Annotated in this window: 181 protein-coding genes, 9 tRNA genes and 5 pseudogenes (1 of these 195 running past the window's edge); 126 read left to right on the forward strand and 69 right to left on the reverse strand. The window is 43.2% G+C overall.

Going from position 1 to position 230,686, the window contains the following annotated elements; genetic code table 11:
* Positions 1 to 125: 125 nt before the first annotated feature.
* From QUF19_RS23590 to QUF19_RS23605, 4 genes are all read right to left on the reverse strand, one after another.
* Positions 126 to 935 (reverse strand): transporter substrate-binding domain-containing protein, encoded by an 810-nt coding sequence (locus tag QUF19_RS23590; protein WP_286300241.1) that lies wholly within the window; start codon positions 933 to 935, stop codon positions 126 to 128.
* 12 nt (positions 936 to 947) lie between these two features.
* Positions 948 to 1,745 carry an amino acid ABC transporter permease gene (locus QUF19_RS23595; RefSeq protein WP_286300244.1) on the reverse strand — a complete coding sequence of 266 codons (798 nt, stop codon included), beginning with the start codon at positions 1,743 to 1,745 and terminating at the stop codon, positions 948 to 950.
* Complete coding sequence (locus QUF19_RS23600) at positions 1,745 to 2,491, reverse strand: amino acid ABC transporter ATP-binding protein (protein ID WP_286300246.1); 747 nt, start codon at positions 2,489 to 2,491, stop codon at positions 1,745 to 1,747. Before QUF19_RS23600 ends, QUF19_RS23595 begins: the two co-directional genes overlap by 1 nt.
* A gap of 255 nt (positions 2,492 to 2,746) precedes the next feature.
* A complete protein-coding gene (locus QUF19_RS23605; RefSeq protein WP_286300248.1) occupies positions 2,747 to 3,895 on the reverse strand; it encodes an iron-containing alcohol dehydrogenase in 1,149 nt (382 codons plus the stop codon).
* Positions 3,896 to 4,088: 193 nt separating this feature from the next.
* Here QUF19_RS23605 and QUF19_RS23610 point away from each other — a divergent pair, with 193 nt between their 5' ends.
* The 10 genes from QUF19_RS23610 (at position 4,089) to QUF19_RS23655 (ending at position 11,461) form a co-directional block, all read left to right on the forward strand.
* Positions 4,089 to 4,973, forward strand: a complete 885-nt coding sequence (locus QUF19_RS23610; RefSeq protein ID WP_286300250.1) for an AraC family transcriptional regulator — start codon at positions 4,089 to 4,091, stop codon at positions 4,971 to 4,973.
* Between the two features lie 259 nt (positions 4,974 to 5,232).
* Complete coding sequence (locus QUF19_RS23615) at positions 5,233 to 5,583, forward strand: cupin domain-containing protein (RefSeq protein ID WP_102544467.1); 351 nt, start codon at positions 5,233 to 5,235, stop codon at positions 5,581 to 5,583.
* Between the two features lie 30 nt (positions 5,584 to 5,613).
* Positions 5,614 to 5,964 (forward strand): hypothetical protein, encoded by a 351-nt coding sequence (locus tag QUF19_RS23620; protein WP_286300256.1) that lies wholly within the window; start codon positions 5,614 to 5,616, stop codon positions 5,962 to 5,964.
* 638 nt (positions 5,965 to 6,602) lie between these two features.
* Positions 6,603 to 7,850 carry a RidA family protein gene (locus QUF19_RS23625; RefSeq protein WP_286300258.1) on the forward strand — a complete coding sequence of 416 codons (1,248 nt, stop codon included), beginning with the start codon at positions 6,603 to 6,605 and terminating at the stop codon, positions 7,848 to 7,850.
* Positions 7,851 to 8,076: 226 nt separating this feature from the next.
* A complete protein-coding gene (locus QUF19_RS23630; RefSeq protein ID WP_286300259.1) occupies positions 8,077 to 8,433 on the forward strand; it encodes a hypothetical protein in 357 nt (118 codons plus the stop codon).
* Positions 8,434 to 8,463: 30 nt separating this feature from the next.
* Complete coding sequence (locus QUF19_RS23635) at positions 8,464 to 8,979, forward strand: GNAT family N-acetyltransferase (protein ID WP_286300261.1); 516 nt, start codon at positions 8,464 to 8,466, stop codon at positions 8,977 to 8,979.
* A gap of 145 nt (positions 8,980 to 9,124) precedes the next feature.
* Positions 9,125 to 9,274 (forward strand): hypothetical protein, encoded by a 150-nt coding sequence (locus QUF19_RS23640; protein WP_198595857.1) that lies wholly within the window; start codon positions 9,125 to 9,127, stop codon positions 9,272 to 9,274.
* 113 nt (positions 9,275 to 9,387) lie between these two features.
* Positions 9,388 to 9,852: an acyltransferase gene (locus QUF19_RS23645; protein WP_286300265.1), complete on the forward strand. Its 465-nt coding sequence runs from the start codon at positions 9,388 to 9,390 to the stop codon at positions 9,850 to 9,852.
* 70 nt (positions 9,853 to 9,922) lie between these two features.
* Entirely contained in the window at positions 9,923 to 10,441 is a 519-nt protein-coding gene (locus QUF19_RS23650) for a GNAT family N-acetyltransferase (protein ID WP_286300267.1), read from the forward strand.
* A gap of 267 nt (positions 10,442 to 10,708) precedes the next feature.
* Complete coding sequence (locus QUF19_RS23655; protein ID WP_286300268.1) at positions 10,709 to 11,461, forward strand: alpha/beta hydrolase; 753 nt, start codon at positions 10,709 to 10,711, stop codon at positions 11,459 to 11,461.
* Positions 11,462 to 11,629: 168 nt separating this feature from the next.
* Here the strand turns inward: QUF19_RS23655 and QUF19_RS23660 are convergent, their stop codons facing one another.
* On the reverse strand, positions 11,630 to 12,076 hold the full coding sequence (locus QUF19_RS23660; protein ID WP_102361708.1) for a DUF417 family protein: 447 nt from the start codon (positions 12,074 to 12,076) through the stop codon (positions 11,630 to 11,632).
* Between the two features lie 196 nt (positions 12,077 to 12,272).
* Between QUF19_RS23660 and QUF19_RS23665 the strand changes: the two genes are divergently transcribed.
* Both QUF19_RS23665 and QUF19_RS23670 read left to right on the forward strand, forming a co-directional pair.
* On the forward strand, positions 12,273 to 13,037 hold the full coding sequence (locus QUF19_RS23665; RefSeq protein ID WP_353505935.1) for a PhzF family phenazine biosynthesis protein: 765 nt from the start codon (positions 12,273 to 12,275) through the stop codon (positions 13,035 to 13,037).
* Positions 13,038 to 13,149: 112 nt separating this feature from the next.
* Complete coding sequence (locus QUF19_RS23670; RefSeq protein WP_017632780.1) at positions 13,150 to 13,512, forward strand: RidA family protein; 363 nt, start codon at positions 13,150 to 13,152, stop codon at positions 13,510 to 13,512.
* A gap of 152 nt (positions 13,513 to 13,664) precedes the next feature.
* Here QUF19_RS23670 and QUF19_RS23675 read toward each other — a convergent pair whose 3' ends face one another.
* Positions 13,665 to 15,251, reverse strand: coding sequence for a BCCT family transporter (locus QUF19_RS23675; RefSeq protein ID WP_102435685.1), 1,587 nt, complete (start codon positions 15,249 to 15,251; stop codon positions 13,665 to 13,667).
* A 450-nt stretch (positions 15,252 to 15,701) separates the two neighbouring features.
* Here QUF19_RS23675 and QUF19_RS23680 point away from each other — a divergent pair, with 450 nt between their 5' ends.
* Complete coding sequence (locus QUF19_RS23680; protein WP_286300276.1) at positions 15,702 to 18,869, forward strand: chitinase C-terminal domain-containing protein; 3,168 nt, start codon at positions 15,702 to 15,704, stop codon at positions 18,867 to 18,869.
* 274 nt (positions 18,870 to 19,143) lie between these two features.
* Complete coding sequence (locus QUF19_RS23685; RefSeq protein ID WP_286300278.1) at positions 19,144 to 20,607, forward strand: sensor domain-containing diguanylate cyclase; 1,464 nt, start codon at positions 19,144 to 19,146, stop codon at positions 20,605 to 20,607.
* 159 nt (positions 20,608 to 20,766) lie between these two features.
* On the opposite strand, the gene QUF19_RS23690 is transcribed toward QUF19_RS23685, so the two are convergent.
* Complete coding sequence (locus QUF19_RS23690) at positions 20,767 to 21,021, reverse strand: YgjV family protein (RefSeq protein WP_017068159.1); 255 nt, start codon at positions 21,019 to 21,021, stop codon at positions 20,767 to 20,769.
* Positions 21,022 to 21,289: 268 nt separating this feature from the next.
* Between QUF19_RS23690 and QUF19_RS23695 the strand changes: the two genes are divergently transcribed.
* From QUF19_RS23695 to QUF19_RS23705, 3 genes are all read left to right on the forward strand, one after another.
* Complete coding sequence (locus QUF19_RS23695) at positions 21,290 to 21,886, forward strand: DUF4136 domain-containing protein (RefSeq protein WP_286300288.1); 597 nt, start codon at positions 21,290 to 21,292, stop codon at positions 21,884 to 21,886.
* Positions 21,887 to 22,058: 172 nt separating this feature from the next.
* Positions 22,059 to 23,243, forward strand: a complete 1,185-nt coding sequence (locus tag QUF19_RS23700) for a D-alanyl-D-alanine carboxypeptidase family protein (protein WP_017108079.1) — start codon at positions 22,059 to 22,061, stop codon at positions 23,241 to 23,243.
* 167 nt (positions 23,244 to 23,410) lie between these two features.
* Entirely contained in the window at positions 23,411 to 23,704 is a 294-nt protein-coding gene (locus QUF19_RS23705) for a YkgJ family cysteine cluster protein (RefSeq protein WP_017085602.1), read from the forward strand.
* Positions 23,705 to 23,782: 78 nt separating this feature from the next.
* Here QUF19_RS23705 and QUF19_RS23710 read toward each other — a convergent pair whose 3' ends face one another.
* Positions 23,783 to 24,679: a LysR family transcriptional regulator gene (locus QUF19_RS23710; RefSeq protein WP_286300296.1), complete on the reverse strand. Its 897-nt coding sequence runs from the start codon at positions 24,677 to 24,679 to the stop codon at positions 23,783 to 23,785.
* A 102-nt stretch (positions 24,680 to 24,781) separates the two neighbouring features.
* On the opposite strand from QUF19_RS23710, the gene QUF19_RS23715 reads away from it, so the two are divergent.
* Positions 24,782 to 25,159: a DoxX family protein gene (locus tag QUF19_RS23715; protein WP_286300298.1), complete on the forward strand. Its 378-nt coding sequence runs from the start codon at positions 24,782 to 24,784 to the stop codon at positions 25,157 to 25,159.
* 116 nt (positions 25,160 to 25,275) lie between these two features.
* On the opposite strand, the gene QUF19_RS23720 is transcribed toward QUF19_RS23715, so the two are convergent.
* The 6 genes from QUF19_RS23720 to QUF19_RS23745 all read right to left on the reverse strand — a co-directional run bounded on the left by QUF19_RS23720 (position 25,276) and on the right by QUF19_RS23745 (position 30,944).
* Positions 25,276 to 26,958, reverse strand: coding sequence for an RluA family pseudouridine synthase (locus QUF19_RS23720; protein WP_286300301.1), 1,683 nt, complete (start codon positions 26,956 to 26,958; stop codon positions 25,276 to 25,278).
* A gap of 151 nt (positions 26,959 to 27,109) precedes the next feature.
* Positions 27,110 to 27,730 (reverse strand): glutathione S-transferase family protein, encoded by a 621-nt coding sequence (locus QUF19_RS23725; protein ID WP_286300303.1) that lies wholly within the window; start codon positions 27,728 to 27,730, stop codon positions 27,110 to 27,112.
* Between the two features lie 33 nt (positions 27,731 to 27,763).
* Positions 27,764 to 28,795 carry an NADPH-dependent curcumin/dihydrocurcumin reductase gene (gene curA / locus QUF19_RS23730; RefSeq protein WP_286300305.1) on the reverse strand — a complete coding sequence of 344 codons (1,032 nt, stop codon included), beginning with the start codon at positions 28,793 to 28,795 and terminating at the stop codon, positions 27,764 to 27,766.
* Between the two features lie 180 nt (positions 28,796 to 28,975).
* Positions 28,976 to 29,569 carry a TetR/AcrR family transcriptional regulator gene (locus QUF19_RS23735; protein WP_286300307.1) on the reverse strand — a complete coding sequence of 198 codons (594 nt, stop codon included), beginning with the start codon at positions 29,567 to 29,569 and terminating at the stop codon, positions 28,976 to 28,978.
* 232 nt (positions 29,570 to 29,801) lie between these two features.
* Positions 29,802 to 30,275, reverse strand: coding sequence for a BamJ family beta-barrel-assembly machinery protein (gene bamJ, locus QUF19_RS23740; protein ID WP_286300309.1), 474 nt, complete (start codon positions 30,273 to 30,275; stop codon positions 29,802 to 29,804).
* A gap of 42 nt (positions 30,276 to 30,317) precedes the next feature.
* Positions 30,318 to 30,944, reverse strand: coding sequence for a thioredoxin domain-containing protein (locus QUF19_RS23745; protein ID WP_286300311.1), 627 nt, complete (start codon positions 30,942 to 30,944; stop codon positions 30,318 to 30,320).
* Positions 30,945 to 31,213: 269 nt separating this feature from the next.
* Here QUF19_RS23745 and QUF19_RS23750 point away from each other — a divergent pair, with 269 nt between their 5' ends.
* Complete coding sequence (locus QUF19_RS23750; RefSeq protein ID WP_286300313.1) at positions 31,214 to 31,849, forward strand: OmpA family protein; 636 nt, start codon at positions 31,214 to 31,216, stop codon at positions 31,847 to 31,849.
* A gap of 124 nt (positions 31,850 to 31,973) precedes the next feature.
* On the opposite strand, the gene QUF19_RS23755 is transcribed toward QUF19_RS23750, so the two are convergent.
* Positions 31,974 to 32,333 carry a glutaredoxin family protein gene (locus QUF19_RS23755; protein ID WP_029223355.1) on the reverse strand — a complete coding sequence of 120 codons (360 nt, stop codon included), beginning with the start codon at positions 32,331 to 32,333 and terminating at the stop codon, positions 31,974 to 31,976.
* Between the two features lie 89 nt (positions 32,334 to 32,422).
* Positions 32,423 to 34,015: a nitric oxide reductase transcriptional regulator NorR gene (gene norR, locus QUF19_RS23760; protein ID WP_286300314.1), complete on the reverse strand. Its 1,593-nt coding sequence runs from the start codon at positions 34,013 to 34,015 to the stop codon at positions 32,423 to 32,425.
* A gap of 350 nt (positions 34,016 to 34,365) precedes the next feature.
* Here norR and hmpA point away from each other — a divergent pair, with 350 nt between their 5' ends.
* The 7 genes from hmpA to QUF19_RS23795 all read left to right on the forward strand — a co-directional run bounded on the left by hmpA (position 34,366) and on the right by QUF19_RS23795 (position 41,625).
* Positions 34,366 to 35,562, forward strand: coding sequence for an NO-inducible flavohemoprotein (gene hmpA / locus QUF19_RS23765; RefSeq protein WP_286300316.1), 1,197 nt, complete (start codon positions 34,366 to 34,368; stop codon positions 35,560 to 35,562).
* Positions 35,563 to 35,982: 420 nt separating this feature from the next.
* A complete protein-coding gene (locus QUF19_RS23770; RefSeq protein WP_286300318.1) occupies positions 35,983 to 36,996 on the forward strand; it encodes a substrate-binding domain-containing protein in 1,014 nt (337 codons plus the stop codon).
* A gap of 23 nt (positions 36,997 to 37,019) precedes the next feature.
* Complete coding sequence (locus QUF19_RS23775) at positions 37,020 to 38,057, forward strand: ABC transporter substrate-binding protein (protein WP_286300319.1); 1,038 nt, start codon at positions 37,020 to 37,022, stop codon at positions 38,055 to 38,057.
* Positions 38,058 to 38,105: 48 nt separating this feature from the next.
* Positions 38,106 to 38,918: an ABC transporter permease gene (locus QUF19_RS23780; RefSeq protein WP_286300321.1), complete on the forward strand. Its 813-nt coding sequence runs from the start codon at positions 38,106 to 38,108 to the stop codon at positions 38,916 to 38,918.
* 2 nt (positions 38,919 to 38,920) lie between these two features.
* A complete protein-coding gene (locus QUF19_RS23785; protein WP_286300323.1) occupies positions 38,921 to 39,709 on the forward strand; it encodes an ABC transporter permease in 789 nt (262 codons plus the stop codon).
* A gap of 13 nt (positions 39,710 to 39,722) precedes the next feature.
* Positions 39,723 to 40,805 (forward strand): ABC transporter ATP-binding protein, encoded by a 1,083-nt coding sequence (locus QUF19_RS23790; RefSeq protein ID WP_286300325.1) that lies wholly within the window; start codon positions 39,723 to 39,725, stop codon positions 40,803 to 40,805.
* A gap of 4 nt (positions 40,806 to 40,809) precedes the next feature.
* Entirely contained in the window at positions 40,810 to 41,625 is an 816-nt protein-coding gene (locus tag QUF19_RS23795; RefSeq protein WP_286300327.1) for a phosphodiesterase, read from the forward strand.
* Between the two features lie 157 nt (positions 41,626 to 41,782).
* Here QUF19_RS23795 and QUF19_RS23800 read toward each other — a convergent pair whose 3' ends face one another.
* On the reverse strand, positions 41,783 to 42,763 hold the full coding sequence (locus tag QUF19_RS23800; RefSeq protein ID WP_286300329.1) for a TDT family transporter: 981 nt from the start codon (positions 42,761 to 42,763) through the stop codon (positions 41,783 to 41,785).
* A gap of 233 nt (positions 42,764 to 42,996) precedes the next feature.
* Positions 42,997 to 44,403 carry a H(+)/Cl(-) exchange transporter ClcA gene (gene clcA / locus QUF19_RS23805; RefSeq protein WP_286300331.1) on the reverse strand — a complete coding sequence of 469 codons (1,407 nt, stop codon included), beginning with the start codon at positions 44,401 to 44,403 and terminating at the stop codon, positions 42,997 to 42,999.
* A gap of 539 nt (positions 44,404 to 44,942) precedes the next feature.
* On the opposite strand from clcA, the gene QUF19_RS23810 reads away from it, so the two are divergent.
* The 5 genes and pseudogenes from QUF19_RS23810 (at position 44,943) to QUF19_RS23830 (ending at position 49,386) form a co-directional block, all read left to right on the forward strand.
* On the forward strand, positions 44,943 to 45,926 hold the full coding sequence (locus tag QUF19_RS23810) for a CobW family GTP-binding protein (protein WP_286300333.1): 984 nt from the start codon (positions 44,943 to 44,945) through the stop codon (positions 45,924 to 45,926).
* A gap of 512 nt (positions 45,927 to 46,438) precedes the next feature.
* The gene (locus QUF19_RS23815; RefSeq protein WP_286300335.1) at positions 46,439 to 46,774 is read left to right on the forward strand and encodes a hypothetical protein; all 336 of its coding nucleotides are present in this window, start codon (positions 46,439 to 46,441) and stop codon (positions 46,772 to 46,774) included.
* A gap of 122 nt (positions 46,775 to 46,896) precedes the next feature.
* A pseudogene (locus QUF19_RS23820) lies at positions 46,897 to 47,010 on the forward strand (GTP-binding protein); the annotation flags it as partial.
* A gap of 182 nt (positions 47,011 to 47,192) precedes the next feature.
* Positions 47,193 to 48,479, forward strand: coding sequence for a DEAD/DEAH box helicase (locus tag QUF19_RS23825; RefSeq protein WP_017109515.1), 1,287 nt, complete (start codon positions 47,193 to 47,195; stop codon positions 48,477 to 48,479).
* A gap of 286 nt (positions 48,480 to 48,765) precedes the next feature.
* On the forward strand, positions 48,766 to 49,386 hold the full coding sequence (locus QUF19_RS23830) for a LysE family translocator (RefSeq protein WP_286300339.1): 621 nt from the start codon (positions 48,766 to 48,768) through the stop codon (positions 49,384 to 49,386).
* A gap of 228 nt (positions 49,387 to 49,614) precedes the next feature.
* On the opposite strand, the gene QUF19_RS23835 is transcribed toward QUF19_RS23830, so the two are convergent.
* Positions 49,615 to 51,651 (reverse strand): PhoX family protein, encoded by a 2,037-nt coding sequence (locus QUF19_RS23835; protein WP_286300341.1) that lies wholly within the window; start codon positions 51,649 to 51,651, stop codon positions 49,615 to 49,617.
* Positions 51,652 to 51,905: 254 nt separating this feature from the next.
* Between QUF19_RS23835 and QUF19_RS23840 the strand changes: the two genes are divergently transcribed.
* From QUF19_RS23840 to QUF19_RS23860, 5 genes are all read left to right on the forward strand, one after another.
* Positions 51,906 to 52,247 carry a YggL 50S ribosome-binding family protein gene (locus tag QUF19_RS23840; protein WP_048606344.1) on the forward strand — a complete coding sequence of 114 codons (342 nt, stop codon included), beginning with the start codon at positions 51,906 to 51,908 and terminating at the stop codon, positions 52,245 to 52,247.
* A gap of 397 nt (positions 52,248 to 52,644) precedes the next feature.
* Positions 52,645 to 53,328 carry a spondin domain-containing protein gene (locus QUF19_RS23845; protein WP_286300348.1) on the forward strand — a complete coding sequence of 228 codons (684 nt, stop codon included), beginning with the start codon at positions 52,645 to 52,647 and terminating at the stop codon, positions 53,326 to 53,328.
* A 9-nt stretch (positions 53,329 to 53,337) separates the two neighbouring features.
* Positions 53,338 to 54,018 carry a spondin domain-containing protein gene (locus QUF19_RS23850; RefSeq protein WP_286300349.1) on the forward strand — a complete coding sequence of 227 codons (681 nt, stop codon included), beginning with the start codon at positions 53,338 to 53,340 and terminating at the stop codon, positions 54,016 to 54,018.
* 82 nt (positions 54,019 to 54,100) lie between these two features.
* Complete coding sequence (locus tag QUF19_RS23855; RefSeq protein ID WP_286300351.1) at positions 54,101 to 54,832, forward strand: response regulator transcription factor; 732 nt, start codon at positions 54,101 to 54,103, stop codon at positions 54,830 to 54,832.
* A gap of 58 nt (positions 54,833 to 54,890) precedes the next feature.
* Complete coding sequence (locus QUF19_RS23860) at positions 54,891 to 56,264, forward strand: sensor histidine kinase (protein ID WP_286300353.1); 1,374 nt, start codon at positions 54,891 to 54,893, stop codon at positions 56,262 to 56,264.
* 106 nt (positions 56,265 to 56,370) lie between these two features.
* On the opposite strand, the gene QUF19_RS23865 is transcribed toward QUF19_RS23860, so the two are convergent.
* Both QUF19_RS23865 and QUF19_RS23870 read right to left on the reverse strand, forming a co-directional pair.
* Positions 56,371 to 56,850 (reverse strand): exoribonuclease R, encoded by a 480-nt coding sequence (locus QUF19_RS23865; RefSeq protein ID WP_286300355.1) that lies wholly within the window; start codon positions 56,848 to 56,850, stop codon positions 56,371 to 56,373.
* A gap of 185 nt (positions 56,851 to 57,035) precedes the next feature.
* On the reverse strand, positions 57,036 to 57,965 hold the full coding sequence (locus tag QUF19_RS23870; RefSeq protein ID WP_286300357.1) for a DMT family transporter: 930 nt from the start codon (positions 57,963 to 57,965) through the stop codon (positions 57,036 to 57,038).
* 171 nt (positions 57,966 to 58,136) lie between these two features.
* Here QUF19_RS23870 and QUF19_RS23875 point away from each other — a divergent pair, with 171 nt between their 5' ends.
* Positions 58,137 to 58,595, forward strand: a complete 459-nt coding sequence (locus QUF19_RS23875; protein WP_017105870.1) for an Lrp/AsnC family transcriptional regulator — start codon at positions 58,137 to 58,139, stop codon at positions 58,593 to 58,595.
* A gap of 171 nt (positions 58,596 to 58,766) precedes the next feature.
* Here QUF19_RS23875 and QUF19_RS23880 read toward each other — a convergent pair whose 3' ends face one another.
* Together QUF19_RS23880 and QUF19_RS23885 are read right to left on the reverse strand one after the other, a co-directional pair.
* On the reverse strand, positions 58,767 to 59,009 hold the full coding sequence (locus QUF19_RS23880; protein ID WP_102435739.1) for a hypothetical protein: 243 nt from the start codon (positions 59,007 to 59,009) through the stop codon (positions 58,767 to 58,769).
* Between the two features lie 269 nt (positions 59,010 to 59,278).
* Entirely contained in the window at positions 59,279 to 59,854 is a 576-nt protein-coding gene (locus tag QUF19_RS23885) for a hypothetical protein (protein ID WP_286300360.1), read from the reverse strand.
* 96 nt (positions 59,855 to 59,950) lie between these two features.
* Here QUF19_RS23885 and QUF19_RS23890 point away from each other — a divergent pair, with 96 nt between their 5' ends.
* From QUF19_RS23890 to phaC, 5 genes are all read left to right on the forward strand, one after another.
* Complete coding sequence (locus QUF19_RS23890; protein ID WP_286300361.1) at positions 59,951 to 60,628, forward strand: SH3 domain-containing protein; 678 nt, start codon at positions 59,951 to 59,953, stop codon at positions 60,626 to 60,628.
* 584 nt (positions 60,629 to 61,212) lie between these two features.
* Positions 61,213 to 61,953: an SDR family oxidoreductase gene (locus tag QUF19_RS23895; RefSeq protein WP_286300363.1), complete on the forward strand. Its 741-nt coding sequence runs from the start codon at positions 61,213 to 61,215 to the stop codon at positions 61,951 to 61,953.
* A 26-nt stretch (positions 61,954 to 61,979) separates the two neighbouring features.
* Positions 61,980 to 63,191 (forward strand): acetyl-CoA C-acetyltransferase, encoded by a 1,212-nt coding sequence (locus tag QUF19_RS23900; protein WP_286303297.1) that lies wholly within the window; start codon positions 61,980 to 61,982, stop codon positions 63,189 to 63,191.
* Positions 63,192 to 63,302: 111 nt separating this feature from the next.
* Positions 63,303 to 63,650 (forward strand): phasin family protein, encoded by a 348-nt coding sequence (locus QUF19_RS23905; RefSeq protein ID WP_004731353.1) that lies wholly within the window; start codon positions 63,303 to 63,305, stop codon positions 63,648 to 63,650.
* 75 nt (positions 63,651 to 63,725) lie between these two features.
* Positions 63,726 to 65,552: a class I poly(R)-hydroxyalkanoic acid synthase gene (phaC, locus tag QUF19_RS23910; RefSeq protein ID WP_286300366.1), complete on the forward strand. Its 1,827-nt coding sequence runs from the start codon at positions 63,726 to 63,728 to the stop codon at positions 65,550 to 65,552.
* A gap of 144 nt (positions 65,553 to 65,696) precedes the next feature.
* On the opposite strand, the gene QUF19_RS23915 is transcribed toward phaC, so the two are convergent.
* From QUF19_RS23915 to napF, 6 genes are all read right to left on the reverse strand, one after another.
* Positions 65,697 to 65,834 (reverse strand): TIGR02808 family protein, encoded by a 138-nt coding sequence (locus tag QUF19_RS23915; RefSeq protein WP_017097480.1) that lies wholly within the window; start codon positions 65,832 to 65,834, stop codon positions 65,697 to 65,699.
* Positions 65,835 to 65,845: 11 nt separating this feature from the next.
* Complete coding sequence (locus tag QUF19_RS23920) at positions 65,846 to 66,427, reverse strand: NapC/NirT family cytochrome c (protein ID WP_009845456.1); 582 nt, start codon at positions 66,425 to 66,427, stop codon at positions 65,846 to 65,848.
* Positions 66,428 to 66,456: 29 nt separating this feature from the next.
* Positions 66,457 to 66,918 (reverse strand): nitrate reductase cytochrome c-type subunit, encoded by a 462-nt coding sequence (locus QUF19_RS23925; protein ID WP_017088904.1) that lies wholly within the window; start codon positions 66,916 to 66,918, stop codon positions 66,457 to 66,459.
* 139 nt (positions 66,919 to 67,057) lie between these two features.
* Positions 67,058 to 69,547 (reverse strand): periplasmic nitrate reductase subunit alpha, encoded by a 2,490-nt coding sequence (gene napA, locus QUF19_RS23930; protein WP_286300388.1) that lies wholly within the window; start codon positions 69,545 to 69,547, stop codon positions 67,058 to 67,060.
* Entirely contained in the window at positions 69,544 to 69,849 is a 306-nt protein-coding gene (locus QUF19_RS23935) for a chaperone NapD (RefSeq protein ID WP_102433845.1), read from the reverse strand. Before QUF19_RS23935 ends, napA begins: the two co-directional genes overlap by 4 nt.
* 23 nt (positions 69,850 to 69,872) lie before the next feature.
* The gene (gene napF, locus QUF19_RS23940; RefSeq protein WP_286300390.1) at positions 69,873 to 70,352 is read right to left on the reverse strand and encodes a ferredoxin-type protein NapF; all 480 of its coding nucleotides are present in this window, start codon (positions 70,350 to 70,352) and stop codon (positions 69,873 to 69,875) included.
* Between the two features lie 253 nt (positions 70,353 to 70,605).
* Between napF and narQ the strand changes: the two genes are divergently transcribed.
* Positions 70,606 to 72,336, forward strand: coding sequence for a nitrate/nitrite two-component system sensor histidine kinase NarQ (narQ, locus tag QUF19_RS23945; RefSeq protein WP_102433843.1), 1,731 nt, complete (start codon positions 70,606 to 70,608; stop codon positions 72,334 to 72,336).
* Complete coding sequence (locus tag QUF19_RS23950) at positions 72,323 to 72,955, forward strand: response regulator (protein ID WP_102433842.1); 633 nt, start codon at positions 72,323 to 72,325, stop codon at positions 72,953 to 72,955. The genes narQ and QUF19_RS23950 overlap by 14 nt, the downstream gene beginning before the upstream one ends.
* Before the next feature lie 156 nt (positions 72,956 to 73,111).
* Here the strand turns inward: QUF19_RS23950 and dcuC are convergent, their stop codons facing one another.
* From dcuC to QUF19_RS23965, 3 genes are all read right to left on the reverse strand, one after another.
* On the reverse strand, positions 73,112 to 74,479 hold the full coding sequence (gene dcuC / locus QUF19_RS23955) for an anaerobic C4-dicarboxylate transporter DcuC (RefSeq protein ID WP_016785306.1): 1,368 nt from the start codon (positions 74,477 to 74,479) through the stop codon (positions 73,112 to 73,114).
* 482 nt (positions 74,480 to 74,961) lie between these two features.
* Positions 74,962 to 75,468: a hypothetical protein gene (locus tag QUF19_RS23960; RefSeq protein WP_286300402.1), complete on the reverse strand. Its 507-nt coding sequence runs from the start codon at positions 75,466 to 75,468 to the stop codon at positions 74,962 to 74,964.
* Positions 75,461 to 76,165 (reverse strand): winged helix-turn-helix domain-containing protein, encoded by a 705-nt coding sequence (locus QUF19_RS23965; RefSeq protein ID WP_286300405.1) that lies wholly within the window; start codon positions 76,163 to 76,165, stop codon positions 75,461 to 75,463. The genes QUF19_RS23960 and QUF19_RS23965 overlap by 8 nt, the downstream gene beginning before the upstream one ends.
* A gap of 357 nt (positions 76,166 to 76,522) precedes the next feature.
* Between QUF19_RS23965 and QUF19_RS23970 the strand changes: the two genes are divergently transcribed.
* The 4 genes from QUF19_RS23970 (at position 76,523) to QUF19_RS23985 (ending at position 84,470) form a co-directional block, all read left to right on the forward strand.
* Positions 76,523 to 78,742, forward strand: a complete 2,220-nt coding sequence (locus QUF19_RS23970; RefSeq protein WP_286300407.1) for a lipase — start codon at positions 76,523 to 76,525, stop codon at positions 78,740 to 78,742.
* Positions 78,732 to 79,925 (forward strand): outer membrane protein transport protein, encoded by a 1,194-nt coding sequence (locus tag QUF19_RS23975; RefSeq protein WP_286300409.1) that lies wholly within the window; start codon positions 78,732 to 78,734, stop codon positions 79,923 to 79,925. The genes QUF19_RS23970 and QUF19_RS23975 overlap by 11 nt, the downstream gene beginning before the upstream one ends.
* 209 nt (positions 79,926 to 80,134) lie before the next feature.
* Positions 80,135 to 81,406: an efflux RND transporter periplasmic adaptor subunit gene (locus QUF19_RS23980; protein WP_286300411.1), complete on the forward strand. Its 1,272-nt coding sequence runs from the start codon at positions 80,135 to 80,137 to the stop codon at positions 81,404 to 81,406.
* Positions 81,393 to 84,470 carry an efflux RND transporter permease subunit gene (locus QUF19_RS23985; protein ID WP_286300413.1) on the forward strand — a complete coding sequence of 1,026 codons (3,078 nt, stop codon included), beginning with the start codon at positions 81,393 to 81,395 and terminating at the stop codon, positions 84,468 to 84,470. Before QUF19_RS23980 ends, QUF19_RS23985 begins: the two co-directional genes overlap by 14 nt.
* Positions 84,471 to 84,613: 143 nt before the next feature.
* Here the strand turns inward: QUF19_RS23985 and QUF19_RS23990 are convergent, their stop codons facing one another.
* The 5 genes from QUF19_RS23990 to QUF19_RS24010 all read right to left on the reverse strand — a co-directional run bounded on the left by QUF19_RS23990 (position 84,614) and on the right by QUF19_RS24010 (position 89,874).
* Complete coding sequence (locus QUF19_RS23990; protein ID WP_286300415.1) at positions 84,614 to 85,525, reverse strand: 2OG-Fe(II) oxygenase family protein; 912 nt, start codon at positions 85,523 to 85,525, stop codon at positions 84,614 to 84,616.
* A gap of 299 nt (positions 85,526 to 85,824) precedes the next feature.
* The gene (locus QUF19_RS23995; RefSeq protein ID WP_286300417.1) at positions 85,825 to 86,781 is read right to left on the reverse strand and encodes a polysaccharide lyase family 7 protein; all 957 of its coding nucleotides are present in this window, start codon (positions 86,779 to 86,781) and stop codon (positions 85,825 to 85,827) included.
* Positions 86,782 to 87,035: 254 nt separating this feature from the next.
* Positions 87,036 to 87,950 (reverse strand): DUF481 domain-containing protein, encoded by a 915-nt coding sequence (locus QUF19_RS24000; protein WP_434784925.1) that lies wholly within the window; start codon positions 87,948 to 87,950, stop codon positions 87,036 to 87,038.
* An 89-nt stretch (positions 87,951 to 88,039) separates the two neighbouring features.
* A complete protein-coding gene (locus tag QUF19_RS24005) occupies positions 88,040 to 88,936 on the reverse strand; it encodes a hypothetical protein (protein WP_286300419.1) in 897 nt (298 codons plus the stop codon).
* Positions 88,937 to 89,157: 221 nt separating this feature from the next.
* Entirely contained in the window at positions 89,158 to 89,874 is a 717-nt protein-coding gene (locus tag QUF19_RS24010) for a GntR family transcriptional regulator (protein ID WP_286300421.1), read from the reverse strand.
* Positions 89,875 to 90,191: 317 nt separating this feature from the next.
* Here QUF19_RS24010 and mngA point away from each other — a divergent pair, with 317 nt between their 5' ends.
* The 4 genes from mngA to manA all read left to right on the forward strand — a co-directional run bounded on the left by mngA (position 90,192) and on the right by manA (position 97,421).
* Entirely contained in the window at positions 90,192 to 92,126 is a 1,935-nt protein-coding gene (gene mngA / locus QUF19_RS24015) for a PTS 2-O-a-mannosyl-D-glycerate transporter subunit IIABC (RefSeq protein ID WP_286300423.1), read from the forward strand.
* A gap of 238 nt (positions 92,127 to 92,364) precedes the next feature.
* A complete protein-coding gene (gene mngB / locus QUF19_RS24020; RefSeq protein ID WP_286300425.1) occupies positions 92,365 to 95,019 on the forward strand; it encodes a mannosylglycerate hydrolase in 2,655 nt (884 codons plus the stop codon).
* A 45-nt stretch (positions 95,020 to 95,064) separates the two neighbouring features.
* Positions 95,065 to 96,231 (forward strand): glycerate kinase, encoded by a 1,167-nt coding sequence (locus QUF19_RS24025; protein ID WP_286300428.1) that lies wholly within the window; start codon positions 95,065 to 95,067, stop codon positions 96,229 to 96,231.
* A 2-nt stretch (positions 96,232 to 96,233) separates the two neighbouring features.
* Positions 96,234 to 97,421 (forward strand): mannose-6-phosphate isomerase, class I, encoded by a 1,188-nt coding sequence (manA, locus tag QUF19_RS24030; RefSeq protein ID WP_286300429.1) that lies wholly within the window; start codon positions 96,234 to 96,236, stop codon positions 97,419 to 97,421.
* 231 nt (positions 97,422 to 97,652) lie between these two features.
* Here the strand turns inward: manA and QUF19_RS24035 are convergent, their stop codons facing one another.
* The 3 genes from QUF19_RS24035 to QUF19_RS24045 form a co-directional block, all read right to left on the reverse strand.
* Positions 97,653 to 97,943 (reverse strand): putative quinol monooxygenase, encoded by a 291-nt coding sequence (locus tag QUF19_RS24035; RefSeq protein WP_286300430.1) that lies wholly within the window; start codon positions 97,941 to 97,943, stop codon positions 97,653 to 97,655.
* 203 nt (positions 97,944 to 98,146) lie between these two features.
* Positions 98,147 to 99,517: an endonuclease/exonuclease/phosphatase family protein gene (locus QUF19_RS24040; RefSeq protein ID WP_286300433.1), complete on the reverse strand. Its 1,371-nt coding sequence runs from the start codon at positions 99,515 to 99,517 to the stop codon at positions 98,147 to 98,149.
* 279 nt (positions 99,518 to 99,796) lie between these two features.
* A complete protein-coding gene (locus tag QUF19_RS24045) occupies positions 99,797 to 100,939 on the reverse strand; it encodes an acyl-CoA desaturase (RefSeq protein WP_286300436.1) in 1,143 nt (380 codons plus the stop codon).
* A gap of 166 nt (positions 100,940 to 101,105) precedes the next feature.
* On the opposite strand from QUF19_RS24045, the gene QUF19_RS24050 reads away from it, so the two are divergent.
* Entirely contained in the window at positions 101,106 to 101,651 is a 546-nt protein-coding gene (locus QUF19_RS24050) for a GNAT family N-acetyltransferase (RefSeq protein ID WP_286300438.1), read from the forward strand.
* Between the two features lie 161 nt (positions 101,652 to 101,812).
* Here QUF19_RS24050 and QUF19_RS24055 read toward each other — a convergent pair whose 3' ends face one another.
* The 3 genes from QUF19_RS24055 to QUF19_RS24065 all read right to left on the reverse strand — a co-directional run bounded on the left by QUF19_RS24055 (position 101,813) and on the right by QUF19_RS24065 (position 105,292).
* The gene (locus QUF19_RS24055) at positions 101,813 to 102,901 is read right to left on the reverse strand and encodes a GGDEF domain-containing protein (protein WP_286300441.1); all 1,089 of its coding nucleotides are present in this window, start codon (positions 102,899 to 102,901) and stop codon (positions 101,813 to 101,815) included.
* 185 nt (positions 102,902 to 103,086) lie between these two features.
* On the reverse strand, positions 103,087 to 104,022 hold the full coding sequence (gene ylqF / locus QUF19_RS24060) for a ribosome biogenesis GTPase YlqF (RefSeq protein ID WP_029224358.1): 936 nt from the start codon (positions 104,020 to 104,022) through the stop codon (positions 103,087 to 103,089).
* 310 nt (positions 104,023 to 104,332) lie between these two features.
* Positions 104,333 to 105,292: a peptidoglycan DD-metalloendopeptidase family protein gene (locus QUF19_RS24065; RefSeq protein WP_286300446.1), complete on the reverse strand. Its 960-nt coding sequence runs from the start codon at positions 105,290 to 105,292 to the stop codon at positions 104,333 to 104,335.
* Between the two features lie 258 nt (positions 105,293 to 105,550).
* Here QUF19_RS24065 and QUF19_RS24070 point away from each other — a divergent pair, with 258 nt between their 5' ends.
* The 4 genes from QUF19_RS24070 (at position 105,551) to QUF19_RS24085 (ending at position 130,065) form a co-directional block, all read left to right on the forward strand.
* The gene (locus tag QUF19_RS24070) at positions 105,551 to 121,648 is read left to right on the forward strand and encodes a tandem large repeat (RefSeq protein WP_286300448.1); all 16,098 of its coding nucleotides are present in this window, start codon (positions 105,551 to 105,553) and stop codon (positions 121,646 to 121,648) included.
* A gap of 846 nt (positions 121,649 to 122,494) precedes the next feature.
* Positions 122,495 to 124,189 (forward strand): hypothetical protein, encoded by a 1,695-nt coding sequence (locus QUF19_RS24075; protein WP_286300450.1) that lies wholly within the window; start codon positions 122,495 to 122,497, stop codon positions 124,187 to 124,189.
* 3 nt (positions 124,190 to 124,192) lie between these two features.
* On the forward strand, positions 124,193 to 125,293 hold the full coding sequence (locus tag QUF19_RS24080) for a TolB family protein (RefSeq protein ID WP_286300452.1): 1,101 nt from the start codon (positions 124,193 to 124,195) through the stop codon (positions 125,291 to 125,293).
* Positions 125,293 to 130,065 carry an OmpA family protein gene (locus QUF19_RS24085; protein WP_286303299.1) on the forward strand — a complete coding sequence of 1,591 codons (4,773 nt, stop codon included), beginning with the start codon at positions 125,293 to 125,295 and terminating at the stop codon, positions 130,063 to 130,065. The genes QUF19_RS24080 and QUF19_RS24085 overlap by 1 nt, the downstream gene beginning before the upstream one ends.
* Before the next feature lie 76 nt (positions 130,066 to 130,141).
* Here QUF19_RS24085 and QUF19_RS26525 read toward each other — a convergent pair.
* From QUF19_RS26525 to tssH, 3 genes and pseudogenes are all read right to left on the reverse strand, one after another.
* Positions 130,142 to 130,306: pseudogene (locus QUF19_RS26525) on the reverse strand (helix-turn-helix domain-containing protein); the annotation flags it as partial.
* A gap of 83 nt (positions 130,307 to 130,389) precedes the next feature.
* Positions 130,390 to 131,770, reverse strand: a pseudogene (locus tag QUF19_RS24090) (sigma-54-dependent Fis family transcriptional regulator); the annotation flags it as partial.
* Positions 131,757 to 134,450, reverse strand: coding sequence for a type VI secretion system ATPase TssH (tssH, locus tag QUF19_RS24095; RefSeq protein WP_286300456.1), 2,694 nt, complete (start codon positions 134,448 to 134,450; stop codon positions 131,757 to 131,759). The gene tssH and the pseudogene QUF19_RS24090, both read right to left, overlap by 14 nt.
* A gap of 454 nt (positions 134,451 to 134,904) precedes the next feature.
* Between tssH and QUF19_RS24100 the strand changes: the two genes are divergently transcribed.
* From QUF19_RS24100 to tssG, 13 genes are all read left to right on the forward strand, one after another.
* Entirely contained in the window at positions 134,905 to 135,423 is a 519-nt protein-coding gene (locus QUF19_RS24100) for an Hcp family type VI secretion system effector (protein ID WP_012600867.1), read from the forward strand.
* Between the two features lie 74 nt (positions 135,424 to 135,497).
* Positions 135,498 to 137,576, forward strand: a complete 2,079-nt coding sequence (locus tag QUF19_RS24105; protein WP_286300472.1) for a type VI secretion system Vgr family protein — start codon at positions 135,498 to 135,500, stop codon at positions 137,574 to 137,576.
* A complete protein-coding gene (locus QUF19_RS24110) occupies positions 137,576 to 138,061 on the forward strand; it encodes a hypothetical protein (RefSeq protein WP_102296758.1) in 486 nt (161 codons plus the stop codon). Before QUF19_RS24105 ends, QUF19_RS24110 begins: the two co-directional genes overlap by 1 nt.
* Before the next feature lie 25 nt (positions 138,062 to 138,086).
* On the forward strand, positions 138,087 to 139,406 hold the full coding sequence (locus QUF19_RS24115) for a hypothetical protein (RefSeq protein WP_286300476.1): 1,320 nt from the start codon (positions 138,087 to 138,089) through the stop codon (positions 139,404 to 139,406).
* The gene (locus tag QUF19_RS24120) at positions 139,387 to 140,379 is read left to right on the forward strand and encodes a DUF2169 family type VI secretion system accessory protein (protein ID WP_286300478.1); all 993 of its coding nucleotides are present in this window, start codon (positions 139,387 to 139,389) and stop codon (positions 140,377 to 140,379) included. The genes QUF19_RS24115 and QUF19_RS24120 overlap by 20 nt, the downstream gene beginning before the upstream one ends.
* Positions 140,372 to 141,325, forward strand: a complete 954-nt coding sequence (locus QUF19_RS24125; protein WP_286300479.1) for a hypothetical protein — start codon at positions 140,372 to 140,374, stop codon at positions 141,323 to 141,325. The genes QUF19_RS24120 and QUF19_RS24125 overlap by 8 nt, the downstream gene beginning before the upstream one ends.
* A 694-nt stretch (positions 141,326 to 142,019) precedes the next feature.
* A complete protein-coding gene (locus tag QUF19_RS24130; protein WP_286300480.1) occupies positions 142,020 to 144,011 on the forward strand; it encodes a serine/threonine protein kinase in 1,992 nt (663 codons plus the stop codon).
* Position 144,012: 1 nt separating this feature from the next.
* Positions 144,013 to 145,587 (forward strand): type VI secretion system protein TssA, encoded by a 1,575-nt coding sequence (gene tssA / locus QUF19_RS24135; RefSeq protein WP_286300482.1) that lies wholly within the window; start codon positions 144,013 to 144,015, stop codon positions 145,585 to 145,587.
* Positions 145,588 to 145,604: 17 nt separating this feature from the next.
* Entirely contained in the window at positions 145,605 to 146,111 is a 507-nt protein-coding gene (tssB, locus tag QUF19_RS24140) for a type VI secretion system contractile sheath small subunit (RefSeq protein WP_286300484.1), read from the forward strand.
* An 8-nt stretch (positions 146,112 to 146,119) separates the two neighbouring features.
* Complete coding sequence (gene tssC / locus QUF19_RS24145; RefSeq protein WP_017062582.1) at positions 146,120 to 147,595, forward strand: type VI secretion system contractile sheath large subunit; 1,476 nt, start codon at positions 146,120 to 146,122, stop codon at positions 147,593 to 147,595.
* Between the two features lie 59 nt (positions 147,596 to 147,654).
* The gene (tssE, locus tag QUF19_RS24150; protein ID WP_017062581.1) at positions 147,655 to 148,065 is read left to right on the forward strand and encodes a type VI secretion system baseplate subunit TssE; all 411 of its coding nucleotides are present in this window, start codon (positions 147,655 to 147,657) and stop codon (positions 148,063 to 148,065) included.
* A gap of 10 nt (positions 148,066 to 148,075) precedes the next feature.
* Complete coding sequence (gene tssF, locus QUF19_RS24155) at positions 148,076 to 149,824, forward strand: type VI secretion system baseplate subunit TssF (RefSeq protein WP_286300490.1); 1,749 nt, start codon at positions 148,076 to 148,078, stop codon at positions 149,822 to 149,824.
* A complete protein-coding gene (tssG, locus tag QUF19_RS24160) occupies positions 149,821 to 150,819 on the forward strand; it encodes a type VI secretion system baseplate subunit TssG (RefSeq protein ID WP_286300491.1) in 999 nt (332 codons plus the stop codon). The genes tssF and tssG overlap by 4 nt, the downstream gene beginning before the upstream one ends.
* 30 nt (positions 150,820 to 150,849) lie before the next feature.
* Here the strand turns inward: tssG and QUF19_RS24165 are convergent, their stop codons facing one another.
* The 3 genes from QUF19_RS24165 to QUF19_RS24175 form a co-directional block, all read right to left on the reverse strand.
* Positions 150,850 to 151,302: an Lrp/AsnC family transcriptional regulator gene (locus QUF19_RS24165; protein WP_017062578.1), complete on the reverse strand. Its 453-nt coding sequence runs from the start codon at positions 151,300 to 151,302 to the stop codon at positions 150,850 to 150,852.
* Positions 151,303 to 151,386: 84 nt separating this feature from the next.
* On the reverse strand, positions 151,387 to 154,779 hold the full coding sequence (gene tssM, locus QUF19_RS24170) for a type VI secretion system membrane subunit TssM (RefSeq protein ID WP_286300492.1): 3,393 nt from the start codon (positions 154,777 to 154,779) through the stop codon (positions 151,387 to 151,389).
* A 59-nt stretch (positions 154,780 to 154,838) separates the two neighbouring features.
* Positions 154,839 to 156,149: a type VI secretion system ImpA family N-terminal domain-containing protein gene (locus tag QUF19_RS24175; RefSeq protein ID WP_286300493.1), complete on the reverse strand. Its 1,311-nt coding sequence runs from the start codon at positions 156,147 to 156,149 to the stop codon at positions 154,839 to 154,841.
* A 671-nt stretch (positions 156,150 to 156,820) separates the two neighbouring features.
* On the opposite strand from QUF19_RS24175, the gene QUF19_RS24180 reads away from it, so the two are divergent.
* From QUF19_RS24180 to QUF19_RS24215, 8 genes are all read left to right on the forward strand, one after another.
* Positions 156,821 to 157,426: a hypothetical protein gene (locus QUF19_RS24180; RefSeq protein ID WP_192890935.1), complete on the forward strand. Its 606-nt coding sequence runs from the start codon at positions 156,821 to 156,823 to the stop codon at positions 157,424 to 157,426.
* A gap of 9 nt (positions 157,427 to 157,435) precedes the next feature.
* A complete protein-coding gene (tagH, locus tag QUF19_RS24185) occupies positions 157,436 to 158,932 on the forward strand; it encodes a type VI secretion system-associated FHA domain protein TagH (protein ID WP_286300494.1) in 1,497 nt (498 codons plus the stop codon).
* Positions 158,925 to 159,425 (forward strand): type VI secretion system lipoprotein TssJ, encoded by a 501-nt coding sequence (tssJ, locus tag QUF19_RS24190; protein WP_029222546.1) that lies wholly within the window; start codon positions 158,925 to 158,927, stop codon positions 159,423 to 159,425. The genes tagH and tssJ overlap by 8 nt, the downstream gene beginning before the upstream one ends.
* 11 nt (positions 159,426 to 159,436) lie before the next feature.
* Positions 159,437 to 160,762, forward strand: a complete 1,326-nt coding sequence (gene tssK, locus QUF19_RS24195) for a type VI secretion system baseplate subunit TssK (RefSeq protein WP_286300495.1) — start codon at positions 159,437 to 159,439, stop codon at positions 160,760 to 160,762.
* The gene (icmH, locus tag QUF19_RS24200) at positions 160,759 to 161,550 is read left to right on the forward strand and encodes a type IVB secretion system protein IcmH/DotU (protein ID WP_017062571.1); all 792 of its coding nucleotides are present in this window, start codon (positions 160,759 to 160,761) and stop codon (positions 161,548 to 161,550) included. Before tssK ends, icmH begins: the two co-directional genes overlap by 4 nt.
* A 148-nt stretch (positions 161,551 to 161,698) precedes the next feature.
* Positions 161,699 to 164,059: a PAAR-like domain-containing protein gene (locus tag QUF19_RS24205; RefSeq protein WP_286300496.1), complete on the forward strand. Its 2,361-nt coding sequence runs from the start codon at positions 161,699 to 161,701 to the stop codon at positions 164,057 to 164,059.
* Between the two features lie 2 nt (positions 164,060 to 164,061).
* Positions 164,062 to 164,619 (forward strand): imm11 family protein, encoded by a 558-nt coding sequence (locus QUF19_RS24210; RefSeq protein ID WP_286300497.1) that lies wholly within the window; start codon positions 164,062 to 164,064, stop codon positions 164,617 to 164,619.
* A complete protein-coding gene (locus QUF19_RS24215) occupies positions 164,616 to 164,972 on the forward strand; it encodes a hypothetical protein (RefSeq protein ID WP_286300498.1) in 357 nt (118 codons plus the stop codon). Before QUF19_RS24210 ends, QUF19_RS24215 begins: the two co-directional genes overlap by 4 nt.
* Positions 164,973 to 165,431: 459 nt before the next feature.
* On the opposite strand, the gene QUF19_RS24220 is transcribed toward QUF19_RS24215, so the two are convergent.
* The 6 genes and pseudogenes from QUF19_RS24220 to QUF19_RS24245 all read right to left on the reverse strand — a co-directional run.
* Complete coding sequence (locus tag QUF19_RS24220; protein ID WP_286300499.1) at positions 165,432 to 165,926, reverse strand: hypothetical protein; 495 nt, start codon at positions 165,924 to 165,926, stop codon at positions 165,432 to 165,434.
* Positions 165,917 to 166,648, reverse strand: coding sequence for a winged helix-turn-helix domain-containing protein (locus QUF19_RS24225; RefSeq protein ID WP_286300500.1), 732 nt, complete (start codon positions 166,646 to 166,648; stop codon positions 165,917 to 165,919). Before QUF19_RS24225 ends, QUF19_RS24220 begins: the two co-directional genes overlap by 10 nt.
* A 239-nt stretch (positions 166,649 to 166,887) precedes the next feature.
* Positions 166,888 to 167,580 (reverse strand): annotated as a pseudogene (locus QUF19_RS24230) (DUF2860 family protein); the annotation flags it as partial.
* 100 nt (positions 167,581 to 167,680) lie between these two features.
* Positions 167,681 to 168,403: an IS21-like element helper ATPase IstB gene (gene istB / locus QUF19_RS24235; protein ID WP_286291966.1), complete on the reverse strand. Its 723-nt coding sequence runs from the start codon at positions 168,401 to 168,403 to the stop codon at positions 167,681 to 167,683.
* A 10-nt stretch (positions 168,404 to 168,413) separates the two neighbouring features.
* Positions 168,414 to 169,946 (reverse strand): IS21 family transposase, encoded by a 1,533-nt coding sequence (istA, locus tag QUF19_RS24240; RefSeq protein WP_286291968.1) that lies wholly within the window; start codon positions 169,944 to 169,946, stop codon positions 168,414 to 168,416.
* A 208-nt stretch (positions 169,947 to 170,154) separates the two neighbouring features.
* Positions 170,155 to 170,418: pseudogene (locus QUF19_RS24245) on the reverse strand (DUF2860 family protein); the annotation flags it as partial.
* A gap of 1,039 nt (positions 170,419 to 171,457) precedes the next feature.
* Between QUF19_RS24245 and QUF19_RS24250 the strand changes: the two are divergent.
* From QUF19_RS24250 to QUF19_RS24270, 5 genes are all read left to right on the forward strand, one after another.
* Positions 171,458 to 175,099, forward strand: coding sequence for an ATP-binding protein (locus QUF19_RS24250; RefSeq protein WP_286300502.1), 3,642 nt, complete (start codon positions 171,458 to 171,460; stop codon positions 175,097 to 175,099).
* Positions 175,089 to 176,255 carry an EAL domain-containing response regulator gene (locus tag QUF19_RS24255; RefSeq protein ID WP_286300503.1) on the forward strand — a complete coding sequence of 389 codons (1,167 nt, stop codon included), beginning with the start codon at positions 175,089 to 175,091 and terminating at the stop codon, positions 176,253 to 176,255. The genes QUF19_RS24250 and QUF19_RS24255 overlap by 11 nt, the downstream gene beginning before the upstream one ends.
* The gene (locus QUF19_RS24260) at positions 176,252 to 176,839 is read left to right on the forward strand and encodes a response regulator transcription factor (RefSeq protein WP_286300504.1); all 588 of its coding nucleotides are present in this window, start codon (positions 176,252 to 176,254) and stop codon (positions 176,837 to 176,839) included. Before QUF19_RS24255 ends, QUF19_RS24260 begins: the two co-directional genes overlap by 4 nt.
* Entirely contained in the window at positions 176,836 to 178,221 is a 1,386-nt protein-coding gene (locus QUF19_RS24265) for a GGDEF domain-containing protein (protein ID WP_286300505.1), read from the forward strand. Before QUF19_RS24260 ends, QUF19_RS24265 begins: the two co-directional genes overlap by 4 nt.
* Before the next feature lie 189 nt (positions 178,222 to 178,410).
* Complete coding sequence (locus QUF19_RS24270; protein ID WP_286300506.1) at positions 178,411 to 179,304, forward strand: LysR family transcriptional regulator; 894 nt, start codon at positions 178,411 to 178,413, stop codon at positions 179,302 to 179,304.
* Between the two features lie 113 nt (positions 179,305 to 179,417).
* Here the strand turns inward: QUF19_RS24270 and QUF19_RS24275 are convergent, their stop codons facing one another.
* From QUF19_RS24275 to QUF19_RS24295, 5 genes are all read right to left on the reverse strand, one after another.
* The gene (locus QUF19_RS24275; protein ID WP_286300507.1) at positions 179,418 to 180,011 is read right to left on the reverse strand and encodes a response regulator transcription factor; all 594 of its coding nucleotides are present in this window, start codon (positions 180,009 to 180,011) and stop codon (positions 179,418 to 179,420) included.
* Positions 180,012 to 180,183: 172 nt separating this feature from the next.
* Positions 180,184 to 181,806 (reverse strand): response regulator, encoded by a 1,623-nt coding sequence (locus QUF19_RS24280; protein ID WP_286300508.1) that lies wholly within the window; start codon positions 181,804 to 181,806, stop codon positions 180,184 to 180,186.
* 97 nt (positions 181,807 to 181,903) lie between these two features.
* Positions 181,904 to 182,158, reverse strand: coding sequence for an Hpt domain-containing protein (locus QUF19_RS24285; RefSeq protein WP_286300509.1), 255 nt, complete (start codon positions 182,156 to 182,158; stop codon positions 181,904 to 181,906).
* Positions 182,159 to 182,540: 382 nt separating this feature from the next.
* Complete coding sequence (gene ltaE / locus QUF19_RS24290; protein ID WP_286300510.1) at positions 182,541 to 183,545, reverse strand: low-specificity L-threonine aldolase; 1,005 nt, start codon at positions 183,543 to 183,545, stop codon at positions 182,541 to 182,543.
* A gap of 39 nt (positions 183,546 to 183,584) precedes the next feature.
* The gene (locus QUF19_RS24295) at positions 183,585 to 184,100 is read right to left on the reverse strand and encodes an NUDIX hydrolase (protein ID WP_286300511.1); all 516 of its coding nucleotides are present in this window, start codon (positions 184,098 to 184,100) and stop codon (positions 183,585 to 183,587) included.
* 288 nt (positions 184,101 to 184,388) lie between these two features.
* Here QUF19_RS24295 and QUF19_RS24300 point away from each other — a divergent pair, with 288 nt between their 5' ends.
* From QUF19_RS24300 to QUF19_RS24330, 7 genes are all read left to right on the forward strand, one after another.
* The gene (locus QUF19_RS24300; protein ID WP_102433941.1) at positions 184,389 to 186,044 is read left to right on the forward strand and encodes an ATPase RavA domain-containing protein; all 1,656 of its coding nucleotides are present in this window, start codon (positions 184,389 to 184,391) and stop codon (positions 186,042 to 186,044) included.
* A gap of 11 nt (positions 186,045 to 186,055) precedes the next feature.
* The gene (gene viaA, locus QUF19_RS24305; protein ID WP_286300513.1) at positions 186,056 to 187,501 is read left to right on the forward strand and encodes an ATPase RavA stimulator ViaA; all 1,446 of its coding nucleotides are present in this window, start codon (positions 186,056 to 186,058) and stop codon (positions 187,499 to 187,501) included.
* A gap of 197 nt (positions 187,502 to 187,698) precedes the next feature.
* Positions 187,699 to 187,772 (forward strand) — tRNA-Cys (locus QUF19_RS24310).
* Between the two features lie 44 nt (positions 187,773 to 187,816).
* Positions 187,817 to 187,892, forward strand: a tRNA-Gly gene (locus QUF19_RS24315).
* An 80-nt stretch (positions 187,893 to 187,972) separates the two neighbouring features.
* Positions 187,973 to 188,059, forward strand: a tRNA-Leu gene (locus tag QUF19_RS24320).
* A gap of 66 nt (positions 188,060 to 188,125) precedes the next feature.
* Positions 188,126 to 188,199, forward strand: a tRNA-Cys gene (locus QUF19_RS24325).
* Between the two features lie 290 nt (positions 188,200 to 188,489).
* Positions 188,490 to 190,379: a methyl-accepting chemotaxis protein gene (locus QUF19_RS24330; RefSeq protein WP_434784926.1), complete on the forward strand. Its 1,890-nt coding sequence runs from the start codon at positions 188,490 to 188,492 to the stop codon at positions 190,377 to 190,379.
* A gap of 83 nt (positions 190,380 to 190,462) precedes the next feature.
* Here the strand turns inward: QUF19_RS24330 and QUF19_RS24335 are convergent, their stop codons facing one another.
* Positions 190,463 to 191,251 carry a lipase family protein gene (locus QUF19_RS24335; protein WP_286300514.1) on the reverse strand — a complete coding sequence of 263 codons (789 nt, stop codon included), beginning with the start codon at positions 191,249 to 191,251 and terminating at the stop codon, positions 190,463 to 190,465.
* 349 nt (positions 191,252 to 191,600) lie between these two features.
* Between QUF19_RS24335 and QUF19_RS24340 the strand changes: the two genes are divergently transcribed.
* The 9 genes from QUF19_RS24340 (at position 191,601) to cobA (ending at position 197,840) form a co-directional block, all read left to right on the forward strand.
* Positions 191,601 to 191,687, forward strand: a tRNA-Leu gene (locus tag QUF19_RS24340).
* A gap of 83 nt (positions 191,688 to 191,770) precedes the next feature.
* Positions 191,771 to 191,844, forward strand: a tRNA-Cys gene (locus QUF19_RS24345).
* Positions 191,845 to 191,888: 44 nt separating this feature from the next.
* Positions 191,889 to 191,964 (forward strand) — tRNA-Gly (locus tag QUF19_RS24350).
* 80 nt (positions 191,965 to 192,044) lie between these two features.
* Positions 192,045 to 192,131: transfer RNA gene (locus QUF19_RS24355), tRNA-Leu, on the forward strand.
* 66 nt (positions 192,132 to 192,197) lie between these two features.
* Positions 192,198 to 192,271 (forward strand) — tRNA-Cys (locus QUF19_RS24360).
* A gap of 684 nt (positions 192,272 to 192,955) precedes the next feature.
* Entirely contained in the window at positions 192,956 to 195,514 is a 2,559-nt protein-coding gene (nirB, locus tag QUF19_RS24365) for a nitrite reductase large subunit NirB (RefSeq protein WP_286300516.1), read from the forward strand.
* A gap of 15 nt (positions 195,515 to 195,529) precedes the next feature.
* Positions 195,530 to 195,853, forward strand: coding sequence for a nitrite reductase small subunit NirD (gene nirD, locus QUF19_RS24370; RefSeq protein ID WP_004731122.1), 324 nt, complete (start codon positions 195,530 to 195,532; stop codon positions 195,851 to 195,853).
* A 123-nt stretch (positions 195,854 to 195,976) separates the two neighbouring features.
* Positions 195,977 to 196,792: a formate/nitrite transporter family protein gene (locus QUF19_RS24375; protein ID WP_017109568.1), complete on the forward strand. Its 816-nt coding sequence runs from the start codon at positions 195,977 to 195,979 to the stop codon at positions 196,790 to 196,792.
* 277 nt (positions 196,793 to 197,069) lie between these two features.
* Positions 197,070 to 197,840 (forward strand): uroporphyrinogen-III C-methyltransferase, encoded by a 771-nt coding sequence (gene cobA / locus QUF19_RS24380; RefSeq protein ID WP_286300519.1) that lies wholly within the window; start codon positions 197,070 to 197,072, stop codon positions 197,838 to 197,840.
* Positions 197,841 to 197,970: 130 nt separating this feature from the next.
* Here the strand turns inward: cobA and QUF19_RS24385 are convergent, their stop codons facing one another.
* Positions 197,971 to 198,522 (reverse strand): DUF4174 domain-containing protein, encoded by a 552-nt coding sequence (locus tag QUF19_RS24385; protein WP_286300520.1) that lies wholly within the window; start codon positions 198,520 to 198,522, stop codon positions 197,971 to 197,973.
* A 175-nt stretch (positions 198,523 to 198,697) separates the two neighbouring features.
* Between QUF19_RS24385 and QUF19_RS24390 the strand changes: the two genes are divergently transcribed.
* The 3 genes from QUF19_RS24390 (at position 198,698) to QUF19_RS24400 (ending at position 201,299) form a co-directional block, all read left to right on the forward strand.
* Positions 198,698 to 199,171, forward strand: a complete 474-nt coding sequence (locus QUF19_RS24390) for a LabA-like NYN domain-containing protein (RefSeq protein WP_017076007.1) — start codon at positions 198,698 to 198,700, stop codon at positions 199,169 to 199,171.
* An 80-nt stretch (positions 199,172 to 199,251) separates the two neighbouring features.
* The gene (locus tag QUF19_RS24395; protein ID WP_017104767.1) at positions 199,252 to 199,917 is read left to right on the forward strand and encodes a response regulator transcription factor; all 666 of its coding nucleotides are present in this window, start codon (positions 199,252 to 199,254) and stop codon (positions 199,915 to 199,917) included.
* Positions 199,914 to 201,299 (forward strand): sensor histidine kinase, encoded by a 1,386-nt coding sequence (locus tag QUF19_RS24400; RefSeq protein ID WP_286300521.1) that lies wholly within the window; start codon positions 199,914 to 199,916, stop codon positions 201,297 to 201,299. Before QUF19_RS24395 ends, QUF19_RS24400 begins: the two co-directional genes overlap by 4 nt.
* Before the next feature lie 249 nt (positions 201,300 to 201,548).
* Here the strand turns inward: QUF19_RS24400 and QUF19_RS24405 are convergent, their stop codons facing one another.
* A complete protein-coding gene (locus tag QUF19_RS24405) occupies positions 201,549 to 202,853 on the reverse strand; it encodes a dicarboxylate/amino acid:cation symporter (protein WP_192890903.1) in 1,305 nt (434 codons plus the stop codon).
* Between the two features lie 556 nt (positions 202,854 to 203,409).
* Between QUF19_RS24405 and QUF19_RS24410 the strand changes: the two genes are divergently transcribed.
* The 7 genes from QUF19_RS24410 (at position 203,410) to QUF19_RS24440 (ending at position 210,604) form a co-directional block, all read left to right on the forward strand.
* Positions 203,410 to 205,506, forward strand: coding sequence for a TonB-dependent siderophore receptor (locus tag QUF19_RS24410; RefSeq protein WP_286300522.1), 2,097 nt, complete (start codon positions 203,410 to 203,412; stop codon positions 205,504 to 205,506).
* Between the two features lie 178 nt (positions 205,507 to 205,684).
* Positions 205,685 to 206,452 carry a DUF3450 domain-containing protein gene (locus QUF19_RS24415; RefSeq protein ID WP_286300523.1) on the forward strand — a complete coding sequence of 256 codons (768 nt, stop codon included), beginning with the start codon at positions 205,685 to 205,687 and terminating at the stop codon, positions 206,450 to 206,452.
* Complete coding sequence (locus QUF19_RS24420; protein WP_286300524.1) at positions 206,452 to 207,828, forward strand: MotA/TolQ/ExbB proton channel family protein; 1,377 nt, start codon at positions 206,452 to 206,454, stop codon at positions 207,826 to 207,828. The genes QUF19_RS24415 and QUF19_RS24420 overlap by 1 nt, the downstream gene beginning before the upstream one ends.
* Positions 207,828 to 208,388: a MotA/TolQ/ExbB proton channel family protein gene (locus QUF19_RS24425; protein WP_004731144.1), complete on the forward strand. Its 561-nt coding sequence runs from the start codon at positions 207,828 to 207,830 to the stop codon at positions 208,386 to 208,388. Before QUF19_RS24420 ends, QUF19_RS24425 begins: the two co-directional genes overlap by 1 nt.
* Entirely contained in the window at positions 208,385 to 208,789 is a 405-nt protein-coding gene (locus tag QUF19_RS24430) for an ExbD/TolR family protein (protein WP_004731145.1), read from the forward strand. Before QUF19_RS24425 ends, QUF19_RS24430 begins: the two co-directional genes overlap by 4 nt.
* Before the next feature lie 19 nt (positions 208,790 to 208,808).
* Positions 208,809 to 209,429 (forward strand): energy transducer TonB, encoded by a 621-nt coding sequence (locus QUF19_RS24435; RefSeq protein WP_286300560.1) that lies wholly within the window; start codon positions 208,809 to 208,811, stop codon positions 209,427 to 209,429.
* A complete protein-coding gene (locus tag QUF19_RS24440; protein ID WP_286300561.1) occupies positions 209,426 to 210,604 on the forward strand; it encodes a tetratricopeptide repeat protein in 1,179 nt (392 codons plus the stop codon). The genes QUF19_RS24435 and QUF19_RS24440 overlap by 4 nt, the downstream gene beginning before the upstream one ends.
* 162 nt (positions 210,605 to 210,766) lie before the next feature.
* Here the strand turns inward: QUF19_RS24440 and QUF19_RS24445 are convergent, their stop codons facing one another.
* On the reverse strand, positions 210,767 to 211,090 hold the full coding sequence (locus QUF19_RS24445; RefSeq protein WP_286300563.1) for a hypothetical protein: 324 nt from the start codon (positions 211,088 to 211,090) through the stop codon (positions 210,767 to 210,769).
* 377 nt (positions 211,091 to 211,467) lie between these two features.
* Between QUF19_RS24445 and QUF19_RS24450 the strand changes: the two genes are divergently transcribed.
* From QUF19_RS24450 to QUF19_RS24490, 9 genes are all read left to right on the forward strand, one after another.
* On the forward strand, positions 211,468 to 212,097 hold the full coding sequence (locus QUF19_RS24450) for a PepSY-associated TM helix domain-containing protein (protein WP_102548534.1): 630 nt from the start codon (positions 211,468 to 211,470) through the stop codon (positions 212,095 to 212,097).
* 97 nt (positions 212,098 to 212,194) lie between these two features.
* Positions 212,195 to 212,713, forward strand: coding sequence for a DUF2271 domain-containing protein (locus QUF19_RS24455; protein WP_061025159.1), 519 nt, complete (start codon positions 212,195 to 212,197; stop codon positions 212,711 to 212,713).
* Positions 212,714 to 212,813: 100 nt separating this feature from the next.
* Entirely contained in the window at positions 212,814 to 213,650 is an 837-nt protein-coding gene (locus QUF19_RS24460) for a DUF4198 domain-containing protein (protein WP_114635301.1), read from the forward strand.
* A gap of 116 nt (positions 213,651 to 213,766) precedes the next feature.
* Positions 213,767 to 214,102, forward strand: a complete 336-nt coding sequence (locus tag QUF19_RS24465; RefSeq protein WP_017079279.1) for a hypothetical protein — start codon at positions 213,767 to 213,769, stop codon at positions 214,100 to 214,102.
* Complete coding sequence (locus QUF19_RS24470) at positions 214,099 to 214,695, forward strand: DUF6162 family protein (protein WP_286300574.1); 597 nt, start codon at positions 214,099 to 214,101, stop codon at positions 214,693 to 214,695. The genes QUF19_RS24465 and QUF19_RS24470 overlap by 4 nt, the downstream gene beginning before the upstream one ends.
* A 49-nt stretch (positions 214,696 to 214,744) precedes the next feature.
* Entirely contained in the window at positions 214,745 to 215,680 is a 936-nt protein-coding gene (locus QUF19_RS24475) for a metal ABC transporter solute-binding protein, Zn/Mn family (protein ID WP_286300576.1), read from the forward strand.
* A complete protein-coding gene (locus tag QUF19_RS24480; RefSeq protein WP_286300578.1) occupies positions 215,680 to 216,414 on the forward strand; it encodes a metal ABC transporter ATP-binding protein in 735 nt (244 codons plus the stop codon). Before QUF19_RS24475 ends, QUF19_RS24480 begins: the two co-directional genes overlap by 1 nt.
* Entirely contained in the window at positions 216,414 to 217,289 is an 876-nt protein-coding gene (locus QUF19_RS24485) for a metal ABC transporter permease (protein WP_065113037.1), read from the forward strand. Before QUF19_RS24480 ends, QUF19_RS24485 begins: the two co-directional genes overlap by 1 nt.
* 2 nt (positions 217,290 to 217,291) lie before the next feature.
* The gene (locus QUF19_RS24490) at positions 217,292 to 218,215 is read left to right on the forward strand and encodes an ABC transporter substrate-binding protein (protein ID WP_286300582.1); all 924 of its coding nucleotides are present in this window, start codon (positions 217,292 to 217,294) and stop codon (positions 218,213 to 218,215) included.
* Between the two features lie 139 nt (positions 218,216 to 218,354).
* Here the strand turns inward: QUF19_RS24490 and QUF19_RS24495 are convergent, their stop codons facing one another.
* Complete coding sequence (locus tag QUF19_RS24495; protein WP_102435186.1) at positions 218,355 to 218,585, reverse strand: DUF2986 domain-containing protein; 231 nt, start codon at positions 218,583 to 218,585, stop codon at positions 218,355 to 218,357.
* A 97-nt stretch (positions 218,586 to 218,682) separates the two neighbouring features.
* Between QUF19_RS24495 and QUF19_RS24500 the strand changes: the two genes are divergently transcribed.
* Both QUF19_RS24500 and QUF19_RS24505 read left to right on the forward strand, forming a co-directional pair.
* A complete protein-coding gene (locus tag QUF19_RS24500; RefSeq protein WP_286300586.1) occupies positions 218,683 to 219,198 on the forward strand; it encodes a GNAT family N-acetyltransferase in 516 nt (171 codons plus the stop codon).
* A 2-nt stretch (positions 219,199 to 219,200) separates the two neighbouring features.
* A complete protein-coding gene (locus tag QUF19_RS24505) occupies positions 219,201 to 219,596 on the forward strand; it encodes a nitrous oxide-stimulated promoter family protein (RefSeq protein ID WP_017060975.1) in 396 nt (131 codons plus the stop codon).
* A gap of 109 nt (positions 219,597 to 219,705) precedes the next feature.
* Here the strand turns inward: QUF19_RS24505 and QUF19_RS24510 are convergent, their stop codons facing one another.
* Positions 219,706 to 221,103, reverse strand: a complete 1,398-nt coding sequence (locus QUF19_RS24510) for an MATE family efflux transporter (RefSeq protein WP_280589505.1) — start codon at positions 221,101 to 221,103, stop codon at positions 219,706 to 219,708.
* Positions 221,104 to 221,153: 50 nt separating this feature from the next.
* On the opposite strand from QUF19_RS24510, the gene QUF19_RS24515 reads away from it, so the two are divergent.
* From QUF19_RS24515 to QUF19_RS24525, 3 genes are all read left to right on the forward strand, one after another.
* Positions 221,154 to 222,047: a helix-turn-helix domain-containing protein gene (locus tag QUF19_RS24515; RefSeq protein ID WP_286300598.1), complete on the forward strand. Its 894-nt coding sequence runs from the start codon at positions 221,154 to 221,156 to the stop codon at positions 222,045 to 222,047.
* A gap of 188 nt (positions 222,048 to 222,235) precedes the next feature.
* The gene (locus QUF19_RS24520; protein ID WP_286300599.1) at positions 222,236 to 222,580 is read left to right on the forward strand and encodes a winged helix-turn-helix domain-containing protein; all 345 of its coding nucleotides are present in this window, start codon (positions 222,236 to 222,238) and stop codon (positions 222,578 to 222,580) included.
* A gap of 154 nt (positions 222,581 to 222,734) precedes the next feature.
* Complete coding sequence (locus tag QUF19_RS24525; RefSeq protein ID WP_102435180.1) at positions 222,735 to 223,076, forward strand: helix-turn-helix domain-containing protein; 342 nt, start codon at positions 222,735 to 222,737, stop codon at positions 223,074 to 223,076.
* A 246-nt stretch (positions 223,077 to 223,322) separates the two neighbouring features.
* Here QUF19_RS24525 and QUF19_RS24530 read toward each other — a convergent pair whose 3' ends face one another.
* Positions 223,323 to 224,474 carry an MFS transporter gene (locus QUF19_RS24530; RefSeq protein ID WP_286300603.1) on the reverse strand — a complete coding sequence of 384 codons (1,152 nt, stop codon included), beginning with the start codon at positions 224,472 to 224,474 and terminating at the stop codon, positions 223,323 to 223,325.
* Positions 224,475 to 225,009: 535 nt separating this feature from the next.
* Positions 225,010 to 226,035 (reverse strand): AraC family transcriptional regulator, encoded by a 1,026-nt coding sequence (locus QUF19_RS24535; RefSeq protein ID WP_286300604.1) that lies wholly within the window; start codon positions 226,033 to 226,035, stop codon positions 225,010 to 225,012.
* 378 nt (positions 226,036 to 226,413) lie between these two features.
* On the opposite strand from QUF19_RS24535, the gene QUF19_RS24540 reads away from it, so the two are divergent.
* Complete coding sequence (locus QUF19_RS24540) at positions 226,414 to 228,018, forward strand: long-chain-fatty-acid--CoA ligase (RefSeq protein WP_286300605.1); 1,605 nt, start codon at positions 226,414 to 226,416, stop codon at positions 228,016 to 228,018.
* Positions 228,011 to 229,660, forward strand: coding sequence for a GMC family oxidoreductase (locus QUF19_RS24545; protein WP_286300606.1), 1,650 nt, complete (start codon positions 228,011 to 228,013; stop codon positions 229,658 to 229,660). The genes QUF19_RS24540 and QUF19_RS24545 overlap by 8 nt, the downstream gene beginning before the upstream one ends.
* Before the next feature lie 130 nt (positions 229,661 to 229,790).
* Here QUF19_RS24545 and trxC read toward each other — a convergent pair whose 3' ends face one another.
* A complete protein-coding gene (trxC, locus tag QUF19_RS24550; RefSeq protein ID WP_065105793.1) occupies positions 229,791 to 230,225 on the reverse strand; it encodes a thioredoxin TrxC in 435 nt (144 codons plus the stop codon).
* 122 nt (positions 230,226 to 230,347) lie between these two features.
* Between trxC and QUF19_RS24555 the strand changes: the two genes are divergently transcribed.
* A protein-coding gene (locus QUF19_RS24555) for a ketoacyl-ACP synthase III (protein ID WP_016785269.1) crosses the window boundary here: on the forward strand, positions 230,348 to 230,686 show its beginning. Its footprint extends 759 nt past the window's final position; only the first 339 of its 1,098 coding nucleotides appear in the window; the start codon lies at positions 230,348 to 230,350; the stop codon falls past the right edge of the window.

The raw sequence follows: 230,686 nt of genomic DNA on the forward strand, positions 1-230,686 counted from the left end.
CGAATCAAATAAAGCGTCTTAAAAAGGCTACTTAAGTTTTCGATGAGAAGGCAGTGCAAACAGCGCACTGCCTTGATTTAGATTCGACAGATTAGCTCATATTAAAAACTGAGCTCAGCTTCGGATTACTGACCTTGAGCAATCTGATCTTGCCAATCTAGAGTAGAGAACCAGTACTCGTAACGCTCTTTCAACCAACCGTCTTCAGTACGTGCTTTGATCCACGCGTTGAAGAATTCTGTTTTGTCTGTTTCGCCTAGGCGCACAGCGAACGCTTCGTTACCTTTTGACAGACGCTCTTCAAATGGAATGAATAACGTGTCTGCGTTTTTAATCGCTTCGTGTTCTGGTTTCGGGCTAGACGCGATAACCGCGTGTGCATTGCCGTTTAACACTTCTTGGAATGCTTGAGCATCGTCATCGAACTGAAGTACTTTTGCTTTCGGGAAGGTTTCACGAGCCACTTGAACTGTGAATGCGCCGCGACGTGCTGCAATTTTCACGCGACGAGAATCGAAATCAGAGATCTGAGTAAAGCCTTCAGCTAACTCTTTGTTTGCTGCCAATTGAACACCTGAGTGAGAATATGGTTCAGTAAACAATACACTCTTAGAGCGCGCTTCAGTGATAGACAAACCGCCGATGATCGCATCAAACTTGTTCGACAGTAGAGAAGGAATGATGCCGTCCCATGCCGTCGGTACGAACTCAACTTTCCAGCCTGAATCTTCAGCGAGGCGTTTTGCCACATCGATTTCAAAGCCAACAAGGTCGCCTTGTTTGTTACGCATCGCCCAAGGTACAAAAGTCGACATACCAACACGAATAGAGCCGCGTTCGTTGATTTTGTCTAGGTTAGGCGTTTCAGATGCAAGTGCAGGCAAACTTACGGCAAGCGCAAGTAGAGCTGTAATTGCGGTTTTAAATAGCTTCATGCTGATAAATCCTTATTGTGTTCGCCAGTTAGCTCCGAGCTTATGCTCAAGCCAAGCAGCAACGGCAGAAAGTGAAAGTGTAAGTGCAAGATAAATGATCGCCACAGAGAACCAGATCTCAAATGGCATCGCGGTTTCAGAAACAATGTTTCTGGCTTCGGTTGTCAGGTCGAAAATAGCCATGACACTCACAATCGAAGAGTTTTTAATAAGAGAGATAACTTCATTCGTTAGAGGCGGCAACGTGCGTTGAATCACCTGAGGAAGAATCACATCCCAATAAGTATAGGTCTTTGATAAGCCCAAAGATTGAGCTGCTTCAAATTGTCCTTTAGCAATGCCATTTAAACCTGCACGAAATATTTCGGCAGTGTACGCCCCTTGGAAAAGTGCCAAGGCTAAAACAGCGGTGCTAAAGCGGTCTAGCCCCAATACAGGGCCAAAGACAAAATAGAGCAAATAAATTTGTACTAATAACGGCGTGTTACGAATCAACTCGACATAGCTGGTGGCTAGGGTACGACCAACCACAGAATTAGAATTGCGTAACAGGGCTGTGGTTAAACCAATGATTAGTGTAGCGACCAAAGAAATCAGAGAGATATTAATGGTGACTAGCAAACCTTCCATCAATTCTGCAGGCCACCATTCACCGTCTTCATAAAAGGCGATGTAGTCGGGCACTCGCTCCCATTGCCAGCTGTATCCCATGGCTTGAGCACCAGAATCGAGGATCCAGATAACTGCAGCCGCGAGCACAATAATTTGTACCAATGCGGATAGGGCAGGTTTCACTATTTTAAGCAGCATCAGTAAGTCAGAATCTGATTTAGGAACGCTTGAGTACGCTCGTGTTGAGGGTTCTCGAATAAACACAGTGGCGTGTTGGATTCCACGATTTGTCCTTCATCCATAAAAATGACACGGTCGGCAACACGTTTCGCAAAGCCCATTTCATGAGTCACACACACCATGGTAATGCCTTCACTCGCGAGCTCAACCATCACATCAAGTACCTCGTTGATCATTTCCGGATCAAGGGCAGATGTCGGCTCATCAAACAACAGCAGTTCAGGTTTCATACAAAGAGAGCGAGCAATCGCCACACGCTGTTGTTGACCACCAGAAAGCTGAGCTGGGTATTTATTGGCTTGCTCTGCAATGTGTACACATTCGAGATAATGCATCGCTGTTTTCTCTGCTTCTTCTTTGCTTTTCTTGAGCGTACGAATCGGAGACAGAGTCAGGTTTTCAAGCACAGTAAGATGGGGGAATAAATGGAAGTGCTGAAACACCATTCCAACCTGGCCAGGAGTGTTGAACTTACACGGGAGCGCTTGTTCTAGCACGGAAAGCGCGCCACTCTCGAAGGGTTCTAGCTGATTGATACAGCGGATCAAGGTTGATTTACCCGAACCAGACGGTCCGCAAATCACCACTATTTCTCCTTGTTCAATCTTTAAATCGATATCCTTTAGGGCATGAAAATCACCATACCACTTGTTAAGTGACTTAAACTTAACCATTTCCTTGAGATTGTTCAAATCGTTGTTCATACCTAGTAAAGAGACAGGTTTACCTTAACAATATAGAAATATGATTGCACATAAAATTAAGGACTTATGAGAATTTAATAGCATCTTGTAGGGCAAATAAAAAGCAGCGCCCAAAATGAACGCTGCTTTTGATATACGAAAGACCAAAGAATTTGGTTCAGTGTGAGGCCATAAATATTATATAAGGCATTTCACTCGTTCAATTCACCTTTGTATTTTGATCTGTCTTTTGCTTTCTTTAAGTTTTAGCGAATCTTAGTGAATCGCAGACTCTAGAATCTCACGCGTTTTCTCTGGCGTGATTGCTTGGTTCTCACCTAGTTGTAGGTAACCGTGTGATTCAAGTTGAGCAACAACGTTGTCGATTGCTGCCGCTTTAGTTGCTTCGTAGCCGTCGAACATAGTTGCAACGTCTAGGCTGTGGTAGAACGCCTCGATTGCAGTGATTGTACGTTCTGCTAGGTCAGCACCCGCTTCTAGGCCAAATACGTTACGACCCATTTGCTCTAGCTTGCCACGCTTCGCTTCGATTTGGTTACGAAGTAGTGAAGGTTGAACAATCGCAAGTGAGCGTGCGTGGTCTACGTGCCATAGTGCTGTGAACTCGTGGCCAATCATGTGTGTTGCCCAATCTTGAGGAACGCCAGTACCAATCAGGCCGTTTAGCGCTTGGTTTGCTGTCCACATTAGGTTTGCACGCCATGCGTCGTTGTCACGCTCGTCGTATTGCTTACCCAGTACAAGTAGGTTTTTCAGCAGTGTTTCTGCGTAACCGTCTTGAACCATCGCGTCTGTTGGCATTGTGATGTATTGCTCACACACGTGTACCCAAGCATCAACTAAACCGTTGATCAATTGGCGTTCAGGCAGAGACTTCATTACATCTGGGTCCATTACCGCAAACTTAGGCTGTACTGCAGGGTTCATGAATGCCAGTTTCTCTTGAGTCGCTTTACGCGTGATTACTGCACCCATGTTAGATTCAGAACCCGTAGCAGGAAGCGTCAGTACTGCACCGATTGGTGTTGCTTCTGTTACTTGGTGTTTGCCCGCTAGGATGTCCCAACCGTCACCGTCGTATTTAGCCGCTGCAGCCACATACTTAGAACCATCGATTACCGAACCACCGCCAACAGCGATAATGAATTCTACGTTTTCTTCTTTAACAAGAGCGACTGCTTTGTCTAGCGTCTCTTTTGTAGGGTTTGCTTCAACACCCGCGAATTCAATCCAAGCGTGATCTTTAAGAGATGCGACTACCTGGTCGTAAACGCCATTGCTTTTGATTGAACCGCCACCGTAGATGACAAGTACTTTCTTTGATGTATCAACCGCTTGGCTGATAGCGTTGATTTGACCTTGGCCAAAGTGAATCACAGTAGGGTTAACATAAGTAAATTGCATTGTAGGTTCCTTGTGTAAAGCTAGATTTTTTATTCTGATGTGTTGCTCAATTTCTATATTTGCATATTAGTACAGGAAACTAGGGTGGTGAAGACCAGTTTCTCCAAATTAATTGCCTATTTCTACAAAGTTGTTATTCTTTTTGGGCTTTTGTGCAAATACACTCCGCACCTTGAATGGAATATAACCCGTTATGAATACACTCGCTCAGTTAATGCAGTCTTACGTAGAATACAAAGGTTGGAATGATCTCGAAGGGATCAGAGAAACTGAGATCGAGGGCGTCTGGTTTTACCGAAGCAGCGGTGGTAACCAACGCCAACCTTTTACCTATCAGTCTGGCATCATCATGCTTGGGCAGGGCAAAAAGAACATCTATATTGGCGAAAGGCCTGTTACTTACGCTGCGGGTGATTACCTTGTCGTCGGAGTACCAATGCCATTAGAGTGCGAAGCCTTACCTGTTGATGGTGAACCTTTGCTTGGTTTGTCTATCAACATTGATTCTCAGCGTTTACACAGTTTGGTGAAAAAGCTAGAAGACCAAGGTTTTCTCGAAAGCTACTGCAACAAGCATAAGCAGAACTCGAGTGGTTTAGAGTCGACACCCATGGAAGAGCAGATGCTAGACAGCTTTACTCGACTGATCAAAACACTGCATTGCGACATCGAAGCCAACATACTGGGCGATGCGCTCGTCAGTGAAATTGTTTATCGCGCACTAACAGGTTCAGAAGGACGTGTGTTGTTCGATCTTGCCCATCACGACGGCCATTACGCACGTGTTGCCAAAGCACTGTCTAAAGTACATGAAGAGTATGACCAAACCATTACCGTTCAATCGTTGGCCGATGAAGCGAACATGAGTGTGTCTGCTTTCCACAATGCTTTTCGTAATGTCACCTTCGAATCGCCCCTTCAATACTTGAAGAAGGTAAGGCTCAACAAAGCCAAAGAGCTGATTCAGTCAGAAGGCCTGCGAATCAATGACGCTGCACGCCGAGTCGGCTACTCCAGCCCATCCCAATTCAGCCGTGAATTTAAGCGCCACTTCAACACAACCCCAAGAGCAGTGTAGTTCTTCTTTCTAGCGAATCTATGTTCCGAAACGTGCGGTATTTCATGTTATGCAATATCACACGTACCTTTTGGTTGATCGAGAAGCATTTATTTTATAAATGTCTATCATTGAAAACCAAATCAAAAAATTTTAGCCAATTAAAATAAGTAATTAGACGGGAACAGTTTCGTATTGAAGTGCGAAATTTATGCTGTCTTATGGCTTTGATGAGCCGCTTGAGATTTGCCGACGACACTGATGAAAGGACTAACAATAGATGATACGTAATTTTTATACGTGCGATAAAGAAGTCGACCACAACAGTCATGGAGGAGATGGAGAGATTGATATTTATCGAGCCTTTCGCCGGAAGGACTTTGATGGTGCTTGGGATTTTGCTATTCGTGTCGTAATGCCACCTGGTAGTTCAATGGGAGAGCATACTCATGGAGATGATGAAGAAATGTATATCATCTTGAAGGGCGAGGGAACGATGATTATCGAGGGTAAAGAAGAGCACGTTACTTCAGGTGATATGGTAGTCAACAAGCGATTCGGTACACATAGTTTAATTAACACGTCTGCTAATCAAATAGAGTTGCTAATCATTCAAGCTAGTCAAAAATAAGCTTATATAATCAATTTCTTAGGGGGGCTTTTGTTCGATTTATTGAAAAAAGTAGCACTGATTAATTTAACAGCAGCATTGGTTGTTTTAGCGCTATCTCAGTTTATTCCTTTCTTTGCCACGACAAGACTTGTCGACTTTTTGTTCTTTGTGGTCATTGTCATTTGGGTTCTAGCAAAGTTAATGTGGGAAGGTGGCGTTCAGAGTAAGACGACATGCCTTGATGACCCAATTACAGATAAAGTTTACAAAATGGTCGAAGGGCATGACTTTGATAAAGACCAACAAGAACACTACCGAATGAATTACCAAACAGGCTTGGTATTGTTTATCGCTGGTTTACCCGCTTTCGTTGCTTGCTTTGTTCTGCAATTTCTTTGAGTTAGGAGTTCACCAGACACAATGGCGTCTATGACTAGTCTTGACGCCATCTTCATTCCAGAAAGCGCTACTTCCTAGTCTCTAAACCATCTTTATCACCGCAATCAGCCCTGAGCTTCACACTTGTTTAATTACATGAGTAAATGTATCTAATTATGGGTGTTGTCAGCTTATTGGTATTGGATTATCGAATATATTATTAATGTATTTGTACAAAATAGACTCTTCAAAATAATTAGTTAAATAGATTAAGAGTTTATGCAGGATATTTTAGTGGTAGTTCAATGGTTCTGACAATAAGGCTGTTTTCTTGTGAACAACCTATCAAACAACATCTAAATTTCGGGAATTTCTCATCACATTATCTGAGAGAGTATTCATTATTATTGGATATACCCAAAAACAAAGATACTTGAGCTGTTGGGTAGTCCTAATTTCGTTGGATAATTAGTCTATCATTGACTAATTATCCCATAAGCTACTGATTCTTGGTTGGATGATAGTCTGATGGATATCACGTTTACCCTAAAATAATTCACTTAACATGGCGCTACTTTAATCATTCTTTCTAATACGATTGTTAAATTTAAATTTAAATTTAACAATCGTATTCCTATATTATTAAAAGGATAATTCCGATGAGTAGCGATATCATTAAAATTTCAAGAAATACTGAAAACGCACCAATAAATTCTGTATCTACACAAACGGTCGCTTTTTCTCATTATAATAACTTTTCAGCTCAATTACCTGTCGATCCTAAAACAGGTGAAGTTGTGATTGGTGATATTAAAGACCAAGCTGCACAATGCTTAAATAATATTAAGGCTATTGTTGAAAGCATCGACCATGTTATGGATGATGTGGTGAAGATTAATGTTTTCGTTAAGAATATTTCTGATATCGATGCTATTGATGAAGTTTACAAAAGCTTCTTCCAAAACAGCCTCCCTACACGCACAGTCGTGGGCGTAGCTGCGCTACCGAACAGTGACGCTTTAGTTCAAATGGATGCGCTTATTTCAAACGGCGAAGGCACTAAACCACAAGCACCTTGCGCGCTAGTTAAGGTATCAAGAAATACAGATAACGCGCCTCAAAGTGCTGTATCGACCCAGACTGCGGCTTTTTCTCACTACAACAACCTTTCGGCTCAATTGCCTATCGATGTAAATACAGGTGACTTGGTTTCAGGCGGTATCACAGAACAAACGACACAATGTTTAGCAAATATTAAAACGATTCTAGAGAGCATCGGTCATGTTATGAATGATGTGGTTAAAACCACTATTTACCTTAAGAATATTGAAGATGCAGAAAAGGTAAATGAAGTTTGCACTAAGTTCTTCCCAAGTTATGTACCAGCGCGAACGGTTGTTAATGCCGCTGAACTACCAATGGGCGCTTTAATTCAAATCGATACATCCGTTTCACATGGCGACGGTACACCGCCACAACTGCCAGAAGACACTCGTTTACTGGTTATTGAAACCAATAATACTAGTGCTGCACCATTCATGCCTTATTCGCACACCGTTGCTTTCTCTCACTACAATCATATTTCTGGTCAACTACCTGTAGATCCGAAAACCAATGAAGTGGTTGCTGGTGGTATAAAAGAACAAGCTGAACAGTGCCTACAAAATATTAAGGCGATAATCGAAAGTGTTGACCACAGCATGGACGATACGGTGAAAATTAATATTCAGCTTAAAGATGTTTCAGATATTGATGTGGTGAACGAGATTTATACCACATTCTTTAACGCAGATTTACCGGCAAGAACGGTAGTAGGAGTTTCAGAAATTCCTATGAATGCTCTAATACAGATTGATGCCGTTGTTTCTAACTGCGAAGGCACACCTCCACAAGACGTAGTTGCTTAGAACCATTGAACCCCCTTCGATAAAAGCGATTAAATTCAGGCTCTAGTTCCTAACCAGGAACCAGAGCCTATTCTCTGATTCGCGAACTCTACCCCAAGACGTAACCCCCATCATTAAGTCTCGCTATACCACTCACTCTAAACAAGCTTCTGCCCGACATATGGTGTTTACTGATGCGAAGTGTTTTAATATGAAAAACAGACGCTTCACGTAAGAAAACCAATTTATGCAATTTCGAGTTATTTTAATGCTTTGCCTAGCCTTGATGGGTTGTTCATCTAAACCTGAGTTAGGTCCTGACCCAAAATCTATCACTCTTTTTTATGGTGATACGTCGATCTCTTCGGGTGTTTTAGAAGACAAAACATTTAGTTCAGTGCTCGCGGATAGGGTTGAAAGCGTGACTTTTTCAGGGGCAATACGAAAGCAAGATTCTGGCTACTTCGTCGATATACTCGTGATTCGAGAAACGAAAGAGCCGCGTTCAACACGACAACTAAACGCCTCGCTTGTTATGAAGCCGGGAGAGTTAGTGGATGTTGGCGGTGTGAATAACGATGTCTTCAGGGTCATTATCGAATAGCCGTATGAGACCATAGATGAGGGAAAGGTTATGCAGCAGAACATTATCACAGAGCGATTAATCTTAAGGTCGTTTAAGTTGAGTGACAGTCAACGCGTCGCTGAATTAGCGGGTGACAAAGTGTTTGCAGATATGACGGCTAACATCCCTCATCCTTATCAACCAAACATGGCAGTTGAATGGATTAACACGCACGAATTTTTCTTTAATGAAGGAAAGGGTGTGATTTACGCGATAACCCTTAAAGGAAACGACGAGATCATCGGTGCGGTCAGCTTTCCTAGTTTAGTCGGTGGCGTTGGTATTCTTGGTTATTGGCTTGGTGTTCCGTTTTGGGGGCAGGGCATCGCGTATGAAGCATCTTCTGCTCTAGTGGAATACAGCAAAGCTCACTTGGGACTGACAGAACTGGAAGTGATGCACTTGTCTGAAAACAAACGCTCAGAGTCAGTTATCCGAAAGCTCGGTGTCGAGTTCATTGAGAAACAGGTACGTAAAATTCATGGTCGAGAGCGTGAGTTGTGCGTATATCGCTCTTTGCTCTAATCTTCTTGTCTGTCGTTTACATTTCTACACTTACAAACATTAGAAGGTTGAGCGAAATAAAGTGTTCAATTAATTTTAATTTTCACTTTACCTCAACCTAACTTCAAGTCTTAAGCTTCTCTTACTCATTGAAAAGGAGCTTATTATGCAAAACAACTACGTAAAAGAACTTGCCGTCAAAACTTATCAAGAAGACCTTGAGAAAGAGTACGTAAAATCTAAAGCTCGCCCATTTCATGCCCCAAGTTTTATCGGAGGAATACTGTTGTCAGTCGTGCTGGTTGGCTTGTTTTAATTTATGCAGAATTTTTGATCCATTACCAACTCTCAACATCTCTATTTGATGCGTTTTAATGCATACGGCACAATTGCTTATGTTGAATTATGACGCCAATATCGAGAGGAAGTATGGCAAGTCCTAGAGTTTTAAAGGCCCAGATTACTGATATTACCAGTGGTGAGAATGTCACTATCATAGAGCCAAGCAATGTTTATGGTTGTGAGCTTAAAGATGACGTGTTCGTTGGCCCCTTTGTCGAGATTCAAAAGAACTCCGTGATAGGCGAGAGAAGTAAGATCCAGTCTCATACCTTTATTTGCGAGTATGTGACTATCGGAAGTGACTGCTTCGTAGGCCACGGTGTGATGTTCGCAAATGACTTGTTCAAAGAGGGTAAGCCAGATCCAAACCCAGACAATTGGGGACGCACGGTTATAGCAAATAACGTTACCATCGGTTCCAATGCGACAGTATTGTCTGTCAGCATTTGCGAAGGGGCGGTTATTGGTGCAGGTAGTGTTGTAACAAAAGACATCACCGAGAAAGGTATCTATGCAGGTAACCCTGCTAAGAAGTTAAGAGACTTACCTTAGATTCAGAAGACAAGTTGAAATGTATGAATCATAAGGTGCGGCTTTTTAGATAAGCATCAGAGTATTGATTATGGATATATTTTTACACTTACTTCACCCAAGCGATGTCAGTACTTTATTGGAGTTTGAAGTCGAAAATAGAGAGTGGTTTGAGCAATTTGTGCCAGCTAGAGAAGACCGTTTTTATTCAAATGCGGGTGTTGCCGAGCAAGTCACGAGCTTTCTAACTGAGTATGACAATGGCGAGATGATTCCTATGTTGATCAAAGACGCTAATGGCACTATTTGTGGGCGAATCAACGTTCGTGATATCGACCAGAACGCTGAAAGTGGAGAACTAGGTTATCGAGTGGGTCACGCATATGGTTCTAAAGGTATTGCGTCCAACGCGGTGAGGAAGTTACTTATCTACTTGGCTGAGCACTCTTCCCTTAAATACGTTGATGCCTATGCGTTAGTGGGTAATGTTGGCTCAAATAAAATATTATCCAAGGCCGGTTTTGACTTAGTTGAGCGCGTTGAAAGTTACGCCGTGTTCAAAGGGAAGGATCAAGATGCTCATTATTATCGAAAGGCGTTATCTGCTTAAGTGAATGCTATCAATGCCGATTCTATCCTCATATAAGGAATTACTTGGTTTGTCGTTGTGCGTATCTAACTTCTACCTGAGTCTTCTTTTATACTTTTGATACTCAAAGTTTAGTGCTCACTTATCGCTCTAACTTGTTAATTCTACGTGATTTATTCATATCTCTCTTGTTATACGTATCAGTGCGACTAATATTAGCCAGATTCTAACAAGATAGACTCGATCGTTAACCTGTCTATCTTTTTTGTATGTATTACATGGTGTTATATGAAGTATTTAATAGGTGTTTGCTTAGGTGCCTTATCTCTTTCTGCGACAGCGCAGTCCATGGTCATTGTTGATTCGGCAAGAGATCGCTCTATCCCAATAGAAGTTGTTTTGCCGCAGGATTCTGACAGTTGTACAACAACAGAACAGTGTGACGTAGCTTTTATCAGTGCGGGTAATCGAGTTCCATTCACTAAATATAGTTTTGTTGGAGAAATGCTCAACGATAGGGGCTACATGACCGTCTATGTTGATCACGAACTGCCAAGCGATCCTCCTTTATCGAAGACTGGTGACTTGTATAAAACACGAATTGAAAATTGGACGCGAGGGGCAGAGACTCTCAATGCACTTCAACATGAGCTAGCGAGTCGTTTTCCTGCTTATGATTTTGACAAGTTAACCTTAGTTGGACACTCGAACGGTGGCGATATTTCTACATGGTTGAGTAACGAAAATAAAAGCTATGTTTCTCAGTTAATTACGCTCGACCATAAACGAGTCACATTACCTAAAAGTGAAAATATCCGAGTGCTTTCCATTCGAGCAACTGAATACCCTACTAAAGAGGGTGTACTACCGACTGAATCAGAGCAGAAGCAATATGGTAGTTGTGTTGTTGAGATCCCAGACTCTAAACACATGGATTTAAGTGATTATGGCTCTAATCTGGCGAAGCAAAGTACGAATGACATTATTATCGGTTTTTTGGATGGTCTAGCGTGCGAAGAGTTGAGAGTAAAAGTTGAGTAGAAATATTTAATTTATTAGGGCGTGATATCCGTATTTGGAATAGACGACCGACTTAATCGATTATCGACTTATATATTAGAAGCTGGCAGTGTCCTTCTAGCCAGCTTCGAGTCTTTTTATTTCAAGGTTTAAGGTTACTTCTAGTTACGGCCACTTATAGATTTACGGTTACTTCTGAGGTTTGTTTCGTTCGATTACGCTAATCGCGATAGCCAAAAACAGGATATCTTTCACTAGGAAGAAGTTAGTGACTAAGATGCCATCCGATACTTTCCAAGCATTTGGCGTTGTAATCAGGAAGCTGAGTGTCACAACAAAGATAGCCGCTGCTGCAATGCCTGAATAGAATGCGACTGTCGGCTTCTTAAATCCAACGATCAATCCAATCGCGACAATGATCTCCGCGCCACCCACCATGTTAGACACAGCTTGTACTGAGAACAGATTGTAAAGCCAGTTCATGGCAGGATGATTTGCGATTAGCGGTTCAATGAGCATCGCTTCGGTTGGCGTAAACTTATAAATACCAATCCAAGCGAGCACCAATGCTACGCCAACCACTCCAAGGTTATATCCCACATTACTCTGTTTTAAATCATAGGTTTGAACATGCATAAAAGTACTCCATTTAATAAAATCCCTGAATATGACCGCACTAGTGCAAAATTAATTTCGCTGTGAGAGTATTAGTTTATAAAATGAATCATAAACCTTGGCACTTTTGGCATTCCTTATGCTAATGATTTATGTAAAGAAAATGAAACTAGAGCTTTGAATGAGAGCTTTAGATGACAGAATAAGGAGATAGGTTATCAAAGCGTTTATATATGATGTATTTGGTGGGGAGTCAGCGAAAGGTAACCCGTGTGGGGTCGTAGAACTTGGCCAATGGTTAGCCGACTCGGAATTACTAGAAGTAACGCATCAACTGGCATTGCCAATCACTGCTTTCGTCGTGAAATCAGAAAATGATTTCGATATTCGTTGGTTCGCCTTAGATGGTGAGATAAACCTTTGTGGTCATGGTAGTCTGGCTGCAGGCACTAGTTTGATCGAAAAGTATAAGTTCAATGAGGTTACCCTAAATAGTGATTATGGACAGGTCGTGATCTCTAGAAAAGAAGGCTTATCTCAAATAGAACTGCCAAGCTGGAAGGGTAAATCTTACTCGCAGGTAAGAGATGTTCCTATTGATTTAGCGGCTTTGAATCAACCTGTTATCGAAGCTTTTTCTACGAGAGATTTAGTGCTAATTTTGGATTCAGAGGAAGCCGTAAAGAATTTTTCGCCTGACTTTGAATTATATAAAAAAATTAAAGATCTGCATGCAGTGATGGTGACAGCTAAAAGCTCAGATGACAGTTATGTTCTGCGCTATTTTGCGCCGAAAATCGGTATTTCGGAGGATTTAGCGACAGGTTCGGCACAATGTTCACTGGCTCCATATTGGTTTGATAAGTTAGGGAAAGATAAACTTTCGGTTCGTCAGCTTTCAAGCTCTGGCGGTTGTTTTGAAGTTGAGAGAAAGACAGACTCTTCAATTGCGGTGTTGGCACGAGTTGAGCGCCGTCCATAACAGAATGGTGATCTCACTGGAGAGATAGAGCTTTCTAATTTTTGTTTTCAATATTAGGAATTTGGATTAGATTACGCTGACATAAATCCTAATTATAAGAAGAGAATCGCCTGTGAAAATTCATAGAATTAATCCGACCAAGCGTTGGTCTGATGTAACTGTATTTAATGGCATCGCAAGTTTTGTTGAAGTACCAGAGACGGATACATCGGCAGGAATTAAGAGTCAGGTTCAACAAATTTTTGATCAAGCTGAAGAAATGATGAGCTTGGTCGACAGCGATAAATCTCGCGTATTGTCGGTAACTATTTACCTAACAGATTTCGCTAACTTCGATGCACTGAATGAAGTGTGGGACTCGTGGTTCCCTGAAGGTAGCGCACCAAGCCGTGCATGTGTGAAAGCTGAACTGGCCAACCCAGAGCTGTTGGTTGAGATGTCGTTTATGGTTGCTGCGGGTGAAAAGTTTCAATAAGCCGAAATATCGGTAGAAATAAGCATTAGTCGATATAAGCGCTAATCAGTTAATCAATTAGACAGCGAACAGGTAAAACAAAGCCACTCAGGTGAATCACTTGAGTGGCTTTTTCGTTTTTCACGCTACCCGAAACTAAATCGGATTAGGTATTAAGCGATGCCTTGATCTCTTGCCATCTGTTTCGCAATCTTCGGAGCATGCCATAAACACGGCAACAAGATGAACGAGACAGGAACAGCGGTGATCACAATGAACGACTGTAGAGCAGAGATGCCGCCAGAGCCCATTGAGATAAGTGCAATGGCTACCGCACCCATGATGATACCCCAGAAGGTACGTACTGCTGCGTTCGGCTCTGTTGTGCCTGTCATTACTACACTGATTGTGTAGGTCATTGAGTCACCTGTCGTCACGATGAACGTGGTTGTTAGGATAAGGAACAGAATCGCCAGCAGAGTTGGAAACGGCAGTTGCGCTGTAATTGCTAGAAGAACCGCTGGAAGGTTAAAGCCTTCAAACGCACTAGAAATCACGCCTGGGTTCTCTAATTCAAACGCTAAACCACTACCACCAACGATGCTGAACCAGAAACAAGTTACAAGCGGTGCAACGATGCTGATAGAAACGATCATCTGGCGAATGGTACGGCCACGTGAGATACGAGCAATGAAGATTGCCATCATCGGACCATAGCCTAAGAACCAACCCCAGAAGAATACCGTCCAGCCACCTAGCCACGCTGTATCTTGGCGGTAAAGCGCCATAGGGATGAAGTTATCAACCATTTCGCCCATGCCTTGTAGGTAGCCATCAATAATGAAGCTCGTTGGGCCTACTAACAGGATGTAGCCGATTAAGCATACAGACAAGATGATGTTGTAGCGGCTAACTAGCTGGATGCCCTTGTTCACGCCACTTAATGCAGACAGCGTGTACATTGCGATAGCAAATACGATAACAACACTTTGAGTCGCGAAGCTGTCTGAAATACCAAACAGTTCGCTCAGAGCGTAGCTGATTTGTAGTCCAAGGAAACCAATAGGGCCGATAGTACCCGCGGCTACAGCGACGATGCTGCATGCGTCGACTACGTTACCAATCCAGCTATTAATTGCTTTGTCGCCAAGTACTGGGTAAAGCAGAGTACGAGGCTTAAGAGGAAGGCCTTTGTCGTAATGCAGGTGCATTAACACGATAGAAGACAAACCACCTAAGATTGCCCATGCAAGGAAACCCCAGTGCATGAAAGATTGTGATAGGGCGTTGAACGCCATCGCTTGTGGGTCAGCATTGCCATAAAGTGGCGGAGCCGAAACAAAGTGAGCAATAGGTTCTGCCGCTGCCCAGAATACACCACCGCCGGCTAGCAGCGTACATAGGACGATAGACATCCATTTAAAGGTGGTCATTTCAGGGAGGGCAAGCGTTCCTAAACGAACGTGGCCTGTGCGCCCTAGTGCAAGCACTAAGCCGATAATGAAGTTGAGTAGTAGTAGGACTTGCCAGAAAGCACCGAACCACTTAGTTGAGTAACTAAAGCCGATGTTAACAAGTTCGGACAACACGGAGGTGTTGGTGAAAGCGAGGATGACAAAGAGGGTTAAAAAACTGCCACTAAGCCAAAAGACTGGGTTTCCGAGTTCCAGTTTTTCACCCAAAGATTGAGCTTTGTTGAAATCGATAGAAGTAGATTCTGCGTTGATGTTTTCGTTGGCGACTTGCGTCAAGTTGGACATTATTTCTTCGCTATATTTGGCTCTTTCAAGCCTATGTATTTCTCCCACACTTGCATAGAAATGTGAGGTTCGTCAAAAAAGCCGCAGATACTAACACATTTGTTATCAAAAAGTGGGCGAATTCCCAAAAGAAACCCAAATCATCTATAAATCTCTACTTTTTGGTTAGTTTTAATGCGAATTTTTTCTCAACGCTGAGTCACATTTCTGATTTTTGAGACATTATTTTTTAGCTTTCCGAAATAAATTAATATTAGTTGTTGGTGCAAAATAAGTGTCGACTCATTGCATGCTATAAACAAATTAATGCGAGTCATTTTATAAATACTGAATATTTTAGGTGTTTAATTGGCGCTGTTACCTACAGTTGTTTTGCGAAGAGATTTAAGTGGTGAGAAAAGTGCCATTTAAATTAAACATCTTGAAACAACAACTTAAGGGATAGCTAACATGCACCTAAACCAAGGAAGAGTGGCCAAGAAGGTTTTTACACTCAGTACTCTCACCGCGTCATGCTTGATGGCGTTCAACAGTTATGCGGCTGTTGATTGTTCAACGTTGGAAGCGTGGGACTCTGCCACGGTATACACCGGTGGTGATCAGGTTTCACATGACGGCAGCGCGTACTCAGCAAATTACTGGAATCAAAACAACAACCCGAGCCAATTTGAAGGTGACTATGCACAGTGGAAAAAGCTAGATGTGTGTAGCGGCAATGGAGGCGGTGGTACACCAAATGAAGCACCAACGGCTTCGTTAACAGCACCAACGGCGTCAGATGTGATTGTTGAAGGTGACAACGTCGTATTAAGCGCAACAGCACTGGACGCTGATGGAAATGTTGCTTCTGTAGAATTTTTTGTCGATGGTGCTTCGGTCGCGGTGGTGACATCGGCACCATTCGAAGCAGCTTGGTCTGCAACGTCTGGCAACCATCAAGTTTCAGTTGTTGCAACGGACAATGAAGGCGCAGCGAGTGTTGCAAGAGCGGTTTCTGTATCTGTTGATTCAGCACAGCCAGGGAATGAAGCGCCGACAGTTTCAGTCGCCCTTTCAGCGACGTCTGTGGATGTTGGTGGTGTAGTTACCTTTACAGCAATGGCAGCAGACAGCGATGGCACTGTCGATAAGGTTGATTTCTACGTAGCAGGTGCCCTTGTGGGTACAGCAGCGACAAGCCCATACACACTAGACTACACAACGACTCAAGCAGGCTCTTTAGCAGTTTACGCGAAAGCGACCGACAACCAAGGCGCTGCGGCTGATTCAGCACTGGCTTCTTTGACAGTAAATGGCGCAGCGACAGTGAGCACATGTCGTCCTGATGGCTTGTATCAAACTCAAGGTGTCGATGTACCTTACTGTACGATTTACGATGATGAAGGCCGTGAGAAGATGGGCGCGGATCACCCACGTCGTGTGATTGGTTACTTCACAAGCTGGCGTGCAGGGGATGACCCACAAGCCGCTTACTTAGTAAATGATATTCCTTGGGAACAACTTACACACATTAACTACGCTTTCGTGAGCATTGGCTCAGATGGCAAAGTAAATGTGGGTGACGTAAACGATCCAAATAACGCAGCGGTGAGTAAAGAATGGCCGGGCGTGGAAGTTGATCCTGAATTAGGCTTCAAAGGTCACTTTGGTGCGTTAGCGACAGCGAAGAAAAAACATGGCGTTAAAACGTTAATCTCTATTGGTGGTTGGGCTGAAACCGGTGGTCACTTTGCGACTGATGGCAGCCGAGTGGCTGATGGTGGTTTCTATACCATGACAACCAATGCTGACGGCTCTATCAACCATCAAGGTATCGAAACATTCGCGACTTCCGCGGTTGAGATGCTTCGTAAGTACCAATTCGATGGTCTAGATATCGATTACGAATACCCAACCTCAATGGCGGGCGCAGGTAATCCATACGATAAAGACTTTATGGAGCCACGTCGTCAATATCTATGGGCTTCGTACCAAGTGTTGATGAAAGTGTTGCGTGAGAAGCTTGATGCAGCCTCTGCGCAAGATGGCAATCACTACATGTTAACTATCGCGGCGCCTTCTTCTGGTTACCTACTGCGCGGTATGGAAACATTCGATGTCACCAAATACCTCGATTACGTAAACATTATGTCTTATGACCTTCACGGTGCGTGGAACGATCACGTTGGTCATAACGCTGCATTGTTTGATACAGGTAAAGATTCAGAGTTAGCACAGTGGAACGTTTACGGCACTGCGGCTTACGGTGGAATCGGTTATCTGAACACGGATTGGGCTTACCATTACTTCCGTGGTTCTATGCCAGCAGGTCGTATTAACATCGGTGTGCCTTACTACACTCGTGGTTGGCAAGGTGTGACAGGTGGCGAAAATGGTCTTTGGGGCCGAGCTGCACTTCCAAACCAAGCTGAATGTTCAGCTGGGACAGGTGAAGGCGAGAAAAACAATTGTGGTCATGGCGCCATTGGTATCGACAACATGTGGCACGATACCGATCCGAAGGGCAACGAAATGGGCGCTGGCTCTAACCCAATGTGGCACGCTAAGAACCTAGAGAAAGGTATTTGGGGTTCTTACGCTGAGGCTTACAAGCTTGATCCTGTGAACGATCCATCGGATGTTTTAGCTGGTACTTACACGCGTAACTATGACAGCGTGGCGGTTGCTCCTTGGTTGTGGAATGCAGAGAAGGGCGTATTCCTTTCAACGGAAGACAAACAGTCTATTGATGTGAAAGCAGACTACGTTATCGACAAAGAGATCGGCGGCATCATGTTCTGGGAGCTAGCAGGGGATTATAACTGTTATGTACTCGATGCGAATGGCAACCGAACTTCAATCGATACGACCGAACAAGCGTGTAATAGCGGTAACGGTGAGTTCCACATGGGTAACACCATGACGAAAGCTATCTACGATAAGTTTAAGTCTGCGACTCCATATGGAAACAAAGTGGCGACGGGCGCTATCCCGACAGAAGCATTAGATATTACGGTTTCAGTTGGTGGTTTCAAAGTCGGTGACCAAAACTACCCAATCAATCCTAAGATCACGTTTACAAACAACACAGGTCAAGCACTTCCGGGTGGTACCGAGTTCCAGTTTGACATCCCAGTGTCAGCACCTGATAACGCGAAAGATCAATCGGGTGGTGGTTTAACTGTGATTGCTTCGGGTCATACTCGTGCAGATAACATTGGTGGATTAGATGGAACCATGCACCGAGTGGCGTTTACTTTGCCTACATGGGAAGAGCTTCCAGCGGGTGGTGTGTATGAGCTAGATATGGTGTATTACTTGCCAATCTCGGGCCCTGCTAACTATGCAGTGAGCGTGAATGGTGTCGATTATGCCTTTAGCTTTGAGCAACCAGACCTACCTTTAGGTGATATCAGCACTGGTGGCGGTAACCCTGGCGATGGTGGTACAAACCCAGGTACATGTGATACAGCTGGTTTAGCGGTTTACCCAGACTTACCTCAGAAAGATTGGGCAGGTAATCCAAGCCATGCAAACACAGGGGACCAAGTGGTTCACAACGGCAGTATTTACCAAGCAAACTGGTGGACAAGTTCTGAACCAGGTAGTGATGGTAGTTGGACTCAGGTTTGTTCTTAATCTAACGCTAGGTCATGTATTTATAGATAACGAATGCGAATAATTTTAAGTTTATTTATCAGTATCTTAGTTTGATTTAAATGCATAACTGAAGCGTAAAATTAAAACGCCGAACTGAATCCAGTTCGGCGTTTTTGCTATAAGTCACAGATTGCGTATAGAAACCTCTCAGAATATCGACACTCGTTCAGTAAAAAAGATAAGTATGATATAAAACAGTCTGCCTATAACAAAAAAATAGCGTTACCTAAAATTAGAAAGCTATGGGGTAATCTTGAAAGTCAGACGTAAATACATTCTTAGTTTCTCAATTGTGCTGGCCGTAGTTTCTCTGATCCTCTCTGCTGTTCAATTCAACCGAACGAAAGAATCACTATTAGAATCCAACCAATTTTTCTTTCGTACGATTGTGAACGCGAGTTACGACATCGTGGACACCACAGTTAACGAAGCGATCAAAACCTATCTCAAAGGTGTGACTGATACCGTCGCCTCTCACACACTGCGTGTAACTCCAGAACAAGAAGTCGAAGAAGTCATCCGAATTGCCAACGAATTGGTGATTGGAGAGTCTGGTTATGTCTATCTGATGTCACCCCAAGGAATTCATCTGTATCACCCGTTTTTACAAGGGCAAAATCGCGCGCATTTAACCCATATTCAACAACAACTGAGCTTACAGTCTGGAATGACCCAGTACTCGCACGCTAATCCACATGAAGTCGGCAAGCGTGCGAAGGTCGCGTACTCGGTGAGGTTACCGAGTGGTAATACATTGGTGGCGACCACTTATAAAGATGAGCTGATGTATTTGGTTGATCTCGAAGCGCTGAAAGACAAGCTGAGAAAGTACTCGTATGGCGATAGTGGCTATGTGTATATCGTTGATTTACGCGGCGAGTTAGTCCTACAACCCAACTTTGAACATGAGCACTTAAAAGCTTTGATTGATGATTCTTCAGAGTTGCTTATCGATAAAGTCGTCGCTGAGCCCGAAGGCCACTTCAGTTACTCAATCTCTACAGAAGACGGCACGACAAGTAAAAACATCTTCTACAAGTTTTATCCGTATCTGAATTGGGTGATTTCGGCGGGAGTCTTGGAACAAGAGCTCAACAAAAACCACAGTTTGCTGCTTGCAAGCTTGATGACGTTGGTCGTCAGTCTGCTGAGTATCATTGTTGTTCTGGTGCTTTACCTGCGGCATCGTCATTTAAAGATCTTAGATGTGGCAAGCCTTGATTATCTAACAGGGCTTCATAGCCGACGCAGTTTTATTGAACAGATAAAGCTGAGAATATCGGATAACTCACCTTACCCTTTGCAAGGCGTAGGTGTGATTTTGCTGGATATTGATCATTTCAAGTCGGTGAACGACCTACACGGACACGCGCAGGGTGACAGCGTAATTTGTGCCGTCGCAAAAACCTTAAAGCAGTTCACAAATAGTCATCGCTTGATTGCTCGTTATGGCGGAGAAGAGTTTATTCTGGTTACCTTTGATTGTGATGAGCTTCAGTTGTTTGAATTATCAGAAGCGTTGAGACACAGGGTTGAGCAGATAGAAGGTTTGGTATCACCTGTGACGGTGAGTGCGGGTTGTTGCTACGCTCAGGTGTTGTTTCAGATAGAAGGTACAATCGAAAAAGCCGATAAAGCGCTTTACCAAGCTAAAGAGAGTGGTCGCAATAATACTCAGATGTATCGTGAGAATGAATATCGCATTGCGTATACCTGATTCACTTTCAACGGTGTCGCGTTGAAGTAAGTCGGCCACCTTGAAAGCACCTTATAAAACGACAGATAGAAAAAAGCCCAAACTGTGCTTCTGTTCATTATTAGAACGAGAGGAACCGTTTGGGCTTTTTCAGAATTATTTGAAATGCGAATCGCTAATTTATGCTTTCGCTGCTTTCATCGCTTCCGTTTTTTTTTCCTTTTGCATTTTTGCAAGGAAGTAGATGTTTACACAAGCGATAAAGCCGTTGGTGGCTGCAACTGGCCATGCATCAATCATGATGCCGTATGCTGTGAAGAGAGCACAGCCAATAAAGTTAAGGACACGCAGACGAACGATGTCTTTCATTGTTAATGAAATTGCGACCATAATAGACGCAGCGTAACCTAAAATTTCAACCATATTGAATTCCATTGTGTGACCCTCTTAAATTTGCCGATACTTTGTCGGTACCAATTCTTCTCTTCATGAGATGATTGAGGAAGCTCCGTGCCCCGAATGGTCTGGTTTTGTTTAACGGGGTAAACTATACCAACTCTGTTTTTGTGATTAAACCCCCAAAACTGGCAGAAGTGAAGGTTAGCGATTACGCAAACGTTTAATGACCTTTCTATTAACATAATTACTAATTATGTTGGAGGTTGAATTGATAGTTATTCTTATATAGGAAAGGACGCCACGAATGATAAAACGTTCCATTTGTGCAACAAAAAGCATAAAAAAAGCCGCTCTATTGGTGTTAATGGCAGTTGGACTGACTGCTTGTACGACACAAGAACAGCCAACAGTACATGACTATGGTGTGGTGACCAGTGGTGACTTCGAATTCATGAAAAATGGGGTGAAGACATACTCATGGCACCCGCGCTCGGAACAGGTATACCTCTCGCAAAAATACGATGAAACTGTAGTGACCGATATGGTGCGTGACGCGATTGAAGATCAATTGTCTGCGAAAGGATATAGCCTAGAGCAGGGAGGCGGTATTGGCGATGTGGTGGTTGGTTTCGGCTTAGCTGAAGAATCAGAGCTCAATGATAATTCGATTTTTGATGCGGTTCAGCTTTCTACTGGTGTTCCATTCTATGATGGCAAAGGTAAATTGGCCGAAAAAGGTTCACTGTACATTGTGTTCTCGGTGCCGAATTCAGAAGTGATACAGTGGCGGGCACTAGCGCAATCTGGTATTCAACCGAAACTGGGAACAGGTGAAAGCAAACAACGTATTTCGGGCTTTGTTGAGATGCTATTTAGACACATGCCACAACGTTCAAACTAAACGTCAAACATATTCATTGAGTCAATATTACTTGTTTAAAAAATGGACAGATCGCAGATTATACTTTTTTATTTGTAACTAAAGGTACATTTGCGTAAAGCAACGTAAAGTTAGCGCTCCTTTTGCTAGCATTTGTCTATACTGGACAAAACGTTAACTTAGGTTTGATTCAATGAAACTGTTCTCCAAATACTCTCTCCCTCTATTAAGTATATTCATTGTAAGTAACGCAGCGATGGTTAGTAATGCAGCTATCGCGGCACCTTCTATAGTACCAACTCCACCTAGCTTAGGTGCGAAAGGGTATGTGTTAATCGACTTTAATTCTGGTGATGTGCTAGTCGAAAAAAACGCACACACTAAATTAAACCCAGCAAGCTTAACCAAACTGATGACCAGCTATGTAGCCGGACAGGAGATGAAGCGAGGCAACATCTCTGCTGATGATCAAGTAAGAATCAGTGAGAATGCTTGGGCGAAAAAATTCCCAGATTCATCGAAGATGTTCATTGAAGTGAACACCGACGTGGCGATGATGGATCTTTACCGTGGTTTGATCATTCAATCAGGTAACGATGCTAGTGTTGCGATTGCAGAACACGTAGCCGGTTCGCAAGACGCCTTTGTTGATTTGATGAACTCTTGGGCAACGTCTTTAAAACTAGAAAATACCCACTTTGCTAACGCACATGGCCTAGACGCCGAAGACTTATATTCGACCCCTTACGATATCGCATTACTTGGCCGCGCAATTATTCGTGACCTGCCAGATGTATATGGTTTATACAGCGAGCGCTCGTTTAGCTATAACGGCATCACACAGCACAACCGCAATGGCTTGCTACGTGATAGAAGCCTAACCGTTGATGGCATGAAAACCGGTTACACATCTGGCGCAGGCTACAGCTTAGCGAGTTCGGCAACACAGGGTGAAATGAGACTGATCGCAGTGGTTATGGGCGCATCGAGCGTTAAGAGCCGCGAATCAGACAGTAAACAGCTATTAAGTTACGGCTTCCGCTTCTTCGACACACTAAACCCACATCAAGGCGGCGATCAAGTGGCGGAAGAGAAGGTTTGGTTTGGTGAACAAGACACGTTGAAGCTGGGTGTTGCGGAAGATACGTTCATCACTTTGCCTAAGTCAGACAGTAAAAAGCTAACGGCATCGATTGAACTTGATTCTGAGTTAAAGGCGCCGATTGCAGAAGGCCAAACTCTAGGTGTGGTTCACTACACTGTCGATGGTGAAGATGTTCAAACTCAACCATTGATTGCGCTAGAGGCTGTTGAACAAGGTGGTATATTCAAACGTCTGATGGACTACATTAAATTGTTCTTCGCGAGCCTATTCTAAATAGAGTCGTTATTCAGCTAAAACGAGAGAACTTAATAGGCGTTGTGAGCAAATCACAACGCCTATTGTTATTTTTACCCGCCTGAAAACGGTGCCTCTCGCTTTCTTTATTAGCCGTAGCGAGCGGTTTCGATTACTATACGCAAAATTTAGCAGTGTAGTCACTTATGACCATAGAGATAAAGAACGTAACCGAACCCGAAGTAACATGTGCCAATTGTCAGGCATGCTGTTGTCGTTTAGAGGTTATGATCATCACAGATACCGGCGTTCCTGAAGAGCATATTGCGTATGACGAATGGGGCGGCGAGACCATGCTGAGATTAGACGACGGCTGGTGTTCGGCCGTTGATAGAGAAACACTGATGTGTACGATCTACGAAAACCGACCTTGGATCTGTCGTGAGTTCGAAATGGGCTCTTTCGAATGCGTCGAGCAACGTACAGATGTGATGGGTTAAGTACCACCTTAATGTTTGATTGGTCGCTTATAGAGGCTTGATGACTTATTGATTGATCGATTGCTTTCTGGTTGAGCTTTAATTGTTTGTAGAACTTAAACACTCCGCAATAAAATCGATAAATACTCGAATTCTTTGGGGCAAATAATCACTTGCATGGTACACCGCGTACATAGGCAAGTCGTCATTGCTCCAATCTTCTAATAACTGTGTTAATTCTCCAGCCTCTACAAACTCTTTGCCCATCCAATCCGGTAAAGCAACCACACCTAAACCCTGTCTAGCCATCTTAAGTAACATTTCTGGACTGTCTGACGTAAAATTTTGGTTTACTTTCACGCTGGTGCTTTGGCGATCTTTGTCTGTGAAACGCCATTCGTTTGCTGGATTCATCAGAGAATAAGTTAAGCACTTATGTTGGCTAAGATCTTGCGGATGTTTAGGTTTTCCGTGATTTTTTAAGTAATCGAGCGATGCAAAGTACTGAACTTTATTGTTGAAAAGAAAGCGAGCTTTTAACCCTGAATCTTCGAGTTGTGATGCTCGAATGGCGACATCTATATTGTGTTCATTGAGGTTAACAATACGGTCGTCGACACTGAGATTAATGCGGATACCTGGGTGCTGTTCAATGAAAGCTTGAAGCGGCTCACTGAGTAACATCGATGAAAAGGTACTTGGCGCAGATATCTTAAGCTCGCCTTCTACGGATTCTGTCTCACGCTTGAGCCTGCTTTCTATGGCAGACATCTCTTCGAGTAAACGAGAGCAATATTCTAGGTAGTCTTTTCCTACATGAGTGAGCGATATCTTGCGGCTGTTTCGTTGAAACAGAGTCATCCCTAAGTCACTTTCTAACCATGCGATCTTCTTACTAACCGCACCTTGTGTCATGTTTAACTTATTGGCGGTTGCGGTGAAGCTGTTAAGTTGCGCAGTTTCCACAAAGATACGAATACACTCAATCTTATCCATCCTACCCACCTTATGTTTATCTATTCCAGTTTGGAATCTTAGCTATCATTAAACTAGCATTTATCATCTTAATTATGAATGATTAAATAGTCTCATTGACGCATGATTATTAAGAAAGGTGACGAAATGAGTACAGTAATAAGCATATTAATGGTGTTGTTTTTTTTGTTAGCGAGTTCAATTAAGACGCTTGGTTGGCAAAAGAAGGTCTTTGAAATCCAGCTTGGTTTCTTCAAAAGCTATGGCTTGAATCGAATGCTGATGTTTCTGGTTGGGTTAGTCGAGTTTACTGGGGCTGTTCTTTTGATTTTGGCCTTGTGTGGTGTGTCATCAGAACAGACTCAATTGATGGGTGGTGCAATATTGGGTGCGACTTCGATAGGGGCGCTTTATTTCCACTTCCGCTTTGATACTTGGAAAGATGGTATTCCCGCGATGGTCACTTTGTTGTGTTCGAGCCTTTTAGTATTAGATTTTTAGTATTAGATTTCTGGTACTAATGTTTTGGTTTTTCGGACGAAGCTCGAGGGGTGAAAGCTTACTAGCGGGATATTTGAGAAGAGTAGGGCTCGAAAGCCCCACACTAAAGATAGGGATTAAAACTCTGACGGCACTTCAAACTCGATCCACTTGCCTGTGGTCGGGTGAATCAGTTTTAGGTAGCCCGCATGAAGGTGTAGACGTTCACGTTTATAGCCATAAAGGTCATCACCGCGGATTGGGACACCAAGGCCTGACGGGTGAGCACAATGTACGCGTAGTTGATGGGTGCGGCCTGTTTTTGGGTATAAGTGAACCTTGGTTTTGCCATTATTGGTGCTGACCGCTTCCCAATGAGTTTCTGCATTACGTCCATGTTCATGGCAAACTAATTGTCTTGGCCTGTCTGTTATGTCGCCGCGCAAGGGTAAGCTAATATCGCCAGATTTACCGTGGATTTCACCATCAAGCAGAGCGGTGTAACGCTTTTCTACGGTTCTCTCTATGAATTGCTTCTGAATGTGTTTATTGGACTCTGCGGTCAGTGCCAAGATCAACAATCCAGACGTCGACATATCTAACCTATGGATAATCAAAGGGCCTGTTGCATCGGGGTAACGTGCTTTAATACGTGTATAAACCGAGTCTTCGATGAACTTGCCAGGAACCGACAAGAACTCTTCAGGTTTATTCACCACCACGATCTGGTCATCTTCATAAACAATATCAAACGATTTGCCAACCGCAGGGTTCACGATAAGCGGGTTATCTTCTAACTCGATGCCGTTTAGCTGGTGGTCGAGGATCTCGAAGCTTTTGCTTTGGCAAACTGGGTATAAGTTTCCGTGCTGGCGGATGACAGCCGTTGGAGGCAACCCCCACCAAAACTCAGATAAAGCTAATGGCTTAAATCCGTGTTCAAAAGCACAATTAAGGAGCTTAGGCAGACAACAGTCGCCATAGCCTTCAAGTGCGTCTTTGCCATCTAACAATTCAAGCATGCTCTTTGATTCGAGAGCTTGGTTGATAAAGCGATAATGAGACAAACGTTGCGCTTCTAATTCGCCCGAAATCGCTTGGTATTCTTGCTTGCGGCTTTCGAGTTCATTCTCGATGGCATCAACTCGCGACTGGCGTTCTGCGATCTTTTGCTTCCACTCGATACGCAGTGCTTTTAGGTCGCGCTTTTCTTGGCTGCTTTGGTTGCCTAACTGTTTAAGCAGGTCAGCGGCTGAATCAATATTCCCCAACGCTTTCTCTTGATTGGCTTTTTCTCTTAGAACCGTACGTTCTGCCTTGTTGGCCGCCATTGCAAGTTGAAATGTTTCAACTGCTTTGCTCGCATCGTTTTTGAGTTCATTTAGGCTTGATGTTAGTTCATCTAGATTATGAGTTTGTTCGAGGTTCGTAATCTCATCAACCAAAGCAGTTTGCTGGGTTAAGCCTTGCGTGTTTTGGATTTGAAACTGTTGCCCATCAAAAGCAGAAGGCACAAAGTCGATGTCTATTAGCTGAGAGGCTAGTGAAGAATCTAACTGCAAACCAGAAAATGCAGAAAGGTAGCCTAGCTCTTGAGTTGTTGGATTCTGAACAAGAAGTACTGCATAGAGGTTGCCTTGCGAGGTTTCATTCACACCACAGTCAAGCAGTGACTGTTGAAGCTGCTGCATTGCTAACTCATACATTGGGTGCGGAGTATAGTAATACGGAAACGTAAACTGAGTGGGCAGCGATAAGTCTTGGTTCGCTGGTTGGTTTAAAGCGTGCAGTGGTGTGTATTGAGCAAGGTTTGCTGACATGAAGATCAAACTCTATGGCTGTTCAGTTAGAGTTCGGTATTGTTGTCGAAATGAAGACAAATGAGAAGCCAAAGCGAAAGATAAATCGGCTTTGGCTTCATTTAGTTGCTTGTACTTATCCTAAGGACGCACGAGCTTGATTGAAACTCGATCAGTTCGAGTGATCTAGCTCAAGTTGCTCGGCTGTTTGGTAAGCAGGGTGACTCGTTAAAAGATCACCGTATTTAGCAATGTTAGGGTAGAGCGCAGTAGCACCGAAGTTACCTACGATTTCTACGATGAACGACATCATGAAATCAGCACCCGTTAGAGTATCAGCAACAAGGTAAGTTTTACCTTCAAGCGCTTCGTTGACAAAGGTTAGGACCTTTTGGTTTTCATCGTCAGCGTAGCCGCCAAGGAAATTAGTTTCGCAACCGTCTTTCATCACAAAGATTTTAAGCAGCATTGGCAAAATGCCAGAGCTTTCAGCGAAGTGAAGCCACTGTGAATATTCTACATAGTCAGCTGTACCACGCACGGGTGCGAACTTACCTTGACCGTATTTGTCGATTAGGTACTCGGTGATAGCACCAGACTCGCTAATCACAACGCCATCATCTTCAATGACCGGAGATTTACCAAGAGGGTGAACGGACTTCAATTCTGGTGGTGCTAAAAACGTTACACTGTCTCGTTGGTATGGTTTGATTTGGTAATTAACCCCAAGTTCTTCCAGTAGCCAGATGATACGTTTTGAACGCGATTTGTTTAGGTGATGCAAAGTAATCATGATTCTGCCTATTTTATGTTTCAGCTGATTGAGCTATTTTGCTTCGTTAGTTTTGATAACAAGCTTACCGAAGTTTTGACCTTCTAATAGACCCATGAAAGCTTGTGGTGCTTCGTCTAGACCGTCAATCAAGTGCTCACGGTAATGCATCTTGCCTTGAGACAACCATTCTGTCATTTGTACAGCAAACTCGTTGTAACGGTGTGCGTAGTCATCAAAGATAATGAAACCTTGCATCTTAATACGCTTGACCAGAAGAGTGCCCATAAGGCTAGACATACGATCTGGACCTTCAGGAAGTGATGTTGCATTGTACTGAGAGATAAGGCCACACACAGGAATACGAGCACCTGTGTTAAGCAAAGGCATTACTGCGTCGAAGACCTTGCCGCCAACGTTTTCAAAGTAAACGTCGATGCCGTTGTCACACGCTTTAGCCAGCTGTTCTGCGAAATCATCCGCTTTATGGTCGATACATTCATCAAAGCCCAGTACCTCTTTCGCGTACTGACACTTCTCTTGACCGCCTGCAACGCCAATTACGCGACAGCCTTTTAGCTTACCGATTTGACCAACAGTTGCGCCTACTGGGCCCGTTGCTGCTGCTACAACTAACGTGTCGCCTTCTTTCGGTTGACCGATATCCAGCAAGCCCATGTATGCGGTAAAGCCCGGCATACCCATGATGCCAAGTGCGTAAGAAGGATGAGTTGGCTGCTTGCCTAATTTGATAAGGCCTTCGCCGTTAGACACACCAAGATCTTGCCAACCTGTGTAAGCCAGTACCCATTCACCAACTTCAAAATCAGCGTTGTTTGACTCTTCAACCTGACAAACGGTTGCACCTACCATCACTTCATCAATAGCAACTGGATCAGCGTAAGATTTCGCATCGCTCATTCGGCCACGCATGTAAGGGTCAAGAGAGAGATAAACCGAGCGAAGTAGCATCTCGCCATCTTTAATCGTTGGCGCTGTCACGGTTTCTAAGCGGAAGTTATTTTGAGTCGGTGCGCCAACTGGGCGAGAAGCCAATACGATGCGGCGATTGTCTTGTTGAGTCATTGGATGTCCTTAATTTTATATTATGTTTATTTAGAATTAGACCAGTCGTCTAGTCTTGTTGTCTAAAAATCCCGCCGTCATCAAATTGATAAAGGGCGGGTGATTTCTTTTAAGCTAAAGCAAGTTAAAGCAAGTTAAAGCAATTTGAAGCCAGTAAAAGCGAATAAGGCGCAGTGCGCGTTAGTGGCTTTCACCCTTTAAAATTTGTTCGGTAAGAGATAGCGCTGATTCTAAGCTATGTGAACTTTGGCTTAGCTTGCTCAACAAACTCGCGCCCAACCACATTGAATATAGATTCTGAGCGGCTTGTTGGCTGTCTTTAACCTTGATGGAGCCATCTTCAATACCACCAGCAACGCAGTGTTGTATTGTAGAGGTCACTTTTTCAGCCCCTTTAAGTAAGGCTTGGCGCATAGGATCAGAAAGATCAGAGACTTCAGCGCTGAGCTTAACGACTAAGCATTTATGAGCGTTACACGTGCCGTTTTCAATCTGTGACCATCGAGTGAAATAACTGATAATTCTTTGGTAATGGTTGCCCTCACCATGAACTAAAAGGCTTTCAACGCGGTTGATGTAATTCTCAAAATAGTGCTGGATCAGAGCCTCGCCAAATTGCTCTTTCGATTTAAAGTAGTGGTAAAACGACCCTTTTGGAACGTCCGCTTCTTTAAGCAATTGCGATAAGCCAACGCCCGTAAAGCCGGTGTTCACTATTAATTGGTAGCCAACATCTAAAACATGTAGGCGTGTGTCATTCGTTTTTTCGTTCATGGGCAGTACTATAATTTAAATTAGACCAGTCGTCTAGTGATTGGTTTTTGGCTTGTTTGATCTTGGGTTTTGGCTTATTTGATCTTGGTTTGTGAATCATTTAACGACCAGTTGCTTAGAAACATCAAAAATCAAACAACACCAAAACAAACAGTTACGCATAAAAAAGCCCCGACATGGTAAGCATGTCGGGGCTTAAATCAAGGTTCTCGTTTGCTCTATAGCGATGAGATTATTTGATAGAGATTAACTCAACATCAAAAATCAGTGTCGCTGATGGTGGGATAGGGCCTGAACCGCCTTTAGCGTAAGCTAATGTGCTTGGGATAAATAGACGAACTTTTTGACCTTCAACCATGTAAGTTAAACCTTCCTGCCAGCCTTTGATTACTTGCTTAAGAGCAAATGAAATCGGCTCGCCACGTTCAACAGAGCTATCGAATACTGTGCCATCAAGCAGAGTACCGTGGTAGTGAACCGTTACTTTGCTGTTCTTTGTTGGGTGTTCTGTACCAGTACCTTCTTCAAGAACTAGGTATTGAAGACCACTTTCAGTCGTTACAACACCTTCTTTAGTGCCGTTCTCGATAAGGAACTGTTGGCCTTGCTCGAAGTTTTCGTCACCAGATTTATGATTCATCCAAGTACGGTAGATCATGAAACCAGCCAAGATGAAGACAATGACCGGGATGATAAATTTAGACATAGTAAAACCTATTTATTGTTGATTCTTTATAGAGAAAAGCCGTTACGGCTGAGTCAAAAGGTAGTTGATTGTTTTCGCGATACCTTGAACATCTTGGTGGCCTGCAGTTAGGACTTGGTACTTACCATTGATGATAAAAGTCGGTACTGAGTTGATTTGACCTTTCACAGAGATCTCTTCTGCTTTCTTGATAAAGTCAAAAAGCGCCACTTGCTGTTCTTTGTTCAGTTGGTATGGGCTAACCAGACCGCGAGAAGTAAACGCTGTTTCTAAAGCTTGTTGACGTTGCTCAGGTGTCACATCTGCACCCATTTGAACCGCACCGAATAGATCATCCATGAATGCGTGGTCAGGTGTAGCGTCAAGTTGCATTACCGCTGTGTAGTAGATCATCGCGCTGATTTGAGCGCTTTCGTTGAAGGTCACATGAACTTTGCCAATCTTTTGGTCAGTCAGTGATTCAATCTCTGGAATTGCACTTTCCATTTGACGGCAGTGACCACAATTAAGAGAGAAGATTTCAGTGATCGGAGATAAGTTAAATTCAGTCAGAGCCGCTGGAAGTGCTTCATATTGAACACCTTGTTGTGGCTCATCAGTTTCACTACAGCCCGCGATAATAAGCACGGCAGCGATTGCTATAATGAATTTAGTAAATGGTTTAAACATAATGTTTGCTCTAGCGTTGAGAAGTCGTGAGATTCTAACTATTTAGTAAGAATTGGAAAACAATTATAAGGTAAATAAATGCAAACAGTTCGAACTAGCGGGTGATGACAGGCTAGTTGACGGTTAACTGTGATCAAAAGCACTTTTTTTGGATGTGTTTTTTTCGTCTAAAGTTTTTGCCTAAAGTTTTTCTCTTGGTGCCGATATAGACATTAGTGAATGGTTTATCTGCATGAGTGGTTGGTGAAGTAATGAGATATTTAGCAATAATGTTAAGCATAGCTTTGGCTGGGTGTGAAGCCTCGTCACCAACTGATTTACTTGTCGGTGACATGCTAGAGACAGCGCCACAAACCGATTACGATCTTATGCACCCAGAATGGGGCGTGGTTCAGGCGACACATTTAGCAAGTAATCGTGGCTATTCAATGCAGAGCAATACTCGTCAGCAAACAACCATTACTACCAACTACGGTCGTGGCGTCTCAACCAATGATCCGCTAGAAGTTTTCCTCAGACAAAACCGTATCGATTTTGAAGTTCTGCCGGGTAACCATGTGATGGTAAAGCTTGAGCAACATGTGAATTTTAAAACAGGCTCTGCCTTCCCGGAACCGGCTTACAATCAATGGTTAGATACTTTGGGCAGCTATCTTTCTCAGCGCCAAGATATCGATGTTGTGATTGAAGGTCACACTGACAATACAGGTTCTGATCAAATCAATGATCCTCTATCAGAGCAGCGTGCAAAAGAAGTGAAAGCTCGATTAGAGAGTAACTATGTTTCTAGCCGCTCTATTTATACTCGTGGCTTCGGTGAGTATGTTCCTGCGTGCACCAATGCGTCTCTGCAAGGTAAAGCATGTAATCGCCGTGTTGAACTCATGCTGATTGTGGCTAAATAGCATGTGTAACAAGCTATAAAAGCACAAGGCTACTAGCCGACACTGAAGATACAAATAACAGATATAAAAAATCCCTCACATAAGAGGGATTTTTTGTATCTGACTTTCGTTGAGCGTTGTCAGCTTATGCGAATTGCTTTTCTAGGTAAGTGACGATGTCTGAAGACTCGTACATCCATTCAGTTTTGCCGTCTTTTTCAATACGTAGGCAAGGCACTTTCACACGACCGCCGCCAGCTTCAAGCTCTGCACGGTGTTGTTCGTTGTTTTTTGCATCACGAAGTTCAAACTGAACCGATTGACGTTTCATCGCGCGGCGCACTTTTACACAAAATGGGCACGCTTCGAATTGGTATAACGTGTGCGTTTTTGCTTGCTCATTTACTTGGCTTTGTTCTTCTTGAGAACGTTTCACACCACGAGGGCTGAAAACAAAATTCAATAGCAAAATGACGCGACCTAAGAACCAACGGATAAACTTCATAACTCTCTCTACATATTTAAAATTAGCGTTACAATTTGCAGCATTATATACACAAGTTTTGTCAGATGCTCGCAACAAACCGCTAATATCTATTTTGTCCGTTCGATCGTGTGAGACTTAGCCACATTTAACCCTAAACGTTTTGATAGTCGGGTCAGGTTTGCGCGGTCTGTTTTCAGAATTCGCCCAGCTTGTGCCCAGTTAAAATTCGCATCTTCTAATATTTCTGTGATTATCGTACGCTGGAAATCGTCCGTTGCGCCACGTAAACCTGCAGTCAGGTCAATAGTAGGTGTTGATAACGGCGTGGTTTTCACTTGTGTCGTTGCGATAGGCTGATCTTGGTCGAGAGGACCGCAATCTTCCTTAGTAATGGTCACAAGATTTTTGTTGGTGCTACGAGCCAGTGCTTTGAGTGCTGAACGGCTGATTACGTGTTCAAGCTCACGTACGTTACCTGGCCAGCCATAACGGTTCAGGAATACAAGCACATCAGAACGGAACTTAACTTGGTTGATACCAAGCTTACGGCGAGCCTGTTCAAGGAAGAAACCCGCTAGCAAGCTGATGTCGTCACCACGATCTTTAAGCGCAGGTACCGCGATAGGGTAAACACTGAGTCGGTGATACAAGTCGGCTCTGAATCGGCCATCTTCGACTTCTTGTTTTAAGTCTCTGTTGGTTGCAGCCAATACGCGAACATCGATGGTTTGAATGTTGTCTTGACCTACCGGTTGGATTTCGTTGTTTTGCAGTGCACGTAGCAGCTTGCTTTGTGCCGCTAAAGGCAGTTCACCGATTTCATCTAGGAACAGGGTGCCGCCGTCTGCTAAAGCAAATTTACCAAGGCGATTTTTGTCTGCGCCAGTAAATGCACCACGAACGTGACCGAAGAGTTCACTTTCTACTAAGTTTTCAGGAATCGCTGCACAGTTAACATACACAAGCGGGTTACGCTTACGTTGTGATTGATGATGCAGAGTACGAGCCACTAACTCTTTACCTACACCAGTATCACCATGAATCAGGATATTGAATTCTGAAGGCGCGACAATCGCAATGTCATTCTTAAGCGCAACCATGGTATCGCTTTTACCGATCAGTTCGCCGCCATCGCGTTCCCACGCCTCAACGTTTAACTCTTCTAACAGTTGCTTTGATTGTTTTGCTTGATGTTCTAATTGCGAGAACGTCAGTGCCATCTGCATGGTTGAAGCTGCAATGGCTGCCAGTACTTCGAGATTACGGGCAGGGATATTCGCAAAGACATCAGGCTTTAGGCTGTCTAACGTCAGGATCCCGAGTAGCTTCTCACCGAATAACAGTGGAAGGCCCATACAAGCGTGCATTGGTAGATCGCCGTCGTGGTCAATAAGCAAACCATCGAAAGGATCGGGTAGGGAACTGTCTGAATCAAAACGAACAGGAGAACGAGACGCGCAGATCTCTTCAAAGCGAGGGTGCTCTGAAATGATAAAGCGACGACCGAATGTATCTCGACTGAGCCCTTGCATTGCGATGGGTACTAGCGTGTCGCCTTGAAGGCTTAAAAGCGCGACACAATCACACGTGATGGTTTTGCGAATAGCATCGATTAAGCGATTGAAACGATCTTGATCGTTCACACCGCTAGCGAGACCGATGGTCATTTCCATAAGAGTGGATGCTGAGATATCTTGCATAAAGGGCTCATACTGTTTGTATTTTTATACATGGTAGAGTCTTTATGACACAAAAAAAAGGTCTTTTTGACTAAAGTTTGAAGTGAATTTTCGAAAGGATGCCAGACACAGCAAGCTTTCGCATGTTGGCATCGTTTGTGCAATGTGTCCATTACGTGTTGTCTATATGGCTGAATATCTGACCTATTGTTGATTTGAATCAATTAATGCGAATTTATCAGTCCACGTGATTCTCATAACAAAATGTAGCCATAGAGCTCATTGAGAAAGAATTGGTATAAAGTCACCTTTAAATAAAACTAGTCAAATTGACATCAACGGTCAAAAGACTAAGTGTTCGGAGTAAATCAATGCTAAACAATCTACATATCAACATCATCAAATCGACGATTCCTCTTTTAGAAAGCGCAGGCCCTGCTTTAACTCAACACTTCTATCAACGTATGTTTAAACATAACCCTGAGTTGAAAGATATCTTCAATATGACTCACCAAAGAACAGGTCGCCAAGGTGTGGCACTGTTTGAAGCTATCGCGGCTTATGCAAAAAACATCGAAAACTTAGCGGCGCTAACCTCGGCGGTTGAGCGTATCGCACAGAAACACACAAGCTTTAACATTCAGCCAGAGCATTACCAAATTGTTGGTCTTCACCTGATTGAAACGCTACGTGAATTAGCTACCGACGCGTTTACGCCAGAAGTAGAAGAAGCTTGGACAGCGGCTTACTTGTTCTTAGCGCAAGTGTTCATCGACCGTGAAGCAGAGCTTTACCTACAGCGTAAGCAAGCTGTTGGTGGCTGGGAAGCGGCACGTACGTTTGTTATCGCAAACAAGATCGAAGAGTCAGCACTGGTTACTAGCTTCATCCTAGAGCCAAAAGATGGCGGTGAAGTTCTAGATTACACTCCAGGTCAATACATCGGTATTGAAGTGAAGCCTGAAGGCGCGCAGTACAGCGAAATTCGTCAGTATTCACTGTCAGACAAGCCGAACGGAAAATACTACCGTATCTCTGTGAAGCGTGAAGGCCAAGGTCAAGAAACGCAAGGTGTTGTTTCTAACCACATGCACGATACCGTTGCTATCGGCGATGAAGTTAGCCTATACGCACCAGCGGGTGACTTTATGTATCAAGAGCGCAGCAAGCCAGTAACGCTTATCTCTGCGGGTGTTGGTGTAACGCCAATGCAGTCTATGCTTGAGTTCTTGAACAACGAACAGAAAAACGAACCGGTACTTTACCTTCACGCTTGTGAAAACATAGGCCAACACTCTTTCACGACTCGTGTAAAAGACATTGTTGCCGACAAAGGTTGGTCAGCGAAAACGTGGTACATGAACAAAGACGAGTCTGCATGTGAGAACACACATGAAGGTCAAATGGATCTCGCGTCAATCTCAGATACTAACGGCTTTGAAGAGAGCGACTTCTACATCTGTGGCCCTGTTGGCTTTATGAAGAACATCGTAGAGCAGTTAGACGCACTTAAAGTGGATCGCTCACGCGTACATTACGAAGTATTTGGCCCTCACGCTGACTTCTAAGATCTCCCAGCAGGTCTAGTAATACTCGCCTGATCGATTAACAACCTTGCCTATTCAAAGGTCTCACATTGTGAGGCCTTTTTTGTTTTTCATCCCTTCAAATAGTGTTGGTCATGACTATGTGACCTGCGATTTAAATTGGTCGCAGCAATCCCAAATTTTATTTAGTCGAATCGTATTACGCTGATCTCATTGACCTACATCTCTTAAATGACTTTTTTCATTCGAAATAAATCATTAGAAAATCCGTGTTATTGAGTGAAACAAAGTTGTTTCATAAATCAAAGTGACGCCATTTGCTTTGAATGTGCTTTTAACGTTGGTTAAAAGTGTAGATATTGCCTAATTTCATTAATAAAACTGTCACACCTGTCATCTAGTCTTGCGTTCATCAATTAACGGGATGAGTAGGGATAACGAGTGAATATCAAGGATGTGGCAGTTCTCGCGGGAGTTTCCCCTGCGACAGTCTCTCGATTCGTTAACACACCAAAATCTGTGGCTTCTGCTACAGCTCAAAAGATCGAGCGTGTCATCGATACAACCGGTTATCGAATAGACAGGAAGTCGCATGCTCTTGAGTTCAATAAAAACCCAACGATTGGCGTATTGATTCCGAGCTTATTAAATCCTGTATTTTCAGAAGTTGTTGCAGGTATTCAGCAGCGTGCTCGGCATTTTGGCTACTCGACTATAGTGCTGGACACTCAATATGATAGTGAACAAGAACAACAAGCAGCTATCGATCTGATCCGTCAAAGAGTGGAAGGAGTGATCTTAACGATAGCCGACGTGTCTGATAATGCTGCACTCGAATTATTACGCAGTTTTAAGTTTCCTTATTGTTTGCTTCACAACCAATCTGTTGAAAATGAACCCTGTGTCTACGTTGATAACTATCAGGCCGGCAAGGATGTTGCACAGAAAATTCTAGAATATGGCCATACAAAGATAGGAATGATTACAGGGCACTTCGCCTCATCCGACCGTGCAAAAAAACGTTATGAAGGATTCAAACAAGGTCTCTATGAGAAGGGTGCTGAATTAAACCTGCTTCTTGAAGTAGACCAAAACAAACTTGTTCCGTTCACTGACTCTGAGATGAGGTTACTAAGTGGTGAGTGTGGTCCTACGGTTTGGTTTTGCAGCAATGATTTGCTCGCGCTGAAAACAATAAATGCATTGAAGAGTAAAAGTAGACGAATCCCACAAGACGTTTCAGTTGTGGGTTTTGATGGTATGGGGCTTGGGCAGTTGGTTTGCCCTAGCTTGGCGACGGTTGCTGTTCCACATTTCGATATGGGAAAAATGGCTGTCGATATTTTGTTTAATACGAAAGCTGGCTCAATCGCAAAGCGTGAATTTTCGCTGAAATATGAATTACAAATGGAGGGATCGCTTGGTGCGGTTCCGGTTATCACCCAATTTAGTTAACGGACGATTTGTTGGAGAACATAATGACACAACATCATTTACTACAAGCTGGAAAGTTATCAAAAATGAGAAAACTAGCTAGCTTATTCATTGGCTTTGCTGGAGTCGCTTTTCAGGCTCAGGCATCCAATGCTATTTGTTACAACTGTCCACCAGAATGGGCGAACTGGGGTGGGCAACTTCAGTTGATCAATAAAGAGCTAGGAATACGAGTTCCCATGGACAACAAGAACTCAGGCCAGTCCTTATCCCAACTCGTGGCAGAAAAGAATAGCCCAGTTGCTGACGTGGTTTATTACGGTGTTTCTTTCGGTATTAACGCGACAGAGCAAGGTGTTGTAGACGCTTATAAACCAAAGAATTGGGAGCAGATACCTGAAGGCATGAAAGATCCTAATGGGAACTGGTTTGCTATTCACTCAGGTACGATTGGCTTTTTTGTAAACGTAGACGCACTTGATGGTGCTGACGTACCGACAAGTTGGGAAGACCTTTTAAAACCTGAATATCGTGGGATGGTGGGATACTTAGACCCAACGAGTGCCTTTGTTGGCTACGCGAGTGCGGTAGCGGTGAATGAAGCCATGGGAGGGAGTATTGATAATTTTGCCCCAGCAATTGAGTATTTCAAGAAGTTGGCTAATAACCGTCCAATAGTTCCTAGACAAACCTCTTATGCTCGTGTGATTTCTGGAGAGATTCCAATCTTAATCGATTATGACTTCAATGCGTATCGTGCCAAATACAATGACTTTACTAATGCTGCCTTTGTTATTCCTAAGGAAGGCTCAATTGCTGTTCCCTATGTAATGAGTAAAGTTAAGAACTCTCCAAACTCAGAAAATGCCCAGAAGATTTTAGACTTTGTATTGTCAGATAAAGGCCAACAACTGTGGGCTGAAGCATACTTACGCCCGGCTATCGATGGCGTTATGAGTGAAGAGGCACAGAGTAAATTTCTTCCTGCATCAGAATACGAACGAGTTGGGTCTGTCGACTTTGCAAAAATGTCTGAAAACCAGTCTACGTTTGCGGATATGTATATCCGAGAAGTGAATTAATAGCTTATCAAAATGTTGGATGGCGGGGTTAAGCCCGCCAATATCTCTATGAAAAATAATCGTATTTCCTTATTTCTGATTTTGCCAGCCATCATCGTTAGCTGTGCATTTTTTTTATTGCCTGTCGCCCAGCTAGTCAAGGTGTCGTTAGTGGATGGTGGCGCTATAAGTTATTGGCATATTTTAACCAGACCTATTTATTTCAAGAGTCTGGTATCGACGGTTGGACTCTCTGTTCTTGTGACTTTAGTTAGTTTAACGATAGCGACCATCACAGGACTATTTTTAACTCGCTATGAATTTAAAGGTAAACAGCTCTTGGTTGCGATGTTGAGCTTTCCACTGGCCTTCCCGGGCGTTGTTATTGGATTTTTTGTCATCATGCTTGCGGGAAGGCAAGGGCTCTTTGCCCAGTTAGGGCTGATGTTAACGGGTGATCGTTGGATGTTCGCATACACAATGGCAGGGCTATTCTTGGGCTATTTATATTTTTCTATTCCCCGCGTGGTTTTGACTGTAATGGGAACTGCTGAAAAGCTTGATCATAACCTACTTGAAGCCGGTCGTTCATTAGGTGCAAATCGTTGGCAGATCTTTAAGGATGTGACACTTCCAGCTCTAACCCCAGGGTTAATTTCTTCGGGTTCGATATGTTTTGCTACGTCAATGGGCGCATTTGGTACCGCGTTTACGTTGGCAACGAACATCAACGTTCTCCCTATGACGATATATACAGAATTTACGCTCAATGCCAATTTTGCCATGGCAGCGGCGCTGAGCTTAATCCTTGGTTTAGCTACTTGGGTTTGTCTAGCGTTGGCGAAGCGTCATGGTAACGCATCAGTTGCGATGGGGGGCTAATCATGAAGAAAGACAAATACTTCTACATTCAACTTCTATTCACACTGACCGTCTGCGCATTCTTGATTGTGCCCGTATTTATGTCTGTAGTCGCTGGCCTGACAAATAACTATTTTGTCGGTATTAAAAGCGGATTTACGTTTAGGTGGGTTGAACAGGTATGGGCATTGTACTCAGATACTATTTGGCTAACTTTGCAAATAGCTATCGCTACCACGCTAATTAATGTTGTCGTAGGTGTGCCTTGTGCTTACGTACTTGCGAAAAGTAAAAGTAGATGGGCTTCTATTTTTGACGAGCTACTAACACTACCCATTGCAATTCCGGGGATGGCTATTTCGTTAGGTTTAATTCTAGCCTATGGAGGATTCACTGACTTCCGATCAAGCTGGATGTTTATTCTCGTTGGACATGTGATTTTTACACTGCCGTTCATGGTTAAGTCGGTGCTGTCAATTTTGCAGAGTATTAATTTCCGTGTTCTTGAGGAAGGAGCAGCAAGTCTTGGCGCGACTTTTTGGCCGCGATTTTTTGATGTGATAATTCCCAACTGCAAGGCCGGTATTGTCGCAGGTATGTTGATGACTCTCACTTTGTCAATTGGTGAATTTAACCTGACATGGATGCTACACACGCCATTAACTAAGACTTTACCAGTGGGTTTAGCTGACTCATACGCTTCAATGAGGCTTGAAATTAGCTCGGCTTACACACTAATTTTCCTTTGTTTAATTCTCCCTCTATTGGTCTTGGCTCAAGCATTGAACAAGAAACCAGTGACAAATAATTAAGATCAAAATCAATATGTTAGAACAGCAAAATGGCGTAGAAATTTCGCTAAACAATATTACGAAGACATTTCCAGATGGCACACTGGCGCTGAAGCCAACGAGCCTAAAAATCGAGGCGGGCGAAATCTTAGTTTTGCTTGGACCATCAGGATGCGGAAAAACAACCACATTACGTATGATTGCGGGCTTAGAGTTTGCTGATGACAACGGTGGAACCATTGTGTTTGGTGACCACGATGTTACTGGTTTGCCTATCGAGAAGCGTAAAGTGGGGATGGTATTTCAGTCTTATGCGCTATTCCCAAATATGAATGTAAGTGAAAATATCACTTATGGTTTGAAAGTTCGTGGTGTTGGTGAGTCTGAACGAGCAGGAAGACTCAAAGAAATGCTTAAGATGTTCGATTTGGAAAAGTATGCCAGTCGAAACGTACATCAGCTTTCTGGCGGACAGCGTCAACGTGTTGCGTTAGCTAGGGCTATCATTACTGAACCCGATGTCCTTTTACTGGATGAACCGTTATCCGCGTTAGATGCTCTACTGAAGCAAAGGTTGCGCGGCGATATCCGAGACCTTCTAAAAAGGTTGGGAATAACAGCGATTTATGTGACTCATGATCAAGAAGAGGCAATGGCTATGGGCGATAGAATTGCAGTTTTAGACCATGGAGAAATCGCACAAATTGGCTCAGCAAAAGATATCTATTTGAGTCCGGTTAACAATTTTGTTGCCGATTTCATTGGTCAAATGAACCGTCTCGAAGGACAGGTGAGTGAGGGATGCCTGTTGTTGGATACATGTAAGCAGATTATTTTGCCCGATCAGGTTCTCGCACAAGTATCTACTCACAAAGAAATTAGCGTAATGCTAAGGCCTGAAGATATTTTATTAACGGAAGTGACTGATAAAAACAACGGACTAACGGCAACGGTTATTAGTACGGTCTTTCTTGGTGATCGTACACGTGTCACTCTCTCTGGGGTACAGAAAATGAGCACTTTGATGGTTGATTGCTTTGCGCGCGTTGATTACCAAACTGGTCAAGTTGTAGCGGTCTCTTTTGCCCCTGAACGGCTCATCCCTTTGAAGAAGTAATACCATGTTAATTGCACAACTGACAGACTTGCACATCAAGCAGGGTGGCAAGCACGCCTATAAGAAAGTCGATACGTTGACTTGTTTGTATGATGCCGTCAATCATATCAATGCCTTACATCCAAAACCTGATTGTGTTGTGGTGACGGGAGACTTGGGTGATTTCGGAGTGTCTGAAGAGTATCAATTGATCAATAAGGCTCTCGCAGAATTTGAAATGCCATTGTATGTTATTCCTGGGAACCATGATGATAGACACAATCTGCGTCAGGGGTTGTCGAATCTTGTTTCATTTGATCACGATGAATATTGTAATTTTGTCGTAGATATCCATGACGAAGTGCTTATTGGCTTAGACTCTTCGGTCCTTGGTAAACCTTATGGATATTTAGCAGCGGATACTTTGGAATGGCTTAGTTTGGTATTGGAGCAATATCGAGATAGGCCAATAATGTTGTTCATCCATCACCCACCGATGGCCGTAGGTTTAAATCATATGGATGTGCAGAACTTGCAGAATGCTGATGAATTTTACGAAGTAATTAAGCCTTTTAGCAATATCTTGGGTATTTGTGCTGGCCACCTACATCGACCAATTACGGCAGTTTGGAATTCAATTCCAGTTTGGGTGGGGCCTTCTCATAGTCATTCAGTCACATTAGATCTGGATCCAAAGGCAAACTCGTCATTTTCATTAGAACCTAAAGCTATACAGCTTCTGACCATAGCTGAGAATTCTGTGGTTTCTCATATTAGCTACATAGAAGATAGTGATGGTCCCTATCCATTCTTTGACCAATATGGTGCTTTGATCGATTAAACCATTGCGATCGTAAGTTGATTCATTGCGAGCCAATAACGCCATTTGTTACACGTGACAAATGGCGTTATTTTGGGAGCTAAGAGCTAAGAGCTAAGAGCTAAGAGCTAAGTTTTTGTTGGTACAGATAAAACAACTGAGTTTTACCAAGTCAACTCTAAGAACGCTTAACCTTTTTGGACATGTAATCAGAATCAAAAAACTCAGGCCAGTACATTTTCACATAGCCGCCAGCAACCCAAATCACCAAGATAGTCGCGATGGTAAGCTCGAAGAAGCCAAACTTGTGTAGCCAGTACCATTGTGGGTATTCAGCGCCGAAAAAGGTGGTTAAGCGATGCATGGCAATGGCGCTGATCACTGATGGGAAGGTAACCGCAGCAATGGAAGGTTGGAACTTTAAGCGCATCAAGCGGATGTAACACAAGTAAATCAGCAGGGTCATGGTGATGGCGATACCCGCTAAAGCGCCGGTCAGGATCGGGTCTGGGTTATCAAAGTTGACTAAGTAAGCGGCCAAAGATAAGTTGACTGGCGCTGCCATGATTGCCAATGTTGGTCTTGCTCTTCGAGGTAAATTCCCTTCAAAAACCAAGCGGTATAGCACTACGGGTAACATGAAGAAGTAGATACCAATACACGTCGCGGCCAGCGTTTCTGAAAAGACAGTGTGCCCAAACTGTGTACCTGCTAATGAACTGCTTATCAGTCCTACCGGATACAGAAACCAACTTGGAACAATGTTCGACATTTTGAAATTGACGATTTGGAAACCGAAGAACAACACCATCATCGTAAAGTGCAGCAATAACGCGCAGAACCAAATTGGGTAGGCGATTATTGGAGATATCTCAGCGAGATAGTCACACAGAATCAATAACGCCATGCTCATCGGTGCCATTAAGCTTCCGCTTAGTGGATGGCGAATATCATTGATGAAGGTATTAAAGCTGGTGAGATAACGAAGTAAAACGGGCAGTAATAACAGCGCACCGAAAGCAGCAAGGTAAGGGCGAATGATCTCACCAACCCCTGGAAGGTATAATGCCCAAGCTTGTCCTAGTCCAATTACACCAAGTGCTAAAGACGCCTGAGAAGGCGGCACATTTTTTACTTGGGTTAATCTTCTCCAGTTCAACGACTTGCTCCAGCTCAGTTATCTACAGCATGTGGGTGCTTATAGAATATCAGTGAATAATAGAATTTTTGCTCTAGTTAGAGCGTATAGCTGTGCCATCAATAGATGTTGAGGGCGTTCAACTAATTTTGAGTGGATGATACCAAGTTTAACGTTTGCTTTTTTGATTTTGATGCGGAATCGGGACATTAAGCACGTTGAATGTGTGCTTTTGTTTCATGAGTCATTTGTAATTAACGTACTTCCTCTTGCTGAGGGAGGTCTTGTTGTCTTAACTTCTCGTTTTTAAGTGTACGGTTCAATAGTTGGCTGTAAATTGGCTGACCGCCAAGCATTTGCGCAATGATCACTGCGCCCAAGCAAGTAATGATCAATGGCAGGATAAGGTAGTAATTATTGGTCATTTCGATAACCAGTAATATACCCGTAATCGGCGCACGCACGGTTGCAGCGAATAAGGCGCCCATACCTGCAATAGCAAACATACCCGGTTCAATATTCAATTCAGGAAAGAATGCTGCAGCAATAAGCCCAAATGCGTAACCAAAGAGTGTGCCGAGTGCGAGCATTGGTGCAAAGATACCGCCGGGAGCGCCAGAACCAAAACAAAGCAGAGTAGTCAGAACACGTCCTAGGAAGATCAACAACAAGACGTTGGTGCTGTAACTGCCATTGGTGATGTTGGGGATAATACCAATACCACCACCAGTCAATTCGGGAATATAAAGAAGTAACAGGCCAAAGCAGCCACCGAGCAAGGTACCTGTGATTAAGTAGCGTTTACGGTCGTTCTTATGGATCGCCACAAACATGTCTTGGGAGAGTGTAATCAACTTATTGAAAATCACGCCAAACAGGCCAAACAACACACCTAACAATAGGAACAACCAAAGTGCATCCAGTTCAGGTGGCTGGTATTGCGGCATGGTGATAACAGCAGACTGTCCGTTGATCGAACGAAACACAATATTGGCTGATACAGCGGAAATGATGACGGCTTTGATTGAAATGAGTGAGTAGCGAAACTGTGGTCTCATTTCTTCAACGACAAACATGATCCCAGCGAGTGGGGCGTTGAATGCAGCCGCTAAGCCACCTGCAGCACCTGAAGCAAGCAATGAGTGTCGAGTATCATCATCTTTTACTCTGAAGATGTCAGTCACCATACGGCCGATACTGCCACCCATTTGAACAGTTGGCCCTTCACGGCCTAACACCATACCTGAGCCTAACGCACCCATACCGCCAAAGAATTTTACTGGTAATACTCTCCACCAACGAACAGGACGCATGCCATCCATCGCGCCTTCTATTTCAGGAATACCTGATCCTGCAGCCTCTGGAGCAAAGCGATGTACGAGAAAGTAACCGATAAAGGCAAATGCAGCACTGATAAGGAAGGCCGCAAGCCAAAGGGGTAAGTGGCTACCGATTTCATCTTTCAGCCAATCGGTACGAGTTTCTGTGATGAAATGAACCGCGACTTCGAAATAGGTACCAACAACGCCAGCAAGCACACCAACAATGCAAGAAAGAACCAGAACTGAAGCTGGGGTCTTATCTCTTGAGAGAAATTGATTAATAGCATCCCTTGGCATTTTAGCTAATAGGGACTGCTTAATTTTCTCTCTTCTGGTCATTGAGATAAGGCTCCTGAATGGGTTGAGGTGGGACTTCAGTAAATTATACGCTTCCTCTGCATATCCTATAGCAGCAAAGATGCAAAGTTGAATTTCATTTATGGAATATACGTGTTACATAAATGGAATCTATGGGCAATAGTGGAATCACCGTCACAATTTTGATCGATTCTCAGGTGGCACCTTGAATATCCCCAAAAATGAACCATAGTTAAATCGTAAAGCAACATAACAAACCGCAAGGAGACGTGAGGTTTTACACACAATTTGGATGGATTCAGATACAAAGTTTTAGTTTCTCGTTAATTGTTCAGGTCGATATTTAAGGCTTCCTGATTCGCGAACTCACGATTGAGTAACGAGAGTGAGGCGTACTTTAGGTACGCCTTTAGTTCGTCTGGAGCATTCATTTTTTATCGTTATCCCCTTTCTACTGACACTCATACCACTTCTGGCTTAAATCATTCTCCGTATAAACAAGCGATTGGGGTCAATTTCTCCGTGATTGTGTATATACTCCTTAAAAAAGGAGAACTAATATGACCAAAAAAGTTCCTACAAACATAATTACGGGTTTTCTAGGTGTCGGTAAGACGACCGCTATTTTGAACCTTCTAAAAAATAAACCTGAGAATGAAAACTGGGCTGTCCTGGTTAATGAGTTTGGCGAAATCGGCATTGATGGCGCATTAATGACAGACCAAGGTGCTTTGATTAAAGAAGTTCCGGGTGGCTGCATGTGTTGTACTGCAGGTGTTCCTATGTCGGTAGGTATTAATGCCTTGCTGCGTCAAAAACCGGATCGCTTATTGATTGAGCCAACAGGGCTTGGTCATCCAAAGCAGGTTATTGCTACTTTAACTTCAGAGCAATACACACCCTATGTGGACTTAAAAGCGACGTTAGGCTTAGTTGACCCAAGAAATCTGTCGATTGAGAAATACACCTCTAATCAGAATTTTAATGATCAGCTAGACAGTGCTGATGTGATCTTGGGTACCAAAGTAGATTTGGTTCATTCTGAAGATATCGATGCATTCAATGATTGGGTGACCGATCAAACTCCAGCGAAAGTGTTCCATAAGCTGATTCACGATGGTGAAGTGCCATTGGAAGTGTTGGACATTGAAAGGGTATATGGCAGTGCTTCATCTCATCTTGAATCGCACCATCACGATCACGCTGAACAAGAGCCTCAATTCCAACTTCCTCCGGGCGAAGCTTTTATCCGCAAAGAAAATAAAGGACAGGGCTACTTTAGCTGTGGCTGGTTGTTTGGCGCTGAACATAAGTTTGATTTCGATGCGTTGTTCTCAATGTTGTCGGACCTGACGGCTGAGCGTGTAAAAGCAGTGGTAAACACCGATCAAGGTTGCTACGCGTTTAACGTGGCGAATCAAGTGGTGTCAGTGAATGAAATTTCCCTTGATGGTTTTGAATCTCGACTGGAAGTGATCGACTCGCAGTTAATGCCTTGGGGCGATCTCGAGCAGATTCTACTCAAGCTGTGTGGTATCAAATAGCGGTTTAAATAACTCAAGTATCCAAAGTTGTATATGTCGACTTCATAGTTGGCATATATAGCTTCATGTTCATACTCCACTCTGCTTGCTTTCTAAGCACCATTTCGAATCTCATTCCCTCTTTTTACTTTCGAAAAATTATCAAACCTTCTGCTTATCCAGAATAGTCCTAATCAAGAATATTTCCGGCCTCATTGATATTAAAAGAACCTCATTGATGAGGTCGGCCTGTTTTCATTCATATTTTGGGTTGGGATACTGTATCGCGGGTAAGTCATGAGCTTACTTCACCTTATGTAGGTAGTACTTGCCTTATCATCAGATGACTAATGCTCATGCCTAACAAGTACCTAATTACTTGGCGATTTCAATCTGATTTACATTACAAAAATAAGATAATTTTTTAAAAAATAATATGAATGGTCTTGAGATTAAACTGTGTCTTTTATTGTTTATAGGCCTGGTACTAATAATCTATTAAATAGATCTAACTACTCAATAATGGGGAACCTGTGAGCGTAATTTCATTGACGATACTCTTTCTACTTACTGGGCTGATACTAACTAAGTGTTTTGGACGAAGCGTTAAGAAGAAAGCAAAGCATTTTGTCTATTTTGGAGATGGATCTTACTCAGAATATCAAACTAAAAAGTTAGCGATTGCTAAGGTGAAAGAAGTACATGTAGAAGCAAAGAAAACCAAAGCATATTTACGAGCAAAAAATATGCGTAAATCTGAGATAAGGTTTGCTTATCACAATGCTGATTTGATGGAACATACTCATTATTCAAATGAGTCGCCACACAAGGGTGAAATGAATAACTCCAAAAATTTTGACATTAGGTAGATGATTTCGAGGTGCACTAAGCTTATTTGCAGTTCTTAACTAAGCTAAAATCTAGAAGTACAAGGTTGGTAAACGCGTAGTAAATTTTATCGATAATCATTAAAATATCTATTCTTTTGGTATTGAACGAAATTTACCTCGATGGCTTTGAGTCTCGACTGGAAGTGATCGACTCGCAGTTAATGCCTTGGAGCGATCTCGAGCAGATTCTACTCAAGCTGTGTGGCATTAAATAGCCCTGTTTTGGCTGTTTGAAGCGATGATCTTGGTGTTTACCTCGTTGAAGGCGCGGTAAACACCAGATTAAATGAGAAAGTTTGCGTTATATCACGATAAATGTGAGATAAATCACTCTAATTACTTTATAGTGCTCGGCTGAAATAAGAATGTAGGCTGTCTGCTTAAGGAACCCGTAACAATGTCATTTTCCTCTCAAGGTTTTGCTCCTGAATTAGTCAAAGCGTTGACTGAGTGTGGTTATGAGAAACTCACACCAATTCAACAAAAGGCGATTCCAATGGCTCGTAAAGGCCATGATATTTTTGCTACTGCTCAAACCGGTACGGGTAAAACAGCGGCATTTTCATTGCCTGTTATTCAGCACCTTTTGAACAGCGGTAAAAAGGCGTCTAGAGGAACGGCTCGCGGCCTTATTCTTGCTCCAACTCGAGAGCTAGCTGCGCAGATCGCTCAAAACATTAAAGACTACGTTAAATACACTGAACTAAGCGTTTCAGCGGTTTACGGTGGTAACAAGATGTCTTCACAAGTTCGTCAATTAGAACTGGGTGTTGATATTTTGGTTGCAACACCAGGCCGTTTAGAAGAGCACTTAGAAGCGGGTAACGTGTCTATTGCTAACCTAGAATTCCTAGTATTCGATGAAGCTGACCGTATCCTTGATATGGGCTTCATCAATGCCGTTCGTAAAATCATGTTGGATGTGGAAACCTCTCCACAAATCATGATGTTCTCTGCGACGACTTCAACTCAGTTAAACCAACTGTCTGTTGATATTCTGCGTAAACCAAAACGTATCAGTGTTGAGCGCGAAAACTCAACGGCTGCTACGGTAGGCCACGTGGTGTACCCAGTTGATCAAGAGCGTAAAACAGAGCTACTTTCTGAGCTGATCGGTCGTAAAAACTGGCGTCAGGTTCTTGTGTTCGTGAACTACAAAGAAACAGCGAACGATGTAGTTAAAGAGCTTAAGCTTGACGGCATTAAAGCGGTACTTTGTCACGGTGATAAAGCGCAAAGCGCACGTCGTCGTGCATTGGATGACTTCAAAGAAGGCAGAGCTCGTGTAATGGTTGCAACTGACGTTGCGGCTCGTGGTCTTGATATCGAAGATTTACCACACGTAATTAACTACGACATGCCTTTCCTTGCAGAAGATTATGTTCACCGTATTGGCCGTACAGGTCGTGCTGGTAAACAAGGTCACGCGATTTCTTTCGTTAACCGCGAAGAAGAGCTGACAGTTGTTCAAGTTGAAAAATTGATTCAGCAACGCATTCGTCGTGTTGAGCAACCGGGTTACGAGCCGAAGAAACGTGATGCTTACATTGAGAAGCTGAACACTAAATCGGCTTACAAGAACCGTCAGGGTCGTAAGAACAACGCAAACGAAGAAAAACCAGATCAAGCAAGCGCTGAACGTCGTTTAACTATGATGAAGCGAATTCAAAACCGTCGTAAGTAATTACGATTGGTGATCGAAAAGAGCCACTGTTATGTGGCTCTTTTTGGTTGTGCTGTTTGTGTTTAGGATTCAATACTGTTTTGTCTCAACACAAACTCGTGATAATAAGATGAGTCGGTATAAGAATTCGTCACTATAAAGCGTAGTCACTGCATAGCTTGGTTCTTACAAAGCTCAGTTATTAAAAAGCTTAGTTATTACAAAGTTCAGCCACGATACAGCTTCGCTCAATAACCGCTGTAGAAACAACGGTCATCAAATAAAAATAAGTCGATAAGGTAATAATATGGATAGCGCGCTGCTTTGGGCTTTTATTCCAACGTTCTTCTTTGTGTCAATCACGCCCGGTATGTGTATGACCTTGGCTTTGACGTTGGGTATGAGTATTGGCTATAAGCGAACATTATGGATGATGATTGGTGAACTTGCGGGTGTGGCTGTTGTGTCAGTTGCTGCTGTATTGGGCATTGCGTCAATCATGCTTAATTACCCGTGGTTGTTTACTGGGTTTAAATTTATTGGTGCCGGTTACTTGTTCTACTTGGGTGTTCAAATGTGGCGTTCAAGAGGCAAGCTAGCGATCAGTACTGATAACCAAACAACAAAAGTCAGCAACGATTGGGATTTGGTGGTGCAAGGCTTCGTAACGGCAATCGCGAATCCTAAAGGCTGGGCATTTATGATTTCGTTACTGCCCCCATTCATCAATAGCAATGTCGACTTAGCGCCTCAGTTGTTCATTCTTGTGTCTATCATCCTTGTTTCTGAGTTTGTTTGTATGACTCTTTACGCGACAGGCGGTAAGAGCCTTAAGCACATGCTCGGCAAGGCCGACAACGTTAAGTTGATGAACCGTATTGCTGGTACGTTGATGATGGGTGTTGGTGTGTGGTTGTTCGTGAGTTAACTGTGATTAACGGTATTGCGATCAACGATGACGAGAGCTTGGTATGACCAGCTCTTTGGATGATGATAAGTTTTGAAGGCTTGGATTCTTACTCAAACCGAAGAATGAATAGAATATAAAAAGAGCGATAGGGCATTTAGCCTTATCGCTCTTTTTCGTTGTAACGTCCTTAGAGTGAGCCGCTTTTAATCACTATCGATATCAAAGAGACCAGCTTTAAAGCTCTGATTAAACGGCAATCTCACCACCGTCTTCACGACGAATGACAACAGTTGCTGCTCGAGGGCGAACGGACATTCCTGATGGGGTCTCTTTTGCTGCGTTGTCGCTGTATGGCCAATTACCGGGGTGCTGAATGTTGACAAACAGTGACTTGTAATCAGGGCTAATCGTAAAGCCCGTTACCTCACATCCGTTTGGACCAACAAAGAAGCGCTTAAGTTGAGCTTGGTTGCCTTCATCAATCACTGCACTGTTACCATTGTCGTCCGTTAGCTTAGACGGGACGACTGCTAACATTTGGTCGTTGGTGTAACTCGTCACTTCATCTGCTCCGTTATCCGTCTGAATCCACAAAATGCCACGTGCATCGAATGCTAATCCATCTGGGCTTGCGAACTGGTTCATATCAGTAAGGCTAGAACGATTGGTGTCTGCATCACCGTTGGCAGGTGAACCGAATACGAAAATATCCCAAGTGAAGTCAGTTGCGCTTTCACCTTCATCCCAACGGATAACATGGCCAAACTTGTTGTTCAAGCGTGGGTTTGCCGCGTTCGTTTCATCGGTACGCGCAGTGTTATTAGTAAGTGTTAGATATACAGAACCTGTGTATGGATCCACTGAACACCACTCTGGGCGATCCATTGGTGTTGCACCTACAAGATCCGCTGCTCCAGCTGTATTTAAGATGATTTCAGCCAAAGAGTTGAAATTGTCTGCCAGAACACCACCTGATAACGTCACGCTATCTAACGTCAATGGTAGCCACGTGCCAGAGTTGTCTTCATTGAAGCGCGCCACGTAAAGTGTGCCTTCATCCATGTATTTATCGCCTGTTGTTAAGCGGTTTGATGGGGTGGCATCTGCTGGATCCCAACCTGCAGCCGATTCGAATTTGTACAAGTACTCAAAACGAGAGTCGTGACCTGAGTAGAAGACAACCGGTTGACCTGCTTCTAGCTTGCCAAAAGTACAGCCTTCATGACGGAAACGACCAAGCGCAGTGCGCTTTTTCGCTCGAGCATTCTCCGTGTAAGGGTCGATTTCAACAATATAACCATGGCCGTTTGCTTCGTTACGGTAATCATCTATCGAGCTTGCACCTGTAGGCTCTACGTTAAAGCGAGTGAATTCATCTAAGCGTTCTTCTGCATTGCCAGCCAATGTTTCCCACAAGTAGCGTGTGCTGCTATCGTCAATACCAATGCGGTCTTGTTCTTCAGTTCGAACGCCGGCATTAACGAAATAGCCTGGCCAGTTTTCTTCACATGTTAGGTAAGTGCCCCAAGGAGTGAAACCATTACCACAGTTGTTTAATGTACCACGCGCTTGGCTGCCATCAGGGGAGAAGCGAGTCACGGTAAGAGCGGTATGTGCGAGTGGGCCAGACAAGTCCATTACGGTAGCGCCAGTGTAGCGGCGGTTGAGTGGATCGGTATCGACTAATTTCCACATGTTGTCTTCCAGTTGAATTCGGACAACCGACACACCGTGAGCATTAATTTCTTTTCGTACTTCATCAATAACTGTTCGAACACCACCTACTATGGTCTGACCGCTAGGGTGTAGAGCATTCGTATCAATATATTCATGGTTAATACACAATAAACCGTCTACGTTGCTGTCATTTAATGGGAAAAAGTGCATCCCGTCGTGGTGCATCCCCAACGCATTCAACTGTTCTTCGCTTGTGTTACTACCGTCATCCTTCCATGCACTACCCTGTGCATTAAGCGGTGTCCCCCATGGCACCAAAACTTGTGCCATGTAACCTTGTGGAACAGAGACAGCATCGGTTAGTGAGCCCGGAATTGAATCAAAATTTAGTACCGCACTAGAGACACCTGCACCATTACCGACTGTAGTATCTGGACTAGAAGAATTACATCCAGAGAGTCCAAAAGCTCCGAACGCCGTCATTGCACTGATGCCGAGACCACCTTTCAAAACGTTTCTTCTTGATAGGTTAGCGTCGAGTACTTCTTCGAATGGTTTGTTTTTACTCTTATTGAAACGAGTGCTATCAAATGTTTCCTTGCTCATCTGTACTGCTTCCTATTAGTTGTAATTATTATGGGTTAATTATGGCTAGTTCAGTTATTAATCGATTGGTTAATAACTTGGTTCAATGTGTGAGTCATCCTGAAGCAGTTAAGTGACGGATTTTCATAGATTTGATTAAGGTTTTGTTTCTGTAGCACGAATTTTGCGATTAAGCGTGATGAGCAATACAAAACTCTTGGGAAATGAAGAGGAACTGTGTATAAGTGCTTTATTAAACGTAGAGAGAGACAGTTATGAAATTAGATAAAATCGAAAACAAAAATCGCCGCCTTCGTAAGAAATTATACCTAGGTGAATTCGCGATTCTGGGTTTTGAAGTAAGCTGCAAGACATCGATTGCTGATTTTGACCAATACGATGTATTCATTGATGAGTTCATCGACTTCATCGATAGCATCGGTCTGTGCTTTGGTGGCGGTGGCCTTGAGTTGTTTGAAGGTTTCCTATGCTCTATTGAGCGTTACCGTTCAGTAACAGAAGCAGAGCAACTGCAAGTTGCACAATGGCTTGAAGCTCGCGCTGAAGTAAGCAAAGTTGAAGTTAGCGAACTTATTGACGCAAACTACGCATTCTAAATTGATGTTGTGCTGTTAGCTCAACCTAGAGGCCTATTACGGCTTTTCGAATGAGCAACAACATGCCAGAACAAAGGCCGAATCGGTATATCGATTCGGCCTTTTTGCGTTTGTCATATCCCATTTTTCTTCACACTCTGCTCTTTTATAGCTTCATAGGAAGTTAGTGAAACTATGGTTTTCGAATAAATATCAGCGCTTTACTGTTACTTTTCTTGGTTGGAATAAGTTTGGATAAACTTGTGAGACTTTTATGAGAATTCAATGAAGTTGCTGATAGATTTGATCGCCATTCTTAGAGTCAAGAACACCACAGTTCGTTCTGACAAAGGTAACGGTATATCGCTGTTATTCGTTTTGTTGGCAACGATAGGACTCAATAAAGGATGGAATCAAAATGAATAAACGAACTCAAATCAGCTTAGTGGTTAGCTCTGCTATGTTGGCCTTTGGTACCGCTCAGGTTCAAGCTGCACAGCTAGAGGTGACGGTGACGAATGCTACGAAAGGAATCTACTTCACACCGATCTTAGCCGCAGCGCATGACTCTAACTTGTTCATGTTTAGAACCGGTGAAACTGCTTCAGCAGAATTGGAATCGATGGCGGAAGGTGGAGACATCTCTGGCCTGTCGAGTTTAATCGCCAATGCGGGTGGTGTGGTTGTCGAAAACCCAGCTAGCGGAATACTAAATCCTGGAGTGGCGACCACCTTTGATATCGATACTGGTGATTTGGCTTACTTGTCATTAGGCGCGATGTTACTGCCAACCAACGATGGTTTTGTTGGGCTAGATAGTTGGAAGATCCCAACCCAAGCCGGTACCTATAAGGCAAACCTAAACAGCTACGATGCAGGTACGGAACCGAATGATGAGTTAGCTGCTAGCATGCCTAATCCGCCGTTTATAACCTTTGGCGCTGGTGGTACGGGCGTAGAAACCGCGCTTTCAAATACCAAGGTTCATGTTCACCCTGGCAACCTTGGTGACAGTGATCCGGTTGCCGGTACAAGTGACCTCGATAGTAGCAGCCATCGCTGGTTAAACCCTGTTGCAACTATCACCATCGTTGTGAAGTAAGGGGGATGTATGAAAGCTAGAATATTGTTTATCGCGGCTTCTGTCGCCCTGTTGGCTGGTTGTCCGGATGATGACGATGATTATTATCGTTACGATGTCACTGTTACTAACCTAACGCCTAATCAACCTATGTCACCTCTTGCGGTACTTACTCACAATACGAATTTTGACTTGTTTGAAGTTGGTCAGAGTGCCTCTGTGGATCTTGAATACTTAGCAGAAGGCGGAAGCAACTCTCAACTGCTTGCTTTGAGTGATAGCGACGATAATGTTTACCAAGGCATTTCAGGAAATGGGCTGATCTTGTCGGGTGAAAATGACACGCTCTCCATCCGAGTTGATCCTGCTTTAGAGGGGTATCTTTCTGTTGCTTCGATGTTGGTGAATACCAATGATGCGTTTGTGGGTGAATCAGGCTTATCGCTTAAGTCGTTAGCAGTCGGCGATACCTTCACCATGAACATGAATGTGTGGGATTCGGGAACGGAGTTAAATGATGAGCTTGCAGCAACCATTCCGGGCCCTGCAGGCGGTGGTGAGGGCTTTAATAGCGTAAGAAATGACAATGATGTGGTGAGCTTCCACTCTGGCGTCGTCAGTCAAGATGATGGTTTAACAACCTCTGCTCTAAGTGCTAATCATCGCTTCCTTAATCCCGGTGCGAGAATCACCATTACTAGAACTGAATGATTGGGTTAAGCGTGAAATGAAAGAATTCCTGCTCTGTTCCGGTCAATTGAAAGGTGGGTAGACTCCGAATAGAGCAGGGATCATGAATAGTGCTGCGGTAAATTTGATGGCAAACATATTATTGGTTGAAGACGACGATGATTTAGCGGAACTGGTGCAAATGCATCTCAAGTTCCAAGGTCATCATGTCGAAAGAGCCAATACGATTGAAAAAGCGCAGGCTCTATATCTGGATGGTCAGTTTGATTTAGTCGTCCTCGATCGAGGTTTACCTGATGGTGATGGGCTCGACTTTTGTCGGATGATCCGTCAGCAAGAAGATTGGACTCCCGTGTTGATGCTCACAGCAAGAGACGCTGAACTGGATAAAGTCTCGGGTTTAGAAGCCGGTGTCGATGATTACATCACCAAGCCATTCAGTGTGCTCGAGTTTCAAGCTCGTGTCCGTAATGTCTTACGTCGGGTTAATCATACAGAAGCCACAACCAAAGAGGCTCCAACAACGGAATCTGTGATGAGTTTTGGTGGCCTTACCATTCAACCGGAGCGTCATCAGGTTTCTTTAAACAACCAAGATGTCTTGTTGACCGCGACAGAGTTTACTTTACTTCATTTCTTAGCCACCCGTCCGGGTCGAGTGTATAGCAAAGATGAGCTGCTTGATCATGTATGGCACACCAACCATTCAGGCTACCACCACACCGTTTGTAGCACCGTCAATCGCTTGCGAACCAAGCTTGCTATGCCAAATAGCGATGATGACTTCATCAAGACTGTTTGGGGTGTTGGGTATAAGTTTGAATCGAAGGCTTAGGGTTTGATTCTCGCTTTTTAAGTTCATTAATAGAAACAGAATTCATTAGGGAGTAAGTATGAGTTTTAAGTCGCGCTTAGTGTTGTTTACCAGCTTGTGGTTTCTATTGGTGAGTGTGGTCATCGCCTACACCTATCATTGGCAAAAAGAGACTATTGAGCAACGAACAAAACAGAGCTTACACAAAGAGCTCGCGGTTCACATGCGCGATGATAACCCTCTAATGATAGGCACTGACTACAACCCGAAAGCCCTCAAATCTATCTTTCATACCTTAATGTTGATAGGGCCAGATTTTGACATCTACTTTCTCGACAGTCAGGGCAATATCACCACGCACGCTGCGCCTGAAGGAACTAAACTTGCAAGCCAAATTGATTTAGCGCCGATTAAACAGTTTCTAAATGATGAGCCTTATCCTATTTTGGGAGAAGACCCGATCAACCCAGATTCTCGCAAGGTGTTTTCTGTCGCAGCGATCGAAGAGTTAGGATCTACGGTTGGGTATCTTTATGTGCTCATTGGCAGTAATCGACATACTGTGATTGCCAACTCGCAAGTAGACACGCCTTATATCGCACTGGCTGGCCTGATGTTGGTCTCTATTTTGGGTTTTGCCATAGGGGCTTATCTATTGGTTAAACGCAGCTTGTTGAACCCGATAGAAGCTGTAACCGATAAGTTGCAACAGCAAGCCGAACAAGATTTCCGTTTAGAACCTAATTTCACACACCAAGTACCAGAACTGGTGCCAATTGCGCGTTCTTATCAGTTGATGGCAAAACACATTCAACAACAATTCCTGCAACTGGAATACCAGTCATCGCATCGTAGGCAGAGCCTATTGCAGTTAAGTCATGATCTTAAAACACCACTATCGAGTGTGTTGGGTTATCTAGAAACGTGGAAGATTCAAAATCCACAATCGGATCCGTTGATCGATGTGGCCTACCGCAATGGCAATAAGCTATCAGATCAGCTTCATTCGCTGTTAGACAGTGCCAAGCATGATAATCCTGTTCCCACGTATCAATACGCTTCGATCGATTTGAATGCGTTGATGAGTGAGTGTTTGGATACAATACGAAGCAAATATCTTCATAAAAATGTTCAGCTTAACGTCAACATGCCTGATGAAATAAAGGCAGTAGGGGATAGTGATTTACTTGAGCGATTGGTTTTAAACTTGCTAGATAATGCGTTGAGGCACAGCCCTAGTGGGACGACAGTGTCTTTGAGTGTTGGTTTAGAGTCGGATGCAAAACGAGTCAAGGTCGTGATCCATAATGAGATTGAGCAGGAAGCGCCAAACGGGTCATTGGGTATCGGCACCAAAATCGCTCAGTCGATACTAATGCTGCATCACAGTGTGTTAGAGACGACCAAGGCAGAGAACTCATTTCAGCAAAGCTTCTATTTGCCGTCGATATAGCGTTGTTTGCGTTCGATTTAGTTCTACTAGGATTAGCTTAGGGCATAGACGAGTTGTTCACTGAGGCTCGAACAACTCGTTGAGAAGCTATTAAGTTGAAGAGGCTTTAAGCGTCTTCATTTCCTTCTTCGTTGCTTTCTTCGTTGCCTTCATTCACTTTCGCGTAGAAATGAAGAAGCTCTGTCAGCTCTTTTACCCAACCAAATGCTTCTGTCGGTGCTTTTACCAAAATCTTCTCTACCTTCTCACAATGAGTTTCAAGGTCGATGGCTTGCTCAAGGTTGAACGACATCGCATAGAAGTGCCAAAGTAATAGACGTGTCATGCGCTCGATGTTTTGTTTCGAGTTATCTGACTCACTAAATGCTAGGTTCACTTCACTCAGTGCGATTGCAGTCATTCGTAGCATCGCGTCAAACTTCGCTGATTGCATGCGCTCTTCACTGGTGACTTCTTCCTGCTCAAAAGTAAACAACTCCGTCATCGCATCTTCCGGGACAAGACGATGGATCATTCTTAAACTAAATTCTTCTAGTTCTTCACGAGGCATGGTGTTTAAGCAAGTTAAAGTGTAATCGCGTTGCATAGCGTTCTCTTGGATGAGCAAAAAGGTCGGACAGTTTAATGGAGAAGTGAGCTTAGAAAAAGCAGATTCTAGTTAGTGCCGGTTTAGAGGGGCGATTAACTGACGTTTTCAATCAATTGAGCTTTGTTTGCCTGAGTCCTAGCGAAATGAACTCATAAAGGGTTCATTTCGCTAAACTAAGCGTATTAAACCCTTTTGTGAGTCGGCGGTCGATACTGCATAGACTGGTCGTCTTTCATAAAGATGTTGCTCGCTACTAAACTGCCGATACAAATCGAACCAAGTGCAATCCAAGTCACGGTGTCTGGTATTTCGTTAAACAGTGGAATAGCCAACAATGTCGCGATGGCCGGAGTCGCACTGCCGAATGCGGCTGAACGCTCTGCCCCTAGGGTGTTAACCGCATAAAGGTAAGTGAACGCCGCTATTAAACCAGCACCGACGCCTTGTACCGCTGAGTGTATTGATAGCTCCGCTATTGGCCATTGTGCTATTGGCGTGACCATAAGATGGCTAGGCAATGTTCCTGTTAAGATCAAAAATAGCAATAACAGGGTCGACGACAAGGAAATAAACCCTGCACTGATTAGCGCGTTAAGGTTTGCAACACGAGCCGAAATGGTAAAGGTTGCCCACATTAAACTTGCACACAGGAATAGCAGGTGGCCTTTTGTGTATTCAAAGTTGAAATCACTGAGGCTACTCCCTAAGAACAGTAAGATCCCCAATAGGACTAAGCTGAGCCCAGCAATACGGTGTCGACTGAGTGGTTGTTTGAAAAAAAGTACCGCAATACCCGTCACAAAGAGAGGCAACGTGCCCGGTACGAGAGCACTGCCATGCGAAACCGGTACAAAGTGCATCGCGGTACCGGTGACTAATAAATAGGGGAGGCCACTGCCAGCAAACATGCCTGCGAGGTAGCGCTTGGGGACTGAAGAGATAGCATTGCGCGCTTTCCATACTAAAGGAAATAAAACTAAGGCAGGAATGAGAAATCGGGTGAGTGCAATATCTGCGGGTGTCAGAGCTGAGTTTGCGCCTCCTTTTAGGGAGAGAAAAAAGCTTGCCCAGATGAGCAGAGTAATCACGATAGATAAGTAGCCAAGATTCATAGTAAACAAGGAAAATGGATGGTGCTTAATTATGAATTAAGACTTATGCCACAAGTTGGCAAGTTTTGACCTTATTTGAGTTTAGCTTGATGATTTTTGCTAATATTTATTAGAATATTAACTCATTCCACTCAATTTGATTTTCTCACCAACTAAGGTTTCGCGTTTTCTATGGACAGAATTGACAGACATCTACTCGAATTGCTGCAAAAAGACGGCAGATTAACGACCGCTGAATTAGCGGACGAAGTGGGTTTATCACCTTCGCCGTGTGCAAGGCGCATTAAAAGGCTGGAAGAAAAAGGGATCATCGACGGCTATCGCGTCAGTCTATCGCGAGAACAAGTCGGAATCGCAATGAGTGTCTTCGTTGAGGTGAGTCTAAACAACCACCAAGAAGTGTCGATCGATAAATTTGAAGGCGCTATCGTCGAAATGGAAGAAGTGATCAGTTGCCACGTGGTATCTGGCGCTTATGATTATCTGTTAGAAGTGGTCAGCCCAAATCTTATGGCCTATGAGGCGTTTACAAGAAAGCTGCAACGGCTTTCAAACGTAAAGGACATCCATACGCATCTCGCGATTAGACAAGTGAAAGGTAATGCACCACTGCCTGTCTATGTTGATTAAGATGAAAGGGTTGCGATTACACATTGAGGTTGATCAGTGAGCTGAAAAAGCAAAGATCTACTGCTGATAAAAAAGTCACAAATAAAACTAGACTAGGCTCGACGGCTTAAGAGAGTAGACATAAAAAACGGAGCACCTTGTGAAAGGTACTCCGTATGTATAGGTGCAAAATCAGTGATATTTAAAGTTAGAGATTGAACAATCTCCGGTTTTTACATTAATTCTGAATGAAAAAGCATGTGAATGGTAATCCACACCGTCATTCCAAATTGTCTCTCCAAATATCTTACATAGCTCTAGCTCACTTACTGAACCGAACTCTTCCATGTGTTTAGCGACAGATAAAAGTTTACCTCTTATCTCTGCAGTCCCTTCCGTGTTACTCAAGCAGTTGAAAGCCATAGTCTTTTGCATATTACCTAGCCAAAATGTTTCTTGTTATTAAGTTATATGAAGATTCATGATAACAATTTTCTGGCGTTTGTAAATCTATTTTGTGATGAATATCTCACATATTTGCTTGCATTGGTCGGAAAGTAAACTTTATTGTTGATAGTTACCACATTAACTTTACAAGCTATTGATAAAGCTTTGATTAACGATTTTTCTGAATATTTTTACAGGAGAGTAGTCCGTTATGACGAGAAATCCAGTCGATGAGCAGAGAAAGTCGAGTGTGGGTTTCAGTTTGAAGCATCGTTTATTGGTGCTTTTGTATGACGTGCTTCATCTATCATATTGGCTTCCTTACGATACTTTGACGACAGCTGACGGAATTTATCGCTGAGTGTATGGAGATCTTTGGAGAGCGATTGTGAACTTGTCACATGCGATTGTGCGCTTTCAGATTGGCGCGGTAGCTTTGCCTTAGCACAGTGCTGAGCAACGGCTTGCCATGAGCGAGTGAGAGACTGAACTCCTTCTAGTTCACTAGAGACGACGTATGCCTGTTTTAACAAAACTTCAGAGACATCATAAGCAGTATTCATATGACTATTGAGCTGCACATTAAACCTTTCTTCATACTTCGCCCAAAGCTCAATGATCTGTGTTTCGTTGAAGTGTTTAGATAGCAGTGTTTGTGATTCATAGGTTGAGAGAACTTGGTTGAATTCTTTGGTGTATTGGTTGTAGCGGCCTTCAAATACGAGTTGGCGATCCAACAGTGTTTGCCAGTTTTCACGATCGCAATGGCTTGCGACCGCGACATTGGCAATCAAAGGTATACTCATAATGATAACCTTTACCCAAAAACGCATGACTTTCCTCTAGTTACCGTGCTCTCAATAGAGAGTATAGATGAGTGGCAGCATGAGTTGATGTACACTTCATGTATACCTAAAACGGAAGAGCTGGTGGATTTGATGAAAAAAGCGCTGATCGCTTTACTTGTATTGTTAATATTGGGCGGAGGAGGAGCGGCGTACTACTTCTTTGTTATGAAAAAGGCCCCAACACCAGCAGAGAAAACCGAAGAGTCCGTTGAAGAAGTTACTCAGCCTGAAGCTGATTTAAAACCGGTTATGGAGCTTAAACCTGAGCCAGAACAGACAGAGTTCTATGTTTTGGATAGAAAGCTTGAAGTGGTAGAACAGCCGGAAATTGATGGCTTGATAACCGATTACCTCTACAAAGGTGAAAAAGTCGAAGTACTTGAAAAACAAGGTGAGTGGGCTCGTATCTCAGATTACATCGTTCTAAAAGAAGGCGGGCCACAGACAGCCGAATGGGTTTCGATGTCTGGCCTATCTAATGATGAAGTGATTATTTCCGAGAAAGAAAGCATAGAGATATTGGATTCATATCTGGTTAAATCCGACGATCTTAAGATCCATAAAGAGAAGTTCCGCAATACGGTTGCAGAGCTGATCTCTGATGGTGAATGTGACCCAAGTGACTTCGAGGAATTAGGTGGTTGGGTGAAATCGGTGAAGTACAGTGACCGAGATGTCTATTTTATTTATTGCGGCGGACTATCGCTTGAAAATAAAATTTATTTAGATGTAAATACAAATGAAATATTTACTAAGTAGGATCCACTTCGCTATTAATATCAGATATGTTAATAGCGATTAGCCTTTCTATTTATTGATTTATATCGAAAGCCCACTCTCTTGAGAGTGGGCTTTTTTATTGCCTATGCACTTTTACTCATCGAGTCAGAATGTTAGCTAGTGTGACTTTAATATTTAATTATATTGAATTTTATATAGAAATACCTCGATAGATTTATTAATAGGAAATAGCAATCTCTATATTATTCCTACGATCGATTGTTTACTTTTTCAATATTGCATTCTCATTGAAACACGTTAAGTCGTGTCATTTTATTTAAAGTAAACAAAGGCTTATCGGTTTGGTGGTATAATTGAAGTTAAATAAAGCCTATTAATATCAGTCATTTACTGTAGTTTACATAATCGCAACATTTCATGGATTTTGGGAGGTAAGTCAGATTTTTAGCCATAACATGAAAATATTTTTTATTTGTAATAATACTTTTTGATTTTGAGATGTAGGGTTTAATTAAAGCAAAACGTAAAGTTTAATTATCGACTAAGACATTATCTTATTAACATCATTGTTATTTAATTGCTTGTAAGGGATGGAAACATTAATGAAAAAGCTTGCTTTAATTACAGGATCGAAAGGCGGTATCGGCTCAGCAATTTCTTCTAAATTAGTCGCGGATGGCTATCGTGTTATCGCGACCTATTTTACTGGGAATTACCAGTGCGCACTAGATTGGTTTAACGAAAAACAATTTACTGAAGATCAAGTGAGATTGTTTGAATTAGATGTCACCAACACCGCTGAATGTGCACAGAGCTTAAGCAAGTTGTTAGAAGAAGAAGGCACGGTGGATGTTTTGGTTAACAACGCGGGTATTACTCGTGACAGCGTCTTCAAAAAGATGAATGCCGAAGCTTGGAAAGAGGTGATTGAGACTAACCTCAACAGCCTTTTCAATGTGACACAGCCTCTGTTTGCTCCGATGTGTGAAAAGGGCAACTGCCGAGTCATCAACATTTCTTCAGTGAACGGTCTTAAAGGTCAGTTCGGACAGACCAATTATTCCGCAGCAAAGGCAGGAATGATTGGTTTTTCGAAAGCACTGGCTGCTGAAGGTGCGAGAAGTGGTGTGACAGTAAACGTGGTTGCCCCTGGTTATACCGGCACGCCTATGGTTGAGCAAATGAAGCCTGAAGTCCTTGATTCGATTAAAAACCAAATCCCAATGAAACGTTTAGCGACGCCTGTAGAAATTGCAGACGCAGTGGGCTTTTTAGCGAGTGAATCTGGTGCGTACATTACAGGCGAAACACTGTCTGTGAATGGCGGCTTGTACATGCACTAATAAGTGAAACTTAAAGGGATTGAATGATGGAAAAGGTATTTATTGTTGCTGCAAAGCGCACACCTATTGGTGCATTTACAGGGTCGTTAAAAAACATCACTGCCGGTGAACTAGCGGGCGTCGCAATTAAAGGGGCGTTGGAGTCTGCAGATGTTCCATTAAACGTGATTGACGAAGTGATAGTTGGGAACGTGATTTCAGCGGGACAAGGAATGGGCGTTGCTCGTCAAGCTTCTCTTTACGCTGGCCTTGCTGAAGAAGTCCCGGCTTATGGCGTCAACATGATCTGCGGCAGCGGTATGAAATCGGTGATGGACGCGGCGGCTCACATTAAAGCAAAAGACGCTGAAGTCGTTGTTGCAGCGGGTGTTGAGGTGATGTCTCAGATTCCTTTTATTGTGCCACCGAATATTCGCAATGGTCACAAGATGGGTGACATCTCAATGAAAGACTTGCTGGTGGGTGATGGGTTAACAGACGCGTTCAATCATTATCACATGGGGATGACGGCTGAAAACATCGCCAACGCGTTAAATATTTCGCGTCTCGCACAAGATAACTACGCGTTAGAAAGCCAGCAGAAAGCGGTAGCCGCAATCGAAGCGGGTAAATTCAAAGGACAAATAGTCCCTGTAGAAATTAAACAGCGCAAACAAACGCTGACGTTCGATACTGATGAATACCCTAAGTCTGATGCGACGTTTGATGGCTTGCAAAAGCTCCGTCCGGCATTCGACCGAGAAGGAACTGTTACCGCTGGAAATGCGTCAGGCATCAATGATGGCGCAAGTGCCATTATCTTAGCGTCTGAATCTGCGGTCGTGAAATACGGCCTGACACCACTGGTCGAGCTGAGTAGCTACGCGCAATCTGGTTTAGACCCGAAAATTATGGGGTTAGGTCCAGTAGAAGCAGTATCTAAAGTGTTAGACAAAGCGGACTTAACTTTAGAAGAAGTTGAGCTATTTGAGCTAAATGAAGCGTTCGCTGCGCAGGCTTTAGGCGTGATGTACCAGTTGTCTGAACAACATGATCTGCCGCTCGAAGCGTTCAAATCTAAAGTCAATGTCAACGGTGGCGCTATTGCACTTGGTCATCCTTTAGGGGCATCAGGTAACCGAATTATTGTTTCACTCATCCACGAAATGATCGAGCAACATACCAATTATGGTGTTGCTTCGCTTTGTGTGGGCGGGGGAATGGGAACCGCTGTTTTGCTGAAAGGTATCGAGGGTTAGATCCCGAAGTGCCATAGACAAGCCAAATTGGTTTTTAAAGCTATTTTCTTATTTAACTATTTCTTTATTAAGCTATTTCTTCACTAACTATGTATTCACCAGGAGTTACTTATGTACACGGATATTTTCAAAACAATCACAGACCAAACTGAAAAGCAGTTCGAACCGTACTTGAAATTCAATAAGTTGGTTGCAAAGAACGTTCAAACAATGACTGAACTTCAAATGAATGCGTTGCAGACTTATACCGATATGGGTCTTGCACAAATGAAAGCAGTAAGTGAAATCAAAGACGTAAATAGTCTTACAGCTTTTAACGGCCAGCAACTAACGGCACTTACTCAATTGTCTCAACAGATGATGAGTGATAGCTCAAAAATGCAAGCTGCTGCAAAAGAGTTCAAAGAAGATGTTGAAACACTAACAACTGAAAACTTGAAAACAGTTACACCTGCATAAAATTAGTCGCCATCGAGTTGGTACAGGTTGACCTGTGCCGCTTGGTGGCGATTTTCCGATTATTGGAGTCATGTTATGTTTCAACACTTCTTTTCGGACTACCTTGTTAAGCTTCAACAAACGAACCAGCAATGGTGGGAAAATTTTGAACAAAACAAGGAAGCCGCGCAATCTCCCCTAAATAAAGCGATGCAAGAATTGAATTTTGATGATGCATCGAAAATTTTTGAGCAAGCCGCAAACCAACCAGCCGTTCTACTTCAGCTGCAATCCCAATGGTGGGAACAGCAACTGAAAATCTGGCAAAACGCAGCACTGATGGGTAACACCGAGAGCGTTATCGCTGAAGATCGAGGCGACAAGCGTTTTATCGATGATGCATGGAAGAACGACCCTTTCTATAGCTTCATCAAGCAATCTTACTTGCTGTTTAGTAAAAGCTATATCGATACCATCAACTCGATTGAGGGCATTGACGAGAAAACCAAAGAGCGTGTTGCGTTCTTTTCACGTCAGGCAATCAATGCAATGTCCCCAAGCAACTTTATCGCGACCAATCCAGAGCTGATGAAACTGACTCTTGAGAGAAATGGCGAGAACCTTCTTGATGGGTTAGAGCAGTTGCAAGCGGACGTGGAAGCGAGTGCCGACATCCTTAAGATCCGCATGACCAACAATAATGCATTCCGATTGGGTGTGGATGTTGCGAATACAGAAGGTGATGTTGTCTTTCAAAATGATTTGTTTGAATTGATTCAGTATCACCCGAAGACACCACAAGTCAATGCGACACCATTGTTGATCGTTCCGCCGTTTATCAATAAGTACTACATTCTCGACCTTCGTGAAAAGAACTCGATGGTGCGTTGGTTGCTTGAGCAAGGGCATAGCGTATTTATGATGTCTTGGCGCAATCCGGGTGAAGCGCAGAAAGACCAAGAATTCGGTGACTATGTCACGGAAGGGGTTGTTAAGGCGGTTACCGCTATTGAAGACATTACAGGTAAAGAGCAAATCAACGCGGCAGGTTACTGCATTGGTGGTACGGTACTCGCTTCTACGGTGGCTTACTATGCAGCTAAGCGTATGAAGAAGCGCATCAAAACGGCAACCTTCTTTACCTCGTTATTAGATTTCTCTCAGCCGGGTGAGGTTGGGGCGTACATCAATGAGACGATAATCGACGCGATTGAGAAACAGAACGACGCGAAAGGTTACATGGATGGTCGCTCGTTGAGCGTGACGTTCAGTTTGCTTCGAGAGAACAGCTTGTACTGGAACTATTACATTGATAACTACCTCAAAGGCAGCAGCCCGATGGAGTTCGATCTGTTGTACTGGAACAGTGATAGCACTAACGTGGCGGCTAAATGCCATAACTTCTTGCTGCGAGAGCTCTACCTTGAAAACAAACTGGTTCAAGACAAAGGCGTGAAAGTAGGCGGTGTTTGGATTGATTTGAATAAGATCAAAATTCCTAGCTACTTTATCTCGGCCAAAGAAGACCATATTGCTTTGTGGCAAGGGACTTACCGTGGAGCATTGAACACGGGTGGCAACAAAACGTTTGTTCTGGGTGAGTCGGGTCATATCGCAGGTATTGTTAACCATCCAGAGAAAAAGAAATACGGCTACTGGTTGAACGATAACCTAGACGACTCTGCGGATGAATGGCTAAACAACGCAAGCCATAATGAAGGGTCATGGTGGACACACTGGGATCAATGGTTACAAGGCTTTGAAGCTGACGAGAAAATCGAACCTTTCAATCAAGGTTCAGAGCTTCACCCTGTGATTGGTAAGGCACCGGGTAACTATGTAAAACAGGTGCTGCCGATTGTTGATAAGGAAGCTGTCGATAAAGAGAACGTCGATCCAGAAGCTTCAGAAAATCAAGCTTAACGTTTTGCCTCTTACTTAACAGTAGAAACAGCTTAACAGTAGAAATACGAAGCACCAGACAATAAAAAAGCCACTGAATTCAGTGGCTTTTTAGTGTCAACTCATCTCAAAAATAACTGGTATAAGTTGAAGCAATTTCGATTTCTAATCGATTTCTTTGTCTTTACCCATAGATAAAATCCAAAGAGATACGGCTGCAACACCTGCGAAGCCACCAAGAATGATAACTGGCATAGCGCTGTAACCTAGGATATGCCAAATTACGTTCTCTAAAGTACTCATTCAATAGCTCCTTATTGCCAGCCTTCAACACCGTGCATGTCTGGTAGTTTATGTGCGATACCTTTGTGGCAATCTACACACGTTTTTTCGCCAGAAGCCAGTGCTGTCGAGTGCTGTTTAGCACTACGTGGGCTTTGTTCAGAGAAATCCATGTAATCGAACTGGTGACAGTTACGACACTCAAGTGAATCGTTCTTTTTCAATCGAGCCCATTCGCGTTCCGCTAGGTGAGCACGACGTGCTTTGAACTTTTCTTCAGTATTGATGGTTTTCGCAATGAAGTGTGCATACAGCTCTTTCGATGCTTGAACCTTACGAACAATCTTATCTGTCCATTCATGAGGTACGTGACAGTCTGAACAGATAGCACGAACACCAGAGCGGTTAGAGTAGTGGATTGTTTCTTGGATTTCAGCAACGATAGGTGCGTGACAGCCAGAACAGAATTCTTCCGTGTTGGTTGCCTCCATACCCGTGTTGAATGCACCCCAGAACAGAAGACCACCAGAGAATCCCAAAAATAATACAACGCCTACCGCTGCTTTACTTGGGGTCGCTAGTCTTTTCCAAAACGCTTTAAGTAATTTTATCATGTATAGCCTCTCTTACATTCCGGCTACGATTAACGCAGTGAATCTACAGGTTTGAACTCGTTCTCAACCAATGGTTTAGCATTCGCTTGAGGAACGTGACACTGTAGACAGAAGTAACGACGAGGTGAAACGTCTGCTAGTACCGCATCTTCACGGTTCATGTAGTGCGTTACGCTCACTTTAGTTGCACCCATCTCTTTTGCGTTCTTCCAGCTGTGGCAAGAAAGACATTTGTTCGCGTTAAGAGATACTTCATAGCTACGAATTGTATGAGGAACCAGTGGTGGCTGGTATACATAGTCACTCTCGAGTACTTGGTCACGAGGGAACTTTTTAAAGTCATCTGCTGGTCGAGTTGTTTCTAGTTCACTCACACCACGTAGAGACTCTACGCCACCAATGCCGCCTGGGTTATCCAGCTCAGCTTCAGCTTGAACTGCACCAGCTAGCAAAAGACCAGCTGATAGTAGGGCAGTAATCAGTTTTTTCATGTTAATTTCTCCGCCTAAAGGCTAATTCTTTGAGAGGACTACTTTTTTCAAACTTTATAGAAAGCAGTAGCCCAATATTAAATACGTAAGAACTCGGTTCTAAGTTTCTAAAATACTAATGTGTCAGTAATTCAGACGCTTAAGCTACCTTAGTGATCTTAACTGGACACTTTTTGTAGTCCGTCTGTTTAGACAGAGGATCCGTTGCATCCAAGATCAGCTTGTTGATCAGAATTCTTGCATCAAAGAATGGTACGAATACCAAGCCTTGTGGTGGACGGTTACGGCCGCGAGTTTCAACACGAACACGAACTTCACCACGCTTGTTCTCAATAAGAACTTCGTCACCACGGCGAAGGCCGCGAGCTTTAGCATCAGCAGGGTGGATGTAACAAAGTGCATCCGGTACTGCTTTGTAAAGTTCTGGTACACGACGAGTCATAGTACCTGTATGCCAATGCTCAAGAACACGACCAGTACATAGCCACATATCGTATTCATCATTTGGCACTTCTGGTGGCGCTTCGTATGGAGCATTGATGATCAGTGCTTTGCCATCTGGCTTACCGTAGAAGTCCCAGTCAGAACCCTTCTTAGCGTATGGATCAGAACCTTCTTTAAAGCGCCATAGCGTTTCTTTACCGTCAACAACAGGCCAACGTAGGCCGCGTACTTTGTGGTAAGTGTCGTATGGTGCTAAATCGTGACCATGGCCGCGACCAAAGGTTGCGTATTCTTCGAATAGACCTTTTTGTACGTAGAAACCTTGAGCTTGTGCATCGTCGTTAAGCTCTTGAGCTTCAGACAGAGGGAAAGCATCAACATTACCGTTTTTGTAAAGCACGTCGTACATCGTTTTACCGCGGTACTCAGGCGCTTTAGCAAGAAGCTCTTCGCCCCAAACTTCTTCAACAGTGAAGCGTTTAGAGAACTCCATGATTTGCCATAGGTCAGACTTAGCTTCGCCTACAGTTTTAACTTGTTGGTACCATGCTTGTGTACGACGTTCTGCGTTACCGTAAGCACCTTCTTTCTCGATCCACATTGCTGTAGGAAGGATAAGGTCAGCTGCTTGAGCTGTTGCTGTTGGGTATGGGTCTGAACAAACAATGAAGTTGTCTGGGTTACGGTAACCTGGCAGACGTTCCGTGTTGATGTTTGGACCCGCTTGCATGTTGTTGTTACACATTACCCAGTACGCATTGATCTTACCGTCTTTAAGCATACGGTCTTGAACAACGGCGTGAGCACCTGGTTTAGCTGGGATAGTGCCTTCTGGAAGTTTCCAGATCTCTTCTGAAATCTTACGGTGTTTAGGGTTAGCAACAACCATATCCGCTGGAAGACGGTGAGAGAACGTACCTACTTCACGAGCTGTACCACACGCAGATGGTTGGCCAGTTAGTGAGAATGGGCTGTTACCTGGAGTAGAAATCTTACCTGTAAGAAGGTGGATGTTGTACACAAGGCTGTTCATCCAAACGCCACGAGTATGTTGGTTCATACCCATAGTCCAAAGTGACATTACTTTGATGTTTGGATCGGCATATTGCTTAGCAAGTTTGATCAGGTCATCTTGAGAGACACCTGACATTTCAGATGCTTTTTCAACGGTGTATTCAGCAACAGACGCTTTGTACTCTTCGAAAGTGATTGCAGTCATTGCACCTGAGTTAGGGTTTGCTGCGGCTTTCTGTAGAGGATCATCATCACGAAGACCGTAACCGATGTCTGTTGTTGCTTGCTTGAAGTTCGTGTGTTTGTTCACGAAATCCCAGTTAACCGCATCGTTTTGAATGATGTAGTTAGCAATGAAGTTAGCAATCGCTAGATCTGATTGAGGTTCGAAGATGTAACCCGTGTCTGCAAGCTCGAATGAACGGTGGTAGTAAGTAGACAGTACGTTTACTTTAACGTGTGGGTGGCTTAGACGACGGTCGGTAATACGAGTCCATAGTACTGGGTGCATTTCTGCCATGTTTGAACCCCACAGTACAAATGCGTCTGCGTGTTCAAAGTCATCGTAACAACCCATTGGCTCATCGATACCGAAGGTACGCATGAATGCACCTACCGCAGAAGCCATACAGTGACGAGCGTTTGGATCGATGTTGTTTGAACGGAAGCCTGCTTTCATCAGCTTAACGGCTGCGTAGCCTTCCATTACAGTCCACTGGCCTGAACCGAACATACCAACGCCTGTTGGACCGTTCTTCTTCAGAGCTGCTTTCCATTTCTCAGCCATTACGTCGAAAGCTTGGTCCCAAGATACTGGTGTAAAGTCACCATCTTTGTGGAACTCGCCGTCTTTCATACGAAGAAGAGGCTGTTCAAGACGGTCTTTGCCGTACATGATTTTTGAAAGGAAGTAGCCTTTAATACAGTTAAGGCCTTTGTTTACAGGTGCTTCTGGATCGCCTTGAGTTGCGACCACTTTACCATTTTGAGTACCTACTAGTACTGAACAACCCGTACCGCAAAAACGACAAGGCGCTTTATCCCACGTGATTTTTGTTTGATCTGAGCTAGCAATCAGGTTGGTTGCTGTTGCTGGTAGTGTTACGCCGGCAACGGCTGCCGCTGATGCAGCCGCGTTTGCTTTCACAAACGCACGTCTTGTCATTTTCATACTTCACCCTCAAGTTGAGAATTGTTGCTTCCAGTTTCTAAATCCGTTTCGTCGAGCTCAGTCTCGATTTGGTGATAAACCAAAGCTGTCCCTAAAACGTTCTTAATGTTATTTATTGCTTCGATGGTGTCCGTTACAAAACCTTGGTTTTCGGTTTCTAGGACCACGATGATTTTGCCTTCAGGGCTGTCCCCGTAGATCTCTGCATTATCAAACTTTTCGATTTCTGCTTTGATCTCGACCAGATGCTCTGGGCTCACATGCACGACTAAACTTGATATATGCACTTCATTTAGTGCCATAAATTGCTCTCGTTATTTTTGTTTTATGCATTACTCACAAGAATAGCTGAAGTAGGGCAAACTGCTACGCAGGCTCCACAACCGTTACACTCATTTAACTCGATTTTTGGTAGAGCAACACTGCCTGCTCTAAGTTGAAATTGAATGGCCATAGGTTCACACATGTCACCACAGCTTCGGCATTCAACATTTTGTTGCGCTAAACACTTATCAGAAATACGTGCTTTTGCTTGCCAAGGCTCTCCTTGCTTTGGCTTGAAAATAGGTTCAGGACAAACATCTGCACATTGATAGCAGAACGTACATTCATCGATAGAGAAATCGACAGTAGGAAATCCACCATCGCCTACAATGATTATCTTAGTCTCACAACTCTCGATGCATTTACCGCAGCGAGTGCAGTCATCTGCAAAGCTTTCTAGGTTGTTAATCCAAGGCAAACGAATCTGGCTTGAGTCAACTTTTCGTCTTGAAAATAGACGGCGTTTTGATAGATCTACCACTAGATACCTATGGATGTTGCTAAGATGTTGTAATTGTAGGTCATTATTCTATTAATATCTTGTAATTAGTCCTCACAAGTAGTGTAGTTTTAGAAACAATTGTATAAATACCCCCTAAGGGCTAATTAGGGGCATATATTGTCTTAGATCAATAAATTACAAAGCGAGTGATCACATATTGAATGGAGCTATGATTTTTGATGTGTGACAATACGATCTTGCTGGCTACTCACCTCTCACTAGGAAGACTCTTTTGCTTATAAAACCGGTTTCATCTGTCACTAGCACAATAGCAAAATCCTTGCTGTCTATATTGCTGCTGTCGGTTGCTACAACTGGCTTTGCTATCTTTACTTTGGCGTCGAGTTTGAATGATGCAGAAGCAGTAAACGTGGCAGGTTCGATGCGTATGCAGAGCTATCGTTTGGCGCATGATATTCAAATAGAATCAGTTGATTACAATTCGCACATTTATGAATTCGAAAAGTCTCTGTATTCGCCCTCAATGGCTGAACTCGTTAGTTGGGAAGTTCCGACAGACATCACAGAAGATTACTATTTAATTATTGGCCGTTGGCACGAGCTGAAACGTGTTTTGAATAGCGAAGATCGAAAGCACTATTTGGTGTTGGTTGAAAACTTCGTGAACGAGATAGACCACTTTGTTTTCAAGCTTCAAGAGTTTTCAGAATATAAGCTGATTAAATTAGCGTGGGCTGGTGGCGTAGGGCTAGGTGGTATTCTCGTCATATCTCTTTTTGTTGTTCACTTCGTACGTAAACAAGTTGTTAAACCTCTCCATGCGTTAGTTGGAGCAAGTCAGCGAATAAAGAACAGTGATTTCGAGGTTCAGTTGGAAGTCACGAACAGTAATGAACTCGGTATTTTGACCAAAACGTTTAACTCAATGGCCAAAGATTTGGGTGTGCTTTATCGAAACCTCGAAGATGTCGTTGATGCCAAAACGATTGAACTGCAAAACGCTAACCAATCATTACAAGCGCTTTACTATTCTTCTCAAGAACTCACGGTAACGCGGATTGCACCTGAAAACTTTCGGGCTATCTTGCAGCACTTAGTCAGCTTAGAAGGGATTGAGTCATTAAGATTAGAGATAGTTGATAATTCAGGTCGTTCATTGATTATGGATGAGGGCTATGACTCGAACCGTGATTATGAAAAATTCGAGATGAAGCTGGATGATAACGAACTCATTTTGGGTTACTTGTATTGCTCATATCATCATGGACACTCAACCAAGACGTTAATAGAGAGCTTTATTCAACTGTTATCGCGAGCAATCTATTACAATCGCGCGCAAAAGAAAGCTGAACAGCTTATTATTATGGAAGAGCGTGCGACAATTGCCCGTGAGCTGCATGATTCCCTTGCTCAGTCACTTTCGTATCTGAAAATCCAAGTGACCTTATTGAAGCGTGTGATTGGTAAATTACCAGAGCAAAAACATCGCGAACAATCAGAGCAGATTGCTTCAGAGATAGGTAACGGTTTGGCCGATGCTTATACTCAGTTAAGAGAGTTGCTCACTACATTTAGGTTATCCATTAAAGAGGGTAACTTCGGAGATGCTTTGAGCACCATGCTTGAGCAACTCAGTGAAAGAACGGATGCCAAGATTAACTTAACCAATAATCTGTCATCTATTGAGCTTGATGCACACAGCCAAGTTCACTTGCTTCAATTGATTCGTGAAGCAACAATAAACGCAATAAAACACGCCAATGCCGACTTGATAGATGTATGCTGTATCGATGAAGATGGTGAAGTATTAGTCGTGATCAAAGATAATGGAGATGGCTTTGACCCTGGTAGTTCGAGAATGAACCACTACGGGATGAGCATTATGCAGGAGCGTGCGGCAAGACTGAATGGCGACTTAACGATTGAAGCGGCTCAAGGTGAAGGCTGTACAGTCATATTGAAATATAAAAGTTTGAAGGAAGTTAAAGTTGACGATTTGTAAAGTAATGCTGGTTGATGATCATCCATTGATGCGCCGAGGTATAAGCCAATTACTAAGCTTTGAAGATGAATTCGAAGTGATTGCAGAAGCAAGCAATGGCACTGAAGCGGTCGCCCTTGCTCACGAAGAAGAACCTGATTTGATCCTTTTGGATCTTAATATGAAAGGGATGTCTGGATTAGATACCCTAAAAGCACTTCGTACCGACGGTTCAAGCGCTAACATTGTTATTTTAACCGTATCGGATAGCCCTGCAGATATCGAAGCTATCGTAAAAGCGGGCGCTGATGGCTACTTGTTGAAAGACACCGAACCCGATGAACTCATCGAATTGCTTAAGCAAGCACACGGCGGCGATAAAGCCTACAGCAGTGTCGTTTCTCGTTACCTAAACGACGCTGACAGTCGTAATGACATTTTTGACCAACTGACGGAACGTGAAACTCAGATCCTTCAAGAAGTTGCGAAAGGGTACCGTAATAAGCAAATTGCTGATCATCTGTTTATCTCTGAATCGACAGTTAAGGTACATATGAAAAGCTTGCTGAAGAAGCTGCAAGTCCCTTCACGTACAGCAGCAACGGTTCTGTATCTAGAACGCTACGGTGAAATGAAGTAGGGCTTGTTCCTTTGAAATAAAACTATTTCAAGCCGTACTGCTCGTTTCAAATGATATTGAACATGCGACATTAAAAAAGGCGCTGAACTTATTAAGTTCAGCGCCTTTTTGTTAGGGCATTTTATATCTCAATTATCATGTCTGTTTCACTGAGAATTAAGCTGCCATTGGTACTAGAACAAGCGTACCGAAGATAACCGTGATAAGACCACAGATTACCGGTACAGAAGTACGTTTTACGACTTCAAATGGGCTGATTTTACCCATACCAGAAGTCGCTACGATTACACCAGATACTGGTGAAATTGTACGACCTAGGTTCGATGCTTGAAGCATTGGGATGATTAGGAACGCTGGGTTCAAGCCCATTTTCGCTGCCAGTGAAGGAGCAAGTTCTACGAATGCATAGAATGGCGCGTTACCAGAACCTGTCGCGATAGCAGCAGCAACCGTTAGACCTGTCAGGATAAGCATTAACGCGATACCGCCTGCGCCTGCCGATTCAGCAAGACCGATTAGGTTATCAATCGCACCGATAGACATTAGGCCTTGAGCAAATACGCCCGCCGCAACCAACAGCATTACCACGCCTTTGAATGCTTCTGCCATGCCTTGGTAGCAAGAGTCTAGATCTTCTAGCGTCTTTTCGCCGTCGAACTTCTTCACAACGTAATCGATGATAGCGCCCACGAAGATAGAGCCCACTACGATGGTATAGATATCAAGTGAAAGGCCCGGAATTGTACGGCCGTTAAATAGGAATACACCGATGATAGGTAGGAACGGCAGTGCAGCGTAGAAAGCGGGAGCCGTCGTTTCAATGTCAGAAACGTCTACTTTTTCCATTGGTGTGTTTTCTTTCTTATCCAGATACTTGTTCCAGAAGAAAGCGGCTGCAGCCATCACGATGATTGCACAAATAGAAACAGGAAGTACTGTTTGAACGGCAAATACATCAAGAGACATTCCTGATTTTTCAGCTGCAATAACCACATCACCAGATGTTGGTGAAAGAATGATTGCTGCAGGAGATGCACAAACTGCAACTGCTGCTGGGCGAGAAATACCCATTGCCGTCATCATCGGGAATAGGGTCGCCATCAATAGAACTCCAAGGCCTGTTGCAGAACTTACTGCTAGAGACATTAGACACGCTACGATGTAAGCCGCAACAAGAAGTACATAAGGTGACTTGATCGCTGCAAGTGGTTTAGAAAATTGCTTTACTACCACGTTGTTCGCGCCGATGTGAGTCATGTATGAAGCGAAACCACACAGAAGCATGATTTGCATACCTAGGCCGCCCCCGCGGTATTGAAGCATGTACTTAACGAATTCTAGTGAGTCGGTAACCATGTTACCTGTTGAAGCTACCTTAGCTGGTAAAACTGTGTGACCAATAAGGCCAGTAATAAGAAGTAGGGCAAGGCCAGCAGTTAATAATACCCCCGCTGCTTTATAGCCTTTCACAATAAAGTAACCAACAGCGATGGTAATCACTAATCCGATCAAGAGCTCTAACATAGAAATCTCCACAAAGTTTAAAAAATATAAGAAAGTGTTTCAGAATATGACAATGAATGTACAGAAAACTGCACTGTGGCACGAGGCATAGTTGAGGTTGATATGATCTAAGACAAACATTTTTTACGATGTTAATTGTGGTTGTAAATCATGCATAACTACTGTTGTTTAGATGTTAATAAACAAATTATATCGTTCGCTAGAATATAGCTTGGATCACTTTCGTTGTGCGAGGTTGCATATCAAGGGTTTGATTTATAAATTTATGATTTTTCAAGCTTAGTGGAGTAAATCAAAGAGAAAGGGCTGTTTCTTACATTCAAGGAAGGTGCTTTTACCTTAGAGAAGAGTGTTTTTACATCTGAGAGGATTTCTTCCATCGAAGGGACAAGATCTGACGCCTACTTGATGATGAAAAAAGTAAACGTCAGAGGTTAGTAGCACAGTCGTTACTAATATCAGTTTGTTAGTGAACAGTACGATTAGTTGATGTTTAGTTCAGGGTCTGCATTCGAATACGTTGGCAGCTCGCCACATATTACCTTTTTACAAAAATGAATCATGCCACGCTGAGTAACGAGTAAGAGTTCTTCATCATTTAATGGAATATAGGTCATAGCATCCGAAGAGAGCACGGCACCTTCGCTGATCATCACTTTCTCGTAGAACGTAAGTTCTCTATTTGGAATGATCTGCTCGTGTTGAGTCTCATCTAACGAAATATCGTGTTGGGTGACAACGTAAGTACCTGACGATGTAAAGCCAGCTTCTTTGGTCGAAACATATAACAGTTCATAGCTATTATTTTTCTTAAACTCAATATCCACAGAAGCTTGATTGTAAATTATTTTCTCTGGCGGATTGACCACCGATGCTGTGTTGGCTAAATAATGGCCTTTAAGGTGAGTTTGAGGAATAAAGGTTGTGAGCCAGCCGACTAAAACACCCAATAGTACGACGACAACAAATATCTTTTTTTCTTTATTCACAAGTAACTCCTTTAAATTCGCTAGGGAAGCTCAAAGATTTTCCTGAATTATCGATGATGATTTTGCGACCCTTATATTCATAAAGAGTAACGTTGTAGAGCTCTTTAAAAGTGAACTCGTCGGTTGCTATTTTACAAGAGATAAAGTGTTGGCCAGCGAGCTCTTCACCTAAGTTGTTTCTATCTAAATAAGAAAACAGGTAATGGGATAAGCCAGCGGTTACTACAAATAAAGCAATCAGCGCTAATGCTTTGTTTGCCTTCTTTGTTGGGGCTGCTTGTTCTGTCGTTGTGCTGTCTTGTACTGAGGCCTCTGTCGGTTGTTCTACTTCGGGTTTTGGCTGCGCTTGCATCTTGCGTAATGCGCGCTCTTTGTCTTGTGTTACTTGCCCTGCAAATCGGTACCCTTTACCGCGTTCAGTGACAATAATCATCCCACTCTTATCTTCTAACGCTTTTCGGCAGATAGAGATCGTTTGCATTAAGCTGCCATCTTCAACGTAGATACCTTTCGACACCCACACCTGTTCTATCAGAACTTGGCGAGTGATCACTTCGTTAGGCCTAGAGATAAAAAACTTAAGTAGCTCTGATTCATTAGAACCTATTGGGTATGTACGACCTGTCTTAAAGTGGTGGATTTCACTCTCTTCTAAATTGACCTGTATATCATCATTGATAATAAATTCAGCAGACATCTGGGTTCTCATTGTTATAAGCGTTCTAACCTAAATATAACAAATATCACTACAAATATAAACTTACTGATTTCACCGTCTTTGATGTTTAAGTGTCTGACCTAAATGATTTTATTTACCTGATTAGATTTCCTTATAAACCTTTTTTAGGTTGTTTAATGCGGTTTCAGGTGCTTGGTGTTAGTAGCTATTGGATCATTAACTGGTGACGCTGATTTAGTGGGTGTGGGTAAAGTGCTCAAATTTCTTACGTAGTTCTATCAACGTGTCATTCCATCTTTGTGTTGCCTTGCTCTCTGCGAATAAAAGTCGACCTTACTTCCGACTCAACCGGCAACTCAAATAACGATAAAACGCATGACCACACCAGTTAAATGCGAAAGCTACGAAGGAGCTGTTTTGAAAGAATTCAATAAGCCATATTTATGTGGACTAATTACGCTTGCCTTACTCGGCTGTCAGTCTGAAGACTCGACTCAAGATGCCGTTTCCGTTTTGGTTCCTTACAACATTAATGAACTACCAAAACCGAACGATGGCTATGGGTATGACGATGACGGAACCATTACCGGAGTCGGTGAAGACGTCGCAATAATGTCATCGACTAACGATGTCTACTATCAAGATTACAATAATTCATACGCAGCCCTAGACGGCTGGGGACTTTGTGCGGAACCGATTTTAATTCCTCTACAAAGTGTTAATTCAGATAAACGTTATCCACTCAATAACGAAACCTTAGCTGGGCATGTTGTATTAATTGATGAAATAACAGGCGATGAAGTTGATACTCGAATATCGGCCGATGGTTCAAATATCAAAATTCAATGTGAATCAGGGTTGTTTGAAAACAGGGTTTATTCAATTGTTGTTACTGATGGAGTCAAAACTGAATTTGGTGAGCCTTTAAAAGCCGATTCTAGCTTTGAGCAACTATTATATTCGGATACACAATTCGAGAGCGACAAAGAACAAGATCTTCATACACAAGTCATAAGCGCTATAAGCTCATATGAAGACATATATTCTGGAAAAGGTATTCCGGTCTATGCGGCACAGTTTAAGACTCAGAGCGCTTATTCTCAGCTTGATGCGATGAAATACAACCATGAGTCATTTGGGACTTCGTTTACTGGTCAATTAAATCCGATTACAGAAAGAAAGAAGGATTACGACTGGTATACCAAGCAACTTAAAATCCCATCTTATTTACCTTTTACTAAAGCGAGAGAGTCAGAGTGTATTATTGATGAATTTGAGCCGAAGGATAATTGTCCGCCACTTTACGAGTGGATTACAAATACCGATGATAGTTTTCCTACGGAAAGAGATCCAACTCCGAAGGTAACCGAAGAGTTAGATATAACTGCAGATATCTATGTCCCTGATGGCTGGGATAAAAGAAGTCAGCTACCTACAGCAATCTTTATTCACGGTGTGACAGCGGAGCGCGGTACTGCTTCTTTAATGGCTGCGGAATATACAAAAAAAGGGTATGCCGTTGTTGCGATTGACATGCCGTACCACGGAGAGCGAATGCGTTATGACTCAAGCCCGGAACATGTGGAAATCTCCGCTAGAGCAAACAAAGCGTTCTTCATCAATGTAGATTCGCCTTTAGCACTGCGCTCTAACCTTCAACAATCTGTGTCCGATTTTTTAGGCCTTCGTTATGCATTAAGTCAGGAAGCTTGGGTGAAAAAAGATGATATTCACTTAATTGGGCAATCATTGGGCGGCATCATGTCGGTGATGGTCAGTGAATTTAGTCAAGTAAGTTCTGATTTTCATGCAAACTCTGAATTTGAATTTAACACGGTGAACTTTGTTGTTCCGGGACAGGGACTAACGAATTTGGTTTTGTCTTCTCAAACCTTAGGCCCTGAAATGTCTGAAGGTGTTAAGAAGTCTCCAGATGTTCAGAGAGGTATTGCTGAAACTGTCATACCCGATATATGTACAGCAGAAGCGACGAATCAAGAATGTATTGAAGCACTTAGAGAGTTCGTAGCACTTTCAACAGATAATGCGCTGCTTGTGAGTCAGTTAGAGAATGACATTTTTGATTTAGTTGTAACCGATCTTAAACAAGGTGTTCAAGCAACGATTGATAGTGCCGATCCTGCCAGTTTCATATCCCGTCAAGTTAAGGCTGAGCAACGGACTCTTTTGTTAGCTGCCGTTGGAGACTGCGGAGAAACCTGTGATGTAGGTGTTGATTACATTCCAGATAGCGTTATTCCAAACACTGCCCCAGACAATATTCGCACTGGTACCGAGCCACTAATTACTGCTCTTGGTTTAGATCCAATTACAGGCACATCAGAAAATACAAATCAAAAGCGCGGCGCCATAAGGACTACAACTGGGGGGCACGGTACTTACTTGTTCCCGTATGAAGGTCCTGTTGATGAAAACGGATTACCGGGTATGCCGGGAGAACATATGTCTGACGTACGTGAAGCTGTTGACACTCAGCAAGTTGCTGTTGCTTCAATGGTAATGAGTGACGGCTCAGTCGTAGTTATAAACAACGAAGATCATATCGAAACTGAGGTGCCTCAAGATGAAGAATAAACTTTTATTGGGCACTGCAGCTGCTCTGATCCCTTGTTTAACTAATGCAGCTGGTTTTCAACTTAACGCGCAGTCAGCAACAGGTTTAGGTCGTGCATTCGCAGGTGACGCGGTAATGGCAGATAGCGCAGCGGTTGTTGCTAAGAACAGTGCTGCGATGGCTTACATCGAACAACCTATGTTGTCGGTAGGCGCTATCTATATCGATAGTGGGATTGATGTATCGAATATCAGTTACACACCTTTGATAGGTGATACGACATCAATCAGTGACCAAGAACTCAGCGCGGGTACGCTAGTACCGAATATCCACTACGTGCATCCAATTCAAGGTTCCAAATTTACCTTGGGCGCAACCATCCATTCCAATTTCGGTACGGATGTTGAGTTTGATGATTCGTTTGAAGCGGATGAGTTTGGAGGAAAAACAGCGCTCTCAAGTATCAACGTTGGTTTTGCTGTTGCTTATGAGTTGTCTGAAAAAATCAACTTAGGCGCGGGTATTGATGTTATCTACGGTGAAGGTGAAATTCACCGTAAGAATCTACTCGATGTTGATGCCGATGGCTTTGGTTTAGGTGCCAATGTAGGTGCAACGTATCAAGTAAATGAGCGCAATAAATTTGGTATCACTTACCGTTATAGCCCGGATATCGAAGTGGAAGGTGACATAACGAAAGGCGGAGTTGCGGCTGACAAAATGAATGTTCCGTTGCCAGACACATTAGAGTTTTCTGGGTGGCACCAACTCAACGAACAGTGGGCTTTCCACTACAGTCTGCAATGGGTGAATTGGTCTGAATTTGACTCGTTAACGTCTGATTCTTATGACGATTCCATTAAAGATTACCAATGGAAAGACGCGGGACACGTTTCGGTTGGCGGCACTTACACCATGTCAAAAGACATCATTCTGCGAGCGGGCTACATGTATGACATCTCTCCAACCGATGAACTGACGTCTTTATCTATTCCCGATGTCAATCGTCACTGGGTAACCGTGGGTGGTACGTATCACCTGACTCCAGCGAGTTCTGTCTATCTAGGTGTTGGATTCATCATTGGTGAATCGCAACACGTTGATGAGAGCTTAACAACCATTCCGGGAAGCCAATCCAATATATCTGCTGATGTCACCGCCGATGCTTTGCTCGTTGGTGTTCAATATCAGCATCGTTTTTAGCGAGTAGTCATAAACCCTAATTATTCATTTTCGTTCTTGGTTTAGCCAAGTAAAAACATCGTAAGGCTCATTAGCAATATTGAGCCCTATTCCGAACTTATGGCTGTTGTTAGCATTGATATAAATAGCTGGATGCTTATTTAGCTAACAACGGCTGCACAGAAAAACGCTTCAAATCAGATGATTGTGGCGACTTATGGTTATTGAACATGAAATTTAAAAAGCTTAGTAAAACCATTGCTTTGGCTCTATTCGCCTTAAATACAACACCGACGCTAGCACAAGACTCACCATTGGTGCCCGTCACGGTCGAAAAAGCGCATACACAGGCTTTTACCTCATCAATTCGAGAAGTAGGCAAAATTAGGGCGACAGACTCTGCAGCGCTTACTTTCAGTGCTTCCGACAAAATACTTACGATTCATTTCAAAGATGGCGATTCCGTTAAGAAAGGTGAATTGATCGCTCAGCTCGATAACACCAAAGCTAAAGCCGATCTTGATAAAGCAAGAAGCTCACTCGCACTAGCGAAATCGAAGTTGAAACGTGTGCGAGAGTTACTAAAGAAGCAACCTGACTCCATGTCTCAACAAGACGTAGAAGAGCTAAAAGAGCAAGCCAATCTAGCGGCGGCCGATTTCCGTCAGAAAGAAGCACTGATGAACGATTACCTGTTGGTTGCGCCATTTGACGGGCAGCTTACTAATTTCAGCCATTCGGTCGGAAGTAAAATAGACAGTTCGACGGCATTGGTTAGCTTGATCAAGCTTGATCCTGTTGAAGTGCAATATGCGATTGGCCAGTCTGACTTGGGTAATGCAAAGCTCGGTCAGAGTGTCTTGATTCAAGTGGACGCATTCCCCGAGGAGTCGTTCGAAGGTGTGGTTGATTATATCGCGCCGGCCGTTGACGAAAGTTCTGGTCGTGTTGAGGTTCATGCTCATGTCACCAACCCTAAGCATCGTTTAGTTCCGGGTATGTTTGCCAAGTTGAGCCAAATGACCAGCGAAGATTCAATGCAAATGGTTGTGTCTCAAAACTCGGTGCAAGCAAAAGACACTAAGCGCTTTGTATGGGTGGTGAACGGTAACAACATCGAACAACGAATCGTTGAGTTAGGTGTAAATACTAATGATGGTTATGTGGTGGTCGAGAAGGGACTTGAGCTAGGAGAAAGCGTTGTTGCGACAGGACAACAGAATCTCAAAGTTGAATCTCTGGTTAAGGTGATGAATCCAAATGCAGAGGTGAAAACCGTTAAGTCAGTCCAAGAACAGCACCCAATCGAGCCTTCTGTCGATTGGACAAAGCAATCACCAAAAGTGAAAGCTGAACTGCTTGAAGAAGCGAGTACAGAACTCCCAAAAACGAACGGCGTGACGGCAGAACAAGTCGAAATCGAACCATCAAAGGATTCAAAAAATACCGTAAATTCAGGCAAGGAAGCGACGACCGAGGAGAACGTGAATGAAGCTTCCTGAGATTTGTATTAAGCACCCTGTTTTTGCATCCGTCCTGAGTATCGCTATTGTGTTACTTGGTCTGCTGTCATTTCAGAAATTATCGATTCAGTATTTCCCTGATCACAAAACACCTTCTGCAACGGTAACGGCTGCGATTAATGGTGCGAGTGCTGAGTTCATGTCACGTAACGTGGCAGACAAACTGATCACTGCGGCGACTGGTCTTGATAGCGTGAAAACGATGACCACCGACTGTCAGGAAGGAACGTGCAATCTTAAAATCATCTTTGAAGACGACATTGATGAAGTCGAATACACGAGCCTGATGAACAACCTACGCAGCAGTGTCGAAGCGATTGGTGATTTCCCGCCGAGTATGACGGACAAGCCGACGGTCACAGATGACTCTTCTGACACCAGTATGCCGAGTAATATCATTACTTTTGTGAACACTGGCAAGATGTCTAAGCAAGATATGTACGATTACATCAGCCAACAAGTCGTGCCGCAGTTTAAGCATATTCAAGGTGTCGGTGGTATTTGGGGCCCGTACGGCGGCAGTGAAAAGGCGGTGCGTGTTTGGCTACAACCCGATCGCATGATGGCGCTTAACATGAGCGCGTCAGACGTGGTGAACACATTAAGCTCATACAACGCGACGTTTACAGCAGGTACCATCAAAGGTCAGGTACGAGACTTCTCAATTAACCCAGTCAACCAAGTGACCAGCGTCGATGATGTTCGAGACTTGGTGGTTCGTGTCGATAATGGCAAGATCATTCGTATAGGCGATATTGCCGAAGTCAAAATGGGTGAAGAAAGCCTAACACCAAGTATTCTTCGTGTAGACGACAACCTAGCGATGTCGATTCAGGTACTGCCACTGAAAAGTGAAAACCCAGTCACCGTCGCCAATAAAGTGAAGAAGCAAATCGACTTGATTCAACCTCAGTTGCCAGAAGGCATTGAGATGAAGATGGTTTACAACCAAGCAGATTTCATTAAAACCGCGATTGATGAAGGCTTCATGACTTTAGTTGAAGCGATTGTTCTTGTTTCTGCTGTTGTCGTTCTTTTCCTAGGCTCCGTTCGTGTGGCTTCGATTCCGATCATTACCATTCCAGTGTGCGTGATAGGTGTGTTTGCGGTGATGCACTTGCTTGGTTTTAGCATCAACGTACTGACTATTTTGGCGATCATTCTTGCGATTGGTTTGGTAGTCGATGATGCGATTGTTGTGGCTGAAAACTGCTACCGACATATCGAAGAGGGTGAAACTCCGTTTAATGCGGCAATCAAAGGGTGTCGAGAGATCGTATTCCCAGTGATTGCGATGACGCTTACCTTAGCTGTTGTGTATTTGCCAATTGGCCTAATGGCAGGCTTAACCGCCGACCTGTTTAGACAATTTGCTTTCACGCTTGCGGCAGCGGTGATCATCTCTGGTTTTGTGGCGTTAACGCTCTCACCCATGATGAGCGCTTATTTGATGAAGCCTGTTTCAACACCAGCAAAGTGGTACCAAAAGGTCGATGCTAAACTGAATGTCCTTTCTGATGTGTACACCAAAGAGCTAGGCAAATGGTTTGAGCGTAAAGCTCTGATGAGCGGTATCGCTTTGATGCTGATTGCACTGTCTGCTTTGGCTGTTTGGAAGATGCCTCAAGTGCTGCTTCCAACGGAAGATACTGGCTTTGTTGAGGTCACTTCAACGCCTCCTACAGGAGTGGGGCGTCAGTATCATCTCGACAATAATGAACAACTCAACAGCGTGTTCAAAGGTGATGACTCGGTGGAAGCGAACTTGTCTTACATTGAAGGCACTCCGACCAACCACGTTCTATTAAAACCATGGGGAGAGCGCGACCAATCTGCCGATGAGTTGGTGAATGAGTTTATTGCCAAAGCGCAAAGTTCAGTCTCTGCTTATGGTATGTCTTTCAAGGTTCGCTCTGCTGATAACTTGAACATTGCTACTAACATGATCCTTGAGTTAACGACGGTTAACCGTGATACCACCGTATTATCGGAAACGGCGAACGAGGTGGTGGAAGCGCTAGAGAAATACGAAGGCGTGACCAACATTAAAAACTCAATGTTGCGTGACCAATTGCGTTATGACTTGTCGATTGACCGCAATGCGATTGTATTGTCTGGCGTGGATTACAGTAATGTCACCAATGCGCTATCGACTTTCTTAGGTTCAGTGAAAGCGGCCGATTTACAAGCGGATGATGGCTATACATACCCGATCCAAGTTCAAGTAAACCTGAGTGATCTTGGTGATTTCAAGGTGCTTGATAAGCTGTATGTGGATTCACAGTCGGGTCAAAGGCTTCCTTTATCTCAGTTTGTATCGATTAAACAAGTGACATCAGAATCGAACTTCAAGACATTCATGGGTAAAGACAGCGCTGAGATTACCGCAGATTTAATGCCTGGATATACGGCTAGCGATGTGAAAGCTTATATTGATGACACCGTTCCAAGTCTATTGAAACCAGCGCAGAGCTACGAATTCAACGGAATTGTAAAAGATCTCGTTGATTCAACCGCCGGTGCACAGGTGCTGTTTGTATTGGCGTTAATTTTCATCTTCCTGATTTTGGCAGCGCAGTTTGAAAGTTTTGTCGACCCAATGATCATCTTGCTAACGGTTCCGTTGTGTATCGTGGGTGCGATTCTGACGTTATCGATATTTGGACAAAGCCTCAATATCTATTCGAAAATTGGTTTGCTGACTTTGGTTGGCTTAGTGACTAAACACGGTATCTTGCTGGTGGAGTTTGCGAACGAGAAACGTAAGTCTGGTGCTAGTGCTCAGGAAGCGGCGATCAGCAGTGCACGTTCAAGATTACGTCCTATCTTGATGACGTCACTAACGATGATTCTAGGTTCATTGCCGCTAGCGCTGGCTGATGGTCCGGGTTCATTAGGTCGTATTAATATTGGATTAGTACTGGTCGGTGGCTTGTCTGTCGGAACTTTCTTCTCATTGTTCTTAGTGCCAGTCGCGTATGTCGGTATGGCGAACTTAAAGCAAATGGATGTATTGACTCGATTGAGAGCCAAACCAGCCTAATCTATCTAATCGGTTTACAGTTCACGTAATCGAAGAAACGAAAAAGCGCCTACCATTATTCATGGTGGGCGCTTTGTTATTTACTGTATTAGTCGCCTGAACAAGCTAACTGAATCGAACCGATAAAAACGGTGCGAAATTATCTAGAACGGAGCAAAGTTATCTGGCACAACCGTTGGTACCGTCCAACGCTGATGAGCGTCTATCGGTTCCAATGCCGAGTTATGTTGTGGGATCTGTCCACGGTCACCGTACAACCACAACACGAAGTTAGAACGCTCACCACTGGTAATTGGCAATGCCGCGTGTGCTACGTTTCCTCGGTGGATTATTGCCATTCCGGGGGTAAACGTCGCCTCATTCATTTTACCCGTTATAGGGTCATAAAAGTTGAGTGCAGAGCCTGAAAACGCTTCATCGGGTAAATTCAGATTGATATTGAGCGTGACAGACGATGCATCAGTATGAAGGCGCAAAGAGGTGTCTTTGTTCGCTTGATACTGAATTGAGAATCCAAAAGTTTGCGAATCGTAGCCCATGATTTCTGGGAACAACAAACGCGCAATTGGACGCATGTAACTGTCGAGCAGATCACGATAAAACGCTTGGAAACTCGGCGCGGCTAAATAGCCTTCAGAGCGGCTGTCCAGCATCGCACCACCTTGGTTGAGCACTATGCCGTAAGGCGGGCGCAACGGGATTTGAGCCTTAGATACTTCTTCTAAGTAATCGCGCAGTCCGGCCAAACGCTCCGGGTCAAAGAACTGGAATTTAAACACACCAGGTGAGACCTCTTCGAGCAAGTCTTGCACTGCAATTTCTTTCGTTGGATCTTGCCACGCCTCTCTAACGGCTTCACGCAGACGAGCGTCTAATATTGAATCATCGAAATTTAGCTGGCTGCCTTCGGCACTCACTTCCCACTCTTTCCAAGCTTCACTGAACAGGCTTTTATTGTTGTCCCAAAACTGTTGCACAGAAGGAGTTCGTTGAAGCATCGCTTCGCGTGTTGGTAAATCGATGGCGCGTGCACGCTCTAGTTGATTAGATAACATAATGTATTCGCTCCTTTTGTTTGCTTGAGCCCAATCTATTACACCAAGGTTTGTAGATAAACAGGGCGTTACGCAAAACAGAATTAACGTTTTCTATATAATCAGTGTAAAGGATGGGTTACTTTAAGAAGCTGTCAGTCCTTGATTAGACGTGGTCATTTTAACAATGAACGCAAGGTTTGCTTAGCTAGTTGCGATGTCGTGGGTGTATCAGTGATAAAACAGCGTATGGATGAGATACCCACACGCCGTTTTCAAGTATCAGTAGTGATTTTAGACACAACTGATGGGGTGACATTCTATCTATGATCAATATTGATCTTCGAAAAGCTAACCGAGAATACTTGACCAGCAAACTCTCTTGAAGGCTTTATTTGGGCGTAAAGACCGGCTTTAAAGTAGTACTCTTCCTTTAACCATGCTTTTGACAACGTAACCTTGTTACCATCACGATCTTCTGTTTCGATGCCCCAAGGTAAGAAGCGCTCTGATAATTCGTCATTAATGAGTGTTGAAAGGTAAATACCTTGCTCATCGAGGCGAATCGTGTAATCCCAATCCAGGTTTGCAGGTGCGACTCCTAGGTTGACACTGAATGGCTGACAGTCGCTACACATTTTGTTTCCTGGTAGAAATGAATCGTTCAGAACAACACGTACCGGCTTATTTTCACCATCCCACTGCAATTTCACTAGCGCTTGTTTAATGTCTTTACCATGAATTTGGCCGAGAACGACTTTTGGGTCACTGCCTGTCACGTCTTTATTCGGGAACTGATCAACGCTCACTGTCGCTTTAAGTTCATGTGTCCCTGTTACCGCCCAGTTTTGGTCTTTAGTGCTGCATCGATTTTCGGTATTGAACTTATACAATTCACGAAGTTCCGAACGAGCGTATTTTGTGTTTGCTGTAGTTGAAACTTGACCACCAAGATCAACGGTGAATTTTAGACGTTCTTCGCCATTAACAGACTCACGAGAGAACCAAGGAAGATGAGTGTCGTTGGTTAAGTACTCTTTACCATTACATTCTTGGGGAATGAGCTCGGCTGCGCTGCTACGGCCATTGTTGTAGTAATCGTCACCACTGACTGGAAGGGTGATTTTCCATTGCTCGATGTTCCAATTGCAATCTGTGCATGTTTTAAGCTCTGCTTGTTCGCTTTTAGCATTAGCTTCACAGCCTGTGAGTAATAAACCGCTAGAAATAAGTGCAGCAATCTTGAAGTATTTTAAAGTGTGTTGATATTTGAACATAAAAAGTAATTTGTAATACAAAAGGTAGGCGAACTTTAACGATAAATTACGGGGTTTTCATTGGTCCAAGAGCGGTTTTACATATAACTGACAGAGCTCTGAGTTACCGATTCCAAAAACACATCTCAATACAATTTTTCTAAGTAATGGAAGTAGCCGTTGGATCAATGAGGTTATCTTTTACATACGGTCTAGTAATGATTCGCTGAACGAACATGCAAATCCTTTTGCATATTCGATGGGGGAAACTTTTCTTAGAAGTCGTAGTTTAGGTTCATTGAGCTGTAGATTTCGGCGTTGCTTTGGTCTGAAGCGACGGTTGTGTTGTAAATGTATTCGGTATCAAACGTTAGCGCTAAATTGCCCATCAGAATGTTCTTTAGGTAGCCCTTAAGGTTGTAGTTGGTGTTCTCTTCACCGTAAGCCATGTTAGCGGTTGCGCCCATAGAAAACGTTTCTGTGAGCGTTAGCGAGCCATCAACACTAGCATTAACGATCAGTTCATAGTTCTCTTTGTTGGGGAACTCTTCATCGGAGGATTGTCGTTTACTGATTCGATAACCCGGGCCCGCCGATCCTTGAAGCTTAATTCTTTCGGTATCGTAAAAGTGACGACCTAGTCCGGTAGCAGCGATGAACTGCTTACGATAGGTACCAAAGTGGTCGTGTTCAAAACGTGTTGTCGCAACCAAATAGGTGACTTCGTTTAAGTCATAGCTGATGCCATAGTTGGTGGTATAACGATTAGTACCATCTTCATCATTTTCAGCATCGGTATAGTAGGTGTCGAACTGAACTCGCTGTCCCCAGTTTTCTTTCTTGTAGCCAACGGATATTCCAGAGTTGATAGATAACGATGAACTGGTGTTTTGAGAGTAGATAAACCCCAGTTTGGTTAATGTAGTGAAGGGTGACTCGTCTTCTTGTTCCGATTCCGACTTTTCTACCAATATCGCTTCGTCTTGGAAGGCTTGCTCTTCTGTAAGCTCGGGTTGTTCTGTAAGCGTAGGTTCTTCAATTGGAGCGGCTTCTTCCTTCAGTACCGTTTCTTCAGCGAATACCTGCACAGACAGAACCATCGCAATTAGAGGTAACGGGTTGAAATTGCGTTTGTATAGATCTGTGTCTCTTACTTGGTGTGTTGATTCTGAAATAGCGTTTGTCGACATAATGGTTAGGTATATAAAGTGATTTAACACGACCAACCAAGGGTTAGTCGTGATGAGTAGTCAATGATTGAACCGTATGGTCGAGTGAGTTACGACGCGATAGGAAAAGGCGAGAAGATGGTTTTGATCGCAGAAAACCCGTTGCCTCTATGAGGGTTGAAATCTTCGATATGAACAAAGAATTCAAGGATCTCTGAGGGCTTGTCATCTTCAATCAATAAGAATTCCAGTAACCCTTTTTCGATATGACACGAAAGAATGGTTTCATTGGAATGGTCTGCTGAGATTTGTTCAACATTGATCACGACGCTTGTCTCGGGTAAGACATTGAAAGAGTCCTGCGCACATTTAAGAATACAGCTGCACACGTACTCTCGATATAAGGCGTTGCTTTCTGAAAGGGATAAGGTTTCTAACTTTACTTCGCCTTGGCACAGTACCTTTTTCTCTTTAGGAATCACGTTGTGCCTATTAACCTGAATGTTGATTTCTAACAGGTGACCATTCTTGAAGGTATTAAAGTTGTGGTTTATCAGCTTGGTGTCGACCACTGCCGCGTTCATTGGGTTCTGCTGAGCTTCAGAAAGAGCAGACAACTTTGATTCGCTATCGTTATTCAAAACGCCTTTCGACAATTGATTGCCTTTTGCCCAATAGCTGTAGTTCTGAACCCAATGTACAAATTCCGTTTTATATTGTTCGATGTCTTTCTCTGCTGCTTGCTCGACATTGTTTGTGAGGGTGTGAAACTTAGATTTGTTACCCAAAAGTATATCGAGCCAGTATGGCTTGTATTCATCAAGCGCTTTCATGGCTTTGACTTTATGATCGAAGCGAACCGTTGGCATTGCAGGCGCAGGTTCCATGGCAATCGACTCCCAATTTACTTTTGGTGTCGGAATGGTATGGACGGATTGGATTAAGTGCAGGTGCTGGTTGAACAAGGTCACTTCACTTACCGCGTCCTCAAGTTGTTTGGTATTCATCTACATTCCTGTCGACTGTTGTTCTTGTAATTTGGCGTTCATTTTATGGCCAAATGACGCTCGGAATATTTCAATGAATGTGAATGATCTTTCGTGAGGTTGTTTGATATTGGTTTAGGAATATTTGGAGTGGTAGCGCTGAGGTTTATCGTTTAGGGAATGAGGGCTTTCACAGAGGACGGGGGTCCTCTGTGTTAGTTATAGCAATACTTGATTGAGTATTATCTTTGGCGTTTTGCGACCAAAGTGAATCGGTAATCGTTAGATGTGAAGTAGTTTCGGCTGTATTCAAATACCGTGTTATTGGCGAGATAACCACGAGTTCGCTTTTCAATAATCGGTTGAGCAGGGTCGATATCCAACTGTTTAGCCACGTCTTCAGGTGGAAGAATCGGAACCAGTTCTTGCTCACTTCGATCAATCACCATGCCTTTGGTGTTTTCAATAAAGTCGTATTTTGATGTTTGCATCACTTGATAGGTAAGATCCGGGAATAGGGCAACTGGCAACCAAGTCTCTTCAACCGTGATTGGGTTGTTGTCTATGAAACGAACACGCTTTACGTAGAAAACCAATTCGCCTTCTTTGATATCTAGATGTTCAGACATCACCAAAGAGCAGGGTTTCATTTCAAAGGCCAAAACCTCACTGTGCGTGACCACATCCAAATGCGCCCACTTTTCTTGAAAGCTCGACTGTTTGTAGATGTCGTAATTGATCTTGTTCTCTTTCACATAAGTGCCGCTGCCTTGAACACTTTCAAGCTCATCATTTTCGATCAGTAGCTTGAGTGCTTGTCTTACGGTGACACGGCTGACAGAAAAGACTTCACGTAGCTGTGCTTCTGTTGGAAGTGCTTCTCCAACTTTATATTCACCAGAACTGATCTTTTCTCTTATTGCATCGGCGATTTGGCGATACATCGGGAGTCTTGCCATTTTTGCCTCATTTGTGCGCTAGGACAACTAGACTTTGATTAACAACCTGTACCTTAAATACGTAAATTTGCTCTATATAAGCCTTGCTTTAAAGGTTAGTGTGAGCATCGTATCGGTATTTTGTAGTACATATAATACAAATTAAACGATACATAACAAGCTTTCTTAAAGGATTTACCAATACGATTTAAATACAAATTAAATACAAATACGTATTGGTGAGATCGTGATCACGGATTAAATGTCTTGAAGTTGTATTATTCTTCTCGTCGACAGGGACGACTGTCGTACTAATCCGTGACTATGGGACAAAGGTTATGAAACTTACTACTCTAACGAATAAGTCGCTCGTGAATCTGCAAACTACGTTTAGCAGTCGAGAAGAAGCGATTTACGCACTTGCTGACCAACTGGATCAGCAAGGCAAACTGCATAACAAGCAAGAGTATCTTGATGCAGTATTTGCTCGTGAAGAGCAAGGCCCGACAGCGCTTGGTGAAGGCCTAGCTGTACCGCACGGCAAGACTGACGCGGTTAAAGAAGCTGGCTTCGCTGTAGCAACGCTTAAAGAAGACATGAAATGGAAAGGCTTGGATGAAGACGAAGATGTCAATCTTATCTTCCTAATTGCGATTCCAAATGCAGAAGCGGGTTCTACCCACATGCATCTGCTGACTGCACTGACAACTACATTGGTTGACGACGATGTTCGCGAAGCGGTACTAAAAGCGACAACGGCTGAAGAAATCTTTGCGCTTCTTGATGGCGACAATCAACAAGAAGAAAAACGAGACAACTTAGATACAAATGCGCCGACAATTGTATGTGTTACTGCTTGCCCTGCAGGTATTGCTCATACTTATATGGCGGCAGAATACCTAGAAAAAGCCGGCAAGAAGCTTGGCTACAAGGTTCATGTTGAAAAGCAGGGCGCAAACGGTATTGAAGATCGCTTAACTGCGGAACAACTTAACAATGCTGTGGCGTGTGTTTTTGCTGCTGAAGTTGCGATTAAAGAATCTGAGCGCTTTGATGGCATTCCTCGTGTTGAAACCCCAGTTGCAGAACCGATTAAGCACGGTGAACGCATTCTTAATGAAGCGATTGAAGAGTCGAAAAAAGGTAACGGTGCAGAACGTAAAGTGGCTACCGATGACAAACCGAAGAAACTGCCGTTGAAAACTGAGCTTAAACAAGCACTGCTTTCTGGTATTTCTTACGCGGTTCCTCTTATCGTTGCTGGTGGTACTGTTCTTGCGGTTGCTGTTCTTATCGCGCAAATTTTTGACCTGCAAGAGCTCTACGCAACAAAAGATTCTTGGCTATGGATGTATCGCAAACTAGGTGGCGGCCTACTGGGTACATTGATGGTGCCAGTACTGGCGGCTTACACAGCTTACTCATTAGCAGACAAACCCGCACTTGGTCCTGGTTTTGCCGCAGGTATTGCAGCAAACATCATAGGCTCTGGCTTCCTAGGCGGTGTTGTTGGTGGTTTGATTGCTGGTTACGTGATGCGTTGGGTAAAAGAGCATGTTCGCTTAGGCCCTGCGTTTAACGGCTTCCTCACTTTCTACCTTTACCCTGTGATCGGTACTTTGGTGGCAGGTAGCTTGATGCTGTTTGTTATCGGTAAACCTGTAGCGTTCCTAAACCAAGGTCTAACGGACTGGTTGAACGGTATGTCAGGCACCAATGCGCTGTTATTGGGTGCGATTCTTGGTCTGTTTGTATCATTCGACTTAGGTGGTCCGGTAAACAAAGCCGCTTACGCATTCTGTTTAGGTGCAATGGCGAACGGTGTTTATGGCCCTTACGCAATCTTTGGTTCAGTAAAAATGGTATCGGCGTTCACTGTAACGGCTTCAACCATGATCGCTCCACGCCTATTCAAGGACTTTGAGATTGAAACCGGTAAATCGACATGGCTACTTGGCCTTGCGGGTATTACCGAAGGTGCAATCCCAATGGCGATTGAAGATCCAATCCGTGTAATCGGCTCATTCCTACTAGGCTCTGTGGTTACAGGTGCAATGGTTGGTGCGGCAGGTATTGGTCTATCGACACCGGGTGCAGGTATCTTCTCTATCTTCTTGTTACACGATTCAGGTTTAGGCGCATTCTCTGCTGCTGCAATTTGGTTCGGTGCTGCGATTGTCGGCACAGTGATTTCAACTGTTACTCTTCTGATGTGGCGTGGTCACGCTGTAAAAAAGGGTAAGTTTGAAGCAAGTACTGCAACACAGAACTAACTGAATTTTGAGCTCACTTCTAGCTCGTAATTAAAAACACCATATAAAAAATAACGAACAACTTGGCTGTCCTAAATACCTGTGCTCCTAACGGTTTTATTCACACAGATTCTGGGCGTGGTTTTCTGCACCCTAAATTTAGTGGCAGCCAATTTTAACCCCTTGAAAAACTTTAATTTAGTCGTATTTGAGTTCGAATTTTAGATTTACTCGAAGCGACACATTTAGGTAAATGATTATGACTACATCACGCGTACATATTACTCCACACATGCACTGGGATCGTGAATGGTATTTCACAACAGAAGAGTCTCGCATTCTTCTTGTGAACAACATGGAAGAAATCATGAACCGTCTGGAGAGTGATCCAGAATACAAATACTACGTTCTAGATGGTCAAACCGCTGTTCTAGAAGACTACTTTGCGATCAAACCAGAGAACACAGAACGCGTAAAAGCATTGGTTGAAGCGGGCAAGCTTATTATTGGCCCTTGGTATTCTCAAACCGACACAATGCAAGTTTCTGGTGAGTCGATTGTACGTAACATGATGTATGGCATTCGCGACTGCATGAAATTTGGCGATGCAATGAAGATTGGTTACTTACCAGATTCATTCAGCATGAGTTCTCAACTGCCGATGATCTACAACGGCTTTGACATCACGCGTGCAATGTTCTGGCGTGGTTGTTCAGAGCGTCATGGCACCAACAAAACAGAATTCTTATGGCAATCAAACGACGGCAGTGAAGTAACGGCACAAGTGCTTCCACTGGGTTACGCGATTGGTAAATACCTTCCGCAAGATGAAGAAGGCTTGCGTGCTCGTTTAGATAAGTACTTCCCAGTGCTAGAGAAACCATCGGTAACCAAAGACATCCTGCTGCCGAATGGTCACGATCAAATGCCGATTCAAAAAGACATCTTTGAAGTGATGGACAAGCTTCGCGAAATTTACCCAGATCGCGAATTCTCAATGAGTCGCTTTGAAGAAGTGTTCGAGAAAGTAGAAGCAGCACGTGATCAACTCGACACAATCAAAGGCGAATTCAACGACGGTAAATACATGCGTGTTCACCGTACGATCTCTTCGACGCGTATGGACATCAAACTGATCCACGCAGAAATTGAAAATAAGATTGTAAACATCTTAGAGCCTCTAGCATCTATCGCTTGGACATTAGGTTTCGAATACCACCACGGTTTGATTGAGAAAATGTGGAAAGAGAGCATGAAGAACCACGCTCATGACTCGATTGGTTGCTGCTGTTCAGACAAGGTTCACGCTGAAATCCTAAACCGTTACATCCTTGCGGACGATATGGCGACAAACCTGATTCATTTCTACAAGCGTAAGATTGTCGACCACATGCCGGATCGCGAAGGTTGCGACAAATTGGCGATGTTTAACCTTTCTCCGTACGAGCGTGAAGAAGTGGTGAACACAACCATTACTATCCGTGCTCAAGAATTCTCAATCTTTGATGAAAACGAAAACTCAGTTGAGTACTTCATCCAAGACAAGCGCCAAATTGATCCAGGTAAAGTAGACCGTCAAATCGTTCACTACGGTAACTACGACCCGTTCATGGAGTTTGATATTCAAATCAAACGCACTGTGCCAGCGATGGGCTTCACCACGTTACACATTCAAGGTAATGAGAAGGGCGCAGTAAAAGTTGCTGAGCAGAAGGACTACCTATTAGAAAACGAATACTACCGAATCAATGTAAACGACAACGGTACTCTGACTATTTTCGATATAGAGACAGAGCAAGTATTCGACCAAGTACTTCGTTTAGAAGACGGTTCTGATGACGGAGATGAGTACGATTACTCTCCATCTCGTCAAGAATGGTTGCTGTACTCTGATGAATTCCCGGTAGAAACATCGATTGACCACCAAGGCTTCCAATCGGTAGCGAACATCGCTTTCCGAATGAACGTGCCTGCAAACCTTGCAGAGCGTGAAGAACGCACGGGTCAAAATGGTTTTGTTGAAGCGCAATGCCAAGTGGTATTGAAACAAGGCTCTCGCCGCATCGAAGTCCGCATGGAACTAGACAACCAAGCCGACGACCACCGTGTTCGTGTATTAGTACCAACACCATTCGTCTCTGAAACTGTGGTTGCAGATAACCAGTTCGGTTGTATTACTCGACCAACTAACGATCCAGCAATGGCGGTTTGGGAAGAAGAGAAGTGGAAAGAAGCACCAGTTCCTGTGTATCAGTTAATGAACTTTGCAGCGCTAGAAAACGGCAAAGCGGGCATGGCTATTATGTCGAATGGCCTGCGTGAATTCGAGGTGATTGCATCTCAAGGTGACGGAAACAGAGATACCTTCGCACTGACACTATTCCGTGGTATCGGCGTGCTGGGTAAAGAAGAGCTATTGCTTCGTCCGGGTCGTCCATCAGGCATCAAGATCCCAACACCGGATTCACAAGTGCGTGGCAAGTTGGTATGTGAATTCACACTGTGTGGATTCTCTGGTAACCACATTGACGCGAACATCATGGCGCAAGCACGTGACAATGTCACTCAAATCGAATGCTACAACAAGATCCCTTACAACGCGATGAAGCTGAATGTGGGTGAGCAAAACCTACCAATGAGCTTCAGCTTGCTATCGAAGCTACAAGCAGGTGCGGTACTAAGCGTACTGAAAAAAGCTGAAGACGAAGATGCACTGATCATGCGTGTCTACAACCCAGCAGAAACGGGTTCAGTATCGGATTCAATCTCTTTCACTCAAGCGGTTTCAAGCTGGAAAGAGACAAGCATGGACGAGCGCGTTCGTGAAGGTGATGTAGCAATTGAAACCTTTGGTGACTTATCTTTTGGTGAATTAGCATCTTGCCAAGCAAAAACATTCCAAATCAAATTCTAATTTCAATCACCCGCTCACCTTGGTGGGCGGGAATGGTGAACGACAATGAAAATTGTAATTGCCCCCGATTCATTTAAAGAATCACTCGACGCCCATCAAGTTGCGTCTTGTATTGAGCGCGGATTTGCTGATGTTTTCCCTTATGCAGAGTTCGTTAAACTGCCTCTCGCTGATGGTGGTGAAGGTACGGTAGACGTGTTGCTAGAAGCACTCAATGGTAAAAAGCAACAGTTGCAAACGGTGGATCCAATCGGACGTGAATGCACGGCTTACTGGGCATCCTTAGAGCAGGCTGTTGATGGAAAAAAGGTAAAAACTGCCTTGTTAGAATTTGCTCAAGCGTCTGGCTTAGACCGATTAACGGTAGAAGAAAGATCACCTTTAACCGCATCTTCCTTTGGCACCGGGCTATTGATTAAAGATGCGTTAGATCAAGGCGTTGAACAAATCATTATCGGCTTGGGCGGTAGCGCAACCAACGATGCAGGTGCAGGCATTTTACAAGCGTTGGGAGGTAAGTTATTAGACAAGCAAGGCAACGAGTTATCTGGTGGCGGCGCCGAATTAAGTCAGCTAGCAAGCATCGATCTTGATGGGCTGCACGCGAGATGCAAAGAAGTCACGTTCGTGGTCGCTTGCGATGTGAATAATCCATTGTGTGGCGAAAGCGGAGCAAGTGCCGTGTTTGGTCCGCAAAAAGGCGCCTCACAAACTCACGTTCAACAACTTGATGCTGCCATTGGGCACTTTGCCGATATTGCTCAAGCGCACACAGGTGTTAATCATCGCGACAGCGCGGGCTTTGGTGCTGCTGGTGGCACACCTCTAGGGTTAAGCCTGGCATTCAATATCCAAATTAAAGCGGGTATTGAGATGGTACTCGACGCATTAGATGCGGATAAGGTGCTTGAAGGCGCTTCACTGGTCGTGACGGGGGAAGGGCAGATGGACAATCAAACTCTGCAAGGAAAAACACCTTTTGGCATCGCACAGCGAGCTCTTAAGCAGAACATTCCAACCATTGGCATTGCTGGCTCTTTGGGTAAAGACGTTGAAAAGCTTTATGACTCAATGTCTAGCTTATTTGGAACCGTACGTTCACCTCAGTCCTTAGACCAAGTTTTATCAGAAGCGAGCCAAAATCTGACTCGTAGTGCCCGTAATATCGCTGCCACGCTCAAGCTTGGCGGCCAGATTTTTAATGAGAAGTAATTATGTCTCTATTCAAACTCGACAACGTTATCCAAAACTACGCATGGGGCAGTAAAGACTCCATAAACCAATTGTTTGGTATTGTGAACCCAAACCAAGAGCCTCAAGCTGAAATTTGGATGGGTGCTCATCCTAATGGTTGCTCAAAAGTAGGCGACACAGGTGAGCCGCTTTCTCACATGATCGATGAAAATAGAATCGATGTTTTAGGCGGGTACACGGCGGCACGTTTCGGTGAACTACCTTTTTTATTTAAGGTGTTGGCAGCAGAAACACCGTTGTCGATTCAGGTTCACCCAAATAAGCGTAAATCTGAGTTAGGTTTTGAGCGAGAGAATGCACTTGGTATCCCTTTGGATGCGTCTAATCGTAATTACAAAGATCCAAACCACAAGCCTGAACTTGTTTATGCGTTGACGTTCTACAAAGCGATGAATGGCTTTCGTCCTATCGACGATATTATTGCCTTGTTCGAAGAAGTGGATATCCCTTCGTTAGCGATTGAGCTTAATGTACTTAAAGCCAATGCCGACAGTGATTCTCTGAAGTCTTTCTTTAGCGCAATTATGTCGCTTGAGGGTGACCCAAAAGAGTCTGCACTTAACGAGCTTTATGCGGCGCATGCGCGTCCAGCTAAAACGGTGATGGGGCGTGAAGCTCTGCAATACAGCAAAGAGTTCAAACAACATTATCCGGGTGATATTGGTTTGTTTGCACCATTGATGCTTAACACGGTTGAACTGGCACCTGGTGAAGCGATGTTCCTATTCGCAGAGACCCCACACGCTTATGTTCAAGGTACGGGTTTAGAGATCATGGCAAACTCAGACAACGTGTTGCGTGCTGGCCTCACACCAAAGTACATAGATGTTCCTGAGCTTATCGATAACACGATTTTTGAGCCGATTAAGCCAGAAGATATTCGCCTTAAGCCTGTATTGAAAGAGGGCAAGATGAGCTATCCGATTCCAGTGGATGACTTTGGTTTTGATATCTTGTCTGCGACCGATGAAAGTAAGTCACAGTATTTACGTAGCGCGGAGATTTTGTTCTGCGTGGAAGGAGAGGCGAGCGTGACTTCAGAAGGACACACAGTTGCTCTTAAACCCGGAGAATCGGTCTTTGTAAGTAGTAATTCAAGTGTTTACCAATATCAAGGGAATGGCATTTTGGCTCGTGCTTTTAACTAGTGCCCCCGTGCTAGCGATCAGCAAAAGAAATGTCAGAGTGCCACTGTAAAGTGTTACTCAATATTGGATTGATGGTTGTTACCTATCTGTTTTTGACAGCATTAATTATTGACCATACCCGCTACTCTTGCGGGTTTTTTCATAATTAGAATAAGTAGATACAAGCCTTAAGAAAAGACAAACCCTGCGATCAGAGCAGGGTTTTTTATTGAATCAGTACAGAGTGACTGGTTAGGCAATGTGCGTCATTTTTTTAAGCACAAAGGTTTCAATACAGTTTTCAGTCGCAGCTACATACTCTGCAATGTGTTGGCTCGCCAAGTGTTTCTCTAAGTGAGCTTCCGACTCCCAATTCTCATGAAAAACAAAGTGAGCAGGGTTGCTGTTATCTTGGTGTAGATCGTAGTTAATACAGCCGTCTTCAACACGGGTTTTATCGATCAATTTAATCATCTCTGATTTAACAAGCTCAGTTTTGTCTTCTTTAGAGACGATCGTTGCAATAATAGTCAGTTTGCTCATTTTAAATTCCTAAGCTATAAACTCGATAAGTTCCAGTAATATAGTCATATTTTAGATTGAAGAAAGAGCTCTGGAATCCAATAACTATGGTTATCAGCATCCACAATTCGAGTTTGAGAGTATAAAGCCGGTGGCAATCGGTTTCGCTCATTAAAAAAGCCCTCATAGCAATAGGAGGGCTTCTTAGATCTCAGTTGAATGGGTTAGTTACTGAAGTCCGCTTTCACCCAGATCATACGGTGATCTGAAGAGACATCCTTTCCGTTACCATAGTCGCCAATGCGAGTGTCGTTGAACAGCTTGCGCCCTTCTTCATATGAAGCAGCCCAATACACACCAGAATCAACAATGTTCAGCGTTGAAGAAGGCAGAGCGTAATCAACAGCAAGCCCGAATGTAGAAGTAATGCGGTTTGGCTGGGGGTGAGACGATGATTTATCAACGGCATGTTCAGCAGCGCCATAACTAGTAGGGTATAGACTGCCGTTAGTGACTTCTTGGTTAACTAACGAGTCGTTGTGCAAGTTTTGCATTACAGAACTAATACCGTCGCCATCAACCGGATCTAAGTTTTGGTCACCCATCATGACAAAGTGTTTGCCTTGTTCTAAACCGCCAGTTTTTCCAGAATCATCATAGATAAACGATTTGTTTTGGATGTATTGGTGCCAGAAGTCGACTTCTGCAGCATTCTGCTCAATGTTCTTACCCACATCAAAAGCAGGAGGAGTAGGGTGAGACATCAACAAGTGAACCGTTTCTGTTCCATCTTTGGTAGGAATAAGTATTGGAGCATCAACGTGGTTCTTTGACGATAGACGAACTTCTGCCCACTCTTCAGCCGAGTACCATTCATCACCGCAACTCATGCCATCAGGGATCGTGTTTGAACCATCACACACAGTGATCGTTGGAATCGTCGCGCCTTCAAGGTCTTTCCATTTGAACTCTTGGAATGTACGAGTGTTAGCGGTGTCGATTTCGTATTTAGACATTAGAGCGAAGGCGTATTGTCCGTGATAGAAACCGAAGCCCCATGCGTCACCAGGAAGTGTTCCAAAATTACCGTCATTGTCTAAATCAAAACCAAATTCGTTCAATAGACCTGTGTTGGTAGAGTAGCTTTCAAAGTATGGGTATGAGATTGGCTCTAGGTTGGCGTCGCCGCCTGCACCTTCGATACTTTGAGCAACAGAAAGGTAGTTTTTCTGGAAGCCTTCGAGCGCTGATTTGTCGGTGCCAGTACCATCATTGTTAAATTCAGCCATCATAAGCACATCAGGACGATTCTTTTGAATCACGGCTGCTACGTTGCGGATCTGAATAACTTTAGCAGCTGTTTCTTTGTCAGCGGCATCAATCGTATTGTTTAAATAATCGGTGACTAGCGTTGCTTGAACACTTGGCTCAATCTGCATTTCTGTTACAAGGTCTTGGAAGGTGGCGCGATCAAAAGATAAATTATAAGTCGCGATCTTTACTTCTTCAGGTTGAATGTAATCAGTGTCGCTGCTGCAACCAATCAAAAGCGAAGAAGAGATGGCGAAAGCGATAGATGTTTTTAACATTTTCATAAAATGGGTCCGCTGATTGCTGAAAGAATTTTGGGACGCGCATGTTATGAGATGGATATCATTCTGTAAGTGATATTTGTCACAGGAGGAGTTCTGTAGTGACATCTTGTTGCATTGGAAATGTGACATTTGGAACTAGTGTCTGTAATTAGAATAAAGACTTAAAATTCATGAATTTAATTAGAACTGTGAATTAAAAAAGCCCTCATAGCAATATGAGGGCTTTCGCATAAGAAGCAAGCAGCTTTGTTATTTGGGTGTTAAACGTATGGTTTTGCCTTAAGCATATTGTTCCACTGTCATTGCCCAATTTTTCTTCTGTTGTTCGAAGTTCATTTTGATTTGTTGGTAACGAACTTTAAGTACAGAGTGTTCGTATTTTTTCACAACGTTTTCGCGTTTGCTTTCAAGTAGTTGCTTTTTAACTTCGTAATATTCGTTCATATTTGACACGAGTGCATCGAACTCTTGCTGAAGCTTGTCTGCGATTTGTTGCTTGTCGGCGCGGTGCATGATTTTTTGCTGTGTCCGCTTAAGTAGCATGGTCGCTTCTGCTTTTTCAATGCGCGCTTGAGGCGTTTTCTTAAGCTTACTTGCTAGGCCCATCAATGAAGCACTCTTAATCAACCATTTCGTTGGATCGTATTGCCACCAGTAAATGCCATTACGGTAGTCGTTCTCAAAGATGTGGTGGAAGTTATGGTAGCCTTCGCCAAAAGTGAGTACTGCTAACACACCGTTATCACGCGCTGTGTTCTTGTCAGTAAAAGGTTGGCTACCCCAGATATGAGCAAGAGAATTAATAAAGAAGGTTGTGTGGTGGTTAAGTACCAAACGAACCGCACCCACGATTAACAACATACCAATCACATCGCCGTAAATTACGCCTAATGCGATAGGAACACCAATGTTCATGATTAGCGCTAGCAGAACGTAGTGCTTGTGCTGCCACATCACAATCTTGTCTTTCTTCAGGTCGCGACAGTTCTCGTAATCAGTATACATTGCTGTGTTGTAATTACGGATCATCCAACCAATGTGTGAATACCAGAAGCCACGTTTGGCTGAGTATGGGTCTTTGTCGTTGTTGTCGACATGCTTGTGGTGCACACGGTGGTCAGAAGACCAGTGTAGCGCGCTGTTCTGGAGGGCAAATGCACCGCCCAAAGCAAACAGGAATCTTAGGCTTGAATGCGCTTCAAACGCTTTATGAGACCATAAGCGGTGATAGCCTGTCGTAATAGACAGATTACAAAAAGTAAAACAGATCGCTAGCCATATCCAGTGCTCCATACCATAGCCAAAAAAGTAGCCATAAACGGGAGCCGCAACAACAGCAAGCAGCATACTAGAAGAAAAAACAAAAATATTGAGCCAGATTAATGGTGGCTTTTTTGTTGATGGTTTGTCAGCACTATTCATTAGCAAATTTCCATTGGGCTTACATCTGTGCGCTAGAATATCAGCGTACACGTGTAAGTCAATATTGAAAGTGTAAACGTGTATTAGTATGTTTTGCTTAAATATTGTATAAAGGTAGTGTGAAATGTAGTAGCAAGTCATAAATGGAAGTACTAAGGGCTAATAAATGGAAATTAAGGTAGCTGAATATAAAGATTATGAGCGGATTGCCCAATTACACGCGGATAGCTGGAAGCTATATTACCGTGGCATTCTTGCTGATGATTACTTAGAAAATGATGTTTTGGAGGACAGATCTGTTATTTGGCAGACTCGTTTGATTAATCCTCCTTTCAACCAACATGTTTTATTGCTTGAAGAAGGTGGTTTACTGGTTGGTTTCGTCTGTGCGTTCGGGAATCATAACTTTGATCGTGGAACGTTCATTGATGCGTTACATGTCGATAGTAACTATCGTGGCCGAGGTGTAGGTAAGCGCCTATTGTCTGAACTCACTAAATGGTTACAGCAATATTATTCTGATTCGGGGCTCTACCTAGAGGTGATGTCTGAGAACCACCAAGCCATCGCTTTTTATCAGGCGATTGGTGGCAAAGAAGAACTTGAGCAAACCTGGAACGCGCCATGCGGTAGCCAAGTTAAAGAGAAAGTGATTTCTTGGGCTTCTCCACAAGAGCTTGAACAGAAGACTGCAAGTGTTGCGTATTCATAAACGTTCCACTGTCGCGAGTTTCCTTTATAAGAAGATTTTGTATAAACCTTTTTATAAATAAAGATATGAAAGCCCTCAAACTGAGTCAGTTTGAGGGCTTTTTGGTTATGTTGTTTTGATGCTGTTACTTTGAATGCTGTGGCTTTGAAATCCGAATAGGTCTATTCAGACCAAGAGACGCAGTTTCGGCCTTTCTTTTTTGATGAATATAAAGCTTGGTCTGCGTCATTAATGAGCTGTTCAACCGATCCCAATGCTTGTGTGGCGTGTTTGATACCAATTGAAACGGTCACCTCGAATCTTAGCTGAGTCGGGCATGCTAGTAGATCATCTGCGAGCACTCTGATGCCAGCTTCACTTTCGTTCTGAATAATAATCAAAAACTCTTCACCTCCGTATCTAAAGCAGGTGCTGTGTTCTGGCAACGCGTTTTGAATTGCCTCGGCTAATTCCTTGATGACCGCATCACCGGTCTGATGGCCGAAGGTGTCATTGATTGATTTAAAGTGGTCTACATCAATCATGATAGCGGTCATCGATAGCTGGCGATCAATGTTCGGTTCGATAACCTGATGCAGGTATAAGCGGTTGTAACATCCGGTGAGTGCATCTTGATAAGAGAGAGCTTCAAACAGATTAGATTGCTTACGTAGCTGGATGGCTTGTTTACGAAGCTGCTCGGATTGAGTAAAGCGTTTGTGCACTTCGAAATCTCGTCTTAAGCAAGAGGCTGCAATAAGAATGTAAGCTGAAGCGTATACGGAAATCGTTTCTATTTCGTGACTAGGCTCTGCTGCGTAAAGTGATGGTGCCAAGCCAACGATATAGCACAAGAATATAATGGTTAGTGCGCTTAAACTGTATCGAGCGGACATTCTAGAAAATGTCCCCACATAGATCATCACGAGGATGATGCCACCTTGATAATCCAAGTTTCCAAAATCAATGGCGATACGACCAACATAGACGAGAAATAGGGCACTGATGATCAGAAGACAAGCTTCGAGTTGTTGTAAGTGGTTAGGTTTATGTTTAATACAGTAAGCTGCAACGAACATCATGATGACGAAAAGTACCGTTCTCAACACTACCGGGAAAATGCATTGTGCACCGAAATTGATGTAATCGGAGATAATGAAAGTAAAGAAAATGGTGATAGGTACATAGATGAATTTTACGTACGGTAGATAGATTTCATTGTCGAAATAAGTCTTAAATCGTTGGTTTTGAAATCCGGGGTATGAACGCATTGGAGGTAAATCGCTACTGTGTCGCAATAATTTTGTGCAAGTATGTCTACGAGTTTGGTACTTGTAAATGGAAGTTTTTATTTATGTGACAATATGTTAGTTCTAACACCAACTGTAAGGCTTTTTTATGCTCACGCTCTAACTTTTCGTGGCTAGAGCGTGAAAATAACGTACGTTTAAAGACGTTAGCGTTTGTTTTTCAAGTAACGCTTACGACGTTCTTCTTTCTTCTTAATTTGTTGTTCAGCTTTCAGTGCCGCCGCTTCTTCAACTTCGACTAACTCTTTAGTAATCATCTCTGGTAGCTCTAGCGTTACTTTACCTAAAGTACCGTTGCGAAGCTCATGAAGAAGGATTTCAGAACATTTGTGGATGTCTATATGACCGCCTGCACGAAGTGCACCGCGCTTACGACCAATTGCTTCCATCAATTCGATGTCAGACTCTGGCAGCTCTTCAATTTGGTAGCGTTCTTTCAACAGGTGAGGGTACTGCTTAGCTAAGTACTCGACTGTGTAGAATGCCACTTCGTCGTATTCCATTGCCGTATCTTTCACCGCGCCGGTAGCGGCTAGGCGGAAGCCACTGTGTGGGTTTTCTACTTTAGGCCAAAGGATTCCTGGAGTATCTGAAAGGATCACGCCATTTTGAAGGTTGATACGTTGTTGGCGACGAGTTACTGCAGGTTGGTTACCCGTTACCGCAATCGTACGTCCAGCCAAACAGTTGATGATGGTCGATTTACCCACGTTCGGGATGCCCATGATCATTGTACGAATATTCTTACCCATCTGTTCACGGTGCGGTGCTAATTTACGTACTAGCTCCATAACGTGGTTAACTTCTTCTTTAGCGCTGGTGGTAATCGCAATCGCCTTAACGCCTTGCTCTTTCTCGAAGTGCTCAATCCAACGCTCAGTAAGCTCAGGATCCGCAAGGTCGCGCTTGTTCAGTACTTTTACACAAGGCTTATCGCCGCGCAGTGAAGAGATCATTGGGTTTTCACTACTGAACGGGATACGAGCGTCCAGTACTTCGATGATCACATCAACCTGTGGGATAACTTCTTCGATTTCTTTGCGGGCTTTATGCATGTGACCCGGAAACCATTGAATAGACATAGAGATAAACCTTGATAAATATATTTGCTGCACATTGTAAGGGTTCGCTAGGGCGTGTAAAGCGCTATATCGCCTAGAAGAACTACAGAAAAAGACATTTGCGCAAAGATTCTTGGGAGTTCAATTGAAATTGACTATTAAGTTACAATTTAGAACGCGGTACTTATGCGGCTAAGCCTTTGATTCAACTGCTAGCAACTTGAAATGAGTTAGTGAGAGAACGCGTTATTTGAGTCGCCTATTCGGACACAAATAATGCGAGTATTTGCTTGGTTTGCCTCAAAAGTAAATCGAATATTACTAGGGAACTCTATGTTGGAGGTTGGTTTGATTGTACAGATTGAGCTAGGCTTTTTATTAGCTGCTTACGTTCAGCTTGAGCAATGTATATAAATTGGTCGTTGTAGCTTCTTTCGGTGTTGATATATTGTTCGAAATTGACGGGCACTCCTGCAACCGACAACTCCAAATGTAGGTGAGGTCCAGTTGTTCGGCCAGAATTTCCAGTAAGTCCGATTATCTGACCTTTTGTTATGTATTCCCCAGCTAAGACATGCCTTTCTGAAAGGTGAAGGTAGCGTGCGTAGTTTCCATCAGTGTGTTTTATTGTGAGGTAGTTACCTGCAAAACGGTTATATCGAGACTTCAAAACAACGCCGTCGGACAACGAATGAATCTCTGTGCCAATAGGTGTCGCGTAATCCGTTCCAAAATGAGGTGCAATTCGATTCGTTATAGGGTGTTTCCTGTTTAAATCGAATGATGAACTTACTCGATAATGCTGAGAAAGAGGGAATACATAATCATTATTTATTTTATATCCATTTTCGTTATAGATATTATCATCCGCCCCTCTCATAGCAAAAAATTCTATATCACTGCCTAAATAGTAAAAAGCACTGACATATTCTGTGTTTGTACCATCATGTTGGGTTTTTATTGAAAACTTATCACCGTTGTTAACTGATTTAATAATGTCAAAATTATCACCTAATAGACTCAATAGTGATTTTAATTCATTGTTCGTCAAACCAGAGGATAGTATGGAACTGACAAAAGAGTATTTCACAACCCCTGAAACCATTTCAGATGTCGGAGCTGTAGTTGGAATATGAATGCTTTTGGGCTTGGCTATTTTAGGTGCCTGTTTTTTATCAGTATTTGAATGGTTGTAGCTTAGTGATATAGCTGTTGAAACGATCAAAAAAACCATCAAAAGGCCAAAGGAAAGGGTGCGGCGACTTAAATGGCTATTTATTTTCAAATACATAAATTATCAATAAAATTCGGTTAATGGATAAAAATAAGAATTAGATCATAATATTTATTTGTTTTTTTTGCATGTTATTTTAGTTCATTCCTTCTTAATGACTGGCTAAAGGCATAGGGTGTGTTTCTAGAGTGATAAAAAACAAACCTTTCACCTTTTGATTTAGCTAAATTGTACTTTACAAGTAGTTATTATGTCATGTTGAGAAAATTTTAGACGATAATATAATCGCGGCAAAATATACTCTGCCAGAATACTATGTTCACTAAAAATACGCTGAAATCAACATTAGGTCTTATTGTTACGTCGCTTATCTTAAGCGCATGTGGCGGTGGGGAAGGTGGAGGTGATAACACCCCGCCAGCTAGGAATACCGGAAGCATCTCAGGTAACGTTTTTGACGCTCCTGTGAGCGGTGCGAAAATTGAGGTGTTTGAATACAAGGATGGAAGCTTAGGTAGGAAGTTAGCAAGTACGACTTCCGATGCTTTTGGTGACTACAAGGTTGAATTTGAATCTTCGTCGATGCCACTTTTCATCGTAGCTAAAGAAGGCAGTTATACCGATCCCTTAACGAAAAATACAGTGTCTGTCAGTAACGGCAAAACACTGCGTTTAGAAGCCATGCTCAATTACAAAGAAGGGCGTGATCAAAACTTAATGCTGACCCCTTTGACGAACATCGTTTCAGGCTTAACTCAATACAAAGTAGGCAGGGGAGTGTCAGACTCTACTGCTATATCGGAATCACTAAATAGCATTAACGATATGTATGGTTTCGATGTCAATGAAACTACTCCGATAGACATTACTAAAGGTGGTCAAAGTAGTTTTGCTACATCCGGTCACCAATATGGTGCTTTGTTAACCGCTTATTCTTCTTATTCGTACGACCTAATTCAAAAATACGGTGATACTCAGAGTAATATTTACACATCGATGCATTTGGCTGATATCCAATATCGAGATGTCATTGCCGATGGTCTTCTTGATGGGCTGGAAATAAGTACTGTGTCGGGAGGGGTAACCCCTTTGACCTTCGGTCAACAAAAAGTCTCTAGTGATATTTACACTAACGATTTGGCACAGCATGTTCTAATTGTCGTCAATGATCCTAACTTAAATATTTCAGGAACAGACGCAGACGACTATGTTGAGTTTAGCCGTAAGATTAATGACCAAGGCACCAATAGCGGTACTGGCGGTGTGATCCCTCCTCGCGACGAAACCGAAATTGATACCGAAGCGCCTACAGTGTCTAGAACAGACAGTGATGTATTGGCAGGTCTCGATAAGTTGGATATTAAGCTCAATGATGAAATTGGTGTTCAAGGTGTTTCAGCGTACCTTGAATACCAACTGGACGGTGTCTGGTCACTCGAGAGTCAGTGTGACGATGAACAAACTTCGGGTAGTGAGTTTTGTTTCTTGGAATTCGACGGCTTTGAATCTGGTCTTAGAGAAACAAATATTAAAGTAAGTGTAGACACAAAAGCCGTTGACGCGGTAGAAGTTGATTCGGATACGGGACTCTCAAATGTCACTGCTGCACGTTTGGTTTTTTATACGACTGATGTCTTAGGCAACGAATTAGTTCAAGGGCGAGATGCTGGCCACTATATAAACTTTGAATGGGACAACAATGCGCCAGTAATTGACGTAACTTCGGCTAGTTCTATAAACAACAGTGCAAACGAGTATGTGCTCAAAGGTACTGTAAAAGAAGAATCACAAGAAATTGATTCGGTGACTGTTTCATTTAAAGGAGGTTTAGATGACAGTGTTACTTGTTCTGGCACCTACTGTGAATTCAGCAAAAAATATTCAACGAGTGAGTTCGTTTCGATAACGACATTTGAAATTAAAGCCACCGATAGCAACGGGAATATTGGTAAGAAAGTTCACGAAGTCGTTCGTGATGATCAAGCTCCGGCGCAAGTGATTAGCTACCCAGAGAATGCTCCAATGAATTATGTCAATGTTAGTGTTGATGGGGAGCGAGTAACTAAAGAAGATGTTTATACGCAAGATACCTACACATCAGAAACGGTTCAATCCACTCGTGATTATTTGAAGATTGATTACATTTACGCGAGCAAGGGGATTTTGAGCTCAATTCCAGGTGTTGATTTCAGTGACTTTAATGTCAACGACCTCAAAGATAACAAAATACCGTATGTTCGTGTCATAGTATCAGATAGCAATGGAGATACGGGGTTAGGATCTAGTGCCGACAAACTTAAGCTAGTTGTTAAGTATTTAGTAAGCCCAAATAATGATAATAACTATGCGCTTCAGAAGGTAACCGATACCGTAGCGTCTGACGCTAACATACCCCACAAAATTATCTCTGATACTGAAGGGCACGTAAACGAGGTCATCTATTATGTTCCTTTTGTAAAAGAAATACTTGGTGACAACTTCGATTCTACATCCGAGAACAGCAGTCAAAAACTAGTGATTCAAACTATTGACGAATCTGAAAATGAAAGTGCTGAGCAAGAAGTTTATTTTCGTAGTAGTTTCGACTTACCGACAATGACGATCGTTACTCCATTTATCGGGGCTAGTGTGCAATTGGAGGGATTAAACTCGAAGGGAGAGTTTACCTCGCTAGGAAGATGTACCACGATTCAGCACTTAGAAAGTGATGGAACAAATAAAGCACTCGATGTTGCTGGATGCGAAACAACAACCGATGTAGTTAACTACGACTTTATGCGCGTACGCTTAGTTGGAGTTGGTGATAATAATACTCAACCGCATTACTACAAGTGGGAAAATGATCCAGGCGCACGATCAGAACAAGTGAACTTAAATAGCGCGAATATAGGAGCTTACTTTAAACTTGATGGTTCTAAAACTTTTTATATTACTGAGCTAGCAACATACCAAACTGGGCTGTTTGACTCTCAATGGAATCAAGTTGAAGCGGGAAATAAGACTCCTGAGAATGCCGCACTAATTTTAGACGATGTACAATATGCTCTCGCTGGTGGAAGCGATTCATTCTTTGGTTTCGACCCAACGATCGTTTCGTATGCGACGAATGAAATGTTGAAAGGTGCTATTCCGGAAAAACTGCCTAATAATTACATTCATAGGTTTTTAGTAGAAGCGATTTACGACATTACCCAAGTAAACAATATGCTACTAAGTAACTCTGTTGATTTTGCTTCCGCTATTTATGATGACTTGCAGTACGATGGCCAAGCTAACGGTATTGGTAGTGGGGGTAAAAAAATAGTTCTAGATTCATATGAATTTAGCTCAAAGTCTTACCGTAATGACTTAGCGCAATCGTACTATAACATTATGACTGAAAAGTATGGTGTAGCAGCTAACCTAGCTCAGCGATACGCCGACCAGATATCAATGGCGAACCCAAGCCTAGATGGCGAACAGATTATAGACGGTGATCGCGAAAGTATTGATAAATCACCGCCTCAACCTTCGCTAAGTATCGAAAATGGCCGAGAAACATGGGTTGGAAATAAACGTTACGTTGCTGGTGTTTTAGATTCGCGGATTCTTTTGGAAGATCCTTCTGGCATTGTAGTAGAAGAAGGCAGTCAGCCATCATTTGTTACTATGTGGTATGAAAAAACTGAACCGAATACGGGAACCCCAATTGACCTGAATATTCGAGAGTCAGGTGGTGATAGTTATAAAAAAGAGTATTTATTTACCCTTGATACTGAGTCGTCAAATCTCACAGGTATTGACAAGTTTGAGCTTATAACGAGTGCAATGGACGAGCATGGAAATAGCTATGGTTACAATGGATATGATCCCCATATAGAAACCTTATATATCGATAATGATTATCCTTTGGTCACTTACACTCCCCCGATCGGTGGTGACGATAACCCGGTAGAAGAGGGCGTCTACCTGAACACCAATTATAACCAAGAACTCACTTTTACAATTGATGATCCTGTAGGGGATAAGTTGGATAAGCGCGGCCTAACTTTCTATAACGCGGCCACAGGCGAAAGCAATAGTTATGATCCGAACCGTTTTTCAAGTAATGAAGAAAAATATTTTAAGGTGAAACTATGCTCTGGAGACAAATGTAGCGCAGAAGATAATACTCTTAGTCCAGAAGATGGTAATTGGACTGTATATGTGAGTGCTGAAGACAATTTGTCTAATATAGTTAACCGTCAGACGACCAATGCCCCTCAATTTAGTGTATTACTTGATTCAAAAGGCCCGGTAGTAAACGGATCTAAAATTGCCAACCATCTGGGTGGTAACTCAAGTTGGGTTCCTGATATTACTTGGAGTTTAAGCCCGGGAAGCTTGGTTAAAGTCGAAATGAAGGCAGAGTCTGGAAGGCGTTTCACTTTACAACAGTACGAAACCGAACCTGAAGAGAGTACTGAGCCGTATCTCTTTGGTATTCAGCCTAATGTAGAGGTGAGACTAGTTGCCGATGCATTTAAATATAATGAGAAAAACTTTTTCTACGTAACAGCAACAGACAGCTCTTTTCCATTGGGTACACACAGTGGTGAATTTGAATTCTTAGTCGACAATAAGGGGCCAGTAATTGAACTTGCTGACCCGTGGATAATAGATACAAACTCCGGTGAAAGCTATGTTCTTGGCACCAACTTTACGGTGAAGTTTACGTCAGTATCTGACGATTCTGACGTATCTAAAGTTGAACTTTGGCAACAAGATCAAGTGGCTGCAATACGTTCAATTGACCCCAAAGATCCAACGCAGCCTTTTGATTTCGTAATTACAGAAACACAAAGTGACGCTATCGTAATTGGCGAAGACAAAAAGGCGAACCTATATCTTAAAGCTGTAGACGAATATGGATTTGAATCTAAAACAGAAATTAGAACTGTTCTGCTAGATCGCGAAGGGCCATCACTAAAGTTAAATGGGTTTAATCCGGAAAGTTTCTATCTTGGTAATTATGTATTCAACCTTTCTGCTCAAGACTTAAATGACAGGGGAACACCTTCGTCAGAGGGTGTTAACAAAGAAACATTAGAGTATTGGACTTTTAAAGAAAACCCCTCTGATGCAAGCACCTTAGTTGGTGATGAAATGAAGATCCCTTTAGGTGGTGTAAACGATGGCGATAGTGCAATTCGCACAGTCAGATTAGGTGGTTCGGACATTAGAGGAAATACGACAACCGTAGATTATGCGGTTAAAGTTCAGAACTCAATGCCATTTATTCATCCGGTGCTCTTCACATATGAAGATGATGGCACGCCAGTTCCTTCTGTTGGTGGCCAGATACAAATTACTCGTAGTGAACCTGTAATTATCAGTATTGCTGCCGAAGACGAAAGCGGGATCCCGCTAGTTGAAGGTACTTATAAATATGGGGAACAAACCAACAGTATCTCATTTTCTCAGAAAGACGGCTTATGGGAAGCTAGGTTGACAGAGGCCGATCTAACGGAAGACGGAGCCTATCAGCTGGAATTCAAAGTTTATAATAATGTTCGCTATAACTCAGAACAAGAAAGGCCGTCTGCAACAAGGTCAGAAAGTATCAATGTGCAACGTCAAGGCGTAGCTCTGTCAATCGCAAAACCGACTGACTTCCAAAGTCATATATCGGGAAGTACCCTTAATGTTGAATTTGACCCTGTGGATGAGGTAAAAGCGAGAACATTAGAATGTTGGGTAAGAGAAAATTACACATCAGAAGGTGTACCGGAAGATGGTCCAAACTATGCTTATTCAGGTGTTATAACTAATCCTCAAGAGAATTATAAGTGTAGCGTTACAACTGATGTGAATATGTCTGTTTCACCTGTGGTTTTGATAACTAAAACAGTCGGAACGAATGGCACTGAAACTGTTAATAAGTTCAGCTTTAATATGATGGATATCGATGCCCCTACGGTTGAACAAGACACATATCCATTTACTGGCAATGACGTTGGTTTGAATGCCGAAGGTAAGAAAGTTCTGAGCTTAACATTGAGCTTCAAAGACAATCTTTCTGGTGTGGATATTAGTGATGGTAACGAACCGTTATTGGTAAGAAATCAATTAAATGTGTCTTTTGAACCAAAAAGTTGTAGCTCTAAATTGGGTATAACGACATGTACGTATACCGAGTTGTATGCCGATATCCTCTATCCAGGGGCGTTGCAGCATTTATACACGATTAAGAACTTGTCTGATATCGCCGGAAACTTGGGTTCGGATCATGCGTTAGAGTTATTGCTTCCAGCCCAAGGCGATTTAGAAATCGCCATTACGAGCCCTGCTGAAAATACTTTTATTCGAGGTGAGACCCTTGAAATGAAATTCAAGGTGAAGGTTGGAGAAAATTCTGATCTTGAAAATGTCGTCGCAACTATAGATGGTGCGTCATACAATCTAAATGATAACCCAGAGAACTTTAGCCCTTCTTTCATTAAGTGCGAGGATGACTATTCTTGCTCTACGTTTACCGCGCCATTAGGTGACAAACTTGATGGCAAAAAAATTAAGCCGCGAATACAAATTATTGATGTATGGGGTGAATCAAAGAGCGATGAAGTCCTTGTAACGGTCGATAATAGCGTTCCAAATATTGACGATACAGTTACCCTCAATGAATCTCCGGACGATGCTAACTTGGTTAGATTCCAGTTTTCGGTTTGGGATGAAGGGAGTGGAATTGCAAGCGTTAAATACACGTTAAGCAATCCTAAGCATGTCTTCGATAAAGATAACATTCCCGACAATTCGCATCTCTATTTTGATCTTCCGAAAACTGAGTTACAGGGATTGAATTCGATACGAGTCAATGTCGAAGCAACTGACAATGTAGGTTGGACTCAAAACAAAACGATTGATATTGACATTAGGGTACCAACTATTGATTTGGCTTTTGATGGAATAACAAGTTTACAAGGGGATAAGCTTGCTTTTACCAATGAAAGCCAAGCGTTCACCATTACTTCTGATGAGGGAGAGGATGTAAAAGCTGCTTCCTATTCTATAGATTTGGTTCCAGCTTCAGGTAGCACAATTAAGTTTTCTGGAAAAATAGCCTCTTCAACAGCTTCAGATACGATGACATTTGATATCGATGCTCAAGCTGAGTATAGGCAAAAAGTAACCGTAACCGATTCTATCGGGCGAGTCATAACCGACGTTAATGTGCTCAATAAGACTTACGATTCTAAAGGCATTGCGTCCATTGTTGATTACCAAGCTCCGGTCATTTCAAGTATCACCAGTACTCAGGATTCGATGATTCCGGAGGAAGGGCAATATTATTTGGATGTAAGAGCATACGTCTTCGATAAAAATCTAAGCAGTGTTAATTCTACTGCAAACAACGGTACCGATGCCCCGGTAAACCCACAGTTAATTGAAGAACCTATCAAAGACGGTGACCCTTACTTGATACGTTATCTTTTATCTCCTGGCGATTATCTAATAAATGTAACGGCAGACGATTTAGTTGAACACCAGACCGAGAACTCACTAAATGCAAAAGTTGAAGCTGCAAGCATTCCTGAGTTAACAATATCAACGACAGCGTCAATGCCTTTGGCTGGTGGAGTCGAAATTCCTATTTCATTTACCTTTACTGAAGAGGTTAATCAATTTGAATTTTCAGATGTAGATATTCAAGCAAGTGATGGTAATGATATAGGCGAGCTGAAGCAAGCATCATGGATTACAACAGACAACATAACTTGGTCGGTCAATTACATAGCGCCTGAAAAACAAGATAAAAACATAACCATACGGGTCGGTGATAATAGTTACGAAAGCGTAAATACTATCCCCGGAACAGGGGATAGTTTGGTTATGGGGGTCGAAGGTGTACTGCCAACGTTGACCAAAGTGACATTTGATCCTATCCATCAATCTATTGGCAATGTTGTAAATGTAAAGCTTGAGTTTGAAAAAGATATTGCAGAAGGAACAATACTGGCAACCTTAGCTGGTGAGTCTTTGACGCCTTTAACTATGTTAGGTGATGCTAAAACTTGGCAAGGAGCAGTCACACAGTTACCAGACCCGGGATTAAATGAGCAGAAAGCTATATTGATTGTAAGTGGATATACCGATTTAGTAGGAAATGTAGGAAGTCAGGATGAAACTCATTTTCTACCGATAACGCCCGCTATCCAAGTGACTGAACCGGGGGATGTGACGGACAGCAACATCTCTGCGATGAACTTCAGTGGCACGACGAAACGATTTGAAAACAGCGCAGCGTTGACGCTCACCATCACTCCGTTGGGGAGTGACACACCAGTGGCGGGAGTGCCAACGGAAACCGTAACTGTGACCGACGGTCAATGGCAAAGCGGCACGATGGACTTAAGCGGTTTGAGTAACGCTGAATATCGAGTGTTGGTCACGGGTGAGAACACGACGGGTGTTACCGTGAGTGACTCAGAGACCTTTACGCTGACTCAGTCGTTAGCCGAATTAGACGCGGATGCGACCAGTGTCGCGCCGGAAGAAGCCGATGTCGGCGGTGTTGTGACGGTGACCGCCGTGTTTACCAAGGCGGTGTCTAAGCCAACCACGGCGACCTTAGGGTCAAACACCGTTGTATGGACATCCACGGGCGCTGCACTACAGACGTGGGTTGGTAAAGTGGCGGCATTGACGGCGAGTGATACAGAGCAAGTGTTGAGCTTAACCATCAATGGATTCAGTGATGAATTGGGGAACGCGGGTCAAGAGCAAACGAAGGCCGCAGCGGTCAAAGTGACGCCTGTGATCCAAGTGACTGAACCGGGGGATGTGACGGACAGCAACATCTCTGCGATGAACTTCAGTGGTACGACAAAACGATTTGAAAACAGCGCAGCGTTGACGCTCACCATCACTCCGTTGGGGAGTGACACACCGGTGGCGGGAGTGCCAACGGAAACCGTAACTGTGACCGACGGTCAATGGCAAAGCGGCACGATGGACTTAAGCGGTTTGAGTAACGCTGAATATCGAGTGTTGGTCACGGGTGAGAACACGACGGGTGTTACCGTGAGTGACTCAGAGACCTTTACGCTGACTCAGTCGTTAGCCGAATTAGACGCGGATGCGACCAGTGTCGCGCCGGAAGAAGCCGATGTCGGCGGTGTTGTGACGGTGACTGCTGTGTTTACCAAGGCGGTGTCTAAGCCAACCACGGCGACCTTAGGGTCAAACACCGTTGTATGGACATCAACGGGCGCAGCACTTCAGACGTGGGTTGGTAAAGTGGCGGCATTGACGGCGAGTGATACAGAGCAAGTGTTGAGCTTAACCATCAATGGATTCAGTGATGAATTGGGGAACGCGGGTCAAGAGCAAACGAAGGCCGCAGCGGTCAAAGTGACGCCTGTGATCCAAGTGACTGAACCGGGGGATGTGACGGACAGCAACATCTCTGCGATGAACTTCAGTGGTACGACGAAACGATTTGAAAACAGCGCAGCGTTGACGCTCACCATCACTCCGTTGGGGAGTGACACACCGGTGGCGGGAGTGCCAGCGGAAACCGTCACCGTGACCGACGGTCAATGGCAAAGCAGCACGATGGACTTAAGCGGTTTGAGTAACGCTGAGTATCGAGTGTTGGTCACGGGTGAGAACACGACGGGTGTTACCGTGAGTGGCTCAGAGACCTTTGCGCTGACTCAGTCGTTAGCCGAATTAGACGCGGATGCGACCAGTGTCGCGCCGGAAGAAGCCGATGTCGGCGGTGTTGTGACGGTGACTGCTGTGTTTACTAAGGCGGTGTCTAAGCCAACCACGGCGACCTTAGGGTCAAACACCGTTGTATGGACATCAACGGGCGCAGCACTTCAGACGTGGGTTGGTAAAGTGGCGGCATTGACGGCGAGTGATACGGAGCAAGTGTTGAGCTTAACCATCAATGGATTCAGTGATGAATTGGGTAACGCGGGTCAAGAGCAAACGAAGGCCGCGGCGGTCAAAGTGACGCCTGTGATCCAAGTGACTGAACCGGGGGATGTGACGGACAGCAACATCTCTGCGATGAACTTCAGTGGTACGACAAAACGATTTGAAAACAGCGCAGCGTTGACGCTCACCATCACTCCGTTGGGGAGTGACACACCGGTGGCGGGAGTGCCAACGGAAACCGTAACTGTGACCGACGGTCAATGGCAAAGCGGCACGATGGACTTAAGCGGTTTGAGTAACGCTGAATATCGAGTGTTGGTCACGGGTGAGAACACGACGGGTGTTACCGTGAGTGACTCAGAGACCTTTACGCTGACTCAGTCGTTAGCCGAATTAGACGCGGATGCGACCAGTGTCGCGCCGGAAGAAGCCGATGTCGGCGGTGTTGTGACGGTGACTGCTGTGTTTACCAAGGCGGTGTCTAAGCCAACCACGGCGACCTTAGGGTCAAACACCGTTGTATGGACATCAACGGGCGCAGCACTTCAGACGTGGGTTGGTAAAGTGGCGGCATTGACGGCGAGTGATACGGAGCAAGTGTTGAGCTTAACCATCAATGGATTCAGTGATGAATTGGGGAACGCGGGTCAAGAGCAAACGAAGGCCGCAGCGGTCAAAGTGACGCCTGTGATCCAAGTGACTGAACCGGGGGATGTGACGGACAGCAACATCTCTGCGATGAACTTCAGTGGTACGACGAAACGATTTGAAAACAGCGCAGCGTTGACGCTCACCATCACTCCGTTGGGGAGTGACACACCGGTGGCGGGAGTGCCAGCGGAAACCGTCACCGTGACCGACGGTCAATGGCAAAGCGGCACGATGGACTTAAGCGGTTTGAGTAACGCTGAATATCGAGTGTTGGTCACGGGTGAGAACACGACGGGTGTTACCGTGAGTGACTCAGAGACCTTTACGCTGACTCAGTCGTTAGCCGAATTAGACGCGGATGCGACCAGTGTCGCGCCGGAAGAAGCCGATGTCGGCGGTGTTGTGACGGTGACCGCCGTGTTTACCAAGGCGGTGTCTAAGCCAACCACGGCGACCTTAGGGTCGAACACCGTTGTATGGACATCCACGGGCGCTGCACTACAGACGTGGGTTGGTAAAGTGGCGGCATTGACGGCGAGTGATACAGAGCAAGTGTTGAGCTTAACCATCAATGGATTCAGTGATGAATTGGGTAACGCGGGTCAAGAGCAAACGAAGGCCGCGGCGGTCAAAGTGACGCCTGTGATCCAAGTGACTGAACCGGGGGATGTGACGGACAGCAACATCTCTGCGATGAACTTCAGTGGTACGACAAAACGATTTGAAAACAGCGCAGCGTTGACGCTCACCATCACTCCGTTGGGGAGTGACACACCGGTGGCGGGAGTGCCAACGGAAACCGTCACCGTGACCGACGGTCAATGGCAAAGCGGCACGATGGACTTAAGCGGTTTGAGTAACGCTGAATATCGAGTGTTGGTCACGGGTGAGAACACGACGGGTGTTACCGTGAGTGGCTCAGAGACCTTTACGCTGACTCAGTCGTTAGCCGAATTAGACGCGGATGCGACCAGTGTCGCGCCGGAAGAAGCCGATGTCGGCGGTGTTGTGACGGTGACTGCTGTGTTTACTAAGGCGGTGTCTAAGCCAACCACGGCGACCTTAGGGTCGAACACCGTTGTATGGACATCAACGGGCGCAACACTTCAGACGTGGGTTGGTAAAGTGGCGGCATTGACGGCGAGTGATACGGAGCAAGTGTTGAGCTTAACCATCAATGGATTCAGTGATGAATTGGGGAACGCGGGTCAAGAGCAAACGAAGGCCGCAGCGGTCAAAGTGACGCCTGTGATCCAAGTGACTGAACCGGGGGATGTGACGGACAGCAACATCTCTGCGATGAACTTCAGTGGTACGACGAAACGATTTGAAAACAGCGCAGCGTTGACGCTCACCATCACTCCGTTGGGGAGTGACACACCGGTGGCGGGAGTGCCAGCGGAAACCGTCACCGTGACCGACGGTCAATGGCAAAGCGGCACGATGGACTTAAGCGGTTTGAGTAACGCTGAATATCGAGTGTTGGTCACGGGTGAGAACACGACGGGTGTTACCGTGAGTGACTCAGAGACCTTTACGCTGACTCAGTCGTTAGCCGAATTAGACGCGGATGCGACCAGTGTCGCGCCGGAAGAAGCCGATGTCGGCGGTGTTGTGACGGTGACCGCCGTGTTTACCAAGGCGGTGTCTAAGCCAACCACGGCGACCTTAGGGTCAAACACCGTTGTATGGACATCCACGGGCGCTGCACTACAGACGTGGGTTGGTAAAGTGGCGGCATTGACGGCGAGTGATACAGAGCAAGTGTTGAGCTTAACCATCAATGGATTCAGTGATGAATTGGGGAACGCGGGTCAAGAGCAAACGAAGGCCGCAGCGGTCAAAGTGACGCCTGTGATCCAAGTGACTGAACCGGGGGATGTGACGGACAGCAACATCTCTGCGATGAACTTCAGTGGTACGACAAAACGATTTGAAAACAGCGCAGCGTTGACGCTCACCATCACTCCGTTGGGGAGTGACACACCGGTGGCGGGAGTGCCAACGGAAACCGTAACTGTGACCGACGGTCAATGGCAAAGCGGCACGATGGACTTAAGCGGTTTGAGTAACGCTGAATATCGAGTGTTGGTCACGGGTGAGAACACGACGGGTGTTACCGTGAGTGACTCAGAGACCTTTACGCTGACTCAGTCGTTAGCCGAATTAGACGCGGATGCGACCAGTGTCGCGCCGGAAGAAGCCGATGTCGGCGGTGTTGTGACGGTGACTGCTGTGTTTACCAAGGCGGTGTCTAAGCCAACCACGGCGACCTTAGGGTCAAACACCGTTGTATGGACATCAACGGGCGCAGCACTTCAGACGTGGGTTGGTAAAGTGGCGGCATTGACGGCGAGTGATACGGAGCAAGTGTTGAGCTTAACCATCAATGGATTCAGTGATGAATTGGGTAACGCGGGTCAAGAGCAAACGAAGGCCGCGGCGGTCAAAGTGACGCCTGTGATCCAAGTGACTGAACCGGGGGATGTGACGGACAGCAACATCTCTGCGATGAACTTCAGTGGTACGACAAAACGATTTGAAAACAGCGCAGCGTTGACGCTCACCATCACTCCGTTGGGGAGTGACACACCGGTGGCGGGAGTGCCAACGGAAACCGTAACTGTGACCGACGGTCAATGGCAAAGCGGCACGATGGACTTAAGCGGTTTGAGTAACGCTGAATATCGAGTGTTGGTCACGGGTGAGAACACGACGGGTGTTACCGTGAGTGACTCAGAGACCTTTACGCTGACTCAGTCGTTAGCCGAATTAGACGCGGATGCGACCAGTGTCGCGCCGGAAGAAGCCGATGTCGGCGGTGTTGTGACGGTGACTGCTGTGTTTACCAAGGCGGTGTCTAAGCCAACCACGGCGACCTTAGGGTCAAACACCGTTGTATGGACATCAACGGGCGCAGCACTTCAGACGTGGGTTGGTAAAGTGGCGGCATTGACGGCGAGTGATACGGAGCAAGTGTTGAGCTTAACCATCAATGGATTCAGTGATGAATTGGGGAACGCGGGTCAAGAGCAAACGAAGGCCGCAGCGGTCAAAGTGACGCCTGTGATCCAAGTGACTGAACCGGGGGATGTGACGGACAGCAACATCTCTGCGATGAACTTCAGTGGTACGACGAAACGATTTGAAAACAGCGCAGCGTTGACGCTCACCATCACTCCGTTGGGGAGTGACACACCGGTGGCGGGAGTGCCAGCGGAAACCGTCACCGTGACCGACGGTCAATGGCAAAGCGGCACGATGGACTTAAGCGGTTTGAGTAACGCTGAATATCGAGTGTTGGTCACGGGTGAGAACACGACGGGTGTTACCGTGAGTGACTCAGAGACCTTTACGCTGACTCAGTCGTTAGCCGAATTAGACGCGGATGCGACCAGTGTCGCGCCGGAAGAAGCCGATGTCGGCGGTGTTGTGACGGTGACCGCCGTGTTTACCAAGGCGGTGTCTAAGCCAACCACGGCGACCTTAGGGTCAAACACCGTTGTATGGACATCCACGGGCGCTGCACTACAGACGTGGGTTGGTAAAGTGGCGGCATTGACGGCGAGTGATACAGAGCAAGTGTTGAGCTTAACCATCAATGGATTCAGTGATGAATTGGGGAACGCGGGTCAAGAGCAAACGAAGGCCGCAGCGGTCAAAGTGACGCCTGTGATCCAAGTGACTGAACCGGGGGATGTGACGGACAGCAACATCTCTGCGATGAACTTCAGTGGTACGACGAAACGATTTGAAAACAGCGCAGCGTTGACGCTCAACATCACTCCGTTGGGGAGTGACACACCGGTGGCGGGAGTGCCAACGGAAACCGTCACCGTGACCGACGGTCAATGGCAAAGCGGCACGATGGACTTAAGCGGTTTGAGTAACGCTGAATATCGAGTGTTGGTCACGGGTGAGAACACGACGGGTGTTACCGTGAGTGACTCAGAGACCTTTACGCTGACTCAGTCGTTAGCCGAATTAGACGCGGATGCGACCAGTGTCGCGCCGGAAGAAGCCGATGTCGGCGGTGTTGTGACGGTGACCGCCGTGTTTACCAAGGCGGTGTCTAAGCCAACCACGGCGACCTTAGGGTCAAACACCGTTGTATGGACATCCACGGGCGCTGCACTACAGACGTGGGTTGGTAAAGTGGCGGCATTGACGGCGAGTGATACAGAGCAAGTGTTGAGCTTAACCATCAATGGATTCAGTGATGAATTGGGGAACGCGGGTCAAGAGCAAACGAAGGCCGCAGCGGTCAAAGTGACGCCTGTGATCCAAGTGACTGAACCGGGGGATGTGACGGACAGCAACATCTCTGCGATGAACTTCAGTGGTACGACGAAACGATTTGAAAACAGCGCAGCGTTGACGCTCAACATCACTCCGTTGGGGAGTGACACACCGGTGGCGGGAGTGCCAACGGAAACCGTCACCGTGACCGACGGTCAATGGCAAAGCGGCACGATGGACTTAAGCGGTTTGAGTAACGCTGAATATCGAGTGTTGGTCACGGGTGAGAACACGACGGGTGTTACCGTGAGTGACTCAGAGACCTTTACGCTGACTCAGTCGTTAGCCGAATTAGACGCGGATGCGACCAGTGTCGCGCCGGAAGAAGCCGATGTCGGCGGTGTTGTGACGGTGACTGCTGTGTTTACTAAGGCGGTGTCTAAGCCAACCACGGCGACCTTAGGGTCAAACACCGTTGTATGGACATCAACGGGCGCAGCACTTCAGACGTGGGTTGGTAAAGTGGCGGCATTGACGGCGAGTGATACGGAGCAAGTGTTGAGCTTAACCATCAATGGATTCAGTGATGAATTGGGTAACGCGGGTCAAGAGCAAACGAAGGCCGCGGCGGTCAAAGTGACGCCTGTGATCCAAGTGACTGAACCGGGGGATGTGACGGACAGCAACATCTCTGCGATGAACTTCAGTGGTACGACAAAACGATTTGAAAACAGCGCAGCGTTGACGCTCACCATCACTCCGTTGGGGAGTGACACACCGGTGGCGGGAGTGCCAACGGAAACCGTCACCGTGACCGACGGTCAATGGCAAAGCGGCACGATGGACTTAAGCGGTTTGAGTAACGCTGAATATCGAGTGTTGGTCACGGGTGAGAACACGACGGGTGTTACCGTGAGTGGCTCAGAGACCTTTAACGTGTCGCAAGCGTTACCTATTTTGACTAGCGCAACATTTAATCCGCCGCACCAAGCGATAGGTCAGAACGTATCGGTCAGTCTTAAGTTCGATAAAGCGCTGCAAGCGGCCAGTGCTGAGTTAGGTGGCACGGTCATCTCGCTGACGCAGAGTGCGGACGCCAGCGTGTGGACGGGCAATGTCGATGTACTAGTCGCGACGTCGTCTGATTTGACGGTGGGTTTGGTGGTGAAAGATTACCAAGATTTATCGGGTAATGTGGGGGCGCAAGACAGCACACATTCGCTGCCTATCACGCCAACTATTAGTATCTCTACGATCAACAGCGGTAACGATGTTAATGAATCAGAGTCACCTACATTGATTCTCGATGGTACTACGGTTCGTTTTTCTGAAGGAGATAAGTTGAGCCTAAGTGTCACGGACAGTGGGGGAGCGAAAGTTTCAGATGCTGAGGTGCTGGTTGGTGAAAACGGAGTTTGGCAATACGAACTGACTATTGATCCAATCGAAGGTGGGTCTGTGACGGTGTCACTACATGGTGCCAATGAACTTGGAGCCGATGCTACTTTGGTTGAATCTACATTTACATTAAATAAGGATGTGAGCGCTGCAGTGGTCGTAGTGCCAAGCTTATTACGACAACTGCTTATTTACGACAAGGGCACAAAACTAGCAGCGTAACGCTAATCGTTATATGGAAGATTAGACAAAGGTCTGCCTATTAGGCAGACCTTTTTGCAAATGTATCTCAGGTTGTTGGAATTTGAGTATGTATCCGGGGCTTAATCATTTTTATTACCCTCAATTTGATTAAGAAAATTATTGTACACCAGTGCCCAATATTGATTAGTTTAGTGATGCTGAGTCATTGAAATGAAAATTATTTTGTTTTTCCTGTTTCATTATTTAGTCATATTTTCAGCTAGATAACTAATATAACTGGTGATGCAATCAGAATGGCAATTGCATAGATATTTTGCATAGTAGTTTTTGGTGTTATCTCTATAAAAGTGCCATCTTGATATTAAATGCATAATATATATAGTGTTTATATCACATCGTTATTTGATGTGGTGTTCTGCATTTTGGTACTTTAGTACCACCCTTTTAAGCCAATTTAGTGTTCCAAAATAAATCCTATTTATATTGGCTAATTTTATGTGGGAATTTATTCCCACTTTTTTTCTCTTTTACAGAGGAGAAAATGCTCAATATAACCTTCTAAATCGATGAAATGCTTCCACCAGATATGCGTGTTTGGTCTAGTTAGTATTTATTTAAGTACGCAATGAAATGATCATTATGTGACATCCGTTCAAATTGATTTGCCTTTTTAGTTAGGCGAAATGACTATTTAACCTGTTTAATTGGCTTTATTGCTAGTGTTATAGTTTTTGGCGATACTCCTTCTAATCTATTGAAATTTATATCCATTACGCGTAGAATTTATTTAACCAAATCGTTTTTTAAGCCTTATCAGCTTAGTTATCACCGCAACTATATATCTGTAGGTTGTGGAGAATTCAAATGCACTTAGTTTGCAAATTTATATCTAGTTCGTCTCTCAGTACGAACGACCTTCAATATGTCTTTACACCGGATGAGTGTATCGGGCTATTTTCGCGTGTGCGCACCCCTAAAGACATCTTGGCTCAATTACCAAGCACTCTGCTTCAGCAGATTACTGCGTCGGCTAAAAAAAATGTCCACAGCCTGCTCAACGCTATTCGAGTAGAACTTGCAAAAGCGAACTGGGTCTGTCTGTCTTCCAATGTGAGGCGCAGTCCATTAACCAGTAAACAGCTAGCAAGCTTCCCTCGACTCAAGTTACATGTCGATCGGGTTGCAAACAACAGTTCAGAGCGCGTTCAAAAAGCTAATTATCAGCAAGTTGTCGACGATGTACCTTTGGCACGTCATTACAGCTTTTCGCCAGTTGAACCTTCTCCAGAACATAAAATTGTTGTCGAGTTTGCAGGGCAGTGGTCGAGTAATGCTGGCTGTCTGATGTTAGGAACTACCGATACTCAAAAAGGAAAAGTGACGGTAGGTAAGTCAGATCGAGAAAATAAACACCGAAGCCTCGCTACATTTAAAGATCTTGAATTAGAGGGGAAAACGCTCTATATCAAAATTCCTTGTTCTGACCAGCCTCAGCCGATCTTGCTTAAACTCGCCGAAGATTTGCAACCCGTTGATAAAGAAACTCAAATGGATGAGTGGGATAACGTGTTGGTGCCTGTGGTTCCTCTATATAAATCGGGTTCTTCGTGGGATGGCTACACGTCAGGGCGTGTTTACATTATTTGGAATGAAGAAGTCTGGCGCGAGTTGCAAGTGACTAGCAATGGATACTTCGCTGATGTGGGTATTAGCAGTAACCGCAAGAAAACAATGGAAACAAGGCACGTCAATATTGATGGCTCTTCATTGTTTCCCGGTGAGAATGTTGCATTTGAACCATTCTCAATACTGCAAGATGGGGTTGAAGTGTTTAGTGGCGAACTAGACATCAATGAGCAGGCAAGAGTGTTTAGTTTGGTCGCAGAGGAGATCGAGATCAAGTTTGCCGGTTTTGAACATGAGCAATTGATGGTGTCAACACATCCTAGCCCTATGAAGGCCTCTTCTGCACCGAGTGATGAAGTGTTGGGCTATCCGCTGCCTCATATCTGGCTACCATACAAAGTTAAAGGCGAATGCCAAGATGTGTATCTATATTACTCGTCTCAAGCCTTGAATGATGGGGCTGTTTCTGAGTTAGAGAGTAACTATCAGTCGATGGCAATTCCATTATCTGAGATGTCTGATTACAGCAGCTCTAAAGGTTTCACTCTACAAACGGTTTTTAAGTTACCAGAACTCTCTGAAAGTCAAAAAGTGAAGGCGGTTGTTAATGAACAGAACGATTGCAATGTCGCTGCAGTCAATATACCGCCTCCCGGAAGCGAGATCATATTACGCTATCGAGTCCTTGGCTCCACCGATCAGCCCGATGACTATTTTATGTTACAAAATGAAGAGCATAATTGGTCGCAAAAAGCATATTTTCGTTGTGCTAAGGTCGATGAAGATGGCTATCTCAATTTACGATTCAGTGGCTGGCCTGAGAAGGTTAAAGAAGTCGATATTTTAAGGGGGGCTCATGCCTCACGAGGGAATGACACTCCCGAAACGTTTAAGTTGCGCGAAAAAATAAAAGTTACGGACTTATTAGGCTAAAAAATGAAAAAAACACTACTAATCACGTTATTAGGCTTAGCAATCGTTGGTTGTAATGACCAATCTCAACAGAGTGCTTCCCCTGTACCGAGTTCTGCGCAAACAGAGCAAGAAAAACACCCAGATCGCGTTTATGTCGGCGAGCATAACTACTACGTAATGGAATCGGCAGTCACCAATGAGAATTGGGTATCCGATGACAAAATAAAACCTATGCCGGGTCAGTTTCCTAAATACTATGTCTTTAATTCAGATGAATGGCCCAAGGAAGATATCAAAGATGCTAGCTCTTATGACCTGCCGCGGTTTCAATTTGCATGGGCGAATGATGGTGATCGTTACAACTTACGAATCTGGAGCATGAAAACGGATGGCACAGATTTACGCTTAGTGGTACCAGATATCAAGGTTGATGGCATTGTGCTTATTCGACGTTCTCCCAATTTGCGCTATGTTGCTTGGATAGATAAAGGCACAGGCAAGTATGTTTATGACTTAAAAACGGGCGTAAAAACGCGAGTGATGGGATTAGGGTCTCCAGGCATGGCTTGGTCAGAAGATAGCCGTTATTTATATTTTCATACCATGGGTGACTTTGATAACGCTCGTTGGGACTCTGAAACTGGCGAAATTGAAGCGATTGATTTCGGAGTTGGACCTTACGCTGTCCTGAAGGATAAGACAATAACGAATCTAAGTTACACAGGGGTGTTTAAGCGAAATTTAACGAATAATGCTCTGAAACATATAAGTATTAAGCCAACAGGTAAGGTTCAGCCAAGAGAGTGGTTGAAATTTCGGGGTATGAGCCCAACGGGTCGATATGCTTGGGGCCAAAATAATCAGAATAGATTCTTTTTTGATATTGTGAATGAAACTGTAAAAAAATACGACAAAACTGAATATGTGGGGTCGGGGATATTAGGAAAAGATGCTCGATTCAGTGCACACGACCGTGTATCCCGTATGACAGTCGTCGATCGCGAAACACAGAGAATGTGGCAATGGTATGCGCTAGGTACCGGTGAAATAAGCGTTAACTCAAATATGAGCTTGTACAATGGCTTGGCAAATGATGGTCTTTGGTTTGAGGATAGTGAGTGATGGTTGATTTATGTACTTACGATAAACCAATGTACTTGCTTGGAGTGTATTTTCAAGGTGAAGATACAGACGCAGGACGTGAGTTCAGTAATTGGAATACAGTGTCAGACTTAACCAGCGTAGACCATGTAAAAAATGTTCGACCTATCCCATTTACCCCAATACTAATAGATGCTCTTGCCCAAGACTCTGTAACTTTGCCTAGATTTTGGGGAAGCGATCAGTATGGCAGGTTATGTAACGTGTCTTACTTAAGCGAAGCCGACAGTATGCCTCAAGTGCTGCTTCGTCATAATAGTCCAATTACAACGATTGATAATAATCAAAGCTATGAGATGTTGTTTCCACCCACCAATTTAATTGGTCAATTGGCACAAAGCTCGTCATCTATTGCTGAAATTAAGGAAACCATAAAGTCTCTCTATACGAAAATGAGTCCTCAGTTAAATAAGCCGAGGCTTTTTAAACCGTCGAAAATTTCAGTAAAACAACTTGCGAAGCCTTACACCCAGGAGCATGGGCAGTTACTTACGCAAGAGGAGGAAAGCTATAACCAATGGTATGCAGATATTCTCTCATCTGGCGTTGAGTTTATTGAAGGGTTTGTCGTACCCAGTGTAAATACCATTAGCATCGTGTTTAGCAGTGATATTTACATAGGCGCGGAAGTGTCATTAGTAAAATATCGCAGTACCCTTAGCAATCAACAAGAAACGTCAGAGATCGTATTGGAAAGAGGTGTCGTGCGACAGCCTACTTTTGACGATGAAAATCGAGAGTCACAAGCTTATAAAAACACTTTGCCATCTGTAACAATCAATTTACCATCGGTCGTAGAACCTGCGAAGTCTGAGTCAAGCACAGAAGATAATCATATAGTACTGGGTGATGGCTTCTACGGGCTTAGGATTCAATTTTATGTTCAGGATTATCTTACCGCGAACGAACATCTTAAAAATAAAGTTCCTGAAGTTATCAAGTCTGGACGGCTTCGATTTGAAAGGAATAAATCGTCAGAGGTCACAGGTGTAGCAGATCAGGATTGTTATACCTACGAACTGAACGAAAAGGTAACGTTTAAATCAATCAGTGGTTATGGAAAACTTGCTACCGTCTGCGGTGATATGATCTCTCTTGAAGAGTGTTTGTTTTACCAGTATCCCCAAGCATTACCCTCTAATTACAGCGAGTTAATGACAAAAACCGGCAAATCGGTTCCTCTTAGCGGTACGGGTGTTAATACACTCGGTTTAGCTTCAGCAATCAAAAAGAACGCGGAAAGTCTGGCTGAAGGTTTTCTGATGGGAGGAAATCCATTCTCAGATAACCTGAAAGCAACCATGTTCAGTGTCTCTAAAGGCATCTGGTCGGACATTGAGCAAAAAAAACTGCCTGATCTAATGACCAGCAGCGTAGCACTTGCTTTTGGCTTTTCAGCATTTAAGGAAAGCCGCAAAGAACTGACCAAAGCGATAAGATTTGCCAACAAGGGGCTCGACTTTAATCAAGCGGCGGCTTTGGCGTTTCGCAAGAGCGGCCTGAATATCTCTTTTATTAAGCGCGAACTCGATGTGATAAAAGCTAGCTTGATCACGGGTACGTTCAGCGAGAACTCAACACGACTTGCGAGGTCATGGTTTAATGGCTCCGTTATGGAGAAGATGAACCGAGCATTTCCAATTCTTGAATCTGGCTCTAGCTTAGTTGACTTGTACGATTTGGTGCAAAAAGAAAACGAGCTTGAGAAGAAATCTCTTGAAGCCAAAGAAGATTTCGATGCGGTATCTCAAAGCTACCTTCAATCTATTTCCGTTATTAAAGCATATCAAGAATGGGCACAAGCGTTAGACGACGCTAAAAACGTCATCAATGGCAGTAATGGTGACGATATCGCCCACATAGTTGAGGACAGCCAAGGGTTAGCTATTCATATCAACTTTAAGTTCAACGAATGGAAACATGGCAATGAACACGGCAAGCTGAGAACAGACATTAAACAAGTGTGTCAGAATTTGTCGCAATTGATGCTAGATAACCCAAGCTACAAAGTATCAATAGAAGGGCATGCTGGTAGGATTGGTTCTTCTGATGCGAACGATCTCGTTGCTGCTAATCGCGTAAAGACTGTTACCAACGCGATTACCTCCATTGACTCTAACTTGGAAGAAAGGGTTTACACGGCGTCTTATGGAAATACTCAACCGCTCACGGCTGATAACACCAAGAGCGATATGTCACAGACCGGAGACAGTGTCCCTGCAGCCCTCGATCGACGAGTTGAAGTTCGCTTGATTATTCCTAACTATCAAGTTGTTTTACCACCGAGCCGCAGCGGCATGGTGGAATTAGAGAAAGCACGCCAGTTGAAGCAAGCATTAGATGTTGGCTTAGATGATACGCAGAAGGCGCAAGTCGCTGCGGTGTTAACCACTCTTAGCGGTTTTGCGATGTTTACGCCGCTGGCTCCGCTTGCTGCGGGTATTTTATATCTAAGATCGGGAGCAGAGTTAGCAGATTGTGCGCTATCTGTGTTGGATGAACTCATTACTGAAAAAGCCTATTCTGACTTTAAAGGTCGTTACCAGAACATCGACCAACTAAACCAGTTAGGTAAAATCCACATCCGAGTTCTTCAACAGTACAGAGACCTAAAAGTAACGATTGAGCGTAGTGAAATAAAGACACGTGATGAAGTTGAATCTCACCTGAAGAATAAAGAAACTGTGCAAGAGCTGCAGAAACGATTTTTACTCCGTGCTCTTGCGCTTAACGGGCTAGTGGAACTGCTTGCTCGCATTTCGCTTTGGAATCCTAATGTTTCTAAGTTGCAAGGGTTGCTTGAGGAATATCGAGTTAAGGATTACATCGATGTTTACGTTATCAACGATAACTGGGAGGCGCCGTTAAGAAATTACAACACAATGGCTCAGAACTGGATTCAACGAGTTAGGGACGATAAGTCAGGTGCAAGTGCTGCCCGAGCTTTTGCGCAATCTTGGAAAAACGAACATTCGCCACAATTGTCCCCTTTGTTGAAGAGAGCTCGCATTCAAGGGGAATTCAATAAAGGCTTCCCAGTACAAGCCCGTTTATATCAGGGGGATGCGGAAAATGGCTTTTCCGATTTCGCGAAAATGTTCGATAACAATGTGGAGTCGGTTAAATCGAGCGATATCGGCTTCAGTCGTTTGCTAGTTGATAGTAAAGGAGATGGGGTTTCTTGGAAGCCTTTTGAAGAGTGGATTTCCCCAAATAAAACCAATCGAATTACGCCTTTTACACGTGTTAAGGTACAAATTGTATTATCAAATAATGCCTCTAAATCTAAGAAAAAGATCTTTAAGACAACACTGCAATATTGTTGTGAGCGCTCGCTTTGGGACTTTAAAGGGCCAAGCTTTGAGGTTTTGATGGCGCCACGAAAAGCGGATGATCTAACTTTGTGCGGAAGCAACGATAAGCTAAAAAATTACTTTGGCCAACACGCAGTTGATGAGCATATGACATGTGTTGAGTTTGAGCCAACATATTGGTTCGGCGAGTATGAAATCCCAGGTCTCAAGCCTTTATACTCAGATTACGAGATGCAAAACTTTGATAAATGGAAACAAAGTGGAGAAGCTCGTTCATTGCAATACTATTTCACTGCTGATGGGAGTACGCTATCGCTAGCAGGAACTGACGAGCGGTTGACTATGTTTAACTATGGTGTCGATGATAATAATACCTATGGTAAGCAATGCCACCTGAATAGTGATGGTGAAGTCGAGGTTGATGGTTTACCTCTTGTTTTATACGACGGTTTGGCGAATAGGCAAGTAGTGATTAACGAATATGATTTACTAATCGAAGAGTTTGTTAAAAGTGCTTCTGCTAAAAAATCTGAAGGTATTGCACCGTATCTAAAAGGTGATGTTTCGATCTTTAGTGCTGTTTCGAAAGGCAGTGGTGTTGAGTGGTTCGATGATAAAGCACCAAAATCCTCTGTACTTGATTGGTCTAATGATAAACCAGTTACTATATATGTCGCTTTACTTTCCGAAGGAGGCGAAAAAGATGTGTACAGACGTATGATGGGAGAGAACTATCAGGTGCCAATGCGTTTATCTTTGTCGATTGAAGAGCAAGAGTCGATGTTTTCAAAAGACACGACTGAAGGGCCAAGTTTCTTCGGTTCACTGCTGGAACTTGGTGAATACACTTATAAGAAAGAAGTACCTTCTCCTTATGCAAAAGTAGAAATCAAAGAGGTCAATTTCACTGATACTAACTCCGAACTTGCATCTGGGTTAGGGGCTTTTGTGGAGGAGTTTCAAGCGAAAGTTAATGCAGATCCTAATAGATACTTAGATCCATTTAGTGACCGTAGGACTCTGCATATCGTTAAGTTTGAGCTTAGATATACGTCTCCAACAGGACGAAGAGTTCCGACCTTGAGACCATTTGGTCCAATTTTGGACAAGAAAAAAGCCGTGTTTTTACCAGTGCATATTGCTGTCTCATCGTTATCACAAATGGGGCTTGCGCCAGGTATAGGTATCTATCCACTAAAACAGGCCCAAAAACTGTCTGTACTGGGTGGACAAGAATATAATACAAAAGGTATGCCCTGGATGGAGATTGAGCGAGATGTTTCTCGAATGAATGATTCTGCGTTTCTCTATTGGCAAAAAGAGTTAGCGAATAACTCAGTGAAACGCAAAGCGTGGATCGAGGATTGGATTGTGAAAGAGCCGACGAATGTAAGCGTTCCGGAACAAAAATCAATATAAAGAAACCGCCTTCGGGCGGTTTTTTTGTTTCTATCGGACTGACTGAACACTCTGTTGTAATCGCTTTCTCTTTGCCTCAGCCCGCTGCAGAAATATCGTATTTCTTCATCTTGTGATTGAGTGTACTTAACGGGAGCGACAGTTGCTCAGCTGCTCGTTTCGTGTGCCAATTACAAGATTTTAAGCAATCGATGATCACGGTACGCTCGTACTGGCTGACGACCTCTTTTAGGCCAACGGCGACATCGTCATCTCCTAGAGGTTCAGGTTCGAACGTGGTTTGAATTGCCGATGTAGCTGGAGCAACCACTTGACGGTGTTCGACCTCTTCAGGGATCTGTTCACCAAACTCAATCTGAGTAATAGTTTCAAAATCGGAAAGCAGAACCGAGCGTTCAATGATGTTCTTAAGCTCGCGCACGTTACCGGGGTAGGTGTAAGCGAGCAGTTGGTTTCTCACATTAGCACTCAATCCTGGTGATTGAGGCAACCCTAACATCGTCGTGGTTTGCTGCACAAAGTGCTCGGCGAGTGGGATAATGTCCGCTTGTCTGGATCTCAGAGGTGGTAAGGTGATGGGAAATACGTTCAAGCGGTAGAATAAATCGGCCCTAAAGCCTCCGTCTTTAATCTGTTGCATTAAGTTACAGTGTGTCGCAGCAATGACTCTAACATCCACTTCAATCTCTCTGCTGGCGCCTACAGGGCGAACTTTACGTTCTTGTAGCACACGCAACAGTTTAGCTTGAAGTAACATTGGCATATCGCCAATTTCATCTAGGAATAGGGTTCCGCCATTTGCTGCTTCAAATAAGCCAACTTTGTCCTTGTCTGCGCCGGTAAATGAGCCCTTTCTGTGCCCGAAAAGTTCAGATTCCAGAAGTTGTTCAGGAATTGCGGCACAGTTCTGAACGATTAATGCTTGGTCAGAACGATTCGAGTTTTCGTGAATGTATTTTGCAATGACTTCTTTACCTGCACCCGTCTCGCCTCTAAGTAAGACGTCGACAGGCAAAGAGAGCACCTTATCAAGTCGGCTCAATACATTGACCATCTCTTCACTTTCAGCGATCGGACCTTGATAGGTTTTCTTTGTCCGTTTCTTTAGCTGAGTATTTTCACGAACCAACGCTTGGTTATCGGCGCTTAAACTCTTAATCACTTGACCATATTGCTCTAACCAAATGGCATGGCGAATATTACTCGCCGCCATTCGGCAAAACTCGGTAAGTGCGGTTTCGTTATCGATAACGCTTAAATCAAGCAAAACCAATAATCCAATAGTTTTGCTTTCATCATCAATCAATGGCCAAGCAAGTAAGTTATTGCTTTTTAGACCTAACGTTTGCTCGGTTTGATAGATGCCTTCACAGTCATAACCATTGTAAGTGTATAGCTCATTGATCAAGACAACTTCGCCGTTACGTACGGCGAAGTTGAATGGGTCGGCTTCACTTACTGTGTCTAACTGCAGTGGCTCCCAAGGATGTGAGGCGATGACTTTTTCATGGTGATGTGCGGTGCTCGGAATCAAGGCTTGACCGGTTTGGTCAAGCACGTAAATGATGCCATGTTTCGCGAAAGTCATTTGCCTTGCTGCTGTGAGAACGGCATCCAAAGTTTGAGCTAACTGGCTGCGATCAGCCAGAGATTGGCTGATCGCAAGTAGGGCGTTACTAAGCTCACTATGGTTAGCTGAACGCATAGGTTAGAGTTCCTTGCTCGTCCACAGAAACTTCAATTTGAGTATGTGAATCATCCTTGTCATTCACCAGTAGTTGAGTCGAAAGCTGCGGCAATAGTTGACGGTTAATAACGGCATCAATATTTCGAGCTCCCGTCTCTGCAAGGCGGCAGTTGCCTAATACGAATTCCACTAAGTTATCACCATAGCAAAGTGCCAGTTTGTGGTGGCTTTGCAGGCGCTCAGACACTTTCTTTAGTTTATGATGAATAATGTCAGTCATTGCTGCGTCTGAAAGAGGAAGGAATGGCAACACGGACATACGAGCCAGTAAGGCTGGTTTGAAGTGTTGATTCAATGTTGGGCGAATGGCTTCAGCGACGATATTGGCATCAATGTCTTTCGCTTGGTGAACCAAAGACTCGATCTCATGTGTCGCGAGGTTACTCGTCATGATGATGAGCGTATTTTTGAAGTCGATGGTACGACCTTCGCCATCATTCAGTGTGCCTTTGTCGAAAACTTGGTAGAACAGGTTGAGTACTTCTGGGTCTGCTTTTTCAACTTCATCTAAAAGAACAACAGAGTAAGGGCGCTGACGTACTGCTTCGGTTAGCATACCGCCTTCGCCAAAACCTACATAGCCAGGAGGAGAACCAATAAGGCGAGACACAGTGTGTTTCTCTTGGAACTCAGACATGTTGATGGTGGTCATGAAGCGCTCACCGCCAAACATTTGGTCGGCGATAGCGCGAGCGGTTTCTGTTTTACCTACACCACTTGGGCCAACTAATAAGAAAACGCCCGTTGGTGCATCTGGGTTACCTAATCCCGCTTTTGCGGTTTGAATACCTTCAGCAAGCGCATCAATGGCAAATTCTTGGCCTTTAATGTTTTGAATTAGGTTTTGCTTCAAGTTTAAGGTCGCTTGCGACTCATCTTGAAGCATCTTACCCATAGGGATACCTGTCCAATCAGAAATTACATGACTAATTTCGTCAGGACCCACTTCGTAGTGAACGAGTGGATTGGTACCGCGCACGTTATCTAAACGTTCGTTACAAGATTGAATAGCTTCGCGAGTCTGCTCTTCAGAATATTCATGACAATTTGGTTTGTCACTTATTAGTGCGTCATCATCTTGAACCGTATTGTCAGCTATAGGAGCGCTGTCTTCTTCAGTCGAAGGAGTAGTAAGGCTATAAAGATGACTACGCAGTTCTATGATCTCTTGAATAAGAGATTGCTCTTTTTTCCATTGAACCTGAAGGGTAGCTTGTTCTTCTGTGGCCTTTTCAATCTTCTCTTTTAGCTCAGGAATTAAAGCGGCACTGTGTTTGTCACCAGTTTGCTGAAGTTGGTCACGTTCTAGAGCTTCGAGCTCGCGATTCGCAGCGGCAATTTCTTGATGTAATGTTTCAACAGGTGCCGGTGTTGCATTAAGGCTAATATTGACGCGAGCACAAGCCGTATCTAACACGTCGATTGCTTTATCTGGCAGTTGACGTCCAGTGATGTAACGATCAGCTAAGTTTGCTGCGGCAGTGATTGCGTCGTCACGTACGTATACGTTGTGTGACTTTTCATAGGCTGGTCTTAAGCCTCGGATGATCAATGCTGCTTGAGTAGCCGACGGCTCATCAAGTTTTACCAGTTGGAAACGGCGCGCCAGAGCTGGATCTTTTTCGAAATATTTTTTGTATTCAGACCATGTGGTGGCAGCAATTGTTTTTACTTCACCACGTGCTAGAGCGGGTTTAAGTAGGTTGGCAGCATCGCTGCCTCCAGCTTGATTGCCTCCCCCAACTAGCGTGTGAGCTTCATCTATAAATAAAATGATTGGAGTCGGTGAATTCTTCACTTCATCTAGTACTGCGTTAAGGCGTTTTTCAAACTCTCCCTTAACACTTGCCCCCGCTTGAAGTAAGCCCATGTCTAGGCCGTATAGTTCAACACCTTTGAGGCAGTCTGGCACATCTCCTTCGGTAATTTTTAATGCAAGACCCTCTACCACCGCTGTTTTACCCACTCCCGGCTCACCTACGGCGATTGGGTTATTTTTTCTGCGTCGCGCCAATATGTCGATTATTTGTCTGATTTCTTGATCACGGCAGAATACTGGGTCGATCTCGCCCTTTCTTGCTTTGCCTGTAAAGTCGGTGGTGAATTTACTTAATGCCGAACCATCTTCACGTGCGTCGGTTTTTTCTGATGTCGTTGCTAAAGATTCTAGAGAGTTTGTTGTGAGTTCAGAAAAGTTACGCTTTAAGGTATCTGGGTTTACACCGTCTAAGATTGAAGCGTAGCCGTGCTGACCATAGCGTAGTGGGTTACTCATGAGTGTAAGAAGTAGGGCGCCAGAGCGAATCTGAGTTTCGGATAGATCTAAAGATGAGACCAACCAACTTTCTTGAAGCCATTCGATTAAAAGCGAAGAAAAAACGGGCTTGCTGCCATTGCCTGTTGTGTTGGTATCTAAAGTCGAACGAATGGATTGCCTTAAAATGGTCTCTGAGCAATCGAAATGACTTAATAAGATATCAAAATCACTATTTGGCCTTTCTAATAAGCTTAATAGATAGTGTTCAATTTGCACTTCATTGGCTTTTTCCGATACGGCTAATGCAGCGGCATCCTCTAAAGCGACTTTTACAATAGGGTGCAGACGTTGTATTAAAGAGGAAAGGTTTATATTTATCATTTTAGTTCTATTAGTTATGTATATGGGATGCAGCGATTATACTAAAATTGATAACTGGTTTTTTATTCGGTGATGAATTTACTATTGTTTATTGGTTACTTTTATTGTTTGTTTTGGTTTTTTATCTGACTAATATTTAAAATTCCGTTCAAAATAATAAATAGTCTAGGTGTTATGATTTAATTACTAGTTTTTTTGACTTTATTTCTAATCTTCGAGATAGTTATTTTGCCTTTGTGTTTTAAATTCAATTTATTAGTATCCACGTTCAATAAATCGTTTTTCTAAACAACAAATTGTTGTTAAATATAATATTTATAACGGGTCATTTTTTGTAAGTGACTGTATTTATTTACTTTATAAAGTTGGCATGATGTTTGTATTAGCTTAATCAGTCGCGGTGATAAGCGATTTGGTGAATTAATGAATTATAAATTTTAAAAAGGAAATATCGATGCCAACTCCAGCATATATGTCTATCAATGGTGAAACTCAAGGTCACATTACTAAAGATACTTACTCTGCAGATTCTGTAGGTAACACTTGGCAAGAAGCTCACGTTGATGAGTTCCTAGTTCAAGAACTTGATCACGTACTAACAGTTCCACGTGACCCACAAAGTGGCCAACCAACAGGTCAACGTGTTCACCGCCCTGTAGTAGTAACTAAAGTACAAGACCGTTGTTCACCTCTGTTATTCAACGCATTAGTGTCTGGCGAAAAGCTTCCTGAGTGTGTAATCCGTTTTTACCGTACTTCAGTACAAGGTAAGCAAGAGCACTACTACTCAATCAAGTTAATTGATGCACTACTTGTAGATATTCAAACTCGTATGAATCACTGTCAAGACGCTGCAACTTCAGATCGTGTAACTGAAGAAGTACTTAAGCTGACTTACCGTGCAATCGAAGTAACTCACGAAAACTGTGGTACTGCTGGTAACGATGACTGGCGTGCTCCACGCGAAGCTTAATCGCTTTTCGTGAAAAACAAAGGGTCAACAACTGCTGTTGGCCCTATTTCTATTATTAGTATCAGGTAAAAGATATGGTGAATGACGTAGAATTTAAGTTTGAACTGCAAGGCTCTGAGCATGATTTTCGTGTGGAGAGCTTTCAGGTAATCGAAGAGCTTTCAAAGCCTTTTCAAATCAGCCTATCATTACTTTCACTTGATCCTGATATCTCATTTGATGCACTCATCCGTAAACCAGGTAGCCTGACTCTATATGGCCAAGGTGTCAGTTCAGCGAGATGCTTTCACGGCGTAGTTAATGAAGTTCGTTACCTTGGATCGGGTAGGAGATTCTCCCGTTACCAACTGACTCTTGTTCCGCAAGCTTGGTTTTTGAGCCAAAGACAAGACTGCCGAATTTTTCAACAAAAATCAGCGTCGGCGATCATCTCTGAAGTTTTAGATGATGCGTCAGTAACTGATTATCGACTAGAGCTCTCAGGCGTATATCCTTCAAAAGAATACGTGCTCCAATATCGAGAGACAGACCTAGAGTTTGTTCAACGAATTTTGGCAGAGCATGGTATGTGGTACTACTTTGAGCATACAGAAGCTAACCACACAATGGTTATTGTCGACAGTAATGATGCAATAGCTGAGTTATTGAACTCACCACTTAACGGGTCTTATTTGGGTCCTATTGTTTATCATGCTGATGGTGGTGGTGTTGCAGATCGCGAGCATATCTCTGATCTTGAACTTGTGAATCGAGTGAAAACCGGCCACGTTACTTACACTGACTATAACTACGAGTTTCCGAAGATCCCTCAGGAAATGAGCAGCTCCGGCGAACTCGATTTAGACCTAAAATTGTTCGATTTCCCAGGTCGTTACGTTGATCCAATGATGGGTCAAGTAAGATCAAATGAATGGATGTCTGAACATGTTGTTGATAATCAGCAAGTGGAGGCGACCAGTAATGTCATGAGGCTGGCGTCTGGATACAGTTTTAGTATCAGTGAGCATCCACGTTCAGCAATCAACCGTGATTACCTCATGTTATCGGTAATGCATAGTGGCCATGACCCTCAGGTTCATGAAGATGAAACTAATGGTCTGCCAACTACATATCACAATCAGTTTGCGTGCATTCCTAGGAATGTTGAGTTTAGAGCTCCAAAACTTGAGGCTCCTTTGGTTGAAGGTACACAAACAGCGGTCGTTGTGGGGCCTGCAGGCGAAGAAATCTATACTGATAAGCTTGGACGGATCAAAGTTCAGTTCCATTGGGACCGTTATGGCGAGAGCGATGAGCATTCCAGTTGTTGGATTCGAGTTAGCCAGTCAATGGCAGCACCGACTTGGGGGGCGGTATACCTACCTCGTATCGGTCATGAGGTGGTTGTTACCTTCCTAGAGGGAGACCCGGATAGGCCTTTAGTTACTGGTGCAGTTTATAACGGACTTCATTATCCTCCTTATTCGTTACCAGAGAACAAAACGCGTACAACTTTCAGAACTCAAACGCATAAAGGGACAGGCTATAATGAGTTGAGCTTTGAAGACGAAGCTAACCAAGAAGAAGTCTACATTCATGCGCAAAAGGATATGTCGACCAAGGTTTTAAATAACCGTTATCGCGACATAGGCCAAGATGAGTTTTTAAAGGTTGCACGCCATCAGACAAATGATGTTCACGGTGATCACAAAGAGACCATTGACGGACATAAGACCACCCAAGTTAACAGCACGTTTACTGAAACTGTCGAACAAGATGTATCCGTTACTTACAACGCTAATGAAACTCAATATGTTAAGAACAATTCTGACTTAGAAATTGGAGACAATCAAATTACCAAGATTGGTAAGAATGATGATTTGGATGTTGGTGAAAACAGCAATTTAACGGTAGGTGCATCAAAAAGTTCTGATATAGGGGCCGATGATAACCAGACGGTTGGTGGCAACTTAACGGTCTCTGTTAAAGGAAACACTTCATACAAAGCCGATGGTGCGACGCAAGTCATAAGCGGCGACAAGATAGTACTGAAAACAGGTGGTTCGTCATTAGTGATGAATAGTGACGGGTCTATCAAGTTGTCAGGTTCCTCAATAACCATAGAAGGAAGCGATAAAGTTGTAATCAAAGGTGGAAACGTGGCGATCAATTAATGATGGAAAAACAAACCCAAATTATACAAACCATCACTGAACAGCAAGCCGAATCAACGGCTTGCTTTTCGCGTTTTGGAACAATTGTATCGATTAACGAAACTAAGAGTGGTGTTCGCGTCGATTTCGAAGGAAACCCGTTGCAGCAGCCAATTAATGCGAGGTTGGGGAGAGGGTTTAAATTAGCTGAGTTGCAACTTGCTATTGATAACACCCTTTCATGTCGTATCGAGTTTCTTAATAACGACTTTAACCTTCCTTTAGTCACAGATATCTTTTTCTCCATTATTGATGACTCGGATGAGTTTGTACTGAGAGCCAAGAAAATGGTTATTGAAACGGAACAAGAGTTAATAGTGAGAAGTGGCGAAACAGAGACCCGTTACAGCGGCCGTGATGGCCGAATTACCACCAAAGCCAAATATGTGACTTCTCAAGCAGAGAAGGCTCAAAAAATTCAAGGCGGCACTATCGCGATCAATTGATCGTGTTACTAGATTGGATTCACGGATGCGTCAAAAAATAGGTATTGATCAACTAAACCAGCCGATTACTCATGAAGATTTCGAACTCGCCATCACTAATGCGGAAAGTACGCTCACTTTATTGGACGAGCTTCCTATCAAGTGGCTGGATATGTGTAATGAAAAGCTGTCACTGGCTTCGGAGACACTCGGTTTCTTGTTAAAGCAACGCTTACAAGTACATAAAAGGGGATACCCAAGCGTTAAACTGGAGTATTTAGCGCTGGCTGAGCGTCAGATTGAAGACCTAAAAAATGTTTATTTGTCTTTCTATCGATTGGCTCCGGGATTGATTCATCAATTAAAGCAGAGCGAACCAACCATTTATGCTTGGCTCATGTTGAATTCTGAAATTGGACAAGAGCACGAAAACCTACTTTGTGGTTTATCGATACTTGATGATTTGGATTACCAAACCGCAAAATTGCTAGTTGTTCAGTCATCATTATCAGGTATCGACTCTGTGGTAATCGAAATGGTTGAAGGTGGTTGTAAACTGCCCCTGCTTTTCTTGGAGTGCTTACAGTTACGCCAAACTGTCACAGTTGGTCTGCTAAAACGTTGGCTTAAAGACAAGCGGTTTTCTGAGCATAAAACACATTTATTTTTATCGTTACAAAACGATGCAGAAAGCGTTTTCTGGTTAGCTGAAAACTCAAATAGCAGTCAGAACTTGTTTGAGCGATTACTTGCGAAAGAGGATAGAGGGACATGGTTTCGTCAGGAATTTGGTACCTCAATCGATAGTGTGTCTGATCCCGAAGTGGTCACTTTTGCCAAACTTTTGGATCTCAAAGAGTTTGAGAGCTTTAATCTGAATAGTGTACAGGCTCCGTTCGATTTTGTATTACAGGGTCTGAACGAACATGTTCCGAAAATAGTTGAATTAGTATCTAGCCTTGACGAGTTCGAAGGTGAGGATTGGATCCAAGCGCTTTACATTGTCTATGGGAAACGTTTACCAGTGATACCAAAAAATTTGGGGATAGACTTTGAGTGGCACGAAATACTCGAAAAGCTAAAAGAATGGGTCGAAATTGGTGCCTACAGACAAGCGTCACCGGGTCGATTGGGACAACCTTTGACTCTAGAAACCAGTATCCAAGCCATGTTCGATACTCAAGTCAGTGCTGCTTTTAGGGTTTGGATTTGGCGTCAGGTTTGCCTCCATACTCGCTCATACATCCCTTGGGATATGGCTATGCCAGTTCATCAACAAGAGTGGAATATCACGCGACTAACTCAGAATTCAACAGCCTCAGAAAGGTTTAATCTAAGGAATAATAATGCAGTTGTGGGATATTGAGAACCATCCAGAACTTTCAATCAAAGGCCGCTTTCAACGGGACCAGAATGGTAATGAGGTTTGGATTGTCGTTGGAAAACGCTCATGGCAACTCGTAGGCTCTGTTTGGAAGGAGCAAGAAGAGACAGAGATCTATGACGATCCTGTCTATCTGGGTGAAGCAGGGCTTTCCGCGATGAAAGCTGACCAAGAGTTCTCAGTTGTAAAAACCAACACAGATGTACTGATTTTCGGTAAGGCCCGAAGCTACGCGAAAAAGGCAGTTACGTACCATGAGTGTCGGCTTTTGATTGATGGCCATATCGACAAAACCATATCGGTACTTGGTGATAGGCAATGGATTGAGCACGGAGGTAGCGTAACGCTAAGTAAACCACTCCCATTTGTGGAAAAAGAGATCGACTTCTCCTGTGCTATCGGAGGCGATTTAAGAAACCGGCTCGGCGGAGGTATTGCTGATACTAAAGGGGAACTATTGAAACAGAAGGTTCCTTCGGTTTTTTATCCTACGGAAGATTGGAGTGCGACACCCAAGAATACACGGGTTGCTGGATTTGGCCCGTTAGCCCCATTTTTTGGGGCTCGTCAGCAATATGCTGGCACTTTTGATGACGATTGGCTAGAGAATAGGAAACCTCTTTATCCCGTAGACTTTGACCAACGTTTTTATCAGAGTGCGCCACTAGACCAACAATGCAAAGGATTCATATCTGGCGGTGAACGATTGATGATGAGTGGCTTTTGCCATAATGATGCACTCTCTTTCCGTTTCCCCCAAGAGATGTATGTTGCAGAAGCTCAATTTAAAAATGCCAACTATCAAGTAGATATGCCTATTTCTACGGTTTTCATTGATACAGAGGCTCGGATACTTTCAATCAGTTACAGCGCTGCCTTCCCATGTCAAGGCGAGGAGCATCTTTTAGTGTCAACGAAGATCCATAAAAAACAGGAGTTGTCCGATAATGAATAACAATTCAGCACGATTCGTTATTGGTATGGAAGCCATGACACCAACGGGCATGAATCTTGATATTGCCACAACAGTTGCCAAAGCGGATTTGGGAAGGTTCGATCAGCAAGTGTCCGGTGATGGGATTGAAAGGTTCACGTACGCTAGTATTGAATACATTTCCAGTACATCATTGTTTGACAAGTGTTCGGCGCTTATTGAGAGCTTGATCGACTCTCTTTTAAAGCAGTTACCTACATCATTAAAGCCTATTCCGTTACTCGTCAATGTACCGGGCTCTATTTCTGTAGTGGAGATGAGTCAGTGGTTAAGTGAATGTAAGCATTGTGATTCAATATCACGTTATGAAGTGGTTCAACAAAGTGGACCATCATACTTGACCACATCATTGGCTAAGTTGAACCAATTCGATGCAATAATGAGTATCTCAGTAGATTCACTTGTTGATGATCTCAGTGACTTAATCGAAGCTGGAGATGTCATGAGTTCGACTAATCCATGGGGCATAATACCGAGTGAGGGCGGGGCGGGTTTACTGTTATGTCGGAATAACTTGGTGCAAACGTTAAAGCTTAAACCCAAAGCAAAGTTAGGTTATTTCGAAGTAGAACCTGCAAATACAACGCGAAGGTCAGTAATGAAGCTCGTAAGGAATGCGAGTCGCAATATCAAGAGTTTTGGGCCTGTATTCTCTGATATGACTAATCTGAGGTCTCATACTGAAGATTATGGATTCGCGTTAGGTGCACGCGCCGAATGTTTTGATAACCCACAGCAGCCCACGTTAATTAATGATTTATGGGGCACATTGGGTAGTTGTTCTGCATTGGCATTAATGGCCTGCACTATCCAAGAGGTAACGCACAATAGCCCCGTAACCCTGTTAATGTTTGATGTTAAAGGAGAAAGGGCGTTGCTCCAACTCACTTGTATGAATGATAACTGATCATATAAACGTGAGATAAAGTGCGAATATTACTTATATGGTAATGTTTGCGTAAAAATTAATCGAAATGTGATTGAGTGTTTTGAGCTAGTCTTGGTATGTATTTAATCCATTGGGTAGCTTAAATCGCTGCAAGACCTTACCTCGAACGTTTTGAACATATTGATAAAGTAGTTTATCTCTTTTTACCATCATAGCTAAAAACAGTATTATAGGTTTCTGCCAATGAAGTCCTGCTCAAGTGGGACTCCCGTTGGTTTTATTGCTAGTGAACAGCAATTTATAATGCTTTGCCATTTTCATCTTATATCAACCAGTTCCTGATGTCTTTTGGGTTAAATCACTTTCCAAACACCTATTGTAACTCAATGCAAAAATAAAATTATTTTTGAAAGACATTTTCAAATATCGATCTTTATACGTAAATAAAATATTTTTATTTAAAATAAGCTAAATATGTGACTCAGTTAACAGTGTTTGTTCAGTCCGTTATTTTAACGGGTAAGTATTATATTTAGGAGTGAAAAAACAGTCGAAAGTTGCTAGTTAAAGCGTTTGTCGTAGTGTTCTGTTGTTTAGTCATAATAACTGAATTAATAGTATTACCGATGGTTTTAAATACTGCTATTGAAAAGGGTATTAGACAGTATTTATTATCCAGCATTAATTTATTTTGTTTGATAAAGAGTTTAGCGTGCCAGAAAAGCCAGGGACAGCCAAAGGTTATCTAGATAAGTTGGTTGTGAAAGCGATCGAAAAGAAAAATCAACAAGCTCAGGACATGGCTAACAAAAATAAGCCTAAGTTAGAGTATGTGATTTTTTCCCAATTTGACGTGTTAGATACATTACCTTCAAAAAATGGCAAAACGACTGTTTATCACTTGGCCAAGAAAGGAAACCCTGAAAAACAGGTTTGCTGTAAGGTTCTAAATGAAGGTTCATCTGAATTTGCGAATGAATTAATCATTAATGAAGCCAGTCATCTTGAGATGTCTCAACATCCGAGTGTTGCTGATTTCATTAAAATAGGTAAAGAGTTCGATAGACCATACTTTATGTATCATTGGATTCAGGGCGAATCTTTGGCTGAAAAAATGGCTCGTCATACTCCTAAAGGTTTTAGGCATGATCATATTGCGTGGTTGATATATCAATTGTCTGGTGCGCTTGAGTTCATGCACACAAGAGGTGTTTGCCATTTAGATATTAAACCTTCAAACATTATTGTCACAGAGTCCGATTACGTAAAGTTGATAGACTTTGGTGCTGCTCGTTATGTAGGTGAATCTAATACTTCTGCAGAAGCAAGCATGAGCTATGCGTCTCCGGCGTTTATAAAGTCTGGCGTGGCTCAACCTCAAGATGACGTCTATTCATTGGCGTTATTAACTGGGCACCTATTTCTTGGTGCCGCATTTGGCGATGCTTGGACCTCTCAATTACAAGCTAAGAAACGACCAGGTTTAATACCTAACCACGTATGGAAGTTAATTAAAGAGGTTGTTAACAACCCTAGACAGCACAGGTATACAGCGACTTCGTTTGCGCAGCAATTAGCCAAGATCGATACACAAAAATTTGGTGCTGATGTAAGTGCTCCTTTGTTTAGTAGTTTACGCAATGCTGATCTCGTTTTAACCAAACATCGGGCTATTGATAGAATTCAAAGTGGTCGACTTAGATACTTAGAAGCGAGTTTGGTTTTGTGTGTTGTAATTATTACTGGCACATATTTATACAATCAAGGTCAACCTGAATGGAAATCGATTGTTAAATCTACCAACAGTTCAAGTAGTCTTGTGAGCACTATTAAACCTGCACAAACAGCGTCTTTTTTAGCTCAGTCTCCATGGGATATTGAATTCGCGTTGCAGGACATGGAAAAAGATGTCGTTTCGACTGCTCCTTACCGAGAAGCTTATGAAGTACAACAGAGCAAATTAGCTAAGTTATATAAAAGCTATGAATCGGATTTGATTGAATACGAAGGGTCTGTCGATCAACTTCCTAAAACTTTGATGTCTATCCGGCACGAACTCGTTGCGTTGCGAGAAAAACTGAACAGTGACGGTTCGCTATTTCCATATGCAGACAAAGCGTTGACGGACACGATGGCAAGTCTGAATAAGGCGACCATCAATTCGCAAAATATAGCCACTTTTGGTGGAAATAAAGAACAGCGTTTAATCGAACTCATCTTAGATGGGAAATCAGATGTTGCAGACAGTGATATTGAGACTGCTTGGAAAGTAAACCAATCAAGAGCCTATTTTTATAGTCATGTATTACCACGAAAAGTACTCAGTGGTATAGATGACTCAATAGAGAAAAATGCAAAACAGCACTACTACACTAAAGCGATTCTTGAGGCAGAAGCTGCGCAGTCATTTTTCGGTAATACGCCAAAACTGAAAGCTAAAGTAAGAGCTCTCAAAGTAGCCAGAAGCGAATTTATTCTGTTCAGTACCGTAACTGAACAATCAGTATTTGATCGACAGAAACTGCACGATTCATTAGCCGATCTGGAGACTAATGCTCCTAAGAAATTCAGCGAAATAACTGAAATTCTTAATAGTATGGCAAGCGATTCAATAGACAAAAGTCATCAATTATCTAAACCTGCGCGAGGTGCTATAGCAATCGAACGAGCAATTAGAAATTACAATTCTGAAAGCAGAGGTTAACTTGAGTCTGATCGATACTGAAACGCTATTAGCACCAATATCTGAGCACTCGCCAACTGGTGAAGATGCGAGATATGAGTTTTGTTACGAAATGATGGAAACCGAAGTGAAAAAATTTGGTTCATTATTTGGTGAGACTGTCGACTGGCATATAGTAAAAGTCCATTCGATTGAAGTGCTAAGTCAACATAGTAAGGATCTCAAAGCGCTTTGTTATCTGATCCGTTCCTTGGTGGAGGATAAGGGCGAGATAGGGCTTGAGGAAGGATTATCTTTGCTCAATGACTCAATCAGTCGTTTTGGTCACGAGTTATATCCTAAACGGAAGAGAGGAAGAGACGGTGCTGTTGAGTGGCTTAATCATCAATTCAAACTCGTCGCGACTAAATTATCTACAGAACCTCTTAATTGGGAAGCTTTGTCTCGATGCGTCACATTAATTGAAGGTATTCAGCGTCAGTTTGACGAAATATTTCAAGATTCTGATGTTGATTTTTTTGAAATAAAAACTCAGTTGAATCAGTTGATGCAGAACGCATCTCTAAATGAAGACATCTTGGGTCAAGACAGCGCGGCTGATTCAGAGCCGCTAATTGACGTCGTTACACCGACCGAAAAAACGAATGTTCCACAAAGTCGTGTAACTGACGTTCCTAAGACTCAAACAACGTCTAATCAGAAACGGATTAAACCTCGAGAGCCCAGTACTGTTGATGTTGATACAGATTTTTCATCTCCGACTGCGTCAAAGCGTACGTTAAAAAAAGTGTCTGAAATAATGGTGCATTCAAATCCTACAGAACCTTTAGGATATCGGATTTACCGTCATCTAACATGGGCTGACGTTGATGGTTTACCAGATCACCAAGACAATGTGACGCCTCTTAGCTTAGCTGTCTCAGCAGATCAGCAGACAGAATATAGAGATAAAGCAAACCAAGAGAGCGATATCGATACGATCAAGCGTCTAGAACGGACACTTACAGATGCGCCATTTTGGCTTACTGGGCATTATTTCGTTTATTCAATGTTAGACAACCTTGGATATGACGAGGCCGCGTTGGCTGTAAAACAAGAAACAAAGAGATTTGTTGATTCTTTTGAGGGCATTGAAAACCTCTCTTTCAAAAATTCTATTCCATTTGCGGATGAAGCAACAATTACTTGGTTGTCTACAGGTAATGCTTGTCCTTCGGGTAAATCATCAATAATTCAAACTATTGTTGTAGCTGAAGATGATCTACCTGAGATGGAGGATATTGCCCTAGGCGACTTGGGTAAATATGTGGCTGAACTGTCAAACAAACTCGAGTTGGATAACTCCGGCCGTGGACAATTCATGTTGCACTTAAAGTTAGTAAAAGCCTACCAAAGTTTTGGTTTATACCCTTTGTGCTTGCCTTACTTGGAACAAAGTTGGGCGGTGGCTAAGGAACTAAATCTATCAATTTGGGAACCTCATTTGTCCTTTTCTTTAGAAAATCTAATTCAAAAAACTCTAAAGGAACTATATCGAACTAAGGATTTTTTACCTGTGAGATATAGCGAATGGGAAACAATTTATGACCAGCAATAAACTAGAAAGGACTAATTATGTCACGTGATGGCTCGGTGGCTCCGAAAGAGCGAATTAATATACGTTATGTTCCAGCAACAGGCGATGCGTCTGATGATGTTGAACTGCCCCTAAGTATGATGGTTGTCGGTGACTTCACTGCTCGTGCAGATGAAACGCCGATCGAAGAGCGTAATCCGATTAATATCGATAAAGATAACTTTAACGAAGTATTAGAAGGCTACGCTCCGAATATCAAAGCAAATGTCGAAAACCGTCTTTCTGACGAAGAAGGCGCGCAAATTGGCGTTGATATTACATTCAAAAATATGAAGGACTTTACTCCAGAGTCAATTGCGAAGAGCGTTCCTGAGCTGAATGGCTTGTTAGAACTTCGTGAAGCCTTGGTTGCATTGAAAGGTCCTCTAGGGAATGTACCTGCTTTCCGTAAGAAGATTGCAGCAGTTCTTCAAGATGAAGAAGCAAGAAAGAAACTTTTGGATGAACTAAGCATTGGTGCAGACCAAGGCGAAAAAGTAGAGTAAGGAAGATCATGTCGGCAGAAGCACAAGCACCAGAACAAGAAGCGGCTCTAGTTGAATCAGGCTCTCTTCTGGATAGCATTCTAAATGAGACTCGCCTTAAACCCAGTGATGAAGGTTTTGACGTTGCAAAGCGTGGCGTTGAAGCATTCATTGGTGAGTTGTTAAGCAGCTCAACGGTAGAAAAAGTAGACCAGTCTTTGGTTGATTTGATGATCTCTGAGATTGATCAAAAGTTGTCTAAACAAGTTGATGCAATTCTTCACAACGAAGAAGTTCAAGCGATTGAATCAACATGGCGTGGTCTTAAATATCTTGTTGATCACACGGATTTCCGTGAAAATATTCAAATCGAACTTATTTCGGCTAAGAAAGACGAAGTCCTAGACGATTTTGAAGATGCACCTGAAGTAGTAAAATCAGGTTTATATAAGCAGATTTATACTCGCGAATACGGTCAATTTGGTGGTAAGCCGGTAGGTGCCGTTATTTGTGACTACCAACTGTCTGCGTCTTCACCTGATATCAAATTAATGGAATATATGGGTAATGTAGGTGCTATGTCTCATGCACCATTTATTACTTCTGCTTCCTCTCAATTCTTTGGTTTAGATTCTTATGAAGAATTACCAAATTTAAAAGATTTAAAGTCGGTATTTGAAGGTCCTCAGTACACTAAGTGGCGCGGATTCCGCGAGCACGAAGACGCACGTTATGTGGGCCTGTGTACATCACGTTTTATGCTACGTACGCCATACTCAGTTGAAGACAACCCAATTAAGGCCTTTGACTACGATGAAATGGTTACTGATAGTCACGACAATTATCTTTGGGGCAACTCAGCTTATGCTATGGCTTCAAAGATCAGTGAGTCGTTTGCAAAATATCGTTGGTGTCCAAACATTATTGGCCCTCAAAGTGGTGGTGCGGTAACTGATTTACCGGTTTACAACTTTGAAGCAATGGGTCAGATCGAAACTAAGATCCCAACTGAAATTCTGGTTTCTGACCGTCGTGAGTATGAACTTGCAGAAGAAGGCTTTATGGCATTAACAATGCGTAAAGGCTCTGATAACGCAGCGTTCTTCTCAGCAAACTCAGTTCAAAAGCCAAAAGTGTTTGCGAACACACCTGAAGGTAAACAGGCGGAGATGAACTATAAGTTAGGTACTCAGTTGCCTTACATGTTTATTATTAACCGTTTAGCTCATTATATTAAGGTACTTCAACGTGAACAAATTGGTTCTTGGAAAGAGCGCACTGATTTAGAAGTTGAGCTTAATAAATGGATCCGTCAATACGTATCTGACCAAGAGAACCCGCCAGCAGAAGTTCGTGGTCGTCGACCATTACGAGCGGCTAAAGTTGAAGTCTCTGACGTTGAGGGTGACCCAGGTTGGTATAAAGTATCAATGTCTGTTCGTCCACACTTCAAGTACATGGGCGCGAGCTTCGACTTATCTTTGGTTGGTAAACTAGACCAATAGTAAGTTTGGAAATAAATAAGCGGCCAGGTTCACTGGCTGCTTTTTTCTTAGAGTGCAATATGGAAAAAGGTTACCGATTATTAGAACGAATCGAATTAGGTGAACCGAAAAACTGCTATGAAAAAGTCGTTTCACATAAGCATTTAATCGAATCTATTCACCTACATCTTGCTGATTTGCTAAATACTCATGCGGGTAATGCAATGATCGACGGGGAATATGGCTTACCTGATTTCAATGATGTTCTATCGAACAACACCAATTTAGTGCGTCACATCCAAAAGAACATCACTTCCACAATAGAAAGCTTCGAACCTCGGCTGCGAAGCGTTGAAGTACATTACCGAGAAAATCACAACAACCCTCTTCAATTAGGCTTTGGCATATGCGGAGAAGTCTTACATAACGGTGGAAAAGTTCCGATGTCTATCGATGTCTATATGGGAACTGACGGCCAATTTAACGTTTAGTAGGTGCCCCTTGAGTAACAGTAAATACTTTCAAGATGAACTCACATATCTACGAGAATCCGGTAGCGAATTTGCCAAATACAACCCAAAACTGACCAATTTTTTATCTGAAGGAACATTCGATCCCGATGTAGAACGTCTTCTTGAAGGCTTTGCGTTTCTTACTGGCCGTATTAGAGAAAAGATTGATGACGAACTCCCAGAGCTCACTCAGTCATTAATGACACTGTTATGGCCACATTACATGCGTTCGATTCCTTCGTTGTGCATTAGCGAACTAACGCCACACTCGGGAAGCGTCACTGAAAAAACAGTGGTGAAGCGTGGGGCTGAGATGGCTAGTGAACAAGTAGAAGGTACGCAATGTTTATTCAGAACCTGCTATGACGTAGAGCTGTTCCCCTTAAAAATAACAAGCATTGAGCAAAGTAATAGTCGAACAAGCTCATCTGTTGATGTGACTCTGGCGACTGAGCATGGGCTAGAGTTATCTCGTATCGGGTTAGATAAATTAAGGTTTCATTTACATGGTGAGATCCATATAACTAGAATCCTTTTCTTATGGATATTTAGATACTTAGACTACGTCGAGCTAGACGTCGGTGGGGGCTATAAACGTAAACTTGGACCTGAATTTGTTAAACCGGTTGGGTACCAGGACGACGAAGCGATACTGCCATATAGCGACAATTCATTTGCAGGTTACCGCTTGTTGCAAGAATATTTTTCTTTGCCAGACAAATTTATGTTTTTCGATATTACTGGACTCGATTGGTTAAAAGGGATACCGCAAAGAAGCACCGTGAACCTTAAATTCCATTTTAAGAGGGCATTGCCTGCTGAAGTTGTTCTGAAAGATAAGCACTTAAGGCTACATTGTACGCCAGCTGTGAACCTATTCGAAAAAGATGGTGATCCAATTCGGCTTGAACATCGCCGCAATGAGTATAAAGTTCGGCCACAGAGTGACAATCAGGACCACTACGAAGTTTATTCAATAAACCAAGTGGAAAGTTGGAGCAAAAATGAAAGGCGACGAAAGCCACTTATTGAATTTGAATCCTTTGAACACCAGATAAATCAGAGAGATAAACGTGACTTCTATAAGTCAAAAGTTTCAGAGCGAGTGAGTGGAAGAGGGCTTGAGCGTTATATCTCTTTTCATACTCACAATGGTGATATTGCAGACCTAGGGACTGAAACGGTTTTGATGAAGTTATTGTGCAGCAACGCAGACTTGTCTGAAAGGTTGTCTGTAGGTGACATAATTTATACAACTCATAAGTCTCCAACTTACGCCACGTTTAGTAACATTACCAAGCCAACACAATCTGTAAGCCCGCAAGTGAATGGGGAGCTTCAATGGCAACTGATTGCTAATATGTCATTGAATTATTTGTCGCTCTCTAATATTGATGTACTTAAAGTTTTACTGTCGACATATGACTTTCATTCTAGAGTAGATAGGCAAGCTCACAGGGCTTCATTACATAGGCTAGACGGAATTATCGCATCAGAAATGAAACCTATCGATAGAGTGTTTAGAGGAGTTTCCGTTCGTGGTAATCAATTTAAGCTTAAGATGAACTCAAGTTTCTTTGTCAATGAAGGAGACATGTTTTTGATGGCCAATGTCTTGAATGAGTTTATACGTTTGTATTCAAGTGTTAATTCATTTACAGAGTTAGAAGTTTACGATGAACGCAGTGGCGAAAGCTACCAATGGGCGAGCTTAACTGGACAGCAAACGATCTTATGATTGATGAATTATCAGATAAAATAAACGAATTCAGTTTTTTTCAAGCCGTCTTATTATTAGAAAAACACTATCAGTTGTTACCGGGCAGTGATTTTGTAGCGGTTGGTGAAAACAAGTATTTTTATCAAGAAAGAATTGCGTTTAGTGTTTCTCCAAACCTATGTTTTCCCAAAAGTGACATGGAATTCATCAGTCATATGGAGAGGTCTGGTGAGCACTATTCAAGAATCGAAACTAACTTCTTAGGATTACACGGTTCAAGTTCACCTTTACCTGCGAACTATACAGAAAAATTAGTAGGTAGAGATGATGATGATAATCCAGTTAGAGACTTCTTTGATTTCTTTCATAACAGATATACCAGCTTAATCTATCGTGTTTGGAAAAAGTACCGTTATCATGTCCAATATCAGAGTGATGCGACGGATGACTTTTCTGGGCGTATGTTGCACTTGGCTGGGTTGTCTAATGTCATTCAGGAATCAGATACCATAGGACTTGATCGTGCAAAGATTTTGTCTTATGTAAATCAGTTATCTACCAGAACTCGCTCTCCGAAACTTATTTCTGGCATTGTCGCTCATTATTTTTCTCTACCGAGTGTTCGAATCGAGGAGTGGGTATTTCGAAGAGTAAAAATTGCAGAATGCCAAAGAAATCAATTAAATAGGACGAATTGTATTTTGGGTTCGAACTTACATTTAGGCAAGAGTATCCCAGATCTAAACGGTAAGTTTAACCTCTGTATTGATAACATCGATTTTGAAACGTTCCGAAAGTTTTCCTATGGAGGAGAGTTCCATAAGACCTTAGTAGGCTTGATGCGTTTTATACTTCGCGATCCTATGTCTTGGGATTTAAAGTTAACTGTTGATTTAGCCTCAGTTCCACAGAATCAACTCGGTCAGGGTGACGGGACGAGTTTAGGGCAAACTTTTTGGTTGGGCCAAGCTGGTACAAAAGATGCGAAGATTAGGGTGATTGGAGGCATTTAAAAAAAGCCGCTCATAAGAGCGGCTTTATTTTTAACGACTTATTGGTTGGTGTAGCACTACCGTTGTATTGAGAGAGCGAATGCCATTGAAAGACTCTATCTCGTTACATAAATGGTGTATTGATTGTAAGTCAGGTGCTTCAATCAAAGAAATAATGTCGTAGGTACCACCAACAATGCTTGTAAGTCTTACTTCAGGTAATTCTTTTAATGCATTGCTTACATCATTTTTCTTACCTTTTTCACAAGAAATTAGCAAATAACTTGCCGCCTTTCTCCCGTCATTTTCTACTCTAATTTGTGCCGTATACCCTTTGATAATACCGGTTTTTTCCAGCCTGTTGATGCGTTCAGCGACTGCTGTTCGCGACAAGCCTATGTTGCGAGAAAGATTTGCAATCGATTCTCGCCCATTGGAAAGTAGATTCGAAAGAATTTTACGATCTAGTTTGTCTAAGCCTTGTAAACTAATGTTGGACATCATGTGTTCTGCCTTTTCTGAATTATTATTGTATTTGTATTTGTATTTGTATTTGTATTTGTATTTGTATTTGTATTTGTATTTTAGCTATATAGCTTCGGGTAGAGTGAAGTTATACAGCTCCGCTAACGTAAACGGGTTTTTCTGAGTCAAAGGAGTAATTCGTAAGCTCAGATCTCTGCCTGATACTTTGATATCACTCACGAAGCTGCCGTTATGGGTATTTGTTAACGTTGAGTCACCAAATAACCGATAGATAGCCCATTGACCATTCTTGCTCAGTACGTGCTGTTTACCTTCGTCTGTTACGTCTTGAATCGTAATACTGATATTGAAATCTCCGTTTTGAGGAGGCCACTCAAGTTCACGAATTCTGCTTGGACCATGGTAATAGTTGATATTTGAGTCCGCTATTTTTAAGCTGGCTCTTATTGCACTCGAATCCAGATCAAGCACTTTCGCACTGAATGGGAGGTACAAGCGGTTTGTACTCTTGTTAATTAAAGTATCTCTGATGACATTGTAATTTCTTAACTGAACAAGCAGCTCTGGCGAGAGTGGCATAATTTCACCTTCTACTTGTTTCGGCGTCCATAGGTTTGTGTCGTAAAAAGGCGCGAAATTTTTATCGATAAATGCATCTAACAATCCACCCGAAGCAAATAGTAGCTCAAAGTCTTCAATAGAAATTTCCTCAGTTGCACTTAGGTCAAAAGGGTACCTTCCCAAACCTAACTCTTTGAACTTGGTATAGATCTCACTATACCAAAGAGTCTGGATTCCTTTTGATGATTCAGAAATCATCACAGACCAGCTCTGGTTAACTACGTCTAAAAGCCAACTTCTGACGGGTTCAGGCGATTTTTGCGCTATCTGTTTTAAACGGATTAGAGGATCTGCCTCCGTACTACTCATTCGGTGTTGTGCTGCGGTTAACGCTGCCATTTGAGGGTCTGGTGCGTCAGCTATATCCTTCATATAAGTACGAACTCTGCTAAGTGCAGTTATCGTTTCATCCCATGGTGTAGGGGAGTTAGGGGTTTCGTTAATTTGTAATTGATTCAAGATGTGGAAAGCTTGTTCAACTCTTTTCATCAACAAGTAGTCAGGTTGAACAAGTTCTTCAACGAGTTCTGGTGCTGCATTTACGGCACCAGCAAGTTTAGGGTTAACCTGGGCCATTAATGCATTCTGTTGTCCAACCGGGGAAAACTGAGTGTTTGTATAAACTTGTTTTAGAACGGTTGTCATAGGAGAAGAGGGACCAGAGATTAAATCTATGGCATTGGTGATCTCCCCTATATTGTTGTAACGCTTTACTTTTAGTTCGCTTAAAGCATTTCGCCAATAACTGATGTAGTCATCCGTGTATTTTTTTCGTACTTGCTTCTTGAATGTTTCTTGTTCTTTGTCTGTTGGGATTACGTGGTTTGACAAACCCAAAACCCAGTTGTCAGTGATGACTTTTTGTGACATTAAATCAACGCGAGGGCGGTAAAAAGTACTGAAACCTGTTGATGTATAGACCTTATCAATTTCTAATCGTCGAGGATCCAAGTTATCGTTGAAGACATTATTAAAGTCGAAACCCACTGCTCTTTGTAAATTCAGGGTGCCCAAGTCAATGTCGCCTGCTTGCTGCAATAAGCTGGCGTAAACTAGGTCGACGTTTGAACTAGAGAGCAGTGATCGTCTTGTCGCACGAACCATATTCATGTTGATCGGTACGGGTTCAAAATTCGTTCGGAAATACGCGTCTAAATACTTCATGACCGTTGTTATTGTCTCTGGTTGGTCATTGAGTTTTTGCAGCGTTGACATTGTTTGTTGACGAAGAAATTTTATCTCGCGTTTTGTCGGATCATTCAACATTAAGTAACCTTTTAGTAAAGGTAATGCATTATTAACGTTGTCTTGGTTTTGTGTTAGTTGTAAACGATAACCTTGCTCAATTACCGGCATTAAGTGGTTTCTAATTTGCATTATGAGGGCTTTATAAGCGATTTTTGTACTTTCATCGAGACGACTTACATTCATGTTCACAAGTTCATTATCTAACGCTTGTGAGCCACTAAGCCATGCTTGATAAGATGGTTGTACAGTTTGGATAGCGCTTAAAAGAGAGCTTTCAAAAGAAGCGTTTTTTGGAGATGCCGATTGTGAATCATCAATACCAATAAGTTGACTAATGACTCTTAAATTGTCGTCTAAAGTCGTCGAAAATAGATAAGCACCACTACTAAGCAAAATTATGGAAGCGGCAACAGCTAGGCGACTTTGCCTTTGAATCATCCTTAGGTAAGTTTTGTTTTCGCCCGCAAAGTCAGATTCGGGCAGGATCTGAGAATCCATTAAGAAACGTGTGAAATAAGGCGTTTCAGTTAACTGAGTATGTTCCGACGCAATGATCGGCAAGTTAAAGTAGTTACTGCAACTCTTCGCTAATAAGTTGTATTTTCGACCACCTTGGATATTCGATATAAAAAATACTTCACGGATATCAAGAGAGTAAGACCCAGTATTGAGTTCAGAAAGCCTTTCTATTACAGAAGCAATTTCAGATTGGCACAATTCAAATTGCTTAGGGAATGCCAATATAGCTTGCTTCTCGTTGACGTCATTAGAGTGAGACGACGAATCTAATGCATTACTCTCCATTACTTTTACTAAATTGCGGAAGCTATCATGGTAGTACTCAACAAATACACCTTTCGCTTCCTTTAATGGAATTGATAGAAACTCAACCGAGGTCTTTAAAGAACTAAAGTGTATGTATTCCTTGAAGCCTTCTAACTTGTCAAGCTTAGACATCATTAAGTATAAAGGGATCGCTGAGGATGTTTTTTCACTTACTGATTCTAGTCGATGGTTAAGCGCGGTTAACGTGTAATCGATTTGCTCGGTCTCAGAGACAATTAGAAATTCAAAATCGATAAAAAACAAGCAACCAGAAAATGGCTTTCTTGGTTTATGTCGAATGACTTCATCTACAAATGAATCCCATAAAGCGCTGTCGTTACTGGACACCTCTTGAAACAACAACCGTTGATCTGGTTTGATATAAACAGCAGAATCAGACTCATACCATTCAAAAAAGTCATTCTTTGCAGTACGGGTTTGGTCCATTGGTTTAATAGCGCTGGAATTAAGCAAAAACTGAGTTCGACCCGCATACTTATTACCGATCATCAAATAAATAGGTTTTTTGTTTGATTTCGCCAAAAGAGGGCGGATGACCATAGCTAGCGCTTCTTCTTCTGTTTCAAGCTTAAGCGCTTTACTATTATTTTTTTTCTTTAGCCATAAAGTGATCTGGAACAACGAATAGAAAAGTGTTACCGCACCTAATGCGATCCAAAGGTAAAACTTGTCTGTTATATCTAGCCAGAGGATATAAGTAGCAGCGATTATAGCCGCAAGAAAGAGGAAAATGGCTGTCGATATAACAACAGGGTTCCTCATTAGTTTGTGTTTTAACATAAGCCTATTTCGTTGTTTTAAGTGTATTTTATGATCTGATTTGAACGCTATTTTTAGTGCTACGGTTGTTTTGTTTTAAGCTCAGATTCCAAGGTTTTTATTTTATGTAAATAAACGTTGAGTATCCGAAGAGATTTCTTAAGTTCTTTTTGTTTTTTTTCTTTCTCTGCATACTCAATGCGACCGATCAAAGGGAAAAGGGAGTTACTGTATTCGTAAGCACGCGCTGTATTTTGACTTTCGCTTCCTCTTATCACATTTGCAAATACAGTTCTTGCATCAGAGAAGCGTCGGTGAAGTTGCATGTAATCTGAATCTAATTTTTCTTGCTGACTGGTGAACTCTTGACGTAAACGTAAAACTGATGATGAATCTGGGTAGAGTTTTGTTAGGTCAATGGTCAATTTATCAAGGGCATCAATCTCATACACTTTTACAGGGTTAGTCGCCCAATCTTTCATTAGGTTGTCTAATTGGTTTACGACATTAGGTCTCACATCGTCTGAAATTGAAGCATATTCATATTTTAACGAGTGCGCTATTTCACTTAACTGAGGGATGTTTGATGAAACTACTTTTCTTGTAAGTACTTTCAATTGGTACTGTTCATAAAGGAAGTGAGAGGACAGTGCTAGTACAAGAAACCCAGCTAATAAATAGATCACTAAATAGTTCGACGTTGATCTTTCGTCTATTTTGGGAGCAATAGTTGGCTTACTGTTAGATACATCAATTTTAATTCCAGCTGATTGAGTAACAGGGGCTACCTTTCTATTTTCTTGTGCCGCGAGCCTTGTTTGACTTGCCGCTTCACGGAGCTTCGCTTCGTTTTCTTTATGTTCATCTACCCATTGTTTTAAGATTCTGCGAACTCCACCTAGTGAAGGTGCTTTTATTCCATAATGGAGCCTAAGTTCCTCTTCTATTCTCAAACATAAACGGTGGCAAGTTTCGATCAACAAAATGTCGTCAGAGCTAGTTTTAATGCTCTTAATCCGTTTTTCAGTGTGCTCAACCATCCAATCAATCGCACCGATCCTTGCGTTTGATTTGCTTACTTCAGGATATGCGTTGAACCAATAAACGACACACAAATCCAAGATTGAGCTAAGCCCCTCGGCTAAACCTTTTAAACCATCATTATGCGTTGCTGCGACGGTAAAGTAGCAACTACATCGAAAGTCTTTGCTATTTTTGGAGAGAATCTCCTTAGACAAAGACTGGACTTTTCTCCAAGAAACTCTACCTGTAACCTTATTTAGGTTATTAATTTGACGCTTTATCTCAGTAAAATCATCTAACGCGTTTGGGTTAGTTCCGCTAGGTTTTTCTTCATCAATAGGTCGCCTTGTGAAATCCGAGGAAAACATAATCTTGATATCCAACTGTATATATAATGAAATCGAAAAGTAGGATTAACTAATAAAGCTAGTCTTACCTTATTTATATTTTTATATTTTTTAGGGATTCTATAGTCAAAAAGGATAATTTGAATGTTAAAAGATTTGAAAAGCTCTGAAATTAAATAGTATGTGACGTTATTCACAAAAAAATCAAAATCAAGTGCGTTTTTATGTTGGTTTTTATAAAACTTCAGTGATTGATGTCACATTTACAGCGTTACTCTTACAAAATATTATGCATATTACTATTGATGTGTATGGCTGTTTGTTGGTCAATAATCGATACGGTCAATCATTCCTGAATAGTATTAAGCTATATTAAATTAGCAAATTATTTTTAGGTAATCATTATGGTATAAGTAAAGGATAAATACATAGGCATTCTTAAACTTTTAATTTAGTGAATGCTAATTTTCCTGTGTTATTTACTATCTGATGCGATCTAATTATTGATAGTTTTGATTTTATAATTGTATTTAACCGGTGAATGTGCGTAATGCATTTTCTTGTAGATATATCGTTTTTTTTACTAGTTATAATGCCGTAATTAGCGGGAGCCTCCGTCTCCTTGTTGTAAAAGACATAATACTTGCTATCTTGCGCATCTACTTAATATATGGATGAACTCAGAGGGAAGCATGCGAAACCTAAGTCAGATCGGTCTAATATCAACCATGTGCCTTTTTTCGTCTATCGCAATCGCGAAGGGTGAAAGATATGGTGGTTCAGTAAATATGCTGAGCATAGATACTATAGAATATGAAGAAGGACCGAGTGGACAAGTTGATGCTCTGCGTTACGGGTTCGTCCATACACGTCCAATTGATGAAAGTAACAATCGATGGCGTTGGTGGTTAGGGTTTAATTATTTAGCAGAAGACGATATCGAAGCTCCCAAGAACGGCGTGTATAACGAGGTAACCAATTACGAATTTCGTATTGTCCCTCAGTATGCATTAGGTAGTTGGTCAATATTTACACCTTACATAGGTGCAGGCTTGTCTTTAGGTTACTCGCAATACTCTAATCGTTGGAAAGTTGATGACCAAGGTTTTAGGTATGGTGAACAACTTGAAGATATCGACCAATTTGAAGCCGGTGCTGTTGTTACTCTAGGGAGTGTGATCAAGTTAGGCAGCAATCCAGACGCCCACTTACAAATTATTCCCCAAGCCTCATACATCTTACCTTTTTATAACGAAGGGTTAGGTGGCGTTGAGTTTAGTGTTTCTCTCCTGTTCTAAAGGCTATTCATGCGAATTAATCAATTGGTTTTGGTGATCTCAAAGTGCCCAGAAGAATACGTTGGAGCTAAGAGTATAGAAATGCCTGAAGAGGGGGGGTCTATTGGTCGTGAAGCCGGGTGTACAGTTTCATTGACTGATCATAATCGCTTTATATCAGGTACACATTGCTTGCTAAGCGTATATGGAGATACCTATTACATCAGCGATATCAGTACCAATGGAACCTTGGTAAATGGGAATAAGATCTTGAAGAATCAACCTGTCTCTTTATGTGACGGAGATAGAGTCTCTTTAGGTCAATACGAAGTGAGTATTTCTCTTGAGTTGGTAACGACTTCATACGACATAGCTTCTGAAATAGCACCAGAAAGAGATTCTACAGACCCTTTAATGAACTTGGAAGAGTCTGTTGTTGAAGAAGAGGCTGAGGCCGGTACGCTCGAAGATCTCTTTATGGAAACGAAACCTGATGGTGTTGAGACCCATGATCCCGTCGAACACTTAAAATTCTCGATGCAAAGAGATGATGACTACCTTGTTAGAGACGAAAGTAACGAAACAAGTCTTACGAAGTCATCGACAGAACATCAAAGGCAAGTCGTTGATGACAGTCTGAGTATCCATTCTGAGTTTGACCTTCCTAGCCTGATTCCTGAAGATTGGATGGGGATGGAAGAAGAACAGCAGGCGAGCCTGAAAGCTAAAGATGTCGTCGATGATCAAGCTAAGATATCTAACCGTTTAAAACCAGCAAGCGTTGAAGGTTCAGATCTTAAGTCAAACACACCTAACGGCAGTTCAGGGACTCTCAAAAATAAACTACCAGAAGTGCCACCTGTCACTATTATACCTCATTCCACAAATATACAGAGCCATAAGTGGGAAGAGGTGACACAAGAGTTTGTCCCTCATACCGAACCACAAGAGCAGCCTGTTGAAAGTGAGAGTAGAACTCAGAGTAATACCGCATTGAGTGAAACTTCTTACGAGCATGAAAATGTAACACATGCATTCTTTGAAGGACTGGGTGTTGATTTAGAGTCTGACACGAAACATGACGCTCTATTTTTTAAACAAATGGGCGCTTGTTTAAGATTGTGTATCGATAATTTGTACAAAGATTTACAAAGTGTTGAAGAGCTTACTGACGAAAGTTCATTTGCCCACAATGATCTTAGCCTAACTACATTGATGTTAACGCTAAATAGTCAAAACCTGTTGGCTCCAAATGAGCTAATTGAACAGATACTGGATGAACTTAGCGAGCACGATACCTTATATGCGAAGGCAATTAACGATTTGGTATTGGAGCAACTAAAAGCGAATGATCCTCAGCAGTTTGCTAACATTTTAAGCCAAGAGACGCGCTTCCTTAGTAAGTCAAAGTTGTGGCAAAAGTACAGTGAACATTATGAGCAGACTACTCGACAATTCAATGAGTCGACTTTTAAAGCGTTGATGAAAGACAGATATAACAAGGTTGCAAAAGCTGATCATGCGTAAACTTATAATCCCCATTACTTTGTTCCTATTATCAGGTTGCTCTATGTGGGAGCAATTTAAAGAGTCATCTGGGATCACACCAGAGACATCTTCAATTGAACTTGTAATAGAAGCTTCAGAGCTTCTTAATGTTCGAGAGCAGGGACAATCTTCGCCGGTCATTCTGAGAGTTCATGAACTCACTTCACCTGTTTTATTTCGTAGTTTGGATTTCTTTGCTCTATTCGAAAATGATAAAGCGTCCTTAGGTGATGAATATATTAAACGATATGAATATCAACTACAGCCGGGCGATGAGCTACATGAGATTTTAGAGTTAGATCCAACGACGCGAGCATTAGGTTTTTCTGTGGCATTCAGAGATATTGATGGCTCGTCTTGGCGGAAGGTTGAAGTGATCGAAGAAAAAAGTGAGTACTTTCTGAGATTAAAAGTAGAGGGTAGTGAATTATCTTCGAACAATACTCGCGGTATTGAACAGACGTATTTTTAAGGAACTGACGAATGTCTTTATATAACCCAGTTGTTTGGCAAGATGGTATGTTCATGAAGCCTCAACACTTTCAGCAACTCGATAGGTCTCAAGGCAAGTTATCTAACATGCTTAGCTCTAATAGCTCTCCCTTACACTGGGGAGTGAAAAAAATTGAGATTAACACTGAGCTACTGGCACTTGGCAAAATCGGGATCACACGAGCAGAAGGTATCTTACAAGACCGTACTCCATTTGATTTACCGCTTCTTGCTGAGCTTCCAGAAGTAAGAGATGTTGACCCTTCTATTGCGGATAAAGTGGTGTACTTATGCTGCCCACTGCCATCAGAACGATCTGAACTCTTTGGCGGAAATGGAGACGGTGCTCGCTATAACATGGAAACCCAAGAAGCCGTAGATGCATGTTATGAATCAGAAGATATGGCAAGTATTGTGGTGGGTAAGCTTAACTTTTTCTTAATGTACGATCATGAAGATAAGAGCGCATATACATCAATTCCCATTTTGAAAATTTCGGAAGTGAAACCAGACGGGAGCATCATTCTGGATGAGAACTATATTCCGACGTGCATTGATATTCACGCATCTATAGTTTTGAGCAAGTTCGCGACTGAGTTCGCGTCAATGCTTAAACACAGAGCCGAATCGATTGTTCAGCGCTTAGGCGTGGTTGACCAACAGGGCGTGTCATCTGTTGCTGATTTTATGTTGTTACAAGCTTTGAATCGTTATGAACCGTTGTTCTGGCATTTTGCAAGTGTGGAAGGCGTTCACCCAGAGTCATTTTATCGGATCCTGTTACAAGCGGAAGGTGAATTATCTACACTGTGTTCTGCGTCTCGTAGACCACAAGAGTTTACAAAATATAACCATAGCCAACTGACCGATTGTTTATCTCGTACGCTTGATAGCGCGAAAATGACATTGAGCGTGATGTCAGAGCAACGTGCAATACCTCTAACATTAAGAGAGCAAAGCTACGGAATTCGAACAGCAGCAATTCCAGACAGTAAAATTGTCGAATCGACGACGTTTATTCTTGCTGTTAAAGCTGACGTACCACTCGATATTCTACATACGCAGTTTGTAAGCCAAACAAAGATTGGTTCGATCGACAATATTCGCGATTTGATCAACTTACAATTGCCGGGTATTGAAATGAAACCAATGCCTGTGGTCCCTAGAGCGTTGCCTTATCATGCGGGTTATACCTATTTTGAGCTCGATAAAGCGAGTGACGAATGGGATGCATTGAATAACACCGCAGCAATCGCTGTCCATATTGCTGGCGACTTCGCGAACCTATCACTACAGCTTTGGGCTGTACGTCTATGAGTTACGCCGAAAATGATGTCACCGTAGTACTATTTCAACCTGAACCAGGCAAACCAATGGAGGTTATGCCTGCACCTGATTTATCTAGGAATATTGCGGTAAGAGACCTAAACGTAGAGAGCATGGGTGTTAACCCGTTGGTCGATCAGTTTACTTGGTTAATAGCCAGTCTCTCATGTATGTCTTCGATTCCTTGGTTGGACGATCCTGGCCCTTTTAGAGAACAAGTTGCACGAGAAATTCGCAAAGGTGAACGAAAGCTCAATGAAATGGAGTTGGATCGTGCATCAATATTGGTCATACGCTATTGCTTATGTGCTGCAATAGATGAATCTGTGTGTAGGCAAGAGTGGGGGGCAAACAGCCATTGGAGTACCAATAGCTTATTGTCGGAGTTTCATAACGAAACATCTGGCGGCGATAAGTTTTTTACTATTTTAGAGCGCTTGAAAGCTGATCCACGAAAATATAGACACGTTATCGAATTCCTTTATTTATTGCTTCAACTTGGGTTCAAAGGTAAATACGGCCGAGAAGAGCGTGGTAACGAAAAGCTTTCAGAGATAGGAAACACAATTTATCGCTTAGTCCGAGACGAGCGTTTAGCCGAACAGGAAAAAGTAACGTTAGTTAACTTAAAGGCGAAGTATTTAAAAAAACCTCTCAAACGCGTTATTTCCCCTAAGTTAATTATTGGCGTCAGTACTGTGATCTTTGGTGTTATGTATGCCGCGACCTACTTGGTCATTGACCTAAAATTTCAGCAGCTACTGGATGTTTATCAATAGCATTAGGTTTAATTGTGAGATCTTCTGTCCGTTTTTAAAAATAGACTCGAAGTAACAGTCTCATCCTTCATTTTCACTACGTACTTAGAGAGATTGCAGCCTGCGATCTCTTTTATCATACATCGATTGGAATTTAATTGGATTTACTATGGGCGTAACAGTTTGTGCGAATGGACTCAGCGTAGTTCATCAAGGCTCAGGAGGAGAAGCGAACGCAACACTCCCTGATGTTTGTTTAACAACAGTCGGCAAACCTGTTGTTCCTATCCCTTATGGTAATAATGCAAAGTCCGCCGATTTAGCGGGAGGCACCACGACCGTTTCTATGGATGGTGGTAACAGCATTGCTATTAAAGGCAGTAAATTCAGCGCCAGTACTGGCGATGCCGGTGGTGATAAAAAGGGCGTAGCCTCAGGTACTATTGAAGCCGAGGCCGAATTCATATCCGCTTCTCCTACCGTTAAGTTCGAAGGTGTCGGTGTATGCCGCCTTTCTGATCAAATGACCATGAATAAAGCCAACACCATGTGTTTAGGCGGTGCTCAAAACCCCTCGGTTTCTGTAACTGAAGATCAGGAAGGGACGTATACGGTTGATTTAAAAGTCACTTATGACGATGGAGCAGGGTTCCAGGCTCCATACAAGTTAGTTGATAGCGGTGGTTCTAGCTTTGAAGGTGTTCTTGATGAGAAGGGAGAAGCTAATGTCAGCGGTATCGCTCAGGGCACTTTTCAAATTGAATATGGAGAGGACATTAGAGATTTTCAGCCAGATATTAAATATGTCAACACAAACCCATATTATAAGAACACCTTTGACCCTCATAAGTTGATCGAGAGTACTAAAATAGGTCAAGTAGGTTTCTGGGAAGCTGCCAAAAATCAATCTTCAACAGTTGGCAGCTGGCTCTGGGGCTTTATTGTAGGGGATTTTAATAAAGATCCCACAACTGGGCAGATAATGTTAAATACATTACTTGGTGTTGTCCCGGGAATTGACCAGGTTCTCGATGCAAGAGATATAACTGCAAACATCTTGTTCCTTAGCGAAGAAGAGAATCAAAACAGCCAAGAAGCATGGTTAGATTTGGCATTGTCGGGTATTGGCGCAATACCAACTTTGGGTTCAGTTTTAAAAGGAGTAGGAAAGGCAGTAAAGTCAGATAAATCTCGTGATGATGTTTTTGCTCTTGTTAGAGAATATGGTAAAGGTGATGTAGATAAGTTCTTAACTAATCTGGATTGGAATGTTATTAAATATGAAGTCTTACAAATCATCTCTGAGGCGATTCTGAGTTTCGCTGATGTATTAGACGAGTTAGCCAAAAAAGCCTCTTTCTTTGGCTACGATGAATATGCGCTGGAAATTGGAAATTTTAAATCTCAGGTTGAAGCCGTCGAAAAGCAGGCACACCAACATATTCCTGATGCTTTAATGTTTCTGAAAGACAAAGTCGATATGAGCCTTCGAAGAGGAAAATCTAAATCGAATGCTGGCTCACAATCAGATAAAGGGTCTGCTGAGGCGGGCACGCATGATGATAAAGTTAGCCAAGAAAAGAAAGAGAAGAAGCCGGATGAATGTTGGTTATGCGAGAAGAAAGTAGGGAAGAAGAAAACAGAAAAGCCTTCGGCGACTTACTGTGACCAAAATGGTTTTAAAGGTAAGCACCATAAAAGAACGGACGATGAGTATGGTTTTGTAGGACGAGGAACATCTGGGAATGGTCATTACCCATGGCTTAAACTAAAGGCGCACAACAATCGCAAAAATGCTTCTTCAATGCAGCACCCACTCTATGCTCGTTGTTACGACAGAGACTTGAACGGTAAGTATGTCAGGCCTCAACAAGTTTGGGATAGCGAAGAAGGACTAGATGCATTTCAAGAGCTAAAAGCCTTAGGAATTACTGATAAAGACAAAATGGAAGGTCTTGAGAAGAACTTGCAAGCGCATCATATAATTACTGTAAATGAATTGGAAAATAATGATTTTCTTTTCAAAAAACTACCGTATCTTGGATACAATCTTAACGATTGGCATAATATAGTTGTTTTACCTGGTATTCCCGAACTAGCATGTTTCTATGAAATGCCTTTACATAGTGGGTCACATCCAGCAGCTTATACTGATAATGTGAAAAGAAGACTGAGCTCATTAAGAAATGCCATTCTAGGTTCTAAATACTGCAATGAAAACGGTTCTAAAGCACTAGAGCTAATAGTAAAAGAGATGCAACAGCATAGTTTAGATGTTTATAAGCAGATAACTCAATTCCGTAGAATGGGTGCTTTGAATCACTCTAACTACGATGTTTATAAAAAAGGAAACAAGGGGTGCTGCAATAAACTTAAACATTCAGATATAGAGAACGACTCAACTCCTTGCCGGCACCGAACATTATCGAAAATGGATGCTTCTGTGCATCATGACTTTAGAACCACTAAAGGTGGCATTCCGGCGCGTATACCTTATGCTGGCGTGGTGATTTCAAAATTAGGATATTAAGAATGGATTATTATCTGTTATTCAGTAGATTCGAAAATGGTGAAGGAAGTTTTTCTGTTCAAGAGCCGTGGAATTTAGTTTTAGAATATACATTACCTCAAAGTAAACTATTAAAAACTCGCGGAGTTTACCAAGTGGATCAATGTTATGCTGAACGTGGGATGTCCGATTTCCTGAAAGTGGGAATTGGTAAGCTTGCGAGTGAAAAGATACAGCGGGTCTTTTATGAACATGGGTTTACAGGTATTCAATTCGTTCCAGTCGATGTTGAAAATAATGGATTGCATCATAATTATGCATTTATGAATCCAACCGCCCATTATGATTTACTCGATCCCAATGCATCTGAAGCAAGAGACTTGGATGACCATTATGGAGGTTATTCTAGTGTAATTGAAGAAGTTATTGATATTGATAAGTTCAAAAAATCATTAATAACTCATGATTGTTTTACACTTTCAACATATAAAGATCCTTATTATGTGAGTGAAAACGTAAAACAAGCTCTAGAGACTGCTGGTGTAACTGGAATTGAATTCATACCTATGGAGTTTGCATGATTGAACAGAAGTATAAACAAGATGGTTTGCTTTCGGAAACTAAGTCGGATTCATTGTTCCCCAAAATACCGGACTTAGTTCTAGTTTTTTTTCCTTCACCAGGAGTCTTTGTAAGAGATACCTTGAAAGTACCGGATACTTTTAAAGCTGAAACGGCAACTTATTATGAACCCGATGGAGAGCCTTTTGGAAATATGTATGTCTTTTTGCCAGCAGTCTTACAAAGCCAATATGATACGGGAAGAAATGATAGTGGCATTGTTTATAGTAAAGGTTCTCTCAAGTTTGAATCAGCGTTAATTCATGCTTTGCTCGAGCAAGCCTCTGCAGTGATTGAACATCGCTCAAGTTGATCTGATAACACGTATCCGCTTCTATTCGATGGTCAAATTGGTTCACCTAGCAACAAGTTTGACCTATTAAAGTTGAAGAAATCCACTAGATGAAAGACTTATACTCAAACTTGAAGAAGATTATGGGTGTGTTTTCATTCACCAAAGCGCCGTAAGGCGCTTTATTTTTATCACTATAGTCGACTAAATATGTTTATCGGCCAAATATATTTCAAAGATCTAAATGATAGGACTATAAACCTAAACAACCTAAAGGCAGGCTCATGAGTGATTATTTTTTCGTAAAAAAAACCAAATTACACCAATTTATGCAGTTCCTGATGAATATGAAGACGCTGCATACAGCACAATATTTACTTTTCCATGTGGCTCTGTGCCTGTTTTAGAAAAATATAAGCCAGAAGAAAATTATATAATACCAGATGTTATAATGGAGCCTGATTTTTCCATATCTAGATATTATTCTCGACGCTTAAGAACAACGCCCATTTTCTCGCCGAACGCGAGGGTTAGGTACATGAAGATTTCATCATCATCGACGGCCCATGACTTACCCGAAACCAAGCTACCCGTTCGTGGTAACTCGCGATTTAAATAAGCTTCTAGTGCTTCTTTGTTAGTGTAATTCAGCTCGGTTAACGAGAAGGTGATCTTTGAGTCAATTCGTCCTTGAACTTGGATATTGCTGGTTACGCTGGTTTGAAACGGTGTTGCAGAATCCGATTTAGGTTCAAAAGTGGTAATTAGCCGCGCACTCTCAGATTCGGGGGCATCAATGATGAGTTGAGTCCTGATGCTTAATGAGCGCTCGCCATAATTAACGGTCGTGTGTCCACTCCAAAAGCCAGTAAACGGTTTAGTTGGCGTGTAGTTTAGTTGGAATAATAGGTAACCAAACGCGACACAGGTAGCCCACATCACGAGCACTTTATAGTGTTTCGATTTTAATTGCATAAGGTCACTTGTTCTTGGTAAGCACAATGAACGGTTTCTTCATCGTCTTTTAAGTAGATGGCCATAACCTGTTGGTCTTTGTCGATAACCACTGTTGGTGTCTGGGATAGTGTATCTATGTGTTGGTTCTCTGCTTCGACCACTGAAATTTGTTCTAGATAACGTGCCGACGGAGCGAATGAAGAGCCTAGTCCGTAACCTACCGCTACTGCCAATAAACAACCGATTACAGTCACCGCCCCAAAGCGTTGTAAACGACTTTCATCACGAGGCTGAATCTTACTCTTGTTTACACGGTTCAGTTCCTCGACTTTGACGTCAACAGGATCGAAATCACCGTGCTCAACAGCTAAATACTTTGCTGGGATTTCTGGCGAAACATGGGGGTGTTCTTCAATGAGTTTAGGCGCTATTGCTAATAAGTATCCTTGCTTGGGAATAGTACGAATAAGTGAGCGTTGGTCGTCTCCCATAGCTTTTCTTAAGCGTTTGACCAGTTGGTTAATCGTCGCATCCGTCGCATAGGTGTTTTCATACAGCTCTTGAACGATGTTTTCACGAGAAAGCACTTCAGGAACCTGTTTGATCAATGCATTCAGCAAAGCGGATTCTTTTGCTCTTAATCGAGTGAGGTTATTGTCTTTAGACAAAACCCCTGATGTTGATGAATACAAGTATTCACCAATTAGGTAAACAGGTGGTTCTAAAGTGAGTTTGGTCATAGGTAAATAGCTGAATAGAAACTGATTTTATTATCGCATTTTAGTCATTATATCGCCACCAAGTCTGAATCTATGTCGGCAAGCTCATTTTTAGTAGGTGTTAATGTCCTTGATTGTATTCAAACAATACTAAGAAAGTAATGTTTAAACCGCTAACTCTAGGAGCTAACGGCTTGTTTTGTTATCAATATAATACGAGAGATTTTGCTAGTGCGATTGAGGTTTTGAAGTGAAGGGGACTAGAAAGCGTAGTTCAGTGACGCTGACAGCAGCCATTCTCGGTGCGTGAAGAAGTCGATGTTAGAATCGTTCTTTCGCGTGCCGGTAAAGGTCGCGACGCTCCAGTTTTCCCAACTGCCTAGATCTTTGTACTCATAGGCGATGAATAACCTGTAACTGTTGTCTGCTCGGGTACGGTCGAATATTGGGTTGTCTGTACGATAGTCACTGTGAGCGTAATTACCTGTCACCGCTAGTGCGTAAGAACTCGATACAAAAAAGTACGAGGCTTCAACAGCGTATCGATTGTGTTGGTTTGCTTTACCTTCAGCATCATGAAAGGTGTAGCTTAGTCCGTAATTGATGCCGGATTGAGGGCTCAGCATTGATAAGTACTGGGCTTTGATGAAATAAGCTTTGCTATCACGTTTTAAAAGATCATCGGGAACATGATCTTCTTCGACGTCAGCGTAGGCCATATCTAATGAAATGTTGGTTTGTGCAAGGTTGCTTAATTTCATTCGCACTGCGCCACCATCGACATCGGTCTTTTGTCTACTCTCGTTAACGTCGTAAGGGTTTGTCCAAACTTCCCCTGGAATAACTGTTGGTAGGTAGGCCAAATCAAAGGTGGTACCGGAGTCTAACTGTTTTTGGTATCCGAACTCGAATGCCAGCGTACCAACCGATAAGTCATCACGAGAAGTACCCATGTTGCGTATTTCGGCTGATGTGACCCCTAGTTTCGTTTTTAATCGACCACCTTTTTAAGCCTCTCTTTTCTCTTCCTTAGTTTTACTCCAAGTGGTCGATTTAAGCCAGTTTTCTCATTGATTCCCCTCGTAACTCGATTCTATGACTTTGATGAACCAACCTATCTAAGATCGCATCAGCGATCGTCGAGTTGTCGATCATCTCGTGCCATTCTTTTACAGGTAGTTGGCTGATAATGATTGTACTGCACTCTTGGTATCTATCTTCTAGCACTTCGAGAAGATTACTTGCATGCTCTTGGCTGAGTTTTTCCATTCCCCAGTCATCGATAACCAACAGTTTTTTCTTAGACAAGCTCAGTAGCAGCTTTTGATAGCTGCCATCAAGGCGGCTACTACTCAGGTCATCAAGTAAACGATTTAGGCGATAATAACGACTTGGGCAGTGTTGCTCACACGCCTGCTCGGCGAGCGCACAAGCAACATAGGTTTTACCTGCACCTGTTGCACCTGTAATCAGGACATTCTGTCGCTTTTGTAAATAAGTGCCTGATAATAACTCTCCCATCATTGCTCTTTTTAAGCCTCGTTCTGGGCGGTAGTCCAGTTGATTACCGCTAGCGCTTAGGCGCAGCTTGGCTTGCCGTTTAAGTCGTTGGATTTTGGTTTGATCTCGGTTCACTATCTCATGATCAAGGATGAGTCCTAACCTTTCTTCAAAGCCAAGTTCAGCATAGGTCGCGGGGTGTATCCTTTGCTGTTCCAGTGCATCAGAAGCATGACTTAGGCGTAGTGATTTTAACTGTTGGATTATTGCGTCCATATTGTTTCTCCTAGTGGTAGTAGTTGGAACCACGAACATTAGTGTGTTTAAGGTTTGGGGTATCAGTGGAAGGCTGAGAGAGAGTGCCTTCTCGATGGTTCTTCAATAAGTTTTTGACGAAGCCAAGGTATGGCTTCTCTGTCACTAAGGCATCTCGGCAAGCTTGTTCTAACCGTGCGTCTGAGTGCTTTTTGGCAAGACTTAGTAACCCAAAGCAACTTCTAAAGGCCAATGCTTCATGCTCTGGGCGTTTGAGCAACATCTGAGTCAGTTCACCTGTGGCTGGCCCAATAGATTTTCCCCAACGGATAAAACGCTCGGGTGTCCATGATTGGTATTGATGGTTGCTTGGCATATGCTCGTAAACGGTAGAGAGACCATATTCTTTTTGGCTTGTGCAGTGGTGAGCAACAATGCTCCCTTTGTGGTAGATACGTATTATTTGATGCGTTGCTTCAAGCTCAACTTGTTGCCCAACAAGTTGGTGCGGCACAGAGTAGAAGTGCTTTTTATATTGAATGTGATAATCAGGGGAGACGGTTGCTCGTTTAGTTTCGATATACACATATGGTTGCGATGGCAGTGGTTTTAACGCTGGACGGTCAACTTTGTTGAACAAGTCATGTCGATTGACACCAAGCTGTTTCATCTCTCGTTGGTTTAAGTCATGCATCAGCTTTCGGATAGCCAGGTTCAGCTCAGCCATTGTATAGAACACTTGGTGGCGAAGGCGCATCATTATCCAGCGCTCTACGATGAGAACTGCGTTCTCAGCTTTGGCTTTATCTTTAGGCTTGTAGGGCCTGGCTGGCATCACAGCAACGCCGTAATGTTGTGCCAGTTTTCGGTAGCTCTCATTGAGGATAGGGCTATGACAGTCTGCTTTCGTTACAGCAGATTTCAGATTATCAGGTACAAGTAGATTCGGAGCACCACCAAAGTGATTAAAGGTATTCACATGAGCCATGAGGAAGTGTTCAAGCCCTTGGCTCTCACTCGCCTCGACATAGGTGTAATTTGACGCTCCTAAAGTGGCGACAAATACCTGAGCATGTCGGCATTCTCCTGTATCTGGATTCACAACAGGGATCGTTGGGCCACAGTAGTCAATGAAGAGCTTGTCACCAGCATGGTGAAGTTGGCGCATACTGCGTTTTTGTGTCTTTAGCCAACGTCTATACAGTTCGCAGAACTGTGTATAGCCATAGGCTTTGTCTTGATGCTGATGACAATACTCTTCCCAAAGCAAAGCTTTAGTCATCCCTTTACGCTTCAATTCTAAGTAGCAGAGAGTGAAATCAGGCATCACTTTATGCTGAGAAGATGAGCGACCATCAAACAAAGCTTGGGTGACTTGATTTTCATGATGAGTCTCTTCCAGTGGCCACGTGAGGCCACTGGATTTAAATCGGGATAGATGCTGGGATACAGTGGAATGAGCAATATTGAGGCAAGCGGCGATCTGTCGATTAGAAAGATTGCACTCGTATCGGAGGCGTAAGATTTCCTTAATTTTATTCATTGGCATTCTCTTTTTCGGCATGATTTATCCTTAGTGCTCTCAACATGAAAGACTCAGGTTAAACCTATTGATTTAAAAGAGAAAAGAGGTTTATTTCGGTAAATCGACCATCGATTTCGGAAACACACCGAAAAGTGGATGATTAAAACCGAAATGAGTGGTTGGTTAAAAACGGATTTGGTGGTCGATTAAAACCGAAATAGGCGGTCGGCTAGCTCCGAAATATGCACATGTATAGGCGGTGATCTCGATCTTCACCAAAATCAAAGTTAAGAATACCTAGGGGAGTGAAAATGGCTTTGTCACCATCATCTCCACGGTTTGAGTCTTCGCCTAGGTTTGGGTTGCCTTCTGTATAAAGGTTGGAATCAGAATGGGTATAGAGGGTAGCAAAAATAATCTCGCCACTGAATTGGTCCCACTCTACAGCATATGCATGGTTTACTGTTGATACAGAAGTCAGGGCAATTAAAGATAATTTTATCGCGTTCATAACAATCTCAATAGTAGGCTTACCTTAAATCATCCTTGTTGGTGTTTATGAGAATCCCGTCCTTTAAATCGATTCTTTAGACATGAAATTCAATAAATTAAGCACCTATCGTTAACGTTGAAACCGTTTGATGAAGCTCAAGATGTTCGTTTGAATTCATGAATTGGAAGTGAATTATTCACGTGTGATGGAGGTAAAGCTAACAACAAAAAGTGACCTTATATCTTGATTTCAAGCTATTGAATTTATTGAGTAATTATTTTTTGTCACTTTTATATCGTGACTAGATGAGTGCTTGTCTAAAGGTGATTTAGCTATTTTTAGATGTTTGATTAAGCAAATAGAAGGGTGTTTGCGTGCGGGATAGGCCTTTGCATGTGGCGTATTGAACTCTCGAACGCATTGAGCGCGATAGATGGAATGATGAAAACTTGGATGGTCGAGATAGGGAGAGTATAAAGTTTAAGACGACGTCACAGCCACAGAGAATATATATGATGCTATTTTTCGAATACATACCCCTGGCTTGTGATATAAGTTTACTATGTTTTGGCGGTCTTATATTGTCACTAATCCTACCTAGGGTAACGATTATCGTTAGAAAACTCGACTAAGGATGGTTAAATAAAGGGTTTTATTTGTATGATCTTTTAAAAATATCAGTTCGAAGTTCTTTTCTAGTTTAACTTTTTTCTTTTCATCTAGATTATTATGCTTGTTGCTTTACACGTCGCTATTACAATACAACATCAAATTTTATGTGATGTATTGTTGTTGATTATGTTTAAATCTTCATAAAGTTGTATAATTACATATGTTTTATTGATGGGTTTTATCGCCCAAGTTTAATTGTGTTGTCCCACATCAAATCCTCAAATATTAGTTCGTAGCCTTTGGCGGAAAAGGTTGTACGAATTTTCCTACATTCGTTCATTAAGTTTTAAATAACAGTAACTTATTGTCATAAGTGGGTTGTTGCCTAATTTGACAAACTAGATGTCAAGTTTAGGATGTCCGACCTGTTTTGTAGGAAAGTTACATGTTGAACTATAGAAATACAATCGTATTTTTTGCCATTACTTTGGTGTGCTTTGTCATTCCAGAGACTACTGTCGCATCTGAAGAAAGAGACGATAAAATCGTTGTTGGCGTGCTCGCAAATAACAATCATGATCAAGGTGATAAATTTGAGGCTATTTATGGTATCAGCTTAGATTATCTATCAAATATAAGTCATTTCCTAAATCTAAAATTAGAAATTAAGCATTACGGAAATATCCCTGAACTGCTTGATGATGTCGAAACCAACAAAATAGATGGCGCATTAGGGTTTAGTAAAACAGCTGAAAGAGAAAAGAAGTTCTCATTCTCAGAGCCTATTTTCTCGACGACTCTGGCCGTTTGGTACCGAGACGTATACCTGAAGAATCAAAGCCAAGATCAACTTACATGGGCGTGCATAGACAAAAGTATGTATTGCCAACTTGTAGAGAAACGTGGCGCTCAGAAAATCTACAGGGCTAAGTCCCGTGATGATGCATTCGACGCGGTATTACAGGGTAAAGCTGATGCGTTGGTCACTACTTATGTTTCAATTAACGAATACCTCGATCATAAAGATGTGATGAGAGGGGCTGTTGATGTACCTGTTTGGTTGCCTGAAGAGAAAATCCGCTTTATTTCGAGTAAAGACAACTCAGAACTCATTAAAGACATCGACTCAATCCTCTTATGGGAAGTTGAGGGGCGTGGCATTCGCTCAGTGGCCTCAAAGAACCCTTATCATGTTAGCGACAAGCTTATCTCTCAATATAAAGCACACCAAAATGGTAAAGATGTGATCACCTACAGTTCGAGTGGTGAGGCGTATCCGTTTCTGTTTGAAAACGAAAAACAACAACTCGACGGCATGCTGGTGGAGTATCTTGCACTGGTTTCTGCACGAACAGGGCTAGGTTTTGATTATGTCGTGCCTGAGTTGAACCTAGAATCCAGTTACACCTCTTATAACGCAGATATTGTTCCTGTGCTGTATCGCGATAGGACTAAAACTAAGGCTGCACAATGGTTAATCACCAAACCATTTATGCGTGCTAGTTTTACCAAAGTGACACACAACGAAGCCAACAATACGCTGCAGACAGATAAGAAAGGCATTCTTCTTAGTGTCAGCAAACAAGGGATCATTAATGTCGGCGAGCGTGAAGACCGAAACCTTACACGTTATCGAGATATGAAAAAGATCCTTGATGATTTGAGAAGTGGTGAGATATCAGCCGCGTACGTACCGAATGATATTACTTACTCAATGATTCTAAATGACTCATCTGAAGGGCTCTCATTTGACCAAGATGAAGGCATCACTTATTCAATTGCCTTCGCTGTGTCTAAGAAAAATGTCGAGTTAAAGAATGTATTGAACAGCATCATTGATACGGTGAGTGTTGAAGAGATAGAAAAACTACGCCGTAACTATCGTAAGTTTGATTTGGTTTATGGTTATGACAGCAGCAATGTGAACAAGTTTGCGGCTTTGGTATCGGTCGTGTTTGTGACTCTCTCGTACCTTGGCTACCTAATATTGGTGAATCTGCGTTACAAAGTCAGGCTTGCCGAGTTGAACGCAGGTAATGAAGAGAAAGAGAAAATCTGGCTCTCTGAGATCATTCAAGAGATCAACAATATCGTTTTTATTCATAACGATAAGAACGAGATATTGTTGAGCAATTGTCCGAAGTTCCAATCGAATGAATGTCAGGTTTGTACTATGAAGTCTCAAGCAACCGGAGCTTCGTTAGTTGGCAATCAGATTGAGATCAAAGCCATTCTTGACGGTGATAGCCTCAACGATACCCATTTAGCGAAAGATTGCCGTTTGGACATCTCTCATGTTCACCGAGAAAGCAAAACAATTGCTTCGTCGAGCAGCGACAAGCGCTTTATTTTGACTTCTTTGCTCGATATTTCTGCGCAGAAGAAGCGTGAGAACGCATTAATCAAGGCTGAGAAAGAGGCCAAACTTGCGGTTGAAGCAAGAGAGAGCCTACTCACAACTATGAGTCACGAGCTACGCACCCCCTTATCTGCGGTGCATGGGTTACTCGATATAATTAAGATCAATACGGGTAACGACAAAGACAGTCATTTGGTCGACCAAGCAATTCGTTCTCTCGACCACTTAAATAAGCTGGTGGATGGTGTCCTGGATTTGTCGAAGATCGAATCGGGTGTGTTGTCTGTTAAGGCCGAAAAAGTCGAACTTTTACCCCTTCTTTGTGACGTTTTCAGAACCTTTGAACCGATTTCGAAAAGTAAGAACCTACATTACCGTGTCGAGATTCACCCCTTTGCTTTTCGTTGGGTGATGGTTGATGGCATTCGTGTTTCTCAAATACTGACGAACTTGCTATCGAATGCCGTGAAGTTCACCTCGGAAGGCGAGATCAGTGTTGTGGTTGCCGCTGTCGATGACCAGTTAATTGTCGAGTTAACGGACACGGGCATAGGGATGACACCTATACAGCAACAACAAGTGTTGAAACCCTTTGTGCAGGCTGATGACACCATTACCAGACAGTTCGGTGGTACCGGGCTAGGGCTCAGCATTGTTGACCAACTCTTGCAATGCATGGGTGGTGAGCTTCATATTGAGTCTGAACTGAGTCGTGGTACGACGATTAACGTTTCTATTCCGTTTGTCCTATACGAAAACGAAAGCAGTGCAGATTATGATATTCGAGATCTGACTTACTCACGCGACCTACCAGATAATTTGAAAGGTTGGTGCCACGAGTGGAGATTGACGGAATCTGAGAATGCACCGGATCTGAGCATCACCCGTAGCTCTCAATCTAACCATGTTGATATGACCTTTTGCCGAGGTGTGAATGATCTGGTCACAATTGAACATCAACAATTGAAATACCCAGACAGTTTGTTGAATTTGATCGTGAAATCAGATGAGCACGTCATCGATGTACCAACCCCGAAAGCGGTCAGTGAATGGAAACATGGCGATGTACTCATCGCAGAAGATAACCCAATCAATCAAAGTGTCATGACGTTACAAATGAATGAGATCGGCATCAAACCTGTGTTTGTGGATAACGGTCTTCAAGCGTGGGAATACATTAATCAGAACCCGATTAAATTACTGCTTACTGATTTCCACATGCCCGAAATGGATGGTTACGAGCTAGCCAGCAAGATTAAGAGCAGTGACCAGTTCAAAGATATTGTCGTGATTGGTATCACCGCGGAAGACACACGAGTTGCTCGTGACAAGACCAAAGATATCGCGATCGATGACATTCTTTACAAGCCATACAGTGTTTCCAAGTTGTTGGATATTTTAGAGAAACATGCAAAATCTTCGAGCCATGCGCCAAGTTGGTTAGAGCGATTCGGCAAAGATGATGCGATTGCGGTTGCCAATGTATTCATCAATACCATGAGCGAAGACGTAGCGAATGTTGACATCAATTCGCCAACCATCAACCGAACGCTTCATCGAATAAAAGGAGCGTTAAACGCAGTCGGTGCAAATGACATTGCTGCGTTGTGTCACGACGTTGAGTGCTGTGAAGCGAAAGCGAATACAGAAAAATTAGGGAAGTTAGTTAGGGCCATTGAGTCAGAAATTGAATTTACAAAAGCGTGGTTAAAAGCCAATGAATACTAATCTCGAAATCATGATTGTTGATGATCATCCCATTCATCTGATGTTACTGAAGCAACTGTTAACTAAGCTCGGTAGCAAGGTTACCGTGTTTGACAATGCATTAGACGCTTGTGAGAGCGTGGCTGAAAAGAAGTACGACATCATCTTTTGTGATATCCAGATGCCGGTGCATGACGGGATAGACATGATGTTTATGTTGGACGAGGCCAATTACCAAGGCAACGTGGTGTTAATCAGCTCTGTGGAACTGACGGTGATCTCAGCTATTCGCGCAATGTGTGAAGGTTTCCCATTCGATGTGTTGGATATCATTGAAAAGCCATATACCCAGAAATCGATTGAAGATGTATTGGCGATGAGACTCAAATCGACCAATAAACCTTACCCTGAAAGAAAGAAAATTGAGGTGACTGATGAAGAGTTTTTGGTTGCTTTGGCAAAAGGGCAAATACACAACTATTACCAGCCGAAAGTGGACTTTGTCACGGAACATTTGTCCGGTTATGAAGCGTTGGCTCGATGGGTTCACCCTGAATATGGCGTGCTAACCCCAGATGTGTTCTTGCCTATTGTCACGCGATGTCAGTTGTCTGCAGAGTTGTTTGATACCGTTTTAAATAACGCGTTAGATGACATTAAAATTCGAAACCTAGATAAGAAAATCGCCATCAATGTTGATCAGTTCAATTTAGAAGATAGTGACTTTGCACAAACGTTTATCACTCGATGTTTAGAGAGAGATGTGAGTCCTTCGGCTTTCATTATCGAGATCACCGAGCGTGACACTTACCGAAACAGCGTGTCTTTGTATAAAAACCTCACCAAGCTCAGAGTGAATGACGTCACGGTATCAATTGATGATTTTGGTACAGGGAACTCGACATTGGAAAAATTAGCTCAATTGCCGTTCAACGAAATGAAAATTGACCGTTCATTTGTCTTTGAAATTAAAGATGATCAAAAGAAGAAAAATATCGTTTTATCAATATGTGGCTTAGCGAAAAACCTAGGTATCAAGCTTGTTGCTGAAGGGGTGGAAGACCATGAAACTTGGTCTTTGTTAAAGGAGTACGGTGTTGAGGTTTGTCAGGGATATTTCGTCTCTAAGCCATTGCCGTTAGAACTTGTCCAAAAAATAGATATAGAGATCAAATGAACTGTTTAATCTTCGACGACCATCCCTTGGTATGTATGGCGATCAAATCCCTGGTTGAATCTTCACCGCACATTGCTCAAGTTAACGTCGCTTCAGAATTGAAAACTGCCAATGAGTTTGTTCGAAAGTCGAATATCGACTTACTGATCCTTGATGTGAATTTGAATGACTGTGATGGCTTTGATTTCTATCGTCGAATTAAAGCACATGGTTTTAGAGGAAGAGTGGTGTTCTATTCAGCAGAAACCAGCGCTTATTACAGCGAAATGGCATTTAAAGTGGGGGCTAATGGGTATGTATGTAAGTTAGAGCATTACGACGTCCTCAAAGATGCGATAGAGGCCATCGTGAAGGGTTACTCATTTTTTAAAGAGATTAACGACCCGAAAAAGGCCAAACAACCCCTTAAGCTTTCTGCTCGTGAAGCGACCGTTGCGAAACTGTTGTTGAAGGGAATGACAAATAAAGATGCGGCTGAACGGCTCTCTATCAGTGAGAAAACCATCAGTACTTACAAAAGAAGGATGCTTACCAAGTACAGCGTTGACAGTATTGTTGAGTTGTCGAGAGTAATTGAATTATGACTGCTAAACGAATCATCAAACTCATGCCAAAATTTAAAGTAGCGACGATTTCGTTGACCTTTTCTTCACTGTCCTTTTTTTTGTTTATCGTAAGCTTCGGTACGGTGGCAATAAACAACGATATTAAAGAGTTTGATTTAAGTACGTTGCAGTTAGATAGGCATAAAGACAACTTGGTTCTGTTGGGCTTGTTTACCGAATCTCAGATAAATCAAACGTCAGGCGAGGGTAGTCATGACTTTGATAGCGTTGATGAGGTCAACTTTGTTGATAGTATTTATCCTCTAGGGGACCCTGAATTAAACAAAGCAGAAATTGCAGTTAGACATTTGATGCATCAAATTTCTTTGTATAAAAACCTAGGTGGTATCGACGATAATTTTGTCTATTTCTATCGTTCGTATTCTGGCTCAAAGTACATATTCCCGAATAAATTTGAGAACTTCACACCCTCTGAATCACATCTGTCAGGAGATATATGCCTTGGAAGCGAGGTATGTTCAATTACCGCCAAAGAATATCAATTGGCGGATAGGGTGATCATATCGGCTCCTCATATTGGGCTGATCAGCCAAAATGAAATCATTTCGATTGTAACCCCAGTTTATGATGAAGGGGTCATCATTGGTGACTATGTGTTGAACGTCAACATTGAACTGTATGTAAGCGATGGTTTAGATGTGGGTTATGAGACTAAGAATGACGTCAATAATTTAATCGTGACGTACCCAGGTTACCCATATTCCTATCTGAATTACAGTAAGACGACCGTTGCCGACAATCGAACCACCTATACGTATCGATACCCTTATTCGAAGTTACTGATTGATTATTGTTGGGTATTTGTCGTGATGTTCTTAGCGAGTCTTAATTATCTGTTTTATGTGAATAAAGCCAAAATTACCAAAGATGAATTGGTGGATGCGAAACACACGGCGCTCAAAGATGAGTTAACCGGTTTGTACAATCGACGAATCTATAATGAGCCGTCATTCGACCAAGCTGTACAGGGTAAGCCTTGTTCGATTATCGCTATCGATGGCGACAGGATTAAGAAGATCAACGATAACCTCGGCCACAGCTGGGGAGATGAAGTGATTCAACACATAGCCCAATCAATGAAAGATGTGTTTCGCCGCGATGACTTTTTGGTCAGAGTCGGTGGCGACGAATTTATCGTTATAATGCCGAATTGCAGTTTTGAAAGCGCTAACAAAGCGTCGGAAATTTTGAAAAAACAAGTGACAGAATCTAAAGTGGCCTCATTAGGTTTTGATGTGTCGGTGAGTGTTGGCGTCGCATTTAAGGGAGCGAGTGAGTCGTTGGAAAGTGTGCTCCATAAAGCCGATGAGAAACTCTATGAGCAAAAGGCGCAACGTTGATTTAACGATTGTTCATCTAACGGAGCGGTTCAGCGGTTTTATGTGGTGATATGTTAGATGAAAGTCATATCTAGCGGCTGGTGGAAAGGATAACGTCAGCAATGGCTCGTTTCCTTGTATTGACTAAACTTAAATATTAACGTGTATAGGTTTGATAAGTTTATGAAATGACGATGAAGGGTTATTGCTGTGAATAAAGATTTAGATCTGAATCTTCTACGTATCTTGGTGTTGTTGGATAAACACCAACAACTGAAACCCGTAGCTAAGATCCTAGGCAAGAGCGAGGCTTCAATCAGTAAGTACCTTGCTCGTCTTAGAGAGCAACTTGGCGATGAGTTGTTTATTCGACACGCCCACCATTTCGAAAGCACAGACTTTCTTAAAAAGCAGCTCCCGCTCATTCAAACAGGGTTAGACAACCTTGAGTCCTGCATGGGAGCAAGCGCCTTTGATCCTCTAACTTACGATAGGTCTATCACCATATCGATGCCTCAAGTCGCCCAATACTTCCTAGGTGAAGCTATATTGGCTGACCTTTTCGAGTTATTACCCAATGCTTTCATTAATATCGTGAGCCCAAGTGATCAGCCGATCGAGAGTATTTTAGACGGAAAAGTCGATGTGTTTTTGCATCACTTTAATGAAGACAGTCCTAAGAGCATCTATCAACATTCTGTTGGGTCACTGCCTGTTGGTTTGGTTCTTCCAAAAGAAATAGAGCTTGATACATTAGAAGAAGCCTTGTCGTTACCTTTTATTTTGTTGGAACTTAAAGGTTGGAAGGGGTCGAAGCAGGTAGTACGAATGATCCTTGAAAAGAAAGGGTTCGAGATTGATTCGAAAGTGACTGTAGGGGATATTGGCCTGTTACTCGGATTATTAAAGCGCCGCAATAGCGCTACGATAATGATGAACTTTGGGCGACCGATTGATGGTTTTAAATTCATTGAAGTACCAGAGTCTTTCTATTCAGCGGGTCGACCTAAAATAGCGGCATACATCAAACAAACTCATCGTCACAATGCACTCCATCAACTGCTCATTGGTGTGATAGAGAAAAACTTAAATCTAGCTAAGTAACCTATGTTCGAGTACGTCAACACCAACACTCAGTAAACCGAACGCGTAGACGTTCAGTCGATACAGCACCTCTGCGATTCGATAACCACTTACTTATTCAACAGCCACCGTCACTAAATGCTGTCGGTGAGTTGTACCAGTTCCACTATTGAATTGGCTCTGTACTTACTCAGGATACGTGTTTTATAGGTGCTGATGGTCTTGGCACTTAACGACAGCTTTTCTGAGATAAGTTTGTTCGAGTGCCCTTGAATCAAGTACTGAAACACGATCGCCTCTTTATTGGATAGCTTGATGCTTTTGCCGCTGTTCTTTTGATCTGATTTGAACAACGAGTATCCCTTCATAATACTGGTTAGGGCGAAGCGAATTGATTCATGGCTTTCGCTCTTACTCAGGAAACCGTTGGCACCTAATGATAGAGCTGCCTCAGACAAGCTTGAGTTATCTAAAGAAGAAACAAACAGCAATTTCCCTTCGTAACCGTGCGCCTTGATTATCTTAGCGAGGTTCATACCGTCGTTGTTTGCTAGCGTCACATCGAGAACAATCAAATCAATACTCTGGCTTTTCACTAGCTTAAGAATTTTGTCGGTATCGGTAGTTTTATAGAGATCTTCAACATTTAGCGAGTCCATGATTAACTCGGCTAGAGCTTCTCTGTAAAGAGGTTGTTCATCTATGATTAGAACGTTCTGATTTGTCATAAGTCACCTACATTATTGCTATGTGACATCCTGTCTCTTTGAGTTCTAAGATTGTGATAAGCGATAATTCTATGTAAAAACATAGAGGTTAGGGTGAAAATGACATTTTAACATTTTGAAAATCAGGTATTTAGAAAGGGCACGCGTTACTACATACTTAAAGATAACGTGACTAATAGGTCGCTCGACCTCGTGCTTTATACAGTATTTGGTTGTAATTTATACTGCTCAACTCTTCTTTAGTATGTAAGTTAACCAATACGTCATTGCACTTGTTTATTTTGATACGAATATCGTGCTTACCTTCGTAGGGAGTGCTGAGCAAGGCTGAAAGCTTGATAATTGCCAAACATGTCTTTTTCGAATGCGGCAAAAGGTTATGAATATCGAGATAGTAATCGAGCTGTTTGTCTTTTGTTAGACGATCCGATGATTTCATCAGTATCATTTCTTTTCTGATATTACTTAACTGAAGCTGTGATGCTTGTAAGCGTTCTTTAAAGCCATTGAGCATATGAATTTGGCTACGAATAATGCTCGGGTGTTGGTCTTTATTAATGCTGTCTTCCAACCTTGTTACGAATGTCGGTGTTTCGCTTAAAAAGGAACACTGTTCTAATAAGAAGCAAAGGTGGTAGAAATCATAAAAATGAAACTCAGAGGTATAATTGAGTGCTTGTTTGATACTTTGCGTTGCGGTTTTTAGGTCACCTTTGATCAATCCAATGTGCGCAGAGATGAGTTTATCCTGAAGAATAAGCTCTGGCGTTTTACCAATATCATTGAGAATCGAATTGTATGAAGCAAGCTGCTTTTCAAAGAGGTTTATTGAACCTCCAAGCGGTTGTTTATAGAGAAAGGTACGCATGTAGTTAATCTTTGTATAGAACCCGCCACGAAAGGTATTAATGTTCTTTTCGTAATACCTTTTCATATAAGTGAAAGCGTCTTGATAAGCCCCTGCAGCGATAGATAAATTCGCAATCACCAATTCACGATGTGCGCCTGCATCAAGTAACATCGCTGACTGTTTCAAATGATCAATCGCATTGGGCAGGTCTTCTTCAATCGAGTATATGTTCGACATTTCATCGTGAAAATAAGGGTTGTTCTTCTTGGATTTGACTAAGCTGAGGATTTCTTTGGCCTCATCTACTTGGTCTGTTTCAATGAGCGTGCTCGCTAGGCCGGTTTTAATCCAGTCCAAGTCATCTTCTTCGAGTAAGCTTTCATACTCTTCTTGAGCTTTATTAAACTGCTTACTTTTCAGCAGGGCGGAGGCTTTGTACTTTCGGATAAGTTTGGAGTATTCAGGGTGAAATGGCTGAAGCTCGTCGCACTCACGCACAACACCAGCAAAATCGAATTCGGTTAACTTCTCAAAGATCGGCGCGAGGACCACTTTGCGATTTAAGGATGAAAATATCCGTTTAATAAAGAACTGTTTATTAAAGGGTTTAAGTAGGTAGTCGTCAGGGTCTGAATCCACAATAGATCGCACGACGTTGTAATCATTTTCACCGGTAAGGAACATAAAAACCGTCGTCGATTTTAAAATTCGAGCGTGTTTTAGTTCTTCCAGCAGTTGGTAGCCCGTCAATTGGGTTTGAAAGTTGTAGTCACAGATTATAATGTCAAACGAGTTCTGGCGGCATTGATGAATAACATCGAAAGGTTTGTATGCATAAGATATGGATTCAAAGCCGATTTGGCGCAAAATTGTGGTTACACTGCTTGTAACCAGTCGAGAATCGTCTGCAACCAGTACCGTATATTTCTTTATGTCGTTATTCATTATTTTAACTGTTGACGAAATTTAGCTAATTGTAACAAACAGAAAATAGCTAAAAGTATCTCAGAGTGAAAACAAGAAAAATCCTACAGTGATTCGATTAATTTCCTACGCCATTAATATTAAGCCAATCTTCAATTGATTCAACACTGTGTGAAATTAATTTAATAGTATTGAGGTTTGTTTGTTCGACATTATTATTTCCTGCTTTCAATTCATTCTCTTCCACTTTGATGAGTTGCTCTAGTGGGAAGTGTCCGATTGAAGAAAGACCACCCTTTATGCGGTGCATGATTTGCAAGGTTGTTGCGCGCTCGGGCTTTGTATCCCTTAGTCGCTCTAAGTCTTCTTGCATGACGCTAACGTAAACCTCAGCAAGGTAAACTCTTTGATCGCTAGGGTAGTTATTTAACCAATCGATGTTATTGGATTTACTCGGTCTAGATTGCATAAGAATATTGATTGAGATATTGGAAAGAAAGGGTATCTATTATGGTCAGTTAATGGAAATACGTCAGGGTTATTGAATTGATGTTATTAATATATAAAGTGTATATTGGTGGGTGGTTAGATAGAATTATATTTAATACGGGTGAGAAAATAGAGTGTTCAATAAAATGGGTAGTAGAAATTAAAAAAGACCATTAACGCTAAATGTTAAATGGTCTTTTTGTAGCAATACTGAGCTAATCGTCAGTACGTTCAATCAAATTCATGAGCGATCTTACGTCACGAATTTATAGCGACTTCTCGATAGCGATTAGGAAGCGAGCAATGTCTTCTGCGCTAATATCACGGTGAGTAACAAAGCGAACAGGATTACCTGGTGACATAGTAATGCCTTGTTCACCTAACTCTCGTGCGATGCGGTTAATATCCACAGACTCATCTAACTTAGCGAACACGATGTTCGTATGAATGAAATCAGGATTAACAGAGAAGCCTTCTAGTTTACTTAGGCCAATCGCTAGGTTTTTTGCGTTCTCATGGTCAGTTTTGAGTTGAGCAACGTTCTCAGTCAGCGCCATCTTACCTGCAGCAGCAAGAATGCCTGTTTGACGCATACCGCCACCGACCATTTTACGTAAGCGACGTGCTTTGGCGATGTACTCTTTGCTTCCAAGCAGTAATGAGCCAATCGGCGCGCCTAAGCCCTTTGATAGACAAATCGTCATAGAGTCAAAGTGCTGTGCGATTTCTTTAATATGGACATCCAGTGCAGCGGCAGCGTTATAAACACGCGCACCGTCGAGGTGCATTTGCAGACCGTGTTGATTTACGAAGTCACGAGCTTCTGCCAAGTACGACATTGGCAGTACTTTACCATTAATGGTGTTTTCTAAGCTCAGAAGCTTGGTGCGAGCGAAATGGCTGTCATTTGGCTTAATCGCAGCAGCAAGCTTTTTAAAATCTAATGTGCCGTCTGGGTTGTTTTCAATTGGCTGAGGTTGAATAGAACCAAGTACCGCAGCGCCGCCAGCTTCATACTTGTAGTTGTGCGCTTGTTGGCCACAAAGATATTCGTCACCACGCTCACAGTGCGCCATTAAACCAAGTAGGTTAGCTTGCGTGCCAGAAGACGTGAACATAGCGGCTTCAAAGCCAGTCTCATTCGCTGCCCATTGCTCTAGTTCGTTTACGGTTGGGTCATCGCCATAAACATCATCACCCACTTCTGCGTTTGCCATTGCATCGCGCATAGCTTGTGAGGGTTTAGTCACGGTATCAGAACGAAAGTCCATGTTTCTCTCCTAGAGTACTTTAGGTAGTCATATATTTGGCTATAGATAGCCACATAGTTGGGCTTTACTTAAACAAGCGATAGTTTTGGTGTCGGTAATTTGATCGTGTCGTATTTTGTCGTGCAGTTCATCCAAGCTCAGTTCGATCACTTCTATGACTTCATCTTCATCGCATTCAAAGCGGGTTGTGAGGCTAAGCTCTTTTGCAACGAATAGATGCTGTATCTCATCACAGAAACCCGCCAAAGGCGTGACTTGCCCGAAACTCTGAAAAGAAGTTGCACTGTAACCTGTTTCTTCTTCCAACTCTCGCTGAGCACATTGAAGAGGTGTCTCATCAATTTCCATCGTGCCAGCCGGTAATTCTAAAAGCCATTTTTTAAGAGAAGGTCGAAACTGGTTAATAAGGATAATTTTTCCAGACGCAGTAATAGGAAGAATAACGGCCGCGCCAGGGTGGTGTATTGTTGTGTGTTTTACTATGACATTCGTAGGGAGCGTCACGCTCTCTTCTACGAGAGAGATACTTTTCCATTGATGGATAATTTTATTCATGCAGTCTGGCCACATTCCTTGCCAATTTGTCGTATAACTGAAGACGTGCACCACCATAACGTCTATGGTGTCGAAAATAAAAGAAAAATTCGGTTTAGTGATAGGTTTCGTTTCACACCGTTCGTGATGCTACTCTCAAATTTGGAATCTATGATTACGCCAAAATTACAGTCGTAACCATCTGATATAAAGGCAACTCAATAATAAAATACACTTGTAACAAAGTGCTAACAAATGTATAAAAACATATCTACACTCTCAACTGTTCATAGATTTTCGGAGTAACGCATGACCCCCTCTATTTCCTCACATGCTGACAAGGCGCTACTCTCTGAAAGAATCAACAAATTAGCGCATGCTCTCTCAGATGGCGTTTACGAAAGAGAAGACACCATCAAGCTTTGTTTACTGGCGGCTCTTGCCGGTGAAAGTGTGTTCCTATTAGGCCCTCCGGGTATTGCAAAAAGTCTTATCGCTAAACGTCTCATTCAGGCTTTTGACAACAGTAGCTATTTCGAATATTTGATGACGCGCTTCTCCACGCCAGAAGAAGTGTTCGGTCCGCTAAGTATCCAAGAATTAAAAGACAACGGTCGTTATGTAAGATTGACTGAGGGCTACCTACCAACAGCGCAAGTCGTGTTCCTTGATGAGATCTGGAAAGCCGGGCCTGCAATCTTGAATACGCTGCTGACTGTCGTGAATGAAAAGACATTTAAAAATGGCGCAGACATCGAGCGCGTGCCTATGCGTCTATTGGTATCAGCATCTAACGAGCTGCCAGACGAAGACAGCGGCTTAGAAGCACTTTATGACCGTATGTTGGTTCGCGTGTTTGTAAACCGTATTCAGAACAAACAAAACTTCAAGTCAATGCTGACCACTGGCACATCTCAAGAAGCGGTAATCCCTAAAGGCTTGGCGATTACTGACATCGAATACCATCAATGGCAGAAAGAACTCGATAAGCTTGAATTGACGGATAACTCGTTTAACAAGTTGTTTGAACTTAAAACCATGCTGGAAGAGACCGTTAAGAATCAGGGCTCATCATCAGAATCTGACTTGTATGTATCAGACAGACGTTGGAAGAAAGCGGTCAAGCTATTGAAAGCGAGTGCATTCTTCAGTGGCCGTGATAGCGTGAACCCGCTGGATATTATGCTTCTGCAAGATTGCTTGTGGCACAGCCCAGAATCACGCGATGTGGTTCGTAGCGTGGTAAAAGACTTTGCATTAAACCGAGCTTTTGATCAGCAAGAGTCGAAATCTCAAATCGAGATGTCACGTGAAGAGCTCGAAGAGATTCAAGAAGATGTTGAATCGACGCTATCTGTTTCGCTCTCTATGGAGTCAACCAGCGGCTTGTTGCGTAAAGACGTTTATCAGAATGACATCAAGAACGCGAAAATGTACAGCGTGGGCAGTGCTTACAATCTCGTTAAACTGGTGATGTTGCAAAGCAATATGTCGGTTTCTGAATCTGAGAAAGGTGATAGCCGTTGGGTATACGTAGCCAAAGATGATTTTGACCGAGCGCTTAAAGAAGGTCACGGTGATATTTACGGTTACGTAAACGAAAACAAAAACCTATGCCGTTTAAAACTGGATTTGGACGCATCGAACCAATTAGTGATTAAAGATATTGCGAATCGCTCTGTATTGGTGAGTGTAGTGACTACCGACGGTTTAGACCAAGAATTGTATAACAAGTGGTTGAGTGGCGCTGAGAGAGCGTTAGAGCAGTTGACCGAAGCTGAATTCAAGTTAAAAAGAGTACGTACTGAATTCCATGATGCGTTACCTCATAACTACATTGATCCTGACCTGCCAAAGGCGATGGAAGCAAGTTTACAAGCTGTAACGCAAGATCTTGAAACCACGAAAGTGAAGAGTAGCAAGATCGCACAGCGCATTAAGTTCATGAGTCAGTACTTCGAGTAAGGGGAGAGCATATGTTAGGAGCAGACGGCTTAAACCTCGCTTTGATGGTGGCTGATTCAGGAATCATTGATACAGCGATGAATGATCTCATCGCTCGTTCTCAAGTCATGATGGCTGCTGAGAACAAAGGTGTGAAAACGTCGGTTAAAAACCACTTGGTTAAGTGGCGCGGTAAAGTGAAAAAACGTGTCACAAAGGTGTGCGAAACCGATCGATTCCAAGAAGAAATTGCACTGTACCAAGAGGTTATCTACTGGGATGAGCCCCAGTTTTTTGATGAGATTGACAGTGTCATCAAAAAATTGGAGTGGCACTCAGCGTTCTACCTTCAAGCAAGACGTTTAATGGAAAACAACAAAGGCGTTTATAACGCGATGTTTCCACATTACTTTTGCGACCAATGGTATCAATCACTATCAGAAGCGATCAAACAAGCGCAAGTAACCGAACTTGAAACCAGCAAAGAAAAAGTCTTAGCTGACCTCTATCAACGCATGGAAACCATGAAAAACATGGATAAAGTGACGGAGTCGGGTGATGAAGGCAGTGTAGGGCGCTTGTGGGACATGGCTTCGGCTAAGTTGAGCAAAACCGACTTAACGGTAATGAAGCGTCATGCGGAGTTTCTGAACAAGCATAAAGGCCTTCAAGATATCGCTGAGAAGCTAGGTCGTATGGCTGGCTTAGAAGACGATCCTTCTCTGCACAAAGCCCCTGTAGAAGAACTGCAGATGGTTGAAGAGAAAAGCGATGAAGCAGTCGATGATATTGTTGGGATTCATGAAAGTGATGACCTCAACAAGATGCTGCCAAACGAGACCATGTTCTTAGCGTACCCAGAGCTTGAGGTTATCTTCTACAAACACTTGGCTGATAAGCGTTTACTTAGCTATCGTTCACAAGGTAAATCTCGAACGCTACGTAAAGTGAAAGCTCAAAAGCCAGACAGCAAATCTGTGGATATTGAAAAAGGCCCTTTTATTGTTTGTGTTGATGCGTCGGGTTCAATGAGTGGTTTCCCAGAACAGTCGGCAAAAGCTATGGCTTACGCCTTGATGCAAATCGCCTTAGCTGAAGAACGCGACTGTTATGTGATTTTGTTCTCTTCAGAACACATTACTTATGAATTGACGCGACAAGACGGCCTACGTGAAGCCAGTGACTTCCTAAGTTACTCATTCCACGGCGGGACAGACCTTGAGCCAGTGTTAATGAAGTCGATTGATTTGATGATGGGCGACAAGTACAAGAACGCCGATTTAATCGTGCTTTCTGACTTTATCGCGCCAAAGCAGTCTGATGAAATGATTGCTCAAGTCGAGAAACTTAAAACGCATAAAAACCGTTTCCATGCAGTTAGTCTTTCTAAGTATGGTAACCCTCAACTTATGACCATGTTTGATCACTGTTGGTCGTATCATCCTAGTCTCGTTGGCCGCTTCATGAAAAAGTGGTAGTGAGCAAACACCTTAATTGAATCAAGTTTGCTGTATGCTTTTTGAATGAAAAGATCGAACATGCAGCAATTTGATTTAAATGTCAGCAAACAGAATTTAAATTCACATTTTTGTTTGACTATCTTCACTCAATCCGTAAAGTAGGCACCCGAACACAGCGGGGCTAACGTTTAGTCGGTTCTAACGTGTTGAAAAATGGCGCCTTGGCAGAGTGGCTATGCAGCGGATTGCAAATCCGTGGACCTCGGTTCGACTCCGGGAGGCGCCTCCATTCTATTTCTTATTTAATTCATGAGAAATTAAAAGAATGAAATTGCGATACTAGCTCAGTTGGTAGAGCGCAACCTTGCCAAGGTTGAGGTCATCGGTTCGAACCCGATGTATCGCTCCAAATTTTGTAATGTTGATTTATTTTGACATTAAGATGGTGTTTTACTTTTCAGTAATCGGCATCGCAATAAAGAATTGCGTGCCCTGGTGGTGGAATTGGTAGACACAAGGGATTTAAAATCCCTCGGCGTTCGCGCTGTGCCGGTTCAAGTCCGGCCCGGGGCACCATCTATTTGATTATTACCTTTTGTTTGATGATACTCAAAAGAGTTGTTCTCTTTAAACACTATTGAAGGCGCCTTGGCAGAGTGGCTATGCAGCGGATTGCAAATCCGTGGACCTCGGTTCGACTCCGGGAGGCGCCTCCATCATTCAGAAAAAACCAGTCCTCGTGGCTGGTTTTTTCGTTTCTGGCTTCTTCTCTTCTTCTCTTCTTGTTTCTTCATTTCTCCCCTTTATCTCTCTAAGACCCATACTATTTCGATGAAATCCTAAGTTGAACCTTTGTTGATAGACCGCTAAATAAATCAAAGTCACAATTAACCATAATGCTCAATTTGTTTCATTGTTTTATGGGATAACCCTAATTAAAACATGCGTATGAGTGATAGTGTCCCTCTTTATATTTCTTTAATTGTTCTATAAGAGGTTCTTAAGTATGCAATTTAGTCTAAAGAGGAAAATGGTTTTCTCTGTAGTTTTGGCGATTGCTGTTACATCTGCCATTCTTCTTTTCATGGGTTACAAGACTTTTCAAACAAACAGCTGGCAAGCAATAGAAAGTGAAAGTCGTAATACACTTCAAGCTCATGCTAAGGGCATCAGTGATTGGTTCTATGATAAGAAACAAGCAGTTCATGGGCTTAAGCAACAAGTGCAACTCAACCCTTCAATCGATATTGTTCCTCATTTACGTCAAACCTTGGTATCTGGTGGGTTTGGATTGAGTTATTACGGTAATAAAGAAGGTGAGATGTTCCGTCATGATCCTTCATTGAATAAAGCGGGCTATGACCCAAGAGTCCGAGGTTGGTATAAACAAACCTTAGCTGAGAACCGTGCAGTGACAACCAAGCCGTATGTGAGTGTGACGATGCAAACCTTGGTAGTGACACTGACAGACCCTGTAACCGAGAATGGATCGATCATCGGTGTTGTGGCATCAAACTTGGCATTAGACAAATTGATTGAAGACGTATTAGCCATTCAGGTTCCGGGGAATGGACGTGCGATTCTGATTGATAAGCAAGGAACGGTCGTTGCTCATCAAAATAAAGATTTCATTCTGAAACAAGTCAATGATATTGCGCCAGAGCTGAGTGTGTCTGGCTTGAACAGTGCTGCCCAAAACTTGACGACAATATTTACTCAAGTGGACGGTGCCGAGCGAGTCATCATGGCTGAGCCAATTAAAGGCACTGACTGGCTGCTTGTGATTGAAATGGATAAAGAAGTACTAGAACAACCTCTGTTCGATATGTTGATTATCCAAATCACCACCGGTTTGATTGTATTGATCGTTATGGCTGCGGCAACCTCATGGTTTGTGGCTCGTCAATTAGTTGAGCTGGGTCGAGTGAGTGAAGCATTAGCTGATATTGCGGAAGGCGAAGGCGACCTCACACAAAGACTACAAGTATCGAGCCAAGATGAGGTGGGTCAACTTGCCGATAAGTTTAATGTCTTCGTTGATCGGCTCCATCAAATGATGCAAAACGTCACGCAAGTTTCTACCGCGATGAACAGTGGTGCCGAGCATGCTAATACCAGCGCGATGAAGCGCAGTGATAGTGTGAGCAGACAACAAGATGAGATCACAATGGTGGCAACTGCTGTGACAGAAATGGCGACAGCAACAGCAGAAATCGCAACGAATGCCGAGAGCACGGCCAAAAGTGCGACTCACTCGGTGGAGTTGAGTGAGCAAGGCTTCCAACAGATGGCCAAAAGCCAATCATCGATCAATGAGCTTGCTACTGAGCTAACAAGTGCTGTGTCTATCATTAGCGAGCTTGAAGAGCATGGTCAGCAAATCGCGTCTATCTTAGCGACGATTCGTGAAATAGCGGAGCAAACTAACTTACTCGCGCTCAATGCGGCCATTGAAGCGGCTAGGGCAGGCGAACAAGGCAGAGGTTTTGCTGTGGTGGCTGATGAGGTTCGGGTGCTTTCTCAACGTACTCATGCTTCAACAGAAGAGATCGAAGACAAAATCAAACGCTTACAACAAGCGACCAATGGTGCGGTTAAAGTGATGACGCAAAGCCATGATATGGCCAAAACAAGCGTACACGACGTGGATATGGCCGGAGAGAGCCTAGCTCAAATCCGTGAAGCGATTCAGATGATCAGTGATATGGCGACTCAGATTGCTTCTGCCGCTGAAGAACAATCTTTAGTTACCGCGGAAATCAATGCGAATACTGAGTCTGTTCGTGAAGTCAGTGATGTGATGGCGCTTGATGCGACAGATGCTGTTTCGCAAGCCGACCAACTTAGCCACTTAGCTAACGATCTCAAACAGGAACTCTCAAGATTTAAACTTTAAGTTCAGTCAAAATCATACAGAGCACAAGTCGTTACAGGCTTGTGCTCTTTTTTATGTAGCCAGCGTTAACTTAATTCACTGTCTCAGTGCTTATCGAAGAAATCCTTGTTACGAATATACTTACTCATCAAGTGATAAGAGAAAGGTCTTATTAACCAACTGAAAATTGAGCGTCCAAGGCGTATTAATGTCGGTGTGTTTTCATAGATCCTGCCGTTATAGAGCCAAAGTACTTTCCCTACGTGCCAATACAACAGCGGCACGGGCGGCATGAAGGTGACAATATCGATGTCGCAGCAGATACGGTAAGTTTTCTTGCCCAAACGGTAGTTCTTTTTAAAACTCCAATCACCAATTGCAGGTTGTCCAAAAGTCACAATTCGTTTGATACAGCCTGGATACTTTTGGTCTAGGTAGTCAGCAAACACACAACCAATAGCACCGCCAGAAGAGTGGCCGGTGATAGAAATCCTTTTCCCTTGCTCTAACAAAGGTGTGAGCGTGGCCTCTAAGCGTTCGATAACGGTTTGCCCAAGCTTGTCTTCGTTACGACTTGGTTGGCTTTCTTGGAACATGAGATGATAGAAACCAGCATGAACACGATAGTTCAGCCCAATCCTTTTACAGCTTCTAGTCCATAGTGCAAAAGTGAGTAGCCAGTCAGAAACGCTGTGTGACCCCTTGATAACCACGACGACTTCATCTTTGTCGCTGCTCCATAAGACTCGAATCATGGTTTTGCCAAACTGATTCTTTATGATGCGCTGTCCATTCGGATCAAAACCGTAACGAGTTTGTTTGAAGACCCTAGGGTAGGCGAGGTTACAGAGCACGGCGTAGCGTTCATATTGGTATCGTTTTAGTGGCTTCACGTTGTCATTTCGTAATAGTCGTTACTTAAAACTCTAGCCTTTGAATGTGAAAAGCACATGAAAACGAGGGCATGTTTCCTTGATTCAATGGAATTGACAGTATTTTATGAGTCTGAAAATTGGAATTCGGCCTTTGAATTCCAGCTCAAACTCAAAATCTACGTATAAGAACCGTACAAGCTGCACTAAATTCATTCGTTTGAGCTCGATAATTAATCACTTGAATTGAAAGATAAAATTTACTGTTGACGAATTTTTTCTATCCGTTAAAGTACACCTCGTTCTCACGGCTTAGGTCGCAGAGAGATGGTGTTTTACTCTTCAGTAATCAGCATCGCATGATTGCGTTGCCCTGGTGGTGGAATTGGTAGACACAAGGGATTTAAAATCCCTCGGCGTTCGCGCTGTGCCGGTTCAAGTCCGGCCCGGGGCACCATCTATCTAGTTTCTACTTTAAGTAGAGTGTTGAACAAAGAGTGGTTCTCTTTAAACACTTCAATATATTTTTATGTTGATAAAGGCGCCTTGGCAGAGTGGCTATGCAGCGGATTGCAAATCCGTGGACCTCGGTTCGACTCCGGGAGGCGCCTCCATTCTCTTTCTTATTTAATTAATGAGAAATTAGAAGAATGAAATTGCGATACTAGCTCAGTTGGTAGAGCGCAACCTTGCCAAGGTTGAGGTCATCGGTTCGAACCCGATGTATCGCTCCAAATTTTGTAATGTTGATTTATTTTGACATTAAGATGGTGTTTTACTTTTCAGTAATCGGCATCGCAATAAAGAATTGCGTGCCCTGGTGGTGGAATTGGTAGACACAAGGGATTTAAAATCCCTCGGCGTTCGCGCTGTGCCGGTTCAAGTCCGGCCCGGGGCACCATCTATTTGATTGTTACCTTTTGTTTGGTAATGCTCAACAGAGTTGTTCTCTTTAAACACTGTTGAAGGCGCCTTGGCAGAGTGGCTATGCAGCGGATTGCAAATCCGTGGACCTCGGTTCGACTCCGGGAGGCGCCTCCACTATTCAAAGTTGAAAGGCCAGCAGAAATGCTGGCCTTTTTACTATCTGAAATTCCATATCCTCACGATTCCTTGAAACTGCTGACGTTTACTGTCTACTAAAGACATTTCAAGCTCCTTAATTCCTTAATTCCTAATCGGTCTAATGGCTTTGTTACTCTCTTATCTGTTTAAAAACTCTGGATGCGTGGATCGGAGTGGGGGTTGGTTTTGAGATAAAACTTAAATCAAACCTTTCCATTTACGAGTCTGCCAGCTGACTGTTAATCAGGTGTGATGTTTGTGAACAAAACAGACAGTTCGACGAGTAAGCTGACTGTGGTTTTAGTCATTAAGTTCTTCACATTTATACATAGTTACTCATGAACCTGTAACGCTTTCATCAGTTCTTACACTTCTTATGTCTATAAATGAAAATGATTGTCATTTACTTACGTTGTTGCTAGTCTATTGTGAAATATTACAACACACCTCGTAGTGCGTGAAATTGTATATAAACCGCCTCTAAGCCCTATAAAACCTACGGTTATTCGTTTGCTTTGCCTCAAAATTGACCACATCTACCTCTTTTGTTCTACCCCTTTTGGGTGGTTCGATTTCGTAATTGATTTACATCATATTTTCATTTTCTTTCATAATTCATTATTCGTGCAGTTAAGAAATATATAACCTTCAGGAATTCTTATGAGCAAGATGAAGCTAGTCGTAATCGGTAACGGGATGGTAGGCCATCGCTATATCGAAGATTTAGTCGAGAAGACAGATGTTGCTAACATGGACATCACGGTGTTCTGTGAAGAGCCTCGCGTAGCCTATGACCGTGTACACCTTTCTTCTTATTTTTCACACCATACTGCGGACGAACTTTCTTTAGTTAAAGAAGGCTTCTACGAGAAACACGGCATCAATATGCTCATCGGCGAACGTGCTATTAACGTTAACCGTGAGAAAAAGACTGTTTACTCAAGCACAGGTCGTGAAATTCAATACGACAAGCTTGTTCTTGCAACCGGTTCTTTCCCATTCGTTCCACCAATCAAAGGTCACGAAGGTAAAGACTGTTTCGTTTACCGCACAATCGAAGACTTGAAAGCGATTGAAGCAACCGCTAAGAACTCAAAGTCTGGTGTTGTTGTTGGTGGTGGTCTACTTGGACTTGAAGCGGCAGGCGCACTTAAAGCACTTGGCGTAACCACACACGTTGTTGAGTTCGCTCCTAAGCTAATGGCTGAGCAACTTGACCAAGCGGGTGGCAACCAACTTCGTCAAAAAATCGAACGTATGGGCGTAAACGTTCATACAAGCAAAAACACGCTAGAAATTGCTCCTGAAGGCACTGAAGCTCGTAACGTGATGCGTTTTGCAGACGGAACTGAGCTAGAAACTGATTTCATCGTATTCTCTGCTGGTATTCGCCCACAAGACAAACTTGCTCGTCAAATGGGCCTAGGTATTGCACCTCGTGGCGGCATCGAGATTAACGACCACTGTCAAACGACAGACAAAGATGTTTACGCAATCGGTGAGTGTGCGTCTTGGAACCAAACGTTCTACGGCCTTGTTGCTCCTGGTTACAAAATGGCGACCGTTGCTGTTGACCACGTTGTTGGTAACGAAAGCACATTTGAAGGTGCTGACATGTCTGCGAAGTTGAAGCTTCTTGGCGTGAAAGTAGGTTCTATCGGTGACGCAAACGGTCGTACACCTGGCTGTAAGAGCTACGTTTACCAAAACGAAGAGTCTGAAGTTTACAAACGCATCATCGTTTCTGAAGATAACAAGAAACTGCTTGGTGCCGTAATGGTCGGTGACACATCTGACTATGGCGACCTTCTACAGCTAATGCTGAATGAAATCGACCTGCCAGAGCATCCAGATGCATTGATTCTTCCTGCTCACGCGGGTGCTGAGAAGCCAACACTTGGCGCGGATTCTTTACCGGAAACTGCTGTTATCTGTTCTTGTTTCGATGTAACGAAAGGCAAGATCGCTCAAGCGGTTGCTGAAGGTCACCACACCATTGGTGATATCAAAGCCGTCACTGGCGCAGGCACAGGTTGTGGTGGTTGTATCCCTCTTGTGACTTCAGTGCTAAACGCTGAACTTGCTAAAGCGGGTGTGGAAGTGAAGAACGACGTTTGTGAGCACTTTGCTTACTCTCGCCAAGAACTTTTCCACCTAATCCGCATCGAAGAAATCAAAACATTCGATGAGTTACTAGAGAAGTACGGTAAAGGTTACGGTTGTGAAATCTGTAAGCCACTAGCAGGTTCTATTCTTGCTTCTTGCTGGGGTGAACACATCCTTAAGCCTGAGCTAGTAAAACTGCACGATACTAACGATAACTTCCTAGGTAACATCCAAAAAGACGGTACTTACTCAGTTATCCCTCGTATGGCGGGTGGTGAAGTCACACCTCAAACACTTAGCGTTCTTGCGGATGTTGCGGCTGAATACAATCTATACACGAAGATCACAGGTGCACAACGTATCGGTCTGTTTGGTGCTCAGAAAGATGACTTACCAGCAATCTGGAAGAAGTTAATCGCTGCAGGTTACGAAACGGGTCAAGCTTACGCAAAAGCACTTCGTATGGCTAAGACATGTGTTGGTTCAACTTGGTGTCGTTACGGCGTTCAAGATTCAGTTGGCCTAGGCGTGATGATCGAGAACCGTTACAAAGGCATCCGTACTCCTCATAAGATGAAGTTTGGTGTTTCGGGTTGTACTCGTGAGTGTGCTGAAGCTCAAGGTAAAGATTTAGGTATCATCGCAACAGACGCTGGTTGGAACATGTACGTGTGTGGTAACGGTGGTATGAAGCCTCGTCACGCAGACCTACTGGCAAGTGACCTAGACCAAGAAACACTGCTGAAATACATCGACCGTTTCATGATGTTCTACATCCGCACGGCTGCGCCACTACAACGTACTTCGGTATGGATGGACAACCTAGAAGGCGGCGTTGACTACCTACGTGAAGTGATTGTTGATAACAAACTTGGCATCAACGACCAGCTTGAAGCTGACGTGGCTGGCCTAGTGGGTAACTTTGCTTGTGAGTGGACTGACACTATCAACGACGAAGCTCAACTTAAGCGCTTCTCACACTTCATCAATGCTGATGACCGTGATGAAAACGTTGTGTTTGTTAACGATGGCCGTGAACAACACCGCCCAGCAACATTTACAGAAAAACACCCAGAAGCGAAGGGCGACATCCTTCACGTTGAACTGGTTTAATTGGGAGACGACATCATGGCATTTACCAAAGTTTGTAAGATCGAAGATATTATTCCAGGTACCGGTGTTTGTGCATTGGTTGGTGGTGAGCAAGTTGCTATTTTCCGCCCAACTAAAGCCGAAGAAGTGTTTGCTATTAGTAATACTGACCCGTTTTTCCAATCAAACGTTTTATCTCGCGGTTTAACGGTTGAGCACAAAGGTGAGCTTTGGGTGGCGAGCCCACTTAAGAAGCAACGCTTTAACCTAGCAACAGGGGTGTGCATGGAAGACGAGAACTTCAGCGTGAAAGCGTATAAAGCTCGTATTACCAAAGGTGCTGTTGAAATCTCAGCATAATCGAATACTTAACAAGATTTGATAGTTCAAGGGTTCTAGTTCCCAACATTGCCTTAGCTTGGCAACTAGAGCCTTTTCCTATCCGATTTTAACTTTTAATTTTAACTTTTTAAGGACAACCTTATGTCTCCTGATTTTAAACCAGCTGAATTCGTTCAAACGATGATCGATGTGGGTGAAGCGAAAACGAAAACGAGTACTCGTGATCTTCTGATTCGAAGCACAATGGCAGGTATCATTCTTTCTCTTGCTGTAGTTGTGGCAATCACGACTATCGTGCAAACAGGCATTGGTATTGTTGGCGCTCTTGTGTTCCCAGTGGGCTTCGTCATTCTAAGTGTAATGGGCTACGACCTAGTAACGGGCGTATTTGGCCTTGCTCCTTTAGCGAAATTCGATAACCGCCCAGGTGTGACTTGGGGTCGTGTTCTACGTTGTTGGGGTATAGTTGGCCTTGGTAACCTTATCGGTTCTCTAATCGTTGCGGTACTGGTTGCTATCTCATTAACGGGTAACTTCTCTTTAGATCCAAACGCAGTAGCACAAAAGTTCATTGCGGTTTCTACAGCTCGTAGCTTAGGTTTTGAAAACATGGGTATGGACGGATGGATCACGTGTTTCGTACGCGGTATCTTCTGTAATCTAATGGTATGTCTAGGCGTGATTGGTAACATGACAGCACGTACTGTGTCTGGTCGTGTAGCAATGATGTGGTTCCCAATCTTCATCTTCTTCGCACTAGTATTTGAGCATACAGTAGTAAACATGTTCCTATTCCCACTGGGTATGATTCTAGGCGCTGATTTCGGTATCGCGACATGGTTGAACTTCAACCTTATCCCTACAATCCTAGGTAACATTGTTGGTGGTCTTTTCTTAACATGTGTTCCTTTGTTCCTAACACACGCTAGAACTGCTCCTTCTCTAGGTGCTAAATAATTCTGAATACGGTGAAACGTAATTTAGTATGAGATTAAGAGCCCCAACATCATGTTTGGGGCTTTTTTAGTTCGAAAGCCCTTATATCATTGCGCAAAATACCTGCAATAGATTGTTTTGTTATAATTACTTCTATCTTCGTTAGTATTTAGACTGAATATTTAATTCAACACCTGATAGTCTAAGGGTTAAGGATTTGGATAAGTCATCATGAATACAGTGACTTATCACATAGATTGAAGCTTGAGATAAAACAAGCAAACCTTCGGAGCACAGCATGTCAGAAGTATCGTCATCGAATGTTAAAGAAGTAACCAAAGGATTGGTTTCATTAGTAGGAGCGGGCCCTGGTGACCCAGACTTACTTACCCTAAAAGCGGCACGTGTTATTCAACAGGCTGATGTGGTCGTTTATGACCGCTTAGTATCTAAAGATATATTAGCAATGGCTAACTCCGATGCAGAAATGCTGTACGTGGGGAAAAAGCTCGACCATCACTGTGTACCACAAGATCAGATCAACCAACTGCTCGTGGCTAAAGCGCAAGAAAATAAGCATGTTGTTCGTCTTAAAGGCGGTGACTCGTTTATCTTTGGTCGTGGTGGCGAAGAGTGTGAAACTTTAGCTGAAAATGGTGTGAAGTTTGAAGTAGTACCCGGTATCACGGCAGCTGCAGGCGCAACAGCTTACGCGGGTATTCCGCTTACACATCGAGATCACGCACAAAGCGTTCAATTCATTACGGGTCATCTAAAGAAAGACGGTGAAGATATTGATTGGCGTTCGCTTGCTCAACACAACCACACGATTGTGTTTTACATGGGTCTGAAAGAGAGCCCGAACATACAGAAGAACTTGCTTGATAACGGTATGCGAGCAGACATGCCCGTTGCGATTATTGAAAATGGTACGCGCCAAGAACAGAAAGTGTTCCGTGGTGGATTGAGTGACCTAGCCAATCTTGCGAGTGTCGCAAAAAGCCCTGCACTTATCGTTGTCGGTAGCGTTGCCCAGTTGCATGAAAAGCTTGCTTGGTTTAACAAGTAGCTTTCTGTTATTGAGTAGCTCTTTCTTATCAAGTAACGCTGTCTTATTAAATAGCGTTGGTTTATCAAACAGTGTTGGAAAGAACGAACAGCTTTAGTTTACCAAACTGCGTCTTACTTCAATCTGAATATCAAATACTGCAGCGGCTGCCTTGTCGCTGCATTTCTTGTTTACGCATCGGCATTTGATCGATCAGGTTAGTGATCAGGTTCCAGTCTGTTTTTCCGCTCCATCTGTGCTTCTCTTGCCCGTCTTTACCAATTAAAACAGCGGTATGCGACCCTTTCTGTATCTCATAGGTGCTGGTTACTGCCTCTAGATTAAACTCTTCATCAAGCCATGTCGGTACGGTGTAGCCGCTTTCTGCTATTACCATTACGACCACATCACGTTCGTCCAATTGACAGTTATTTATCAGTACTTCATTGAGAAACGCTTTCACGACAGAGTCTTCCGTCGGTGCGAAATAGATCACACTGCGATGGGGGAGTAATTTGGAATGGGAATAGGCTGGGTAGGCGTTTAACGAGTTGACTGACAGAATCATAAACATAACCGCGCTTGTTAATAGAGTTTTCAGTGATTTGGATAATGCTTTGGCTAATGCTGCACAGCAACGAGGCAACACTGACCCTTTGGTGTCGCTGCCAAAGCATGATCTGATTATTTGTCGGTACTGCATGTTCCACCTTCCTTGATAAACTCAAACAAGCTCTGAATAAAGTTAATAACAATTACGTTAAGCTAAGAATAGCTACGTTAAGCATAGCTAATGAGTTCATTTTTATTAAAGAAAGCGGCTCGCATTTTAGAGTTGAATAGAATAGGGTATACGGAAAATCTAAAGGTATGAATTTATGGAAAACATAGCAATTTTGGTCGACGTTCAGAACGTTTACTATACAACGCGCGACAAATACCGTTCTAACTTCGACTATAACCAGTTTTGGTATGTTGCCACGGAAGGGCGTAACGTGGTTGCAGCCAATGCTTACGCGATCTCTAGCCAAGATCCCAAACAGCGTCAATTCCACCATATCCTCCGAGGCGTTGGCTTTAATGTGAAGTTAAAACCGTTTATTCAGCGTCGAGATGGCAGCGCGAAAGGGGATTGGGATGTCGGTATCGCGTTAGATGCGATAGAGCTTGCTGAGACGGTTGATAAGATTGTTTTGGTATCGGGCGATGGCGATTTTGAAATCCTTGTTGAGCGAATCAAGGAGCGTTTTGGTAAGCCCGTTGAAGTGTATGGTGTTCCGGGGTTAACTGCTCAAAATCTTATCGATTCTGCGTCAAAATTTGTACCGATTGAAAAAGATTTCTTACTTTAGGAGAAATCTCGTATTTTATAATTGAAATCAATAATAACGATAATTAGAATGCAAACTATTATTATTTATCGGTTTGTATGATGTCGCGCGTTTTAGTTGTTGATGATGATATTCAGTTATGTGAATTGTTGGGCGAAGTCTTAGAAAATGAAGGGTATCACGTTGATACCGTTCATTGTGGTGAGTCTGCTCTTGAGTTCATTCAGTCTCACCCTGTTGATTTAGTCTTACTCGATGTAATGCTACCTAACCTCAGCGGTATTCAAGTTGCTAGGCGAATTTGCCAGCGATTTGCCACTCCAATTCTTATGCTAACTGCCCTGAACGACGATGCCTCGATGCTCGACGGATATCAAGCGGGTGCGGACCAATACATCGCCAAACCTTTTAACGTTCCAGAACTGCTGACCCGCATTAAGGTGATCTTGCGCCGCGTTGGTTTTGAGCGTCAGAGACAGTCTTTAGCTTCATCTAACCATGGTTTGTGTGAACAACTCTCTCGTTTACCGTTAACCGGCACTGAAAAAGATCTGCTTGATTATTTGGTCAAAAACGACGGGATTGTCGTATCTAAATCTGACCTGCAAATCCATGTCTTGAAGAAAGAGCTTTGTCCCTTTGATCGCAATTTAGATATGCATATCAGCAATATACGACGAAAGCTTGTTCAAGCGGGCTTGTCTAAGCAACACATCAAAACCGTTCGTGGTAAAGGTTATAGTTACCTAGAGTCGGTAGGGGTATGAGCCAAAAACTGCTGCGTTGCCCTGATTTTATTGCCAAGCGTAAGGATGGTTTAACTTTCCAGTTATTCAGCTACCTGACGGTGATTCTGGTAAGCATATTAATTCTTCAAGGTGTCGCGGAAAGAGCGTTGATGAAAGCCTTGTTGAAGGTACCTGAATCCGTTAAAGCTGAAATGCTCGACCTTGCTTATCAAGCTAATGTGCTGATTGAGGAAGGGGACATGGATGAGTTAGCCGATTGGGGTAATGCTCAAGGCTACTACCTGTTTGTTATTGATGAAAACAATCGACCCATTACCCATCGACACATGCATCCGCACTTTGAATTCAAACTCAAGTACCTGCGTACCTTAGATCATCAGCTGAGCGATCGTGTCAGTAAGCCTATATTCGGCTTGCCACTGAATAATGGCAATACGTTAGTGATTCAACTGCCGCACCAGTTTCATCCTGCTAAATCTTTTGCACCATACTCCTATATGTTGAAAGCCTTGATTGCATTGGTCGTCTTGTCGCTGTTCTCCATTATTATGGCGAAAAGTCTTCAGCAACCTCTGGATCGTTTAAGGGAGGCGAGTCGAAGATTAGCGCAAGGAGACTTCTCGGTGAGTGTTGTTTCTGAGCTCGATTCGACGACGCGTGAATTCAACGAACTTGCTCATGATTTTGATCATATGACGGGAGAGATTAAGTCTCTGGCTGAAAAGCAGCGTCGTTTGATTCGTGATGTCTCTCATGAGCTTAGAACGCCACTAGCAAGACAGAACCTCGCCTTGCACCTTTTGCGAAGTAAGGTGGATGAGAAGAGCATTAGCTTGCTTGAGCGAATGGAAAGCGAAACGGAAGAGATGAATAAGCTGGTGGGGGAAATCCTTGAATTCAGCCGCCTAGAAACGTCTCGTTATGACTCCAAGTTAAGCTTGATGCATCTTGAGCATTATTGTTCGATGCTCATTGCGCAGATGCAAAACGACTTAAAGCCAAATCAAACCTTAGTGGGCGATTTAGAGACGCCGACATCAATGGTTCATGTTGATGAGAGGTTACTTCTCAGAGTGATTGGCAATTTGGTTGGTAACGCAATTAAATACGCAGGTGAGAATGCTCATGTGGTCGTGACGACTTACGAATTGTTAACAGAAAAACGTTACAGTGTCATTTCTGTGGAGGATGACGGTGATGGCATTCCTGATAACAAGATTGCAGGTATATTCGACCCATTTACTCGCATAGAGTCAGCACGCGATAAACAGTCTGGTGGCTATGGCCTAGGCCTTGCGATTGTTAAAGAAGCGATGGGTGTGATGAATGGACAGGTTACTGCTGAGAATAGAGACGGTGGGGGGCTTAGAGTGAATCTTATGTTCCCAATCATCGATTAGATTCCTGCTGTTACCTGTCGTGCTCCATAGATAACGATGGCTGAAAGCGTGCTGAGAAACATTGCTTAGAAATATAGCTAAGAAATATAACTAATAAATATAGCTAATAAATAAAGCTTAGAAACATCGCCAAAAAAAAACGCCACTGCAGATGCAGTGGCGTTTTTGTTTATACGCTTTTCATTATCAGCTAAGGCATAGCCATTAATTACGCCTCAGCTTGAAGGTAAGAGCGACAGAGAAGCTAGATTATGCCTGTTGGCGTGCTAGCTTAACTTCTTCTTCTTTCTCACCAGCTGCCGGGTCATTGAAGCGAGACTCATCAAGAGAACCTTCAGACTTAGCAACGATGATAGTTACGGCACTATCACCTGTGATGTTTACAGCGGTACGAATCATATCAAGAAGGCGGTCAACACCCATGATTAGGGCAATACCTTCAAGCGGTAGACCAACTTGGTTCAATACCATCGCTAGCATAACAAGACCAACACCTGGAACACCTGCAGTACCAACAGACGCCAATGTCGCTGTTAGGATAACCATTAGGTAATCACCCATAGTCAGGTCGATGTTGTAAGCTTGTGCGATAAACGCAGTCGCAACACCTTGCATGATAGCAGTGCCGTCCATGTTCACTGTTGCACCTAGTGGTACTGTGAACGAAGCGACTTTGTTGTCTACGCCCATGCGGTTTTTAGCCGTTTCCATTGTTACTGGAATCGTTGCGTTCGAAGAAGCAGTTGAAAACGCAAACATGATTGCGTCTTCCATCTTACGTAAGAACGTAATCGGGCTTAGGCCTGTGAATCCTTTAAGCATCGCACTGTAGGTAACCAAACCGTGTAGAAGTAGGGTACCCGCAAGCACTAAGAAGTATTCAGCTAGGTTCCAAATTGCGCCTAAACCAAGGCCAGAAAACAGCTTCGCCATCAAGAAGAACACACCGTAAGGCGCAAGGTTCATCAGAAGAGCAACAAGCTTCATGATCACTTCGTTCAAGTCAGAGAAAACCGCTGCGATACGCTCGCCAGGTTTACCCGCTGCACTGATTGCAATACCAAACAAAACAGCAAATACGATAACTTGCAGCGTTTTGCCCTCAGCCATCGCCTGAATAGGGTTGGTTGGAAACATGTCGATGATTACTTGGCCCAAAGAAGGGGCATCAGCTGATTTGAAAGAGCTCGCAGCAGTAAGATCCGCACCAGCTCCAGGTTGGAACAGGTTACCGATAGTAAGTGCTAGAGTGATAGCAACGGCTGTAGTACCGATATAAAGTGCAAGCGTTTTGCCACCCATACGGCCAAGAGTTGATAAATCTTTAAGAGAGCTCGTACCGCACACTAGTGAAACGAAGACTAGAGGCACAACAAGCATTTTCAAACTGGCGACAAAAATCTGTCCGCCTACTTCAAAGAGTCCATTAACGATGTAGTTGTTAACAAATCCGTTGTCTGCAAAAAGGGATTGAATGGCAAATCCCGTCAATATGCCCACTACCATACCGAGGATAACTCGACCAGTTAGAGACATAGGTTTCTTGGTATTCATTTAGAACACTCCTTATTATTTATAACTTTGATACCTTTTCAAAGTGAGCGGGAGATTAGCAGTCGGTTAATCAAATCGAAAAACAAAAAATGAGTTTGAAATTATAGATGTGATCACAATCACTGATAATTGTGTAAATTAAACAAATGAAAACAAAATTATTCACCATTCATTTACATTTATCGAGGGTTTTATACATAAATCCGTCGTTTCAAAGGTAGTAAATAAGATAAGACAGTTTTCTTATCAATCCTCCCTTCTTAAATTGACCGAACCAATATCGCTGTTTCAAAAGATTTGACTCAGATAATTACTTTTTGACGTAAATACGCGTTAACTGTCTGTATTAAATTGGCTTTAATGAATTTCAAGAAACGACTTGTCGGCAGGCCTTTACAAAACTTTACGAATGCAAAGAATGTAAATTTAATGCAAATGGTAATAATTATCACTTATATTCTCTCCCGAAATGATTCAGTGGTACCGGAAACGGTTCAACGAGCACATCGAATAAATAAAAAGTGTTCGAATAAAAGAATAAAGCGGAGTAAAGGACATGTTTTCAAAGAGCCCATTGGCTTTAGTGATCGGCGCAGTATTAGCTTCACCAGCAGTATTGGCAGAAACAGTAAAAACAGACGAGCACATGGTTGTTGAAGGTCGTGACTACGGTTACAAGGCCGACACAAACACAACAGCAATGCGCATGGAGGCGACTCAATTAGAGACTCCGGGACAAGTTTCAGTAATCGATGAAAAAGTCATCGATGAACAGCGTGCAACAACGTTAGGTGACGTTCTTAAGAATGACGCGAGTGTAAGTGCTGGTGGTACAAGCCGTAACCGTGAGCGTTTTTCTCTGCGTGGCTTCTCTGTAGAGAGTTCTTCAGGTTTCCTAAAGAATGGCCAACAACATTGGTCTCATTACCGCCAACCAATCGAACTTCTAGAGCGTGTTGAAGTACTTAAAGGTCCATCAGGCCTTCTTTACGGTATTTCTGCACCAGGTGGTTTGATCAACATGGTAAGCAAGAAGCCAACTTACGATACACAAGTAAGCCTTAGCCAAGACATCGGCTCTAATGATCACACTCGCACGACTCTAGATGTAAGTGGCGCATTAAACGATGACGAAACTTTACGCGGCCGCGCAATTCTATCTAAAGAAAGCTACGGATCTTGGAGAACATACGGTGATGGTACTGAACCACAAACAGAGCGTTTTGTTGGTGGTGTCTTCGTTGATTACGATGTAACTGAAGACGTAACGGTTTCTGTTCACTACGACAAGACTAACGACGAAGGTAGCGTAGATTCTGGTGCACTATACACACTAGACGGCAACTTAGTTGGTAGCGACAAGCACATCTGGGATGCACAATGGTCACAGATTGAAAACGATGTTGAGAACGTAGGTTTTGATATTGCCGCTAACCTAACTGATACATGGTCAGTAAAAACAGGTTTCAACTACCAAGATTTCGAACGTATTGATATGGAAAGCTACCCAAGCTTTTCTAATATGAACCCTGATGGAACGGGTACTGTGACTCAAGGCGGCAATTACCGTCATGACAAATGGCGTTTTAGAACGGCTTACGTCGATCTAACAACAACTGCAGATCTTGCGGGCACAGAGCACCAACTACTATTCGGCGCTAACTGGTTAGGTTACAGCTATTACCGTGGTATGGATCGTTTCAGCAGCGGCGAATACGCACCAGATGCAACGGTACCAGCACCGTCAGTGGGTCCAACATCGTTAGGTAAGATGAGTACTTACGATACTTGGGGTTTCTACATTCAAGATCTGATTACTATCAATGACGAATGGCAAGTTCTTGCGGGCGCTCGTTTCGACCGTAAAGTAAGTGAAGGCGTTGCAGAAGAAAACGTAGCACCTAAGCTTGGCGTGATTTACCACCCAGCATCAAACGGTAGTATTTACGCTTCTTACTCTGAAAGCTTTGAACCACAAGGTGTTGTTTCTAGCGGTAGCCGAAATTACACCAACGATGGCGAACTTCTTGATGCTGCGACAGGTGTATCTTACGAAGTCGGTACTAAGTGGGAACTGATGGACGAGCGTCTATTCGTTTCAGGTGCGGTATTTGATATTACTCAAGAAAATATCTCGATGGATGTAGAAGACACTTCATCAGGCGATTGGACGAAAACACAAGGTGGCGAACAAGTTCACCGTGGTGCTGAGTTAGCCGCGCAAGGCTTTATCTCTGAAAAATTCTCTATGTCTGGTTCTGCAATGTACTTAGATGCAGAAATCACGAACCATGAAACGTATGAAGGTAACCGTCCAGTTGATGTGCCTGAGTTTGCAGCAAGCGTTTGGTCTACTTACGCAGCAACCAATGAGGTTGATGTAAACCTTGGTCTTATCTACGAAGGTTCTCGCTATGGTGATAGTGCGAACACGTTCAAGAAAGATGGCTATGCTCGTGTCGATATGGGTGCAGCATACACACTTAAGTACGATGACTCTCTAGACTTCGTTGCTCGCCTAACAGTAGAGAACGTATTTGATAAAGAATACCTAGCGGGTGGTGGTTCAACTTCTTCAAGTCACCAGTTTGCAGAAGACGTAGTAATTGGCGAAGGCCGTAACTACATGGCGACTTTACAGGTGAAATACTAATTTGTTAGTAGGGTACTATTACTAGCATAAATACTAAGGGGAAAGTTTCGGCTTTCCCCTTTCGTGATTCTGCTATTTCGTAAAATATCCCTAGTAATGTGAGTGACTTTTAATGATAATGAGACTGCTTATCAATAAAATTCATTTGACCTTCTTCTTATAGTAAATGACTACAATTATGAATCTTTTAAAAACTAGCCTAGCACTTGCGATCAGTTTGGTTGCAACGTCTTCGATGGCAAACAGCTTGGATCAAGCTCAATCAATTCAAAACAAGACCAATAACGCGTCGGCTTCGAGCCAAAAGGTTATTGATAAAAGCTCACAAGCGACTTTAATGCTGCAAGCTGAGATTGAGCGTCTGCAAGAAGAAGTTAAAAACCTAGAAATCTATCATGACCATCTTGCCGCATTAGTAGATAGCCAAGATAAAGAGTCTGAAAGCTACCTAGCGCAAATCGACGAAATTAAACTGACACGTCAAGGCGTTGTGCCTTTGATGTACAAGATGATCGACGGCCTTCAAGCAACCATTGAAAACGATCTTCCGTTCAAAAGACAGAGTCGCCTGAATCGCGTAGAAAAGTTAAGAGCGACGATGACGCGCGCTGATGTCAGTGACGCTGAAAAATATCGCCGAATTCTAGAGGCGTATCAAATTGAAGTGGATTACGGTATCAAGCTCAGTTCTTACGCTAGCCGTGTTGAGATAAGTAATGACAAAGTACTTGAAGTTGATGTTTTACACCTTGGACGTATTTCACTGGTCGCACGTAACTTAAACGGCACTCAATATTGGTCTTGGGACCAAAATAGTTCGCAATGGCAAGAACTTGATTCTTCGATGAAATCTGAGCTTGATAAAGCCTTCGATATTGCTAACAAGCAAGCGTCACCTAGTTTGATTACTTTACCTGTTTCTTTAACTGTTGCGGAGGTTAAGTAATGAACTTAAAGCCATTAGCAGCATTGCTTTGTATTACTTCAATTTCATTTTCTGCTTTCTCAGCTTCTGATACGACTGCTCAGTTAGTTAATAAAGCAAAATCAGAAAATCGTACTCAAGCTTCCCACAATGTTGTCCGTGAAGCAGATTTCAAAAAGACAGAACAAGAACTCAAAGCGATCAAAGCACAGCTTGAAGCGAAACGTACATCTGTTCAAAACGCGACAGACGTTCTTACTCAAACCTTTAGTGATAACGAAAATAAACTGGCTCGTTTAGAAGAAAAACTACGCTTAGAGACAGGCAGCTTAGGTGAGTTGTTTGGTGTTGTTAGACAAAATGCGAAAGATCTCGATCATGAATTATCTGACACTGTCACTAATGTCGATCGAGCTGCTTACACTGAAACTGTTTATGACATTGTAGATGCTAAATCATTGCCATCGATGCCACAATTAACAGGCCTTTGGCTAAGCATGATGGAGCAAATCCAAGCGAGCTCAGAGATAAGCAAATCGACCGTTTCTCTTATTAATGATGAGGGAATCACTGAAAGTGCTGAAGTTTATCGCCTAGGTTCTATTGGTTTGGTTGCAGAACCAGGTTACGTATGGTGGGACTCCAAGCACCAAGATGCGATTGTTTACTTGAAGCAACCATCAAATGGCCCAACGATGGCATCGCTTTCTTCACTTGTGGATGGCGAAGTATCTAATGTCGTCGTCGATCCCTCACGTGGATTCATGCTAGAACAATTGGCTTTGGAACCAAGTTTAACTGATCGCCTTCAAGCTGGTGGTGTTGTTGGTAAAGTGATTCTTGGTTTACTGGCTATTGGCTTAATCATCGCATTGGTTCGTGGTATTTCTCTCGCTATCGCTCGTCAAAAAATTCGCGCACAACTTAAGAATCCTGAGCAAGCAGGCGACAACCCTCTAGGCCGTGTTCTTGCAGTTTACAGAAAAGAGCAAAACCAAACGGTTGAAGCACTAGAGCTACGACTTTTAGAAGCGGTTGTTGATGAACAGACTCACTTAGAGAAAGGTTTATCGATGCTCAAACTGCTAGCAGCACTTGCACCAATGCTTGGCTTGTTGGGCACAGTAACCGGCATGATCGAAACATTCCAAGTGATCACACAGTTTGGTAATGGCGACCCTAAAGTCATGGCGGGTGGTATTTCAATGGCGCTTGTAACAACCGTACTTGGCCTGGTTGCTGCAATGCCACTGCTATTAGCACACAACATCCTTAGCACTCAGTCAGAGAACATTCGCAATATTCTTGAGAAGCAGGGCATTGGCCTTGTTGCTGAGCAGGCAGAAAAGACAGTTGAATCAAAAGCTGTTGTTTCACCAGTTGGGACTGCTGCGTAATGGATATTTTGTCGGGTTCTCTATTACCAGCGAGTTGGTTAACGAGTGACTGGCTGCTGTCTTTATCAAGCTTTATGGAGCAGGGCGGTTTCGTCCTGTGGTGGCTAGCGGCTGTTGTCCTAGTGTATTGGGTGCTTGTGGTAGAGCGCGTGCTTTATCTTGCATTCTACTTTCCAAAACAACGCCAAGCTTGGATTACAAAGTGGCATGAAAGAGAAGATCACTCTTCTTGGCATGCTAAAGCCATTCGTGAAGGTTGGTTGGGGCAAGCGAGTATCTTACTTAACCAAAACTTGAATTTTATTAAGCTGTTAGTCGCAATATGTCCGATGTTGGGCTTGTTAGGTACCGTTACCGGTATGATCTCTGTTTTTGATGTCATGGCGACTCAAGGAAGCAGTGACCCCAAATTGATGGCTTCAGGTATCTCGTTAGCAACACTGCCTACAATGGCAGGTATGGTTGCTGCTTTAGCGGGCATGTTTGTTCATGCACGCTTAGCGAAAGTGTGTAACCGTTTAGAATTAAAATTAGAAAAATCTTTAAGGAGTCAACGATGAGACTCGGTCGACGTCATTCTAAAAACGAAGAGGCTCAAATAGACCTTACTTCGATGCTTGATATCGTATTTATCATGCTTATTTTCTTTATTGTGACCAGTTCATTTGTTCGTGAATCAGGGGTGGAGGTGAATCGCCCACAAGCGTCTAACGTAGTAAGCCAAAAAGATGCGGGCATCTTTGTTGCGATTACTTCTGCGAATGACATCTTCATCGATAAACGTGTTGTTGATGTTGAACGTGTTCAAGCGACGTTAGAGCATTTATTGCTAGAACAACCTGATGCTTCTTTGGTCATTCAAGCGGATGAACACGCTTACAACGGAACCGTTGTTAAAGTGATGGACGCCGCTAAAGGGGCGGGTGTTAAAAACATTGCGCTTGCTGCTGAAAAGCGATGATCTTGGAGGATCTTCATAAATGATTCGCCTATTTCTTGCTTTACCATTAGCGGGTGCATTGGGTTTAGCGCTGTTTTCTTTCATGGCTTGGATGGTTGATAATGGCCACCAGCGTTCACCAGACAACAGTGAGACGTTAAGTTTCAACATGGTAATGGTTGAAGCTGAACAAGAAGTCCAGAGAAGACAACGCGCAGTTCCTGAACAGCCAGAAATGCCAGAGCCGCCACCAGAAGCGCAAACGTCTCAGTCACAAGCTGAAGTCACGCCTCTGAACTCGATGTCTTCACTGCCTTCATTGGATTTGAATACTTCGGTTGATGGCCTAGCGATTAACGCGCCGACATTTTCTGATTTTGGATCAAACCAACAGGCAATGCCTTTGTATCGAGTAGAACCTCGTTACCCAGCAAAAGCGCTTAAGCGTGGTGCTGAAGGGCATGTCATTATGTCTTTTACCATCGATGAAACGGGACGCCCAATTGATATTCAAGTCACTGACGCGAACCCACGTCGTATGTTTGAACGTGAAGCGATAAGAGCACTTAAAAAATGGAAATATCAACCGAAAGTCGTGGATGGAAAAGCGATAGCTCAGGTTGGTCAAACCGTGAAACTAGAGTTTAAGTTGGCAAAATGATGAAACAGATATGGATATTAGTGGGCTTGTTGTTAATGCCCCTTACAACACAAGCAAAAGAGCTAACTCAATATACTGCTATTCGTGTTCAAAAGGCGCATAAGCTTGCTCAAGATGAACAGGTTAAACAGGCGATTGACGTACTTGCAGGCTTGGAGCTTTCGAAAGGCTACGATAAAGCGTACGTAGCGCGTATGCTTGGCGTGTTTTACTGGCAAGATGGTAAAACCGACACGGCAATTAAGCAGCTTACTTATGCGGTCGACAGTAATTTACTGGTGGATGAGCAAGCTTGGATAACCAAGCGCATGCTTGCTGATCTATTACTAAACGATCAGCAGTTTGCAGAAGCGCTTCCGCACTATTATGAGTTAGTAAAATCTGCGCCAGAGACAGAAAAGAAAGACACGCTTTGGATGCGAATTGCACAAGCTGAATACCAAATTGAAAACTGGTCGAAAGTACTAGTAGCCATTGGTAATCATGACAAGTTCAATTCAAAACCAGAGTTGTCTCCTCTATCGCTAAAACTGGGTGCACAACTACAGTTAAAGCAGTGGAAGCAATCTATTCCAACACTGGAAAGCCTTATCGAACTTCAACCAGAAAAAGACAACTGGTGGCGTCAACTTGTAGGTATTCAGTTAAGACTAGAACGTAACCGCGATGCATTGAACACGTTAGCGCTGGCTGATCTACAAGGTGTTGAGCTGAAAAACTCAGACCGTAGGCTGCTTGCTCAATTGTATGCGAAACGAGGTATTCCAGAGCGTGCTGCTCAAGAAATCGCAAAATTAGATGATGCGAACAGCGATGTTCAACTTCTGGCGGAGCAAGCAACTTACTGGCAGCTAGCGAAAGAGTGGGACAGTGCCATTGAAGTGTGGACGTTAGCGTCTAAAAAAGACACTCAATATCATTGGAACGTGGCTCAGTTATTGGTTCAGCAAGGTTATTACGACAGAGCGCTGGTTGTTTTAGACAAAGTGAAAGACAAAAACAAACAAGCCGACGTTGCATTGGCGAAAGTACGTTCATGGTACAAGCTAAAGAACCTTGATAACGCGCTTGCTCAAGCGAAACGTGCGAACAACATTGAACCTTCTTCTGAAGCAAAAGGTTGGATTAAATATCTGACTCAGCTACGAACAGTCAGTGATAACGGAAACGTCTAACGGCTAATAGCACAACAGAAGACAAGAGAAAGTAATATAGAGAAAAGGGTGTCATTTGATCGTTCAAATGACACCCTTTTTAATTTGTCTCGTAATTTCGTCTCGTAACTTGTTTCATAATTCAGTCGGCTAGAGTGGGTCTAGTTTTACTCGTTGGATCGATTACGGATCGCACATCATCCCACTTGGCGTAGCACTTTGAATCACACCGCTGGTGTCAGCTATCCAGTTAATGGTGCAGTCACGATAAGGGTTCTTAAAGGCATGCAAAGTATAACCATTATCTAATGGTTTCTTCGTTTCTGCCCAGGCATAGTTTCTAGATGCCCAAAAACTAACAGGGCGTGAGCGTTCGGTGAGATAGTGCTCTTGTACATCGGTTATGTCTGAACCGATATACTTCTGGATATGTTCTTCTGTGCTGGCCATCTGGCTACTGCACGCTGTTGCTAGCGCAGCAAAAGCCGAAACAACAATAATACGCATGTCAAAATCCCTTTAAGCTTGTTTGGCTCTCTTCTCGTCGGTTGTAGATCGTACTTTTTGGTAAACCGTACCTGCCGACGAATAGTCCCAATTTTCAATCGTTAAGGCCACGATTCCTACCTTAAACCAACCTCAATCAAGTATGTTGAGATTGAGATTCTTTGAGGTTTGAGCCTGTTATCAATTAGCTCAAATACAACTTATCAATCACCTCTAGTACAAGTTAGCAAGAATATGCAAACAGTTCGATTACTTCCCATGTAATGTTATGTAAATTTCCTTACGCTGCTCGGCAAACGTAAACAATGTAAATTGAATGCCAATACGAATGATTATCAACTAAATTGTCGCCATGAAATTTATAGGTATTGGTTTGTATGTCGTTAAAAAGTAGGGCGGTTCAATCATGGGCTCGTCGACTTCATGTTTATATTTCAATGGCGCTTCTGTTCGTGGTTCTTTTCTTCTCAGTGACAGGTATCACCCTTAATCGACCTGAGTTATTTGAATCAACCCAACCCAATATTCAACGGTCTACGTTAACGCTTCCTACAAGTTTATTTTCAATCCAAGACGGGCGATTAAAAGCTGATGAAACGGCCTTTGAAACGTTTCTGTTTGAAGAAGCCAACCTATCGGGCGTTCCTTCAGGTTTAGATATCTACGCAGAGATTGAAGACGGTGAGTTGCTCATCGGCGAAGTGTCTATGGACTTCAAAGGCCCTGGTTACAACGCCTCTGTGTTCGTTGACGTGGCGTCTGAAATGGTGGAAGTCGAAACCACCAATTACGGCGTTATCGCGTTGTTGAACGATCTACACAAAGGTCGTAACAGCGGTGAAGTTTGGAAATGGTTCATCGATATCACTGCGCTACTGATGATCTTCTTTGTACTTACTGGCGTGTGCTTACTGTTACCTAAGAAAAAAACGCTCAATACCTCCATCAAATGGACGGTGTTTGGGTCTGCAATCTCACTTGCTATCTATTTTGTCGCCGTGCCTTAACCCCTCGTTAGCTTGATGAATTAGGCTGATGAGTCAGTTTAGTGAATCAGCTTGAAGAACGAACTAAAGGTTAAACGGATTTAAAAGGTTGTTAAACATGAAAAAAATGAACTGGAGCAAGGCGCTTCTTGCTTTATCTCTTTTGCCAAGCCTAGGTATGGCACAAGCGATCCCTGATACGGCAAAACTTGATGTGAACTTTAAGCTTCCAAAAATCGATACCTCTATGTATGCACGTCCTTATGTGGCGGTATGGGTAGAGAACAGCGAACGAAAGTCAGTGAAAACCATTGAGCTTTGGGTCGGCAAAGATGAATGGCTTAAAGATTTACGTAGCTGGTGGAGAAAGGTTGGACGTTACGATCGTGAATTGGTTGATGCAGTGACCTCTGCAACGCGTCCTGCTGGCCAATACCGTTTTGTTTGGGATGGTAAGAGCGATGATGGCCAAACTCTAGAACAAGGCGAGTACACGGTTCATATCGAAGTGGTTCGCGAGCACGGTGGCCGTAACTACCTTCGCCAAAAAGTATCACTTACAGATTCAAACGCATCTTACGAATTAAAAGCAACGGAAGAGACAGGTGAAATTACCCTGAACTACATCGCTAAATAGTAAGTGCGAACAGTAAAACCAAGCTGAACAGAATAGACAGTGGTCATCGTAGGCTCAGATAGAGCAACACGACTAACAATTATAAATAATGGAATTTAACATGATGAAACAGACAAAAATTAAGGCACTTGCACTAGCGGGTGTGATGGCATTTGGCTTAGCTGCAACGACAACGGCACAAGCTCACCCACGTTGGATCTTGCCGTCTCACTTTACTGTGTCTAAAGAAGGTGGTGACTGGCTAACGTTTGACGTTACTGCATCTCACGGTACGTTCGTTTTCGATAAGCCAGCAGGCAGTGAAAACGCACATGTCATCATGCCAGATGGTCGCAGCGAGCGTCCTAACTTTGTGATTCGCGGTAAACGTCGTTCAATTTTTGATTTCTACTTCGAAGAAGAAGGTACGCACAAAGTTGCGATCAACAATGAGCCTTCTTACTACACGCAATACAAAGCGGGTCGTCGTGACACAGTGAAATGGATCAAAGCAAACAAAGCGGAACGTGATTCAGTTCTTCCTGAAAAGTCGCGTGACGTGGTAACACAAATCAGCTTCACTCGTGCAGAAAGCTACATCACAGTGGGCAAACCATCGGATTCAGTCTTCAAAATTGAAGGCAAGCTACTTGAAATGAAGCCAGTAACGCATCCTTCAGACATCATTGAAGGCGAACCAGTGACATTCCAATTCTTCTACAACGGTGAAATCCAGAAAGACGTAAAAGCGGAAATCACTCGTGAAGGCACACTTTACCGCAACCACCAAGAGCAGATTGATGTTGTGAGTAATGAGAACGGTGAAATTACGTTTACTCCAGACGTAGCGGGTCGTTACGTAATGAAAGCGAACTACAAAGGTGAATTGATTGACAACCCACTGGCAGACAAAGCAAGCGCTAACGTTCACCTAACGTTCGAAGCATTGCTTCAATAACCTGTGATATCGGGGCTAGATCCCTGATTCAGCAATCAAAAAACTTAAGGGCTCATTTGAGCCCTTTATCGCTCAGTTTACTTCTGAGAAATTGCACTGTGGCTAGGGTACGAACCATGACAATAAAAACAAAACTAAAATCGATAATCACTCCATGCTTGGCTTTGGGACTTGGTTTCGCTGCATTACCTGCGCAAGCACACTTTCCACTGATGAGTTGCTGGTTTGAAGGCAAAACCGTGGCGTGTGAAGCGGGTTACTCTGATGGCAGTAAAGCGATTGATTACGCGGTTGAGATGTACGATTACGAAGACAACTTGATTGCAAAAGAGATGACAGATAAGCGTTCTATCGTTGAATTCCCAAATCCTGACACTGAGTTCTACCTTGTATTCGATTCAGGCCATGAGTTTCCTGTTGAAGTTGACGTTGTTGAGATCAGCGAAAAATGATGATTCAAGGCGTACGTGCTGACACGGGCGGCAGAGAAGGTAAATGGGTAGGGCTGATCATTGTATTCATCCTGAGCTTTGCCACGGTCGCGATCCCATTTCATCAAGCAGAATCTCATGTGAAAGCGGTACTTGATCATCAAATTCTGGTAACCGATGTTGAACAAGAAAACTTGGCAATGTTGTCAGAGCTGCGTTTAGCGCATGAAGAGATTCGTGACCTGCGTATGGACTCAGACGGCGAATGGCCAAGTGTGGTGTCACTTAAGGATGAATGGGTCGCGCCATTTGTTGAAGACCAGAGTTGGAAGCGCAAAGGTTCTCATGCTTGGCTATTGGACGAGCGCGGTTACTACTTTTCTACACCAAGTGAACAAGCTACATCAAGTGAATATGCTGCACAAAGCGATCATGGCTTTGCTGATTCCTTTATTTTAAACGCGAACAGCGTTTCTCCTGAAATCTGGATTTTCTTTGGTGGGGTAGCGAAACAGCCAGCTACTTTTGACCAACACAAGCTTGAGTCTACTGGTTGGAAATTGGTGGTGAATAAGTCAGAAGTTGCTGATCAGCATGATGCTTCTTCTCATTAACTCGAGATTCTCGAAAAACAAAATGTCCAAAAATAATAAGAGATTTACTATGCGAATTATGGCTATGTTCATGTCGTTATTGGCGGTGTTAATGACACCTAATGCACTGGCAAAAGAATACAAGATCGATAGCGATAAGCTAACGATTGGTATCACGCTTCAACCTTACTACAGTTACGTAAAAGCGGTGGTGGGTGACAAAGTGAACATTCTTCCATTGGTTGATGCTGGGTTTAATCCTCATAACTACTTACCGCAACCCAATGATTTGAAGCGATTGAGCCAAATGGATGCAATCGTAGTAAACGGTATTGGTCACGATGACTTCGCACTTAAAGTGATTTCAGCCGCGCAACGTGATGACTTAGTGGTTATCGAAGCAAACAAAGAGGTGCCTTTGCTTCCTGCATTAGGCCAGTCTGTTGGTCAAGGTGCTGTGAACCCGCATACGTTTGTTGGCCTTTCGACAACGATTCAAAAGGTTTACACCATCGCGAGCGAAGTCTCTAAGCTCGACCCAGACAACGCTGCGTTTTATCGCAAGAATGCACGTAAGTACGCTAAGCAATTTCGTTTTATGAAGCGTGATGCGATGTTGTCACTTGGCGAACTCGATACGTCAGGTATGAAGGTCGCAACCACCCACAATGCGTATGGCTACATCCTCCAAGAGTTTGGCGTAGATGTCGCGGCAGTCATCGAGCCGGCACACGGTGTTGAACCAAGTGCGAGCCAACTGCAAGAGACCATCGAAAAGATCCGCGCATCGGGTATTGATGTTCTGTTCTACGAGCTCAATATGCCAAACCGTTTTGTTGACACCATTGAAGCGGAAACAGGCGTTCAGCTTTACCGTTTTTCTCACATGACGCACGGCGAATACGAAGACGATAAAGTAGAAGTTGAGATGAAGAAGAACCTAGAGACGTTGATCGAAGCCATGAAATTTGCGGCGGCGAACCAAGCTAAAAGCGGGAACGCATAATGTTAGGTCCATCAATCTCAATTAATCAACTTGGTCTGCAATACGACAACAACGTCATTCTTGATGATATCTCTCTCAAACTTAAAGCGGGTCAGTGTCATGTGATCATGGGCCCAAACGGCGGTGGTAAAACTTCATTACTACGCTCTGTACTTGGCCTTACGCCTTTCTCTGGTCAAATCAATATTCATTGGCCAGAAAAGCCAAGTATTGGTTACGTTCCTCAAAAAGCGACTTTTGAGTCGAGCTTACCTTTGACGGTAATGGACTTCGTACTACTTAATCAAACGCGAATCCCTCTGTTTTGGCGTCGTAAGTCTAAGCAATTGGATCTTGCACTCGCGCAATTGGATCGCGTTGGTATGGCGACACGTAGCGACCGCCGTATGGGACAACTGTCGGGTGGTGAACAACAACGCGTGTTGTTTGCACAAGCCTTATTGGATAACCCAAGCTTACTGGTGTTGGACGAACCGACAACAGGTATGGACGAGCAGGGCGTTCGTTATCTTGAATCTCTAATTCGTGAATGTGTTGATGAAGGCCGTACGATTCTTGCCGTTCACCATGATGTAACCGCAGTGCGTCGCCTTGAAGCGAATGTACATGTTGTGAATCGATTCTTGGTGGATAGTGGTCCACATGAACAAGTACTGCATCCAAGTAAAATTGAAAGCTTATTCCAGCATTACAGCAGTGGTGTTGCCATCGCTAAATCGAAGGAGGTTGCGTAATGGAATGGTTACGACAACTTGCCATTAGTGGCGTTGAAGCGGGTTGGTTATCAGACAGCTTCATGTATGCGTTCATGGTCAATGCACTGGTTGCTGCGTTGTTACTGGGCCCGTTACTCGGTGGCCTAGGTACTTTGGTGATTGCAAAGCGTCTGGCTTTCTTCTCTGAAGCCGTCGGCCACGCGGCTCTAACCGGTATCGCTATCGGTGTTCTGCTTGGTGAGCCACCAGAAAACCCAATTATTGGCTTGTTTAGCTTCTGTATGATCTTTGCTTTGCTTCTTCACTTTGTAAGAAACAGAACCAACGTGCCATACGATACCTTAGTCGGTGTGTTTCTAGCACTTGCATTAGCGGTTGGCGCGGCATTGCTGATGTACGTGGCACGTAAGATCAATATCCACATGCTTGAGAACGTGTTGTTTGGCTCAATTTTGACGGTAACAGACCAAGACTTAGCGATTCTCGCAGGCAGTTGCGCGATCATCATTTTACTCTTGATACCGACGTTCAACCGCATTCTTCTGACTTGTATCAGCCCTGATATTGCCAAAGTACGTGGCTATAACACCAGTTTCTACGACTACTTGTTTGTCATGATGATCACCTTAGTGACGATTGCAGCGGTGAAGATAGTGGGTGCGGTTCTGGTTGGTGCGTTATTGCTGATCCCAGGTGCTACGGCTCGATTGTTGACTAAACGCATGGGGAGCTTTGTTTTGCTGTCTGCCTTGTTGGCAACCATCGCGTGTTTGGTTGGAACAGTATTACCGATGGAGCTTAAACTGCCAGTGCCATCGGGCGCTTCAATCATCATCGTTTCTGCAACGTTTTTCCTAGCGGCAACGCTATACCGAATTGTAAGAAAGGCATAATCATGACTTCTTTAATGAATCGTATTTCAAGTTCACTAAAAGCAACGGCTCAAGTGAGTGCAGTCAGTAGCACGTTGTTAGGTGCCTCAATGGTGTCTTTCAACGTAAATGCAGAGGATATCCTTACCAGTACGCCTGTAACTTACGCGTTAGCGACAGAGCTAACCAAAGGCACCGACATTACGACCGAATACCTACCACCAAAACGCTACGGTATTGATCGTCTGCCTAACTGGTTTGGTACTAAGGGCGCAAGCAAGGTGCTTAAGTCGGGTGAAAAGGCGACCGTTGCATTAACGCTGTCATCGATCTGGCAAGCTGACCCTACCTTTGTCTACGCAAGGCAGGGCAACATCCGTTTGGTTGAGGTGGATGCCGCTCAAGCGATTACTCCACGCGCACAAGGTGTTGCAGCGTTGACGTTATCGAGTGGTGATGTGTCTAAGTACGCGTGGTTAAACCCAACTAACTTAACGCGCATGGCGGCAATTGTGGCTGATGACTTTAAGTTATTGTGGCCGGCGCAAGCAAACACGATTGATAGCAACTTACAGCGTGTAATGCTTGATGTTCGTGAACTGATTAACAAGCAACAAGCGGTATTACTGGATAACGACGTAGATTCAGTATTGTTGCTTTCAGAAAGCTTGGAAGATTTCGCTTCGGGTAGCCAACTGTTTGTTGAAGAACGTATGTTCAAAGCAGAGCTTGAATGGACAGAGCAAGATAAAGCGAAGCTTAAAACGATGTTTTCAGAAGACGATGCACTGTGGTTAGTGACAGCGAAAAAGCCGACGACTTTGATTAAGTCACTGGTGCCTAATGAGCGAATTCTGGTAGTTGACTCGGTAGACCGTTGGGGAAGAGCAGGGATTAACGCAAAAGCGCCGTTCGCACGTTGGGAAGTTGAACCTTTCAAAGGTTAATAAAATAGCCAAGTTGCTAGATTAAAACGGTAGGATCAAAAAAGCAGCCCAAGTAGAGGCTGCTTTTTTTGTTCTTGTCCGTTGGCTCTGGTAAGAGTCTTAGGCCAGAGTGCTGGGCAAGAGTACTGCGAGCTAAAACTTACTCTGCAGCTTTTGTCTCTTCAGCTTGGATACCAGCTTCTTCAGATTCAACAGTCGCTTCTACCGATCCTTCTGCTTGTTCTAGAGCGGCTTTCGCTTGCTCTTCAGCTTCCATTTTTGCGCGGTCAGCTTTAGAGATGTAGCGAGGTTTGTTGCTACCATGCAGTTTAGAATTCGCCTGTTTCTGTCTTTTCTTTAGAATTTGATTGATTTTTTTCTTACGGTTCATTGCTGCATAGCCTTGTATTTAGTTTATGCGGTGGAGGATAATCATTTTAGATCTAGAACTCAATATTTACATGGTATTCAGCAAGGAAAATATCACTATGCAGGCAGTCGAGACCGCACGTTTACGATTAAGAATGATCACACCTCAAGATGCGGCGTTTATCCAACGATTATATAGCTCAGAAGATTTCCTGCGTTATATCGGAGACAAGGAAATCAGCGACGCAGACAAGGCTGTTGAATACATCGAAAACAACATTCTCAAAATGCACCAAGAGAAGGGTGTGTGCTTATTAATGGTTGAAATTAAAGATTCCTCAACGCCAATTGGTGTCTGCGGATTAATTAAAAGAGATACCTTAGAGTCCCATGATATTGGATATGGTTTTGTCCCTGAAGTCTATGGGCAAGGTTTTGCATTGGAAGCGGCACAAGCGATAATTGAACAAGCTAAGCATAATGCTGATATCGATCATTTAGTTGCCATCACAACCTCTGATAACATTCGAAGTATCGCACTACTGACTAAGTTAGGTTTTGTGTTCGAACGAGTTGAAGAAGCGATCAATGAAAGCGTCAATCTCAACCTGTACGGTTTCTCATTAGGTAATTAATCATGTTCCAACATAACAATATTCTACAAGGCGAGCTTGCAACGGAGTACAAAACCGTTATTGCGATGGTGCACATCTACTGCAAAGATCACCACGGTGAAGTTCGTCAGAATAACGCGTTATGTGAGGAGTGTGAGCAACTGTTGCGTTACGCCGAAACACGACTTGATCGATGCCCTTATGGCGAAGCAAAACCGACCTGTAATAAGTGTCCGATTCATTGCTATAAGCCTGACCCGAAAGAGCAAATGCGTTTGGTGATGCGTTATGCTGGTCCCAGAATGCTACTCAAGCATCCTATTTTAGCGATTCGACATTTGATTCATGAGAAACGGAAAGTGCCAGAGAAGCCACTGCCGAACGTGTCCAATCGCCATATTCGAATGAATAAGAAGTAACTGTCGCTTTAAATCAATTACTGATGAAACGAAAAAGGTCTGATTTCTCAGACCTTTTTGTGTTTATATTCGATACCTACACCTAAACCTAAACCTAGAACGTAAGAGATTACGCCGCTTGTGGTTCCTCGTAGGTAACCGTTAGGTTATTGATCCAGCGTCGACTCAAGTATCGGTGTGAACAAATTGCGAGTTTCACCACTTCTTCTACCAACATCAGACCATAGATGTATTTGAAATCCCATCCAGCGACAAATGCGCCGTAAACACACACTGGAATGCCAACCATCCACATCGCGATGAAATCCATGCGCAAGCAGAATGCATTGTCACCACCAGCACGAATGATACCGTTAATGATCACCATGTTTAGCATGCGAATCACGACAGCAAAGCACATGATCATCATTGCTGGCGCGGCGAGTGGATACAGCTTTTCGTCTGTTAAGTTTAGCCAACTCAATACGTGCTCTTTGCCTAGGAAGAGAAGAAGGCCAACAACTGCGCCAAATCCAATCACAGCCTTTATGAATGTTAGACCCATGCTCATAGCATCATCAAATTCATCACGGCCGAGTGAGTGTCCAAGCAGTACAGAACACGCCACAGAAATACCAAAGAATATCGAGTAACACAGCGACTCAAACGGTGCGAGCATCGAGAAAACCGCCAGCTCTGTTGTACCCATGTGACCGAAGATCATTTGATACGCCATGGTACCCATTGCCCACAACACTGCGTTCATTGTTAGGGGTAACGCAATACGACGGTAAGATAACCAAAGCGACGGACGATGTGGTGAGCTTGGGGTGGTTAACAGCCAGTGCTTACGCATACGCATGTAGCTATACATCAAGCCCACTTGAATCAATCGCGCTAAAGTTGTCGCCAATGCCGCACCTGCAACGCCCATCGCTGGAATGCCGAAAGCCCCTTTAATAAGAACGAAGTTAAGCGCAATGTTAAGTGCGATGGTAACGCCGCCTAATAATAGTGGTGTTACGGTGTCACCTGATGAGCGCATGCTTGCTTCTACTACAACCACAATGTGAGTCAGCAGCAGAACAGGGAAGCCATACCAAAGGTAAGTCGCGCCAAGTTCAATCACGGTTTGATCGCTGGTTTGCAACATCATTAAAAATTGGGAACCAAGAGTGATGATTGCAGTCACAGGCAGCAGAACTTTTAAGCCAAATACCATTGCGATAGATGACACTGTGCGTGCACTTTTTCGGTCATTCTTCCCCCAGTATTGAGCGACTAATGTGCCGTTTGCTGAGGCCAACCCTGCCATAATCATAATCGCAACGAAGTGCCATTTTGATGCAATTCCCACAGCGGCTGCTGCTTCCATACCAAAATCACTGACCATTAAGACGTCAGCAAGGGCAAGAATGGCAACCAGCGCACTTTGCAAAGCAACAGGCAAACCAAGTTTAACGATACGAGGTAAGATGCTCTCTGGCTTGTTATTCATAGATGAGTTAGGGTTGATGTTAGTTGTCATAAGCTCTCCGATTTATGGCAGAACTATATTGATTTGAGCGAAGTAACAACATGTTTAAAAAACAACAAAACCTGTGCGAATCCGTCATTGATACCATGAAGCCTAAATCAACGTGGCAAGATGATGTTTTTCTCGCGGAACATTGTAAAGAACGTTTTTTGACCGTTGAAGATATCCCAGAGATGAAAAGCTGTGGTGTCTACATGGGGGGGATGGCAAAGCTGCATGACGCGTATTGGGTTGAGCGTGAATCCGTAAATGTTCATACGCTAATTTTTACTCAAGAAGGGGGTGGGATTCTAACGACTGCTACCTCTGTACAAGCCATCACGCCATACACACTTGTGGTTCTGCCTGCGGAAACCCCATTTCGCTTCGAGCTTGATCCTCAATATAATTATTGGAAAATGGCATGGATGCTGACGCCCGATACCCCGCAATGGCAGCATATTGCAAGTTTAGGTCAGAGCATTGTGCCTTTCGGAGAGTGTGAACAAATCTGGTCGCTGATGAACTTGGTTCACTTTGAAATTGGCGGCCGTGCAAGTTACAGAAAACTGCTCATGAGCGAAATCATTCGAACCTTAACGGGCTTTGAGCCTAAATCGACCAGCACCACGGCTCGTGTTCAGGCGCTATACAACGAAATCGAAAGCAGTCTGCATTTAGCGTGGACTGTCGCAGGTATGGCCGAGCGTGTTTTCATCAGTGAAGAGCAGTTAAATCGCGTCACAAAGTCGTTGTTTAACGTTTCTCCGCGCAGCAAATTGATTCAGCTGAGGATGGATAAAGCGACCAGTTTGTTGAAGCAGCAAGATTGGTCAGTGTCGATGATTGCTAACCGCTTAGGTTACAAAGATCCTTATAACTTTTCACATCGTTTTAAAAAACATTTTGGTTTATCGCCGAGCCAATATCGTAAGAATCATCGAGTCTCAAGTTAAATAACCGGACTGTTGAGAATTATACCCATATACGATATAAAACAGTGTTCATTTACAACATCTAATAACGTCGCAATGCAGTAGATTTACTGTATTGTTCATCGCTGCCGTTATGTATTTTCCTTTTATTTTTACGGCCATCAATAAGCTTATATTAGTGGTTGGTTTGCAAGATTAAGAGGTAAGTAATGCAACAAGCTGTAATTGACATGCTCGACTTTAAATCAGACAGAAAAATCGTGCTTAATATGAGAGAAGTTCATACTAAAACGAAACTTGTCCGAAAGGAAGGCAGTGGCTCCATTGTGGGGACGTTATCCGAACCTCATCGCAAGGTACTTTTCTATCTTTATGAGAACAAAGGTAAGGTGATTAGTCACAACATTTTGAAGCGTGTTGGTTGGGCTGGGAAGGCCGTGACGTCTGCTTCTGTGCTGGTTGCTATCTATGAAATACGCAGAATGATAGACTGTAAATGTATCTATACCATACCTAATGAAGGCTATTTGTTAGAGCCAAGACCCTGCTGTTGATATTCTGTTCATAATCTAATAATAAAAATTTAATCTCTTTACCGTATACGCTGCTTTCATTATCTTCGATTTTAAGCGTCCATTTATAAGTGACGTTATTAAACACATCTCTTAATAAAGTTGTGTCGTTAGTTGCTCTGTTAGGGAATATTATATGAATACGGACACCTACCCTGTGATTGAAGGTAAACAGAAAGAACAGAATGAGGTTTTAGAGGTAAACGGAAAGGTTATTGAGCTGAACACAAAGCTCATACGCAATCTAGAAAATGGTTATATCGTTGGAACCATGCCATTAGCTTATCGAAAGATGATTCTCTCTATGAATCGTCAACGTGGACAACTCTTCAGTGTTCATCAGCTTAAAAATATTGGCTGGGAAGGCGAGAAGGTGACTAACTCTTCGGTCATCGTTGCTATTTCTGAAATACGCTCAATTTTAGGCGATGGTTTGATCTTAACGATCACCGGTGAAGGTTATGTTTTCCAGCCTTAATACGCTTGAAACTTGGTGTTGTTCGAATCCGCAGTGTTATTCGAATAACTAGTGTCGTTCTAATAAATAGTGCGGTTTTAATAAATAGCTCTATTTCAACGAATTGATCGTTAACCCCCGACGTATCAAAGACACATCAAAAAGGGCGCTTCCTTCAGGCCAATAACCTTTAGTGAAGAGCCCCTAAATTACAATTCAACTAGTTGATTCTGTTTCGTAGACCAAGATTCGCTGACTGCGAGTTGGTCACTCGCCTGCGATCTGCATAGGAGAGCGCTTTAGGCTTGCGATTAACATGTAAATCGTTGTCGCTAGTAGAGACGCAAACAGGTAAGTAAATAGTCCTGCTTGAGAATCCATAAAGCTATCCGCAACCAATGGTCCTGCGACTGAACCCACGCTATAACACAACAGCATAACCTGAGTAACTGACACGAGGTAGTTCGGATCTAAGTTGCGACAACCTAAGTTAATTGCAATTGGGTAAAGCGCAAACGTCGCCATTCCCAACACAAACAAGCTCATACCAAGAACGTAAAAATCATGGTTGATAGTGAGCACGCCAATGCTTGCAACCCCTAGCAGGCAGAATAGAGCCATTAATAACACTTGTCCTATGTGGTGAGATAACCATGTCACCATCGGTTGAACAGCCATACCACCCATAATCACTAACGCCATCAAACCACCAATATCTTGGTGTGCGATGTTACGTTGAGCCAGTTCGACAGGCATCAAGCCATAAATAGAACCAAGAGTTAGCCCTGAAACAATGCAACCAATCAAAGCGCTATGACTTAGCTTGCTGATTTGCTTTAGTGATAGAGACTGCGCATCATGAATTTGTGGTGCTGTCGCTTGTCCGTACATCAATACAATGATTGCTCCAAACAGCAGGGTGAACATTGCGATGAAAGGTACGCCGCCTGTAATTCCAAGGTATCCAATGCCAAGCTGACCAACGGCAGAACCGCCGTATAGCGAACACATGTAAACCCCTAAACGTTTCGCACGTTGAGATTCGTCACCGCTCATTAGCCAAGACTCAACAATCACAAAAATACCAGCGACAGACACACCCGCCACGAAACGAGCCAATAGCCAAACGGATTGATGTGGTGCCAACGGTAATACAAGGATCGTAGCGATAAAAATGGTCAGTGCGATAACGAACGCGTCTCTGTGACCAACACGCGTAATGGCACGCTCAATCAATAACGTACCCGCTAAAAGACCTGCATAAAAGGCACTCGCCAACCAACTCGATAGGTTACTGTCTAAGCCATACTCAGACAGCATTAATGGTAATGAACTCATTAAGTAGCCTGAAGCGATCGCGTAAAAAGACAATGCAATAACAGGAACAGTTATGCGAGTTGTTGGTTGGATGTTGTCCAATGCAGGAGCCTCTAAATAGTGAAAGAAACGATGAATTTTCCGCGACTATGGGGGAGAAACTGAATTGGGTAAAACGAATAAAAATGGTCGTGAAGACAAAAGAAATTTATCGCCAATCTAAACTAAAATACCATTGCGATGTTTAGGGCGTGTTGATCTTTCAAGCTGATTTTTGCAGCGAGTTGCTGGGTATTTATACAAGGCAGAGGCTTTGAGGTGTAGCGAGCCTACATGAGAAGCTGATAACGTAGTAGAAATGACCAGCAAACGCTGCCCGAAGGGTTCGACTAAAAGCGCTTTACTCTTTGTTGAGGGAGATTTGCTTAGAATGACTAGGCTACTTCTCCCTCGCCGCGATTAAAACGCTTTTACTTCGAACAAAATTTCACCACGAAAGGTCAACACGTCCTAGCAATTTGGCAAAATTTTATGCGGTCAAAAAGCCGTTAAACCCTTGTTCATCGGTTATTTAATTGATAAAGCGATCGGATAGTCATTGGTACTATCTGATTTTAATTTTGTGCGCAATTTAGTGTTAGACGACTTCTTTACGGTATTCCCTTGGCGAACTGCCACTCCACTTACGAAACGCGTGTCGAAAGTTAGCACTGTCAGAAAAACCGACGCGTTCGGATATCTCTTCAATGCTCATTTGAGTTGAAGAAAGATAGTGTCGAGAAAGGTGAAAACGAACATGATCAAGAATTTTCTGATAACTCGTATCAACCGCTTTGAGGTGTCGGCGCAGTGTTCGAGAAGACATCCCCAATTCTGAAGAGATAGATTCTATGGAAGGGTAACACCCAGGTCGCTCAATCAACATCTGAGAGACTTTCTCTTTTAGGCTGGTGGGCGCACTGACTTTTGCCAGCATGTCATCACACGACTTTAAACACATCTGCAGTGTGATGGTATTGGCGGTCGGAAGGGGCGAGTACAAGCTTGTCGCGTCGAACTGCCATTCAAGGCGATCACTGTTGAATTCGACCGGACAACGGAAAATCTCTGTGTAGAGATCGCCATATTCTGGTTTTGGGTAAGGGAAGCGGATCACTTGTGAGGGGAAGGGTTGTTGCAGCACTTCTTCACATAGGCTTTGAATCGCGGTGAACCAGTATTCACAGCAAAAAGGCAACAGCGAATCCAAATCGATAAGTTGTTCTGCGCGAAAGTGGCCCACGTTGTCTTCAACAGACATGGTTTTTCTTAGTACAGGGCCTGCAAGCTGTAGATATTTAAATCCAATCAATAAGGCATCTAATAGTGTTTCACTGCTGAACACCGCATACCCCAAGACACCGAAATCACTGAAACGTGCCTGTTGGCCGACTCTGAGCCCGAGACCTTCTTCGTTGGTATTTGCTAGCGCATTACTAAACACCGCCAACTTTTGCGCCAAGGTAATGTGCGTGTCTGGCGTGTTGAGTTGAAGATCATCGATGTTACTGCCTTCAAGCAGTTCATCGATGCTGAGAGCAGGCGACATGTAACGATGCAGCAATTGAAGGTCGAGAATACCGAATGCTTGCATATCGGGTTCGTAGACTGCGGTGTATTCCATAGGATGCCTCTTGTTGAGTATTGCCATCTTAACCGAACTCTTAACATTTACGCTTGTCGCCTGTTCTCACTTTCCCAAGCTTGTTCAAACTTTTGCTTTATGTGTGCAAGGTTTTACAAGGCCTGATAGAGGTATGTCCGAATATCACCGGTTTTTGTCTTTTTGAAACCTGTTCGAAATGTTATCAAAATGTTGTAATTTAACAAGTTGCACATTGGGTCGTACCCGTCACTTTGCGAATTAGCTCGCTGCATTGTGTTCGCTACACATCAACGTACAAGCTCGTGATTAGAAGAAAGACACTTATAACGATTACAACTATTAGAACGTCTACGGTGACCGTGACTAACCGGTCTAAGCCGAATAAGGAGATCATGGATGCACAATCTTGCTGTTAACTTGGAGCGCAGCGCTTCGCTTTTTCCAACTAAAGCTGCTCTGCGTATGGGATCGGATGAAGTCAGCTTTTCTCAGTTAGAACAACTTTCTGGAAACGTGGCCGCGAATCTAAAAAGACTCGGGTTAAAGAAGGGAGACAAGGTCGCATTGTCGTGTCCGAATGTCACGTATTTCCCAATCGCTTATTACGGGATTCTAAAAGCGGGCTGTGTGGTGGTGCCTCTGAATGTGTTATTCAAGGCCAGAGAAATCGCTTATCACCTTAACGATTCTGATGCGAAAGCTTACTTATGCTTTGAGGGCAGTGAAGAGCTGCCAATTGGACGCTATGGATTGCAAGGTTTCGAGCAGGCAAATCAGTGTGAACATTTTGTTGAGATGCCAATCCCAACAAGCTCAGGAACTCCTTCAGAAGCAAATAAGCAACATGAATCGATTACTGATTGGATGGCACAACCTTTGGTTTCTTTTGAGTCCGTGGCTTGTCATGGCGATGATACCGCAGTGATCCTTTATACCTCTGGCACAACAGGTCAGCCAAAAGGCGCTGAGCTTTCTCACACCAACATGCAAACCAACGCGATGGCGTCTCAGTACTTAATGAGATTGGAATACAGCGACACGACAATGGCCACGCTTCCTCTGTTCCACAGTTTCGGCCAGACAGTGATGATGAACGCGAGTGTGTTAACGGGTTCTACCATGGTGTTGATTCCGCGTTTCGAACCGTCATTGGTGATCGAACAGATCATTAGCCATAAAGTCAGCGTGTTTGCGGGTGTTCCTACTATGTATATCGCGCTATTAAAGGCGGGAGAAGAGTCTCCTGATAGTTTAGAAAATACAACCAAACGCTCTGAACAGGTCAAACATAGCTTAAGGCTTGGCGTATCAGGCGGGGCTTCTATGCCTCTTGAGGTTATCCGACAATTTGAATCCCGATTCGAACTTCCGGTATTGGAAGGTTATGGGTTATCTGAAACTGCGCCGGTTGCCACGTTTAATCATATTGATGGTGACCGATTGTCTGGCAGTGTTGGCCAACCCTTATGTGGGCACCTAATCAAGATTACGGACATCCAAGGTAATTCAGTCGCCATGGGTGAACTGGGCGAAGTTTGCATCAAGAGTCCAAGTGTTATGAAAGGCTACTATCAAAGGCCAGAAGCCACGGCGGAAGCCATCAGAGACGGTTGGTTCCTCACCGGAGATATCGGACGCACCGATGAGCACGGCAACTTGTTCATTGTCGATCGCGTTAAAGACATGATCATCCGTGGTGGTTACAACGTTTACCCGCGTGAAATCGAAGAAGTCTTGATGTGTCATCCCGATGTCGAAATGGTCGCGGTTGTGGGTGAACATCATGATCGTCTAGGCGAAGAAATTCATGCGCATGTTGTGCTTCATGAACATACACAATGTGATAGCACAGCACTGATAGCTTGGTGTCGTGAGCAATTGGCGGATTACAAATACCCTCGTAAGGTGTTTATTCGCAAAGCGCTACCAATGACGGCGACAGGCAAGGTTTTGAAGCGAGAGTTACACCCACTAGAAATCGCGGAGGCAATCAATGGATAGTTATGATTTTATTATTGTTGGCGGTGGATCTGCGGGTTGTGTCATGGCTTCGCGGCTGTCTGAAGACCCGAATATCACGGTTTGCTTATTAGAAGCGGGTGGTAAAGACAGCAGCCCGTTCATTCATACTCCGGTTGGCGTGGTGGCAATGATGCCAACCAAACTCAACAACTGGGCCTTTGAAACCGTTGAACAACCGGGTTTGAATGGCCGTAAAGGTTACCAACCGAGAGGTAAGACACTTGGCGGTTCTAGCTCTATCAATGCCATGATGTATGCTCGTGGGCATCGTTACGACTATGACACATGGGAAAGCTTGGGTAACACTGGCTGGAATTATGAATCGTGTTTGCCTTACTTTAAGAAAGCGGAAAATAACGAAGTTCACCAAGATGAGTATCACGGCCAAGGTGGTCCCTTGAATGTGGCGAACCTTCGATCACCAAGCCCGATGTTGGAACGTTACTTAACGGCGTGTGAGTCGATAGGGGTTCCTCGTAATGAAGACATCAACGGTGCGGCTCAATTTGGGGCGATGCCGACTCAGGTGACTCAGATTAATGGCGAACGATGCAGTGCTGCCAAGGCTTATTTAACGCCAAACCTTTCAAGACCAAATCTAACGGTCGTGACCAAGGCAACTACGCATAAGGTCTTGTTTGAACGCAAGAAGACGATTGGTGTAGAGTATGGTTCTAACGGCAAGCGTTATCAGATCCAATGCAACAAAGAAGTGATTCTTTCCGCTGGCGCCTTTGGTTCCCCCCAGTTGCTGTTACTGTCGGGTGTCGGCGCTAAAGATGAACTAGAGACGCATAGCATAGAGCAGGTTCATGAATTGCCTGGAGTGGGTAAGAACCTTCAAGACCATATCGACTTAGTCCATTCGTACAAATGCAGTGAAAAGCGTGAAACATTTGGTATTTCGCTGCAAATGGCCTCTGAAATGACCAAAGCTTTACCGCTATGGCACAAAGAACGCCGCGGCAAGATGAGCAGTAATTTTGCAGAAGGGATAGGCTTTCTCTGTTCAGAAGATCATATCGCCGTGCCGGATCTAGAGTTTGTATTTGTCGTCGCTGTGGTTGATGACCATGCTCGAAAAATACATACCAGTCATGGGTTTACGTCTCATGTCACCTTGCTACGACCGAAAAGTATAGGCACGGTAACGCTCAATAGTAGCGATCCCTATGATCCGCCTAAGATCGATCCTGCGTTTTTCAGTCACCCTGAAGACATGGACATCATGATTAAAGGCTGGAAGAAGCAGTACCAAATGCTAGAAAGTGCGGCGTTTGATGATATCCGTGGCAATGCTTTTTATCCGGTCGATGCCAATGATGACAAGGCTATTGAGCAAGATATTCGAAATCGTGCGGATACTCAGTATCATCCAGTCGGAACCTGCAAAATGGGAACCGATGATGATTCTCTGGCCGTGGTAGATAACGATCTTAAAGTCTATGGATTGGATAACTTAAGAGTCATTGATGCTTCTGTGATGCCAACATTAGTGGGGGCGAATACCAATGCGCCAACCATTATGATTGCCGAAAAAATCGCAGATCAGATCAAAGAACAGTATGGGTTTAGCAAGCAACAAGACAATGAACAGGCAGAAGACGAGATGGTTGTATAATTAACAGAAACAGATATAACTGATTGTTTTACATTAGGTTAGGGAGTCTTATTTTGGTAAGGCTCTCTAACCTATTTTTTGTACGCCTTCTTCAAGCACAAGCTAAATTAAAAGCGATATAAATACGAGTCTATTTGGTCAGAGCTTGATTAAGCCATTGATCAAATTGACCTTTTGGTAACGCACCGTTAATCGTATCGACACGTTTGCCATCTTTAAACACCATCACCGTGGGGATACTTCTGATTTGGTACAATGCGGCAAGCTGTTGCTGAGCTTCAGTATCAATCTTAACGAATCGAACATCTCCCGAACGCTCTTTTGCGACGTCACTGAACACTGGCGCGAAGCCCACACATGGGTTGCACCATGTCGCCCAGAAATCGACAACCACAGGCTGTGAACTGTTCAGGATAGATTGGAAATTAAGTGACGTTCCCTCGATAGGAGCGCCATCGAGCAATGCTGTTTTGCATTTACCGCAGGTTGGGCTTTCTGAAATTCTTTCTGAAGGAACTCGGTTTACGCCATTACAAGAAGGGCAACGTGTGTTGAATGTAGACATAACTTTCTCTTTTTATTGCAACTCCGTGTCTAACGCGATTTACGAATCGCGCACGGAACGCTTATACTGTTTAAAACAAGAATACGATACTTAAATAAAAACAAACAATAAACAGGTAAATGATGACAAAATTTTACGCCGAAATTACTGGCTGGGGAAAGTGTCTGCCACCAGCCGTGCTGTCCAATGATGATTTAAGCACTTTCATTGATACGTCTGACGAGTGGATTCGAACTCGAACTGGTATCGAAAACCGTCGTATCAGTCATGTAAATACCTCTGAACTTGCGACTGTTGCAGCGAAACATGCAATGGCGTGTGCTGGCCTAACTGCTGAAGATATCGATCTTGTTATCATCGCGACGTGCAGCCCAGATTCTCTTATCCCAAATACTGCATCTAAGGTTCAACAGAACCTAGGCATTAAAAGTGCAGCGGCTTTCGACCTTAACGCTGCGTGT

Source organism: Vibrio sp. FE10 (assembly GCF_030297155.1).
Taxonomy (GTDB): domain Bacteria; phylum Pseudomonadota; class Gammaproteobacteria; order Enterobacterales; family Vibrionaceae; genus Vibrio; species Vibrio apostichopi.

Bases quoted from the DNA above. Each gene is read 5' to 3' on its own strand.
- QUF19_RS23590 (WP_286300241.1), bottom strand. From the start codon at position 935: ATGAAGCTATTTAAAACCGCAATTACAGCTCTACTTGCGCTTGCCGTA.
- QUF19_RS23595 (WP_286300244.1), bottom strand. From the start codon at position 1,745: ATGCTGCTTAAAATAGTGAAACCTGCCCTATCCGCATTGGTACAAATT.
- QUF19_RS23600 (WP_286300246.1), bottom strand. From the start codon at position 2,491: ATGAACAACGATTTGAACAATCTCAAGGAAATGGTTAAGTTTAAGTCA.
- QUF19_RS23605 (WP_286300248.1), bottom strand. From the start codon at position 3,895: ATGCAATTTACTTATGTTAACCCTACTGTGATTCACTTTGGCCAAGGT.
- QUF19_RS23610 (WP_286300250.1), top strand. From the start codon at position 4,089: ATGAATACACTCGCTCAGTTAATGCAGTCTTACGTAGAATACAAAGGT.
- QUF19_RS23615 (WP_102544467.1), top strand. From the start codon at position 5,233: ATGATACGTAATTTTTATACGTGCGATAAAGAAGTCGACCACAACAGT.
- QUF19_RS23625 (WP_286300258.1), top strand. From the start codon at position 6,603: ATGAGTAGCGATATCATTAAAATTTCAAGAAATACTGAAAACGCACCA.
- QUF19_RS23630 (WP_286300259.1), top strand. From the start codon at position 8,077: ATGCAATTTCGAGTTATTTTAATGCTTTGCCTAGCCTTGATGGGTTGT.
- QUF19_RS23635 (WP_286300261.1), top strand. From the start codon at position 8,464: ATGCAGCAGAACATTATCACAGAGCGATTAATCTTAAGGTCGTTTAAG.
- QUF19_RS23640 (WP_198595857.1), top strand. From the start codon at position 9,125: ATGCAAAACAACTACGTAAAAGAACTTGCCGTCAAAACTTATCAAGAA.
- QUF19_RS23645 (WP_286300265.1), top strand. From the start codon at position 9,388: ATGGCAAGTCCTAGAGTTTTAAAGGCCCAGATTACTGATATTACCAGT.
- QUF19_RS23650 (WP_286300267.1), top strand. From the start codon at position 9,923: ATGGATATATTTTTACACTTACTTCACCCAAGCGATGTCAGTACTTTA.
- QUF19_RS23655 (WP_286300268.1), top strand. From the start codon at position 10,709: ATGAAGTATTTAATAGGTGTTTGCTTAGGTGCCTTATCTCTTTCTGCG.
- QUF19_RS23660 (WP_102361708.1), bottom strand. From the start codon at position 12,076: ATGCATGTTCAAACCTATGATTTAAAACAGAGTAATGTGGGATATAAC.
- QUF19_RS23675 (WP_102435685.1), bottom strand. From the start codon at position 15,251: ATGTCCAACTTGACGCAAGTCGCCAACGAAAACATCAACGCAGAATCT.
- QUF19_RS23680 (WP_286300276.1), top strand. From the start codon at position 15,702: ATGCACCTAAACCAAGGAAGAGTGGCCAAGAAGGTTTTTACACTCAGT.
- QUF19_RS23690 (WP_017068159.1), bottom strand. From the start codon at position 21,021: ATGGAATTCAATATGGTTGAAATTTTAGGTTACGCTGCGTCTATTATG.
- QUF19_RS23695 (WP_286300288.1), top strand. From the start codon at position 21,290: ATGATAAAACGTTCCATTTGTGCAACAAAAAGCATAAAAAAAGCCGCT.
- QUF19_RS23700 (WP_017108079.1), top strand. From the start codon at position 22,059: ATGAAACTGTTCTCCAAATACTCTCTCCCTCTATTAAGTATATTCATT.
- QUF19_RS23705 (WP_017085602.1), top strand. From the start codon at position 23,411: ATGACCATAGAGATAAAGAACGTAACCGAACCCGAAGTAACATGTGCC.
- QUF19_RS23710 (WP_286300296.1), bottom strand. From the start codon at position 24,679: ATGGATAAGATTGAGTGTATTCGTATCTTTGTGGAAACTGCGCAACTT.
- QUF19_RS23715 (WP_286300298.1), top strand. From the start codon at position 24,782: ATGATTATTAAGAAAGGTGACGAAATGAGTACAGTAATAAGCATATTA.
- QUF19_RS23720 (WP_286300301.1), bottom strand. From the start codon at position 26,958: ATGTCAGCAAACCTTGCTCAATACACACCACTGCACGCTTTAAACCAA.
- QUF19_RS23725 (WP_286300303.1), bottom strand. From the start codon at position 27,730: ATGATTACTTTGCATCACCTAAACAAATCGCGTTCAAAACGTATCATC.
- curA (WP_286300305.1), bottom strand. From the start codon at position 28,795: ATGACTCAACAAGACAATCGCCGCATCGTATTGGCTTCTCGCCCAGTT.
- QUF19_RS23735 (WP_286300307.1), bottom strand. From the start codon at position 29,569: ATGAACGAAAAAACGAATGACACACGCCTACATGTTTTAGATGTTGGC.
- bamJ (WP_286300309.1), bottom strand. From the start codon at position 30,275: ATGTCTAAATTTATCATCCCGGTCATTGTCTTCATCTTGGCTGGTTTC.
- QUF19_RS23745 (WP_286300311.1), bottom strand. From the start codon at position 30,944: ATGTTTAAACCATTTACTAAATTCATTATAGCAATCGCTGCCGTGCTT.
- QUF19_RS23750 (WP_286300313.1), top strand. From the start codon at position 31,214: ATGTTAAGCATAGCTTTGGCTGGGTGTGAAGCCTCGTCACCAACTGAT.
- QUF19_RS23755 (WP_029223355.1), bottom strand. From the start codon at position 32,333: ATGAAGTTTATCCGTTGGTTCTTAGGTCGCGTCATTTTGCTATTGAAT.
- norR (WP_286300314.1), bottom strand. From the start codon at position 34,015: ATGCAAGATATCTCAGCATCCACTCTTATGGAAATGACCATCGGTCTC.
- hmpA (WP_286300316.1), top strand. From the start codon at position 34,366: ATGCTAAACAATCTACATATCAACATCATCAAATCGACGATTCCTCTT.
- QUF19_RS23775 (WP_286300319.1), top strand. From the start codon at position 37,020: ATGACACAACATCATTTACTACAAGCTGGAAAGTTATCAAAAATGAGA.
- QUF19_RS23780 (WP_286300321.1), top strand. From the start codon at position 38,106: ATGAAAAATAATCGTATTTCCTTATTTCTGATTTTGCCAGCCATCATC.
- QUF19_RS23785 (WP_286300323.1), top strand. From the start codon at position 38,921: ATGAAGAAAGACAAATACTTCTACATTCAACTTCTATTCACACTGACC.
- QUF19_RS23790 (WP_286300325.1), top strand. From the start codon at position 39,723: ATGTTAGAACAGCAAAATGGCGTAGAAATTTCGCTAAACAATATTACG.
- QUF19_RS23795 (WP_286300327.1), top strand. From the start codon at position 40,810: ATGTTAATTGCACAACTGACAGACTTGCACATCAAGCAGGGTGGCAAG.
- clcA (WP_286300331.1), bottom strand. From the start codon at position 44,403: ATGACCAGAAGAGAGAAAATTAAGCAGTCCCTATTAGCTAAAATGCCA.
- QUF19_RS23810 (WP_286300333.1), top strand. From the start codon at position 44,943: ATGACCAAAAAAGTTCCTACAAACATAATTACGGGTTTTCTAGGTGTC.
- QUF19_RS23825 (WP_017109515.1), top strand. From the start codon at position 47,193: ATGTCATTTTCCTCTCAAGGTTTTGCTCCTGAATTAGTCAAAGCGTTG.
- QUF19_RS23830 (WP_286300339.1), top strand. From the start codon at position 48,766: ATGGATAGCGCGCTGCTTTGGGCTTTTATTCCAACGTTCTTCTTTGTG.
- QUF19_RS23835 (WP_286300341.1), bottom strand. From the start codon at position 51,651: ATGAGCAAGGAAACATTTGATAGCACTCGTTTCAATAAGAGTAAAAAC.
- QUF19_RS23840 (WP_048606344.1), top strand. From the start codon at position 51,906: ATGAAATTAGATAAAATCGAAAACAAAAATCGCCGCCTTCGTAAGAAA.
- QUF19_RS23845 (WP_286300348.1), top strand. From the start codon at position 52,645: ATGAATAAACGAACTCAAATCAGCTTAGTGGTTAGCTCTGCTATGTTG.
- QUF19_RS23850 (WP_286300349.1), top strand. From the start codon at position 53,338: ATGAAAGCTAGAATATTGTTTATCGCGGCTTCTGTCGCCCTGTTGGCT.
- QUF19_RS23855 (WP_286300351.1), top strand. From the start codon at position 54,101: ATGAATAGTGCTGCGGTAAATTTGATGGCAAACATATTATTGGTTGAA.
- QUF19_RS23860 (WP_286300353.1), top strand. From the start codon at position 54,891: ATGAGTTTTAAGTCGCGCTTAGTGTTGTTTACCAGCTTGTGGTTTCTA.
- QUF19_RS23865 (WP_286300355.1), bottom strand. From the start codon at position 56,850: ATGCAACGCGATTACACTTTAACTTGCTTAAACACCATGCCTCGTGAA.
- QUF19_RS23870 (WP_286300357.1), bottom strand. From the start codon at position 57,965: ATGAATCTTGGCTACTTATCTATCGTGATTACTCTGCTCATCTGGGCA.
- QUF19_RS23875 (WP_017105870.1), top strand. From the start codon at position 58,137: ATGGACAGAATTGACAGACATCTACTCGAATTGCTGCAAAAAGACGGC.
- QUF19_RS23880 (WP_102435739.1), bottom strand. From the start codon at position 59,009: ATGCAAAAGACTATGGCTTTCAACTGCTTGAGTAACACGGAAGGGACT.
- QUF19_RS23885 (WP_286300360.1), bottom strand. From the start codon at position 59,854: ATGCGTTTTTGGGTAAAGGTTATCATTATGAGTATACCTTTGATTGCC.
- QUF19_RS23895 (WP_286300363.1), top strand. From the start codon at position 61,213: ATGAAAAAGCTTGCTTTAATTACAGGATCGAAAGGCGGTATCGGCTCA.
- QUF19_RS23900 (WP_286303297.1), top strand. From the start codon at position 61,980: ATGGAAAAGGTATTTATTGTTGCTGCAAAGCGCACACCTATTGGTGCA.
- QUF19_RS23905 (WP_004731353.1), top strand. From the start codon at position 63,303: ATGTACACGGATATTTTCAAAACAATCACAGACCAAACTGAAAAGCAG.
- phaC (WP_286300366.1), top strand. From the start codon at position 63,726: ATGTTTCAACACTTCTTTTCGGACTACCTTGTTAAGCTTCAACAAACG.
- QUF19_RS23915 (WP_017097480.1), bottom strand. From the start codon at position 65,834: ATGAGTACTTTAGAGAACGTAATTTGGCATATCCTAGGTTACAGCGCT.
- QUF19_RS23920 (WP_009845456.1), bottom strand. From the start codon at position 66,427: ATGATAAAATTACTTAAAGCGTTTTGGAAAAGACTAGCGACCCCAAGT.
- QUF19_RS23925 (WP_017088904.1), bottom strand. From the start codon at position 66,918: ATGAAAAAACTGATTACTGCCCTACTATCAGCTGGTCTTTTGCTAGCT.
- napA (WP_286300388.1), bottom strand. From the start codon at position 69,547: ATGAAAATGACAAGACGTGCGTTTGTGAAAGCAAACGCGGCTGCATCA.
- QUF19_RS23935 (WP_102433845.1), bottom strand. From the start codon at position 69,849: ATGGCACTAAATGAAGTGCATATATCAAGTTTAGTCGTGCATGTGAGC.
- dcuC (WP_016785306.1), bottom strand. From the start codon at position 74,479: ATGTTAGAGCTCTTGATCGGATTAGTGATTACCATCGCTGTTGGTTAC.
- QUF19_RS23965 (WP_286300405.1), bottom strand. From the start codon at position 76,165: ATGTCTGCTGAATTTATTATCAATGATGATATACAGGTCAATTTAGAA.
- QUF19_RS23970 (WP_286300407.1), top strand. From the start codon at position 76,523: ATGACCACACCAGTTAAATGCGAAAGCTACGAAGGAGCTGTTTTGAAA.
- QUF19_RS23975 (WP_286300409.1), top strand. From the start codon at position 78,732: ATGAAGAATAAACTTTTATTGGGCACTGCAGCTGCTCTGATCCCTTGT.
- QUF19_RS23980 (WP_286300411.1), top strand. From the start codon at position 80,135: ATGAAATTTAAAAAGCTTAGTAAAACCATTGCTTTGGCTCTATTCGCC.
- QUF19_RS23985 (WP_286300413.1), top strand. From the start codon at position 81,393: ATGAAGCTTCCTGAGATTTGTATTAAGCACCCTGTTTTTGCATCCGTC.
- QUF19_RS23990 (WP_286300415.1), bottom strand. From the start codon at position 85,525: ATGTTATCTAATCAACTAGAGCGTGCACGCGCCATCGATTTACCAACA.
- QUF19_RS23995 (WP_286300417.1), bottom strand. From the start codon at position 86,781: ATGTTCAAATATCAACACACTTTAAAATACTTCAAGATTGCTGCACTT.
- QUF19_RS24000 (WP_434784925.1), bottom strand. From the start codon at position 87,950: ATGTCGACAAACGCTATTTCAGAATCAACACACCAAGTAAGAGACACA.
- QUF19_RS24005 (WP_286300419.1), bottom strand. From the start codon at position 88,936: ATGAATACCAAACAACTTGAGGACGCGGTAAGTGAAGTGACCTTGTTC.
- QUF19_RS24010 (WP_286300421.1), bottom strand. From the start codon at position 89,874: ATGGCAAGACTCCCGATGTATCGCCAAATCGCCGATGCAATAAGAGAA.
- mngA (WP_286300423.1), top strand. From the start codon at position 90,192: ATGAAACTTACTACTCTAACGAATAAGTCGCTCGTGAATCTGCAAACT.
- mngB (WP_286300425.1), top strand. From the start codon at position 92,365: ATGACTACATCACGCGTACATATTACTCCACACATGCACTGGGATCGT.
- QUF19_RS24025 (WP_286300428.1), top strand. From the start codon at position 95,065: ATGAAAATTGTAATTGCCCCCGATTCATTTAAAGAATCACTCGACGCC.
- manA (WP_286300429.1), top strand. From the start codon at position 96,234: ATGTCTCTATTCAAACTCGACAACGTTATCCAAAACTACGCATGGGGC.
- QUF19_RS24035 (WP_286300430.1), bottom strand. From the start codon at position 97,943: ATGAGCAAACTGACTATTATTGCAACGATCGTCTCTAAAGAAGACAAA.
- QUF19_RS24040 (WP_286300433.1), bottom strand. From the start codon at position 99,517: ATGAAAATGTTAAAAACATCTATCGCTTTCGCCATCTCTTCTTCGCTT.
- QUF19_RS24045 (WP_286300436.1), bottom strand. From the start codon at position 100,939: ATGAATAGTGCTGACAAACCATCAACAAAAAAGCCACCATTAATCTGG.
- QUF19_RS24050 (WP_286300438.1), top strand. From the start codon at position 101,106: ATGGAAATTAAGGTAGCTGAATATAAAGATTATGAGCGGATTGCCCAA.
- QUF19_RS24055 (WP_286300441.1), bottom strand. From the start codon at position 102,901: ATGCGTTCATACCCCGGATTTCAAAACCAACGATTTAAGACTTATTTC.
- ylqF (WP_029224358.1), bottom strand. From the start codon at position 104,022: ATGTCTATTCAATGGTTTCCGGGTCACATGCATAAAGCCCGCAAAGAA.
- QUF19_RS24065 (WP_286300446.1), bottom strand. From the start codon at position 105,292: ATGTATTTGAAAATAAATAGCCATTTAAGTCGCCGCACCCTTTCCTTT.
- QUF19_RS24070 (WP_286300448.1), top strand. From the start codon at position 105,551: ATGTTCACTAAAAATACGCTGAAATCAACATTAGGTCTTATTGTTACG.
- QUF19_RS24075 (WP_286300450.1), top strand. From the start codon at position 122,495: ATGCACTTAGTTTGCAAATTTATATCTAGTTCGTCTCTCAGTACGAAC.
- QUF19_RS24080 (WP_286300452.1), top strand. From the start codon at position 124,193: ATGAAAAAAACACTACTAATCACGTTATTAGGCTTAGCAATCGTTGGT.
- QUF19_RS24085 (WP_286303299.1), top strand. From the start codon at position 125,293: ATGGTTGATTTATGTACTTACGATAAACCAATGTACTTGCTTGGAGTG.
- tssH (WP_286300456.1), bottom strand. From the start codon at position 134,450: ATGATAAATATAAACCTTTCCTCTTTAATACAACGTCTGCACCCTATT.
- QUF19_RS24100 (WP_012600867.1), top strand. From the start codon at position 134,905: ATGCCAACTCCAGCATATATGTCTATCAATGGTGAAACTCAAGGTCAC.
- QUF19_RS24105 (WP_286300472.1), top strand. From the start codon at position 135,498: ATGGTGAATGACGTAGAATTTAAGTTTGAACTGCAAGGCTCTGAGCAT.
- QUF19_RS24110 (WP_102296758.1), top strand. From the start codon at position 137,576: ATGATGGAAAAACAAACCCAAATTATACAAACCATCACTGAACAGCAA.
- QUF19_RS24115 (WP_286300476.1), top strand. From the start codon at position 138,087: ATGCGTCAAAAAATAGGTATTGATCAACTAAACCAGCCGATTACTCAT.
- QUF19_RS24120 (WP_286300478.1), top strand. From the start codon at position 139,387: ATGCAGTTGTGGGATATTGAGAACCATCCAGAACTTTCAATCAAAGGC.
- QUF19_RS24125 (WP_286300479.1), top strand. From the start codon at position 140,372: ATGAATAACAATTCAGCACGATTCGTTATTGGTATGGAAGCCATGACA.
- tssB (WP_286300484.1), top strand. From the start codon at position 145,605: ATGTCACGTGATGGCTCGGTGGCTCCGAAAGAGCGAATTAATATACGT.
- tssC (WP_017062582.1), top strand. From the start codon at position 146,120: ATGTCGGCAGAAGCACAAGCACCAGAACAAGAAGCGGCTCTAGTTGAA.
- tssE (WP_017062581.1), top strand. From the start codon at position 147,655: ATGGAAAAAGGTTACCGATTATTAGAACGAATCGAATTAGGTGAACCG.
- tssG (WP_286300491.1), top strand. From the start codon at position 149,821: ATGATTGATGAATTATCAGATAAAATAAACGAATTCAGTTTTTTTCAA.
- QUF19_RS24165 (WP_017062578.1), bottom strand. From the start codon at position 151,302: ATGATGTCCAACATTAGTTTACAAGGCTTAGACAAACTAGATCGTAAA.
- tssM (WP_286300492.1), bottom strand. From the start codon at position 154,779: ATGTTAAAACACAAACTAATGAGGAACCCTGTTGTTATATCGACAGCC.
- QUF19_RS24175 (WP_286300493.1), bottom strand. From the start codon at position 156,149: ATGTTTTCCTCGGATTTCACAAGGCGACCTATTGATGAAGAAAAACCT.
- QUF19_RS24180 (WP_192890935.1), top strand. From the start codon at position 156,821: ATGCGAAACCTAAGTCAGATCGGTCTAATATCAACCATGTGCCTTTTT.
- tagH (WP_286300494.1), top strand. From the start codon at position 157,436: ATGCGAATTAATCAATTGGTTTTGGTGATCTCAAAGTGCCCAGAAGAA.
- tssJ (WP_029222546.1), top strand. From the start codon at position 158,925: ATGCGTAAACTTATAATCCCCATTACTTTGTTCCTATTATCAGGTTGC.
- tssK (WP_286300495.1), top strand. From the start codon at position 159,437: ATGTCTTTATATAACCCAGTTGTTTGGCAAGATGGTATGTTCATGAAG.
- icmH (WP_017062571.1), top strand. From the start codon at position 160,759: ATGAGTTACGCCGAAAATGATGTCACCGTAGTACTATTTCAACCTGAA.
- QUF19_RS24205 (WP_286300496.1), top strand. From the start codon at position 161,699: ATGGGCGTAACAGTTTGTGCGAATGGACTCAGCGTAGTTCATCAAGGC.
- QUF19_RS24210 (WP_286300497.1), top strand. From the start codon at position 164,062: ATGGATTATTATCTGTTATTCAGTAGATTCGAAAATGGTGAAGGAAGT.
- QUF19_RS24215 (WP_286300498.1), top strand. From the start codon at position 164,616: ATGATTGAACAGAAGTATAAACAAGATGGTTTGCTTTCGGAAACTAAG.
- QUF19_RS24220 (WP_286300499.1), bottom strand. From the start codon at position 165,926: ATGCAATTAAAATCGAAACACTATAAAGTGCTCGTGATGTGGGCTACC.
- QUF19_RS24225 (WP_286300500.1), bottom strand. From the start codon at position 166,648: ATGACCAAACTCACTTTAGAACCACCTGTTTACCTAATTGGTGAATAC.
- istB (WP_286291966.1), bottom strand. From the start codon at position 168,403: ATGGACGCAATAATCCAACAGTTAAAATCACTACGCCTAAGTCATGCT.
- istA (WP_286291968.1), bottom strand. From the start codon at position 169,946: ATGCCGAAAAAGAGAATGCCAATGAATAAAATTAAGGAAATCTTACGC.
- QUF19_RS24250 (WP_286300502.1), top strand. From the start codon at position 171,458: ATGTTGAACTATAGAAATACAATCGTATTTTTTGCCATTACTTTGGTG.
- QUF19_RS24255 (WP_286300503.1), top strand. From the start codon at position 175,089: ATGAATACTAATCTCGAAATCATGATTGTTGATGATCATCCCATTCAT.
- QUF19_RS24260 (WP_286300504.1), top strand. From the start codon at position 176,252: ATGAACTGTTTAATCTTCGACGACCATCCCTTGGTATGTATGGCGATC.
- QUF19_RS24265 (WP_286300505.1), top strand. From the start codon at position 176,836: ATGACTGCTAAACGAATCATCAAACTCATGCCAAAATTTAAAGTAGCG.
- QUF19_RS24275 (WP_286300507.1), bottom strand. From the start codon at position 180,011: ATGACAAATCAGAACGTTCTAATCATAGATGAACAACCTCTTTACAGA.
- QUF19_RS24280 (WP_286300508.1), bottom strand. From the start codon at position 181,806: ATGAATAACGACATAAAGAAATATACGGTACTGGTTGCAGACGATTCT.
- QUF19_RS24285 (WP_286300509.1), bottom strand. From the start codon at position 182,158: ATGCAAGAAGACTTAGAGCGACTAAGGGATACAAAGCCCGAGCGCGCA.
- ltaE (WP_286300510.1), bottom strand. From the start codon at position 183,545: ATGGACTTTCGTTCTGATACCGTGACTAAACCCTCACAAGCTATGCGC.
- QUF19_RS24295 (WP_286300511.1), bottom strand. From the start codon at position 184,100: ATGAATAAAATTATCCATCAATGGAAAAGTATCTCTCTCGTAGAAGAG.
- QUF19_RS24300 (WP_102433941.1), top strand. From the start codon at position 184,389: ATGACCCCCTCTATTTCCTCACATGCTGACAAGGCGCTACTCTCTGAA.
- viaA (WP_286300513.1), top strand. From the start codon at position 186,056: ATGTTAGGAGCAGACGGCTTAAACCTCGCTTTGATGGTGGCTGATTCA.
- QUF19_RS24330 (WP_434784926.1), top strand. From the start codon at position 188,490: ATGCAATTTAGTCTAAAGAGGAAAATGGTTTTCTCTGTAGTTTTGGCG.
- nirB (WP_286300516.1), top strand. From the start codon at position 192,956: ATGAGCAAGATGAAGCTAGTCGTAATCGGTAACGGGATGGTAGGCCAT.
- nirD (WP_004731122.1), top strand. From the start codon at position 195,530: ATGGCATTTACCAAAGTTTGTAAGATCGAAGATATTATTCCAGGTACC.
- QUF19_RS24375 (WP_017109568.1), top strand. From the start codon at position 195,977: ATGTCTCCTGATTTTAAACCAGCTGAATTCGTTCAAACGATGATCGAT.
- cobA (WP_286300519.1), top strand. From the start codon at position 197,070: ATGTCAGAAGTATCGTCATCGAATGTTAAAGAAGTAACCAAAGGATTG.
- QUF19_RS24385 (WP_286300520.1), bottom strand. From the start codon at position 198,522: ATGCAGTACCGACAAATAATCAGATCATGCTTTGGCAGCGACACCAAA.
- QUF19_RS24390 (WP_017076007.1), top strand. From the start codon at position 198,698: ATGGAAAACATAGCAATTTTGGTCGACGTTCAGAACGTTTACTATACA.
- QUF19_RS24395 (WP_017104767.1), top strand. From the start codon at position 199,252: ATGTCGCGCGTTTTAGTTGTTGATGATGATATTCAGTTATGTGAATTG.
- QUF19_RS24400 (WP_286300521.1), top strand. From the start codon at position 199,914: ATGAGCCAAAAACTGCTGCGTTGCCCTGATTTTATTGCCAAGCGTAAG.
- QUF19_RS24405 (WP_192890903.1), bottom strand. From the start codon at position 202,853: ATGAATACCAAGAAACCTATGTCTCTAACTGGTCGAGTTATCCTCGGT.
- QUF19_RS24410 (WP_286300522.1), top strand. From the start codon at position 203,410: ATGTTTTCAAAGAGCCCATTGGCTTTAGTGATCGGCGCAGTATTAGCT.
- QUF19_RS24415 (WP_286300523.1), top strand. From the start codon at position 205,685: ATGAATCTTTTAAAAACTAGCCTAGCACTTGCGATCAGTTTGGTTGCA.
- QUF19_RS24420 (WP_286300524.1), top strand. From the start codon at position 206,452: ATGAACTTAAAGCCATTAGCAGCATTGCTTTGTATTACTTCAATTTCA.
- QUF19_RS24425 (WP_004731144.1), top strand. From the start codon at position 207,828: ATGGATATTTTGTCGGGTTCTCTATTACCAGCGAGTTGGTTAACGAGT.
- QUF19_RS24430 (WP_004731145.1), top strand. From the start codon at position 208,385: ATGAGACTCGGTCGACGTCATTCTAAAAACGAAGAGGCTCAAATAGAC.
- QUF19_RS24435 (WP_286300560.1), top strand. From the start codon at position 208,809: ATGATTCGCCTATTTCTTGCTTTACCATTAGCGGGTGCATTGGGTTTA.
- QUF19_RS24440 (WP_286300561.1), top strand. From the start codon at position 209,426: ATGATGAAACAGATATGGATATTAGTGGGCTTGTTGTTAATGCCCCTT.
- QUF19_RS24445 (WP_286300563.1), bottom strand. From the start codon at position 211,090: ATGCGTATTATTGTTGTTTCGGCTTTTGCTGCGCTAGCAACAGCGTGC.
- QUF19_RS24450 (WP_102548534.1), top strand. From the start codon at position 211,468: ATGTCGTTAAAAAGTAGGGCGGTTCAATCATGGGCTCGTCGACTTCAT.
- QUF19_RS24455 (WP_061025159.1), top strand. From the start codon at position 212,195: ATGAAAAAAATGAACTGGAGCAAGGCGCTTCTTGCTTTATCTCTTTTG.
- QUF19_RS24460 (WP_114635301.1), top strand. From the start codon at position 212,814: ATGATGAAACAGACAAAAATTAAGGCACTTGCACTAGCGGGTGTGATG.
- QUF19_RS24465 (WP_017079279.1), top strand. From the start codon at position 213,767: ATGACAATAAAAACAAAACTAAAATCGATAATCACTCCATGCTTGGCT.
- QUF19_RS24470 (WP_286300574.1), top strand. From the start codon at position 214,099: ATGATGATTCAAGGCGTACGTGCTGACACGGGCGGCAGAGAAGGTAAA.
- QUF19_RS24475 (WP_286300576.1), top strand. From the start codon at position 214,745: ATGCGAATTATGGCTATGTTCATGTCGTTATTGGCGGTGTTAATGACA.
- QUF19_RS24480 (WP_286300578.1), top strand. From the start codon at position 215,680: ATGTTAGGTCCATCAATCTCAATTAATCAACTTGGTCTGCAATACGAC.
- QUF19_RS24485 (WP_065113037.1), top strand. From the start codon at position 216,414: ATGGAATGGTTACGACAACTTGCCATTAGTGGCGTTGAAGCGGGTTGG.
- QUF19_RS24490 (WP_286300582.1), top strand. From the start codon at position 217,292: ATGACTTCTTTAATGAATCGTATTTCAAGTTCACTAAAAGCAACGGCT.
- QUF19_RS24495 (WP_102435186.1), bottom strand. From the start codon at position 218,585: ATGAACCGTAAGAAAAAAATCAATCAAATTCTAAAGAAAAGACAGAAA.
- QUF19_RS24500 (WP_286300586.1), top strand. From the start codon at position 218,683: ATGCAGGCAGTCGAGACCGCACGTTTACGATTAAGAATGATCACACCT.
- QUF19_RS24505 (WP_017060975.1), top strand. From the start codon at position 219,201: ATGTTCCAACATAACAATATTCTACAAGGCGAGCTTGCAACGGAGTAC.
- QUF19_RS24510 (WP_280589505.1), bottom strand. From the start codon at position 221,103: ATGACAACTAACATCAACCCTAACTCATCTATGAATAACAAGCCAGAG.
- QUF19_RS24515 (WP_286300598.1), top strand. From the start codon at position 221,154: ATGTTTAAAAAACAACAAAACCTGTGCGAATCCGTCATTGATACCATG.
- QUF19_RS24520 (WP_286300599.1), top strand. From the start codon at position 222,236: ATGCAACAAGCTGTAATTGACATGCTCGACTTTAAATCAGACAGAAAA.
- QUF19_RS24525 (WP_102435180.1), top strand. From the start codon at position 222,735: ATGAATACGGACACCTACCCTGTGATTGAAGGTAAACAGAAAGAACAG.
- QUF19_RS24535 (WP_286300604.1), bottom strand. From the start codon at position 226,035: ATGGAATACACCGCAGTCTACGAACCCGATATGCAAGCATTCGGTATT.
- QUF19_RS24540 (WP_286300605.1), top strand. From the start codon at position 226,414: ATGCACAATCTTGCTGTTAACTTGGAGCGCAGCGCTTCGCTTTTTCCA.
- QUF19_RS24545 (WP_286300606.1), top strand. From the start codon at position 228,011: ATGGATAGTTATGATTTTATTATTGTTGGCGGTGGATCTGCGGGTTGT.
- trxC (WP_065105793.1), bottom strand. From the start codon at position 230,225: ATGTCTACATTCAACACACGTTGCCCTTCTTGTAATGGCGTAAACCGA.